This window comes from Pseudomonas sp. JR33AA (assembly GCF_021378985.1).
In the GTDB taxonomy this organism is placed as follows: domain Bacteria; phylum Pseudomonadota; class Gammaproteobacteria; order Pseudomonadales; family Pseudomonadaceae; genus Aquipseudomonas; species Aquipseudomonas alloputida.
Genome location: NZ_JAJSAW010000009.1, coordinates 1 through 205153, shown reverse-complemented (window position 1 = coordinate 205153; position 205153 = coordinate 1). Strand labels below are relative to the sequence as shown.

General features: G+C 61.7%; 203 protein-coding genes, 3 tRNA genes and 5 pseudogenes. 111 read left to right on the top strand and 100 right to left on the bottom strand.

The features are described 5' to 3' along the window. Window positions 1-210 precede the first annotated feature (210 nt). The gene (locus tag LVS58_RS16860; protein WP_233692022.1) at window positions 211-657 is read right to left on the bottom strand and encodes a hypothetical protein; all 447 of its coding nucleotides are present in this window, start codon (window positions 655-657) and stop codon (window positions 211-213) included. 174 nt (window positions 658-831) lie between these two features. On the opposite strand from LVS58_RS16860, the gene LVS58_RS16855 reads away from it, so the two are divergent. From LVS58_RS16855 to LVS58_RS16815, 9 genes are all read left to right on the top strand, one after another. Next, window positions 832-2166: a lysine N(6)-hydroxylase/L-ornithine N(5)-oxygenase family protein gene (locus LVS58_RS16855; protein ID WP_233692021.1), complete on the top strand. Its 1335-nt coding sequence runs from the start codon at window positions 832-834 to the stop codon at window positions 2164-2166. Window positions 2167-2342: 176 nt separating this feature from the next. Then, window positions 2343-3536, top strand: a complete 1194-nt coding sequence (locus tag LVS58_RS16850) for a PepSY-associated TM helix domain-containing protein (protein ID WP_233692020.1) — start codon at window positions 2343-2345, stop codon at window positions 3534-3536. Then, window positions 3533-4072 carry a thiamine pyrophosphate-binding protein gene (locus LVS58_RS16845; RefSeq protein ID WP_233692019.1) on the top strand — a complete coding sequence of 180 codons (540 nt, stop codon included), beginning with the start codon at window positions 3533-3535 and terminating at the stop codon, window positions 4070-4072. Before LVS58_RS16850 ends, LVS58_RS16845 begins: the two co-directional genes overlap by 4 nt. Then, window positions 4069-4389 carry a hypothetical protein gene (locus LVS58_RS16840; protein ID WP_233692018.1) on the top strand — a complete coding sequence of 107 codons (321 nt, stop codon included), beginning with the start codon at window positions 4069-4071 and terminating at the stop codon, window positions 4387-4389. Before LVS58_RS16845 ends, LVS58_RS16840 begins: the two co-directional genes overlap by 4 nt. Next, the gene (locus LVS58_RS16835; RefSeq protein ID WP_233692017.1) at window positions 4386-4955 is read left to right on the top strand and encodes a DUF6162 family protein; all 570 of its coding nucleotides are present in this window, start codon (window positions 4386-4388) and stop codon (window positions 4953-4955) included. The genes LVS58_RS16840 and LVS58_RS16835 overlap by 4 nt, the downstream gene beginning before the upstream one ends. Before the next feature lie 16 nt (window positions 4956-4971). Then, window positions 4972-5874, top strand: a complete 903-nt coding sequence (locus LVS58_RS16830) for a metal ABC transporter substrate-binding protein (protein WP_233692016.1) — start codon at window positions 4972-4974, stop codon at window positions 5872-5874. Next, entirely contained in the window at window positions 5871-6617 is a 747-nt protein-coding gene (locus tag LVS58_RS16825) for a metal ABC transporter ATP-binding protein (RefSeq protein ID WP_233692015.1), read from the top strand. The genes LVS58_RS16830 and LVS58_RS16825 overlap by 4 nt, the downstream gene beginning before the upstream one ends. Continuing rightward, window positions 6617-7516 carry a metal ABC transporter permease gene (locus LVS58_RS16820; protein ID WP_233692014.1) on the top strand — a complete coding sequence of 300 codons (900 nt, stop codon included), beginning with the start codon at window positions 6617-6619 and terminating at the stop codon, window positions 7514-7516. The genes LVS58_RS16825 and LVS58_RS16820 overlap by 1 nt, the downstream gene beginning before the upstream one ends. Beyond that, the gene (locus LVS58_RS16815; RefSeq protein WP_233692013.1) at window positions 7513-8376 is read left to right on the top strand and encodes a metal ABC transporter substrate-binding protein; all 864 of its coding nucleotides are present in this window, start codon (window positions 7513-7515) and stop codon (window positions 8374-8376) included. The genes LVS58_RS16820 and LVS58_RS16815 overlap by 4 nt, the downstream gene beginning before the upstream one ends. Before the next feature lie 174 nt (window positions 8377-8550). Here LVS58_RS16815 and LVS58_RS16810 read toward each other — a convergent pair whose 3' ends face one another. The 6 genes from LVS58_RS16810 to LVS58_RS16785 form a co-directional block, all read right to left on the bottom strand. After that, on the bottom strand, window positions 8551-9603 hold the full coding sequence (locus LVS58_RS16810; protein WP_233692012.1) for a DUF1615 domain-containing protein: 1053 nt from the start codon (window positions 9601-9603) through the stop codon (window positions 8551-8553). 26 nt (window positions 9604-9629) lie between these two features. Beyond that, window positions 9630-10181, bottom strand: coding sequence for an isochorismatase family protein (locus LVS58_RS16805; protein ID WP_233692011.1), 552 nt, complete (start codon window positions 10179-10181; stop codon window positions 9630-9632). A 57-nt stretch (window positions 10182-10238) separates the two neighbouring features. Continuing rightward, the gene (locus LVS58_RS16800; RefSeq protein WP_233692010.1) at window positions 10239-10958 is read right to left on the bottom strand and encodes a thioesterase II family protein; all 720 of its coding nucleotides are present in this window, start codon (window positions 10956-10958) and stop codon (window positions 10239-10241) included. Beyond that, window positions 10955-11176 (bottom strand): MbtH family protein, encoded by a 222-nt coding sequence (locus LVS58_RS16795; RefSeq protein ID WP_003256222.1) that lies wholly within the window; start codon window positions 11174-11176, stop codon window positions 10955-10957. Before LVS58_RS16795 ends, LVS58_RS16800 begins: the two co-directional genes overlap by 4 nt. 133 nt (window positions 11177-11309) lie before the next feature. Then, window positions 11310-11711, bottom strand: coding sequence for a hypothetical protein (locus tag LVS58_RS16790; protein ID WP_233692009.1), 402 nt, complete (start codon window positions 11709-11711; stop codon window positions 11310-11312). 26 nt (window positions 11712-11737) lie between these two features. Beyond that, window positions 11738-12622 (bottom strand): LysR family transcriptional regulator, encoded by an 885-nt coding sequence (locus tag LVS58_RS16785; protein ID WP_233692008.1) that lies wholly within the window; start codon window positions 12620-12622, stop codon window positions 11738-11740. Window positions 12623-12768: 146 nt separating this feature from the next. On the opposite strand from LVS58_RS16785, the gene LVS58_RS16780 reads away from it, so the two are divergent. After that, entirely contained in the window at window positions 12769-13788 is a 1020-nt protein-coding gene (locus LVS58_RS16780; protein WP_233692007.1) for an alpha/beta hydrolase, read from the top strand. A 203-nt stretch (window positions 13789-13991) separates the two neighbouring features. Here LVS58_RS16780 and LVS58_RS16775 read toward each other — a convergent pair whose 3' ends face one another. Beyond that, window positions 13992-14285 carry a DUF1330 domain-containing protein gene (locus LVS58_RS16775; protein WP_233692006.1) on the bottom strand — a complete coding sequence of 98 codons (294 nt, stop codon included), beginning with the start codon at window positions 14283-14285 and terminating at the stop codon, window positions 13992-13994. A gap of 78 nt (window positions 14286-14363) precedes the next feature. On the opposite strand from LVS58_RS16775, the gene ribBA reads away from it, so the two are divergent. From ribBA to LVS58_RS16745, 6 genes are all read left to right on the top strand, one after another. After that, the gene (ribBA, locus tag LVS58_RS16770; RefSeq protein WP_233692005.1) at window positions 14364-15485 is read left to right on the top strand and encodes a bifunctional 3,4-dihydroxy-2-butanone-4-phosphate synthase/GTP cyclohydrolase II; all 1122 of its coding nucleotides are present in this window, start codon (window positions 14364-14366) and stop codon (window positions 15483-15485) included. Between the two features lie 316 nt (window positions 15486-15801). Beyond that, on the top strand, window positions 15802-16827 hold the full coding sequence (locus tag LVS58_RS16765) for an ABC transporter substrate-binding protein (RefSeq protein WP_016487672.1): 1026 nt from the start codon (window positions 15802-15804) through the stop codon (window positions 16825-16827). Further along, window positions 16824-17741: an ABC transporter permease gene (locus LVS58_RS16760; protein WP_014590488.1), complete on the top strand. Its 918-nt coding sequence runs from the start codon at window positions 16824-16826 to the stop codon at window positions 17739-17741. The genes LVS58_RS16765 and LVS58_RS16760 overlap by 4 nt, the downstream gene beginning before the upstream one ends. A 6-nt stretch (window positions 17742-17747) precedes the next feature. Further along, window positions 17748-18557, top strand: coding sequence for an ABC transporter permease (locus tag LVS58_RS16755; RefSeq protein ID WP_010954645.1), 810 nt, complete (start codon window positions 17748-17750; stop codon window positions 18555-18557). Window positions 18558-18576: 19 nt separating this feature from the next. After that, entirely contained in the window at window positions 18577-19725 is a 1149-nt protein-coding gene (locus LVS58_RS16750) for an ABC transporter ATP-binding protein (protein WP_233692004.1), read from the top strand. Between the two features lie 155 nt (window positions 19726-19880). After that, complete coding sequence (locus LVS58_RS16745) at window positions 19881-21188, top strand: substrate-binding domain-containing protein (RefSeq protein ID WP_233692003.1); 1308 nt, start codon at window positions 19881-19883, stop codon at window positions 21186-21188. Between the two features lie 3 nt (window positions 21189-21191). Here LVS58_RS16745 and gorA read toward each other — a convergent pair whose 3' ends face one another. From gorA to LVS58_RS16720, 5 genes are all read right to left on the bottom strand, one after another. Further along, window positions 21192-22547 (bottom strand): glutathione-disulfide reductase, encoded by a 1356-nt coding sequence (gorA, locus tag LVS58_RS16740; RefSeq protein WP_233692002.1) that lies wholly within the window; start codon window positions 22545-22547, stop codon window positions 21192-21194. A 97-nt stretch (window positions 22548-22644) separates the two neighbouring features. Further along, window positions 22645-23484: a UTP--glucose-1-phosphate uridylyltransferase GalU gene (gene galU / locus LVS58_RS16735; protein ID WP_233692001.1), complete on the bottom strand. Its 840-nt coding sequence runs from the start codon at window positions 23482-23484 to the stop codon at window positions 22645-22647. Window positions 23485-23721: 237 nt separating this feature from the next. Next, on the bottom strand, window positions 23722-24636 hold the full coding sequence (locus LVS58_RS16730) for a c-type cytochrome (RefSeq protein ID WP_233692000.1): 915 nt from the start codon (window positions 24634-24636) through the stop codon (window positions 23722-23724). Further along, a complete protein-coding gene (locus tag LVS58_RS16725; RefSeq protein WP_233691999.1) occupies window positions 24633-25283 on the bottom strand; it encodes a c-type cytochrome in 651 nt (216 codons plus the stop codon). The genes LVS58_RS16730 and LVS58_RS16725 overlap by 4 nt, the downstream gene beginning before the upstream one ends. 77 nt (window positions 25284-25360) lie before the next feature. Then, a complete protein-coding gene (locus LVS58_RS16720) occupies window positions 25361-25720 on the bottom strand; it encodes a hypothetical protein (protein WP_233691998.1) in 360 nt (119 codons plus the stop codon). Between the two features lie 159 nt (window positions 25721-25879). Here LVS58_RS16720 and LVS58_RS16715 point away from each other — a divergent pair, with 159 nt between their 5' ends. The 8 genes from LVS58_RS16715 (at window position 25880) to csrA (ending at window position 31641) form a co-directional block, all read left to right on the top strand. Further along, window positions 25880-26182 carry a DUF1883 domain-containing protein gene (locus tag LVS58_RS16715; protein ID WP_003250918.1) on the top strand — a complete coding sequence of 101 codons (303 nt, stop codon included), beginning with the start codon at window positions 25880-25882 and terminating at the stop codon, window positions 26180-26182. 7 nt (window positions 26183-26189) lie between these two features. Continuing rightward, the gene (locus LVS58_RS16710; protein ID WP_233691997.1) at window positions 26190-26360 is read left to right on the top strand and encodes a hypothetical protein; all 171 of its coding nucleotides are present in this window, start codon (window positions 26190-26192) and stop codon (window positions 26358-26360) included. Window positions 26361-26410: 50 nt separating this feature from the next. Continuing rightward, window positions 26411-27496 carry an NAD(P)H-dependent flavin oxidoreductase gene (locus LVS58_RS16705; protein WP_233691996.1) on the top strand — a complete coding sequence of 362 codons (1086 nt, stop codon included), beginning with the start codon at window positions 26411-26413 and terminating at the stop codon, window positions 27494-27496. An 82-nt stretch (window positions 27497-27578) separates the two neighbouring features. Continuing rightward, window positions 27579-28337: a molybdate ABC transporter substrate-binding protein gene (gene modA, locus LVS58_RS16700; RefSeq protein WP_233691995.1), complete on the top strand. Its 759-nt coding sequence runs from the start codon at window positions 27579-27581 to the stop codon at window positions 28335-28337. After that, on the top strand, window positions 28337-29017 hold the full coding sequence (gene modB / locus LVS58_RS16695) for a molybdate ABC transporter permease subunit (protein ID WP_233691994.1): 681 nt from the start codon (window positions 28337-28339) through the stop codon (window positions 29015-29017). Before modA ends, modB begins: the two co-directional genes overlap by 1 nt. A gap of 1 nt (window position 29018) precedes the next feature. Then, on the top strand, window positions 29019-30110 hold the full coding sequence (gene modC / locus LVS58_RS16690) for a molybdenum ABC transporter ATP-binding protein (RefSeq protein WP_233691993.1): 1092 nt from the start codon (window positions 29019-29021) through the stop codon (window positions 30108-30110). Window positions 30111-30167: 57 nt separating this feature from the next. Then, a complete protein-coding gene (locus tag LVS58_RS16685; RefSeq protein WP_233691992.1) occupies window positions 30168-31190 on the top strand; it encodes a DNA topoisomerase IB in 1023 nt (340 codons plus the stop codon). Between the two features lie 253 nt (window positions 31191-31443). Then, a complete protein-coding gene (gene csrA / locus LVS58_RS16680) occupies window positions 31444-31641 on the top strand; it encodes a carbon storage regulator CsrA (RefSeq protein WP_012051904.1) in 198 nt (65 codons plus the stop codon). 38 nt (window positions 31642-31679) lie between these two features. Here csrA and LVS58_RS16675 read toward each other — a convergent pair whose 3' ends face one another. From LVS58_RS16675 to LVS58_RS16665, 3 genes are read right to left on the bottom strand one after another with little or no spacing between them, the layout of a single operon-like run. Beyond that, complete coding sequence (locus tag LVS58_RS16675; protein ID WP_233691991.1) at window positions 31680-32033, bottom strand: response regulator; 354 nt, start codon at window positions 32031-32033, stop codon at window positions 31680-31682. 11 nt (window positions 32034-32044) lie between these two features. Continuing rightward, complete coding sequence (locus LVS58_RS16670) at window positions 32045-33490, bottom strand: ATPase domain-containing protein (protein ID WP_233691990.1); 1446 nt, start codon at window positions 33488-33490, stop codon at window positions 32045-32047. A 5-nt stretch (window positions 33491-33495) separates the two neighbouring features. Then, window positions 33496-34656, bottom strand: coding sequence for a two-component system sensor histidine kinase NtrB (locus LVS58_RS16665; RefSeq protein WP_233691989.1), 1161 nt, complete (start codon window positions 34654-34656; stop codon window positions 33496-33498). Between the two features lie 351 nt (window positions 34657-35007). Here LVS58_RS16665 and LVS58_RS16660 point away from each other — a divergent pair. Beyond that, window positions 35008-35092, top strand: a tRNA-Leu gene (locus tag LVS58_RS16660). 104 nt (window positions 35093-35196) lie between these two features. Further along, on the top strand, window positions 35197-35610 hold the full coding sequence (locus LVS58_RS16655; protein WP_233691988.1) for a DoxX family protein: 414 nt from the start codon (window positions 35197-35199) through the stop codon (window positions 35608-35610). 1 nt (window position 35611) lies between these two features. On the opposite strand, the gene LVS58_RS16650 is transcribed toward LVS58_RS16655, so the two are convergent. Beyond that, window positions 35612-35806 carry a hypothetical protein gene (locus LVS58_RS16650; RefSeq protein ID WP_233691987.1) on the bottom strand — a complete coding sequence of 65 codons (195 nt, stop codon included), beginning with the start codon at window positions 35804-35806 and terminating at the stop codon, window positions 35612-35614. 435 nt (window positions 35807-36241) lie between these two features. Between LVS58_RS16650 and adhP the strand changes: the two genes are divergently transcribed. The 3 genes from adhP (at window position 36242) to LVS58_RS16635 (ending at window position 38062) form a co-directional block, all read left to right on the top strand. After that, window positions 36242-37252: an alcohol dehydrogenase AdhP gene (gene adhP, locus LVS58_RS16645; RefSeq protein WP_047603476.1), complete on the top strand. Its 1011-nt coding sequence runs from the start codon at window positions 36242-36244 to the stop codon at window positions 37250-37252. Between the two features lie 90 nt (window positions 37253-37342). Further along, entirely contained in the window at window positions 37343-37549 is a 207-nt protein-coding gene (locus LVS58_RS16640) for a DUF6434 domain-containing protein (RefSeq protein WP_233691986.1), read from the top strand. 276 nt (window positions 37550-37825) lie between these two features. Next, window positions 37826-38062 (top strand): hypothetical protein, encoded by a 237-nt coding sequence (locus LVS58_RS16635; RefSeq protein WP_233691985.1) that lies wholly within the window; start codon window positions 37826-37828, stop codon window positions 38060-38062. A gap of 31 nt (window positions 38063-38093) precedes the next feature. Here the strand turns inward: LVS58_RS16635 and LVS58_RS16630 are convergent, their stop codons facing one another. Beyond that, window positions 38094-38465, bottom strand: coding sequence for a MerR family transcriptional regulator (locus LVS58_RS16630; protein ID WP_233692025.1), 372 nt, complete (start codon window positions 38463-38465; stop codon window positions 38094-38096). A gap of 73 nt (window positions 38466-38538) precedes the next feature. Here LVS58_RS16630 and LVS58_RS16625 point away from each other — a divergent pair, with 73 nt between their 5' ends. Continuing rightward, entirely contained in the window at window positions 38539-39636 is a 1098-nt protein-coding gene (locus LVS58_RS16625; protein ID WP_233691984.1) for an SDR family oxidoreductase, read from the top strand. A 57-nt stretch (window positions 39637-39693) separates the two neighbouring features. Here the strand turns inward: LVS58_RS16625 and LVS58_RS16620 are convergent, their stop codons facing one another. After that, window positions 39694-39993: a hypothetical protein gene (locus LVS58_RS16620; RefSeq protein WP_233691983.1), complete on the bottom strand. Its 300-nt coding sequence runs from the start codon at window positions 39991-39993 to the stop codon at window positions 39694-39696. Between the two features lie 163 nt (window positions 39994-40156). Between LVS58_RS16620 and LVS58_RS16615 the strand changes: the two genes are divergently transcribed. Beyond that, window positions 40157-40636 (top strand): hypothetical protein, encoded by a 480-nt coding sequence (locus LVS58_RS16615; protein ID WP_233691982.1) that lies wholly within the window; start codon window positions 40157-40159, stop codon window positions 40634-40636. 42 nt (window positions 40637-40678) lie between these two features. Here the strand turns inward: LVS58_RS16615 and LVS58_RS25340 are convergent. Both LVS58_RS25340 and LVS58_RS25335 read right to left on the bottom strand, forming a co-directional pair. Continuing rightward, a pseudogene (locus LVS58_RS25340) lies at window positions 40679-41116 on the bottom strand (methyl-accepting chemotaxis protein); the annotation flags it as partial. A 99-nt stretch (window positions 41117-41215) separates the two neighbouring features. Next, window positions 41216-41992 (bottom strand): annotated as a pseudogene (locus LVS58_RS25335) (PAS domain-containing protein); the annotation flags it as partial. A gap of 1207 nt (window positions 41993-43199) precedes the next feature. Here LVS58_RS25335 and LVS58_RS16605 point away from each other — a divergent pair. Together LVS58_RS16605 and LVS58_RS16600 are read left to right on the top strand one after the other, a co-directional pair. Continuing rightward, window positions 43200-43547: a hypothetical protein gene (locus tag LVS58_RS16605; RefSeq protein WP_233691981.1), complete on the top strand. Its 348-nt coding sequence runs from the start codon at window positions 43200-43202 to the stop codon at window positions 43545-43547. Between the two features lie 589 nt (window positions 43548-44136). After that, entirely contained in the window at window positions 44137-44343 is a 207-nt protein-coding gene (locus LVS58_RS16600; protein WP_233691980.1) for a hypothetical protein, read from the top strand. 233 nt (window positions 44344-44576) lie between these two features. On the opposite strand, the gene LVS58_RS16595 is transcribed toward LVS58_RS16600, so the two are convergent. Both LVS58_RS16595 and LVS58_RS16590 read right to left on the bottom strand, forming a co-directional pair. Further along, window positions 44577-45563: a hypothetical protein gene (locus LVS58_RS16595; protein ID WP_233691979.1), complete on the bottom strand. Its 987-nt coding sequence runs from the start codon at window positions 45561-45563 to the stop codon at window positions 44577-44579. Window positions 45564-45619: 56 nt separating this feature from the next. Then, window positions 45620-45991 carry a hypothetical protein gene (locus tag LVS58_RS16590; RefSeq protein WP_233691978.1) on the bottom strand — a complete coding sequence of 124 codons (372 nt, stop codon included), beginning with the start codon at window positions 45989-45991 and terminating at the stop codon, window positions 45620-45622. Window positions 45992-46576: 585 nt separating this feature from the next. Between LVS58_RS16590 and LVS58_RS16585 the strand changes: the two genes are divergently transcribed. Continuing rightward, a complete protein-coding gene (locus tag LVS58_RS16585) occupies window positions 46577-46780 on the top strand; it encodes a hypothetical protein (protein WP_233691977.1) in 204 nt (67 codons plus the stop codon). Between the two features lie 104 nt (window positions 46781-46884). Here the strand turns inward: LVS58_RS16585 and LVS58_RS16580 are convergent, their stop codons facing one another. The 41 genes from LVS58_RS16580 to LVS58_RS16380 form a co-directional block, all read right to left on the bottom strand. Beyond that, on the bottom strand, window positions 46885-47931 hold the full coding sequence (locus LVS58_RS16580; RefSeq protein ID WP_233691976.1) for a hypothetical protein: 1047 nt from the start codon (window positions 47929-47931) through the stop codon (window positions 46885-46887). 116 nt (window positions 47932-48047) lie between these two features. Then, window positions 48048-48677, bottom strand: coding sequence for a hypothetical protein (locus LVS58_RS16575; RefSeq protein WP_233691975.1), 630 nt, complete (start codon window positions 48675-48677; stop codon window positions 48048-48050). Between the two features lie 1591 nt (window positions 48678-50268). Continuing rightward, window positions 50269-50775 carry a hypothetical protein gene (locus LVS58_RS16570; protein ID WP_233691974.1) on the bottom strand — a complete coding sequence of 169 codons (507 nt, stop codon included), beginning with the start codon at window positions 50773-50775 and terminating at the stop codon, window positions 50269-50271. Continuing rightward, window positions 50768-50989, bottom strand: a complete 222-nt coding sequence (locus LVS58_RS16565) for a hypothetical protein (protein WP_233691973.1) — start codon at window positions 50987-50989, stop codon at window positions 50768-50770. Before LVS58_RS16565 ends, LVS58_RS16570 begins: the two co-directional genes overlap by 8 nt. A gap of 217 nt (window positions 50990-51206) precedes the next feature. Beyond that, window positions 51207-51398, bottom strand: coding sequence for a hypothetical protein (locus LVS58_RS16560; protein WP_233691972.1), 192 nt, complete (start codon window positions 51396-51398; stop codon window positions 51207-51209). A gap of 218 nt (window positions 51399-51616) precedes the next feature. Next, window positions 51617-52411 (bottom strand): DNA adenine methylase, encoded by a 795-nt coding sequence (locus tag LVS58_RS16555; RefSeq protein WP_233691971.1) that lies wholly within the window; start codon window positions 52409-52411, stop codon window positions 51617-51619. A gap of 151 nt (window positions 52412-52562) precedes the next feature. Next, window positions 52563-53117, bottom strand: coding sequence for a lysis system i-spanin subunit Rz (locus tag LVS58_RS16550; RefSeq protein WP_233691970.1), 555 nt, complete (start codon window positions 53115-53117; stop codon window positions 52563-52565). Then, complete coding sequence (locus LVS58_RS16545) at window positions 53117-53686, bottom strand: glycoside hydrolase family 19 protein (protein WP_233691969.1); 570 nt, start codon at window positions 53684-53686, stop codon at window positions 53117-53119. Before LVS58_RS16545 ends, LVS58_RS16550 begins: the two co-directional genes overlap by 1 nt. Before the next feature lie 37 nt (window positions 53687-53723). Further along, window positions 53724-54767 (bottom strand): phage late control D family protein, encoded by a 1044-nt coding sequence (locus LVS58_RS16540; RefSeq protein WP_233691968.1) that lies wholly within the window; start codon window positions 54765-54767, stop codon window positions 53724-53726. Between the two features lie 60 nt (window positions 54768-54827). Continuing rightward, window positions 54828-55034, bottom strand: coding sequence for a tail protein X (locus tag LVS58_RS16535; protein ID WP_233691967.1), 207 nt, complete (start codon window positions 55032-55034; stop codon window positions 54828-54830). Continuing rightward, window positions 55009-55854, bottom strand: a complete 846-nt coding sequence (locus LVS58_RS16530; protein ID WP_233691966.1) for a phage tail protein — start codon at window positions 55852-55854, stop codon at window positions 55009-55011. The genes LVS58_RS16535 and LVS58_RS16530 overlap by 26 nt, the downstream gene beginning before the upstream one ends. A gap of 9 nt (window positions 55855-55863) precedes the next feature. Then, on the bottom strand, window positions 55864-59697 hold the full coding sequence (locus LVS58_RS16525) for a phage tail tape measure protein (protein ID WP_233691965.1): 3834 nt from the start codon (window positions 59695-59697) through the stop codon (window positions 55864-55866). A 131-nt stretch (window positions 59698-59828) separates the two neighbouring features. Continuing rightward, window positions 59829-60125 (bottom strand): phage tail assembly protein, encoded by a 297-nt coding sequence (locus LVS58_RS16520; protein ID WP_233691964.1) that lies wholly within the window; start codon window positions 60123-60125, stop codon window positions 59829-59831. A 48-nt stretch (window positions 60126-60173) separates the two neighbouring features. Continuing rightward, a complete protein-coding gene (locus tag LVS58_RS16515) occupies window positions 60174-60683 on the bottom strand; it encodes a phage major tail tube protein (protein ID WP_088512436.1) in 510 nt (169 codons plus the stop codon). A gap of 12 nt (window positions 60684-60695) precedes the next feature. Next, window positions 60696-61862, bottom strand: coding sequence for a phage tail sheath subtilisin-like domain-containing protein (locus LVS58_RS16510; RefSeq protein ID WP_233691963.1), 1167 nt, complete (start codon window positions 61860-61862; stop codon window positions 60696-60698). A 63-nt stretch (window positions 61863-61925) separates the two neighbouring features. After that, entirely contained in the window at window positions 61926-62249 is a 324-nt protein-coding gene (locus LVS58_RS16505) for a hypothetical protein (RefSeq protein ID WP_233691962.1), read from the bottom strand. 64 nt (window positions 62250-62313) lie between these two features. Beyond that, window positions 62314-62778 carry a hypothetical protein gene (locus tag LVS58_RS16500; RefSeq protein WP_233691961.1) on the bottom strand — a complete coding sequence of 155 codons (465 nt, stop codon included), beginning with the start codon at window positions 62776-62778 and terminating at the stop codon, window positions 62314-62316. A 17-nt stretch (window positions 62779-62795) separates the two neighbouring features. Then, complete coding sequence (locus LVS58_RS16495; protein ID WP_233691960.1) at window positions 62796-63557, bottom strand: DUF1565 domain-containing protein; 762 nt, start codon at window positions 63555-63557, stop codon at window positions 62796-62798. A 6-nt stretch (window positions 63558-63563) separates the two neighbouring features. Then, window positions 63564-64430 carry a phage tail-collar fiber domain-containing protein gene (locus LVS58_RS16490; RefSeq protein WP_233691959.1) on the bottom strand — a complete coding sequence of 289 codons (867 nt, stop codon included), beginning with the start codon at window positions 64428-64430 and terminating at the stop codon, window positions 63564-63566. Continuing rightward, a complete protein-coding gene (locus LVS58_RS16485; protein WP_233691958.1) occupies window positions 64427-65149 on the bottom strand; it encodes a phage tail protein I in 723 nt (240 codons plus the stop codon). The genes LVS58_RS16490 and LVS58_RS16485 overlap by 4 nt, the downstream gene beginning before the upstream one ends. Then, window positions 65146-66126 (bottom strand): baseplate assembly protein, encoded by a 981-nt coding sequence (locus LVS58_RS16480; protein WP_233691957.1) that lies wholly within the window; start codon window positions 66124-66126, stop codon window positions 65146-65148. The genes LVS58_RS16485 and LVS58_RS16480 overlap by 4 nt, the downstream gene beginning before the upstream one ends. Beyond that, a complete protein-coding gene (locus tag LVS58_RS16475; protein WP_088512444.1) occupies window positions 66123-66449 on the bottom strand; it encodes a GPW/gp25 family protein in 327 nt (108 codons plus the stop codon). The genes LVS58_RS16480 and LVS58_RS16475 overlap by 4 nt, the downstream gene beginning before the upstream one ends. Window positions 66450-66451: 2 nt before the next feature. Next, window positions 66452-66700 (bottom strand): hypothetical protein, encoded by a 249-nt coding sequence (locus LVS58_RS16470; RefSeq protein WP_233691956.1) that lies wholly within the window; start codon window positions 66698-66700, stop codon window positions 66452-66454. 60 nt (window positions 66701-66760) lie between these two features. After that, window positions 66761-67081 (bottom strand): hypothetical protein, encoded by a 321-nt coding sequence (locus LVS58_RS16465; RefSeq protein ID WP_233691955.1) that lies wholly within the window; start codon window positions 67079-67081, stop codon window positions 66761-66763. A 7-nt stretch (window positions 67082-67088) separates the two neighbouring features. Then, window positions 67089-67691: a phage baseplate assembly protein V gene (locus LVS58_RS16460; RefSeq protein ID WP_233691954.1), complete on the bottom strand. Its 603-nt coding sequence runs from the start codon at window positions 67689-67691 to the stop codon at window positions 67089-67091. Then, window positions 67688-68218, bottom strand: a complete 531-nt coding sequence (locus tag LVS58_RS16455; RefSeq protein WP_232862873.1) for a hypothetical protein — start codon at window positions 68216-68218, stop codon at window positions 67688-67690. The genes LVS58_RS16460 and LVS58_RS16455 overlap by 4 nt, the downstream gene beginning before the upstream one ends. Then, on the bottom strand, window positions 68211-68873 hold the full coding sequence (locus LVS58_RS16450) for a hypothetical protein (protein ID WP_233691953.1): 663 nt from the start codon (window positions 68871-68873) through the stop codon (window positions 68211-68213). The genes LVS58_RS16455 and LVS58_RS16450 overlap by 8 nt, the downstream gene beginning before the upstream one ends. Further along, window positions 68870-69184 (bottom strand): head-tail joining protein, encoded by a 315-nt coding sequence (locus tag LVS58_RS16445; RefSeq protein ID WP_233691952.1) that lies wholly within the window; start codon window positions 69182-69184, stop codon window positions 68870-68872. Before LVS58_RS16445 ends, LVS58_RS16450 begins: the two co-directional genes overlap by 4 nt. A 2-nt stretch (window positions 69185-69186) precedes the next feature. Next, window positions 69187-70182, bottom strand: a complete 996-nt coding sequence (locus LVS58_RS16440) for a major capsid protein (RefSeq protein WP_233691951.1) — start codon at window positions 70180-70182, stop codon at window positions 69187-69189. A 60-nt stretch (window positions 70183-70242) separates the two neighbouring features. After that, entirely contained in the window at window positions 70243-70590 is a 348-nt protein-coding gene (locus LVS58_RS16435; protein WP_088512452.1) for a head decoration protein, read from the bottom strand. After that, window positions 70587-71738, bottom strand: coding sequence for a head maturation protease, ClpP-related (locus LVS58_RS16430; protein WP_233691950.1), 1152 nt, complete (start codon window positions 71736-71738; stop codon window positions 70587-70589). The genes LVS58_RS16435 and LVS58_RS16430 overlap by 4 nt, the downstream gene beginning before the upstream one ends. Then, the gene (locus tag LVS58_RS16425) at window positions 71735-73216 is read right to left on the bottom strand and encodes a phage portal protein (RefSeq protein WP_088512454.1); all 1482 of its coding nucleotides are present in this window, start codon (window positions 73214-73216) and stop codon (window positions 71735-71737) included. The genes LVS58_RS16430 and LVS58_RS16425 overlap by 4 nt, the downstream gene beginning before the upstream one ends. After that, window positions 73213-73419, bottom strand: coding sequence for a phage head-tail joining protein (locus LVS58_RS16420; RefSeq protein ID WP_056806607.1), 207 nt, complete (start codon window positions 73417-73419; stop codon window positions 73213-73215). The genes LVS58_RS16425 and LVS58_RS16420 overlap by 4 nt, the downstream gene beginning before the upstream one ends. 1 nt (window position 73420) lies before the next feature. Beyond that, entirely contained in the window at window positions 73421-75469 is a 2049-nt protein-coding gene (locus LVS58_RS16415; protein WP_233691949.1) for a phage terminase large subunit family protein, read from the bottom strand. A gap of 4 nt (window positions 75470-75473) precedes the next feature. After that, window positions 75474-76073: a terminase small subunit gene (locus LVS58_RS16410; RefSeq protein WP_233691948.1), complete on the bottom strand. Its 600-nt coding sequence runs from the start codon at window positions 76071-76073 to the stop codon at window positions 75474-75476. Window positions 76074-76234: 161 nt separating this feature from the next. Next, window positions 76235-76582 carry a phage holin family protein gene (locus LVS58_RS16405; RefSeq protein ID WP_233691947.1) on the bottom strand — a complete coding sequence of 116 codons (348 nt, stop codon included), beginning with the start codon at window positions 76580-76582 and terminating at the stop codon, window positions 76235-76237. 204 nt (window positions 76583-76786) lie between these two features. Further along, on the bottom strand, window positions 76787-77266 hold the full coding sequence (locus LVS58_RS16400) for a hypothetical protein (RefSeq protein WP_233691946.1): 480 nt from the start codon (window positions 77264-77266) through the stop codon (window positions 76787-76789). Window positions 77267-77594: 328 nt separating this feature from the next. After that, a complete protein-coding gene (locus tag LVS58_RS16395; RefSeq protein ID WP_233691945.1) occupies window positions 77595-80357 on the bottom strand; it encodes a bifunctional DNA primase/polymerase in 2763 nt (920 codons plus the stop codon). Then, on the bottom strand, window positions 80354-80557 hold the full coding sequence (locus tag LVS58_RS16390; protein WP_233691944.1) for a TraR/DksA C4-type zinc finger protein: 204 nt from the start codon (window positions 80555-80557) through the stop codon (window positions 80354-80356). The genes LVS58_RS16395 and LVS58_RS16390 overlap by 4 nt, the downstream gene beginning before the upstream one ends. Continuing rightward, window positions 80550-81038, bottom strand: a complete 489-nt coding sequence (locus LVS58_RS16385; protein ID WP_233691943.1) for a phage regulatory CII family protein — start codon at window positions 81036-81038, stop codon at window positions 80550-80552. Before LVS58_RS16385 ends, LVS58_RS16390 begins: the two co-directional genes overlap by 8 nt. A 243-nt stretch (window positions 81039-81281) precedes the next feature. Beyond that, a complete protein-coding gene (locus tag LVS58_RS16380) occupies window positions 81282-81458 on the bottom strand; it encodes a helix-turn-helix domain-containing protein (protein ID WP_233691942.1) in 177 nt (58 codons plus the stop codon). A gap of 98 nt (window positions 81459-81556) precedes the next feature. Here LVS58_RS16380 and LVS58_RS16375 point away from each other — a divergent pair, with 98 nt between their 5' ends. The 8 genes from LVS58_RS16375 to LVS58_RS16340 all read left to right on the top strand — a co-directional run bounded on the left by LVS58_RS16375 (window position 81557) and on the right by LVS58_RS16340 (window position 85834). Then, on the top strand, window positions 81557-82216 hold the full coding sequence (locus LVS58_RS16375) for a LexA family protein (RefSeq protein ID WP_325175987.1): 660 nt from the start codon (window positions 81557-81559) through the stop codon (window positions 82214-82216). A gap of 255 nt (window positions 82217-82471) precedes the next feature. Further along, window positions 82472-82981: a hypothetical protein gene (locus LVS58_RS16370; RefSeq protein ID WP_233691940.1), complete on the top strand. Its 510-nt coding sequence runs from the start codon at window positions 82472-82474 to the stop codon at window positions 82979-82981. Next, window positions 82978-83217, top strand: coding sequence for a pyocin activator PrtN family protein (locus LVS58_RS16365; protein WP_233691939.1), 240 nt, complete (start codon window positions 82978-82980; stop codon window positions 83215-83217). Before LVS58_RS16370 ends, LVS58_RS16365 begins: the two co-directional genes overlap by 4 nt. Window positions 83218-83308: 91 nt before the next feature. After that, entirely contained in the window at window positions 83309-83806 is a 498-nt protein-coding gene (locus LVS58_RS16360) for a hypothetical protein (protein ID WP_233691938.1), read from the top strand. Then, the gene (locus LVS58_RS16355) at window positions 83803-84096 is read left to right on the top strand and encodes a hypothetical protein (RefSeq protein ID WP_233691937.1); all 294 of its coding nucleotides are present in this window, start codon (window positions 83803-83805) and stop codon (window positions 84094-84096) included. Before LVS58_RS16360 ends, LVS58_RS16355 begins: the two co-directional genes overlap by 4 nt. After that, window positions 84089-84292 (top strand): hypothetical protein, encoded by a 204-nt coding sequence (locus LVS58_RS16350; RefSeq protein ID WP_233691936.1) that lies wholly within the window; start codon window positions 84089-84091, stop codon window positions 84290-84292. The genes LVS58_RS16355 and LVS58_RS16350 overlap by 8 nt, the downstream gene beginning before the upstream one ends. Window positions 84293-84529: 237 nt before the next feature. Beyond that, window positions 84530-84766 carry a DUF4224 domain-containing protein gene (locus tag LVS58_RS16345; protein ID WP_099454697.1) on the top strand — a complete coding sequence of 79 codons (237 nt, stop codon included), beginning with the start codon at window positions 84530-84532 and terminating at the stop codon, window positions 84764-84766. Between the two features lie 3 nt (window positions 84767-84769). Further along, window positions 84770-85834: a tyrosine-type recombinase/integrase gene (locus LVS58_RS16340; RefSeq protein WP_233691935.1), complete on the top strand. Its 1065-nt coding sequence runs from the start codon at window positions 84770-84772 to the stop codon at window positions 85832-85834. A 102-nt stretch (window positions 85835-85936) separates the two neighbouring features. Here LVS58_RS16340 and LVS58_RS16335 read toward each other — a convergent pair. Next, window positions 85937-86010, bottom strand: a tRNA-Cys gene (locus LVS58_RS16335). A 154-nt stretch (window positions 86011-86164) separates the two neighbouring features. Beyond that, complete coding sequence (gene sohB, locus LVS58_RS16330; protein WP_003251061.1) at window positions 86165-87184, bottom strand: protease SohB; 1020 nt, start codon at window positions 87182-87184, stop codon at window positions 86165-86167. A 197-nt stretch (window positions 87185-87381) separates the two neighbouring features. On the opposite strand from sohB, the gene LVS58_RS16325 reads away from it, so the two are divergent. From LVS58_RS16325 to LVS58_RS16310, 4 genes are all read left to right on the top strand, one after another. Next, window positions 87382-88092 carry a histidine phosphatase family protein gene (locus tag LVS58_RS16325; RefSeq protein ID WP_233691934.1) on the top strand — a complete coding sequence of 237 codons (711 nt, stop codon included), beginning with the start codon at window positions 87382-87384 and terminating at the stop codon, window positions 88090-88092. 56 nt (window positions 88093-88148) lie between these two features. Then, a complete protein-coding gene (locus LVS58_RS16320) occupies window positions 88149-88466 on the top strand; it encodes an SCP2 sterol-binding domain-containing protein (protein WP_233691933.1) in 318 nt (105 codons plus the stop codon). Window positions 88467-88649: 183 nt separating this feature from the next. Next, window positions 88650-89717, top strand: coding sequence for a phosphotransferase family protein (locus tag LVS58_RS16315; RefSeq protein ID WP_233691932.1), 1068 nt, complete (start codon window positions 88650-88652; stop codon window positions 89715-89717). 36 nt (window positions 89718-89753) lie between these two features. Continuing rightward, window positions 89754-90521, top strand: a complete 768-nt coding sequence (locus LVS58_RS16310; RefSeq protein ID WP_233691931.1) for an SDR family oxidoreductase — start codon at window positions 89754-89756, stop codon at window positions 90519-90521. On the opposite strand, the gene LVS58_RS16305 is transcribed toward LVS58_RS16310, so the two are convergent. Together LVS58_RS16305 and LVS58_RS16300 are read right to left on the bottom strand one after the other, a co-directional pair. Next, window positions 90522-91343 (bottom strand): class I SAM-dependent methyltransferase, encoded by an 822-nt coding sequence (locus LVS58_RS16305; RefSeq protein WP_233691930.1) that lies wholly within the window; start codon window positions 91341-91343, stop codon window positions 90522-90524. A 181-nt stretch (window positions 91344-91524) separates the two neighbouring features. Further along, on the bottom strand, window positions 91525-91875 hold the full coding sequence (locus tag LVS58_RS16300; protein WP_233691929.1) for a hypothetical protein: 351 nt from the start codon (window positions 91873-91875) through the stop codon (window positions 91525-91527). Between the two features lie 118 nt (window positions 91876-91993). Here LVS58_RS16300 and LVS58_RS16295 point away from each other — a divergent pair, with 118 nt between their 5' ends. The 5 genes from LVS58_RS16295 (at window position 91994) to LVS58_RS16275 (ending at window position 96643) form a co-directional block, all read left to right on the top strand. Further along, complete coding sequence (locus LVS58_RS16295; protein ID WP_176682321.1) at window positions 91994-92284, top strand: RcnB family protein; 291 nt, start codon at window positions 91994-91996, stop codon at window positions 92282-92284. 189 nt (window positions 92285-92473) lie between these two features. Next, the gene (locus LVS58_RS16290) at window positions 92474-92659 is read left to right on the top strand and encodes a hypothetical protein (RefSeq protein WP_004577263.1); all 186 of its coding nucleotides are present in this window, start codon (window positions 92474-92476) and stop codon (window positions 92657-92659) included. 73 nt (window positions 92660-92732) lie between these two features. Then, entirely contained in the window at window positions 92733-93125 is a 393-nt protein-coding gene (locus tag LVS58_RS16285) for a glycine zipper domain-containing protein (RefSeq protein WP_003251091.1), read from the top strand. A 125-nt stretch (window positions 93126-93250) separates the two neighbouring features. Continuing rightward, window positions 93251-95080, top strand: coding sequence for an SLC13 family permease (locus LVS58_RS16280; RefSeq protein ID WP_233691928.1), 1830 nt, complete (start codon window positions 93251-93253; stop codon window positions 95078-95080). Between the two features lie 138 nt (window positions 95081-95218). Then, window positions 95219-96643 (top strand): GGDEF domain-containing protein, encoded by a 1425-nt coding sequence (locus LVS58_RS16275; protein ID WP_233691927.1) that lies wholly within the window; start codon window positions 95219-95221, stop codon window positions 96641-96643. 1 nt (window position 96644) lies between these two features. Here the strand turns inward: LVS58_RS16275 and LVS58_RS16270 are convergent, their stop codons facing one another. Then, window positions 96645-97406 carry a sulfite exporter TauE/SafE family protein gene (locus LVS58_RS16270; protein WP_010954755.1) on the bottom strand — a complete coding sequence of 254 codons (762 nt, stop codon included), beginning with the start codon at window positions 97404-97406 and terminating at the stop codon, window positions 96645-96647. Between the two features lie 98 nt (window positions 97407-97504). Here LVS58_RS16270 and LVS58_RS16265 point away from each other — a divergent pair, with 98 nt between their 5' ends. From LVS58_RS16265 to nhaA, 6 genes and pseudogenes are all read left to right on the top strand, one after another. After that, complete coding sequence (locus LVS58_RS16265; RefSeq protein WP_233691926.1) at window positions 97505-98410, top strand: LysR family transcriptional regulator; 906 nt, start codon at window positions 97505-97507, stop codon at window positions 98408-98410. 850 nt (window positions 98411-99260) lie between these two features. Continuing rightward, a complete protein-coding gene (locus LVS58_RS16260; RefSeq protein ID WP_233691925.1) occupies window positions 99261-99446 on the top strand; it encodes a hypothetical protein in 186 nt (61 codons plus the stop codon). A gap of 395 nt (window positions 99447-99841) precedes the next feature. Further along, the gene (locus tag LVS58_RS16255; protein WP_003251128.1) at window positions 99842-100537 is read left to right on the top strand and encodes a 3-oxoacid CoA-transferase subunit A; all 696 of its coding nucleotides are present in this window, start codon (window positions 99842-99844) and stop codon (window positions 100535-100537) included. 8 nt (window positions 100538-100545) lie between these two features. Next, window positions 100546-101187, top strand: a complete 642-nt coding sequence (locus tag LVS58_RS16250) for a 3-oxoacid CoA-transferase subunit B (protein WP_003251131.1) — start codon at window positions 100546-100548, stop codon at window positions 101185-101187. A gap of 180 nt (window positions 101188-101367) precedes the next feature. After that, window positions 101368-101755: pseudogene (locus LVS58_RS16245) on the top strand (potassium transporter TrkG); the annotation flags it as partial. Window positions 101756-101947: 192 nt separating this feature from the next. After that, window positions 101948-103309 (top strand): Na+/H+ antiporter NhaA, encoded by a 1362-nt coding sequence (nhaA, locus tag LVS58_RS16240; protein WP_233691924.1) that lies wholly within the window; start codon window positions 101948-101950, stop codon window positions 103307-103309. A 136-nt stretch (window positions 103310-103445) separates the two neighbouring features. On the opposite strand, the gene LVS58_RS16235 is transcribed toward nhaA, so the two are convergent. After that, the gene (locus tag LVS58_RS16235) at window positions 103446-104051 is read right to left on the bottom strand and encodes a TetR/AcrR family transcriptional regulator (RefSeq protein WP_233691923.1); all 606 of its coding nucleotides are present in this window, start codon (window positions 104049-104051) and stop codon (window positions 103446-103448) included. 121 nt (window positions 104052-104172) lie between these two features. Further along, window positions 104173-105381, bottom strand: a complete 1209-nt coding sequence (locus tag LVS58_RS16230) for an MFS transporter (protein ID WP_233691922.1) — start codon at window positions 105379-105381, stop codon at window positions 104173-104175. A gap of 220 nt (window positions 105382-105601) precedes the next feature. Between LVS58_RS16230 and LVS58_RS16225 the strand changes: the two are divergent. Further along, window positions 105602-105826 (top strand): annotated as a pseudogene (locus LVS58_RS16225) (transposase domain-containing protein); the annotation flags it as partial. Window positions 105827-105941: 115 nt separating this feature from the next. Here the strand turns inward: LVS58_RS16225 and LVS58_RS16220 are convergent. Then, window positions 105942-106029 (bottom strand) — tRNA-Ser (locus LVS58_RS16220). A gap of 133 nt (window positions 106030-106162) precedes the next feature. Between LVS58_RS16220 and LVS58_RS16215 the strand changes: the two genes are divergently transcribed. The 8 genes from LVS58_RS16215 to LVS58_RS16180 all read left to right on the top strand — a co-directional run bounded on the left by LVS58_RS16215 (window position 106163) and on the right by LVS58_RS16180 (window position 112138). Further along, window positions 106163-106834, top strand: a complete 672-nt coding sequence (locus LVS58_RS16215) for a Bax inhibitor-1/YccA family protein (protein ID WP_003251184.1) — start codon at window positions 106163-106165, stop codon at window positions 106832-106834. A 394-nt stretch (window positions 106835-107228) separates the two neighbouring features. Continuing rightward, window positions 107229-108608 (top strand): nucleobase:cation symporter-2 family protein, encoded by a 1380-nt coding sequence (locus tag LVS58_RS16210; RefSeq protein ID WP_233691921.1) that lies wholly within the window; start codon window positions 107229-107231, stop codon window positions 108606-108608. 95 nt (window positions 108609-108703) lie between these two features. Then, window positions 108704-109096 (top strand): sulfurtransferase complex subunit TusD, encoded by a 393-nt coding sequence (tusD, locus tag LVS58_RS16205; protein WP_021782165.1) that lies wholly within the window; start codon window positions 108704-108706, stop codon window positions 109094-109096. Between the two features lies 1 nt (window position 109097). Further along, a complete protein-coding gene (tusC, locus tag LVS58_RS16200) occupies window positions 109098-109457 on the top strand; it encodes a sulfurtransferase complex subunit TusC (RefSeq protein WP_233691920.1) in 360 nt (119 codons plus the stop codon). Beyond that, window positions 109457-109753 carry a sulfurtransferase complex subunit TusB gene (gene tusB / locus LVS58_RS16195; RefSeq protein WP_233691919.1) on the top strand — a complete coding sequence of 99 codons (297 nt, stop codon included), beginning with the start codon at window positions 109457-109459 and terminating at the stop codon, window positions 109751-109753. Before tusC ends, tusB begins: the two co-directional genes overlap by 1 nt. After that, window positions 109750-110085, top strand: coding sequence for a TusE/DsrC/DsvC family sulfur relay protein (locus tag LVS58_RS16190; protein WP_233691918.1), 336 nt, complete (start codon window positions 109750-109752; stop codon window positions 110083-110085). Before tusB ends, LVS58_RS16190 begins: the two co-directional genes overlap by 4 nt. Beyond that, entirely contained in the window at window positions 110082-111083 is a 1002-nt protein-coding gene (locus LVS58_RS16185) for a glycosyl transferase family protein (RefSeq protein WP_233691917.1), read from the top strand. The genes LVS58_RS16190 and LVS58_RS16185 overlap by 4 nt, the downstream gene beginning before the upstream one ends. 95 nt (window positions 111084-111178) lie before the next feature. Next, window positions 111179-112138 (top strand): glutathione S-transferase family protein, encoded by a 960-nt coding sequence (locus LVS58_RS16180; RefSeq protein ID WP_233691916.1) that lies wholly within the window; start codon window positions 111179-111181, stop codon window positions 112136-112138. Between the two features lie 102 nt (window positions 112139-112240). Here LVS58_RS16180 and cysG read toward each other — a convergent pair whose 3' ends face one another. From cysG to LVS58_RS16150, 6 genes are all read right to left on the bottom strand, one after another. Continuing rightward, window positions 112241-113632, bottom strand: a complete 1392-nt coding sequence (gene cysG, locus LVS58_RS16175) for a siroheme synthase CysG (RefSeq protein WP_233691915.1) — start codon at window positions 113630-113632, stop codon at window positions 112241-112243. Next, the gene (serS, locus tag LVS58_RS16170) at window positions 113633-114913 is read right to left on the bottom strand and encodes a serine--tRNA ligase (RefSeq protein ID WP_233691914.1); all 1281 of its coding nucleotides are present in this window, start codon (window positions 114911-114913) and stop codon (window positions 113633-113635) included. It abuts the gene before it with no gap. 29 nt (window positions 114914-114942) lie between these two features. Beyond that, on the bottom strand, window positions 114943-115317 hold the full coding sequence (gene crcB / locus LVS58_RS16165; RefSeq protein WP_233691913.1) for a fluoride efflux transporter CrcB: 375 nt from the start codon (window positions 115315-115317) through the stop codon (window positions 114943-114945). Continuing rightward, the gene (locus LVS58_RS16160) at window positions 115314-116639 is read right to left on the bottom strand and encodes a replication-associated recombination protein A (RefSeq protein WP_010954809.1); all 1326 of its coding nucleotides are present in this window, start codon (window positions 116637-116639) and stop codon (window positions 115314-115316) included. Before LVS58_RS16160 ends, crcB begins: the two co-directional genes overlap by 4 nt. 12 nt (window positions 116640-116651) lie before the next feature. Then, window positions 116652-117275: an outer membrane lipoprotein chaperone LolA gene (gene lolA, locus LVS58_RS16155; protein ID WP_003251209.1), complete on the bottom strand. Its 624-nt coding sequence runs from the start codon at window positions 117273-117275 to the stop codon at window positions 116652-116654. 62 nt (window positions 117276-117337) lie between these two features. Continuing rightward, window positions 117338-119842: a DNA translocase FtsK gene (locus LVS58_RS16150; RefSeq protein WP_233691912.1), complete on the bottom strand. Its 2505-nt coding sequence runs from the start codon at window positions 119840-119842 to the stop codon at window positions 117338-117340. A gap of 407 nt (window positions 119843-120249) precedes the next feature. On the opposite strand from LVS58_RS16150, the gene aat reads away from it, so the two are divergent. From aat to infA, 3 genes are all read left to right on the top strand, one after another. Continuing rightward, window positions 120250-120930 (top strand): leucyl/phenylalanyl-tRNA--protein transferase, encoded by a 681-nt coding sequence (gene aat, locus LVS58_RS16145; RefSeq protein WP_233691911.1) that lies wholly within the window; start codon window positions 120250-120252, stop codon window positions 120928-120930. Window positions 120931-120986: 56 nt separating this feature from the next. Then, window positions 120987-121694, top strand: a complete 708-nt coding sequence (locus LVS58_RS16140; protein ID WP_233691910.1) for an arginyltransferase — start codon at window positions 120987-120989, stop codon at window positions 121692-121694. A gap of 101 nt (window positions 121695-121795) precedes the next feature. Continuing rightward, on the top strand, window positions 121796-122014 hold the full coding sequence (gene infA, locus LVS58_RS16135; protein ID WP_002553999.1) for a translation initiation factor IF-1: 219 nt from the start codon (window positions 121796-121798) through the stop codon (window positions 122012-122014). 85 nt (window positions 122015-122099) lie between these two features. On the opposite strand, the gene clpA is transcribed toward infA, so the two are convergent. Both clpA and clpS read right to left on the bottom strand, forming a co-directional pair. Then, window positions 122100-124370, bottom strand: a complete 2271-nt coding sequence (clpA, locus tag LVS58_RS16130) for an ATP-dependent Clp protease ATP-binding subunit ClpA (RefSeq protein WP_003251217.1) — start codon at window positions 124368-124370, stop codon at window positions 122100-122102. A gap of 30 nt (window positions 124371-124400) precedes the next feature. Continuing rightward, window positions 124401-124763 (bottom strand): ATP-dependent Clp protease adapter ClpS, encoded by a 363-nt coding sequence (gene clpS, locus LVS58_RS16125; protein ID WP_003251220.1) that lies wholly within the window; start codon window positions 124761-124763, stop codon window positions 124401-124403. Between the two features lie 230 nt (window positions 124764-124993). Between clpS and cspD the strand changes: the two genes are divergently transcribed. Next, on the top strand, window positions 124994-125260 hold the full coding sequence (cspD, locus tag LVS58_RS16120; protein WP_325175986.1) for a cold shock domain-containing protein CspD: 267 nt from the start codon (window positions 124994-124996) through the stop codon (window positions 125258-125260). A gap of 71 nt (window positions 125261-125331) precedes the next feature. On the opposite strand, the gene icd is transcribed toward cspD, so the two are convergent. Beyond that, entirely contained in the window at window positions 125332-126588 is a 1257-nt protein-coding gene (gene icd / locus LVS58_RS16115) for an NADP-dependent isocitrate dehydrogenase (protein WP_233691909.1), read from the bottom strand. A 414-nt stretch (window positions 126589-127002) separates the two neighbouring features. Here icd and LVS58_RS16110 point away from each other — a divergent pair, with 414 nt between their 5' ends. The 11 genes from LVS58_RS16110 (at window position 127003) to LVS58_RS16060 (ending at window position 140312) form a co-directional block, all read left to right on the top strand. Next, window positions 127003-129228 (top strand): NADP-dependent isocitrate dehydrogenase, encoded by a 2226-nt coding sequence (locus tag LVS58_RS16110; protein WP_233691908.1) that lies wholly within the window; start codon window positions 127003-127005, stop codon window positions 129226-129228. A 98-nt stretch (window positions 129229-129326) separates the two neighbouring features. Beyond that, a complete protein-coding gene (locus LVS58_RS16105) occupies window positions 129327-129767 on the top strand; it encodes an NUDIX hydrolase (protein ID WP_233691907.1) in 441 nt (146 codons plus the stop codon). 60 nt (window positions 129768-129827) lie between these two features. Continuing rightward, complete coding sequence (gene mnmA / locus LVS58_RS16100; protein WP_233691906.1) at window positions 129828-130952, top strand: tRNA 2-thiouridine(34) synthase MnmA; 1125 nt, start codon at window positions 129828-129830, stop codon at window positions 130950-130952. Continuing rightward, window positions 130949-131575: a high frequency lysogenization protein HflD gene (gene hflD, locus LVS58_RS16095; protein WP_233691905.1), complete on the top strand. Its 627-nt coding sequence runs from the start codon at window positions 130949-130951 to the stop codon at window positions 131573-131575. Before mnmA ends, hflD begins: the two co-directional genes overlap by 4 nt. Window positions 131576-131707: 132 nt before the next feature. Then, window positions 131708-133078, top strand: coding sequence for an adenylosuccinate lyase (purB, locus tag LVS58_RS16090; protein ID WP_233691904.1), 1371 nt, complete (start codon window positions 131708-131710; stop codon window positions 133076-133078). A gap of 81 nt (window positions 133079-133159) precedes the next feature. Further along, entirely contained in the window at window positions 133160-134326 is a 1167-nt protein-coding gene (locus LVS58_RS16085) for a ribosomal protein uL16 3-hydroxylase (protein ID WP_233691903.1), read from the top strand. Next, the gene (locus LVS58_RS16080) at window positions 134319-134747 is read left to right on the top strand and encodes a GNAT family N-acetyltransferase (RefSeq protein WP_003251237.1); all 429 of its coding nucleotides are present in this window, start codon (window positions 134319-134321) and stop codon (window positions 134745-134747) included. The genes LVS58_RS16085 and LVS58_RS16080 overlap by 8 nt, the downstream gene beginning before the upstream one ends. A gap of 171 nt (window positions 134748-134918) precedes the next feature. After that, window positions 134919-136877, top strand: a complete 1959-nt coding sequence (locus tag LVS58_RS16075) for a DNA topoisomerase III (RefSeq protein WP_233691902.1) — start codon at window positions 134919-134921, stop codon at window positions 136875-136877. Between the two features lie 181 nt (window positions 136878-137058). Next, on the top strand, window positions 137059-138348 hold the full coding sequence (locus LVS58_RS16070) for an NAD(P)/FAD-dependent oxidoreductase (RefSeq protein ID WP_233691901.1): 1290 nt from the start codon (window positions 137059-137061) through the stop codon (window positions 138346-138348). Window positions 138349-138533: 185 nt separating this feature from the next. Further along, window positions 138534-139364 carry an alpha/beta fold hydrolase gene (locus LVS58_RS16065; protein WP_233691900.1) on the top strand — a complete coding sequence of 277 codons (831 nt, stop codon included), beginning with the start codon at window positions 138534-138536 and terminating at the stop codon, window positions 139362-139364. A 168-nt stretch (window positions 139365-139532) separates the two neighbouring features. Next, entirely contained in the window at window positions 139533-140312 is a 780-nt protein-coding gene (locus LVS58_RS16060) for a TSUP family transporter (RefSeq protein ID WP_233691899.1), read from the top strand. On the opposite strand, the gene nudC is transcribed toward LVS58_RS16060, so the two are convergent. Then, complete coding sequence (gene nudC / locus LVS58_RS16055) at window positions 140280-141110, bottom strand: NAD(+) diphosphatase (protein ID WP_176682264.1); 831 nt, start codon at window positions 141108-141110, stop codon at window positions 140280-140282. The genes LVS58_RS16060 and nudC overlap by 33 nt on opposite strands. Window positions 141111-141146: 36 nt before the next feature. After that, window positions 141147-141959: a crotonase/enoyl-CoA hydratase family protein gene (locus tag LVS58_RS16050; protein WP_233691898.1), complete on the bottom strand. Its 813-nt coding sequence runs from the start codon at window positions 141957-141959 to the stop codon at window positions 141147-141149. Between the two features lie 150 nt (window positions 141960-142109). Between LVS58_RS16050 and nhaB the strand changes: the two genes are divergently transcribed. The 3 genes from nhaB (at window position 142110) to LVS58_RS16035 (ending at window position 145423) form a co-directional block, all read left to right on the top strand. Beyond that, window positions 142110-143612 (top strand): sodium/proton antiporter NhaB, encoded by a 1503-nt coding sequence (gene nhaB / locus LVS58_RS16045; RefSeq protein WP_233691897.1) that lies wholly within the window; start codon window positions 142110-142112, stop codon window positions 143610-143612. A 235-nt stretch (window positions 143613-143847) separates the two neighbouring features. Continuing rightward, a complete protein-coding gene (locus LVS58_RS16040) occupies window positions 143848-144393 on the top strand; it encodes a lipocalin family protein (protein WP_233691896.1) in 546 nt (181 codons plus the stop codon). 70 nt (window positions 144394-144463) lie between these two features. After that, entirely contained in the window at window positions 144464-145423 is a 960-nt protein-coding gene (locus LVS58_RS16035) for a ribonuclease Z (RefSeq protein WP_233691895.1), read from the top strand. On the opposite strand, the gene LVS58_RS16030 is transcribed toward LVS58_RS16035, so the two are convergent. Further along, on the bottom strand, window positions 145420-146703 hold the full coding sequence (locus LVS58_RS16030; protein ID WP_233691894.1) for a Zn-dependent hydrolase: 1284 nt from the start codon (window positions 146701-146703) through the stop codon (window positions 145420-145422). The genes LVS58_RS16035 and LVS58_RS16030 overlap by 4 nt on opposite strands. 49 nt (window positions 146704-146752) lie before the next feature. Further along, window positions 146753-148243, bottom strand: a complete 1491-nt coding sequence (locus tag LVS58_RS16025) for an NCS1 family nucleobase:cation symporter-1 (RefSeq protein ID WP_233691893.1) — start codon at window positions 148241-148243, stop codon at window positions 146753-146755. 343 nt (window positions 148244-148586) lie between these two features. Here LVS58_RS16025 and hydA point away from each other — a divergent pair, with 343 nt between their 5' ends. From hydA to preA, 3 genes are all read left to right on the top strand, one after another. Next, window positions 148587-150026, top strand: coding sequence for a dihydropyrimidinase (gene hydA / locus LVS58_RS16020; RefSeq protein WP_233691892.1), 1440 nt, complete (start codon window positions 148587-148589; stop codon window positions 150024-150026). A 135-nt stretch (window positions 150027-150161) separates the two neighbouring features. Beyond that, window positions 150162-151529, top strand: coding sequence for an NAD(P)-dependent oxidoreductase (locus LVS58_RS16015; RefSeq protein ID WP_233691891.1), 1368 nt, complete (start codon window positions 150162-150164; stop codon window positions 151527-151529). Next, on the top strand, window positions 151530-152804 hold the full coding sequence (gene preA, locus LVS58_RS16010) for an NAD-dependent dihydropyrimidine dehydrogenase subunit PreA (RefSeq protein ID WP_233691890.1): 1275 nt from the start codon (window positions 151530-151532) through the stop codon (window positions 152802-152804). Window positions 152805-152966: 162 nt separating this feature from the next. Here preA and LVS58_RS16005 read toward each other — a convergent pair whose 3' ends face one another. The 5 genes from LVS58_RS16005 to gnd form a co-directional block, all read right to left on the bottom strand. Then, a complete protein-coding gene (locus LVS58_RS16005; RefSeq protein WP_233691889.1) occupies window positions 152967-153587 on the bottom strand; it encodes a TetR/AcrR family transcriptional regulator in 621 nt (206 codons plus the stop codon). Further along, entirely contained in the window at window positions 153587-153943 is a 357-nt protein-coding gene (locus LVS58_RS16000; protein WP_233691888.1) for a VOC family protein, read from the bottom strand. Before LVS58_RS16000 ends, LVS58_RS16005 begins: the two co-directional genes overlap by 1 nt. A gap of 66 nt (window positions 153944-154009) precedes the next feature. Beyond that, entirely contained in the window at window positions 154010-155806 is a 1797-nt protein-coding gene (locus tag LVS58_RS15995; protein WP_233691887.1) for a glycoside hydrolase family 15 protein, read from the bottom strand. 65 nt (window positions 155807-155871) lie between these two features. Next, window positions 155872-157377 (bottom strand): glucose-6-phosphate dehydrogenase, encoded by a 1506-nt coding sequence (gene zwf, locus LVS58_RS15990; RefSeq protein ID WP_233691886.1) that lies wholly within the window; start codon window positions 157375-157377, stop codon window positions 155872-155874. Next, window positions 157374-158357, bottom strand: a complete 984-nt coding sequence (gnd, locus tag LVS58_RS15985; protein ID WP_233691885.1) for a phosphogluconate dehydrogenase (NAD(+)-dependent, decarboxylating) — start codon at window positions 158355-158357, stop codon at window positions 157374-157376. Before gnd ends, zwf begins: the two co-directional genes overlap by 4 nt. Before the next feature lie 203 nt (window positions 158358-158560). Between gnd and LVS58_RS15980 the strand changes: the two genes are divergently transcribed. Continuing rightward, the gene (locus tag LVS58_RS15980) at window positions 158561-158728 is read left to right on the top strand and encodes a DUF6026 family protein (RefSeq protein WP_233691884.1); all 168 of its coding nucleotides are present in this window, start codon (window positions 158561-158563) and stop codon (window positions 158726-158728) included. Between the two features lie 42 nt (window positions 158729-158770). Here the strand turns inward: LVS58_RS15980 and LVS58_RS15975 are convergent, their stop codons facing one another. Further along, window positions 158771-159028: a PAAR domain-containing protein gene (locus tag LVS58_RS15975; RefSeq protein ID WP_233691883.1), complete on the bottom strand. Its 258-nt coding sequence runs from the start codon at window positions 159026-159028 to the stop codon at window positions 158771-158773. 54 nt (window positions 159029-159082) lie between these two features. Further along, the gene (locus LVS58_RS15970) at window positions 159083-159544 is read right to left on the bottom strand and encodes a PoNe immunity protein domain-containing protein (protein WP_233692023.1); all 462 of its coding nucleotides are present in this window, start codon (window positions 159542-159544) and stop codon (window positions 159083-159085) included. A gap of 469 nt (window positions 159545-160013) precedes the next feature. Between LVS58_RS15970 and glgA the strand changes: the two genes are divergently transcribed. The 8 genes from glgA to LVS58_RS15930 all read left to right on the top strand — a co-directional run bounded on the left by glgA (window position 160014) and on the right by LVS58_RS15930 (window position 173065). Continuing rightward, window positions 160014-161573 (top strand): glycogen synthase GlgA, encoded by a 1560-nt coding sequence (glgA, locus tag LVS58_RS15965; protein WP_233691882.1) that lies wholly within the window; start codon window positions 160014-160016, stop codon window positions 161571-161573. A 14-nt stretch (window positions 161574-161587) separates the two neighbouring features. Next, window positions 161588-163330, top strand: a complete 1743-nt coding sequence (treZ, locus tag LVS58_RS15960) for a malto-oligosyltrehalose trehalohydrolase (RefSeq protein WP_233691881.1) — start codon at window positions 161588-161590, stop codon at window positions 163328-163330. Further along, entirely contained in the window at window positions 163327-165396 is a 2070-nt protein-coding gene (gene malQ / locus LVS58_RS15955; RefSeq protein ID WP_233691880.1) for a 4-alpha-glucanotransferase, read from the top strand. Before treZ ends, malQ begins: the two co-directional genes overlap by 4 nt. Then, a complete protein-coding gene (locus tag LVS58_RS15950; RefSeq protein ID WP_233691879.1) occupies window positions 165393-168167 on the top strand; it encodes a malto-oligosyltrehalose synthase in 2775 nt (924 codons plus the stop codon). Before malQ ends, LVS58_RS15950 begins: the two co-directional genes overlap by 4 nt. A gap of 14 nt (window positions 168168-168181) precedes the next feature. Then, the gene (locus LVS58_RS15945; RefSeq protein WP_233691878.1) at window positions 168182-168466 is read left to right on the top strand and encodes a DUF2934 domain-containing protein; all 285 of its coding nucleotides are present in this window, start codon (window positions 168182-168184) and stop codon (window positions 168464-168466) included. 135 nt (window positions 168467-168601) lie between these two features. Next, window positions 168602-170755, top strand: a complete 2154-nt coding sequence (gene glgX / locus LVS58_RS15940; protein ID WP_233691877.1) for a glycogen debranching protein GlgX — start codon at window positions 168602-168604, stop codon at window positions 170753-170755. 121 nt (window positions 170756-170876) lie between these two features. Continuing rightward, window positions 170877-171671: an endonuclease/exonuclease/phosphatase family protein gene (locus LVS58_RS15935; RefSeq protein ID WP_233691876.1), complete on the top strand. Its 795-nt coding sequence runs from the start codon at window positions 170877-170879 to the stop codon at window positions 171669-171671. 317 nt (window positions 171672-171988) lie between these two features. Next, complete coding sequence (locus LVS58_RS15930; protein ID WP_233691875.1) at window positions 171989-173065, top strand: autotransporter domain-containing protein; 1077 nt, start codon at window positions 171989-171991, stop codon at window positions 173063-173065. A 109-nt stretch (window positions 173066-173174) separates the two neighbouring features. On the opposite strand, the gene glgB is transcribed toward LVS58_RS15930, so the two are convergent. The 3 genes from glgB to LVS58_RS15915 all read right to left on the bottom strand — a co-directional run bounded on the left by glgB (window position 173175) and on the right by LVS58_RS15915 (window position 180886). Continuing rightward, the gene (glgB, locus tag LVS58_RS15925; protein ID WP_233691874.1) at window positions 173175-175385 is read right to left on the bottom strand and encodes a 1,4-alpha-glucan branching protein GlgB; all 2211 of its coding nucleotides are present in this window, start codon (window positions 175383-175385) and stop codon (window positions 173175-173177) included. Beyond that, the gene (treS, locus tag LVS58_RS15920) at window positions 175382-178702 is read right to left on the bottom strand and encodes a maltose alpha-D-glucosyltransferase (RefSeq protein WP_233691873.1); all 3321 of its coding nucleotides are present in this window, start codon (window positions 178700-178702) and stop codon (window positions 175382-175384) included. Before treS ends, glgB begins: the two co-directional genes overlap by 4 nt. A gap of 165 nt (window positions 178703-178867) precedes the next feature. After that, a complete protein-coding gene (locus LVS58_RS15915; protein ID WP_233691872.1) occupies window positions 178868-180886 on the bottom strand; it encodes an alpha-1,4-glucan--maltose-1-phosphate maltosyltransferase in 2019 nt (672 codons plus the stop codon). 139 nt (window positions 180887-181025) lie between these two features. Here LVS58_RS15915 and LVS58_RS15910 point away from each other — a divergent pair, with 139 nt between their 5' ends. Next, complete coding sequence (locus tag LVS58_RS15910) at window positions 181026-181187, top strand: hypothetical protein (protein WP_162838450.1); 162 nt, start codon at window positions 181026-181028, stop codon at window positions 181185-181187. Window positions 181188-181311: 124 nt separating this feature from the next. Next, on the top strand, window positions 181312-182277 hold the full coding sequence (locus tag LVS58_RS15905) for an RHS repeat-associated core domain-containing protein (RefSeq protein ID WP_233691871.1): 966 nt from the start codon (window positions 181312-181314) through the stop codon (window positions 182275-182277). A 171-nt stretch (window positions 182278-182448) separates the two neighbouring features. On the opposite strand, the gene LVS58_RS15900 is transcribed toward LVS58_RS15905, so the two are convergent. After that, the gene (locus LVS58_RS15900; RefSeq protein WP_233691870.1) at window positions 182449-184131 is read right to left on the bottom strand and encodes an AMP-binding protein; all 1683 of its coding nucleotides are present in this window, start codon (window positions 184129-184131) and stop codon (window positions 182449-182451) included. 323 nt (window positions 184132-184454) lie between these two features. Between LVS58_RS15900 and LVS58_RS15895 the strand changes: the two genes are divergently transcribed. The 4 genes from LVS58_RS15895 to LVS58_RS15880 are packed head-to-tail and all read left to right on the top strand — an operon-like array spanning window position 184455 to window position 190013. Further along, window positions 184455-185618, top strand: a complete 1164-nt coding sequence (locus LVS58_RS15895; RefSeq protein ID WP_003251317.1) for an isovaleryl-CoA dehydrogenase — start codon at window positions 184455-184457, stop codon at window positions 185616-185618. A gap of 19 nt (window positions 185619-185637) precedes the next feature. Next, a complete protein-coding gene (locus LVS58_RS15890) occupies window positions 185638-187245 on the top strand; it encodes a carboxyl transferase domain-containing protein (RefSeq protein ID WP_004576464.1) in 1608 nt (535 codons plus the stop codon). Window positions 187246-187248: 3 nt separating this feature from the next. Continuing rightward, window positions 187249-188064: a gamma-carboxygeranoyl-CoA hydratase gene (locus LVS58_RS15885; protein ID WP_233691869.1), complete on the top strand. Its 816-nt coding sequence runs from the start codon at window positions 187249-187251 to the stop codon at window positions 188062-188064. After that, window positions 188061-190013 (top strand): acetyl/propionyl/methylcrotonyl-CoA carboxylase subunit alpha, encoded by a 1953-nt coding sequence (locus tag LVS58_RS15880; protein WP_233691868.1) that lies wholly within the window; start codon window positions 188061-188063, stop codon window positions 190011-190013. Before LVS58_RS15885 ends, LVS58_RS15880 begins: the two co-directional genes overlap by 4 nt. A 102-nt stretch (window positions 190014-190115) precedes the next feature. On the opposite strand, the gene LVS58_RS15875 is transcribed toward LVS58_RS15880, so the two are convergent. Continuing rightward, entirely contained in the window at window positions 190116-190769 is a 654-nt protein-coding gene (locus LVS58_RS15875) for a LexA family protein (protein ID WP_233691867.1), read from the bottom strand. A 130-nt stretch (window positions 190770-190899) separates the two neighbouring features. On the opposite strand from LVS58_RS15875, the gene LVS58_RS15870 reads away from it, so the two are divergent. Then, window positions 190900-191199 carry a DUF6124 family protein gene (locus tag LVS58_RS15870; protein WP_003251328.1) on the top strand — a complete coding sequence of 100 codons (300 nt, stop codon included), beginning with the start codon at window positions 190900-190902 and terminating at the stop codon, window positions 191197-191199. A gap of 446 nt (window positions 191200-191645) precedes the next feature. Then, window positions 191646-192161, top strand: a complete 516-nt coding sequence (locus LVS58_RS15865; protein ID WP_233691866.1) for a DUF4880 domain-containing protein — start codon at window positions 191646-191648, stop codon at window positions 192159-192161. Between the two features lie 50 nt (window positions 192162-192211). Here LVS58_RS15865 and tssM read toward each other — a convergent pair whose 3' ends face one another. Genes tssM through LVS58_RS15850 form a run of 3 tightly spaced genes read right to left on the bottom strand, consistent with a single transcriptional unit; the run spans window position 192212 to window position 197519 of the window. Continuing rightward, a complete protein-coding gene (tssM, locus tag LVS58_RS15860; RefSeq protein WP_233691865.1) occupies window positions 192212-195838 on the bottom strand; it encodes a type VI secretion system membrane subunit TssM in 3627 nt (1208 codons plus the stop codon). Further along, on the bottom strand, window positions 195835-197301 hold the full coding sequence (gene tssA, locus LVS58_RS15855; protein WP_233691864.1) for a type VI secretion system protein TssA: 1467 nt from the start codon (window positions 197299-197301) through the stop codon (window positions 195835-195837). The genes tssM and tssA overlap by 4 nt, the downstream gene beginning before the upstream one ends. Then, entirely contained in the window at window positions 197289-197519 is a 231-nt protein-coding gene (locus tag LVS58_RS15850; protein WP_233691863.1) for a type VI secretion system-associated protein TagO, read from the bottom strand. The genes tssA and LVS58_RS15850 overlap by 13 nt, the downstream gene beginning before the upstream one ends. A 276-nt stretch (window positions 197520-197795) precedes the next feature. On the opposite strand from LVS58_RS15850, the pseudogene tssB reads away from it, so the two are divergent. From tssB to icmH, 7 genes and pseudogenes are all read left to right on the top strand, one after another. Next, window positions 197796-198299, top strand: a pseudogene (gene tssB / locus LVS58_RS15845) (type VI secretion system contractile sheath small subunit). 17 nt (window positions 198300-198316) lie between these two features. Next, window positions 198317-199804, top strand: coding sequence for a type VI secretion system contractile sheath large subunit (gene tssC, locus LVS58_RS15840; RefSeq protein ID WP_233691862.1), 1488 nt, complete (start codon window positions 198317-198319; stop codon window positions 199802-199804). Continuing rightward, window positions 199801-200211 carry a type VI secretion system baseplate subunit TssE gene (gene tssE / locus LVS58_RS15835; RefSeq protein WP_233691861.1) on the top strand — a complete coding sequence of 137 codons (411 nt, stop codon included), beginning with the start codon at window positions 199801-199803 and terminating at the stop codon, window positions 200209-200211. Before tssC ends, tssE begins: the two co-directional genes overlap by 4 nt. 3 nt (window positions 200212-200214) lie before the next feature. Further along, a complete protein-coding gene (gene tssF / locus LVS58_RS15830) occupies window positions 200215-201981 on the top strand; it encodes a type VI secretion system baseplate subunit TssF (protein WP_233691860.1) in 1767 nt (588 codons plus the stop codon). Beyond that, on the top strand, window positions 201945-202961 hold the full coding sequence (gene tssG / locus LVS58_RS15825) for a type VI secretion system baseplate subunit TssG (protein ID WP_233691859.1): 1017 nt from the start codon (window positions 201945-201947) through the stop codon (window positions 202959-202961). Before tssF ends, tssG begins: the two co-directional genes overlap by 37 nt. 142 nt (window positions 202962-203103) lie before the next feature. Then, window positions 203104-204438, top strand: coding sequence for a type VI secretion system baseplate subunit TssK (gene tssK, locus LVS58_RS15820; protein ID WP_233691858.1), 1335 nt, complete (start codon window positions 203104-203106; stop codon window positions 204436-204438). A gap of 1 nt (window position 204439) precedes the next feature. Then, window positions 204440-205153: type IVB secretion system protein IcmH/DotU (gene icmH, locus LVS58_RS15815; RefSeq protein ID WP_233691857.1), on the top strand; the 714-nt coding region annotated here is incomplete at its 3' end.

Sequence of the window (205153 nt, the reverse complement as noted above, 5' to 3'; positions counted from 1 at the left end):
AAGCAGGGCCGGCCCTTTCGCGGGTGAACCCGCTCCTACGACGGCCTGTGTCCAACCACCGATGTGTGTCTACCGCGTGGTAGGAGCGGGTTTACCCGCGAATACGGCAGCAGCGGCAACGGTGAACGACGGGGGGAAATTGGCCCGCAGGCCCGGCCCGTTCGCGGGTGAACCCGCGCCTACAGGCGACTGCCCAGAGCAAGACCACTGTCAGGCCGTAGCGCTGACCATTCCGCCCGCACTGCTGCCGCCCTCCTGCTGCAACAGTTCCAGCAACTGCGCCGTGGCCGCCATGATCTGCCCGTTGAGGGTGGCAATGCTCGCCTGCTTGGCACCGACCGCTGCCGCTTTCGCAGCCTCGTCCATCTTGCTGTTCTGCAATGCAGCCAACTGTTTCTGTTCCTCTGCCAATTGCTTCTGCAGATCCTTGATCAGTTGACGCAGCTCGCTCACAGCCTCCGACTCGCCACTGCCTTCAGTGTCAGTGGATTGCGCCTGGCTACCTGCTGACACCTTCATGCTGTCACTGCTGATGCTCAACGGCCCCACCGCCTCACCGGCCTGTTTCGCCTGTTCACGCTCGGTTGCTGCAGTCGCGCTAAGCGTCTGCGCTGAAACACCATTGATCATCAGGTTGCTTGCCGTGATACCACTCATGTCGATTCCCTGCCTGAAAGATTGGTCCTTGCCGTAACCAACACATCGGCCGCCTCACGCTGTTCTTTAGCCCGCTTAAATTCCCCCTCGGCTGGCTCGTTCCAACTCATGTACTTGCGCAGGAGCCGGAGCCCCGGCGGGCGTCCATATTCGACCATTCAGGGAATCGCAGCCATGAGCCAGTCCTCACAGCAGGAAACCATCAAAGACATGATCGGCGTGGGCTTTGGCCCCTCCAACCTGGCCTTGGCCATCGCCCTGGAAGAACTCGCCGAATCCCGGGGCCATGCGCTCGACGCACTGTTCATCGACAAGCAGCAAGACTACCACTGGCACGGCGAGACCCTGGCTACCCAAAGCGAGTTGCAGATCTCGTTCCTCAAGGACCTGGTGTCGCTGCGCACCCCGACCAGCCCTTACAGCTTCGTCAACTACCTGCACCAGAAGCAGCGCCTGGCCGACTTCATCAACCTCGGCACCTTTTACCCCTGCCGCCTGGAGTACAACGACTACCTGCGCTGGGCCGCCGAGCATTTCGCCTCCCAGGCGGTGTATGGGCAGGAAGTGTTGCGCATCGAACCGCACGTGCATGCAGGCCGGGTCCAACACCTGTGCGTGATCACGCGTGACAAACAAGGCCGCGAATACAGCCGCCCCACCCGCTCGGTGGTGGTGGGCAGCGGTGGCACGCCGAAAATCCCGGACAACTTCGGCGCCTTCAAGGACGACCCGCGAGTCTTCCACCACTCGCAGTACCTGAGCAGCCTGACCAAACTGCCGTGCACGGCTGGCAAACCCATGCGCATTGCCGTGATCGGCTCAGGCCAGAGCGCCGCCGAGGCATTCATCGACCTCAACGACAGCTACCCGTCAGTCAAGGTCGACATGATTCTGCGCGGCTCGGCCCTCAAGCCCGCCGATGACAGCCCCTTCGTCAACGAGATCTTCTCGCCCGACTATACCGACCTGGTCTACAACGAACCGGCCGAACAGCGCAGCAAACTGCTGGGCGAATACCACAACACCAACTACTCGGTGGTCGACCTCAACCTGATCGAACGCATTTACGGCATCCTCTACCGGCAGAAGGTTGCCCATCAGTACCGCCACAACGTGCTGTGCCGGCGCCACGTGGAAGCGGTGGTGGCCACCCGCGAAGGCCTGGAACTGACCCTGCGCGACCTCGCCACCGGCCAGCAGCAAACCCACCGCTACGATGCCGTCATCCTCGCCACCGGTTACGAGCGCCGCTCGCACCGTGAATTGCTGGCGCCGCTGGCCGATTACCTGGAGGACTTCAGCGTCGACCGCAACTACCGCGTACTGGCCAGCCCGGACCTGCAAGCCTCGGTGTACCTGCAGGGCTTCTGCGAAAACAGCCACGGCCTGAGTGACACCCTGCTTTCGGTCCTGCCGGCACGCGCTGCGGAAATTGGCCGGGCGCTGTACCAGGACCTGGAGCAGTTGCACGAAAAGCCCCAGGCAGCAGTGGCACTGACCCGCGCCTGACTCCTCTGCAACCCGCCATCAAGGCCGGACTGATGCCTCGCGCGCAGTCCGGTATTTGTGCTTTGAAACATTTGCTTTCATTTTAACCTGCAGGTTTTCAATTCTCATTCGTCCTTATCAGTACAGCTCTCTTTGGTTGGGCTCGCGCTCGACCACCCATAGCAGAAGACCGTCTGATGGCCAAATCACCGAAGAAATCCAAATCCAGGCTGTGGTTCCTGGTCCACAGCTGGCTCGCCTTGCCGATCTGGTTCTTTGTCCTGATCGTCTGCTTCACCGGCATGCTCGCCGTGGTCAGCCAGGAAATCGTCTGGCTCGCCGACCCGGCCGTGCGCGCCAACAAGCCAGACGCGGACACCGAGCGCATGAGCTTTCAGCAGGTGCTGGAGGCCTTGAACAAAGCCGAGCCGGACATGGTGGTGGAGCGCCTGAGCCAACCGGATGGTTCGCACTTCGCGGTAAAGGCCAATGTCACCCTGCCTGACGGCACCAGCCCGACGCTGTATGTAAACCCCTACACCGGAACCATTCAGGGCAAGACCCCGGACTTCAACTTCGAAGCCTTCACCCGCGCCCTGCACGGCTGGTGGCTGGTGCCGTTCACCAACGGCTTCAGCTGGGGCTGGTACCTGGTATCGCTGCTCGGCCTGCCGATGCTGGCCTCGCTGGTCACCGGCCTGGTGGTTTACAAGAAATTCTGGAAAGGCTTTTTCAAACCCGTGCGGACCGGCCATGGTTCGCGAATCTTCTGGGGTGACCTGCACCGTCTGTCCGGGGTGTGGTCAATCTGGTTCATTGCGGTCATTTCCGTCACCGGTACCTGGTTCCTGATCCAGGCGATCCTGTTCGACAACCACATCACCCTTTCCAGCCAGCCCATTGTGCCGGTGATCGCCCGGGACGAAGTGCCACAAACGCCAGATGGCAGCCCCGCCTCGCGCATCAACCTGGATGAGGCAGCACGCCTTGCCGGCCTGGCGATCCCGGGTCTGGAAGTGAGTGCCATCTCGCTCCCCGCCACTGCCTACAGCCACATTACGCTGTCGGGCCCGGGCTGGTACCCGTTGATGTTGCAGAGTGTTTCGGTGAATCCGTACACACGCAATGTCGACAGCCAGTTCCTGATCAGCGACCGTTCGGCCCTGGAGTTCGTCACCGAATCCATGCGCCCGCTGCACACCGGCGACTTTGGCGGTTTGCCGATCAAGCTGGTGTGGTTCTTCTTCGGCCTGATCCTCACCCTGATGGTGCTCAGCGGCCTGCTGATCTGGACCAAGCGCACCGCCCAGGCCACCGCCGCGGCCCTCAAGCGCAGCGAGCGCGCGCCGCGAGCGGTACGCAGTGAAACCACCGTGGAGATCCACTCATGAGCCAGGCCCCGGCCCTGCCCGCCAGCCCGCTGAAGCAGTTTTGGCTGAAGTGGCGTTTTCACCTGAACATCCTGCTGATCCTGATCCCGCTGGGCTTCATGCCCAAGTACTTCGCAGACGCCAGGCTGTTCCGTGGCGACGCCGGCCTTGGCGCAAACGTGATCAGTGATATCCAGGTCGGCCCCTACAGCCTCGACCTTGCCGAACTGCGTGACGAGGCGCCACGCGCCGACGGCCCCGCCGGCTACTTCAAATCGTTCAATGCATCGCTGTGCAAGGCCTGCATGAAAAACGTCAAGGCCGCCTACCTGCGCATCGGCAAGCCACGCAGCCTGCGCGCCGCCGGCACCATTTTCTTCGGTGCACCGTACAACATGGGCACCTCGTTGCCGATTCCGCCGCGCACCAAACCCGACGCGCACATCTGGATCACCCTGGAAGGCTGGGACGGCAGTATGCACCAGGCGTCGATCCCCCTGGCCAAGGCATCGCCAGCCACTGTGGCATGGCTCGAGAAACAAGGAGAAAACAAATGAATTACCTGATGCGCACCCTGGCGCTGCCCTTGCTGGTACTGGCCGCCGACCCCGCGCTGGCGCACAACCCGATGTGCGAGTGCGAAGAGCTGGCCAGCGGCCAGGTCAAGTGCACCGGCGGTTTCTCGGACGGCAGCGGCGCCCCCGGGGTGACCCTCGACGTGATCGGTTATGACGAACAGGTGCTGGTCGGCGGCAAGCTTGGCAACGACTCGACACTCACCTTCAAGCGCCCGGACGGTGAATTCTACGTGCTGTTCGACGCTGGCCCCGGGCACGTGGTGGAAGTGGACTACGCCGATATCGCCCAGCCATGAGCCGCGCCCACGTCATTCGCCCGGCCGGTGCCGGGCACGAAACCCTGTACGTGCTGCTGGCAAGCCTGCTGATCGTGGCGCTCGCCGCCTGCGTGGTGCTGCTGCGCGGTGAGCGAGAGGATGAACAGGCCATCGCCAGCCACCAGATCGACGCCCGCCGCGACCTCACCGCCGCCGAGCAAGGCCTGTACACCGACCTGCGGGTAGCCTTCGACGAGATCCAGCTCCTGCGCGAAGAAAACGCCGTCACGCCCAGCGTAAGGGCCCTGGCCGAGGAAGGCCTGCCGCCGTTCGTGGTCGACGCCGGCAGCCAGAGCCGTGGCGGCCACCAATGGTCTTGGCTGGAACCCGGCGCCTACCTGGGCCGCAGCCAAGCCCCCGAAGTTGCCGGCAGCCTGCTGCTGATCCTGCCACCCGACAGTACAGGCCAAGCCGATGTCTGGCTGCGCCGCGACCGCGCCGACGTGGTCCCGGACGACCTCGGCCAGGCCGCCCTGATCGCCGCTGGCTGGCAGCAAGTGGTCAGCCATTACGACGCCGGGGTCACCCGCGAACACCGTCACTGAACCCAAGGACTCGCCCATGTTCCGCTCCGCCCTCGCCCTGCTCCTGGCCCTTGCCTTGCCGGCACTGGCCCTGGCCGATAACAACAAGCCGCTGCGAATCGGCATCACCCTGCACCCCTACTACAGCTACGTGAGCAATATTGTCGGCGACAAGGCCGAGGTGGTTCCCCTGATTCCGGCGGGCTTCAACCCGCACGCCTACGAGCCGCGGGCCGAGGACATCAAGCGCATCGGCACACTGGACGTGGTGGTGCTCAACGGTGTTGGCCATGACGATTTCGCAGACCGCATGATCGCCACCAGCGAAAAACCCGACATCGCCACTATCGAAGCCAATCAGAACGTGCCGCTGCTGGCGGCCACTGGCATTGCCGCCCGTGGTGCCGGCAAGGTGGTCAACCCGCACACCTTTCTGTCGATCAGCACCACCATCGCCCAGGTGAACAACATCGCCCGTGAACTGGGCAAGCTCGACCCGGACAACGCCAAGCTGTACACGCAAAACGCCCGTGCCTACGCCAAACGCTTGCGCGCGCTGCGTGCCGAGGCCCTGGCCAAGGTTACCGAAGCCCCTGACGCCACGTTCCGGGTCGCCACCATCCATGCTGCCTATGACTACCTGGTGCGCGACTTCGGCCTGGAGGTGACCGCCGTGGTCGAGCCGGCCCATGGCATCGAACCCAGCCCGGCGCAGCTGAAAAAGACCATCGACCAGCTCAAGGCCCTGGACGTGCGGGTGATCTTCTCGGAAATGGACTTCCCGTCGGCCTATGTCGAAACCATTCAGCGTGAGTCCGGCGTGCGCCTGTATCCGTTGACGCATATTTCCTACGGCGATTACACCAAGGACAAATACGAGGTCGAAATGAAGCGCAACCTGGACACAGTGGTCCGCGCCATCCAGGAGAACCGCGCATGACCGCCGCCGCCAACCTGGTGACCGCCTGCGGGCCGCGCATCGAATTCACTGGCATCGACCTGACCTTGGGGCGTACGCGCATCCTTGAGCAGGTCAGTTTCAGCGTGGCAGCAGGCAGCGTGCACGCCATTGTCGGCCCCAACGGTGGCGGCAAGAGCTCGTTGATCAAGACCCTGCTCGGGCAGATGCCCCACCAGGGCCAGCTGACGTTGCATTGGCCTGGTGAGCGCGAAGTGATTGGCTATGTGCCGCAGGCACTGGAGTTCGACCGCGGCCTGCCAATGACCGTGGACGACTTCATGGCCGCCATGTGCCAGCGCCGCCCGGCCTTCCTCGGCCTGTCGCGGCGCGTGAAGCCGGCCATTGATGCAGCCTTGGTTCAGGTTGGCATGCTCGACAAGCGCACGCGGCGCATGGGTGCGCTGTCCGGCGGGGAGCGCCAGCGCGTGCTACTGGCCCAGGGCCTGATCCCCGAGCCGCAGTTGCTGGTGCTGGATGAACCGATGTCGGCCCTCGATGAAGCCGGAATCCAGGTGTTCGAACAGTTATTGCAGGGCTGGCGTCAGGCCGGCACTACCGTGCTGTGGATCGAGCATGACCTGGAAGCCGTGTTGCGCCTGGCGGACCGGGTGACGGGCTTGAGCCGCCAGGTGCTGTTCGATGCGCCGCCTGCCCAGGCCCTGACCCCTGAGCGTCTGCTCGGCCTGTTCTCCGTTCACCCGCGTAGCGAGAGCCTTGCCTGATGAGTTTTGAAACCTTTCGCCAAATGGTCCAGGACTGGGCCACTGCCGGCTACCTGCCCGAGGCGCTGGCCTACGGCTTCGTGGTCAACGCCCTGTTGGCCGGCCTGATGATCGGCCCGGTGTTGGGCGGCCTGGGCACCTTGGTGGTGGTCAAGCGTTTTGCCTTCTTCTCCGAAGCGGTCGGCCATGCGGCGCTGACCGGCGTGGCCATCGGTATCCTGCTGGGTGAGCCCTATACCGGGCCTTACGGCAGCCTGTTCGGCTACTGCCTGCTGTTCGGCATCCTGCTCAACTTCCTGCGCAACCGTACCGGGCTGTCGCCGGACACGCTGATTGGCGTGTTCCTGTCGGTGTCGCTGGCGCTGGGCGCCAGCCTGCTGTTGATGCTGGCGGGCAAGATCAACGTGCACATCCTCGAAAACGTGCTGTTCGGCTCGGTACTGACCGTTAGCGCCCAGGACTTGCTCGTGCTGGGCATCGTTGCGGTGCTGGTGCTGGCCTTGGCGCTGCCGCTGTACAACCGCATCATGCTGGCCAGTTTCAATCCGCAGCTGGCGGCGGTGCGCGGGGTAGCGGTGAAGACCCTGGACTACCTGTTCGTGGTGCTGGTGACGTTGGTGACCGTGGCTGCGGTGAAGGTGATCGGGGCCATCCTGGTCGGTGCGCTGCTGGTCATCCCGGCCGCCGCCGCTCGCCTGGTCAGCCAGTCGCTCAAGGGCTTTTTCTTCCTGTCGGTGCTGATTGCCACCCTCAGCACCCTGCTCGGTATTCTGCTGCCCATCGTTTTCGACCTGCCGGTGCCGTCAGGGGCCGCGATCATCCTGGTCGCCGGCATCTGCTTTGCCCTGGCCGCCCTGGCCCGCGCCCTCGTTCCCCGCCTGCAAGGAAACCCGGCATGAACTTCAAACACCTGACCCTGGCGCTGGCAATGGCCGGCCTGCCGTCCCTGTCTTTCGCCACGCAAGTGCTGACGACCCTGCCCGTCACCCACAGCCTGGCCAGCGCCCTGCTCGACGGCACTGCGGTACAGCTCCAGCGGGCAGCACCGGCCAACGTGCCTGCCAGCCGCCAACCGTCGTATTTCAGCGGGCGGGGTGGCGCAGGCCTGCACAAGGCTGCCCAGCAGGCAGATGCGGTGATCGGCGTGCGTTCGATCTGGCGCGACGACCCGCTGTACCCGATGGCCCGACGCAGCAATATCCGCATTGTCGAGATCGATGCTGCGCGGCCGGTGGATGGCGCACTGCCGGGCATTGCGGTGAACGGTGACGATGCCTATGGCGCTTACCCCTGGCTCAACCCCACCAACCTCGGGCGCATGGCCGACGTGGTGGCCAACGACCTGGAGCGCCTGGCGCCGGACGACAAGGCAAAGATCCAGGGCAACCTGGCAGGGCTCAAGCGCCAATTGCTGGAACTTTCGGCCAACAGCCAGACGCGCCTGGCCAACGTCGACAACCTGACGGTGGTGAACCTGTCGGAGAAGCTGGGCTATCTGGTCAACGGGTTGAACCTGGATGCGGTTGAGCAGCCACTGCCGGCCGAATGGGATGCAGCCGCCCTCAAGGCGCTGGGGGAGCACCTGAAGGCGCAAGACGTGGCGCTGGTGCTTGACCATCGTCAGCCGGACGCGGCAGTGGCCGAGGTGATCAAGGCGTCCGGGGCTAAGCTGGTGGTGGTGGACAGTGACCCTGAAGATGCGATTGCGGGGCTCAAAGCCAGCGTTGAGCAGGTGGTTGCGGCATTGGGCGAGCGCTGATCGGGCAGGCCCGCGCGGTGGATAGCACGGGCTTCGCCCGTGTTCGCGGGTGAACCCGCTCCTACGACGGCCAGTGCCGAACCACCGTGTGTAGGAGCGGGTTCACCCGCGAACACCGGCAAAGCCGGTGCCACGCAACGCGTCACCTGCTTCTGGATCGCGGTAGCTGCCAGACTAACGCTTCATGCACCGCTGATAGCGCTCATCCACCCGCCCGGCAAACCAGGCCGTGGTCAGCTTGCGGGTAATCTTCGGGCTCTTCAGCTCGATGCCCGGAAGCACGGCGCGGGGTACCGGTTTGCCGGCCTTGGCATCCGCCAGGGCAAACACCCCGCCGTACAGCTTGCTGTCTTCGAACGCCAGGCTGTCAGCCTCCTCCAGCTGGCTTCGGATCTGCGGGTTGCGCAGTCCCAGCTTCACCCCCAGCTTGCGCGCGGCCATTTCAGTCGCCCCCGGCATGATCGCCCCCGGCGCCACCAGGTCGCCGTCCAGTGCCAACTTCACCCCCGTGACCTTGCTCAATGCCGCCTGGAATGCCGCATTGCGGCTGGCGTACCAGCCCGCGTTGAAATCGGCGAAACGGTAAAGCTGGCGCTCGTAGTGGGCCGGGTAGCCCAACAGGTGGGCAATACCGAAGTACATGCCGCCGCGCCGGCTGAACACTTCCTGGCGAATCGTGCCTTCATGGCTGTAGGGGTAATCCCTTGCATGCTTTTCGGCGAAGTCGATGCTGACCTGCATCGGCCCGCCGGTGTGCACCGGATTCAGCCCGCCCAGCAAGGTCTTGCCCAGCGGCACGCGCGCAACGACTTCGTCGTAGAGTTCGCTCAACTGCTTTTCGCTGCGCACCGTCTGCAACCGCTGCTGGTAGCTCTGGCCGTTGCCCGACGGCGTCTTAAGCGCACCGTCGACCAGCAGTTTGGGAATGTGCAGGCGCGCAGCGCGGCGGTCGATCTCCTGGCGGGCGATACGCCCAAGGTTGGGCACCTGCGGGTCCGCAGTGAAGGTCGACTCCTGCTCGGTCACCGCCAGCACTGCGCACAGGTTACTTTTACTGGGCGCTATGCGCTGGGCTTCGAAGGCTGCCTGGATATCTTTGGCCCAACCCTCGCGGTCCTTGGCCTGGGCGGGTAACAGCCGCAGCAGCTGCGCACGGATTTTGGCCGGGTCCGCTTCGGGCGCTTCTTCGCGGCGCCCGGCACAGCCTTGCAACAGCGCCAGGGCCATCACCGAAATGGCCAGTAATCGGCGGTTCAGGGCTGTTCACCGACCAGATAGGTTTTGCTGATGTGGCGAAACTGCGGGTGCCCGGCACTGCCCATCAATTCGAACAGCACCATCTCGCGGGTCACCACCTGCGCACCGGCGGCACGCATGCGCGCCAGGCCTGCGGCCTTGCTGGCCGGGGTGCGGCTGTCGCAGGCATCCTCGACCACGAACACTTGCTTGCCCAGGGCCAGCAGGCCGAGCACGGTCTGCAGCACGCAAACATGGGTTTCCATGCCGCAGACGATCACCTGCTCGCGCGCCATCAAACTGGCTGGCAGGCACTCGGCAGCCACGCAGGAAAAGTGATTTTTTTCCACCACTTCGGCTGCCGGTGCTGCAGCCAGCAGTTCGGCCAGGGTATGGCCCAGGCCTTTGGGGTACTGCTCGGAAATCACCGTCGGCAGCGCTAGCTCGGCGGTCGCCGCCAGCAACCAGCGGGCCCGTGCCCGAGTGCCTTCGGGGTCGCTCATGGCACCGATCAGTTTTTCCTGGATGTCGACGACCAGTAGCGTGGCCTGGAGTGGATCGATCAGCATTGTCTGCCTCTTGCCTGGGAAAAACCCTAGCCTCCCCCAGGCAAGCGGTGACGTCAATCAGGCGGACAGCCGAAGCGGCTGCAGCGACGCGGTCAGCGCAGCGAGCACCCGGCCTTCCTGCTCATGGATGAAGAAATGGCCACCTGGGAACATCTGCAGCGAGAACGTGCCTAGGGTTTCACTGCGCCATGCCCGCAGTTGCTCATCACTGGCCCGGTCATCCACGCCACCCAGCACATGCAGTGGGCACTGCAACGGCGGTCGCTGCCGGTAGGTGTAAGTGCCGCACAACAGAAAATCGGCGCGCAAGGTCGGCAAGGTCAGGCTCATCAACTCAGCGTTGGCCAGCACTTCCTCAGGCGTGCCCTGCAGCTCACGCAACTCGCTGATCAGCTCGGCGTCACTCTTGGGCTCGCGCCAGTTGTTGCCGTCGTAGTCTTCACGCCGGGTAGGTGCCGCGGTGCCGCAGGCGAACAAGGCCAGCGGCGCCGGGCAACCCAATGCCTGCAGCTCATGGGCCAGCTCGAAGGCCAGCAGTGCACCCAGGCTGTGACCGAGCAGCGCATAAGGCGCGCTTGCCGTCAGGCGCTGCTCGCTGGCCAGTTGCCGGGCCAGCACTTGCATGTCGGTGTGCAGCGACTCGCCCATGCGCGCGCCCCGCCCAGGCAATTCTACCGGGCGCACCTGCAACCATGCCGGCAGCTTGCGACGCCAGCGGCTGTAGACCATGGCGCTGGCCCCGGAGTACGGCAGGCACAGCAGGTTCAGCACGGTCACTGGGCGGCAGCTTCGGCCATTTTCTGGCGCAGGCTCAGCGGGCGCATGTCGGTCCAGACTTCATCGATGTAGGCCAGGCAGTCCTTCTTCAGGCCGCTTTTGCCCACAGCTCGCCAGCCGTTGGGGATGGCTTTGTAGTCCGGCCAGATCGAGTATTGCTCTTCGTGGTTGACCACTACCTGGAACTGGATATCGTCGCGGTCGAAAACGGAAGTCATTGCCTGTCTCCTTAAGTGATGATGCCGCTGCGCGCCTGGCGCAGGGTGGCTTCCAAGTAGACGTAGCAAGCGTTGAAAAAATTAAAGGAACTGACGCGCCCCATCTGGGCGCGGCCGGTGCAGGTATCAACGTTCAGGTATCACACAACAAGTCGTGCGTATCGAGCAACCGGAACGCAACCTGCGGATTACGCTCCAGCCCGCGCCGGATCGCCGCCGGGATAGACTGCCGGGTCTTGCGGCACAGCCCGGGCTGGTCATCCAGTTCGATGACGATGCCGCGCATGGTCCGTACCTCGTTGTAACCGGGGGCGATGTGCACGCGGATGCCGAGGTTTTCGTACAGGCGCCGCTGCAGACGTTGGAGGTCTTCCAGGTCTTTCAGATTTTCCAGCCGTTCGAGCAGGCGTTTTTCTTCCTGCCGGGTCAGCAAGAGGATGCGCTGGGCGGCCTGCGGATAGTCGGCCAGTTGCTCGCGGCCGCAGACGCAGGCACCAGGGGGGCACGGTTGGCGTAAAGGAACGGGTGTGGTCATAGGGCAAGCATAGCCTGTACCGACGGTCAGAGCTGCGCCAGCCGCGCGCGCAGGAAACTGACAAAACCCTGCACCGGCCGCGCCACCTGCCGGTGCTGCGGATACACCGCCGACAGCTGCAGCGCGGGCGGGCGCCACTCATCCAGAACCGTCACCAACTGCCCCTGCGCCAACGCTTGCCCAACGATAAAGGTCGGCAGGTAAGTGACCCCCATCCCGGCAATCGCAGCACCCCGCAGCAACTCGCCATTGTTCGCCCGCATGCGCCCGGTCACCTGAATGGCGTGGGTTTTGCCACCTTTGTGGAATTGCCACTGCACCTGCCGCGAATGCCCATAGGGCAGGCATTCATGCGCGGCGAGCTCATCCGGTTTCCCCGGCACGCCCCGTGCCTGCAAATACGCGGGGCTTGCACAGTAGACCCGTTCGACACCGGCGATACGCCGGGCGATCAGGCTGGAGTCCTCCAGTGCACCAATGCGTAGCGCCAGGTCATAGCCTTCACCGATCAGGTCCACGGCGCGGTCGCTCAGGTCTACCTCCACATCAACCTGGGGGTGCAACTGCAGAAACTCGGTCAGCAGGCAGCCCAGGTGCGCCATGGCAAACGATAGCGGCGCGCTGAGGCGCAAGGTGCCGCGCAGGACTTGGGCCTGGCCGCTGATGTCGTGTTCGACCTGCTGCACTTCCCCCAGCAGGCGCAGGGCCGACTGATAGTAGTGCTGCCCCAGTGGTGTGGCATCGAGGCGCCGGGTGGAGCGGTTGAGCAGGCGCACGCCCAGGCGCTCTTCAAGCTGCATCAGACGCCGGCTGACCGATTGCTTGGACATGCCCAGACGGTCGGCGGCAGCGGTGAAACTGCCGGCCTCCATCACTTGGGCAAAGATCCGCATGTCTTCGTAAGGGTTCATTGTCTCGCTCTTGCTGACAGTCAAACACTTTATAGCGGCTTTTTCCCACCCATGCATCTGCCTAATCTACGCACAAGTCGCAGCGATGGCCCCACAGGCCACACAAGACGCCCACTCCCAACACTTGCACAGAAAAGGATCCGCTCATGAACATTGTCCACAAAGCCCTCACCACCTCCCTCTTGGCCCTGTCTGTTTCCACTGCCTTTGCCGCAGGCAGCCCAGGTGTCGAACAACACACCCAGGCCTTCCTCGAAGCCCTGGAGAAAGGGGGTGGCAAGCCGCTGGAACAGCTCAGCCCGAAGGACGCCCGCGCAGTACTGACCGGTGCCCAGGCTTCGGTCAAGGTCGACCTCTCGGGGATCGAAGTGAAGGAACGTACCATTCAGGCCAACGGCCAGTCGATCAAGCTGCAAGTGGTGCGCCCGACTAATGTCAAAGGTGATCTGCCGGTGTTCATGTTCTTCCACGGCGGCGGCTGGGTGCTGGGCGACTTCCCGACCCACCAGCGACTGATCCGCGACCTGGTGATCGGCTCGGGTGCAGTGGCGGTCTATGTGGACTACACCCCGTCACCGGAAGCGCACTACCCGACAGCGATCAACCAGGCCTACGCCGCGACTCGCTGGGTGGCCGAGCATGGCAAGGAGATCGGCGTGGATGGCAAGCGCCTGGCTGTAGCCGGCAACAGCGTTGGCGGCAACATGGCGGCGGTGGTTGCGCTCAAGGCCAAAGAGGCCGGCACCCCTACCCTGCGCTTCCAGCTGCTGCTGTGGCCGGTGACCGATGCCAGCTTCGAGACTGCATCCTACAAGCAGTTTGCCGAAGGACACTTCCTGACCACCGGGATGATGAAGTGGTTCTGGAACAACTACACCACGGATGCCAAGGCGCGGGAACAGATCTACGCCTCGCCGCTGCGGGCCACCGCCGAACAGCTGAAGGGCTTGCCGCCGGCCCTGGTGCAAACGGCTGAGTTCGATGTGCTTCGGGATGAAGGTGAGGCGTATGCCCGCCAGTTGAATGCAGCCGGCGTGACAGTAACCTCGGTGCGCTATAACGGGATGATTCATGACTATGGGCTGCTCAACCCGTTGAGCCAAGTGCCGGCAGTAAAGGCGGCGCTGCGGCAGGCGGCCGGCGAACTTAACGTTCATCTGCAGTGAGTCGATGAGCAATGGACCCGCCTGGGCGGGTCTTTTGCTTCTATTTGCGGAAACGGCTCGCAGGCTTCAATGAATCTGCCATCGGTGCGGCAGGTCCGGCCCTTTCGCGGGTAAACCCGCTCCTACACCGGCCACACAAACGTCAATTCTGTGGTGACCTGTGTAGGAGCGGGTTTACCCGCGAAAGGGCCGGCAAATCCTGCTCAGGGCTCAAACCCTTCCACAATGATCACCTCAGCCTTCGCCACCCCTTGGCGATGGCTGCATGCCTCTTGGTACAGCGCGGAGCGGTAACAGGCGACGGCCTGCGCGTACGAGTCGAACTCGATCACCACGCTACGCTGAGGGGTAGGCCGCCCTTCCATTGCCTCACTGCGCCCGCCACGGGCCAAAAAGCGGCCGCCGAATGCCTGGAAGGCCGCCGGCGCCCGCTGAGTGTACTGCTGGTATTGCTCGGGGTCGGTCACGTCCACATGCGCGATCCAATAGGCCTTCATGCGCTGCTCTCCTGCTCAGGCGATATTTGTGTATGATGGTATACCATAAAAATCACCCCACCACAGAGAGTGTGCACCATGGCTTTCAACACCATCGAGGAACTTCTCGAGGACTACCGGCAAGGCAAGATGGTCCTGCTGGTGGATGACGAGGACCGGGAAAACGAAGGCGACCTGCTGATCGCCGCCGAGCGTTGCGACGCCCAGGCCATCAACTTCATGGCCCGCGAGGCGCGCGGGCTGATCTGCCTGACCTTGACCGACGATCACTGCCAGCGCCTGGGCCTGGAGCAGATGGTTCCGGCCAACGGTAGCGTGTTCAGCACCGCGTTCACCGTGTCGATCGAGGCGGCCACCGGGGTCACCACCGGCATTTCCGCCGCTGACCGGGCACGCACCGTGGCAGCGGCCATGGCCCCCAACGCCCGCCCCGAAGACTTGGTACAACCTGGCCACATCTTCCCCCTGCGGGCACGCGAAGGCGGGGTGCTGACCCGTGCCGGCCACACCGAAGCCGGCTGCGACCTGGCACGCCTGGCCGGCTTCAGCCCCGCCTCTGTCATTGTTGAAGTGCTGAACGACGACGGCACCATGGCCCGCCGCCCCGACCTGGAAGTGTTCGCCGCCCGGCATGGCATCAAGATCGGCACCATCGCCGACCTGATCCACTACCGCCTGAGCACCGAGCAGACCGTCAAGCGCATCGGCGAGCGCGAGCTACCGACCGTGCATGGCACCTTCCGCCTGGTCACTTATGAAGACCGCATCGAAGGTGGTGTGCACATGGCCATGGTCATGGGCGACATTCGCCGCGAACAGCCGACCCTGGTGCGGGTGCATGTGATTGACCCGCTGCGCGACCTGGTGGGTGCCGAATACGCAGGCCCCGCCAACTGGACGCTGTGGGCGGCGCTGCAGAAGGTGGCTGAGGAAGGTACTGGCGTGGTGGTGATCCTGGCCAACCACGAATCCTCCCAGGCCTTGCTTGAGCGCGTGCCACAACTGACCCACCCTGTGCGGCCCTATCAACGTGGCCAGTCCAAGGTGTATTCCGAAGTGGGTACCGGGGCGCAAATTCTGCAGGACCTTGGCGTGGGCAAGCTGCGCCACCTGGGGCCTCCGCTGAAATACGCGGGGCTGGCGGGCTATGAGCTGGAGGTGGTGCAAAGCATCCCGTTCGAACCCGGGATTGCAAGCTAAAAGCAACATCAGCAACTGATTGTAGGAGCGGGTTCACCCGCGAATGCGTCGGTGGCGTCACCATCGCATTCGCGGGTAAACCCGCTCCTACAGGGCCCTTGGTGCTTTTGACAGGGCGGAGTGATGGCCGGTCGCCCCATACCTCTTGCCAAAATTTTGGAATACCATAATATGATATCCCGTAGACCTTGATTCTGCAGGCCGGCACCTACAATTAAAAACGGCCCCAGACACTTTGTTTTAGCTGCTCCCCGAACACAGTTGGCGGGCGCACCAAAGCCCCGCCTCGAATAACAAAAGCAACGAGGGCGTAACCATGCTGTTGAGCAAACGTGTAACCGCAGTGCTGTCCGCCAGCCTGCTGACCTTGGCATGTCAGGCCGCCCAGGCCGCCGACAGCCTCAACTTCGTCAGCTGGGGCGGTACCACCCAGGACGCCCAGAAAGAAGCGTGGGCCGTACCCTTCACCAAAGCCACCGACATCAAGGTCGTGCAGGACGGTCCCACCGACTACGGCAAGCTCAAGGCCATGGTCGAGAGCGGTAACGTGCAGTGGGACGTGGTCGACGTCGAAGCCGACTTTGCCCTACGTGCCGCCAGCGAAGGCCTGCTCGAACCCCTCGACTTCAACCAGATCAAGCGCGACAAGATCGACCCTCGCTTCGTGTCCGACCATGGCGTCGGCTCGTTCTTCTTCTCCTTCGTGCTCGGCTACAACGAAGGCAAGCTCGGCGCCAACAAGCCGGTGGACTGGACCGCACTGTTCGACACCAAGACCTACCCGGGCAAACGCGCCCTGTACAAATGGCCGAGCCCCGGCGTGCTGGAACTGGCCCTGCTGGCCGACGGCGTAGCCCCCGACAAGCTGTACCCGCTGGACCTGGACCGCGCCTTCAAGAAGCTCGACACCATCAAGAAAGACATCGTCTGGTGGGGCGGTGGCGCCCAATCACAGCAATTGCTGGCCTCAGGTGAAGCCTCGCTCGGCCAGTTCTGGAATGGCCGTGTCTATGCCCTGCAGCAAGACGGTGCACCGGTGGGCGTGAGCTGGAAGCAGAACCTGGTCATGGCCGACTTCCTGGTCATCCCCAAAGGCGCCAAGAACAAGGAAGCGGCCATGAAATTCCTGGCCAACGCCAGCAGCGCCGAGGGCCAGGCAGAGTTCGCCAACAAGACCGCCTACGCGCCGGTCAACGTCGACAGCGTGGCCAAACTGGACAAAGACCTCGCGCCCAACCTGCCAACTGCCTACGCCCAGGACCAGGTTACCCTCGACTTCGCCTACTGGGCCAAGAACGGTCAAGCAATCGCGGCCCGTTGGAATGAGTGGTTGGTCAAATGAAAGTCGCCATCAACGCCCTGCACAATGCGCAAGGCACCCCCACGGGTGCCGGCGCCCCGGGCACCGCCCCGCGCCGCGCAAGCCTGAGCCAGCGCTGGAAAGGCAGCCGCAACCTGCTGCCCGCCCTGCTGTTCCTTGGCGTGTTCTTCTTCGCGCCGCTGGTCGGCCTGCTGCTGCGCGGGGTACTGGAACCCACCCCGGGGCTGGGTAATTACGAGCAGCTGTTTGCCAACTCGGCCTATGCACGTGTGCTGTTCAACACCTTTTCGGTGGCCGGCGTGGTGACCCTGATCAGCGTGCTGCTGGGCTTCCCGCTGGCCTGGGCGATCACCCTGGTGCCCAAAGGCTGGGGCCGCTGGCTGCTGAACATCGTGCTGCTGTCGATGTGGACCAGCCTGCTGGCGCGCACCTACTCGTGGCTGGTGCTGCTGCAGAGCTCGGGCGTGATCAACAAGGCGTTGATGGCCATGGGCATCATCGATGCCCCGCTGGAAATGGTGCACAACCTTACCGGCGTGGTAATCGGCATGAGCTACATCATGATCCCGTTCATCGTGCTGCCACTGCAGGCGACCATGCACGCCATCGACCCGATGGTGCTGCAGGCAGGTTCGATCTGTGGTGCCAGCCCGTGGACCAATTTCTGGAAGGTGTTCCTGCCGCTGTGCCGCTCGGGGCTGTTCTCCGGGGCGCTGATGGTGTTCGTGATGTCGCTCGGTTACTACGTGACCCCGGCGCTGCTGGGAGGTGCGCAGAACATGATGCTGCCTGAGTTCATCATCCAGCAGGTGCAGTCCTTCCTCAACTGGGGCCTGGCCAGCGCCGCTGCCGCACTGCTGGTCGCGATCACCCTGGTGCTCTTCTACCTGTACCTGAAGCTGCAGCCGGAATCCCCGGTTGGCAACGCGAGGTAAACCGCCATGCTCCTGTCTCCCAATGCCATGGGCCGCCCGCTGCGTACGGGCCTGTACCTGACCACCGGGGTCATTGCGGCCTTCCTGCTGCTGCCGGTGGTGTTCATTGTGTTGCTGTCATTCGGCTCGTCACAGTGGCTGGTGTTCCCGCCACCGGGCTGGACCTTCAAGTGGTACGGCCAGTTCTTCTCCAACCCGGAGTGGATGGACGCCGCACTGGCCAGCCTGAAGGTGGCCGTGCTGACCACCATCGCCGCCGTGCTGCTGGGCCTGCCCAGCGCCTTCGCGCTGGTGCGTGGGCGCTTCCCCGGCCGCGAGCTGCTGTACGGGCTGTTCACCATGCCGATGATCGTGCCGCTGGTGATCATCGCCGTGGCGGTGTACGCGCTGTTCCTCAAGCTCGGCTACACCGGCACGCTGTTCGCCTTCGTGGTCAGCCACGTGATCGTCGCCCTGCCCTTCACCATCATCTCGATCATCAACTCGCTGAAACTGTTCGACCAGTCGATCGAAGATGCCGCGGTGATCTGCGGAGCCTCACGCCTGCAGGCCATTTTCAAGGTCACTTTCCCGGCCATCCGCCCCGGCATGATCGCCGGTGGCCTGTTCGCGTTCCTGGTGTCGTGGGATGAAGTGGTGCTGAGCGTGATGATGGCCAGCCCCGACCTGCAGACCCTGCCAGTGAAGATGTGGACCACCCTGCGCCAGGACCTCAGCCCGGTGATCGCCGTGGCCTCGACCCTGCTGATCGGCCTGTCGCTGCTTGTCATGTTCATTGCCGCCGCCTTGCGCCGGCGCACCGAAACCAACGCCTGAGTGCGCGGAGATAACAACAATGAGTGCAGTGATCAAAGACAACGCGCACGGCAAGGCCCTGGTCAGCCTGCGCGGCCTGAACAAGCACTACGGCGACTTCACCGCCGTGGACAACCTCGACCTGGAGATCCAGGACGGCGAGTTCCTGACCTTCCTGGGTTCCAGCGGGTCGGGCAAATCCACCACCCTGTCGATGCTGGCCGGCTTCGAAACACCGAGCAGCGGCGAAATCCTGGTCGACGGCCAGTCGCTGGTCAACGTGCCGCCGCACAAGCGTGACATCGGCATGGTGTTCCAGCGGTATTCGCTGTTCCCGCACCTGAATGTGCGTGACAACATTGCCTTCCCACTGGCCATTCGCAAACTCGGCGCTGCCGAAACCGCCAAGCGCGTCGACGCCATGCTCAAGCTGGTGCAACTGGAGCCGTTCGCCCACCGCAAACCCTCGCAAATGTCAGGCGGCCAGCAGCAGCGCGTGGCGATCGCCCGGGCGCTGGTGTACGAGCCGCGCATCCTGCTGATGGACGAGCCGCTCGGCGCGCTGGACAAGAAGCTGCGTGAAGACCTGCAGGACGAACTGCGCCAGTTGCACCGCCGCCTGGGCATCACCATTGTCTACGTCACCCACGACCAGGAAGAAGCCATGCGCCTGTCCCAGCGCATCGCCATTTTCAGCCACGGCAAGATCGTCGGCCTGGGCACCGGTTACGACCTGTACCAGAACCCACCGAATGCCTTTGTCGCATCGTTCCTGGGCAACTCCAACTTCCTGCGGATCAAGGCCAGCAGCAACGGTGCGGGCAGCTTCGAGGGCCAGCCAGTGGCCATTCGCTTGACCCCAGGGCTGGCCGCCGCGCAGGACGCACTGATCATGGTGCGCCCGGAGAAGGCTGTGGCCCTGACCGCCGAACAGGCCACGCGTGAACCGCTGCCGGCGGGTTGGAACGAAGTCAGTGCCAAGGTGGGTGAAGTGCTGTTCCTGGGTGAAAGCCAGACCTGCCATGTGGTGACTGCAGGGGGGACCGAGCTGACCGTGAAGGCACTGTCGGCGGCGGGCATGCCGATGCAGCCGGGCGACAGCGTGAAGGTACGTTGGGCAGTGGCAGACGCTTGCATTTATACCGAATGGGCCGAGAGCGACCTGAGCAAGTCGGCCGGGGCGCATTAACCTTTTCAGCGTTGCAACGCCTGCCGGATCGAGCACTGCCCGCGCGGCGCTCAATCTGGCAGGCGTTGCATGCTTGAAGGCGTGCGCCCCCGTCACATTATCATCACGCCACTGTCGTAATCTGCCGGCCAACACTGTGCCATAGGCCACCCGGCATGCTCCGCCTGCTTGTCTTGCTGCTCACCCTGCTTCCACTCGCGACCTGGTCTGAGCCCCTGCACCTGCGTGTCCAAGGTTCCAACACCATCGGCGCGGCCTTGATGCCGGCGCTGGTACAGGGGCAATTGCGCGCACAGCAGGCCACAGCCATCGAACAACAGCCAGGCAAGGTCGCCAACGAGTGGGTGATTACCGCCCGCGACGTGCACGGCCAGCCCTTGCGCATCGACATTGCCGCCCACGGTTCTAGCACCGGCTTTGTCGCGCTGGGCCGTGGCGAGGCTGACCTGGCCGCCGCCTCGCGGCCGATCAACGACCGTGAAGTGCGCCAGTTGCAGGCGCTGGGCAACCTGCGCGCAGCCGGCGCAGAACACGTGATCGGCCTCGACGGCGTCGCGGTCATCGTCCACCCCGACAACCCAATACCCCAACTGAACACCCGGCAACTGGCGCACATTTTCTCCGGGCAGATCCAGCGCTGGGAACAACTGGGCATACCTGGCGGGGCCATTCATCTGTATGCCCGTGACGACCGTTCCGGCACGTTCGAGACCTTCAAGGCGCTGGTGCTGGAACCTGAGCACGGCGAACTTTCGGCCAAGGCCCGGCGCTTCGAGTCCAGTGACGAACTGGCGGCAGGCGTGGGTACCGACCGCCAGGCCATCGGTTTCAGCAGCCTGGCCGCCGTACACGGGGCAAAGGTGCTGGCGGTGGCCGAGGGCGACGCGCCGGCCGTGCTGCCGGAGCGCGCACGGGTGGCCAGCGAGGACTACCCGCTCTCGCGGCGCCTGTACTTTTACCTCCCCGCCAACCCCAAACTCCTGGCCAAGGCCCTGGTCGATTTCGCTCAGAGCCCGGCCGGCCAGGCGATCATCGCCCAGCACGGTTTCGTTTCGCAGCAGATCAAGGCCCTGTCTGTCGCGCCCCAAAGCGACATGCCACCGCGCTATCGCACCCTGGCCCAGCAGGCGCAGCGGCTGAGTGTGAACTTCCGGTTCCAGGAAGGAAGCGCCAGGCTGGACAACAAGGCCTTGCGCGATGTTCAGCGGGTGGCAGAGTACCTGCGCCAGGCCGGGAAGCTGAAGGGCAAGGCAGTGCTGGTGGGGTTCGGCGACCCCAAGGAAACCCCCGGGCGCGCAGCGCTGCTCTCCCGCCTGCGCGCACAAGCGGTGCGCCGCGAACTGGCGCGCGGTGGCGTGGAGGTGCTGCAGGTGACCGGGATGGGCGATCAATTGCCAGTGGCCGGGAATGAACTGGAACAAGGCCGGCTGCGCAACCGGCGGGTCGAGGTGTGGGTGTATTGATCATCAGCGGGTGACGGTGCGCATGGTCACGAACTCTTCAGCCGCCGTCGGGTGCACGCCGATGGTTTCGTCGAACTGCTGCTTGGTCGCACCGGCTTTAAGCGCAATGCCCAGGCCCTGAATGATTTCGCCAGCGTCAGGACCGACCATGTGGCAACCCAGCACTTTGTCGGTCTGGGCATCGACCACCAACTTCATCAGGGTCTTTTCCTGAATGTCGGTCAGGGTCAGCTTCATGGCGCGGAAGCGGCTTTCGAATACCTGCACCTTGTGCCCGGCCTCCAGCGCCTGCTCTTCGGTCAAGCCTACGGTACCGATGGGTGGCTGGCTGAACACCGCGGTGGGGATGTTCTGGTAATCCACCGGGCGATATTGCTCGGGTTTGAACAGGCGCCGCGCCACGGCCATGCCTTCAGCCAAGGCCACGGGGGTCAACTGCACACGGCCGATCACATCACCAATGGCGAGAATCGAGGGTGCGGTGGTCTGGTACTGATCATCAACCCGGATGTAGCCGCGCGCATCCAGTTCGACGCCGGTGTTCTCAAGGCCCAGATTGTCCAGCATCGGGCGCCTGCCAGTGGCATAGAACACACAATCGGCTACCAGCTCGCGGCCGTCCTTGAGCGTGGCTTTCAGGCGGCCATCTTCAAGCTTGTCGATGCGCTGGATGTCGGCGTTGAACTGCAGGTCGAGGCCGCGCTTTTCCAGCTCTTCCTTCAGGTGGGTGCGTACCGAGCCATCGAAGCCGCGCAAGAACAGATCGCCACGGTGCAGCAGTGTGGTGTCTGCCCCCAGGCCCTGGAAGATGCCGGCGAATTCGACGGCGATATACCCCCCACCCACCACCAGCACGCGACGCGGCAAGTCCTTGAGGTAGAAGGCTTCGTTGGAGGTGATCGCCAGTTCCTTGCCGGGGATGTCCGGTACCTGCGGCCAGCCACCGGTAGCGATGAGGATATGCTCGGCGGTGTAGTGCTGACCGTCCACTTCCACTTCATTGGCACCCGTCAGACGCGCGTGGCCCTGCAGCAGGGTCACCCCGCTGTTGACCAGCAGGTTACGGTAGATGCCGTTAAGGCGCTCGATTTCCCGATTCTTGTTGGCAATCAGGGTGCCCCAGTCGAAATGCCCCTCTTCCAACGTCCAGCCGAAACCTGCGGCTTGCTCCAGCTCGTCGGCAACGTGCGCGCCGTATACCAGCAGTTTTTTCGGCACACAACCGACGTTGACGCAGGTCCCCCCAAGGTAGCGGCTTTCAGCCACTGCCACTTTTGCGCCAAAACCGGCAGCAAAACGCGCTGCGCGCACACCACCGGACCCGGCGCCAATCACGAACAGATCAAAATCGAAGGCCATGTATTCACTCTCCCAGGCAGGCGTCCAGCATACCGCCGTTGGCCGCAGCAAACAAAAAAGCCATCCCGAAGGATGGCTTTGCGGCCAGCAGGGCTTATCAGTAAGCCTTGCCAGTCTTGTAGTAGTTCTCGAAGCAGAAGTTGGTCGCGTCGATGTAGCCTTCGGCGCCACCGCAGTCGAAACGCTTGCCCTTGAACTTATAGGCAATGACGCAGCCATCCTTCGCCTGCTGCAGCAGGGCATCGGTGATCTGGATTTCACCGCCTTTGCCTGGCTGGGTATTGGCGATGATGTCGAAGATATCCGGGGTCAGGATGTAACGGCCAATGATCGCCAGGTTCGAAGGCGCGTCTTCCGGAGCCGGTTTTTCGACCATGTTGGTGACACGGAAGATGTCGTCGCGGATCATCTCACCGGCGATCACACCATACTTGTTGGTTTCCTGCGGGTCGACTTCCTGGATGGCGACGATCGAGCAGCGGTACTGCTTGTACAGCTTGACCATCTGCGTCAGCACGCCGTCACCTTCCGGGTTGACGCACAGGTCGTCCGCCAGCACCACCGCGAACGGCTCGTCGCCGATCAATGGGCGGCCAGTGAGAATGGCGTGGCCGAGACCTTTCATTTCGGTCTGGCGCGTGTACGAGAACGAGCACTCGTCGAGCAAACGACGAATACCGACCAGGTATTTTTCCTTGTCGGTGCCCTTGATCTGGTTTTCCAGCTCGTAGCTGATGTCGAAGTGGTCTTCCAGAGCACGCTTGCCGCGCCCGGTAACGATGGAGATCTCGTTCAGACCAGCATCCAATGCTTCTTCGACGCCATACTGGATCAGTGGCTTGTTGACCACCGGCAGCATTTCCTTGGGCATGGCTTTGGTAGCAGGCAGGAAGCGCGTGCCGTAGCCGGCTGCCGGGAACAAGCATTTTTTGATCATATACGTCCTTACAAAAGGCTAGGCCTGTGGAATTCGGCGCAGTCTAATCAGGCGGCAGTCACCTTACAATGCCCCCCGATAACGACCGTTGCCATCATAGAGATATCCCAGTGTAGATAGTTCCGGGGGATCGTAAATATTGCTGTCATACATGACCGCTGGATGACAGGACAATCAGCGTGCCAGTGGCGGCGTCTTCGACGGGCTCACCCGCCAAGAGGCCGCCACTGGCTTACCTCAGCTACCGGTCCCTTGTCCGATCAACACCCCATCAACCTGCTGACCATACAGGTTCACCCCATCATTGGCATGAAATTTCACCCGCGTTTTCTCGATGGATCCCTCGACCAACCGCGGGTCCTGTGGCCGCTCGTGGCGGTTGATCCACGCCGCCACGTCCCAGGCCTGCTGATCGCTGAGGCTGCCCGGCTTGCCCAGCGGCATGTTGTATTTGATGAATGACGCAGCGGTATTGATGCGGTGCATGCCGGCCCCCCAGTTGTAGGAGTCCTTACCCCACAGTGGCGGCATGACGTACTCGCCGGCGACCTTCTGCCCTTCACCGTTATCGCCATGGCAAATCGCGCATTGTTCACGGTAAACCTGCTGGCCGCGCTTGAAGTCATAACCGCCCTTGGGTTGTGCCACCTCCGGATAACCACGCCCGGCAATCTCCACACCGGTCGGCGCCTTGGTCGACAGCCAGTATGAATACACCGCCAACGCCGTCATCTGAGGGCTGTCAGCGGCCGGCGGCTTGCCGTTCATGCTGAACTGAAAACACCCTTGGATACGCTCGGCGAAGGTGTTGACCTTGTCATTTTTCTTGCGATAGGCCGGGTACATCGGATAGGCACCCCACAGCGGCGCAGAATGCGCCAACCGCCCCTGATCGAGGTGGCAGTTACTGCAGTTCATGCCGTTGCCCACAGCCTCGGGCATCAATCGGCGGGTGTCGACGAACAAGGCGTGGCCTTCACGCACCATTTTGCCAAAGGCATTATCGGGCAACTCATGCTCAGCGGGCGGCACGAACTGCGGTGCAGCCTGCACACCGGGAACCTTCAACTGCGACTGGTCTTCCATGGCGATCGGCGTGGCCTGGGCGCTGCCCACGGCCAACAGCAACAGGACGGGAATCAGGGTTTTCATGGCGTGACCTCCTGGCGGGCGGGGCGGGCAAAGAACTCGGCAACGGCCTTGATCTCGTCATCGGTCATGGCCTTGGCCACGCCGACCATCAGCTGGTTGGGGTCATTGCTGCGGCTGCCGTCGCGCCAGGCATTGAGCTGTGCCACCAGGTAACTGGCGGGCTGACCGGCCAAGGGCGGGAAGTGTTCGCCCACTCCGCCGCCACCCGGCCCGTGGCATTGCACGCAACCAGGAATCTGCCGGCTCCAGTCGCCGTACAGGGCCATGCGGGTGGTCGGGTCATCGGCAATCTGCTGGCGGTGCAGGTCGCCAGCGGGCGCTGCCGGCAGGCTGGCCAGGTAGGTACTGACGGCCTTGATTTCATCATCACTCAAGGCCTTGGCCAAAGGTTCCATCACTGGCTGCTTGCGGCTGCCGCTGCGCCAGTCCTGCAACTGCTTGGCAAGGTAACCAGCCGGTAGCCCGGCCAAACGTGGAAAGCCGGCAGCCGCAATGCCGTTGCCGTCAGGGCCATGGCAACCCAGGCAGGCCATGGCGGCGGGGTTGGCCCCACCCTGTGTGAAGATTTTCTGACCATCAGCGGCCTGTGCCGTGGGCCAGACCAGGATCAGCAAGCTGCCGATCATCGCGCGTTTCAAGGGTGTCATCACGAATCTCCTTTTCTTTTGTTATATGTTTAGGCTTAAAACATATAAGCAGAGAAAGGAGGACCCGTTGCTTCAGATCAATCTCCAGAGATGCACTGCGTTGCGGCAGTGCGCACATCCCCCAGGCGCAGCGGGAAGTTGTTCAGCCGCTCGTGCAGTTTGATGCTGCTGCCGCTGCCGCGCTTGTCGATATCCACGAGCGCCGCCGGGCCGGCACCTGAGGTGATTTTCTGCGGTACGATCAGCCGCAGGCCGTCGCCACGCTGCTCTTCGGTCAGCGGGTCACGCGTATCGGCCAGCTTTTCCTTTACGCAATCGGCATAGGCGCGCGGGCTCTTGCCAGAGATCACATCCATCGTTTCACGCGATTGCTCAAGCTCCGCAACGCTCACGCAGCCACCGAGCGTCACCGACAACGCCGCCACCATCCACTTCATTTGCAGCACCTCTGCCTTCAAGAATTCGCTTGGACCACATCCAGGCGGTTTTGCTCCCTGCTTTGGCAGAATTATCTACGCCCGGTGATCAACGCGGCAGTGTAACGGCACATCGTGGTATCTTTTGCTTTTGCAGATCCAAACCTTGCGGAGCATCACATGAAATTCGTACACCAGCGCGAGCACCTCAACGAGGACGATATTGTCGTCATCGAGTGCTCCCAGCGCTGCAATATCCGCCTGATGAACGACGCCAACTTCCGCAGCTTCAAGAACGGCGGCCGTCATACTTACCACGGCGGCCATTTCGAGAAGTTTCCGGCGAAGATCACCGTACCCAGCACCGGCTTCTGGAACATCACCATCGATACCGTCACCACGCGCCCGATCTCGGTCACCCGCAAGCCAACCCTGACCCACAAGATCAAGATCATCCGTCGCTCGTCGTCGAAACTCAGATAAGGCCACCATGACCCAGACCACCAAGTACGTCATCAAATACAAGCTCGACGGCCAGCGTCGCTGGGATTTCGCGCTGATGCCCGATGCCTCGCAAGCGCAAGCCCTCGAGGCCCTGCGCAAGATCCACGGCGAAGACGCCGAGAAAATCAGCGACATCCAGGTCAGCAAGGCCCTGTAAGACTTGCCGCAAGCCCCTGCCGCATCGCTGCCCCACGCCAGGAGAATCGCATGAGCCATTGGCCCGACCGCCGTATCCTCGACCTGCTGGGCATCGAGCTGCCCATTCTGCAGGCACCCATGGCGGGGGCGACAGGCTCGGCCATGGCCATTGCCGTGGGCCTGGCAGGTGGCTTGGGCGCCCTGCCCTGCGCCATGCTCAGCGGCGAACAGGTGCGCGCCGAGATCGCCGCATTCCGCGCCGGCTGCCCGGGGCGCCCGCTGAACCTGAATTTCTTCTGCCACCAGCCGCCAGCGCCCGATGCCGAGCGCGATGCGCGCTGGAAGCAGGCACTTGAGCCTTATTACAGCGAAGTGGGCGCCGATTTCGCGGCCCCCACGCCGGTGTCCAACCGCGCGCCTTTCGACGAGCAGAGCTGCTTATTGGTCGAGGCGTTGCGCCCGGAGGTGGTGAGCTTCCACTTCGGCCTGCCGCAGGCCGAACTGCTGCAGCGGGTAAAGGCCACCGGGGCCAAGGTACTGTCCAGCGCCACGACCGTGGAAGAAGCGGCCTGGCTGGAGCGCAATGGCTGCGATGCAATCATTGCCATGGGTTATGAAGCCGGTGGCCATCGCGGCATGTTCCTCAGCGATAACATCACCAGCCAGATAGGCACCTTCGCGCTCGTACCGCAGGTGGCCGATGCCGTCAGCGTGCCGGTGATTGCCGCCGGTGGTATCGGCGACCACCGCGGGCTATTGGCGGCACTGGCCCTGGGTGCCTCGGCAGTGCAGATCGGCACGGCCTACCTGTTCTGCCCCGAGGCCAAGGTGTCGCCAGCGCATCGCCGGGCGCTGGGCACCGCGCCTGCCAGCGATACCGCGCTGACCAACCTGTTCACCGGCCGCCCGGCGCGCGGCATCAACAACCGCATCATGCGCGAGTTGGGGCCGATGAGCGAGCTTGCACCGCGCTTCCCGCTGGCGGGCGGGGCATTGATGCCTTTACGGGCAATCACCGATCCGCAGGGTAATAGTGATTTCAGCAATCTGTGGGCGGGGCAGGCGTTGCGGCTGGGCCGGCACATGCCGGCGGGTGAGCTGACCCGGGAGATTGCAGGTAAGGCACTGGCAGTGATCAATCACCAGGCATTCTGACAGGCAGGCCTGGCCTCTTCCCGGCCAATGGCGTATCGCTATATAGTTAAGGCTATAACGATAATCTCAAGGAGCTGTCTTCATGCGTATCCGCTCGCCCCAGCTGATCGTCACTGCCCTGGCCAGCCTGCTCGCCTTCAACACTGCGTGGGCCGACGAAGTCCGGGTCGCGGTTGCAGCCAACTTCACAGCCCCGATCCAGGCCATCGCCAAGGACTTCGAAAAAGACACCGGCCACAAACTGGTCGCGGCCTACGGCGCCACCGGGCAGTTCTACGCGCAGATCAGGAACGGTGCGCCGTTCGAAGTGTTCCTCGCCGCTGACGACACCACCCCCAAGAAGCTTGAAGCCGAAAAGGAAACCGTACCCGGCTCGCGCTTTACCTACGCCATCGGCACCCTGGCCCTGTGGTCTGCGAAGGAAGGCTACGTGGATGGCAAGGGTGAAGTGCTGAAAAAGAACGACTATAAGCACCTGTCCATCGCCAACCCGAAAGCGGCACCTTACGGCCTGGCCGCCACCCAGGTACTGGACAGGCTGAAGCTCAGCGAAGCCACCAAAGGCAAGATCGTCGAAGGCCAGAGCATCACCCAGGCCTTCCAGTTCGTCTCCACCGGCAACGCCAAACTGGGCTTTGTCGCCCTTTCGCAGATCTACAGGAACGGCAAGGTGACCCATGGTTCGGCCTGGATCGTGCCGTCCAACCTGCACGACCCGATCCGCCAGGACGCCGTCATCCTCAACAAAGGCAAGGACAATGCGGCCGCCAAGGCGCTGGTCGAATACCTCAAGGGCCCGAAGGCCGCAGCGGTGATAAAATCCTATGGTTATGAACGCTGATGCCGCTCGATGCCAGTGACCTGGGCGCCATCTGGCTGACCGTAAAACTGGCCAGCCTGACCACCCTGATCCTGCTGGTCATCGGCACTCCGGTCGCCTGGTGGCTGGTGCGCACGCGCTCGTGGCTGCGCGGGCCGGTGGGTGCGGTGGTGGCACTGCCGCTGGTACTGCCACCGACGGTGATCGGCTTTTACCTGTTGATCGCCCTGGGCCCGCACGGCTGGCTTGGTCAGGCCACCCAGGCGCTAGGCCTGGGCAGTGTGGTGTTCAGCTTCACAGGCCTGGTGATTGGCTCGACGGTGTACTCCATGCCGTTCGTGGTGCAACCCCTGCAAAATGCCTTTGGCGCAATCGGCCAGCGGCCCCTGGAAGTCGCCGCCACCCTGCGCGCCAGCCCATGGGACACCTTCGTCCATGTAGTGCTGCCGCTGGCCCGCCCTGGCTTCATCACCGCCAGCATCCTCGGCTTTGCCCACACGGTGGGCGAGTTTGGCGTCGTGCTGATGATCGGTGGCAACATTCCCGACAAGACCCGCGTGGTTTCGGTGCAGATTTTCGATCACGTCGAAGCCATGGAGTATTCGCAAGCCCACTGGCTGGCCGGTGCCATGCTGGTGTTCTCTTTCCTGGTGCTGCTCCTGCTGTACGCTGGACGCCGCGACAAAGCTGGCTGGAGCTGAAATGACCGCATCCATTGTGGCGCGCCTGCAACTGGCGCGCGACGACTTTACCCTGGACGTCAACCTGCACCTGCCCGGGCGCGGCATCAGCGCGCTGTTCGGCCACTCAGGCTCCGGCAAGACCAGCTGCCTGCGCTGCCTGGCCGGGCTGGAGCGGGCCGCCAGCGCCTATATCGAAGTCAACGGCGAAGTCTGGGAAGACAGCACCCGTGGCTATGTCCAGGCACCGCACCTGCGCCCGGTGGGCTATGTGTTCCAGGAGGCCAGCCTGTTCCCGCACCTGTCGGTGCGCGGCAACCTGACGTTCGGCTGGCGCCGGGTAGCGCCCGCTGAACGCAAGGTCAGCCTCGACCAGGCGTGCCAATTGCTGGGTATCGGCCACTTGCTGGACCGCCGCCCGGCAACCCTGTCGGGTGGCGAGGCGCAGCGGGTAGGTATTGCCCGCGCGCTGCTCAGCAGCCCGCGGCTGTTGTTGATGGACGAGCCGCTGGCAGCCCTCGACGGCCCGCGCAAGCGCGAGATACTGCCCTTTCTGGAGCGCCTGCACGACGAACTGGACATCCCCCTGATCTATGTCAGCCACGCCCAGGACGAAGTAGCGCGGCTGGCCGACCACCTGGTATTGCTGGAACAAGGCCGGGCGATCGCCAGCGGCCCGATCGGCGAAACCCTGGCCCGCCTTGACCTGTCGCTGGCTCAGGGCGACGACGCCGGCGTCGTGTTCGAAGGTAGGGTGGTAGGGCACGACCCGCACTACGGCCTGCTTGACCTGCGCTTGCCCGGCAGCAGCGGGCCGCTGCTGCGCATCACCCACGCGGCACAGGTGATGGGCAGCACCCTGCGCGTCAAGGTTCAGGCCCGGGATGTCAGCCTGGCGCTGGCGGCGGACAGCGCATCGAGCATCCTCAACCGCCTGCCGGTGCGTGTGCGCGAGAGCCGCCCGGCGGCCAACCCGGCGCATGTGCTGGTCAGCCTGGATGCTGGGGGCAATGCCCTGCTTGCACGCATCACCCGCTTCTCGGCAGACCAGCTGGGCCTGCACACAGGGCAGATACTGTTCGCCCAGATCAAGTCGGTGGCCCTTTTGGGTTGAGTATCCTTGGCGCACGCAGTGTCCATTGATCAGTGATCCGATCGAGGCCTGCTGCCCATGCTCGACTGCACCCTGCCGCGCACCCTGCACTACGTTGACGACAGTCAGCCGGGCCTGACCCGTCGGCGCTGGCGCGACCGCTTCATTTATCTGGATGCCGATGGCCAACGGGTACGTGACAGCGAGACCCTCTCGCGCATCGCCGCCCTGGTAATTCCCCCGGCCTACACCGATGTGTGGATCTGCGCCGATCCGCAAGGCCACCTGCAAGCCACCGGCCGCGATGCCCGGGGCCGCAAGCAGTACCGCTACCACGCGCAGTGGCGCGAACTGCGCGACCAGCACAAGTATGGGCGCATGCTTGCGTTCGCCAAGGCCCTGCCAAAGCTGCGCACACAGCTGGAAGCCCACCTGGCGCGGCCAGGGCTGGACCGGGAAAAGGTCATGGCACTGGTGGTGAGCCTGCTGGACCACACCCTGATCCGCATTGGCAACCAGCGCTACCTGCGCGATAACCGGTCGTACGGATTGACCACCCTGCGCAATCGCCATGTGCAGGTCAAAGGTAGCACCATCCGCTTCCAGTTCCGCGGCAAGCGCGGCGTCGAGCACAACGTCACCCTCAACGACCGGCGTTTGGCCAACCTGCTCAAGCGCTGCATGGAACTGCCTGGGCAGGCGCTGTTTCAATACCTGGACGAAGACGGCAAGCGCCACAGTGTCGGCTCCAGCGAGGTCAATCAGTTTCTGCAGCAGTTGACCGGCGCCGACTTCACCGCCAAGGATTATCGCACCTGGGCCGGCAGCAGCCTGGCATTGAACCTGCTGAAGCCTTTGGCCTGGGAGCCGGAAAGTGAAGCCAAACGCCAGGTTGCCGCGATCGTTCGCCAGGTCGCCACGCGCCTGGGCAATACACCGGCAGTGTGCCGGCGCTGCTATATCCACCCGGCAGTCCTGGAGCACTATGCCTTGGGGCGCCTGGCCAACTTGCCGAAAAACCGTGTGCGCAAAGGCCTGGACCCGGAGGAAGTGGCCTTGCTGTTGTTTCTTCAGGCACTCGAGGAACAGGGGGACCATTGAGCTTGTCTATTTAGGCCATGATGCGAAGAAATTTCCCATTAGCCGCCAAGCCCCCTATTCTTGCCAGCGAGCACCTTGGCCGACAAACCGTTGACGGTTTGCTTTGGCACCTGCAACTGAAGACACGCAACAGAATTTGTCTGTCGGGGAATTACTATCCGCCGAAAGCGTCTTTAATGAGAAGGAAGAGGGACAAGCTCCCGCCGCCGCGGCAACTAGCCCTGCGGACTTTTACATTACCAAGGAGAACTACATGCTGATACTCACCCGTAAGGTTGGCGAAAGCATCGTCATCAACGATGACATCAAAGTCACCATTCTGGGCGTCAAAGGGATGCAGGTGAGAATCGGTATCGATGCACCGAAAGATGTTCAGGTCCATCGAGAAGAGATCTTCAAACGCATCCAGGCCGGCAGCCCGGCTCCGGAGAAACACGAAGACTCACACTGAGCGCCAACCGAGGGCATGGATGCGCTCGACCGCCAGCCTCAGGTGCCCAGTAACTGACGCACCGTGGCGATCATCTCATCCATGTCGAACGGTTTGTCGAATATTGCGGCAAACAGGGCCGGGCATCCTTGGCTGGCCTGTGCGCCGCTCATGAGGATGACCGGTAACGCGCTTAACGCCGGGTCTTCGCGTATGGCACGCGCCAACTCCTCGCCGTTGAGGAGTGGCATCATGTAGTCGGTAATCACCAGCTGGACGCGCTTTTCCTTCAACGCCTCCAGTGCTTTGCAGCCGTTGCTCGCCTTTTCCACCAGGAAACCTTCGTCCTCCAGGGCAAAACCAAGGATATCGGCGATCAGGTATTCGTCATCGACAATCAGGATGGTGTTCATCGGCTCGTCCGTCACCCGCTCCCCTGCGGCGTCGGCGTTCCCGAGAGCACACCGCAGGCGCCTTCGAACGCCTTGCGCAAGGTAATACCTTGCGGCCCGATCACCAGCTCGTGCAAGGCCGGGTCATGGTGACTGTCACGCACCTTGAGGACCGACAGCATGCGCCGTAGTTGCGAGTCCAGTTCGACAAAGCGCATCAGCATCAGGTTGTCGACGATACTCGACAGGTCCGGCGCGGGGGCGCTGATTTCCGCGCCGAAGATGTCGCGCATCTCCCAGGTCAGCACCACGCTGACATCGCGCGCGCGCAACTCACCCGCCAGCGCGCGGAAAAACGCATTTAGCCGCGTCGAATCGATAGCCAGGCGACTGAATGCGCCAAGGCTGTCGATCACCACGCGCTTGCTGCCCTGCGCCTCCACACGCTCCAGTAGCCGCGCGCCCACCTGGTCCAGCAAGCCCTCGGTGGTCGGCTGCCAGCACAGCTGCAAGCTACCGGCCTGCTCCATCGCGGCAAAATCGTAACCGAGCGAAGCGGCCTTGCTGCGCAGGCGTTCGGGCGTTTCGTAAAAACCGAAATGCAACCCCGGCGCCTGCGGCGTGCTGGCCCCCAGAAAGGCCAGGCCCAATGATGTCTTGCCAATCCCCGAAGGCCCCATCAACAGGCTGGCTGACCCAGTGGTCAAGCCACCGCCAAGCATTTCATCGAAGGTTGGCACACCGCTGCTGATACGCGCCAAGGTGCCGCTGCCCAACTGGCTGGGGTAGCCGAACAACGCTTCCAGGCGAGGATAGACGTGCATGCCGGACTCATTGATCAGGCATTCGTGACGCCCCGACAACGCGCCACTGCCGCGGGTCTTGCGCAACTGAACATGGCGCACGGCGCGGCTGCCCACCAGTTGCTCACCCAGTTCGATCACGCCATCGACCATGGTGTGTTCCGGGCTGCCCTCGTCGAGCCGGGCACTGGTCAGCAACAGTACGGTGCAACCGGCGAAGGCCGCATGCCCCTGCAGTTCAGAGACGAACTTCTTGGTGTCCAGCGCGGTTTCCGCGCGCACCCGGGCATTGAGCACACCGTCGACGATCAGCAGGCTGGCCTGTTGCCGGGCAATTTCCTGGCGCAGCAACCGCACCACTGCATCTAGCCCGTCCTGCTCAAGGGTATCAAAGGCGCTGACGAACTGGATTTTGTCACCGACCAGTGCCGGGTCGAAGAAGTCCAGCGTGGACAGGTACTGGAACAAACGTTCATGCGACTCGCTCAGCAAGGTGGCCACCAGCACCCGACCACCGCCACGCACATGGCCGCAGGCCAGCTGATTGGCGAGGATGGTCTTACCGGCCCCCGGCGGCCCCTGGATAATGTAGGAGGCGCCAGCTATCAGGCCACCCTTGAGCAACGCGTCGAGCCCATCGATCCCCGTTACCAGCCGCTTCAGTGCCTGTGCCATGTTGTCTACCTGTCGAGTGGGCTATCGGTCTGGTCCTGATACATTGGCAAGTACAGTCGCATGCAAGTTCCCCGGCCAGGCTCGCTGTCGACACAAATGGCACCACCACTTTGCCGGGCGAAACCATAGACCTGGCTCAGCCCCAGGCCGGTACCCTTGCCGAAAGGCTTGGTGGTGAAAAACGGCTCGAAGATCCGCGGCAGTATCTCTGTGGGTATGCCTTCGCCGCTGTCTTGTACCTCGAAGCGCACGAAGCTGCCCTTCAGCCCTTCAACTTCGCCGAACAGTTCGACCACATCGACAGTCAGGCTGATGCGGCCATGCCCGTCGATGGCATCACGGGCATTGAACAACAGGTTGAGCAACACCATCTGCAGTTGCCCGGCATCCACCTCGATCAGCGGCAGGTCCGGTTGCAGCAACACCTTCAAGTCAATCGAGCCTGGCAATGCATGTTCAAGCAGGCCACGCGTAGCGTTGACCACGTCTGCCGGGGCAACACTGGCCACATCGAACTTGCGGTGACGGGCAAAACTGAGCAGTTGCTGGGTCAGTTCGGTGCCACGCTGGCTGGCATCGAGGATGTGCTGCAACATGCGCTGGGTGCGTGCCGGGTCCTGGGTGGCCAGCGCCAGACGCGCCGAGCTGATGATGATGGTCAGCATGTTGTTGAAGTCGTGCGCCAGACCACCGGTCAACTGGCCGAGGGCTTCAAGCTTCTGCGCCTGGAACAGCTGGGCGCGCACGGCGTCGAGCTGCAGCGCCGACTCGCGACGGTCAGTGATATCGCGTGTCACTTTGGCCAGGCCAATGATCTGGCCATTTTCATCACGGATCACATCCAATGCAGCCAGCGCCCAGAACTGCGAACCGTCCTTGCGCACCCGCCACCCTTCATCCTGCGCCACACCCTGCTCCAGCGCCTGACGCAGCAGGCACTCGGGACGGCCCTGCGCGCAATCCTGTGGGGTGAAGAACAACGAAAAGTGCTTGCCGACCACTTCATCCCTACGGTAACCCTTGATCCGTTGCGCGCCTGCATTCCACGACACCACGTGGCCGGAAGGGTCGAGCATGTAGATGGCATAATCCACCACCGACTGAACCAGCTGTTCATAACGATGGGCGGGCATCACGGAAGCGTCGAGGCAGTCAGCTGAAACCATGCAAACTCCACTGGCACAGCGGGAAGGAGGAAATGAACGTAGCCTGGAGTGCCTGCCAGTAGACCGCTGAACGACTACAGGCCGAGCAGCATGATCATACCACCGCCGGCCAAGGCCAACATATGCTGGCGCTTTGAGTGCCCGGCATCCTTACGGAACACGCCTGGATCCAATCACGGGCAACAGTGGCGTAATGACAGCAAGGTGTCAATTGCCCGCCCGAGCGCCCCTTCTCTCTGTTGATCATAGTTGCTGGAGTTGACTCAACTATAACAATGGGTTATAAAGCGCGCTTGATTGCGAAGCCCTTCAGCTTAGAAGCGAGCCGGTCGTTGCGACCCCTTCAAGCGTGCGAGTGTGGTGGAATTGGTATACACAGCAGACTTAAAATCTGTCGGCGTGAGCCTTGCGGGTTCGAGTCCCGCCACTCGCACCAAACTTCGTTGAAAAGGCGCCCCTGCGGCGCCTTTTTGCTGCCTGACAGCAATGTCCGGCGTAGCTGCTAAAGTGGAGCTTGTCCCCGTCCACTGGAACGCCGCCATGCGCTACTCCCTGTTCGATGGTCAACGCGACATCATTATCCTGTTCGCCCGCGTATTGCTGATGGTTCTGTTCATCTTGTCTGGCTGGGCCAAGCTGACCGGCTTCGATGGCACGGTAGGCTACATGACCTCGCTCGGCGCCCCTGCCCCGATGCTGGCAGCAGGTATTGCCGTCATCATGGAGTTCGTCGTCGCAATCCTGTTGATCCTCGGTTTCTACACCCGGCCGTTGGCCTTTCTTTTCGCGCTGTTCGTGCTGGGCACGGCGCTGCTGGGCCACCCGTTCTGGAACATGGTCGACCCCGAACGCAGCGCCAACATGACTCAGTTTCTGAAAAACCTCAGCATCATGGGCGGCCTGCTGTTGCTGTCGGTAAGCGGGCCCGGAAGGTTCTCGGTGGATGGTCGCTGAGTCAGTCGTCGCAGTCGTCGAACCAGGCTGGGTGATCGCGCGCTTCATCATCGAGGTCGTCCAGCGTCTCCTCGTCTTCCTCCACGTCATCCTCGGCGCCTTGGGCATCCGCCTCGGGCTCCACGTCGTGGTAGAGAAATTCGTGGTCAAGCAGGTGATCGTGCTCGGGTTCGTGCAGGTCGTCTTCGTCGCGCATGCTGGCTCCTGGGAAAATGGCAGGCCTATATAGGCTGATCAGGATGCTGGGTCAATGCGTTGTCGCTTAATCCTGGGTTAACCGGCACGGCGCAACCTGCAGGCTCTCCCTTCAAACGTCTTTTGCCCGCCTTTTATGGCGGGCTTTTTTATGGTCCTGCGCACTTCATTGCAGATGATGACAGCCCCATGACCTGACCTTCACGAAATGCCGACATCCGGGCGGGCAAACTAACACTGCTCCGTACGTTCTTGCAGCCCGCCGCATCATTGCCGCGGGCTTTTCTTTTTTCCGCAAATGCCAGTCAGGCAACCGTCGGTATTTTGCGCAAGCGTCCACCATGACCATGACCTGAAGCAGTTTTGCCAGGCCAGGCAAGGTCTATGCTGTCCCAGCGATAACCCAAGCTCATATCAGATAGACACGGAGGCTCTCATGAAAGCTGCTGTCGTTGCACCAGGCCGTCGCGTGGACGTGGTAGAGAAAACCCTGCGCCCTCTCGAACACGGCGAAGCGCTGCTGAAGATGCAGTGCTGCGGTGTGTGCCACACCGACCTGCACGTGAAAAACGGCGACTTTGGTGACAAGACCGGCGTAGTACTGGGCCACGAAGGTATTGGCGTGGTCCAGGAAGTTGGCCCGGGCGTCACCTCGCTCAAGCCAGGCGACCGTGCCAGCGTTGCCTGGTTCTACCAAGGCTGCGGACATTGCGAATACTGCAACAGCGGCAACGAGACCCTGTGCCGCGACGTGAAGAATTCCGGTTACACCGTGGACGGCGGCATGGCCGAGGCCTGCATCGTCAAGGCCGACTACTCGGTTAAAGTACCCGACGGCCTCGACTCTGCTGCCGCCAGCAGCATCACTTGCGCCGGCGTCACGACCTACAAGGCAGTGAAAATCTCCAACGTCCGCCCCGGCCAATGGATCGCCATCTACGGCCTCGGCGGCCTGGGCAACCTGGCCCTGCAATATGCCAAGAATGTGTTCAACGCCAAAGTCATCGCCATTGACGTCAACGAAGAGCAACTGCGCTTCGCCAGCGAGATGGGCGCGGATCTGGTCGTCAACCCGCTCAACGAAGACGCCGCGAAGGTCATCCAGGCCAAGACCGGTGGCGCACATGCTGCCGTCGTTACTGCCGTGGCCAAAGGCGCGTTCAACTCAGCCGTCGATGCCTTGCGCGCTGGCGGGCGACTGGTGGCCGTCGGGCTTCCGTCAGAGTCGATGGACCTGAATATTCCCCGCCTGGTGCTTGATGGGATCGAAGTGGTGGGCTCGCTGGTAGGGACGCGCCAAGACCTGCAGGAAGCCTTCCAGTTTGCCGCTGAGGGTAAAGTGGTGCCCAAGGTGACGCTGCGACCGATCGAGGATATCAACCAGATATTTGACGAGATGCTGGAGGGCAAGATCAAAGGTCGGATGGTGATACAGTTCGAAGGCTGACAGGCCGAGCTAGATCATCTGGAACCACAGCAAAGCCCGTAGATGACCACCTACGGGCTTTTTGCTTTCTTAAAGTCAAAGGAACAGACCATGACCGTAGACTGGCACGCCGGGCCGATTACCCGTACGACTCCCCTGGACAAGCATTACCGTAACACGCAGAAGGTTCGTCAGTTTCTGCTCAGTGAGTGCGGCGCGGCATTCAGGTTCGACCGTGTATTCATGCTTTGGATCAAGAGTGGCACCCCATCAACCATGGGTGACGTTGCGGACGAATGGCTACGGAGGTATGGCTGAAGCGCTGTATCTGGCGGCTGGAGGCCGGCCTTGGCTGCAGCCTTTGCGTTCAGCATCTTGTCCAACGATTCAACCATGCTGGAATAATCCATTTCCTGACGCCCTCGATGGTGGAATTGGTTTGAGCCCGACCATAGACTGTGAACATTTCAATAGTTGGTGTGGAAACCTGGAAATATCACTCATCCTTCATGCTGAAGACTGCCCCCCGCGCGGTGTGGTTCCAGAAAAGTGCTCAACCTGCAAAGGCGAGCCTGTGAATATGAGGAAATAGGTATGTCCATTCGAAGCTTGGCGAAGCATCTGCCGCCGGACCCTTCGCGGGAAGGCTGGGTCATCGGATGGGGAGTCCTGAGAGACCGACATCCATGGCATTTTGTCGACGTTTATGCCGACCAGAAAACGGCCAAGGCAGAGGCGGAACGCAGAGGAGACGGCTACGTGGTTGAATTCGGCTCGCACCGCTTGGGGACGCAGGAATTTATCTGCGGTGTCACCTTACCTGAAGGCTGACGCTCAATCGAAAAGGGTCATGGACAGGACTTCAGGGAATTATCTGCCCATTGGCAATAGCACTGGCTTCGAGCTTGGCGCGCTCCGCGTCCAGGAAAACATACGCGGCTTGTAGCGTGGTGATCTTCGCTTGAATTTCGGCCATCTTGGCGGCGACCAAGACGGCGCCTTGCGCGCAATCGATCGTGTTACCCCGCCTGGCCACAAGAATGTCCCCGATCTCAGCGAGTGAAAAGCCCCCGCCCTGGGCACTCTGTATGAAGGCTAAGTCGGCAACGGTCTGTTCACTGTAACTGCGGTAATTGTTGGCTTGTCGGTGTGGCGCGATAAGCCCCAGCTGTTCGTAATAGCGCAATGCATGGCGGCTGACCCCGCTCCGGCGCTCCAACTCTCCAATATTCACGCTAAAAAATCCTTGACTGTAGAGCACGCTCTACACCTTAGCCTGCGCCTGTCATACAAACAAGGGTTCAAACATGCGTGTGGAATGCTTCGTCACCGGCGGCAGCGGCTTTGTGGGGCAACATTTGCTGGCCCGTCTTACTGCGCAAGGGCACAAGACCTGGGTGCTGATGCGCAGTCCCGGCAACATCGAACGTCTCAGGAAGCAGGTAGGCCAACTGGGGGGTAAGCCTGAGTATATCCATGCCGTTGAAGGCGATATCAGCCGGGAGGGGCTTGGCCTCAGCGAAGCAGACAAAGAACGCGTCACTGCGGCCGCTGTATTTTTCCATCTCGCGGCAGAGTTTTCCTGGGGGCTCACACCGGAGCGCGCCCGCACAGTCAATGTCCAAGGAGCTCTGCGCGTGGCCAGGCTTGCGGCCAGCCAGCGCATCCGATTGCTCATGGTAGGCGGCTTCATGCTGCAGAACCTCAACCACCTTGCCCGTATCGGGGTTGATATACAGTGCCCTGAAAACACAAATTGGCCCGCAGTCTACGCCCGTGTAGGTGGCTACGAAGGCAGCAAAGTCGAGTCCCATTTTGCAGTTATCCGCTATATGCAGGACGCGGATGCGGATTACACGATTGTTCATCCTGCTACGGTGTGTGGCCACAGCGAGAACGGGCATATCCTGGACGGACAACCGCTTGCCGAACTCATTCGCAACCTGTCACAAGGCCGGTTCAAAGCTGTGCCCGGTTCCGCCAGTCACTGGTTGCCATTGGTCAGCGTCGATTATCTGGTGAACATGATGACTTGCGTGGCGTTCGACCCCGCCATGGCCAACCGGCAAGTTCTGGCGCTGTATGAGCGAACACCCAACCTACAGGGGATGCTTGTGCAGATCGCAGACACGCTGAAGATAAAGGCACCCCGCCGCCATGTACCCATAGGGCTGCTCAAGTCGATATTGACAATTCCGGGGCTGGCGACCCGCTTGGCGATCAGCGCCGAGTCATTGAATTTCATTCAGACACAGCGCTTCGACATGGGTAACAGCAGGCAATTGGAGCGCAAGTACGCGTTTACGCATCCCGACATGACGCAGGCCTTGGAAAACACGGTGCGCTATGTCAACGACCACTTGATGAAAAAGCCCGAAAGAGAGGGCGCTGGCCAGCGAGGATAACCGGCTTCGCTGATGACAGTTGGTCGCCGCTTGACCACCGCGCTGCGCGCCTGGCCGCTATTTCGAGGCAGCCAGAAAGCCTGCAGCGGGCGCACCTTCAGTGGCGACACGTCGGGCCCGGCCAACGCCCCACGCCAGCGCCCTGGTCATCGACTCGCCAGGGCGAGAATCGAAGGCCTCCTCAAGGATAGCCATGCCACCCGGGGCGTACACCCCGATGAACATCTGGGTTTTGCCTGTCCGCGACAGCCGCGTCTGAACATCAATGTATGTCCCATCGTCGAGCGTCTCGTCGTGAGTTCGGTGATGAAGCGTCGGGTCAGCCCAGGCCCAGAAAACATCACCGCGAACTCTCATGAAGCGCTCCTACGACTTTAGTTGTAGTCAGGTGGTTAATTGCCACCATAGCGAACGTGCAGCTTTACGCAAATTCGTCTGACTCTTCTGTGAGCTGAATCGGACAATCGGCTATTCAGCAGATACCTCCTCTTCACCGAGGTGACGGATGACAGTGCGATCCATGCAGCAGCTATCCGTCGTTCAGGTCATGCAGCTGCAAACCCATACCTTGACGGAAGAACAGGTGGCCAGCGCCCGAAAGTGTGCAGCGTTCATGCGCAAATACCTTCCGCAGCACGTCACTGAGCACGCCGACGTGGTGATGGTCGGCGATTACGTAATGATCGACATCACGCTTCGCATGCTCAAGCCGCACGAGCCGAAGCGCGCTCAGGGATTTCGGGCCGACTACATCATCGACCGCGGGCTGTTCCTCGAACAGGCCAGCTGTACCGAAAGAAATTTCAGGAGCCAACCAGGTAAAGCCTCTGGGCAACGGCGTCTGCGAGTACGAAGCCCGGGCCCTTGTCGCAGCGAACGCATCCGACCTCATCGAACGCTATCAGCGCCTGACGGCCTGACGCCGCCGGCAGGAGATCCCCATGCCCACAGAACACCGATCCAGAGCGCACCAAGTAGCCAGCGTGACTACAGACACTAGCTGGCTTGAGCTATTTTCGACACGAATCCTTTAACGGAACAACTACCTCACCTCATTCGCAAAGCGGCCAACCGCCCCGACCACTTGTTTAGCGCCGTTTTGAATTTCCAAGATCACGGTACCAGCTTCATTAGCTAGTACGAGGCCTTGGTCTGCTTTTGCTCGGCTGCTGAATATTTCGCTAACAGCTTGATCAGCAAGCGCCTGGTTCTGTTGGACAACGCTCACGATTTCCTCAGTAGCCGAGCTGGTGTGACCAGCCAATTTGCGCACCTCATCAGCAACCACAGCGAAACCTCGACCTTGCTCCCCAGCACGCGCAGCTTCAATAGCGGCATTTAGTGCTAGTAGATTCGTTTGTGAAGCAATACCGCCAATGGTCTGAACAATAGAACTAATCAACGCAGACTGTTTGCCAAGTGCCTCGATGCTCTCGGTTGCCGCTTTCATTTGTTCAGCAATACTGCGCATGGTGTCGACTGTACGCGTCACTACCACCGCACCACGCTCTGCGCTCGAATCAGTTCGCTGGGATATATCAAAAGCAACGCCAGCTGCATCCTTAACTTCTTGCTCCCTTGCGACCTGGTCCGTAACAACGCTCGCAAACTTTACAACTTTAGACAGCCTGCCCTCAGTGTCGTGCACAGGATTGTAGGTAGCCTCGAGCCAAATATCGCTACCACGGGCATCGACCCGTTTGAAACGATCCGCGACGTACTCGCCACGATTGAGCGTCTTCCAGAAATTTTCATACTGGGGAGATGCAGCCTCTTCGGCGGGGCAAAATAAACGATGATGTCTTCCAACAATCTGGCTTAATGAGTACCCCATGGCCTCGAGAAACCGCTTGTTAGCTGTGATTACAGTTCCATCCAAGTTAAATTCAATGACGGCAGTGGACCGAACCAGCGCCTGGATGAGAGCCTCATTTTCCTTCGCCTGCTCCACGGTGCGAGTTATTTCACTGCCGTAACCCTGGACATAGGCGAGGCTTCCATCTTGATCTCGAATGGGGAGCCAATAGATTTTCAACCACGCAAGAGTACCGTCAGCGCGAAGGTAACGATATTCGTCATTTACGGGTTCAAATCGCGCTACAGCCTGGTTAAAGGCGTGAAAGCAAGGTAGTTCTTTAACGTAAGGCGGAACGATCTCAGAGAGCGGGCGACCATACAGGCTCTCGTCGGAATACCCCAAAGTTACTGAGAGAAGTCGGTTAAATGAGCAGATACGAAACTGTGCATCAAGTCTTATGGAGAGCATCCCTCTGTCCATCTGCTCGACCTGCTGACGTAGCAGTAACAGCTCCGCGCTCTGCTCTTGCAGAGTTTTTTTAAGATTACGGTTAAACATAGAAGCCTCCAATTTTTCTGGGTAAGAAAATATCAACACAGGCCTTCTTTCCTTGAGCGCCCAGTCATTTTTTGATTTCATCACTCTGCGTATACGGACGGGGTATGAAAAAATTCCCAGCCAGCTATTAAATAGCTATAGGATCAGGAACCGTGATCGTCATCCGACGACTCTGGCTTAAGGAACGGCTGAAGCACCTCGACAAAAGGACATGCATTCCGTTGTGCAAAGCGAGCGCCCCACAGGCCATGGCCTTTCTGTGCAACAGGTGGCCGCTCCCGCTTTAACGCAAAATACTGGAGGAGCGGAGAATTACCGCTAAAAATCGCAGTTCCATCTGAGATTCTGGATCACACTGGTAGCGGAGGCTGAGGTCTCTGGCTCAAAAATGGATCCAGGCTTCATGCGTTTTCGCTTGGTAGGACACAGCATCATCCCAGATGATGCCCTAGATACCGCCCGCAGAATCTAGGTGCAAGCCTTGAGTTACAGGTTTCAAGAACAAGGAGAGGCCGACGAACCACATAGCAAAAATTATCGTCGCTTAGCATTTGGACGAGTCCTGGAGGGCTGGCTCGAAAATACGTGCCGATGTCCCTATGCCTTCACTATGACATCAAATCGAACAGGGCACATTGCAATTCCAAATCCGTTCGACTCATGTGGAGCAGAATTTCGTCATGAGGTACGATGGTGAAGCTTTGGGTCGGCCCAGCCCCAATATGCCGGTCCTTGAATTCTCATAATTACTCCGTTCCAGCTGTTCTGTTCTAGGTCGTGAAAAAAAACATAGCGAACCTAACCATAGAGACGACTAAAACGACTTCAACAGAACAGGTGTGCCAAGCGTAGAACAACAACTCGATCAAGCGGCTTTGGGAACACACTACTTCCTAGTCTGCTGTCCCTTGGCCAATTTCTTTGTAAAGGCGAACGTTGAGGCAAAAACGAGCGGACGGGAAGCCGCATACACAACCCCGCATCTGGGCGCAGACTCTGAAATGACTTCTGCATCGTAAGCCCTGGCCAGAAGCCTATCGCTTTGACTAATTTCTCAGTGTTTTGCGCGATGGACCTGCCGTACCTGACTGGCCAGCGGCCGTCGGACGTGCTGTCCGTGCGAAAGGACGTAATGGTGGGGATCTAACTGCTGGTCAGCCAAGGCAAGCCCGAGAAGCGACTGAGGATCATCTTGGAAGCGAATGGTGTGAAGAACAGCCTGGGCCTGCTGCTCGATCGGATCATGCGATACACCAGCCAGCACCTTTCGCCGTTCTTCATCGTCAACGAGCACGGCAAGCGCATGAGCTGGCCGATGCTGCGGAACCGGTGGGCGGATGCCCGCGAGGCAGCCAAGGTAAAAGCCGAACTGGAAAAGAAGCCAGACCTGGCCAATCGAATCGCACAGTTCCAGTTCCGCGATATCCGACCGAAGGCCGCATCGGAGATCAACGACCTGAGCGAGGCAAGCGTGCTGCTGGGCCACTCGAAAGAGGGGATTACCGAGCGTGTTTACCGCCGCGTCGGCGCGATCGCAAAGCCCTCGAAAGGCTGAACTTTCGGAACTCCACCCCGAAAGTTTCGGAACTCTTGCCTTTTTTCGACCCATAAAGAAAAACCCCGCAGACGTTAATCTGCGGGGCTTTCGAATGGTGGAGGCCGAGGTCGGAATCGAACCGGCGTAGACGGATTTGCAATCCGAGAGACATTCTCTTTATTTTCAATAGGTTAAGACAAATACGGTTCCGCAAAAAATCACTTTCAGTGGCTCTGAAGACCTTTGAAATCAAGGGGACTATAGCCAGTTGCGGAACTGACTTTTCACCAGATATTCCCACTTCCACCGTTACTAATCCCCCTCCTCTGGCGCGCGGCCAAGTAGCCTGCCTCCCGCGAGTAACAGGACGGATCTGCTTTCCCGAGCAGCTGTCCGGCGACAGAACCGGCGAACTCCTCCAGCCCCCTGGGATCAGTAAGCGCCCCCGGTTACCTAATGGAGCTTCGGCAATTCGGTACCACGAACCTTGGCTATCAAACGAAGCTGGTAATCGGCGACAGCCTGGAAAAGCGATTCGGCAAGCCGCTGTAATCCCGAAAGCAGGCTATCCTCGCCTAAGGCCTTACAACTGACCCAAGAGACCTTCATGGACGAGAAAGCCGCAACCGCAGCAGACACTATGGAGCTGCTGATACTGAACCAAGCTGCTATCAGAGCAGCCTTAGAAGAGCTTTCGCTCTGGGTTAGTCAGCGTGGCTCAATCCATACACACGACAACGTCATGGCTGCTCTAATGACATTAGATACGCATGCGGAAGCTATCTTGGCTGGGATCGAACGCTTACGAGCTTGAACCCGAAAGGCAGTCCCAGCTGCCCAGCGTGATCTGCAGCGCACTGCCCCCCCAACCGCTATCTGAGGATTGCCTTCGGTTTTCCAGCCTATCGCCACCCACACCTGTCCTCGCACGATGATTGGAGACCGCTCTACATAACCCTCAAATTTCAAGAGCTGCAGTGATGATCATATGCTTCGGTACCATTGTTGTAGCACCAGCCTCGCAGGGTATGGGGGCTGCCTACTGCCCTACCTCTTATCCATATGCTCATTGATAGCTTCAGCAATGAGCTGTTTCTGACTGGTTTTCCTATTTGGAAGAAACTGCCACAGGGTCACGATTATAGAGAAGATGAAAGCAGCGACAGAGACATATAGACTCAAATTGCTACTATTCAAGTATTGCCCGATAAGGTTGTTTTTTTCTTTAATCGCAGAATTCAAGTTTAACAACTCATCTTTAATTTTATCATACTCAACCTCACTGAGCTTGTATGAAATCCCCCGAAAGTCACGCAGACTTTGTTCATCAAGCCCATCAAAAGGATTAACCTTATTATGCTCAGCAATAAGAATATTAACTTGCGAAATGAAATTAACACCCTCTGAATCAAGAGCCTCCCCACTTTTTAATCTTAACACCTTAAGATCATTCAAGACAGCCAAAAGACTCAAGGAAGCTTTCTCGTAATAAAGATGCGGCTTAATAAGCGGCCAAATAGTCTCAGCCGGTATATTAACCTCACTCTGATAAACCAGCTTTATATCATCAATATTACTGTTTTTCACTATAGCATTAGTTAAAGCCGTGCGTAGCTCCTCTCGTGGAACATATTTATCAGCGGTTTGTGACATCAAAGCAGAAAATGAAGCCACCGTAATTGCCACACTAGCTAAAACGCCAAATCTAAAAATACTCTTGATATTTTGCGACCGAGTTTTCTTTCCGAGCTCCTTCGCGACGCCCCTAGCTAGTTGATCTACAAATTCTTTTGGCGCATCAGACAGACCCTGCTCTTTTAGTTGACTTTGAATCTCTCGCCGCAACTCTTCTTGAGATTTCCCACGCCATTGCTCCTTAATTTTTAGTTTAAACTCACCGGCGCGAAACTTTAACCCTTGGTACTCCTGCCCAACCTCTCCCTTGCTGCTTTGCTGCCCACCAGGCTCCAATTGCTCCTTTGAAGCCTCATCGTTTATCGCGACTTCTTCAGGTTCAGCCTTACCATCAACCATGGCACCAACTCCCGTACCTATACAGCTTAATAGTTAATATACAAGAAGCGCGATAATCATTCGACCTGCTGTGCCTCGCTGCCACCTAGGGTGTCATCCTTTGTAGCTAAGGCGGTCGATGAGCTGCTGGTAAACATCGTATCAAAATGATTTAAGAAAGTTTCTGTCAAATGGCCATGATAATACCCATAAACCACCGACGGCATAAAAAATTTCTTCCTCCCCAGAATATTGAAAACAAGAGCACCACTAATAATCTTTGGACGAAACCAAGCTTTACCGCCCCAGTCACTAGCAACATGAGTATAGTCACCATCAGCATCCCTAACCCAAGTTGTGATTTTTCCCTTTGGATCCTCCTGATCAATTCGCTTATTGAAGTTATCCAGCAGCGCTTGAGGATCACTTGTAAAGAAGTTTACCGCCATTCCTGATCCCTCTGTTTCAGAAAGAGAAATTCAATACTAAACCTTCGTCATATTAACAAACTCATCCAAATCTGCCTATATCGCCAGTGCTTGAAGCTGTTGAAAATTTTATTCTGTCGCGGCTTTTAGAGCCGTTCTTATGAAACAATGCCGTAAAGCCCGTATTCCAAGGCCTAGAACGCTTTCAGTCTGCCGTCAAAACATCTCAAAGCCCAGAGCATCCAGGCAAGCACACACCAATAGTACTGCAGTAGGATCTGGAAAAGGCGCCCAAAACCCACAATATCAGGTCTTAGGCGCCTTTTTTTCTTGGCTTCCACATGTGCGTTGGCATAGATTGGCATTAAATGGCGAATAGTTTGCCTCAAGGATAGACCCGAGCGCGCCCATGGAGAACGAACCGGGTCTGACACTGACCCGGCCTAAACAAGGGATAGGGATTTGAACCCGCCCGACATGCGCAAAAGGCCGCGATAGGCCAGTAAAAACGGTTATCCTCTCCTGACCAACAGGCCTATTCAGGCCCGAAGCGTTCCAGATTCTGCCCTAAATTTGCCCTAAGAATATCGACGGTACTAGGAAACCATGACGGGCGACAAACCCTCAATCACAGCAGACACCTTGGAAATTTCCCTACTCAATCAAACCGACATCAGACCAGCACTGGAAGATTTGTCCCGCTGGATTAGTCAACGTGGTTCGATCCACGACAACATCATGGCAGCCCTGAGAACGCTAGACACCCACGCGGAAGCCATCTTGATCGGGATCGAGCGCCTGCAGGCTTAAATCAGCAAAGCGGCCTACTGCCTCCTCTGCTTCATCTGGCGGCCGAGCCAACATGCAGCGCGACGGCCCACCGATGATGGATTTGCATCTGTTTCCTTGGGTTATCATTTACTCATGAAGGTTTCGTATGCTGTCTCTGCAGCTCTAAAGGTTCGTACTTCAGTACCAATGCCACCACCGGAAACCGTAGCAGCGGCGATCTCCCGCGCAAGATCGACAACAGAGGAGTTTTTAAATCGGAAGTTCGATAACGCAAAAAAATCCTCATACCTAGTGCGTACATCACCATTCCAATCCATGCAGATCACATCCAGTGACTTCAAATGGTGCGATTCAATGACAGCAGATTTCAACAGGTATTTAAGATACGAGTCCGCTACTGGAAGTGAATAACCTACGAATCGAATATGGTTTGAGTCCTTTAGAATCTGATAAGCTGTTTTCCACGTAGTAACAATTGATGGGTGCGTTCCTTTTGCCCATGTAGGCGGCACAATTTCATTGGTATGCACAGAGCCGTGCAGTTTCGCCAAATGAGGCACTGACCATTCAGGATCGTACCCCTCAGTTTTGAAACCCAGAGACTCTATACCTGACGTGGTGAAAGAGCGCCCCAAATAGTCAGCATAGTTCTCCAGCAGCATGTCATAGTTTAAACTAATCACTGAGTACGCATAATCTTTATGCTCATCTTTTAGTAACACCGGCCCTCTGGGCGAAGAATTCCGATAATCATCAAACCGGACCCCCAAAAGCGAGGTAACAAAAATCCCAAGCGCCTCGATATTCCTTCCACCACGGAATATATGGTCATACCAGTTCGCAGCACGACTCTCAATTTTGAGTTTAGGCGTATAAGCCTCAATTGTTTTAATTATAAAATCCGAGAAGTCCGACGACAGCTTTCTACCATCAAGAAATTCAGACATTTCCTGAATCGAAAGTATCTCCTCAATATTCATTAAATCAGTACTATAATAATTTTTCGCATATGAAAGACTACGAATCTGCTCAAACACCCTCCCAAAATCCCTGTACAGATCTATATCGGAATAATAAAGATCTTTAGATTTTGCAAGAAAATTGCTCATGACAGGCAGCCCTGCAGGTGCCGAAAATCCTGCGCCAATAATGTAAGTAATTCGGTCCAATATCAACTCCCACTTCGTCAATTATAAAAATTTAAGCCTGATGAACAATCCAAAGACACAAGCCTAATAGTTATCCCCTGATTACGAGCAGCTGAGCCAACCAAACAGCACTTCAACTATAGTTCTGCTGTGACTTTCTGACGCTGCAGGTGTGCCTCGCGCTTAGAGTCGATAGTTTCAACAACGTTTTTGAGATAATCGTCTCTCCTCGATTGATTTGAAGGGTTACCCTCATGCGGCATTCCGGCATGATCACGAAGCTCTCGCGCCAGTCGTGAAGCCATTAGGCCAAATTCCGCATACCCGCGTCTCCTCGTCCAAAAGTACTCCGTATGACACGGAGGATCCCATTCATACTCGCTGATCTGCGACAATTTATCCTGGAGCTGCCGCTGCTTTTCAGGCAGACATAAAATTGGAAACATTAGTTTTTTTGGAAGCAGCTTCCAATCCACTGCAAATTCAAAAGGCCTGAACTCAGGGGCACGAGTAGTTACAGCATGCTCTTGGCCATCATCACCCGCCGGCCTACCAGATTCAGTACCGTCATCGCTTGCGACACCAGCGCAAGCATCTGCAAAACCTTCCAAATGGGAAACTGCAACAATACACAAATAAGCAATATTTTCTTTCCGCTTACTTCTGGAGGTCACGTATTCCTTGATTGCGACAAGCAAGTTACCAAGCACTACACCACTAATACCTGCCACCGCCGATATCACTGCTGAAACATTCCCAGAATCCATAGCACCCTTAGCTCCTAGTTAGACTATTGACCCAGAATGCAATGGGCCCAATCACCCCCGAAAGCAACCTCAGCGCTAAACGTTCGCGACCTTGCGGCCCTTGTCCGCCAGTACGTTCACCACGATAGAACGCCCTGCCTGCAGTAATGATAGCGGGACCAGGACCGTCATTGCGCCAAGCACTTCAGTACCGCCGCCGGCGTGGCATCCAACCCGCCGGCGGAGAAGACTGCCCCCAAGGCGGTTTTTTTGTGCCTGCGATTCGGTTCCGAGAATATCACTCGCCGGGGCGGGGTGTGCCAAGGAGGATCATCTGTATACAGAGAATCTGACCCTCAGCCCGAACCCGAACCCGAGCCCGAGCCCGAGCCCGAGCCATCAAGCAAAAACCAAAAGCTAGTGCCCGCGCGCACGAATTGAAGCGCGCCGTCCGTCAAGTCACTTGACGCCTGCAGGATTTCAAGCGGCGCGGCGCGAAGGTGATCGGGACCATGGCAAAACATGAAGTGCCGGAGCCGCTCGGATCGTGCAGGCCGCATGACCCGAGAGCGCCGAAGTGCTGCCAGCGGGCTTTTAATTGGGCAAAAAAACCCCGCCAGTGGCGGGGTCGTGTTGCTTACTGCATCAGGTCATCTGGACCACGGAGCTTGTCGAAAACGGCCCAAAGCCGCATCGCCGTACTCACCAGGTCCACGAGACGCCAAAACCAATGGTGTTTACCCATGGTGGCCCTCCTTTCTTTGGCGGCCTGGCTCATGCCCCACCCGAACGGAGTGATGGGGCACGCCTGTTGGAAGCAATGTCAGTCGCTCCAACGAGCCAGGGTTCTTGCCGTTCTACCCTTCGCAAGTCCGGGGCGGGTCTCTAGTCCGCCACCGAAGGGGCCAGCTTGCAGCGCTACCACCGGTCACTTGGGGCCGTTGTCGCTGCCGGCAGATGCAATATTACCGGAAAGTTTTGCGGTTGGAACTCCTAGTTATGTCTAAAATTCAACATATTGATTTAGAGAATTCCAAATCATTGATTTTAAAGGATTTATTTTTTTATTAGATAAGCTGTAAAAACGCGCCGTCAACTTCTTTCGGATGCTTCAGAGTTTAAAAACATCTTTAAAGACGGGAAATGCACGGTTTTCTATGTCACCGCTGGTTGAGTTCAATCCTTACACTGCGGTATATTGCTTGCGTCAGTCGCTCCAACGAGCTTTGCACCACCACTTCTCTAAATGGTGATGCGACAATCAAACCGCCCCCTCTAAGGCGGTTTTTTTGTGCCTGCGATTCGGTCTGTCAAGTCGCTTTACAGCGCCGCGCTACGGCAGCCACCCGCTGAGCATACCCCGCTGGGCGTCGCCGGGCGCAGCCCAAGGCCGAGCCAACCAGGCACCGCCCTGCCCGGGCGCCGGGCAAAATCTCTCTAGGCCGGGGATTTGTCCTATCCCCGGGCGCACCCGCTGAGGCAAAACATTTTTTGCCTTAGCTAATTGTTCCACAAAAATTGTTCCACAGAACCACTTAGGCCGGCGACGGCGCTTGGCGTTACGCTACAGCCGTGCATAGGTTATCAGTCCGACAGCTTGACGGCGCCCACATCACAGCTCGACGCGCAGACCGTCCAGCCCGGCGTCTTCGGCAAACTTCACCAACGTATCGAGCTTGGCCCAGGTCTTCACCGCCTCGCGCTTGGAGCGCACCGGGATCAGCCGCGCCGTGGGGCCGCCGACGCGGATGCTCAGGGTCCACTGGCTGCGGTCGTCTTCCCAGCGGCCGGCCACGGCCTCGCGCACCTGGTGGGTGCTGGCCAGCACGCGCAGGGTGTTCACATCCACCGCCTGGCCGATCACTGCATGGCCCCCCAGCACTGCTAGGCGGCGATTGGTGGCGTCCTCGATCACCAGGTACAGGCGCTCGATGTGCCCGGCCGGGATGCCGTGGGTGACGGTTTCCAGGCATTCCACCATGCCCTCGGCGCGGGCCTGGGCGATCAGGCAGTTGACCGGGGTGGCGGCGTCCTCGATGTCGACCAGGCGCCGGCGCAGCGCTGCCTCATAGGCGACGGGCAGGGCCAGCCCGGGCGGCAGTGGGTGGTCGTTACGCATAACGCGGCTCCTGGCTCCCCGGGGTCGCAGGCGAGCCGGCGGCGATCTCGAAATAGTCGCCGGAGGCGGACACTTCCAGCACCCGGCCGGCCAGCACGGTGCCATCGGGCAGCGCGACGGCCGCGCGGCTCAGCATTGGCTTGAGCAGGTCGACGCCCAGGTGCCGGTTGACCAGCACCGAGACCGGCGCCGTGGGGGCATGCTGGCTGACCACGACCTCGATCCGGGGCCGCGATAGGACAAGTGTGCACGCATGGGGGCTTTCCTGCTATGAGGGGGTGGGGTACGGACAAATCACTTTAGCGGTTTTGGTCGCCCAAATCGTTCTTTTTGGGTGACGCGGTCAGAAAAAAGGCCCCCAGCGCTTTCGAACTGGGGGCCTCGATTTAACATAGCGTCAAATTAGGCGCACGGGCGCCACTGCTGCGCCATCACAGCACACGCATGACCCCGCTCACCTCGCGCGGCTTGCCCAGCACATAGCAGGGGCGCAGGGTATTGTCCTTGCCATCGCCATAGGTGCTGGCCACCACGGCCAACAGCTTCCAGCCCTGGGCCAGGTGCTCATTCACGCGCTCGGTGCCGAACATCTGCACCACTTGTCCCGCTTCACTCATTTGCATCGGTCTTGCTCCTTGCTTTCGGGGTTATCCGCTGGCAGCGGGTAATGGCCGAGTGTAAGCGGTTTTCAAGCATTTGTTACCGCACGGGGGGTTTCGCAACAATTGCTCCATACGCCCCAGTGGTAGCAGCGCCACAAACGTTGTGCCGGGACGCATGGTCAGTCCTTCCCACGCCAGATGCTTATGTGGGCAATGGCAACACTGAGGTTTCGAAGTGATCAAAACAACCCACCCAGCGAAGACTGCTGCCAGTTCATAATTACTAGCTCACCGGTAACCTCGGCTTTGCACTGGCGCTGATTAGTGGTGCTGTAGCGGATGTCCAAGCACTCAAAGTGGAAGCCGTCGAAGACTCGACGGATGTCCGGGTGGTCATTGATACTGACCATCACCCTGCCCTTGCATCGGCGCATGAAGTCGGCCATCCGCTCGTACTCCTCGAGCGGGAAGCTCACCCCATAGCCGGCGGTCTGCCAGTACGGCGGGTCCATGTAGAAGAATGTGTGCGCTCGATCGTAGCGCTCGGCACAGTCAAGCCAAGACAAGTGTTCAACGTACGTCCCGGCGAGACGCTGCCATGCCGCCGAGAGGTTTTCTTCAATCCGCAGCAGGTTGATTGGTGGGGATGTGGTGCCAGTGCCAAATGCCTGACTGGTGAGCTTGGCACCGAACGCGTGTTGCTGAAGGTAGAAGAACCGAGCGGCGCGCTGGATGTCGGTGAGGGTTTCAGGGCGGGTCATCTTCTGCCACTCGAAGATCTGCCGGGAGCTGAGCGCCCATTTGAACTGGCGCACGAACTCTTCTAGGTGGTTCTGCACAACGCGGTACAAGGTGACCAGGTCACCGTTGAGGTCGTTCAGCACCTCCACCGGTGCGGGCTGGGGACGCATGAAGAACAATGCAGCACCGCCGGCGAAGACTTCGACATAGCATTCATGAGGGGGAAATAGGGGGATCAAGCGGTCGGCCAGGCGGCGTTTGCCACCCATCCAAGGAATGATAGGAGAGGTCATAGGTATGCAAGTCTTTACTGTATGGATAAACAGGTGTTAGGCTCGCCGCGCTTTGTGCACAAGGCAGAGGCCACGGCTGGACTTGCAGGAAGGGTCTGCGGGTTCGGCGGGCCGGGCTGGATGTTGACGCATCTACCCGGCTCGCCTCTTTTCATTTGGTGACTTCGCGGACGTAGGCTTGGCAGGCCTGCAGCGCGATCAGTCCTCGATCACCTGTGTCGGTGATGCCGATAATTCGTTGAGCATGCGCTGGGTCAAGTCGGGCGCGTAAGGCGCCATGAACCACGCCTCCGGTGCCGGCGGCTTCCCGCATCCCACCGTCACCACCCGTGGCGGCCCAGGCTCCGGCGTCGACAAGGACTGACAGCCGCAAGTCAGCAGTAGCCAGCCTGTCACGCAGGCGAGCTTGAATCTGTTGTGCATCGTTCATTTCCTTCCAGTGAATTTTACCCTGTTCCTGCAGGCGATCTTCCAGGGCTTGTCGCTGAGTTTTCTGCTCCGCCAACTGTTTCAGGGCCGCAGCTGCAGCCTCCTCACGTTCTCGACCGTGAGCCCGATCACTGTCCGCCAGTTGCTGGACATAACCTGCAGCCTGTTCAGCCAGCTGCTTTCCGTACTCGCTGGCCTGCCACACCCACGCCCCTCGCCCGCCGGCATAGAGCCCGACCGCAACAGCCAGAAGCGCGATACGCCAGTTCAGCGGCATTACTGCAGCACCTCGAGCGCCCGCTTGTAGAGCGCCTGGCGATCCTTCAAACCATTCACGCCACCATTGATACGGCGGGTGATCAGCTCGAACACCGAGTCATCGGCCCGCAGCACTTTGTCCGCGAGGCTATTGAGTCCTGCCCGCTGCCAGTACCAGCCGGCCGACAGCGACGCATAAACGGGCTGCTCAAGCAGGTCAGGGGTGTTGAGCAAGCGGCTGTCACCGAACAGCGCTTCGCTGCAGGCCTCGTAGTTGTCGCGGCCAGTGATCTGAATAAGCCCACGGCCACGGTACCGCTGACCATCGCCGTCAGCCGTCGAGGTGTTGCCGAGGCGCTCCGCCAGACGCCCGGTGTCGTACTTGGCGAGGTAGGCATCGTTACCGAGCTCGCGCACATACAGCAGTTGGCCCGACTCATGGCCGACTTGCGCAAGGAACGCAGCCATACGCCGAGGGGTGACGATCGAGTACTTGCCCATTGTCGCGTTGAGGCCGGGAACAAAAACGCCGGCTTTGCGGCCGGCGTTGGGGAGGATCTGTTGCAGCTGTTGAACTGAGATAGCCATTGGTTTCTCCAGTGATGGCCGTGTGCGGCCTTGAGGATTAGAGCTGCTCTACCTTGAGCGGCTTGTCGTCTTTCTTTTTCTTGCCCGAGGCCTTGGCCTTGCCCTTCTTGCCGCCGTTGCACTCCACGGTCGTGGTCCACCCGCTGGCCGTGAACACTTGCTCCACTCTTTCCACCAGGTACCCGCCATCGAGCCCGACCTTGAAGCCCTGGGCATTCACCGAGCACTCAGCGAACAGGTCGTGCCGGCCCGCCATCTCCAGGCGCACACCCGCTGTGCTGCGGTTGAACGCGGCCAGCCGCGCCTTGGCGGCCTGTCTGGCTGCAGTCTCGTTGGGGTAGATATGGCGGTCGGTGTGAACTGGGGGCAGGCCGTCTGGCGATTCTTCGTTGTCCAGCTGGACCACTTTCAAAGCGCCGGTCTTCTGATCTTGATGTTGGGTTTTCACTGCCTTTTGCGTACTGCGGTCGCTTAGCCGGAACTGATAGCGGGACACGTCCGTCTTGTTGACGGTGATGACCTGCAGTGACTTGCCCGAAGTGCTCTTCCCACCCTGTCGGGGCATCACCAGCAGCTTGCCCTGAGCAACCTTGGCGGTGCTGTCGTACTGCCGCGCCAGGCGCGTCACAAAGTTGAAGTCCGACTCGCTGCGCTGATCGATCCGCTCCACCTTCGTCGTGACCGGGCAGACCACCTCCCACCCATTGCGATTGGCGATTTCAGCGACGATCTCGGACAGCGACACATTCTCCCAACTGCCGCTACGGATGGTCTTACCACTGCCGCGCATATCGCTGGCCTTGCCGCGAATGGTCAGCTCATCAGGCGGGCCGGATAACTGCACTTCGTCGACCGTGTAGGCGCCCATGCGCTTCAGCGGTTGCCCCTCGTAGCCCAGCAGAACCTCCACTACCCCTCCCCGCGCTGGCAGCGCAACGACCTGATCGCGGTCGTCAATGCGCAGCTCAAACTCGTCCGACTCCATGCCTGGCTTGTCCGAGATCCGCAGCAGCAGCAAGCGGTCATTGATCAGCGCGGTGATGTCCTTGCGGTCCGCAATGATTCGATACGTTGGTTTCATGCTTACTCCAGAAACAGGAAGCCCCGCACAGAGCGGGGCTTCGTTACGCGTAACGCGGGGTCAGTCGAACAGCTGCAGCAACTCGACCGCAGGCGCCGACAGATCGGGCAGAAATACCAACAAGCCGGCGCGGTATGGCTGTGCCTCCCTGGCTAAATCCGGGTTGGCATCGAGTACTGCCTCGACCGTGCCATTGAGATTTCCGTAATGGCGCTGACAGATCACATCCAGCAGATCCCCGTCAGACGTTCTGCAGGTCGTTGCCATAGCTCACAAACTCCAGGTTGAAGCCCTGTTTACGGGGGATGCCACCCGCCAGCAGGAGGCTTTGCTCTTCTTCAATATTGAGTAGGCACCAATCGCCCAGCACCTCGCCATAACCCGTCACCAGTTTCAGTGCTTGCAGGTTGCGACCGATGCTACGCAGCACGCTCAGTTGCTTGATGCCGCCTTTGTGGTGCGGGAAGATCGCACCCTTGAGTGTGATCTTTTCCTCACCCAGACCCACTGCCTGCTGGGCCACGCCTCGACGCAGACGCTCCTGGCCAGCCCAACGGAACGATGTCTGACGCTGCAACTCGTCAAAGGCGGCCGTGCCCAGGTTGAAGTAATACGGCTGCTTCTTAGGGTCGTGTGGCTGGATAATTAGTAGGTGCGGGTATGGCGCAACCGCCTCAGGTAGCGGCGTGGCAGAGCGCAGTAGGCCGCCGGAAGGCAACACGTTGGATAGCGACGGGCCGACCAACCCCGCCACCCGGCCGGCCTGGGCCGTGACCTTGGCCGCCATCTGCTTGAAGGTGCCGAGCCGCTCCTGTACCTGAGCGGCACCGGTGACTGCTCGGCTATACATCGACGCCACCTGCCCCACCTGAGACTGTGCCACGTTAATACTGCGCACTATCCGGCCAAGCTTCGCACCCGCCTCAGGCCCCAAGAATGGAATGTTTTCCAGCTCCGACGCGGCACCTGTGATGCTGCCGACCGCGCTATTGAGTGGGGACAGCATGCCGTCCACCCCCTTGCGACCGGCCTCACCCGCTGAAACCAGCCCGGACAGGGAAGACTCCAGCTGCTCCATGTAGGCCATAGGCCCTCCTTAAACATGCGGTTGGTCGAACAGTTGAGCCGAAGTCATGCGCGCTGATGCTTCGCGCTGCCATGCCTCAAACAGCTGACGCAGTGGCGACTCGATTTCACGGACAACCTGCGACGGGTCTTTCACATCGCCCTGCACATCGATTTTAATGTTGGGCGAGAACGAAAACGCCTGATCCACCTTCGGCACCGATACCGCCCCAGGCGCAGCCGCTTTGGCTGGTTGAACCACTTCGGGCATCCGAGGTGGCACTGGTGCCGACCTGGCCACCATGTCACGCACCACATCACCGAAACCGGCCGGCAAGGTTGCCAACTGGGGGACAGCTGGCCGTGACGCACCATCAGCGGCGGGCTTACGCTCGCCGCTGTCGATCATCACAGGCACCGGTGCCGATTTAGCGGGCACCTCCCGCACCGTTTCGCCCAGCTTCACCAGCGGCGTTGCCGGTGCCGGTTGCGGTGGCACCAGACCTGCACCCGGGAAGCGCACCTTGTTGGCCGTCAACGCCGGCAGCAGGTAAGGGTCCTTGGACTCGGGGTCACGCGGGTCATACGACACCTCAGGCTCGGTCGGCGCTGGTGTAGCCACGGCTCGCACTGAGCTGTCCAACTTGGGCGCTTCCTGCAGCACTGGTTCAGGGACAGGTTGCGCCGGCGGGCGCACCAGCGGCGCCCTAGGGAAGCGCACCTTGTTGACCGTCAATGCCGGCACCAGGTACGGGTCCTTGGACTCAGGGTCAACCGGGTCATACGACACTTCAGGCTCAGCCGGGGTCGGGGTGGGCACGGCTCGCACCGTATTGCCCAACCTCGGAAGCTCCTGCAGCACCGGCGCTGGAGCAGGCTCGACCACTGGTTCAGGTTGCGCCGGCGCCGAACCGGTCACCGCGCGGAGCGTGTCGCCTAGCTTCGCCGGTGGCTCCTGCAGGATCGGCACCGCCTCGGGTTGAGGCTCGGTCGGCACCGACGGCCGCACCAGTGGCGCAGCCGGGAAACGCACCTTGCTGGCCGTCAGCACGGGCACCACGTACGGTTTTTTGGTCGATGGGTCCGGCGGGTCATACGACACCTCAGACTCAGTCGGGGCCAGGATGGCCGCGGCTCGCAAGGTGTCGCCCAACTTCGGCGGCTCCTGCACAATCGGCGCGGCCTCAGGTTGAGACTCTGGCTGCGCCGGCGGCCGCACCAGAGCCGCCCCCGGGAAGCGCACCTTGTTGGCCGTCGGCGCGAGCACCACGTACGGGTCTTTGGACGCCGGATCTAGTCGGTCATACGACACCTCAGGCTGGGCCGGCACCGGCGCCGCCGGCACTGGCTGGGTAACAGGCTCACGGTTGTCGATCACTACCTGCGCTACAAGAGCAGCCTTCGGCGCTGCAGGCAACGGGGCCGAGGTATCAACCTTGGTAGCTGGCTTGTCCTTCTGCGCCGGTGCCAAGGTTACCTGTACCGCCTCCTCATGCGCCGGCGGACTTTCCGGCTTCGCCGTGGCCTCAAACTCGGGTTGTTCATCGCCAAACCAGCGCTTACCCAGCCCCCCGCCGAGCGACTCGCCACCCATACCACCCAGTACAGCGCCGATTGCGCCGCCTACTGCAGTACCTATGACCGGTACCACCGAACCGATGGCCGCCCCAGCAGCTGCGCCGGCAAGCGTTCCCGCAAGGCTGCCAGCTGCACCACCGTACCCCTCTGCCTTCTCGTCTTGAGAGCTGGCGTTCATCGCGACATCAATCGCAGCAACACCGGCGTCAATCACATTCCCGCCAGGCAGTCGCTTGGCAAGACGCGTAACGCCCCGCACCGAGCGGGCAACCCTGCCCAACTCTTCAACGCCGGCTACCATCTTCGGCGCAGCAACTGGAATAGCGGGCTTCATCAGTGGCGACTTGGGCGCCTCAACCTTCACCCCGGGCCGTGCTGGGGACGCTTGCCTTGCCTCTCGTCTGCGAGCCCGGCGCCGGCTTCTACGACTACCCCGGGCAGGTGCAGCAGGGGCGCTGTTTGTGACGCTACTGCCGATCCCGCTGAATGCATCGGCATTGACCACGAACACCCGCTGCGTGTCATCCCTGCCTGCCAGCGGATCGTTTGCCAGCGCCGCATCCTTCGGCGTTGCGCCAAACACCTTACCCAGCAGGCCAAGGCCGGTATCGACTACTTTGCTGCCCGTCTTAGGTAGTTCAATAGGCTTACGATCGCTACGGCCCGGCCGGCCGGCCATCCTCTCCAGGCCTCGACCGCGCGCGATGTTCAACACACCACGTCCGATCTTGAACGCACTGGATGCAGTCTTGAGTGCGAGGATGGCCGCCACGGTACCGGTAATTCCTGCCACAACAGCAGGGAAGCTGTCAGACAGCGCGGTGATGCCGCGAGCGACGGCGGTCAAGCCCTTCGACGCCATGTCAGTAGCCGGGCGGATCGCGTCGCCAATGCTGCGCATTGCGTCATCTGCCGCCTGGACTGTCTCAGCCCATTGCTGGGCCGATGTTTCACGGCGCTCGGCGAGGTTCTTGTCGAGGATGCCCGAAGCCTTTTGCGAGTCGGCTTTGAGTTCCTCATACAACCCTCTGTTCTGCCCGTAAGCAGTCAGCGCCGCCTTGACCTGCATGTCGGCGAAGATATCGCCCGTGCGCAGGGTCTTTTCCAGGGCATCCAGCGCCGCTTTAGCTTTCTCAGGGTCGACTTCCTTGTCGATCTTGGCCTTGGCCGCCTCGATCTGTTTGGCCTTCGCCGGATCGGTCGCCTCGACGTACTTCATGGCCAGGGCCATGGACGCCTCAATGACGTTCATGCCCTTCTGCAGGCCGGTATTCAGCGAGGATTGATAGTCAATGCCAGCGTCCTTATAGGCCTTGACCACCTCGCCAGAACCGATCTTCTCCATCCAGTTCTTGAAGTTGTTCGCCGCTTCGTCCGAACTGCCGGCGGTCTTCATCTGCACCTGCAGCATCGAGCCGAGCGAGGTCACCGCATCCAACCCGGTGATCCCGTTTTTCTCCATCCCGGCGAGCAACTGCGGGAACCACTTGGCCATGTCGCTGGCCTCGAAGCTACCCGCCTGGCCTTGGTAGGCGATCGCCTCCAGCGCCTGCTGCATCACCTTCGGATCGCTGATCTTGGCATTTTGCTGCAGCGCCTGGATCATCGATGCAGTGTCGACACCCGAAGATCCTTGGCCAATCGCGAACTTGGCCGCGACCGGGGCATACGACAACGCCTTGTCCAGCTCCATGCCAGCGCCGACCAGCTGGTTGACCAAGTCAGCCACATCGTTGCGTGACATACCTGTGTCTTGGGCGGTATCGATCACCGTCCGGGTGAGCTGCCGCTCCTCCGGCTTGTTGACGATGTCGGCCTTGATCGCAATATCACGGATGACCGCTTGATAATTCGCGCTGATCATCGTCGGCACTGCGGCCATGCCCGTGGCAACTACGGCCTGGCCGATGTTCGACTTCAGCGAGGCCTTGCCCGCCTGCAGCTGCTGGTGCCCCTTGAGCTGCAGATCGGCGCTCTTCGCCTCACGCCCCAGGCGCTGATACTCACGACTGAGGCGACCAACCTCAATGCCCTGCTTGCGCAAGGCATCCAGATTGCTGTCCAGCTTGCGCTGCAGTTTGTCAGCACTCGCAGTACCGCTGTCGTGCGCACGCTTCCACTCTTCGCGCAGCTTGATGGTTTCGCCAATGGTGCTCTTCAGCACCTTGGCCCTGTTGCCTTTGGCTTCCAGCTTCTGGATGCCGTTCTCGACCGTCTTGAACGCTGCGCCTACCGATGAGGCAACAGCACCCCCGATCACCAGCGATAACGCTAGCCTGCTTGCCATCGGTGCCCCCTGTGCAAGCTCAATCCGTGAGCCACCAGACCATGTCCGCGTAAGACATGGTCAGGATCTCTGCGGCGGAGAAATTCAACTCAGCCGCAAGTCGCTTGGCTGCTTGCTTCTGTGTGGCGGGATTAAAGCTCGTCGTCTCGCACCAAAAAGTTGTAACCGGTCGCCAGGCGGTTGTAGTCCTTGTAGGTCAGGCCTTCCAGATCCTTGGCGTGAACGTCGGCCAGAGAGGCAAACAGGTTCAGCTCGCGCTGCTCGTCGTCGCCGTCCGAGGTCTGGGTCGAATTACGGATATCGCGCACAGTTGGCGCCCGCAGAGTGATGGTGTCTTGCTGAACGCCGTTGAGCTGGGCCGGGCTGGTCAGCGTTACGGTGACGCGGTCGGCTTCCAGTTTGATGAACTTCGGCAGTGGCTTGGCCATGGATTTGGGTCCTTGATTCGAAAAGGGATGCGGAAAAGGCAGGAGGGATTACAGACCGAGGTCGCGGCGCTGGCTGGCCAACTGGTCGACGCCATTGATGACCCGCTTCATACCGGCCGGGTCGATCTCGTAGATGACTTCGCCCGCGACCTCCAGCTTGTAATAGGTCAGAGCCACAGCATGCTTGAGCTCGGCCTTGTCGCCCGGTTTCCAGTCACCCATATCCAGCTCTTTCAGGGTGCCGCGCTGGGTGACGATGACCGCCTTGGTTTCCCCCTTCTGGCCCTTGAACGAGCCACGGAAAGTGCCATTGAACGCGTTGCCATCAGCCAGCCCGTAGAACTTCAGCGACTCTTTACGCACGCCGGTGGTAGTGAAGTTGGACTCCATCTTCTCCATGCCCACGTCCATCTCGATAGGCATGTCCATGCCACCAGGGCGGTGCTCTTCCATCTTCAGCGTAAGCTTGGGCAAGGTCAGGCTGGGCACATCGCCCTGGAAGCTGACACCGTCCACAAACAGGTTCATGTTGGCCAGAATTTCGGGAATCATTGCCATGTGATGCGCTCCTTACGCGACTTGGTCGAGGACTTCGGTCAGCCACTGATTGGTGACTTCGATACGGAAATTCGGGTTTTCAGCCGGCGGAACGTCGGTGAAGCGGATGTTCCAGTACACCTTGCCCTGCTCGAGCTGGCTGGCCGTGTTGAGCACCGGGTCGGCGTAGACCTCGAAGTTGATGATTGCGCCCTGGGCTTTCAGGTCGCGCATGAAAGCCTGCAGGCCCTCGGTCACATCGCGGATGTAGGTCGAGGTAATGCCCCGGTCAACCGCCCACTTGTGGCCATACAGAATCGCGTCCATGACCATGTCCATGGTCCGCACACGGGTGACGAACGCCCATTTCGAATCGCTTGACAGCGTGCGGTTGCCCCACAGGCGGAAGCCGTCGTCACGGATGATGGTCGCGATGTTGGCGTTGTTCAGCAGGTTGGCCCGGCACGTCTCGTCGCCGTCCAGGTACTCGATCGCGCGGGTAGTGCCGGTGATGCCGACAAACTCTTTGTTGGACGGCGACGACCAGAAGCCGTATTCGCTGTCGGTGTAGGCAAACACGCCTGCAGCCCAGGCCGAGGCCGGTGCGTCGATGGTCGCGCTGGTGGTGGTGTCCCACAGCTGCACGCCGGGGTCGACCATGTACAGGCGCTTGGAGCCGAACGACTTGGCGTAGGTGGTGGCCGCCTCGTCAGTGGTGCCGGGGCCGTCGATGATGGCGACCGCGCGCAGTTTTTCCGCAATCGACTGCATGGCGGTGGCCACCGCCTGGGTCGCACTGTGCTTGGGCGCGACGATCAAGCGCGGCTGCGCATTGAAACGGCTTTTGCCATCGAGCAGCGCCTGCAGTCCGGTACGCTTTCCGCTGGCCTGCACGCCGCCAATGATCCCGGAGGTTTGCGCGGCACCGTCGACCACCTTGGCCACGCCGGTAGCGACGATCACCGCCTTGGAGCGGGCATAGATGGCCTGGCAGGCCTTGGTGATAGCTGAGGCTGCGCCGAACGCGGCGACCGCCTCACGCTCGTTGGTGATCAGCACCAGGTCGCCGGCCTTGGCCGTGGCGCCGGCGCCCTCGGTGAAAGTGTCGACCAAACCAATGATCGAGGACGACGGAAGCGAGACGTTGCGCGCACCGCTGTCGACGTTCGTTACGGTAACGCCGTGAAAGAATCCAGCCATTTGAAACTCCAGAAAGCACAGGGCCGCGTCGTGCGCGGCCCGAGGTTGGAAGAAAGGAAACTGTCAGTGCTGCAGGATCTGCAGCACCTGGACCAGCAACGCTACGGTCAGGCAGGCCACAAGTGGGCAGAAGAAGTCGAGGCGACCGTCTACGGTCCATCGCCAGATGCGCAGGCCGTCATACCAGCGCAGATTGGCCAAGTGCACCGACTCGACGTGCGCCAGGTTGCGCTCGCCATGGGTGTACTCGCGGCCGGCGAAGAAAAAGATGCCGGCAGCGGCGCCGGCCCAGTGGCCAGCGGGGACGCCCAGCCAAGCCAGGACGCCCCACAGGGCGACCATGATCAGCAGCGCCGCAAGGACGTGCTCAAAGTGGGTTCGGTTCATGCGTGCCCTCCAGGCACAAAAAAAGCCGCTTAGCGGCCCTTGGGGTTACGGGGTGGCGAAAGGGTCAGACGGCGTTGCCGACGCCCTGCCCGCTTTCCTTGATGGCGGCAATGGCCGCATCGGTGATGCTCTCGGCCTCCGCGTGCGAGGCAGCCCTGAGCACATCCTGCTTACCTTTAAGGCGCAAGGTGCGCAGGCTCAACAGCGCCTGATTCCAGGCCTCGGCCTCGGCCAGAATGCTCTCTGCAGCGGCTTGCGGCTCCAGGCCTGCCGCATCGGCCCAAGCCTTGACGTAGGCCGGGGTTTCGCCGACATAACCGGCCTGCTGGAATGCACGAGCCTCATCGGCAGCACGCTGATGCTCCAGGGCGCGCAACGGATCATTGATAACCGTGGCACGGGATACATCGGCCGCCTGATCGATCTGGCTCACTGCGACCAGCAGGGCCGCCCCGAGCGGCAGGTTTTCGTAGTTGTAACCGGCGTAGAACACGCCGCCAAAGTCGATGCTCAAGTTACGGGTTTGCATGGGGCTTGGTCTCCGAATTACAGGGAAGCGAGGTTGGACATGACGTGGCCGAGGTCTTTCACCAGGGCACCGGCGGCCACGTTGCTGACGTAGCGGCCAGCGAAGCCACTCGGGAACTGCACGTTAGTGGTGGCCAGAATCACGCTGCTCGCAGTAACGCCGATGAAGTTGCCGAACCAGTCCGGCGCCATGGTGACCGCGACGTTTTCCAGCGACACGTTGAACACGGTAGGAACGTTCACGCTAGAGAAACCACGGAAGAACGAACCGGCACGGGAGTTGTTCGGCGCCGGGTTAAAACCTGCCGGAGACGGCAGGTAGATATCCATGTCTCGGATCGAAATCAGGTTCGATGCCAGATACATGTTGAGGCCGGTCATGTTGGTGGTGGTGACGTTGTTGGCGTCGGTGCTGGTGACATATTTGGGCTTGAGCTTCGGGCGTACACCGTTTTTCGCCACGCCCGACAGGATTAGAACCGAGTTCAGCGAGCCGATACCGGCTGGCATGTCGTAGTCGTCCATGACGTATGCAGTACAAACGCCGCTGGGCGGGGTGACCGCGATAGCCTTGTTGATGGTCTTGAAAGGCAACAGCTGGGTACCGGGGTTGGTGTCCAGGCCATTGACCGGATCGACATACCAGGAGCGCGAGGTTTCCGGCGCGGCGGCGATGGCAGCTGCTACAGCCTTGTCGATTTCGCTTTTCTTGGTGCCGAAATAGTCGATCAGCTTGTTGGTTTGCGTGACCAGGTTGGCTACATCAGATTCGAGACTCATGGGGTCTTATGCTCCAAAGGTGTTTTGGCTTACTAAGGTTTGCAGCGCGATGACGGCCGCTGCGTTGCTAATTGACACGCTCAACAGGTTTTCCCGGTCGGTGTCTTGGCGCAGCTCTGCGGCCTGCAAGCGCTGCGTATGGTTGTCGAGCACTACGCCGGCACGTCGCAAGGCCTCGGCCAGCACATCCAGCTGATCCTGCCGCTGCAGGCCGCGCAGTTGGTCGGCCACCACTGCGGCGGCGTTGCCAATAACCCCGCTGGCCAGGCCTTCGCGGTCGGCATCCTGGCGCCGCTCCACATCCGACATGCGCGACAGCAAGCGGGAAAGCTGCTCACCCGCCACGCGCTGCCATTCGCCTTGCTGGTCTAACTGGTCTTGCCGCTGCAGGCCGCGCATCTGCTCGGCAATCAATGCCTGCGCCTGCGCAGCCAGAGGCCCGGCCAAGCTCAGACTCAGCCCGGCCTCATTGCTGATGATCGTCACGCTGTCGGCCGGCAGCGCAGCCAGCGACAGGTCATAGGCCAGCAGCAAGTCGGTGTCCGCCGACTTGTAGGTCAGCGGGGTGGATGAATCGGACCACACCGCCAACAGGGTGCCGTCGCTCAGCAGAAAGCCGATTTCCCGCACCCAGAAAGCGCGGTCGCCATCAGCCAGGGCGGTCAGGTGTAGCAAGGTACTGCTCAGGCGCTCGCCCCCGGCAATCGGGTACTTGGCCGTTTGCGCAACCAGGCTTTTCTGGTCGGCCGACGGCGTGTAGCCCGAGGTGCCCAGGGCAATATGGGTGATCTGCGCCGCAATGCCGGTGTTATCAGCACGCAGGATCGCGGCCAGCCCCGCCTTGGTGATCACGGGTTGTAACGGGGTACTCATAGAACAGCCTCCATCGTGCTGCGCACGACGACTAGGGCACGGGTCGCACTGGCGACCACAAAGCCCGATTCAGCATTGATCGGCACGCTAAGGGCCTCGACAGAACGCCGAGACACGCCGAGCGACCGGGTGGCATTGGCGAACTGCAGGCCCTGCACCGCCACGTCGATCTGCACCGCTTGGGCATTCATGCTCAGGCGTTGCAGGCCGCGCCCTCGGGCAACGTTGGCGAACAACAGACCGCCGTCGAAGCGCGCGCCCAGGCGAAACTCGTAGTGGCTGCGCTCGTTCTTTGCCGCGTCGACCAGGGCGCGCAAACGCGCCCCCAGCTGCGGCGAAATAATCGAGCCCTCCCCCTCGCGGTTCTCGTTCGCCCAGGCCGTGACCTGGAACGTGTACGGGGCCGCGTTGGGGATCTGGTGCCATTCCTTGAAATCCGCATTGACCCGCACCGCCTTGAGCACCCGCCGGATTGCGCCGACAGTGCCCTTGGTCTTGTGGACCGGGATCGCCTCACGGACCAGCTCGCGGCGCTGGGCGGTGGTGTTGGCCGCCTCCCAGCCCTCGACCTTCCAGGCCCAACCGAGCCACGGCAGGAAGTCGGGCGGGCAGCGCGTCGAGTCGGCAATGCCCCGGATGATTTCCGGGTCAATGCCCTGCTCGCTGGCCGCCTCCAGGGAGCGCTCCAGCAAGGTGGCGTTATGCGGCAACAGGCTCACGTCGCCACCTGCGTGGTCAGCGCGATTGACGTGCAGTTGGGGTAATGCCGCTTGTCACACGCGATGCCTGCAGCCGGGTGCACCAGGTCAACCTGGCTAATGCCCGTTACGTGTAACGCCGCGTAGATCGCTGACAGCGGCAGCTGCCCCTCCAGACGCCGCGCCTCGGCAATGGCCGCGTCTAGGCCTTTCCGGGCTGTCGCCTGGACGACCGCCGGATCTGGTCCAGCCTCAACGTGCAGGACGGCCTGCACCTTGAAGTCGGTCGGCTTACCCGCTTGCACGCGCGGTCGGTCGGTGATCGGACGCACGGTTTCGGCCGAAAGCGCCGCCTGCACGGTGGTAACCAGCTGCGCCGGCAGCGCGGTGCTGTCCAGCCTGGGCAGTATGGCCAGCGACACGTCGCCGGGCAGCGGGTTGGCCAGACCGGCGTCGTAGTCACAGACCACGACAATGGCCCCATCCGGTAACAGCGCTCTAACTGCGGCATCGAGCACAACCCCGGAAAACCGCGGCGAGTCGACCGAGACGTTGGCCAGCTCGGCCGAGGCGGTCAGGCCGTGGTACTCATACGCGCCACGGCTGCCGGCAACGGACAGTGCTTCCAGCGACAGCCGCGTGCGGTAGCGCAGCGCCTCGTCGTCTTCCATCACGGCCGCCACTGGCGGTACCGCGTCAGGATCGGCCGCGCGGATGGTCAGCCGCTGCACACCGTAATCGGCCGCGCGGTTGTCCAGGTCGGCGCGCTTGGCATAGGCCAGCAAGCTGGCCTTGGCCGCTGCATTGACCCGTGCGCGCATCAGCAGCTCACGGTAAGCCATGACCTCCATAAGCTTGACGACCGGCTCGGACTCCAACAACGCCGTCCACTGATCGCCCATGTGGTCACGGAAGATGCCTAGTACCTCCTGATACAGCGTTTCAAAGTCCAGGGTTTCCACCACATCGGGCGGGGGCAACAAAGACAGGTCAATCATGCATTCACCTCCACGACAGCCGAATTGCCCAGGTACTGGCCTGTCAGTTCCAGACCGATCTGGCCATCGAGCACGGAAACCACCTTGACGCGCTCCAGCTGCACACGCGGCTCCCAGCGGCCCAGGGCGCGGGCCACCTCGGCCTGCACGGCGCTTTTCCATCCGTCGTTAACCGGCAGGTCGACAAAGCGGCGCAGATTGCTGCCGTAGTCCGGCCGCATGCGCCGGCTACCCAAGGGGGTGGTCAGAATGTCCTCAATCGACTGCTTCAGGTGATCGAGGCCCGAGAGTGGCTGGCCGGTTCGACGGTCCACGCCAATCATGGTTAGCCGTCCAGACGCTGCAGGTCAGCGTGCCCACCCAGGTACGCCAGCGCCTCGTCGTCGTCGGCCTGGACGGTCACGCGGCCGGCCAGCACCTTGAACTCGCGCAGGTTGTCACCTGCCTGCAGGAACAACGAGCGCGAGGTGTAGGCGCTGTCAGTGAAGGACACGCAGGCCGGCGCGACAGGTTCAGCGGCGGAGGCGGCCGCGTCCGTAGCTGCGTCATCCGCAGCTGTTCTCTTGACTGCCATAAGGCTCTCCAGAAAAGACGAAACCCGCAAAAGCGGGCCTTTATGGATTGAGTTTCAGGATCAGCGATGGCCAGCAAAAGCCTGCCCAACCGCCGATTTGATTGCACTTGCCAGAGCCTCCGGGTCGAGGTTGCCCGACACGTTGATGGTGATGGACGGGGCTCGGGTCGGGCGCGGCGTAGGGATGTAGCGCCCAGACATAAGCGCCATGGCCAGGCCTTGAGCGATTTCTTCCGGGTCGTTCTCACCCGCCAGCAGCCGACGCCAGTAGCTCAGCATGCGGAAGTGATCCGCAAAGCCGGTGATGCCGTAGCCAACCATTTTTTCGACCATGTGGCGGTCGGTCCCATTAATCGGGGCCTGCGGGTCCTGTTCAGCCATATCAACCTCAATGCTTGTGGTTCGGCGTGTTGCCGGTGGTATCGATGATCTTCCCGAGGCCGAAGATGTCGCCCGATACTTGTAACGGCCCATCGATCTGCACGGCGCCCTGCAGGGTGATCATGGTTGCCTTGGCCGTGATGCTCTCGGCCTCGGCACTGATTGCGGTCGACTTGGCGGTGATCGCGTCGTCGGTCAGTACCGCCTTGCTGCTGCCGACCTCGATGTTGACCGTGCCGGTGGGCAGCTTGATGGTGTAGCTATTGGCCGCCCAGTCGTAGATCAGGGACCCGCCATCATCGAAGCGCCACACCTCGACGTGGTCGCGGTTGTCCGGGCGCTCGCCGGCGTTGCCGTACAGGCCGGGAATGAAAGTGCCCTGAGCTGGGTCACCGCTAGGGCTGATCAGCGCGCCCTGCTCCCCCAGACTTGGTGCACGCCAGTGTCGCGCCTTACCGGCAGCCAGCGAATGCCAACGCACCCAGGCGCTGCTCCAGCCGGTACCGTCCGACATGCGCAGCTTGCCAGCATCCAGGTCGACCGCCACGACATAACCCTTGATCACGACACCGGCCAGCATCCGGTCGTGCTCGGCGCTCACGTAACTCACCCCAGGGCCTCCGGCGATTGGTAGTGATGCTCGTTGCCTGGACCACTGTCAGGATCGAAGGCAACCACCAGCGGGCCGGGCTCTCGTGGCCACGGCCACTCTTCCTCTCCGAGATAGATGACCTGGGTCCACTCAACCACCCAGACCGCGTAACTATCCAGCTCGGGCCGGCTCCAGTCCCGCTCTGCCCTTACGAACTGGGCAAACTCAACGGCTAAGCCCCAGGACTGCATCCGTAGCAGGACCGCCAGCTGTGCCGCAGCGAAAGCGGCCACATGCAGGCAATTGGGCACCTCTACGCCAACAATCACACGCGCCTCGAAGCGAGCATCGACGGCAGTTTCACCTGTGCCAGGATCCTTGTCCGCACTCTCAAGGCCAGCCAACTCCAGCACTACTGCTGGCATCGGCACGACCTCGATCCCATCCGGCATGGTGCCGACATAGGCGAGCCCGGGGATGGCTGCACTGATGTGTTGTTCAATCGCCGCGTAGATCCCAGCGAGAGGTATCGGGTCATCAACCATTGCCTGTTCTCCGCAAATACTTCTGCAGTTCAAAGTTCAGCTCTTGTGTAAGGACCACCTTCAATCGTTCGTGAGCGCGGCTAGTCCAGGCTTCGAAGTGAGGTCGAACGTCATCGAGCGAGATCTTCGCCTTCGCCAGCGGGAAGCGACTGTCGTTCTCGGAAATCCAGCCGGACCGCCGTCCACCGCCACCGGAGACTTCGCTATCCGGGTAGTCGTCAGCATCGAAGTGCTTGCTGGCTGTGCGAATCCAGATATCCGGTTTGCCCCCGTATACCTGCCGATAGAACGCCCCCTGGTACCGGCGCCCAGCCACCGAGACACCTGTTCGGGTTTGCCGAGGACGACCAGCGCGACTGGCTTCGATGGGTCGGATACCGAACCACAGCTTTGCTTGCCCGTTGCTACCCATCGGGAAAGCCTTAATCCGCTGCCTCACTGCCGCGATGGAGATTCGCTCTTGCCGCCCCACCTCGCGCGCAACCTGCCCGCGAAGCCAGCGAAGCGTCTTGTTGATTGCCCGTCGCTGAGCTGCAACTATCGCCTTGGGCACTAGCTTGGCGAACTCCTCGAATCCCTTGACGTCTTCCGGGCGCATCTGCAGGATCAGCAGCCCTGCACTGGCTGACAACTTGTGATAGCTGCCTACAGTCATGGCGTTTTCCTCAGAACGAGCGTCACCAGGCCGTCGCCGCCTGGCTCTATGCGCGTGATGATGTAATTGCCACCACCGTCCTCAGTCGGCAGATCGACCATCACGCTCTGCCGCGTATCGACACCTGCGTTGTCGCCAACACGGATGACCAGGTGCGGCTCGCGCAGGCCGGTATTGATCTGGCCGAGCTTGGGCTGAAGCCACGGCGCCGAGAACATACCCAGCACTTCACGCCCCTCGATTAAAGCGGTATCGCCCAGAACATCGAACACCACCGCGTCCACGTCGTCGATCAGGTCGCGGAAGCCCATGATCAGGCGGTCAGGCGGATAACTGCACGGGGACGCGTGCAGATGTGCAACGGGTTGGACTGAGCCTCACCTGCAACACCCTTACCGAAGGGCATCTCCTCCAGCTTGCTGTAATACGGCAAGCCTTCGGTGTTGACGGTTTCCATGTAGTCTGCCGGCGCGTAGACAGACAGGAACAGTTCGGAAACACCCTCCGGCACCAGGCGCGCTTCATCGTCAGGGACGAACGGAACACCCGCTACCTTGCCCCGGTAACGCTCCCAGCTGATACCACCGAACTCGAACGTTTCACGCCCGTCGCCACGAAGCGATGCGGCCTGCTGGCTACCCTTGTAGGTATCGACAACCGAAGAGTGGGCGATAAGTTTCTTCCAGAACGTCTTGCCGCAGAAAGCGCGGGCACCGGTAGTGGTCACGTTGCCGAGCGCATCTTCTTGCATGTCCAGGGCATCCACGCACTGCACCTGAATGTTGGCATTCGGGTCATTCAGCCCCATCGACTGCTTCTGCTGCGACACCCCGAAGACCTTGTAGATGTCCAACAGCACTGACGAGCCGTCTGCATCGAGCACCTTGCCGTTGATTGCCCCCATCCGATGAAACTCGTGAGTGGCATCCAGTTGGCGTTTCGCCTTGGCCAGACGCTTGTTGACCACATCCTGTACGGCCTGTAGTTCCGTCAGCGTGCCGAACGCACGAATACCCTGGATCTCATCTGCCTTGATCGCAAAGCGCTGCGGCAGGTGAACAGTGTTGAACGGGATCAGCGTGCGCTTGCTCCCACCCACCACCAGACCAGAGTTACCGCGCTCACCCGCCGGCACCAGGGCAAGCGTGTCGCCGTCTTTCTCGATCTGCACGGTAAGGGTGGCGACACCCTCTTCCTGGAACAGGCCAAGAGCTGCGAGGCGTCCTGGCACGTATTCCTGATCGTTAATAGCAGCGGTGAGTGCTGCAACGCCGAACGCGTCGTCTTGGAAAATGGCAATTTCAGCCATGAGGTACTCCAAAAAGTAAGAACCCCGCTCAGGGCGGGGTTGGGATGAGAGAGAGTTGGGTCAGCGCAGGATGATGAAATGCGCTGCCAATGCCTGTTCCGCATCGGCGTCGATGCCGGTCAGCAGGGCCTCACTGACCTCGGCCAGCCGAACTACCGCGCGGCCACGCCGAACTGTTTCGGACTCGCCGAGTGAGGCATAGAGAATGCACACGGCTTTTTCGCTGCCGTCTTCTGCAGCGGGGTCGTAGGCAGTGAATTCGCTGCTGGCCGTTACCAGACCAAGCACTTGGCCAGCGACCAGACCAGGACCAGCAGCGACGTTGATGGCTTCGCGGGAAATCTTTCCTGCGCCCTCCGAAAGCAGGAACTCACCGGCGTGTACCGGCTCCTGGCGGATGTTACTCATGGTCGTGCTCCTTTATTGGCGGCTTGCCGGCGGGCAGCCCAGATGCTGGATGGATTGGGTAACTGCGCCTTGACCTTGTCCTGCTCATCGTCTGCCGGCGGCAAGGCGTTGTTGATCTCGAAGCCCTTACCGGAGCTGACAATCTTCTCGAACAGCCGCGCCCGCACCGCATCAGCGTCCAGGCCGGCAGCGACGTACTCTTTCGCGAGCTCGGGCAACCGCGCCGCGACACAAAGACCGTGCACGGCCTTGGCCTTCTTCAGCGCTGCCTGCACCGTGCTAGCGTCAATCAGCTTGGTCGAAGCTATAAGCGTTTCAGCCAGGTTGCCGATTCCAACCTTGGCGCACTCCTGAGTGATCATGAGCGCCAGCGTCGCTGCGTCAGCAACTTCAGGTTTTGTGGGCGCAGGCGGCTTTACAGGGTCTTCAGCCGGCGGCTTGCTGGCCAACTGATCAAGCAAGGCCTGCGGGGTTTTCTGATAGCGGGCCATGGCAGCGCCATTGCCCAGACAAGCACGGACTTGCACGCCGGAGCCGATCTCATCGACAAGCCCGAGCGCGAGCGCCTCCTCAGCGGTCAGCCAGCTTTCAGCGTTGACCAGGCGACGCAGCTCGACTTCGTCGATGTCAGGCGATTTTGCCTTGTAAGCCGCAATGATCACCTCGAAGGCTTGGTCGAGCACATCGGCTACCCGCCGCAGCTCTTCGGCGTCGCCTTCGATCCAGGTGTAGGGGTTGTGAATCATTAGGATCGCGTTGGACGCCATCACCACCCGGTGGGCGCCGCATACCGCTACGCTACCTGCACTGGCAGCCAGCGCATCGATACGGGCGGTGCAGCGCTCGCCCAGCCGGTGCAGCGCGTTGTGGATGGCCACGCCTTCGAACAGGTCGCCACCGTTGGTGTTGAAGGCCACCTGAACCGGTGAGACACCGTCATCGACTGCCTTCAGGTCGCGGAGGAACTGATTGGCGGTGATGCCCCAGCCACCGATCTCGCCATAGATGTAGATCTCGATCGGGGTTGGCTCAGCGTCGGCAGCGCCCTCGACTTTAGTGGCAGCGCTGATTCGGTACCAGTGCTGTTCGTTTTCGGGCTGCTGCGTGGGCGCCTTGTTGAAAATACGGAGGGGTTTCAAGGGGGTCATGTCTTCTCCTTTTCGTCGGGATCGTCATCGACCGCCGACAAAGTGCTGTACTTGATACCCAGGACCTTCGCCCTGGCGAGATCGGCGGCGTTCTCTTCGTCCACCACTTCGGCATCCGTACCGTTGCGCAAGCAGGTCTCGCTGCGAGTGGTGAATCCGGCAGCGATTTCCATCTGCCGGGACTGGACGTCTTGAACGGGGTGGATGTAGGCCCAGCCTTGTGGCACCCAGCGGGTTCGCTGGTATTCGCGGCGCCGCTGCGAGTAGTCCGGAAGGTCGAGCGCCCCGGCCAGCACAGCCATGTCTAACCAGGCTTTACGCACAGGACGGCACAACTGGTGGACGTAGACCTGGAACTGGAGCTGCTCCAACCGGCGCCGGAATTCGTTCAGCACCACGCGAATCGCCCGGTCATTCACGCCTTGCATGTCGCCGGTCATCAGCTCGTAGGGCAAGCCCGTACCGGCGGCAGCAGCCATCAACTGCTGCCGCATGAAGTCGCGGTAGTTGTTGCCGGCGTCCGGCGGATCGGAGAATTCGATCTCCTCGCCTGCCCCCAGCTCCTGCACCGTGCCGGGCTCCAGCCCCACCATTGGCGTGAACCCATCCCGGTCGAGGTCGACGGCCGCCCCGGTTATAGGATCAAGCTGTGGCCGACCATCCGGCGCTGGCTTTCGCACGAAACCTGCGAACAGGTTGGCCACTTCCTGCCGGAACAACACCGCATCATCGAAGTTGTCCAGGCTGCGCAAGCGCTTCAGGACGGGCGCGAGGCGCGGCACACCGCGCAGCTGCCCCGGCTCCAGTGGCTCGAAGATGTGGAGCATCTGCTCGGCGGGGACACGTACCAACTGGTTGTAGCCGACATTCAGCGAGGACTTGTCGCTGGGGTGGACGCGATAGCACCAGTACGCCACCCGCCGCCCCATGCCGTTGAACTCGATCCCTGCGCGGATGACATTGCCGAAGCGGGTCACCTCGAACTTGTCGTGCGGGACGAATTCTGGGGCCAGGCATTGCAGCTGCAGCGGCACGGCGTAGCCATCCTCCAACCGGCGCGGACGCAAGCGAACGAAGCATTCGCCCGACTGCTCGACCGTTCGGGCCACCAAGGCCTGCAGGCCGTAGAAATCCGTGAGCTGATCAGCATCAGCCTCATCTACCCAGTCCTCCCACAGGACCTGCATCGCCTTGCGCACCTCTTTGTCGGCGAGCTGTGGATGCGGCGTAATGCCAGTGCCGATCAGGTTGCTGACACGCTTATCGATGACGTTGGCAGCGTATGGATCATTGCGCACCGCACTGCGCGAGCGAGAACGCAGGTTGCGCAAGGCCGGCATGATCAGGCTGTTCACACCGGTATCCGGCGCATCCCACCCTGACGAGCGCCGCCCCTCGGCGGCGCCTTCGTAGCTGGCCTTGATCCGCTCGGGCACCAAGATTCCCGAGCGGCCGATGGACATGTAACGCCCGCTCATAGTCCCTTGCCCCCGTGGTAGAGGCGTGTAACGCGCGAGCGCGGCCCCGCTGCCTTGACCAGTTCGGACTGGATCAGATCGCGGGCCTTGATCAACTCGTCAACCGTTCGATACTCGACGGTGCGGTCCGAGTACCGAACGATCTTTTCACCACGCGCGATCGCACGCTCGACGGTGGCGAGGTCTGCTTTCGTGTATGCCATGTCAGCGTCTCTTTAGGTAGCCGCTGCTGGAGCTGCGGCGTTGCATGGGTTGCGGCGCCGCCCGAGGGGCCTGCTGGGGTGGCGGCGGATCGCTGCGCCTGACCGGCGCCGGCGGAGTTGCAGACCTCAACGGTGTATCGCCTTCGTCCTGATCGTCGGCGTCGGGCTCGGCAGCCTGGGGCCGGGCTGGCTGCGGTTCGCCTTGCTCGAAGAGGCTCGCCTGCGCGAGCGCCTGCCGCAGCTTGTCCCAGTCGTGCTCGACGTAGCGGTGAAGGCCGAGGAAATAGGCCATGGCCAGGTTGTACACCATGAGGTCAAGCGCCTCGTTTCGCTCTGCTTTGCTCTTGATCCATTCGAACCGCTCATGACCCTTCACGTACCGGACGACCTTGCGTTCGGCGACACATTGCTGGAAGAACTCGTCGGGTAGGTCCTTGGCGAAATGCAACGCGCCAGGCCCTTTTTCGAAGTTGTAGCGGTTGTAGATCCAGTCTTTGGCCGTGTCGGTACCAACAATCCACAGCTCGGCACCATTGCGTTCGGTCTGGCCTTTCCAGGTGACGTCAACCTGTGACGGACGCTGGGCGATCACAGCCTTACCCGGCTTGCTCGCACCCTTGAGCGCGAACACGTTGCGCCATCGACGCACACGGGTGAACTGGTAAACCTCATGCGTATGATGACCGCCGGAGTCAATGCCAGTGGCTAGGATCGCGAGACACACCCCACAAGGGTGCCGGTACCGATGCTTCAAGCGGTCATCCAGCAAAGCCCAAGTACGTTCGTCGGCCGGGTCGCCAGGGATCACCTGGTGATCGACCACCCAGCGCTCCATGCCGGCGCCCCAGGCCATAACCATCATCTCCAGGCGGTTGGCCTGGACGTCAACGGAGGCCGTCAGCGCCAGCGCTCCCACAGGCAGGGTGCCCAGCACATAGTCCTCTTGCAGCGCGCGGGCCTGCAGCACTTCGGCCTTGGTCTGCTCAATTGCGCTATCCCAGACCTCAGCCAACCGGGTGTTGTAAAAAACCTGCATGGGGTGCAGATTGCCGCGATTCTGAGCAAGCTTGGCCTCTTCATATTCCCGAGCCAGCGTCGCCCAAGATTGCCAACCTAAAGGGGCATACAACGCGCTTAGGTGGAAGCTCACCGTCTCGCCATCACCTTGCGCATGAGCGCGCCACTCACCTTTGGTCAGCATATCTGCCTTGTGGTGCTCCTCAATGAGCACATCGCACTCAGGTCCCGCGCACTGGTAGTGCGTGGTGCTGAAATCAGCTGAATACAACAGTCGCTCCCAGACCAACACCTGCATGTGCCCGCAATGCGGGCAAGGCACGTAGTAGTGCCGCTGATCCCCCATCATGTAGAGGTCATCAATTCGTGACATGCCCTTGATGAGCGGAGAGCTCGAAAAGTAGAACTTAGCGTTACGCCCAAACGTACTACCCCTAGCTTCGGCCAGCTTGATCGGGTCACCTTCCTGGTTGACGTCCACCTCCCATCGATCAACCTCATCGCCATACACATACCGAGCCGAAAGCTCAGACAGGTTGGCCGCCGAGCCTGCCGTAGTGGCAAACAGTGCGCCTCCATCGAATTCCTTGGTGTCCAACGTATTACGGGAATCCCTGGACCGGACCGCCGCCACCCGCGCTTTCAGCTCAGGGACTGAATCGATGGTCTTGCCGATCCGCGAAGACACTCGCTTCGCCAAGCTCCCGGTGGGCAGTAGCGTCAAGATGTTGGCCGGAGCCATGTGGATCAGCGCTCCGATCCAGTTCAGGGCGATCTGCGTCTTCATCAGCTGCGAGGCGATTTTGGTTACCACCCGCTTGCACGGGTGAGCAGGTGACAGACAGCGCATAGGTTCGCGGGCATACGGAGTACGCGCGGTGCGATATTTGCCAGGCTCTGCGGCACCAGTACCACGCGGGATTCGCATGTACTCATCTGCCCACTCGTCGACCCAAAGATCAGGGTCAGGCGTAAGCCCTCGGCAAAACGCTTCGCGGTACACCTCTGCACCGTCTGCGTATCCGGTGGGCATAAGCTCAGCTCTGGTTAGTGGATCTTTTCAGGCCTATGGCCTGTTCGAGGTCGGCGCTGTTCATGTTGGCGGCTTCGGTAAAGACCCGACGGAAAGTGTCAATGAGGTGCCTCTCGACTTCCCACAAGTCGCTCATCCCAACCAGCTCGCCAGCTAGCTGTGGGGCCAAGCCGAAAAACTGCTCACGAAGCAGCCTCCCCGCTGCGAACGCAGCGCCTTCGACTGCGCCCCGTTCAACCAGATTGCCTCGGACCTTGTAGAACTCGGTCTCCGCCAGACCCGCAAGGTAGAACTCGCGATGAGCCTTCGACCGCTGGAAGTTAGGGCCACCAGAAAGCGACAGTTCCGGTTGCTGCACCGCAGGTGTGTCGCCGCCAGGTTGGAGGTGACTACGCACATCCCGCTCGACTCGGTTTTCTTCATGCCGGGCCGCGACAGCGGCCTTGCTCGGATCGGCCGATTCGGCCAGCAGCGCCTCGGTGGCTTCGACGTCGACCTTGCCGTCCGAGCAAAGCACCAGGCGGTCCTGCTTGCCGAGTTTTGAAACGTAGGATTTCGACCATCCGTGGCGGGCAGCGAACTCCGATTTGGTGAGATAAGTCATGTCGGAAAGTCCAGTTCACCCAGTGAACTCAAGGGGGTTAACCAGTTCACCGCAGTTCACTAAGCTGGTGAACTGTCCGCTAGCGAAGAACCGCGGGTTTCCTGCCCCGTACCCCGGCCATCTCACCAGGGTCCCCCGCCCCGCTGGGGCTGTCGGCCGGGTCACTGCCCCGGCTCGCCGGCCTGGCGCGGCGTCTGCTCCAGCCCCAGACGCTTCGCGGCCCAGCGCATGTAGAGATTGATAGCGACATCGGCGCCGGCCATCGCAGCCAAGCAACCAACCGCTGCTGCCGCCCATACCGAAACGCCGAGGGCGTACAGCAGCATGTTGGTCGAAAGACCGCAGGTCACGCAGGCACCAGAGCGCAACGCCAACCGGCGAATCAGCCCCCAACCGCGAGCGCCCGCCATGTCCGCCCGCCACATCTCTCCCGAAACACCCCCGACCAGGGACAGCACGATCACCATCCAGATTGGCAGTTCGGCTAACGTTTGTTGCTCGCTGTTCATGTAAGCCTCATAGGCAAAGCACGGCGCCGGAAAAAGAAAACCCCGCCAGATGGCAGGGTTCTCAATGCGCCGACATATCGGAGCGGGTCGCACAGCACAGTGCTTGTGGGGGAAGCGCCTAAGCGCACTTTTCATATCGTGGCGCCTTTTTACATGCCATCGGAAAAACCGAAAAGAGGCCATTTTCGGTACTCCGTCTTGGCGCTACTTCGACGCATCCTCGGCGCACACTCGGCGCATTGTGAACCGACGAACGGTATGTCGTCTGTTTGGCCCAGATCGAGCCATCAGGATGGCCAACACCTGTAGGTGCAGTGACTTGATCCAGTTCCGGTAGGTCCTGTCGGCCCCCTCCGCCAGGCCGACCTCGCGCATTTGCTCGCGGATGGTTGCCCCATGCAGATACCTGTAAGTGGCCAGTTTCGCCAGGATTGCCCCGCGCTCGTCACGCCGGTCTAACTCCGCAACAGCTGCATCGATCTCCGCTGCCGAATGATCCAAACCCGCTCCACCGATAAGTACCCTCGCCCCGGCACCTCCGCCACGGGGAACTGCGCCCTTCCACTCCATGATGCTGCCCATCTGACTACCCAATCCGGCCTGATGCCCGAGGAGTGCCCGCTGCTCCCCCCAATGCTGCATCAGCCCCTCAACCATTTGTAGGCGCTCGGCTTCGTCATTCATGAGTCTGCTCTCCCAAGATCCCCAACCCAACACAAAAAACCGTAACCCAACACAAACCCAACACAGTTAAAAATCAATAAAATCAATGCCTTAGTAATATGTGTGTTGAGTGTGTTGGGTTTGTTGGGTTTTTTAGTCCTCGCATAGGGTTTTTTATTGAGCCGTTGCGCCGAGAGAAATATTTCACGCGCACGCGCGCGCGCGCGCAAACCCAACACACCCAACACAGAGGTACGGGAAGCCTTGAAATACGGGGGTTCAACGTGTGTTGGGTTGCACAAACCTACCCAACACAAACCCAACACACCCAACACAGGGGCTTTTGGCTTCATGCAGCCACCCCCTTCACGTGTTCCCAAGCATCTACGTTCCACCCTGCAAGTTTCGCCTTGCTGCGCCAGGTGATAACGGCTTGCCCCAGCTCGGCCGCATTGAATGATGGGGGCAGGGAAGCATCGGGATCAGAGGGGAAGAAGAACGCGGCGAATCGACGGTTGTTTCCGTCCGTCCACGGAATCGAGCGCGTCTTCTCCACCGTTGCGCTGAGCATCAGTGAGAACTTCGTCTGACTCATTGAGTGCTCTTTGTTACGCGAACACCACTCAACGAACAACGCGTACAAATCTGTCGCGAGGCAGCAACCCCAAAGACCTCTGCCAAGCTCTCCAGTTTGCCAGAGACTCAGGAAAGTTTGCCATGCCGTTCGGCTTAGCGCGACCAAGCGTTGTCTCGCCTCCGTCTTCGGAGGGCGAGTACGCTGATTGAAATCGCCGAGGTCGAGCGCGAGCAGCCAACCGTAAAGCGCCGCTATACCGCCGTTGGCCATCTCCCGGCCAATGGCCTTTTGGCGCTCAACCGGCAGCGTTTGCAGCGGCCACATTACCAGCATACGACGATCATCATCGCTGATCGGCCAAGGCATGATTTCGTTGCTCAGGAAGACCGCATTCATGTGGTTGGCTTCTTCCCAGCCATTGATGAACTTAGACTCCATGCGCACCGTCTTGCCAGTGATCATGTGCTTGATCTTACCCACTTGGTTGTAACGCTGGTCGCGGCTGACGACCTCCTCGAATACGGCCCACAGCTTGCGGCTCTGCCAGGCGTTGAAACTACCTTCCAACTGCGTCTGCCCAACAGTCGCAGAGTACTGGCCGTACAACTGGCCGAAAACATCTGCAAACAGCAGACTCTTGCCCGAGCCCTCCATGATGGAGTGCATCAGCACTGCTGTATCCATCTTGGCCCCCATGTTCTGCAGTGGATACGCCAACCACTTCGTCAACCAACCCAGAGCTTCCTCGTCATGGTTGCATAGGAACGAAATCAACCAGCGCAGGTTCTCGCACGCCGCGTCATCACGCACCGGTTCCAGGGGTAGCCCTTCGAAGGTGTTGATGTAAATGTTGGGATCCTTGGTCATGGTGGGATCGAACACGATATGGTCGACGTCAACCACGCGGCGGTCCTGACTGTTGAGCCACCACTTGTATTCCTCCCCCATCGCCATTTTCACAGCGCCTTCGGGGATACGACGTTTCTTCTCTCTGTCCCAAACGTCCTTGGTACCATCGATGTACACGTATCGCTCGATGGGGTCGAGTTTCAGAGCACCACCTTTCTTGGCTGACAACCGACGAGCCTGATCAAGCTCCTGGGCCTGCTCGGGCGCGATCAACTTCTTGTCGGTACGCTCCATCCACTCTTTTGCAAGCGGCTTGCCTATAAGAGCCTCGAAGCCGCCACGCTTCATGGGCTTCGCCTTGTCCATGTCCCAGATGTTTGTGGTCCCCTCGACCAGGGCGAAGCGGCGCATTGCTGTGGCAATGTCCATAGTCCTTTCCCCCTCCCCCCCGCTGACCGAGGAAGCGGCCGCGCCTGGATCGCTTGTCGCAGGCCTTGCGTGGCAGTGCTCATCCTCGCTTGTCAGCCCATCTTCAAGGTGACCAACTGCCTCATTAGCCGATGGGGCTTGGGGAAACTCTCCAATGGGCGGAGGGGCCGGCGGTCTCGACTTCGCATCCAGCCCTAACATTCGCGCCGCCGCTTTGGTGGCCTCTCGTTGGTTGCCGTCGTGCACAAGGATGCAGTACACATCGAAGGCATCATTCTTGTGACCGTTAGCCAGCGGATCAGAGCTGTGGTGCGAATACAGCTTGCCCTCTGAGATCGACACCCCAGGGTCACCACTGCTGCTGTGAGGGCAGAGCCACTTGCCACCAATGCGCTTGTAGCCGTGCCCCTCAATCAAGGTGGCGATATCGTAGGTTCGGTTGAACTCAGGAATGACTTCAGGCAATGAACTACCTGATGGCGCAATGGCTGGACGAGGGCGCGGGGTTGGTTGAGAGACCGCCGGAGCCGACTTAATAGCCCACGGGCAAACCGCGAGCGCCTGAGGCTTGAGCTGGTCCCAATTCAGCCAGATGTTCAACAGATCGGCGGGCAGATCAGGAAGGCCGTCGGCAGATGGTGGTATGCGCCATGTGTATGGCTGACCGGTGCCTGGGTGAATGGACGGCGGCAGAACGTCTTGCACAGCGCCACCACGTAGCTCGAAAACGGTGATTTTCTTAAAGGGCTCCGCGGCCATCTTAAGGGCCGCCTCGCGTGTCGCGTCACCAGCATCCTTTGCCGCCACCATTTGAGCAGTGAGCGCTTTCAAAATCGAGCCATCCGGGTCGGCCTGGTTTGGCCACGCCAAAGAGCGCCGACTCAGCTCAACCCCATCCGGTACCCGAAACATGACACGGAAACGCGCCGGGTTACCCACGGTTGTTGGATATGCAGCTGCGAGCGCTTCCAGATCCAGCCCAAAGGCATCGCGCAAAGCAATACGGGACAGCGCGACATCATCCACATCAAGCGAACAGACACGACTAGGGCCGAGCACAACACCAAGGTTGTGGTCGGGATGCTCCAACCAGAACGCCTCCGCAGCATCTGCATCGGTGATATAGCCGCCAGGGGTATTCCAAGCCTTACCTTTTGGCCCTTTTTCGCCCGGCTCAATGGGCACCAGGGCGAGTCCAAAGGTTTCGATGTAACGGCGCGCCCATCCGGCCGTAGTTGCTACAGGGCGCTCACTCATCGACGGCGCTCCCGCAGCTCCTGGCAGTCGACGCAGGTATCGCAGCCCTCGACAGTCTGCTGTCGAGCCAACGGAATCGGCTCGCCGCAATCGTCGCAGAACTGGGCACTCGGCTTGCCAGGCAGACGCGCAAGGCGCTGCAATGACAGCTGAAGAAAGTACTCGGCCTGATCATTTGCGAAGTCAACTGCATCAGCCATTGACCTGGTCCTCCATAGCCTGACGCGCACCCGACGTAATCGCCAACACCTGGCGGATAACATCCAGGCCACACGCCTCAAGCTTCTGCACTTCGTGCAGCTCCCACACGTTGTCAGCAGCACCTTCGTGCATACTGCTCACGAACTCAGCTGCTTCCTTCAGCAAAAGGCCAACCGCTTTCAACTGCTCGTTGGTTGCAGGGATCGGGCACGGTCGGTACCAAACTACGCCGGCCGCACGACCTAAAGCGTCGAGGACACGCCGGTCTGCGGTCCACTGCAGCACCTCTTCCAGCTCGTCAGGGGTGAGCCAGCGGCGCTCTTCGTCGTGCTTCAGCTTTTTCTGCAGAGCGTCTAAATCCATACCCATCTCAAACGCCAGGCGGGTGATCCCCCCCTTGTAATCGCGACCGGCGCGGTAGAGCGCCTGTTTGAGGGATAGTGCCGGCCCTACTTCCGGCAGAGTGTCGATACGACTCATAAACCGTTAAACCTCGATTAACGGTGTAGTCACAGAGGTAAGTACGCCCTATCCTGTGAATACGACCGATGTGCTGTGCTTTGCGTGCTGTGCGGGCATTTCACGCGGTTCTAGTCATCCGGCGAATCTTGTGGTGAGAGGCAACCGGATGGCGGGTACAACGGCGCTTTGCGCCGTGCTTGCTGAGCTAGGAATTCTTGTGGTGAGAGGCCCTAGCTCAGCAGTCCTTACTTAGGCTGCTTTTCAGCGACCTTTTTGCTCTTCAAGGAACAGCTCAATAGCCTTACCGACCTCATAGCGGACGGCTGCGCCTTTGGTTGCTCGATAGATCGTTGGCTGCGTAACGCCAACCCGATCTGCGATCGCACGCTGCGAAAACCCCAGATCAATCAGGTTTTGAAGCATCTCTTGAATGGTCATGGCACCCACCGATGCGTTATCGAATTGGGAGGATAATACCCAAACGAATTATTCAGAGCAATACAATTCCGATACGTAAACGAATCAGAGCAAAGGCCGTGATAGGAAAGCGAGTAGCACAGCGAATGCATGAACTGGCGTGGTCTGAAGGGGAATTGGGGAGACGCTCAGGGGTACCGCAGCCGACCATCCACCGGATTCTCACCGGCACTTCTGCAAGCCCACGTCAGACCAATGTCGAGAAGCTGGCAAAAGCCTTGGGCGTAACCAGCGAGTGGCTTTGGAAAGGCGGGGAAGCGCCAGAGCTCTTGATTGGTCCCAACTCCAACATCGAACCAGGACCACGTGTTCGAGGATTCGTACCGCTGATCTCATGGGTACAGGCGGGATCGTGGTGTGAAATGCAAGACGTACTCGAACTGCAGGATGTAGAAAACTGGCTGCCGTGTGCTGTATCCCATAGCAACGCAACGTTCGCGCTGAGAGTCAGAGGCGTATCAATGTTCAACCCACATGAACGTCGCTCGTTCATGGACGGCGACATAATCTTTGTCGATCCGAACAAGGATTACGAGAACGGCTCCCTCGTTATTGCAAAACTGGCAGACAGCAAGGAAGCGACGTTTAAACAGTTGGTGCTGGAGGGTCCACGCAGATTTCTCAAGCCACTGAACCCATCCTGGCCTGATCCCATCATCGAGTTGCCCGAAGACGCCTCAATCTGCGGTGTGGTTGTCTCCAAGCTGGAAATTTTCTAAACGCACCGATCATACGATCAATACGAATAGGTATTGACCGACTCAATTCGCTTGAGTATTGTCTGGACCGCTACCCTCTCACCACTGAGGTCCAGAAATGCCAACCGTACAGTACTCGAGCCGGTGCAAGGTCTACTTGCACCCCACCACCTGCACCCGCCCCGCCATCGTTGAAGCTTTTCAACGTTCTACCGGCCTGCAACTGATCGTCTCGCCGACCGGGCATGTCCGCGCCGTCCCTAACGGGGGTGCGGCATGAACGAATTCACCATCAATCTACGGCGTGTATTGCTGCTGGAGCGTACGCTGGAGAATGGCGGCAACACCACCTGCCCACTACACCGACCCGAGACTACCGTCGACGCTCACATTCAGGTGGAGAACGACAGCCGAGACCACCACCTACATGTGCGCTTCGGCCCGTATACGGGTTCGATAACCCTGCGCCGCGGTGACTCGACCAAGTACATGTCTCTGCGCGATTTCCTGCAGGACGTCGCCAACGGCCGAACCGAGGCTGGTCAACAGACCCAACGCGCCATTGCCTTGATGGAAGCGTTGGACTGTGTGAGCGGTGTGCTCCCGCAAGGCCTGCGTGCCTATATCACCCCCACCACCAACCGAGAGCACCCGTTCGGAACCGTTGTCACCAACGACCAGGGCGAGATCCGCGCAACAGCATACGGCAGTTGCAAGGACACGCTCGCCGAAGCGGTGCGCACCAAGCTCGGCCACCCCACAGAGGGGCACGGGGAGCATCCATGACCGACACGCTTCGCCAGCTGCGCAATGAGTGGACAACTCCCTGCCCGACGCTGACAGCTGTGCGGGAGCGCTACTTCCCGCACATCAAGACAGATCGCCGGTTCAAGGAGCTGATAAACGCCGGAAAGATTGGGTTGAACCCTACAAAGCTGCACCACTCAGCCAGAGCGCAGTACGTGATCTATCTACACGACCTCGCCGACTACCTCGACACCCAAGCGAAAAAGACGGCGTAACTGAGACGGCCCCGGTCAACAGGGGCAACGCATCCAGCACCAGGCTACACCACATCACCAGCCCGGTGCTGGGCACTACGGAGCACAGCACATGCAACCGCATCAACAAGTTCTGGCCCTGGGCATCTGCTTACTAGCCACTTTGGCCGTCCTGCCTTTCCTGTTCGCGAAAGCTCGGTATCGCGCCTTCAACAGAGGCTTGGAAATCGGAAAACAGCGCCTGCAAGCCGATCTGAAATTGCAGATACAAGGGCTTCAGGACGTCCTGGACGAAGCCCGAGTCCAGACCGAGGCGGACCAGCGTAAGCATCACCTGGCAATCGCACACCTCAAAGGCAGCATCCGCGAACTCGAAGCCCGGATCATGTCCTACACCGGGCTCGCGGTGACCAGGGCGGATTACGAGCTGCTCATCAGCGCCATAGAAACCCTGAACCTGACCGAGCGAACGCTTACTGCAATGAACGCAACTCAGCAGGCATCACGCGCCGGCTTGCAAGCCACCCAATTGGGAGGTCTAGCTAAACGAATTCACATCCAGCTGCGCGACACTCCGGCCGGCCGCGCAAACGCAGGGAGTGCAGCATGACCATACACAAGCACCTCTGGGAAACGGTTGACCCGTATGACGGGGGTTATCACATCTGCAAGAAATGCAAGCTTGGCTCTCAAGGTGAACGCCTAGCGACACCCTGCCCCGTTTCGAACGCTGAGCATCACGCCGTCGCGTGGCTCGGCCAGGCCGGACTGTATCGCACGCGTTTTGACGCCGTGCGCAATTGTGAGCAGTCGCTTACGCCAATCTCTGCCAACGAGCTGTTCGAGCTTGCGAGCAGGCAGGTGCTCAACCAACCCAGTCAGGGTCGCCAGCATGGCTAACCATGTCCGCATTTGGCAGCTGATCAGCCTTGTGCTTGTCACCGCGCTGATCGCCGTTTGGGTCGAATTCCAGCGCCTCAACGAAGCCCGACACCCTCAGCCAGAGACGCTATTCACGGTGAACAGCCGCCAGAACTTCGAGCACTTGGCCGTGAGCCCGAACGCTCGTCGAATCCATGAGAGGTACTCGCTGTGACGACCAGGCCCAATTACAAGCCGAACACCAGGGATGCAAAGGGGGTACAGAGCTTCGTTCGCCCCGCCATGTCCGTTATGTGTGATGTCTGCAGCGTTCCGCGCACACGCGGCAAACACAGCCGCTGCGCCAAGATCCGCCAAGCCGCGGGCTTCACCACCACCCAGGTTGGACGAGCAGATCATTTCCCGAACGAGAACCCCAACCTGCCGCCATCGAAGGCGCGGAGCCCGCACTATGGAACATGCAAGCGAGTTTCTTGATGAGGAAGAGGTGATGCGAATCACCGGCTACCAGATCCCAAGCAAACAAATCGCCTGGCTGGCCAAAAACGGCTGGCAGTACACGCTGACTCGGGCCCGGCGGCCCGTTGTTGGGCGGGTATACGCCCGCCTCAAAATGGCCGGCGTGAAGCCAACCGCAACGAATGCTGCAACAGAAACTTGGACATTAGACTTATCGCGCGTGGGGTAACAGATGCGCAACAGGAAGGCATCGAACAAGGACCTGCCGCCTCGGATGCTGCGGCGAGTTCGCAAGCTGAAAAGCGGCAAATTGTGGGTCGGGTACTACTACAACGGGCGGGATGCAGACGGAAATCGGCAGGAAATTCCGTTGGGGACAGATCTCGCGGAGGCCAAGCTTGAGTGGGCACGCTTGGAGCACAAGGCAGCACCGAAGGTGATGTCAACGATGGCCGAGCTGTTTGACCGGTACGAGCGTGACATCATCCCGGCAAAGGCGCCACGCACTCAGAAAGACAACAAATATGAACTGGAGCGCCTGCGCACGGCGTTTGCCGACGCTCCCATTGAGGCCATCACTCCTCCGGTCGTCGCGCAGTACCGGGACGCCCGCACCGCGAAGACTCGGGCAAACCGGGAAATCGCCCTGCTCTCGCATGTATTCACCGTGGCCATGGAGTGGGGGTTCGCAGATCGAAATCCGTGCCTGGCGGTTCGTCGCAATAAGGAGAAGGTACGCGACTTCTACGCCGCCGACGAAGTCTGGGACGCAGTATATGCGGAGGCCGACCAGGGCTTGAAGGACGCCATGGACTTGGCCTATCTAGCCGGCCAGCGCCCCGCCGACACATTGAAGTTCAGCACTGTCGACCTCGACGAGGACTACCTGTGGGTCGACCAGAACAAGACCGACAAGAAACTTCGCATCCGCCGGCACGTCAACGGCGAACTCACTGGTCTGGGCTTATTCATCGAGAAGCTCCTGGAGCGGCGCAAGCTGCAAGGTGTGCGCAACTCACGCCTCATCACCAATGATTCAGGCCTGCGCATGAGCTGGGAAATGCTGAGGAACCGCTTCAGCGAGGCGCGTGACAAGGCAGCACGCAAACTGATCGCCGATGACAACACAGACTTGGCCACCAAAGTTCGGCAGTTCCAGTTCCGCGATATCCGACCGAAGGCGGCATCGGAGATTGAGGACATCAGCCACGCCAGCCGGCTGCTCGGACATTCCAAAGAGGAGATTACCAGACGCGTTTATCGCCGCGTCGGCGAGGTGGTCAGCCCGACCAAATAGTGGGCAGATGCGGAAACGATGCCCGATGATGCGGAAATGATCGGCGTTTCTAGACCACAAAGAAAAACCCCGCAGACGTTAATCTGCGGGGCTTTCGAATGGTGGAGGCCGAGGTCGGAATCGAACCGGCGTAGACGGATTTGCAATCCGGAGCATAACCACTTTGCTACTCGGCCTCAAAGGTCGGATCTAGCTGCTTGCGCTTAGCTATCTCCTTGAAACGCTGAACCTTTTTCAAAGTTTGCTGCGTTTCGATGGGCGCCATTATGTCTTCATTCCTTTAACCTTGCAACCCCCTGAACGAAAAAAAATTTCAACGGGTTCAAGGTGTTAGCGCAGGCGGCTGAGTTTACTCCACAAGCCCACCACCGTGTTCTCCACTGTACCGCTGGCGGCCATGCCAATACGCTCCTGCAGGCTCTTGCGTTCGGCATAGTGCAGGTGGAACAGGTTGGCGTTGCGCGCGCGCTCGCTCAGGTATTCGTCACTGGTCTGCAGCTCGTCCACCAGCTTGCGATTCAAGGCGGCCACGCCCAGCCAGACTTCGCCGGTGGCCACTTCGTCGATGTGCAACTGCGGACGATAGCGGGAGACGAAATCCTTGAACAACTGGTGAGTGATGTCCAGGTCTTCCTGGAACTTCTCCCGGCCCTTCTCGGTGTTTTCGCCAAAGACGGTCAGGGTGCGCTTGTATTCGCCAGCAGTCAGCACTTCGAAGTCGATGTCGTGCTTTTTCAGCAGGCGGTTGACGTTGGGCAACTGCGCCACCACGCCAATAGACCCCAGTACGGCGAATGGGGCACTGACGATCTTCTCGCCGATGCAGGCCATCATGTACCCACCGCTGGCAGCCACCTTGTCGATGCACACGGTCAGCGGGATGCCGGCCTGGCGAATACGCGCCAGCTGCGATGCAGCCAAACCGTAGCTGTGCACCAGGCCACCGCCGCTTTCCAGACGCAGCACCACTTCGTCACGCGCGGTGGCGAGCGTCAGCAGTGCGGTGATCTCGTTGCGCAGGCTTTCGGTGGCCGAGGCTTTGATGTCGCCATCGAAGTCCAGTACGAATACCCGGCTCTTGTCCTCGGCCTTGCCCTTCTTCTGCTGTTTTTCCGCCTTGGCCTGCTGCTTGCGCAAGGCCTTGAGCTGGGCCTTGTCGAGCAGGCCGGACTCCAGGCGCTCACGCAGGTCCTTGTAAAAATCGTTCAGGCGGGTGACCTGTAATTGCCCGCCCGATTTGCGCCGACCTTTGCCACGCAGCCCGGCGATGGCCGACAGCACCACCAATATGGCGATGACCAGGGTGGCGGTTTTGGCGAGAAAGCTTGCGTATTCGGCAAGAAACTCCACGTTGACTCCTTAAATGCCTGCGCCACTGCGGCGCGTCACTGTTGCAAGCATACCGTTGCGTCTGTGGTGCTGCCAGCCGGTGTAAACGCTGGCAACACCTTTCAAACAACCTTTTCAAACGCTTGTATGTTTTTTCGTTGACAGCCCGTGAGCCGCATCCTAACCTCGCAGCAACCTCCAACAGGCCGGAACCTTTCGTGGGCAATCTCTACCTGATTCGACATGGCCAAGCCTCCTTCGGTGCCGATGACTACGACGTCCTCTCGCCCGTGGGCGTGCGCCAGAGCCAGGCCCTGGGTGAGCACCTGGCCCAGTTGGGCGTGCGGCTGGACCGCTGCGTGGCTGGCGACCTGCGCCGCCAGCAGGATACCGCACGGCTGGCGCTGCAGGCGCTGCACGCCAACGGCTGCCCGGTGCCGGCGGTTGAGACCGACGCCGCCTTCAATGAGTTCGATGCCGACGGAGTGATCCGCACCCTGTTGCCCGACCTGCTGCCGGAAGAGCCTGATGCCCTGCATGTGCTGCGCAATGCTGCGCAGCACCGCAGCGAGTTTCAGCGTCTGTTCGCCTTGATGGTGCAACGCTGGCACGATGGCGAGCATGCCGATGATGGCCTGGAAACCTGGCATTCGTTTACATCCCGCGTACAAGGGGGGCTGCAACGCGTGCTGGATACTGCCGGCAGCGGCGATCATGTTGCTATCTTCACCTCGGGTGGCACCATTGCCGCCCTGCTCCACCTGGTTACCGGTATTACCCCCAGCCAGGCGTTCGCGCTGAACTGGCAGATCATCAACACGTCGCTCAGCCAGCTGAAGTTTCGCGGCCGCGACGTGGCACTGGCCTCCTTCAACAGCCAGGCCCATGTGCAGCTGTTGAAGGCGCCGGAGCTTGTCACTTACCGATAAGCCCGGCTTGTTGTGTCCCTGCGGGGACGTGTAAATCACTCTATAAGGAATGCGCCATGACCTCCGTAGCTGATGCCGTTAAAAAGATGCAAGAGAAATTCAACCCATCCGCTGCCGCCGGCCTGGACCTGGTGTTCGGCTTCAACATCACCGACGAAGGCAAGCACTACGCGCTGATCGTCAAGGACGGCACCTGCGACCTGCAGGAAGGCGAGAACCCGGATGCCAACTGCACCCTGGTGATGGACGCCGAAACCCTGAAGGGTATCGTCAGCGGCGAAACCGACGGCATGCAGGCCTTCATGGGCGGCAAGCTGCGGGTTGAGGGCGACATGATGCTGTCGATGAAACTCAGCGAGCTGTTCCCGTCCTGAGGGCTGGGAATACCGGATGATCGAAAAACCGAAGCCTGACGGCTTCGGTTTTTTTTGCCCTGCATTCGGTGCAGTGATCCACCAGCAACACCCTTACCTATATGGCACATGGGACGATTGTTCCAACCTTGGCGGACCATTAGATTATCCAATAGTACTCGCTATCGAGAATAAGGAAGACGCATGACGCTCACCGACCAGTCCACCCAGGTACGCCCCGGCGAAGAACTCGACGCGGCCGTCATCGACCCTTACTTCAAAGCCAATATCCCCGGCCTGCACGGCCTGCCCAGCATCAGCCAGTTCCCGGGGGGCGCCTCCAACCTCACCTACCTGGTCAGCTACCCGGGCCGCGATTTTGTGCTGCGCCGTCCACCCTTCGGTCAAAAGGCCAAGTCGGCCCACGACATGGGCCGCGAGTTCCGCATCCTCAACCAGCTGAACAGCGGCTTCCCCTACTGCCCCAAGGCCTACGCACACTGCACCGACACTCGCCTGATCGGCGGTGAGTTCTATGTGATGGAACGGGTCAAGGGCATCATCCTGCGCTCGGACATCCCCGCCGAACTGAACCTGGACGCCAGCCGGACCGAAGCCCTGTGCAAAAGCTTCATCGACCGCCTGGTCGAGCTGCACCAGGTGGACTACACCGCCTGCGGCCTGGCCGACCTGGGCAAGCCGGAGGGCTACGTGCAGCGCCAGATCGAGGGCTGGACCAGCCGTTATGAAAAAGCCCTGACACCGGATGCACCACGCTGGGAAGCGGTAACCGCCTGGCTGCACGACAAAATGCCCGCCGACCACCCACGCCGAGGCATCGTGCACAACGACTACCGGTTCGACAACGTGATACTGGACGCGGACAACCCCATGCGCATCATCGGTGTGCTGGACTGGGAAATGGCCACCCTGGGCGACCCCCTCATGGACATGGGCAACTGCCTGGCCTACTGGATCGAAGCCGGCGACCCGGCGCCCGTGCAGTTGATGCGCCGCCAGCCGAGCAACGCGCCGGGCATGCTCAGCCGCCGCCAGTTCGTCGATTACTACGCCCAGCGCGCCGGCATCTGCCTGGACAACTTCGATTACTACTATTGCTATGGCCTGTTCCGCCTGGCAGGGATCGTTCAGCAGATCTACTACCGCTATTACCACGGGCAGACCCAGGACAAGCGTTTCGCCCAGTTCATTCACATGAACCGCTTGCTGGAACAAATGACCTTGCAGGTCATTTCCAAGTCCAGCCTCTGAGCACAGCCCACGACGACGGATAACAAGGAAAACAGCATGTCCAAGACCCACCTGTTCGACCTCGACGGCAAGATTGCCTTTGTTTCCGGCGCCAGCCGAGGCATCGGCGAGGCCATCGCCCACTTGCTCGCGCAGCAAGGGGCCCATGTGATCGTTTCCAGCCGCAAGCTTGACGGGTGCCAGCAGGTGGCCGACGCCATCATTGCCGCCGGCGGCAAGGCCACGGCCGTGGCCTGCCACATTGGTGAGCTGGAACAGATTCAGCAGGTGTTCGCCGGCATTCGCGAACAGTTCGGGCGACTGGACGTGCTGGTCAACAATGCAGCCACCAACCCGCAATTCTGCAATGTGCTGGACACCGACCCAGGTGCGTTCCAGAAGACCGTGGACGTGAACATCCGTGGTTACTTCTTCATGTCCGTGGAGGCTGGCAAGCTGATGCGCGAGAACGGCGGCGGCAGCATCATCAACGTGGCGTCGATCAACGGTGTTTCACCCGGGCTGTTCCAAGGCATCTATTCGGTGACCAAGGCGGCGGTCATCAACATGACCAAGGTGTTCGCCAAAGAGTGTGCACCCTTCGGTATTCGCTGCAACGCGCTACTGCCGGGGCTGACCGACACCAAGTTCGCTTCGGCACTGGTGAAGAACGACGCCATCCTCAACACCGCCTTGCAGCAGATCCCGCTCAAGCGCGTGGCCGACCCCAAGGAAATGGCCGGCGCGGTGCTGTACCTGGCCAGCGAAGCCTCCAGCTACACCACCGGCACCGCGCTCAATGTCGACGGTGGGTTCCTGTCCTGATCAGGCTTTGACGGCGACCAAGGTGTAACTCAGGGGCAGGCGTGCAGGTTGCTCGCGCAGGCGATATTCACCGTCTTCGCCCTTGACCATCTGCCCCGGCAGCGCCTCCCAGGGGATGCTCTGGTGCTCGACCAGCGCTGTCAGCTGCAGGCCGTGGGCCAGCAAGGCAGTGATCACCTCACCCAGGCCGTGGTTCCATTCGTGGGTTTCGGTGTGGGCCAGGCGTTGATCGGTTTCGACGTAGGTCTGGTCGTTGTGCCACACCGTCGGCGCTTCGTGCTCGAAATACGGATACTCGAGCTGCAGGCGGTCCTGATGATCTTCGTTGACGGCCATCAGCATCGGGTGCCCGTCGCGCAGGAATAGCCGCCCACCCGGTTTCAGCAGTGCGGCGACGGTGCGCGCCCACGGCTCGATGCGGGGCAGCCAGCACAGCGCGCCAATACCGGTATAGACCAGGTCGAAAGTACCCGCCGGCAGTACCTTGTCGGCGGCATAGACGTCAGACTCGACATACGGGATGGGCAGCGCGCAACGCTCGGCCAATGCCCGTGCCTCGGCCAGGGAAGCCTTGGAATAATCCAGGCCGCAAACCTTGGCGCCAAGGCGCGCCAGGGACAGGGTGTCGGTGCCGATGTGGCACTGCAAGTGGACCGTAACAAGCCCGTCGATGTCACCGAGCAATGGCAGGTCGAAGCGCACAATCTCGGACAAGTGCCCGTGTTGCTGGACCAGGCGTTCGACTTCGTAGTCCTTCGAAGCAGCGTGCAACGGGGCACGCTCATCCCAGCTGATGCGGTTGAGTTGCAGTGAATGGTCCATGGCGTCGTCCTTGCGTGGAAGCCCCTGATGCTAGCCGTCACCGCGCGCCCTGCGACGCAACTGTCTTGATAAAAAGTGTAAAGCCCCGCTTACCTCTGCTGTGGCAACAACTGCCTTGCTCGATACCTGCATGCACGGGCCCATGCACGAGCGGCGATAGCGCCCGTACAGGCGCCCGCCGTTACAGGCAGGTTGCAGCAGCCGCTCGGCGCTGCAGGGCCACGCCGTCGTTCTGCTTCGCGTAGTAATCCACACGCGTCCCGCCCGACTGCGGGTAAACGTCCACGAACGCTTCGGCCTCACGGGTGAACACGGTAAAACCGCCCTGCTTGCGCGGTTCCAGGTAGCCGCTGGCGTCATCACCGAACACGTTCTCTTCCTGCCAGCTGAACTGGATGCACTGGGCAACCAGCTCTGGCGCCTTGTGCGAGTCGAGCTGCGCAGTCGGCTTGCCGCCACGTGCCGTTTCCATGGTCGCAGAAGCGCAACCGGCCAGCATCAGCACCGCAGCCAACGGCAGAATCGCACGCATGTTCCATCCTCGGGGGTATTGAAAAAGAAGGCGACTCTAGCACTGGCAGGCATCCCGAGTGAATTGCCACGCACTTGCCGCTGTCGCAGATAAGACATGCCATCACGAGGAATGCATCATGAAACTGCACTACCTGCTACTCGCCGCACTGCCTTGCCTGCCTCTGAGCGTCAGCGCCGCCCCTTCGAGCGAAGAAAGCATCACCGCCCCCGAAACCCACAACCGTGAACTGAACGTCGGCGACAAGGCCCCGGACCAGTACAAACGCGATGACCAAGCCATCAAGGACTGGAAAGCCAAGGGCCTGCCCGAACCGGAAAAGGAAAGCCACTGGGTGCGCATGGGCAAGCATTACGTGCTGGTGCAGATCACCAATGGCGTGGTGCTGGCGATTCAACCGGCATCCTGATTCAACACGCCCTGGCCAGGGTGCCCCGATTGCGGAGCACCTCGCCGCCGGCCAAGTCCGCTTGGAACGCGTCGATACGCCAGGCGTGATCGCTGGAAGCACATTTTTTTGCCCGCCCGGGAAACCAAATCGATCGGCGTCAGTCTTAAAAGGTGCCCCGTAAACCCATGCGGATCAAGGACCTATATCGTGCTCACGCGTCTTGCAAGCCTTTCTCTGGTTGCTGTTGTCCTGCTGACCGCAGGTTGCCATAGCCATCGCTATCATGATGACGACGGCTGGCGTGACCGCGACCGTGACCATCGCCACCACCACCGCCATGACCGCGACGACGATGACGATCGGCAATACCGCGGTGACCGCTACTACCGCTGAAGCGTCTTTTCAGCCCTGACCTGCCGCCCGTTGCGCGGCAACTTATCCTGATGATTCCTTTGAGGTTCGTATCATGCGTCTGACTCTGCCTTCCCTTGCCCTCGGCCTGCTGCTGTGCCAGGGCGCTTTCGCCGGTGACGGTACTGCCGCCATTGGCGGTGGCCTGGGTGGTGTTCTGGGCAACGTTGTCGGTCAACAGCTCGGCGGCAAGACCGGCGCAGCCATCGGTGCCGGCGTTGGCGGCGCAGCCGGCAGCGCTGTCGGTGCGCGCAAGGGCAACCGTACCGAAGCCGCCATTGGCGGTGGCCTGGGCTCGGCAGGCGGCTCGCTGCTGGGCGGCGCAGTAGGCGGCAAAACCGGTTCGACCGTAGGTGCCGGCCTGGGCGGCGCGGCCGGTGGTGCCCTCGGCAACCATCTGGGCGACGACAACCGCGGCAGCAAGAAGCACCACCGCCACCGTCACTGACCCGTGACCGGAGGGCCGCATAGCGGCCCTTTTTGTTGCAGCACATCAACACCTCCTTCACTACAAGCTGGCACACTGACTGCTACTGTCTATCGTGCCCCCGTGTGAAGGAACACCCCCTCCCCATGAACCATGAGTTGCTCTGGGTCCTCGGCCTGCTGGCCATCGTGATTGCCCTGTTCGTCATCAACCGCCCACGCATGGACGTGGTCGCGCTGCTGGTGATTCTCGCCCTGCCGCTACTCGGCATCCTTACCGTGGAACAGGCGCTGGCCGGCTTCAGCGATCCGAATGTGGTGCTGATCGCCGCCCTGTTCGTAATTGGCGAAGGCTTGGTCCGCACCGGCATTGCCTATCGCATCGGCGAATGGATGAGCGAGCGGGCCGGCAATAGCGAGGCACGCCTGCTGGTACTGCTGATGGTGGCGGTGGCCGGGCTGGGGTCGATAATGAGCTCCACCGGCGTGGTGGCCATTTTTATCCCGGTGGTGCTGAGCATCGCGGCGCGCCTGCAGCTCTCACCCAGCCGCCTGATGATGCCACTGGCTTTTGCCGGCCTCATCAGCGGCATGCTCAGCCTGGTCGCAACACCGCCCAACGTGGTGGTGCACAGCGAGCTGGTACGCCATGGCGAAGCGGGGTTCAGCTTCTTCAGCTTTACCCCGTTCGGCCTGGTGGTGCTGGTGCTGGGCATCGGCTACATGCTGCTGACCCGCCACTGGCTCAACGGTGAAGTGCGCAAGGACGGCCGAGTGGAAAGCCGCCGCACCTTGCTGGACCTGGTACTGGACTACAAGCTCAACGGCCGTGAACGACGCCTGCGCATCCGCCCTCATTCGCCGCTGATCGGCCACAACCTTGGCGAGCTGAAATTGCGCACCAGACACGGCGCCAACGTGATCGGCATCGAGCGCCAGCACAAGTTCACCACGCGCGTGATCGCTGCCGACTCGGGTACCGTGTTGCATCAGGGCGACGTGCTGCTGCTCGACCTGTTCGCCAAGCATGACGACCTGCGCAGCCTGTGCCAAACGATGCAACTGGAGCCGCTGCACTTCAAGGCCGCCTACTTCATCGACCAGTCCCAGGAGTTGGGAATGGCCGAGGTCTCGCTGCCACCCGGCTCGCAGTTGATCGGCAAGAGCATCCTCGAACTGGCGTTTCGCACCCGCTATGGTCTCAACGTGGTCGGCCTGCGCCGCGATCAGGCCGCTATCGAAGAACAACTGGTGGAAGAAAAGCTGCGCCTTGGCGACACCCTGCTGGTGGTGGGCCCGTGGAAGGCAGTACGCCAGTTGCAAAGCAAGCCCAAAGACTTCCTGGTACTGAGCCTGCCCGCCGAGATCGACCTGGTGGCACCAGCCCGCACCCGCGCGCCGCAAGCGTTGCTTAGCCTGGCGGTAATGGTCGGGCTGATGGTCAGCGGCGCCGTACCCAATGTGATTGCAGCACTGATCGGCTGCCTGCTGATGGGCGCAGGCCGTTGCATTGACATGAACAGCGCCTACCGCGCCATCCACTGGCAAAGCCTGGTGCTGATCGTGGGCATGCTGCCTTTCGCCCAGGCGCTGCAGAAAACCGGCGGCATCGACCTGGCGGTGAGTGGGCTGGTGAACGTGCTGGGGGGTGCCGGCCCCAGCGCCATTCTTGCCTGCCTGTTCGCCGTCACCGCAGTGATCGGGCTGTTCATTTCCAACACCGCCACCGCCGTTCTGATGGCACCGGTGGCCGTAAGCACTGCGGCGCAGCTGGGCATGTCGCCCTACCCGTTCGCCATGACCGTCGCGCTGGCCGCGTCGGCGGCATTCATGACGCCGGTGTCATCACCGGTCAACACGCTGGTGCTTGGGCCCGGGCAATACCGCTTTGCTGACTTCGTCAAGATTGGCGTGCCGTTCACTGTGCTGGTGATGCTGGTTACCGTCGTGATGGTGCCGTGGTTTTTCGGGCTGTGAGGAAAAGCCGCCAGGAATAGCGGCTATTTGACATTATCGCAACCAATCGCGGCAGATTGACATCAACCATCCTGACCCAACACACTGCGGGTAATTGTCCCAGGTGCTCCATCGCGTTGTCCTGGATTTCGTTTCCGCTTGCCGGTCGAGTTCATGGTTTTCCCAGCCCAATCGCGCGTGTTGCCTTATGTCGTTGTACTTGGCGTGACCTTCGCCCTTACCCTGGGCGGCATCCTGGCACGCCCGATCGAATCGCTGTCGCTGTTCTGGCCAGTGAATGCGGTACTGGCCGGCGTGCTCCTGCGCTACCCCCGTCAAGCCACGTTTACGGGCTTTTGCCTGGTGTGGCTGGCCATGGTCGGGGCCGACCTGCTGTGTGGCAGCGCCTGGGGGCCGGCTTTGTGGTTCAACCTGTGCAATCTTGGCGTGGTGGTCACCCTCTGGCAGCTGATGTCGCGCTTGCCACGCGTGCACCGGCGCATGCGCAGCCCGCATGGCGTGCTTAGCGTGTTCGCCGCCTGTGCCGCCGCTGCCATGGTGGCGGCCAGCATGGCAGCGGTAATGGCCGCACCCTGGTTCGAACAGTCGTTGCGCGCCACCTGGCTAGCCTGGTTCAGCGAACAGTTCTCGACCGGTGTGCTGGTGCTGCCGGTGCTGCTTACAGCGCCCTCGGTGCGGGCCTTGGTGCGCGGCGGCGCGCAACCCATCCGCCTGGCGCCGTTGCTGGTGCTGCTGGCCTCGCTGGCATTCAGCATCGCCTTTGGTGGCCCTGGGGCCATTGCCTTCCCGATTGCCGCGTTACTGTGGTGTGCCTGGACCTACTCACCGTTCCTGGTTTCATTGTTGACGCTCACAGCCGGCAGTACGCTGATCGTGGCCGTGGCGCAAAACCTCATGCATTTCAGCGTGCCGCAGAGCGAACCTGGGGTTACCACACTGATGTCGGCGCGCCTGGGCATCGCCATGCTGGTGCTCGGGCCGCTGGTGGTGGCCTGCGTCAGTCAGGCCAACCGTAGCCTCATGGCCCGTCTGGCGCACCAGGCCACCGTCGATCACCTCACCGGTGTACTCACCCGCAGCGCCTTCACACGCCGCGCCAACGCGCTGCTGGAGAGCCGCCAGCAGCACGCCCAGGCGCTGCCGCTGACCCTGATGATGCTGGACATCGACCACTTCAAGTCGATCAACGATGCCCACGGCCATGCAGTCGGTGATCAGGTGCTGCGCCAATTCGCCAGCACCCTCCAGGACCAGCTGCACAACGATGAGCTGATAGCACGCCTGGGGGGTGAAGAATTCGTTGTCATCCTGCCTGGACTCGCCCCAGAGCGGGCCAACTTCACCGCCGAACGCCTGCGCCGCGCCATCCAGGACCTGCACGTGGTACAGGCCGACCAGCGCCTGCAGATTACCGTGAGTATCGGTGTGGCAGGCTGCGACGCAGACCTGCCGGTCCCCAGCCTGGACGAACTGCTGGCGAGTGCCGACCAGGCGCTGTACCGGGCCAAGGCCCGGGGCCGCAACCGCGTCGAACAGGCCGAAGTCCAGCGTCTGGTCATCTGAACTAGCCAGCCAGCAAGTCCCACGACAGCTTGGCGATCAGCACACACAACAGCACCAGGAACAGTCCGCGGACAAAACCGGCACCCTTGCGTACCGCCAGCCAGGTACCGGTCAGCGCGCCGAGGATGTTACACACCGCCATGGGCAAGGCTATGGCGTACAGCACGTTGCCTGTCGGCACGAAGAACACCAGCGCCGCCAGGTTGGTGGCAATGTTCACCACCTTGGCCGAAGCCGAGGCGTGCAGAAAGTCCAGGGCGAAAAAGCGGATGAACAGGAAGATCAGGAAGCTGCCGGTGCCTGGACCGAACAGGCCATCGTAGAAGCCGATAGCACCGCCGATCAGCACTGCCAGACACTGCTCCTTGCGGCCAACCTGCGCAGGTGTGTGCAAGGTGCCGAAGTCCTTCTTGCAGAAGGTGTAGACAGCCATCAGCACGATCAGCACCAGTACTGCCGGGCGCATCACACTGGGGGGTACCAGCGACACCGTGGCGGCCCCCGCGAACGACATGACGAAGGCACTGAGTGCCGCCGGTACGATCAAGCCCCAATCCAGCGTCACTTTACGGATGAACGAGCGGGCCGCGAAGGCGGTGCCGCACACAGACGCCAGTTTGTTGCTGCCGAGCAATGCGGCCGGTTGCGCGGAAGGCAATACGTTGAACAAGGCAGGGATCTGGATCAACCCGCCGCCACCCACCGCGGCGTCGATCAACCCAGCGGCGAAGGCGAACACAGAAAGCACAGCAATATCCATCATGACGCGGTTCCAGGCAGTGAAGACGCCTGCAAGGCTAATCAAAGTGGTACACGTGTGTTGAAATGCCATATTGCGATAACTGCAACGAGGAACAAGCAATGGCATTGGACATGCTGCGGGAAATCCAGGCGTTCGTCAGCGTGGCGCACAAGCGCAGCTTCGTTGCTGCCGCCCGCGCTCTGGGACGTTCACCCAGCGCGGTTACACGCGCGGTGCAAACCCTGGAGGACAATGTGGGAAGCAAACTGCTCAACCGCAGCGCCAACGCCGTCACCCTGACCGAGGCCGGCGAGCGCTTGCTGCCGCATGCCGAACGCTTGCTGGATGTGCAACGCGATGCCGCCGATGAACTGGCCGCGCTCAGCGGCAGCGCCCAAGGCTGGATTCGCTTTGCCGTGCCGCAATTGCTGGGAGAGCATGTGCTACCGCAAGTGCTTGCCGAGTTTTCCCGCCGCCACCCTCATGTGACCCTGGACGTGCAGTACAGCGACGAAGCCCTTGACCCGCTGCAAGGTAAATTCGATTTCGTGGTGCGCGGTGCCTTCCCGCAATCGAGCGAGCTGATCGGCTACCCGCTTTGGCCCTACCAGCGCCACCTGTATGCCAGCCCGGCATATCTGGCCCTGGCTGGCACACCGCAACACCCGCAAGACCTGGATGGACACACCTTGATCCTGCATACCGCGCCACGCATCCTCAAAGCCTGGCACTTTTGCCACGATGACCAGATCACCAGCCTGCGCCCCAGGCCCAGGCTTCGCTTGGGCTCGGGAGGCGCGGTGTACCACAGCACCCTGGCCGGCGCCGGCATCGCCCGCCTTGCCGCCTGGGTGGGCGAAGCACAGGTCAAGGCCGGCCGCCTGGTGCGGGTGTGCCCGCAGTACCGCCTGACGTCCAGCAGCGGCCAGGACCCACAAATGCATGCTGTATACCCTGCAGGCGAGTTGCCGACCCGGGTACGTGACTTGCTGACAGCCCTGCGCCGAGCCGGCCCGCCCCGCTGAAACAGGCCATAAAACAACTGTTCATTTTCTGCTCAATTTAACAGAGCCCGCCGCGGATCTGGCTTGCAGCACTTTATCCACAGACCTACCCACGTTTTTTGTGGACAGATTTCCGAGCGTAAAGAACGACTTATCGCACAAGCAGAAAGGTCGAATCAGCCAACTTGGCCAGCTAGATCCACGCCTGCCCTGAGAATGACTTGCACCTGATGCTGACCCAGCAGTGCGATGAAAAAGATGACCGGCCGTTTGCCGATAGAGTGGGCCCGTCGCTTGAAATGAACGGGCCGCGCAGGGGAAAACGCAGTTGAACTCAGCTTGGCGGAATGGTGCCAAGAATACCAATCAGAATGGTCAGCAGCAGAAAACCACCCAGGAACAGCGCCAGCTTGCCCATTGGAACCTCTACAGTTGTGATGCGGGAATGGGCACATTGTCGAGCCTGGGCTGATACGGTTACAGATTCAGGTTTATGGAAAAAAAGCGGATCAGATGTGATGCGCAGATGCCGCTGGGCTGGATTCAGCCGCAGTGGTTGACGCTGAGCACGTGTCGCTCGCGGGCGGGCAATTGATACATGAAGTTTCTAAACACGCCTCCAGCTTTGCGCAGTACCTACGTTGAGTCAGCTGCCCCCTCGAAAGCTCCCGAACCCAGCCAATACGGTAGATTGAGCAGGCTTGCGAGGACACGATCTGAAACACGGCTTGTAGGATTGTTTACCGCACCCTGTAGGAAAGGACGTAGCAATGAGCCTTGCCTGTATGAAACATCAGTTTCTTCGGCAAATTCGAGCTGCTACGGTCCATTTTTCCTACAACGGCAAGGAAGCCTACAGCGTGAGAAAAGCATGGACTCGTTCAAAACCTCTGCACTGAAGTTGCAGAAAAATCTGCTTGAACTGCGCATTGCGCGTGAGCGCCTGAGAGGTGAAGGCAAAGACAAGGAAGCGGATCAACTCACTGGGCCGATCGCGCGGCTTGAGGAGGTCATTCGGCAACTTCCGGATAGCCTGAAGCCCGACACCTTGCAGTGACCTGCAGGAGCCGAAATCGCTGATCGGCAGCAACGCCTCGTTCGCCAGCATCGCTGACTTCGAACTGCCCCTCCAGCTTCTGCAACTTGTCCAGCGCCTGGAGCAGCTGCTTACGCTGGCCTCCTGGCTGCCCGACCACTGCGCCAGCCTAGGGCAAAATGAGGGGGGTTTAGGCATTCATCTGAACTGAGACAAATAGCCTCCAGAACTGCTCGCAGATCGCACAACAGTTCGATAATCGCACAAATTCAGCCAAACCCTCTCTACTGTTGCCCTATCTTGCGGCACGCTATAGCGAAAGTCAGCAAGCCAGTTCAACTGCTGACAGGCCCCATCGCTTCACGCGCTCCGGCCAGCCCGACAACCACAACTCCAGGAACAACCAGGAGCTCGCCTTGATCAATAAAACGTACGAGTCCATCGCCAGCGCGGTGGAAGGGATCACCGACGGTTCGACCATCATGGTCGGTGGCTTCGGTACGGCTGGCATGCCGTCCGAGCTGATCGATGGCCTCATTGCCACCGGTGCCCGCGACCTGACCATCATCAGCAACAATGCCGGCAACGGCGAGATCGGCCTGGCCGCCCTGCTCATGGCGGGCAGCGTGCGCAAGGTGATCTGCTCGTTCCCGCGCCAGTCCGACTCCTACGTGTTCGACGAACTGTACCGGGCCGGCAAGATCGAACTGGAGGTGGTCCCGCAGGGCAACCTGGCCGAGCGTATCCGCGCCGCAGGCTCCGGCATTGGTGCGTTCTTCTCACCAACCGGCTACGGCACCCTGTTGGCCGAGGGCAAGGAAACCCGTGAGATCGACGGCCGCATGTACGTGCTGGAAATGCCGCTGCACGCCGACTTCGCACTGATCAAGGCGCACAAGGGTGACCGTTGGGGCAACCTGACCTACCGCAAGGCCGCCCGCAACTTCGGCCCGATCATGGCCATGGCTGCCAAGACCGCCATCGCCCAGGTCGACCAAGTCGTCGAACTTGGTGAACTGGACCCGGAACACATCATCACCCCGGGTATCTTCGTCCAGCGCGTGGTCGCCGTCACCGGTGCTGCCGCTTCTTCGATTGCCAAAGCTGTCTGAGGCCTGCCATGACCATCACCAAAAAGCTCTCCCGCACCGAGATGGCCCAACGCGTGGCCGCAGACATCCAGGAAGGCGCGTATGTAAACCTGGGCATTGGCGCGCCGACCCTGGTGGCCAACTACCTGGGCGACAAGGAAGTGTTCCTGCACAGCGAGAACGGCCTGCTGGGCATGGGCCCAAGCCCTGCGCCGGGCGAGGAAGACGATGACCTGATCAACGCCGGCAAGCAGCACGTCACCCTGCTGACCGGTGGTGCCTTCTTCCACCATGCCGACTCGTTCTCGATGATGCGTGGCGGCCACCTGGACATCGCTGTACTGGGCGCCTTCCAGGTGTCGGTCAAGGGCGACCTGGCCAACTGGCACACTGGCGCCGAAGGTTCGATCCCGGCCGTAGGCGGTGCAATGGACCTGGCCACCGGCGCCCGCCAGGTGTTCGTGATGATGGACCACCTGACCAAGACCGGCGAAAGCAAGCTGGTGCCCGAATGCACCTACCCGCTGACCGGTATTGCTTGCGTCAGCCGTATCTACACCGATCTGGCGGTACTGGAAGTGACACCTGAAGGGCTGAAGGTGGTCGAGATCTGCGCGGACATCGATTTTGACGAGCTGCAGAAGCTCAGTGGCGTGCCCCTGATCAAGTGATCCAGGAAGCCTTAGAGCTTTCCATGCCCTGTGTGGCACTGTCCAACAGTGCCGCACAAGCGCCGCGAGCAGGGAGCACGCGGTGCTTGAGGCAGCCTTTCCAGCTATCGAGCGAGAGCCAGATAGCGGCGTAAAACATTGCCGCCCACGACTTTACGCCTTTTTAATCGACATTACCGCATTGGGTTTCTCGTCTTCGTCTGGCTCACGGTCGGCACCTGGCTCTGCTTGCACAGCGATCTGGCCTGGTGGGATGCGTTTCGAGTCGTTGCGGTCAATGTGACCTCGGTGGTGACCACCACAGGCGTTGCCTTGGGTGATTACACGCTCTGGGGCAGCTTCGCCATCATGCTGTTCTTCTACCTCACGTTTGTCGGTGGGTGCTCGGGCTCCACCGCTGGCGGTTTGAAAATATTCCGTTTCCAGGTGGCCGCTGCCTTGCTCGTCAGCAGCCTGAAACAGTTGATCCATCCACGGGCAATGGTTACTGACGGTTGGCATGCTGCTTGGACGGCTCGAAATCCTCACCGTACTGGTACTGGTCTCGCCGGCCTTCTGGCGATTCTAGGCCTGAGGTCGTACAACCAATCAGCCAGAAGACCTCTGGACTACCCGCATGCCGCGCCTAAGGGTTTGGCACTTTTTGTTCATCTGCGGGTAGTTGTTCGGTAGACTACCACACGGGTGCCAGCTGCGCAGTGCAGTGGGGCAGGTTAAAAAACAGCGCAGGTCGGGCCGCCATGCGGGAGTACCTGCGCCTATGCATAAAAGAGAATTACCTCGCGCCCAGAAACTGGCCGAGCGCGCCTTCGCCAACCTCGAACGCTTTTTGCACATTGAAGCGGTCAGCGGCATCGTTCTGTTGATTGCCGCAGTCGCTGCACTGATCTGGGCGAATTCCCCGGCTGCCGACAGTTATGAAGCCCTTTGGCATACGCCATTGACGTTCGGCGTGGGCTCGCATGTCTATTCGCAGTCCCTGCATTTCTGGATCAATGATGGTTTGATGACCATCTTTTTCCTGGTCGTGGGCATGGAGATCCGCCGCGAAATCCACGAGGGTGCACTCTCCAGCCTGCGCCAAGCCACGCTCCCCATGGCAGCCGCTGTCGGCGGTGTGGTCGTGCCCGCACTCCTCTACCTGAGTTTTGGTCACACGTCGGCAGACCAACAAGGTTGGGCAGTGCCAACGGCAACGGATATTGCCTTTGCGGTGGGCGTATTGGCACTGCTCGGCAAGGCGATCCCGTCCAACGTACGTGTATTCCTCCTCGCCCTGGCAATCATCGATGACATCATCGCAGTCCTGATCATCGCGTTCTTCTATTCAGGCGGCCTTGATTACACCGGTTTCGGCGTAGCACTGATCGGCCTGCTCATGGTGATCGGGCTTCAGAAGATCGGTGTGGGGTCAGCCTTCGCCTACGTCATTCCCGGTGCGATCGTCTGGCTGGGCATCTTGTTGACCGGAGCCCACCCGACCCTCGCAGGCGTTGTACTAGGCCTGATGACACCTGTGACCGCAATGCCGATGCGTGAGCGCCCGCTGGATGCCATTACCCGCTTCACCGGCGAATTGCTGGGACGCGCCAAGGCGCCTGAGCAGGATGCCAGCGACCTCATGGACCCGCTGAAACGACTGCGCCTGGCCCAGCGCGAACTGCTGCCGCCGGTGGTGCGCATGCAAGGCGCCCTGCACCCCTGGGTAGCCTTCGGCATCATGCCGGTGTTTGCCCTGGCCAACGCCGGGGTCAGCCTTTCGGGTGTCGACCTGTCCGTTCAAGGCCCCCAGTGGGTCATGATCGCCGTGGCGGTCGCCCTGGTAGCAGGAAAGCCCTTGGGCATTGTCAGCGTCAGTTGGCTGATGGTGCGCCTGGGCTGGTGCGTGCTTCCCGCCGAGGTCAACTGGCGTAGCATTATCCTGGTCGGGCTGCTGGCCGGCATCGGTTTCACCATGTCGATCTTCATCGCCAACCTCGCGTTCGTCGATCCAGGTTCACTCGGGGCAGCGAAACTCGGCGTACTTTCCGCGTCATTGATCGCGGCCGTGCTGGGGTTGACCTGGGGGGTGTGGAGCCTGCGTAGCGCAGCGCCTGCTACCCAAGCAGGTTCGCCCACCTAGCCACATTCCGGGACTGGCGATCCCTTGCAGTTGGGCAAGCGGATCGCTGGCGAAACCGACGTTCTAACGGGTAGTCACGTAGCGGAAAATGCCCTGAGGGACGAGCCTCCCAACAGGGCGGAACTGTCGCGCCCAGTCACACCTCCGTAGAGTCTGCTGGCCGCTTTAGCACCCCGAGCAACAGCAGGTCGAACGCCTTGCCAGCCTGCGCCAGGCGTGCATTGCCGTCTTCGGCCTCCGCGATCCACACGGCTGCTTCCGCCAAGCTGCCGTAGATCAACGCAGCCAGCGCTTGAGCGTGCGCCTCGACGAAAACGCCCTGCAGCACCAGGTTGTCGATCAACTGGCGCATCGACTCTATGCAGTACCGCTGGGCCTCACGCGAGCCGCCACCCAACACCGCTCTGGCGTCGCGCAGCACGATGCGCTGGATTTCGGGTTCCAGCGCCATCTCCAGGTAGGCGTGGCAGCGTTGGCGAAAGCCGTCCAAGGCGTTCTCGGCGGTCTCGGTAATGGCACGCAGGCGCTCGTCCATTTCAGCGTCGAGTTGCTCGACGACGGCTGCCAGCAACCCCTTCTTGTCGCCAAAGTGGTGGTACAACGCCCCCCGCGTCAAACCCGCCCGGGCGGTCAGATCATCCATCGAGGCGTGTGCATAGCCCTGCTCGCTGAACATCTGGCGGGCGGTGGCCAGTAACAGGGCTCGGGTTTCTTGCATTGCGGCGCGGGTACGACGAACCATCCAGCTATTCCTTGTGTTCACGCGGCATGGGGTGGGCGTATGCGAGTATTCATACCGCTGGCATGCATTGTCTTGGGCGCGAGGCGCACTGACAAGCCGTCTGCACCAGGCCTGAAGCCGATCAAATCGAATATGACGCCTGACGGGCTCGGTCGCGCATGCGCTGGTAGCCCCAAAGCGAGACCAACAACACTGCGGCCCCAGCGGCCAAGGCCACGTTGAATCCGGCCTGGGCACCCCCCACATCGACCACCTGCCCTGATGCTGCGGCACCGCCGGCAACTCCAACGTTGAGACCGGCTAGCAACCAGGTCATCCCTTCGGTCAGCTTGCTTTCGGGCACGATGCGCTCTACCAGCGACATCGCCACGATCATGGTCGGGGCAAAGAACAGGCCCGCGACCAGCACGGCGATGGCCAGCCCGATGATGTTTCCCACCACCAGCAGCGGCAATGTTGTCGCCGCGGTCGCCAACCCGCCCAGCAGTAGCAGCTTGTGTAGCGGGGTATCGAGTTTCAGGGCACCGAACACCAGCCCCGCGACACAGGAGCCGATGGCATAACAGGACAGCACCATGCTGGCCGCAGCCGGCATGTCCATCTGCTTGGCGAATGCCACGCTGACGATGTCGACCGTACCGACGATCAAGCCCATAGTGACCATCAGCAAGGTCAGCAGGCGTACGTCGGCCAGCCTGAACACCGACATGCTGTCTTGCCCGTTGCCGGCATCGGCCTCTACTGGCGGCTCGGTGCCGGCCTGCATCGCCAAGGCGAACACGCCGATCGCCAGGAAGACGGCAGCAGCCAATGTACCGGCCTGCGGAAGTACCGCCACGCTCAGTCCCACCGAAATCGGCGGGCCAGCAATAAAGGTGACTTCATCAAGAACGGTTTCCAGCGAGTAGGCTGTCTGCAGTTGCGCCTTGCCGCGGTAAATCGCGGTCCAGCGCGCACGCACCATCGCCGACATGCTAGGCATGAAGCCGGCGAGCGCGGCCCCGACGAACAGGGTCCAGTCCGCCAGCCGCCAATAGCTGCAAGCCAGCAGTAGAAGGATGCCCAGCACGCTGAGCCCTGCTGCGGCTGGCAATAAGCGGCCCTGGCCATGGCGGTCGACCAGGCGAGAGATCTGTGGCGACATCAGCGCATAGGTCAGCACGAAGGTGGCCGCCACCGCACCGGCGAGGCCGTAACTGCCGGTGATCTGCGACAACAGGGTGATGATCCCGATACCAGTCATCGGCAACGGCAGCCGGGCCAACAGGCCGGCCAAGGCGAAGCCCTTGGCGCCTCTGGCCTGGAACAACTCGCGGTAGGTACTGAACACGCTCGACTCTCCTTATCGAAAGGCCTTTGGGCAATCACGCTCAAGGCAAAATACATGCAGCTCGTATGATTAGAACCTTATTATCATACGTACTGAATGTAAATACTCGACGGGGAACGCCCTTGTTCAGTTGCCCTGCCCCGTGACACCTTGCGGTCGCGAGCAGTCGTTCGCAGTTGAGCGAGAGTTGAAAGGTGCGCGGAGGAAGGCTGCTTTTTCAATGGATAACAATGCTGCCGAACGCGCCATCCGCCCGTTCGTGATCGGCAGAAAGAAGTGCTTGTTCAGTTGCACGCCAAAAGGCGCTGCGGCCAGCGCACAATTGTAGAGCTTGGTTGAAGCCACCAAAGCCAACGGCCAAAAACCCTATGCATGGCTTCGCCACGCACTGGAGGACTTGCCGCATACCGCGAAGGTTGAGGATTACGAATCGCTATTGCCGTAGAAGTGCAGATCGGAGGAGCCACGATAAACCAAGCCGTGGCCACGCGGCAGGTGGGGATTGTGGGATCGGTTACCCCAAAAACGCAAAAAGCCCTGAATAATCAGGGCTTTGAATATGGCGGAAGCGTAGAGATTCGAACTCTAGGATAGTTGCCCATCGACGGTTTTCAAGACCGTTGCCTTAAACCACTCGGCCACGCTTCCAGCTTGTTTTGCGGCCGCCATAATACCTTAATGAAACACGCTGTCAAACTCTCTGTGTCGCGGGTTGCAGGAGCTCTGATAGACTCCTAGCATCTGAACGTCCGAAACCACAGGTTTACCAAGGAGTCTCGCCATGCGCGAACAGGATTACGCCGTCCACCACGGCCAGCAGGTCGAGCAGCAGGAGATCAGCAAGGTCCTGCGCAACACGTACAGCCTGCTGGCGCTTACTCTCGCCTTCAGCGGTGTCATGGCTTTCGTTGCCCAGCAGATGCGCGTCGGCTACCCGAACGTGTTCGTGGTGCTGATCGGCTTCTACGGGCTGTTCTTCCTTACCAACAAACTGCGTGATTCGGCCTGGGGCCTGGTGTCCACCTTCGCGCTCACCGGTTTCATGGGCTTCATCCTCGGCCCGATCCTCAACCGTTACCTGGGCATGGCCGGTGGCGCCGAGGTTGTGAGCTCCGCGTTTGCCATGACTGCGCTGGTGTTTGGTGGTCTGTCGGCCTACGTGCTGATCACCCGCAAGGACATGAGCTTCCTCAGCGGCTTCATCACTGCTGGCTTCTTCGTGTTGCTGGGTGCTGTCGTTGCCAGCTTCTTCTTCCAGATCAGCGGCCTGCAACTGGCGATCAGCGCTGGCTTCGTGCTGTTCTCGTCGGTCTGCATCCTGTTCCAGACCAGCGCGATCATTCATGGTGGTGAGCGTAACTACATCATGGCGACCATCAGCCTGTATGTGTCGATCTACAACCTGTTTGTCAGCCTGCTGCAGTTGTTTGGCATCATGGGGCGTGATGACTGATCGATTGCTGTACCGCAAGAAGCCCGCTTCGGCGGGCTTTTTTTTGGCCCAGGAAAGGGGTTGGGCTGCGGGATGTTCGTCGGAAGAGGTTCAGCGCCTGATAGATCGAGCGCCGCCCGCGCGGCGCTCGATCTACGCATCACCGCAAAAACCAAGGCATGCGCCTTGCCGCCCTGACACAAACGAGCGTAGAACACCTCAGAAGTGCTTGACCGCAGACAGAGAACCTCCATCAGTTTCGAGCCAATTATGCCGGCAAGCGCAATAACTGACCAAAAAGTCAGATAATCAGGCAAATGGTCGCCGATCATGCTGAGATCCTGCTTTCCTCTACCCCTATCCATCATCACCCCGTAGAATGCGCTCCTTTTTTCTTCCGGGGCGGCTTTCAGCAATGAGCTCACACGAACACAGCCCAGGCGCAGCGGCGCCTGCCAACGAACTGGTGCTTGGTCTGGAGGACAAGCCACGGCTGTTGATCGGCCTGCTGGCTGCCCTGCAGCACCTGCTGGCGATCATCGTGCCGATCGTCACCCCTGGCCTGCTGATCTGCCAGGCGTTGGGTGTATCGGCGCGTGATACCAATTTGATCGTTTCGATGTCGCTGGTGATCTCGGGTATCGCCACCTTCGTCCAGTGCAAACGTTTCGGCCCATTTGGCGCGGGGCTGCTGATCGTTCAGGGCACCAGCTTCAACTTCGTCGGCCCGCTGATTGCCGGCGGCGCGCTGATGGTCAAGCAAGGTACGCCGGTTGAGGGCGTAATGGCGGCCATTTTTGGTGTGGTCATCGCAGGCTCGTTCGTCGAGATGGGCGTGTCGCGCATCCTGCCCTTCGTCAAACGCCTGATCACCCCGCTGGTGACTGGCATCGTGGTGCTGATGATCGGCCTGACGCTGACCAAGGTCGGCCTGATCAGCATGGGCGGTGGCTTTGGGGCCATGGCCAATGGCACCTTTGCCAACGGCGAAAACCTGCTGATGTCGGGCGTGGTACTGGCGATCATCGTCGTTCTCAACCGTATCCCGGTGGTGTGGATGCGCAGTTGCGCCATCGTCATCGCCCTGGCGGTCGGCTATGCGCTGGCGGGTTTTCTGGGCCGCCTGGACTTTACCGGTATGCACGAGGCCGCGCTGTTCCAGGTGCCGACGCCACTGCACTTTGGCTTGGGCTTCTCGTGGGCGCTTTTCATTCCGATGCTGGTGATCTACCTGGTCACTTCGCTGGAAGCCATCGGTGACGTTACCGCCACCAGCAAGGTGTCGCGCCAGCCGGTCGAAGGGCCGGTGTGGATGCAGCGGATCAAGGGTGGCGTGCTGGTCAACGGTGCCAACTCGCTGCTGGCCGGTCTGTTCAACACCTTCCCTAGCTCGATTTTTGCCCAGAACAACGGGGTGATTCAGCTGACCGGTATCGCCAGCCGTCATATTGGTATGTGGATTGCCGTGATGCTGGTGTTGCTGGGGCTGTTCCCGAGTGTTGCCGGGGTGATTCAGGCCGTGCCGGAGCCGGTGCTGGGCGGCGCGGCGATGGTCATGTTTGGCGCGGTTGCGGCGTCGGGCATCAATATTCTGGCCAGCACCCGGCTGGACCGTCGGGCGCTGCTGATTATTGCGGTGTCGTTGGCGCTGGGGCTGGGTGTGGCACAGGTGCCGGAATTCCTGGCGCACATGCCGGCGGCGATTCGCAATGTGCTGGAGTCGGGTGTGGCTACCGGGGGGATTTGTGCGCTAGTGCTGAACTGGTTCTTGCCGGAGGGCAAGGAGCAGGCTTGAACCTGAAGATTGAATGAAAAGCCCGCGCCTGCTTGCACAAGCGGGTGCGGGCTTTTTTGCTTTATCATGGCACCATTCCTTTGCATGAGTTAGCCATGAAATTCGCTATCGCGGTGTTCTCCCCGGCCCACGCGCCCTCTTCGCGGCGCGCCCTGCGCTTCGCCGAGGCGGTGCTGGCCGGCGGGCATGAGATTGCCCGGCTGTTCTTCTATCAGGACGGGGTGCACAGTGCCTCGGCCAACGTCGTCGCGCCCCAGGACGAACTGGACGTGGCTGGCCAGTGGCGCACGTTCATACAGGCCCATCAGCTGGACGCCGTGGTGTGTATCGCCGCCGCCCTGCGCCGTGGCGTGCTCGACGAAGCCGAGGCCAACCGCTACCAGCGCCCGGCCGTGAATCTGCCCAAGCCCTGGGAACTGTCGGGCCTGGGCCAACTGCACGAGGCCGCGCAAGTGGCCGACCGCCTTGTCTGCTTCGGAGGCGACTGATATGGCCAAGTCCTTGTTGATCATCAGCCGCCAGGCACCGTGGAATGGCCCCTCTGCCCGCGAGGCGCTGGACATCGCCCTGGCCGGCGGCGCGTTCGACCTGCCGTTGGGCATGCTGTTCCTCGACGATGGTGTGTTCCAGCTCGCGCCGGACCAGCAACCCGCCGCCGTGCAACAGAAGAACCTGGCCGCCAACCTGCAGGCGCTGCCGATGTTCGGTGTAGAAGAACTGTTCGCCTGCAACCACAGTCTGGCCCGCCGTGGTCTGGCAGCCGATACCTTGGCGCTGCCGGTGCAGGTGCTCGATGGCGCAGCGCTGGCCGCGCTGATAGCCCGTTTCGACCAGGTGATAACGCTCTGATGAAGACCCTGCATGTCATTGCCCATTCCCCGTTTGGCGACGAGCGCCTGGCCAGTTGCCTGCGCCTGCTCGGTGCCGAAGATGCCCTGCTGCTGTGCGGCGATGCCGTGTATGCCCTGCGCAGCGGCAGCGAGCCGCACGGCCATCTGCAAGCCGCCGGCCTGGCCCAGCGCCTGTTCGCCCTAGACGAGGATGTACAGGCCCGCGCGGTCGACAACGACCTGGCAAAGGCCGTGGACTACGCCGGGTTCGTCGAACTGTCGCTGCAATACGATAAGGTCAACAGCTGGCTATGAATACGCTCACCGTTGGCGATCAGGCGATCGCCCTGGACAAGGATGGCTTCCTGGTCGACCTGCAAGACTGGTCCCACGTCGCCGCCGAGGCGCTGGCCAAGCGCGAGGGTATCCCGTTGACGGCGGACCACTGGGAAATCCTCGAACTGCTCCGTCAGTTCTACCAGGAATACCAGCTGTCTCCGGCCACCCGCCCGCTGATCAAGTACACAGCACTCAAGCTGGGCCCAGAAAAGGGCAACAGCCCACACCTTAACCGCCTGTTCAACGGCACCCCCGCCAAACTTGCCGCCAAGCTGGCGGGCCTGCCCAAGCCGACCAACTGCATATGACCGAACCTCGCCCACTCACTCTGGAAACCCCCGCCGAACACCCGTTCGCCGAATTCGTGCGCATTCTCGGCAAAGGCAAGCGCGGCGCGCGTGGCCTGACCCGTGAGGAAGCCCGAGCAGCCATGACCCTGCTGCTGGAAGGCAAGGTCGAAGATACCCAGCTAGGTGCCTTTCTCATGCTGCTGCGGCACAAGGAAGAAAGTGCCGAAGAGCTGGCCGGCTTCACCGAGGCCCTGCGCGCCCACTTACAGGCGCCGCGCATCGCCGTTGACCTGGACTGGCCCACTTATGCTGGCAAGAAGCGTCACTTGCCCTGGTACCTGCTGGCCGCCCAGTGCCTGGCCAACAATGGCGTGCGCATCCTGATGCACGGCGGCGGCGCACACACTGCCGGGCGTATGTATACAGAGCAACTGCTCGACCTGCTGCAGATTCCGCTATGCCGCGACTGGGCCGCCGTCGGCAACGCGCTGGACCAGCACCGGCTGGCATTCTTCCCGCTGCACGACTGGGCGCCGCAGCTGCAACGCATGATCGACCTGCGCAATACCCTGGGCCTGCGCTCGCCCATCCACTCGTTGGCTCGCGTGCTTAACCCGCTGGGCGCTCGCTGTGGGTTGCAGAGCATCTTCCACCCCGGTTACCAGGCTGTGCACCGCGAGGCCAGCCGCTTGCTGGGCGACCATGCCGTGGTGATCAAGGGTGATGGCGGCGAAATCGAGGTCAATCCCGATGTCATCAGCCATCTTTACGGCACCACGGCGGGTGAGGCGTGGGATGAAGAGTGGCCAGCGTTGAGCGAGCGCCGCCATGTCAAGCCGCCCAGCCTACAGGCAGAGCACTTGCTGGCATTCTGGCGTGGCGAAGTGGAAGACAGCTATGGCGAGAAGGCAGTGATTGCGACCATGGCCCTGGCCCTGCGTGGTATTGGGCAACACCGTGAGCAGGCATTCGCTGTAGCGCAGGGCTATTGGGACACTCGAAAAAGATCGATTTAGCCGATAATAGTACCCCGATCTTTGCGCTATTCCTTCGAACGATTTGGCCTAGACTGGGCTCCAACGACAAACAAATTTTGTTTCAGGAGCTCACCATGGGCCTATTGATCGACGGCCGCTGGCACGACCAGTGGTATGAAAACGGCAAGGACGGCACGTTCAAGCGGGAGAATGCCCAGCGCCGCAATCAGCTGCCCGCCCCCGAGGCCGGCCGCTACCACCTGTACGTGTCGCTGGCCTGCCCATGGGCCCACCGCACCCTGATCTTTCGCGCGCTGAAAGGCCTGGAGCCTTTGATCGACTTTTCGGTGGTCAGCTGGCTGATGCAGGACCATGGCTGGACTTTCGATCAGCAGCAAGGCTCCAGCGGGGACCACCTCGACGCCCTGCAGTACCTGCACCAGCGCTACACCCAGGATGACCCGCACTACACAGGGCGCGTGACGGTGCCTGTGCTGTGGGACAAGCAAGAGAAGCGCATCGTCAACAATGAGTCGGCAGAAATCATCCGCATTTTCAACAGCGCGTTCAACGAGCTGACCGGCAACACCCTGGACCTTTACCCCGAATCGCTGCGCCCGAGCATCGACGCACTGAACGAGCGTATCTACCCAGCGGTGAACAACGGAGTGTACCGCGCAGGCTTTGCCACCACGCAAGACGCCTACGAGGCTGCCTTTGACGAGGTGTTCAACGAGCTGGATTACCTGGAAGCCTTGCTAGGCCGCAATCGCTACCTGGCGGGTGAGTACCTGACCGAGGCCGATGTACGCCTGTTCACTACACTGGTGCGCTTCGATGCGGTGTACCACGGGCACTTCAAGTGCAACCTGCGCCGCCTGAGCGACTACCACAACCTGTCGAACTGGCTGCGTGAGCTGTACCAGTGGCCAGGGGTGGCGGGTACGGTGAACATGGAGCATATCCAGAAGCACTATTACATGAGCCACAAGACCATCAACCCGAACGGGATTGTGCCCAAAGGGCCTTTGCAGGACTTTGGCTTGCCGCATGATCGAGAGCGGTTGGTGGGCAAAGGGATTTGGCAGGCTTGAGAAAGCCGAGGCTGCTTTGCAGCCCATCGCGACATAAGTCTCCACAAGGACCTTGCGATGCCTGGGGCATGTGCGATGGGCCAAAAAGCGGCCCCAACGATTTCAGCTGTTCTGCGAACCTTCGAACCAAGCCAGCTTGTCACGCAACTGCACCACCTCCCCCACAATCACCAGGGTCGGCGCATGCACCTCGTGCTGGGCCACCAGGTCTGGCAAGTTCGCCAAGGTGCCGGTGAACACGCGCTGATTACGCGTAGTCCCCTGCTGCACCAACGCCGCCGGGGTACTGGCGGCACGCCCGTGGCGAATCAGCTCGGCACAAATGGTCGGCAAGCCCACCAACCCCATGTAGAACACCAAGGTCTGCGCCGGCGCCACCAGGTCATTCCACGGCAGGTTACTGGTGCCATCCTTGAGGTGCCCGGTGACGAAGCGCACCGACTGGGCATAGTCGCGGTGAGTCAGCGGAATGCCGCCATACGCCGAACAGCCGCTGGCCGCAGTAATGCCGGGCACCACCTGGAACGGAATGCCATGCTCGGCCAGCTCTTCGATCTCTTCGCCGCCCCGGCCGAAGATGAACGGGTCGCCACCCTTAAGGCGCAGCACCCGCTTACCCTGCCGAGCCAGATCGACCAACAGGCGGTTGATCTGGTCCTGCGGCACTGAATGATCAGCACGGCGCTTGCCTACGTAGATACGCTCGGCATCACGACGACACATATCGATGATGGCGGGTGCAACCAGGCGGTCGTACAGCACCACGTCGGCCTGCTGCATCAGGCGCAAGGCACGGAAGGTGAGCAAGTCCGGATCACCCGGGCCTGCACCAACCAAGTACACCTCACCGCCCTGCTGCACCGGTGCGCCGTCTACCATGGCCTGCAACAGGCGTTCGGCTTCAGCCCCCTGCCCGGCCAGCTGACGCTCGGCGATCGGCCCCTGGAATACGGTTTCCCAGAAGCCGCGACGCTGGTTGACGTCCGGGTACAGGGATTTGACCTTGTGCCGGAAGCGTGCCGCCAGCCCTGCCAGCTCACCATAGGCCGATGGGATCCATGCCTCGAGCTTGGCTCGAATCAGGCGCGCCAGTACCGGGGCATCACCGCCGCTGGACACAGCAATAACCAGCGGCGAGCGGTCGACGATCGCCGGGAAGATAACGGTGCACAGGGCCGGCGCATCCACCACATTGACCGGCAGACTAAGGGCCTGCGCATCGGCCGACACCTGGGCATTCAGCCCAGGGTCGTCGGTGGCCGCGATCACCAGCCGGCAACCGACCAGGTCGGCTGCCTGATAGCCACGCACCAGCACCTCACCGCCACCTTCCCGGGCCAACGCCGCCAACTGCCCATCGACGTCCGGCGCCACCACGCGCAGCACACCGCCGGCATCGGCCAGCAGGCGCGCCTTGCGCAAGGCGATCTCACCGCCACCGACGACCAGCACGCGGCCGCCCTGCAGCTTGTGGAACAGCGGCAGGTAATCCATTTAGCGGATGACCTCGACGCCGCCCATGTAAGGCTTCAGCACTTCCGGCACCAGGATCGACCCGTCGGCCTGCTGGTAGTTCTCAAGCACAGCAACCAGGGTACGGCCTACGGCCAGACCGGAGCCGTTGAGCGTGTGTACCAGCTCTGGCTTGCCGGTTTCCGGGTTGCGCCAGCGAGCCTGCATGCGGCGCGCCTGGAAGTCACCACAGTTGGAACACGAGCTGATTTCGCGGTATTTGTCCTGGCTTGGTACCCACACTTCCAGGTCGTAGGTCTTCACCGCACCAAAGCCCATGTCGCCAGTGCACAGGGCCAGCACGCGGTATGGCAGTTCCAGCAACTGCAGCACGCGCTCGGCGTTGGCGGTCAGGCCCTCCAGGGCTTCCATCGACTTGGCCGGCTCTACCACCTGCACCATCTCGACTTTGTCGAACTGGTGCTGGCGAATCATGCCGCGGGTGTCACGGCCAGAAGCGCCGGCTTCGCTGCGGAAGCATGGGGTGTGGGCAACCAGTTTCAGCGGCAGCTGCTTAGCGTCGAGGATTTCACCCGCCACCAGGTTGGTCAGCGACACTTCGGCGGTCGGGATCAGGTAGAAGTCAGCCTCCCCTTCACGGGTGATCTTGAACAGGTCTTCCTCGAACTTCGGCAACTGGCCAGTGCCCTGCAGCGCCGGGGCCTGCACCATGTACGGGGTGTAGTGTTCCTCGTAGCCATGTTCGCCGGTGTGCAGGTTGATCATGAACTGCGCCAGGGCGCGGTGCAGGCGGGCAATCGGACCACGCAGCACAGCAAAACGGGCGCCGGACAGCTTGGCAGCCGCTTCGAAGTCCAGGCCACCGCTGATTTCGCCCAGGGCAACATGGTCCTTGATGTCGAAGTCGAACGCCTTCGGCGAGCCCCAACGGCGCACTTCGACGTTGTCGTCTTCGCTGGCACCGACCGGCACGCTGGCGTCCGGCAGGTTGGGAATGGTCAGCAGGATGCCATCCAGCTCGGCCTGAATGGTGTCCAGCTCAGCCTTGCCGGCAGCCAGCTCGTTGGCCATGCGCTCGACGTCAGCCATCAGCGGGGCGATGTCTTCACCCTTGGCCTTGGCCTGGCCGATGGACTTGGAACGGGCGTTACGCTCAGCCTGCAGCTGTTCGGTGCGGGTCTGCACCGCCTTGCGGCGCTCTTCCAGTGATTCGATGCGCGCGACATCCAGGCTGAAGCCACGGGAGGCCAGGCGATCCGCCACTTCCTGAAGTTGGCCGCGTAACAGTTTGGAATCGAGCATATCGTTCTCTCGTTATGTGAGGTGTTGGTTCAGAATCGGGTCAGGGACAGGCCAGCCCAGGTTGCGAGCAGCCCGCCCAACACGCTGATACTGGTATAGCCCAAGGCAAGGGGCACTTGCCCACTTTCCATCAGGCGCACGGTATCGAGCGAGAAGGAGGAAAAGGTCGTCAGGCCACCGAGGAAGCCGACAATCAGGCCGGCGCGCAATTCGACCGGCGCCAGCGGCTTGTGCAAGAACAAGCCATAGAGCAAGCCGATCAGCAGGCAGCCAACCAGGTTGACCGCCAGCGTACCGGCATAGAAGTGCCGTGGCCAGTGGGCCGCTACCCAGTTGGTGGTAGCAAAGCGCAACAAGGTACCGGCAATACCACCCGCGCTGACCGCGGCGATGAGTGCAATCACGGTTTTCTCCGCTGGCGGGGGCTGTTGCGGTCGAGGTCGGCCAGATGGCGCAGCTTCTCGCCAATTTTCAGTTCCAGGCCACGGGGCACCGGCTGATAGTACTGGCGCGGCTCCAGCTCGTCAGGGAAGTAATCCTCACCGGCGGCGTAGGCGTCAGGTTCATCGTGGGCATAGCGGTACTCGTCACCATAGCCCAGCTGCTTCATCAGCTTGGTCGGGGCATTGCGCAGGTGCAACGGCACCTCCAGCGAACCATGCTCGGCCGCTTCACGCAGGGCGGTCTTGAACCCCACGTACACCGCGTTGCTCTTGGGTGCGCAGGCCAGGTAGGTGATGGCCTGTGCCACCGCCAACTCGCCCTCGGGGCTGCCGAGGCGCTCCTGCACATCCCAGGCTGCCAGGCACAGGCTAAGCGCGCGCGGGTCGGCGTTGCCGATGTCCTCGCTGGCCATGCGCACCACGCGGCGGGCGATGTACAGCGGATCGCAGCCGCCGTCGAGCATGCGTGCAAACCAGTACAAGGCGCCATCGGGGTTGGAGCCGCGCACCGACTTGTGCAGTGCGGATATCTGGTCGTAAAACGCCTCGCCGCCCTTGTCGAAGCGGCGGCGACTGTCACCCAGCAGGCTCTGTAGCATTTCGACGTCGATCTCGCTGCCGTCTTCAGCCAGGTCCGAGGCGTTCTCAAGGAAGTTGAGCATGCGCCGGCCATCGCCGTCGGCGGCCGCCATCAGCATCTTGAAGGCGTCGTCGCCCACCCGCAGGTTGCGCTTGCCCAGCCCACGCTCTTCCGTCAGCGCACGGTTGACCAGCTTGCGCAAGGCCGCTTCGTCCAGGCTCTTGAGCACATACACCCGCGCCCGTGACAGCAGCGCGTTGTTCAGCTCGAACGACGGGTTTTCGGTGGTGGCGCCGATGAACAGCAGGGTGCCGTCCTCGACATAGGGCAAAAAGGCGTCCTGCTGCGACTTGTTGAAGCGGTGCACTTCGTCAACGAACAGGATGGTACGACGGCCATACTGGCCAGCCTGCTGTTTGGCCACCTCCACCGCCTGGCGGATCTCTTTCACCCCGGCCAGCACCGCCGACACCGTTTCGAAGTGCGCATCGCAGAACTGCGCCAGCAACCGCGCCAGCGTGGTCTTACCGACCCCGGGCGGCCCCCAGAAAATCATCGAGTGCAGCGCACCTTGTTCCAGCGCTTCGCGCAGCGGTTTACCGCGCGCCAGCAGGTGCTCCTGGCCGACGTACTCATCCAGGCTGGACGGGCGCAGGCGGGCGGCCAGGGGCTGGGCGACGGGTTCGCTTCGAAACAGGTCCATGGCGAGCTCTGGTTACTCCTTGATCACGTCCGCGCCCTTGGGGATGTCGAACTTGAACTTGCTGTCCGGCACCGCCTGGTTGGCCTTGACGCCATTGAACAGGATGTTGGTGCGCTGGCCGACGCTGTCGATCAGTTGCATGTCATTGATCAGGCCTTTGCGGAACGACACGCGCAGCGAGTCGAACAACGTGTCCTTGGTCTTTGGCTTGAGGGTGAAGTCCATCACCTCACCCTGCTCTTTCGAGGCGATGTCGAAGCTCTGGCTGATCTTCGACACATCACCCGACAGCAGCAACGCCGGGGTCTGGTTCAGGCGCACGTCCAGCTTCTTGATGGTGGCCTGTTCCAGGTCCGGGTCCCACAGGGTGACGTTCTTGCCGTCCGACACCACCACCTGCTCCTGCGGCGCATCGGTGTGCCAGTAGAACAGGCCCGGGCGCTTGACCGTCATCTTGCCCGAGGTTTCCTGCAGGCTGGTGCCATCGGCGCCCAGGGTCAGCTGGGAGAAGTTGGCCTCGATGGTCTGCGACTTTTCCAGCAACTGGGTCAGGCGTTGTACGTCTTGCTCACCGGCATAAGCAGTAACCGAGCCCAGGGTCAGGGCAGAAACCAACAGCATGCGAATCGCGCGCATGGGAATCCTCATTGAGCGTTGAAAAGGCCGGGCGCCACCGTTGGCGCCCGGCAGGGTGTTCATCAGTCGCGCGGGCCGCCCGGGGCTATCACTTCCCGCGAGCCGTTGCTGTTCATCGGGGTGACAACGCCGGCCATTTCCATCGACTCGATCATGCGCGCGGCACGGTTGTAGCCGATCTTCAGCTTGCGTTGCACGGCAGAAATGGAGGCGCGACGGCTTTCAAGCACGAATTGCACCGCTTCATCATACAGGGCATCGGTTTCGGCATCGTCACCTTCGCCACCACCGCCGCCGCCGTCAAAGCCGCTACCGGCCTCTTCGACGCCGTTGAGGATGTCGTCGTTGTAGTCCGGGGCGCCACGCAGCTTCCACGCCTCGACCGTACGGTGCACTTCATCGTCGGACACGAATGCTCCGTGCACCCGGATCGGCAGGCTGGTGCCCGGCGGCATGTACAGCATGTCGCCATGGCCCAGCAGCTGTTCGGCACCGCCCTGGTCGATGATGGTACGCGAGTCGATCTTGCTCGACACCTGGAACGCCATACGGGTCGGGATGTTGGCCTTGATCAGGCCGGTGATCACGTCCACCGACGGTCGCTGGGTGGCGAGAATCAGGTGAATACCGGCCGCCCGTGCCTTCTGCGCGATACGGGCGATCAGCTCTTCGACCTTCTTGCCGACGATCATCATCATGTCGGCAAATTCGTCCACCACCACCACGATGGTTGGCAGGGTTTTCAGCGCTGGCGGCTCATCGTCCATGCTCTCACGGCGATACAGCGGGTCATGGATGATTTCGCCAGCTTCCTGGGCGTCCTTGATCTTGCGGTTGAAACCGGCCAGGTTACGCACGCCCATGGCCGCCATCAGTTTGTAGCGCCGCTCCATCTCGGCCACGCTCCAGCGCAGGGCGTTGGCGGCGTCCTTCATGTCGGTGACCACCGGGCACAGCAGGTGCGGGATGCCTTCGTAGATCGACAGTTCAAGCATTTTCGGGTCGATCATGATCAGCCGCGCGTCTTCCGGGCTGGACTTGAACAGGATCGACAAAATCATCGCGTTCACCCCCACCGACTTACCGGAGCCGGTAGTACCGGCTACCAACAGGTGCGGCATCTTGGCCAGGTCGGTGATCACCGGCTTGCCGCCAATGTCGTGGCCCAGCGCCAGCGTGACGGGCGATTTCTGCTCGTCGTACTGCGGCGTGGCCAGCACTTCGGAGAAGCGCACCATCTGGCGGTTTTCATTGGGTATCTCGATACCCACTGTGGTCTTGCCAGGGATGACCTCGACCACTCGCACACTGGTCACGGCGAGCGAACGCGCCAGGTCCTTGGCCAGGTTGGCGATGCGGCTGACCTTCACGCCGGCGGCCGGCTGGATTTCATAACGGGTAATCACCGGGCCGGGGTGGATCGAATCCACCGCCACTTCCACACCGAATTCCTTGAGCTTGATTTCCAGCAACTGGCCGACACCGGCCAGGGACTCTGGCGAATACTCGATCTTCTTCTGTTCGGCCGGATCGAGGATGGAAATCGAGGGCAAGGTGCCTTCCACGGCGCTGTCGATGAACAGCGGCGCCTGCTTTTCCTTCATCGCCCGCTTGCTCGGCTCCGGCGCCTTGTCGGCTGACGGCGGCACGATCGTCGGGGTGGCGGGCTGCGCACGCGGTACTACCGGCTCGCGTGAAACGACCGGCTCGCGGGCGAGGGTTGGCTCGCGCGGCGCGACCGGGTCGCGGCCCAGCGTCGGTTCACGTGGCTCGGCGACCGGGGCAGGTGCCTCTTCACGCTTGAAGATACGTTCACGCAGCGCCGGCTTGGCCGGTTCGCGCTTCTCGGCGGCCATCGGCGCGGCCTTTATCACCGGTTCGTCCTCGCGCAGCTGAGCCTCAAGGCGCTTGCGCTCGTTGCGCGCTTCCCACCAGCGGGTGGCCGCCCCTTGCACCAGTTCGAACAGGTCAAGGGTGATCTTGCCGGTCAGGTCCATCACCTTGAACCACGACAGGTCGGTGAACACGGTAAGGCCAAACAGGAACAGGGCAATGAACATCAGCGTGCTGCCCTGCACGTTCAGCAGGTTGCGCGCCAGGTCGCCCAGGCTTTCGCCCAGTGCACCACCGGCGGAAAACGGCAGGCTGGCGGGCGGGTGGAAGTGGATATGCGCCAGCGCCGCCCCCGACAACACCAGGAACACCAGGCCAATCAGCCGCCAGGAGAACAGCCAGCCGCTCCAGTCCCACGGCTGGTGGCGCTCGCGGAAAATCTGCCAGGTCTTGACCGCCAGCAGCAGCGGGAAGATATAGGCGAAGTAACCCAGCACCATGAACAGGATGTCGGCGAAGTAGGCACCGGCGCGCCCGGCCGCATTCTGCACCTGGTCGACGTTGCTGGTGTGGCTGAAGCCCGGGTCCGACGTATCGTAGGTCAGCAGCGCCATCCACAGGTACAGGCACAGGGCGCCGACAGCGATCAACGCACCTTCCTTGAGGCGATAATGCAGCTGCTGCCGCCACAGTGGCACAGGCAATGGAGCTGGAGTTGCGGTGGATTTCTTCAAAACGCGTCTATTCCTGCGCGTGGTGCGCGTCCAATAGTGATCGGCCGCTGCGCGACCAACGAACCACTACTTTTAACATTACTGCCCGCCAGCCGCCATGGCGGCACGCCGTATGGGGGTTTGGCCGGGGGCGAATTCATATAGCTGCAATTTGAGCATGCATTTTCTTTTGTGACAAAGGCTTATGCTGTGTTTTTGCACAGGTGTGACAGCAAATGTAGCGGATGGTGCCTGCGGTGGGATGAATGTGTAGGAAATTGCCCTGAATTGCTGCAAGACGGGCTGCCCTCCCTGTAGGGGCAGCGCTGTGCAGGGTACCGCGCTGGCATTGAGGCAGCCAAAGAGATTGACCCCGCTTTTCACCCAAGCCATGCTGCCCTCTCCCCTCCCCCACCGCACGATAGACCATGCTCACCTGGCTGACCCGCGACTCGCTGACTTTCCCGCCCCTGGAAAAGGCGCTGCACGACCCCAACGGCCTACTGGCCGCCGGCGGCGACCTGAGCCCCGAGCGCCTGGTGCAGGCGTATCGCCATGGCTGCTTCCCGTGGTACCAGGACGGCCAACCGATCCTGTGGTGGTCGCCTGACCCGCGCACGGTGTTGTTGCCTGACCAGTTGCATGTGTCGCGCTCGCTGGCCAAGCTGATGCGCCAAGGCCGCTACCAGGTCAGCTTCGACACCGACTTCCCGGCCGTGATCGCCGCCTGCGCCGCGCCTCGCGACTACGCTGACGGCACCTGGATCACCGACACCATGCGCAACGCCTACTGCGAACTGCACCGCCGTGGCATCGCCCATTCGGTCGAAGTGCGCCAGGCCGGCGAACTGGTCGGGGGCCTGTACGGCCTGGCCATGGGCCAGCTGTTCTTTGGCGAATCGATGTTCAGCCGCGCCGACAACGCCTCCAAGGTCGGTTTCGTGACCTTGGTCAACCACCTGCGAGACGCCGGCTTCGTGCTCATCGACTGCCAGATGCCGACCAACCACCTGCACAGCCTGGGCGCCCACGCCATCAGCCGTGCCGAGTTCGCCAGCTACCTGGCACGCCACCTTGACCAGCCCAACAGCGCTTCATGGGTTGCCTAGGCGAGTTCCCGTAGCTGGCTTACACTTAAAACAAAGTCTCACCGAAGGGGTTGATCATGACAGAGCTGGCGCGGTTGAAGTTCTATGCCACTCAGCCCCACTCCTGCAGCTACCTGCCGGAGGAGCAGGCAACCACGCTGTTCCTCGACCCCAGCCAGCCGATGGACGTACACGTGTACGCCGATTTGTCGGAAATGGGCTTTCGCCGCAGTGGCGACCACCTGTACCGCCCGCACTGCCAGCACTGCAACGCCTGCGTGCCGGCGCGCATCCCAGCGGCGCGCTTCATCCCCAACCGCCAGCAGCGTCGCATTCTCAAGCGTAACGCCGACCTGACCGTAACCGCAGCGCGCCCGGCGTTCAAGGAAGAGTACTTCGAACTGTACCGGCGCTATATCGAAACTCGCCACGCCGACGGCGACATGTACCCGCCCAGCCGCGATCAGTTTTCCACCTTCCTGGTACGCGACCTGCCGTTCTGCTGGTTCTACGAGTTTCGCCTGCAAGGCCGATTGATGGCGGTGGCAGTGTGCGATCTGCTGCCCAATGGCCTGTCAGCGGTGTACACCTTCTACGAGCCTGACGAGGAACGCCGCAGCCTTGGCCGTTTCGCCATTCTCTGGCAGATCACCGAAGCGCTGCGACAGGACCTGGAGGCGGTTTACCTGGGCTACTGGATCAAGAACTGCAAGAAGATGAACTACAAGACGCAGTACCGACCTATAGAGTTGCTGATAAACCAGCGCTGGGTCACCCTCAACTGAAAGCATTGGCTTGACACGCAGTTTTCCGGCATAATCCACGCCACTTTTTTGCCCGGTGCGGATATGCGTCGGGCTAACACTGGATCCGAGGGCTCAACTGCATGTCGAAAGAAGACAGCTTCGAAATGGAAGGTACTGTCGTCGACACCCTGCCCAACACCATGTTCCGCGTGGAGTTGGAAAACGGGCACGTCGTAACCGCGCACATCTCCGGAAAGATGCGCAAGAACTACATCCGTATTCTCACTGGCGACAAGGTCCGCGTCGAACTGACGCCGTACGACCTGAGCAAGGGCCGCATCACCTACCGTGCGCGCTAAACTCAAGCCATGAAAAAGCCCGGCCAGGTGCCGGGCTTTTTTGTGTCTTTTGAAATTGCCGGGGCTGCAAGGCAGCCCCGGCACATCACGCAACCTCTGCCGTGGTTTCGAAGTCGAACACCAGTTCGCCATCGCGCAGGTCGACATGCACCACGCCACCATGCTCGGCCAGTTCGCCAAACAGGATCTCCTCGGCCAGCGGCCGCTTGATCTTGTCCTGGATCAGCCGCGCCATTGGCCGCGCGCCCATCTGCACGTCATAGCCCGAAACCGCCAGCCAACCGCGCGCTTCATCGCTGACTTCCAGCAGCACACGCTTGTCTTCCAGTTGCGCCTGCAATTCGATAAGGAACTTGTCGACGATGCTTTTGATCGTCTCCGTGCTCAGGCGGCCAAACTGGATGATGGTATCCAGACGGTTGCGGAACTCTGGCGTGAAGCTCTTGCGGATCACCTCCATGGCATCGGACGCGTGGTCCTGATGCGTGAAGCCGATCGACGCCCGCGCCGCGGTTTCGGCACCGGCGTTGGTGGTCATGATCAGGATCACGTTACGGAAGTCGGCCTTGCGCCCGTTGTTGTCGGTCAAGGTACCGTGGTCCATCACCTGCAGCAGCAGATTGAAGACTTCCGGGTGGGCCTTCTCGATTTCGTCGAGCAACAATACGCAGTGCGGCTGCTTGGTGATCGCCTCGGTCAACAAGCCACCCTGGTCAAACCCGACATAACCTGGCGGCGCACCAATCAAACGCGACACGGTGTGACGTTCCATGTACTCAGACATGTCGAAACGCACCAACTCCACACCCAGCGCCTTGGCCAGTTGCCGCGCCGCTTCGGTCTTGCCGACGCCGGTAGGGCCGGCGAACAGGAACGAACCCACCGGCTTGTCTGGCGACTTGAGGCCGGCACGGGACAGCTTGATCGCGGTGGCCAGCGAGTCGATTGCCTGGTCCTGGCCAAACACGGTCAGTTTCAGGTCGCGCTCAAGGTTGCGCAGCAGTTCCTTGTCGGAACTGGTGACGTGCTTCGGCGGAATTCGCGCAATCTTGGCGACGATGTCCTCCACTTGCGGCACATCGATGCGCTTGACGCGATTGGCCTCTGGCTGCAGGCGCTGGTAGGCCCCAGCCTCGTCGATCACATCGATGGCCTTGTCAGGCATGTGCCGGTCATTGATGTAGCGCGAAGCCAGTTCGGCGGCGGCGCGCAGGGCTTCGTCGCTGTACTCGATGTTGTGGTGGCTTTCGAAACGCCCTTTCAGGCCGCGCAGAATGCCCACGGTGTCTTCGACCGATGGCTCGCTGACATCCACCTTCTGGAAGCGACGCGCCAGGGCACGATCCTTCTCGAAGATGCCGCGAAACTCCTGGAACGTGGTCGAACCGATGCAGCGGATTTCACCCGACGACAGCAGCGGCTTGAGCAAGTTGGAGGCATCCATCACCCCACCCGACGCCGCACCGGCACCGATGATGGTGTGAATTTCGTCGATAAACAGGATGGCCTGCGGACGCTTGCGCAGCTCACCGAGCAGCGCCTTGAAGCGCTTCTCGAAGTCACCCCGGTATTTGGTACCGGCCAGCAAGGCGCCCAGGTCGAGGGAGTACACCACGCTCTGTGCCAGCAGGTCAGGCACCTGACCATCGACGATGCGCTTGGCCAGGCCTTCGGCGATGGCCGTCTTGCCCACGCCTGCCTCACCCACCAGCAGCGGGTTGTTCTTGCGCCGACGGGCCAGGATTTGCGCCACGCGCTCCACTTCCTGCTCGCGACCCACCAGCGGGTCGATACGGCCGGCACGGGCCAGCTCGTTCAGGTTGCTGGCGTAGGCGTCCAGCGGGTTGCTCGAGGAGGAGGTTTCGCCCCCCTCTTCGTCCTGCATGTCCTGCTCGCTTTCAGACTGCGCACCGTGCCCTGGCACCTTGGAGATGCCATGGGCGATGTAGTTGACCACGTCGATACGGGCTACGCTCTGCTGCTTGAGCAGGAACACGGCCTGGCTTTCCTGTTCGCTGAAGATCGCCACCAGCACGTTGGCGCCGGTCACTTCGCGCTTGCCAGAGCTTTGCACGTGGAACACGGCACGCTGCAGCACGCGCTGGAAGCCCAGGGTTGGCTGGGTTTCACGGTCTTCGTCATTGACAGGAATCAACGGCGTTGTGGAGTCGATGAACTCTTGCAGGTCATGCTTGAGCTTGTCGAGATTGGCGCCACAGGCGCGCAGAACGGTCGCGGCAGCCTCATTGTCAAGGAGTGCCAGCAGCAGATGTTCGACGGTCATGAACTCATGACGCTTCGAACGGGCCTCCTTGAAGGCAAGATTGAGGGTGACTTCGAGCTCGCGGTTTAACATAGCTTCACCTCATACCCAAGTGGTCGGCGATTAACCGTCCTTCTCGATTTCACAGAGTAGCGGATGCTGGCTTTCCCTGGCGTATTGGTTGACCTGCATGGCCTTTGTTTCGGCGATGTCACGGGTAAACAATCCGCACACTGCCCGCCCCTCGGTATGGACGGTCAGCATGATCTTGGTCGCCAGCTCGCGGTTCAGACTGAAGAACGTCTCGAGCACTTCGACGACGAAATCCATCGGTGTGTAGTCATCGTTGAACAAAACCACCTTGTACATCGGTGGCGCCTGCAGGATCGGCTTGGCTTCCTGAACTGCAAGACCTGAGCCGTCGTCCTCATTCGATTGCGGGCGATCCTGATTGAATGTTAGTCGAATCTCACTAGGTGCATGCATGGAAAGAATTTCATCATGAGCGTCAGGTTAAGGTTGCGGGTTGACTGCACAGGCCACCGCCAGCGCAGGCGCCGCGTGACCTTGACTATCGGCAAAACGGTGTTACAACCAATAAGAACCCACCGTGGTCGATAAAGATCCGCGCAGTCAACCAGATTTTTCGCAAGGTTCGTATGCGGATGAAGTGGATGATACTCCAGTGATGGAGTCCTTTGCAGAGGGACATAGGGATGGCAAGCGGTAAAGTCAAGTGGTTCAACAATGCCAAGGGCTATGGATTCATCAATGAGGAAGGTAAATCCGATGACCTGTTCGCCCATTATTCCGCCATCCGGATGGACGGATACAAGACCCTGAAGGCTGGCCAGGCCGTGGTGTTCGACATCGTCCAGGGCCCCAAAGGTTTGCACGCCGTTGAAATCAAAGATGCTGCGACTGCCGCGGCAGAGGCTGCCAGAACCCTGGGCGAGCCACAAAGCGAAACTGCAAAAGCCTGACTGCCTGCGCTGTGCCGATAGACGAAAGAACCGGCCGCTTCTTTACAGGAGGCGGCCGGTTTTCTTTCGTCTTACATGTGTTTGATCATTTCATCGCCAAAGCCTGAGCTGCTTACCAGCTTGGCACCCTCCATCAACCGCTCGAAATCGTAGGTCACGGTCTTGGCCGCAATGGCCCCATTGGTGCCCTTGATGATCAGGTCGGCGGCCTCTGTCCACCCCATGTGGCGCAGCATCATCTCTGCCGAGAGGATCACCGAGCCCGGGTTGACCTTGTCCTGCCCGGCGTACTTGGGCGCCGTGCCGTGAGTGGCCTCGAACATGGCCACGGTGTCGGACAGGTTGGCGCCCGGCGCAATGCCGATACCGCCCACTTCCGCCGCCAGGGCGTCGGACAGGTAGTCACCGTTGAGGTTGAGCGTGGCGATCACGTCGTACTCGGCCGGGCGCAGCAGGATCTGCTGTAGCATGGCGTCGGCAATGGCGTCCTTGACGATGACCTCGCGGCCGGTCTTGGGGTTCTTGAACTTCATCCACGGGCCGCCATCGAGCAGTTCGGCGCCGAACTCGTCACGCGCCACCTCGTACCCCCAGTCCTTGAAGGCCCCCTCGGTGAACTTCATGATGTTGCCCTTGTGCACCAGGGTCAGCGACTCGCGGTCGTTGTCCACCACGTATTGCAGGGCCTTGCGCACCAGGCGCTTGGTACCCTCCTTCGACACCGGCTTGACGCCGATACCGCAGTCCTGGTCGAAGCGTATCTTGGTGACCCCCATTTCCTCCTTGAGGAACTTGATCACCTTGTTCGCCTCGGGCGATCCGGCCTTCCACTCGATGCCGGCATAGATGTCTTCGGAGTTCTCGCGGAAAATCACCATGTCCACGTCGCCAGGCTTTTTCACCGGGCTCGGTACGCCCTGGAACCACAGCACCGGCCGCAGGCACACATACAGGTCCAATTGCTGGCGCAGGGCCACGTTGAGCGAGCGAATGCCGCCACCGACCGGGGTGGTCAGCGGGCCCTTGATCGATACCACGTAATCACGTACGGCATCGAGGGTTTCCTGCGGCAACCAGGTGTCCTGGTCATACACCTGGGTGGCTTTCTCGCCAGCGTACACCTCCATCCAGGCGATCTTGCGCTTGCCGCCGTAGGCTTTGTGCACGGCGGCGTCGACTACCTTGATCATCACCGGTGAGACATCGACGCCGATCCCGTCGCCTTCAATGTAAGGAATGATCGGATTATCAGGCACGTTAAGCGAATGATCTGCATTGACGGTGATCTTGGTGCCGTCGGTCGGAACCTTGATTTTCTGGTATCCCATGCTTGCACTACTCCGCTGTCTGGTGTGGTTTGGACATCGTGCGATCCACTGAGCCTAAACCACATCTGCCGACCTGCAAGGCATGCGACAACCCGCCGCATTGCCGCTTAGTCTTTGGTCTTATAAATGGGCCGATATCACTTGGCCTTGCTGATTAGCCCGAATGGTTTGGTATACTCCGCCGCGACCGAAGGGTCATCGGGGCGAATCCCAGGAAAATGCGGACCGCCCCAGGCCATGAATGGCCGCTAAGCCTGGGTTGTTACCGCACCCCAGCACTTGACGCTCGACTGATGCATCCACCATCACCGCTCGCAGCCTCTCGACTTTCCGCTCATGGCGCTGCCGGGGCGATGCGCCTACCCTGCGCACCACGAGACTCGAGCACGCTCAGCACACAGAGAGTTAACCCGCATGCCCACCCGTTCCAAGATCATCTATACCTTCACCGACGAAGCCCCCGCCCTCGCCACTTACTCGCTGCTGCCGATCGTCGAAGCGTTCACCGCCTCGGCTGACATCGCTGTCGAAACTCGCGACATCTCCCTGGCTGGCCGTATCCTTGCCGCCTTCCCGGAGCAACTGGGCGCAGAGAAGCAAGTAGGCGATCACCTGGCGGAACTGGGCCAGCTGGCCACCACTCCTGAAGCCAACATCATCAAGCTGCCGAACATCAGCGCCTCGGTACCGCAGCTCAAAGCCGCGATCAAGGAACTGCAGGCCAAGGGCTTCAACATCCCTGACTACGCCGACGAGCCAGCTACCGCGGAAGAAAAAGAATCCCGCGCCCGCTACGACCGCATCAAGGGTTCGGCCGTGAACCCGGTACTGCGCGAAGGCAACTCCGACCGCCGCGCGCCCCTGTCGGTCAAGAACTACGCCCGCAAGCACCCGCACAAGATGGGCGCCTGGGCTGCCGACTCCAAGTCGCACGTTGCCCACATGACCCAGGGCGACTTCTACGGCAGCGAAAAAGCCGCACTGATCGAAGCTGACGACAGCCTGCGCATCGAACTGGTCGGCAAAGACGGCAGCACCACCGTGCTGAAAGAAAAGACCGCCGTCAAAGCCGCTGAAATCATCGACTGCGCCACCATGAGCCGCAAGGCCCTGAAAGCCTTCATCGCCGAACAGATCGCCGATGCCAAGGCCGCCGGCGTGCTGCTGTCGGTGCACCTGAAAGCCACCATGATGAAGGTCTCCGACCCGATCATGTTCGGCGTCATCGTCGAAGAGTTCTACAACGACGTGCTGACCAAGCACGCCGCTGCACTGGCCGAAGTAGGCTTCAACGCCAACAACGGTATCGGCGACCTGTACGCCCGCATCAAGGACCTGCCAGCTGACAAGCAGGCCGAGATCGAAGCCGACATCCAGGCCCTGTACGCCGAGCGCCCAGCCCTGGCCATGGTCAACTCCGACAAAGGCATCACCAACCTGCACGTGCCGAGCGACGTGATCGTCGACGCCTCGATGCCGGCCATGATCCGAGACTCGGGCAAGATGTGGAACACCGCAGGCGAGCTGCAAGACGCCAAGGCCGTGATCCCGGACCGCTGCTACGCCGGCATCTACCAGGCCACCATCGAAGACTGCAAGAAAAACGGCGCCTTCGACCCGACCACCATGGGCAGCGTGCCGAACGTTGGCCTGATGGCGCAAAAGGCCGAAGAGTATGGCTCCCACGACAAGACCTTCCAGATCAACACCGACGGCGTCGTGCGCGTGGTCGATGGCAAGGGCAACGTCGTGCTGGAGCAGAACGTCGAAGCCGGTGACATCTTCCGTATGTGCCAGACCAAGGACGCGCCGATCCAGGACTGGGTCAAGCTGGCCGTCAACCGTGCCCGCCTGAGCAACACCCCTGCGGTGTTCTGGCTGGACCCGGCGCGCGCCCACGACGGCGTCATGATCGAGAAGGTGCAGAAGTACCTGAAAGATCACGACACCACCGGCCTGGACATCCGTATCCTGGCACCGGTCGACGCCATCAAGTTCTCCCTGGCCCGCATCCGCGAAGGCAAGGACACCATCTCGGTGACCGGCAACGTGCTGCGCGACTACCTGACCGACCTGTTCCCGATCATGGAACTGGGCACCAGCGCCAAGATGCTGTCGATCGTGCCGCTGATGAACGGCGGTGGCCTGTTCGAAACCGGCGCCGGTGGTTCGGCTCCGAAGCACGTGCAGCAGCTGGTTGAAGAGAACTTCCTGCGTTGGGACTCGCTGGGTGAATTCCTGGCCCTGGCCGCTTCCCTGGAGCACCTGGGCAACACCTACGACAACCCGCGCGCCAAGGTTCTGGCCAACACCCTGGACCAGGCTACCGGCAAGTTCCTCGACACCAACAAGTCGCCGTCGCGCAAAGTCGGTGGTATCGACAACCGCGGCAGCCACTTCTACCTGACCCTGTACTGGGCCGAGGCCCTGGCCGCTCAGACGGACGACGCTGCCCTGCAGGCACGCTTCGCACCCCTGGCAAAAACCCTGGCCGAGAACGAAGCGACCATCGTCGCCGAGCTCAACGCCGTTCAGGGCAAGCCAGCCGACATCGGCGGCTACTACGCCCCGGATGCCGAGCTGACCGCCAAGGTGATGCGTCCAAGCCAGACCCTGAACAGCGCCATCGCTGCCCTGTAAGGTTCGCTTGAAGTAACCGCACAAACCCCGGCCACGCACCGGGGTTTGTGCTTTCTGGAAAACAAGCTCAGCCCCTGTAGACCGTTGAGGAGATGCTCATGACCTGGCAACCCCACATCACCGTCGCCACCCTCGTCGAGCACGAAGGCAAGTTCCTCTTCGTTGAGGAATTCAAAGCCAACCAGCACGTCTTCAACCAGCCTGCCGGTCACCTCGAGCCCAACGAGACCTTGCCCCAGGCCGCCCTGCGCGAAACCCTGGAAGAAACCGCCTGGGAAGTCGAGCTGACCGGCGTGGTCGGTATCTACCTGTACACTGCACCCAGCAACGGCGTGACCTACCAGCGCGTCTGCTTCGCCGCCCGCCCCGTGCGCCATCACCCCGACCTGGCACTGGACAGCGACATCGTCCGCGCCGTGTGGCTGACCCGCGACGAACTGCTGGCCGACCCCACTCGCTGGCGCAGCGAGCTGGTGCCACGCTGCCTTGATGACTACCTCAAAGGCCCGCTGCACAGCCTCGACCTGCTACGCGACTGACGCGGCGCCGCGGGTTTGATAGAATTGGCGTTTTTCCCCCCTTGATACACACCGGTACCCATGACCAGCCCAGCACTTAAAGACCCCGCCAAGACCCGCGTCATCGTCGGCATGTCCGGCGGCGTGGACTCTTCCGTCTCCGCCCTTCTGCTCATCGAGCAGGGCTACCAGGTGGAAGGGCTGTTCATGAAGAACTGGGAAGAAGACGACGGCACCGAATACTGCACCGCCCGAGAAGACCTGGCCGACGCCCAGGCCGTGTGCGACCGTATCGGCATCAAGCTGCACACCGCCAACTTCGCCGCCGAATACTGGGACAATGTGTTCGAGCACTTCCTTGACGAGTACAAGGCTGGCCGCACACCCAACCCCGACATCCTCTGCAACCGCGAAATCAAGTTCAAGGCGTTTCTCGACTACGCCCTGTCGCTGGGTGCCGACCTGATCGCCACCGGCCACTACGTGCGCCGCCGCGATACTGGCGCGCTCACCGAACTGCTCAAGGGCCTGGACCCGAACAAGGACCAGAGCTACTTCCTGCACGCCGTCGGCGGCAAGGAAATTGCCCGCACCCTGTTCCCGGTCGGCGAACTGGAAAAGCCCGAAGTGCGCGCCATCGCCGAAAAACACGGCCTGGCCACCGCCAAGAAGAAAGATTCCACCGGCATCTGCTTCATTGGTGAGCGCCGCTTCAGCGACTTCCTCAAGCAGTACCTGCCGGCCCAGCCGGGCGACATTGAAACCACCGAAGGTGAAGTGATCGGCCGCCACCATGGCCTGATGTACCACACCATCGGCCAGCGCCAGGGCCTGGGCATTGGCGGCCTGAAGGATGCCGGTGACGAGCCTTGGTACGTGCTGCACAAGGACCTGACCCGCAACGTACTGGTGGTCGGCCAGGGCAACGAGCACCCATGGCTGTTCTCCCGCGCCCTGTTGGCCTCGGACATTTTCTGGGTCAACCCAATCGATCTCGGCAACCCACGCCAGCTGACGGCCAAGGTGCGCTACCGCCAGAGCGACCAGCGATGCACCCTGGAGCGCACCGCCAGCGGTTACCGCGCCGTGTTCGACGAGCCGCAGCGCGCCGTCACGCCGGGCCAGTCGGTGGTGTTCTATGACGGCGAAGTGTGCCTGGGCGGTGGCGTGATCGAGGCTGCCGAGCCGTGGAGCCCACGCGCATGAGCAACCTGCAGGAGCAGCTGATTGCGTTGGGTGGTGTGTTCCAGGCCGCCGTGCTGGTCGACCGCATCGCCCGCACCGGCCAAGCCAGTGAAGCCAATATCGGCTGCATGCTGGGCAGCCTGCTGGTGCGCGACCCCAAGGACACCCTGGAGGTGTTCGGCGGTGACGACCTGAACCTGCGCGACGGCTACCGAGCACTGATCGGCGCCCTCGAGCGCGACCCCAACAGCCTGCAGCGCGAGCCGCTGCGCTACGCCCTGTCGATGCTGGGCCTGGAACGCCAACTGAACAAGCGTGGCGACCTGCTGGAAACTATCGGCAACCGCCTGCCACAGATCCAGTCGCAGGCCGAGCATTTCGGCCTGGTTCACGAAAACGTCATCGCTTCCAGTGGCGCCTTGTATCAGGACACCCTGAGCACCTTGCGCCAGCGCATCCAGGTGCACGGCGACATGCGCTTCCTGCAGCAACCCAACAACGCCTCGAAGATCCGCGCCCTGCTGCTGGCCGGCATCCGCGCCGCGCGGCTGTGGCGGCAGCTGGGCGGGCACCGTTGGCAACTGGTGTTCAGCCGGCGCAAGTTGCTGAACGAACTGTACGACATGATGCGCTCACCTTCCTGAGGGCGGCGCCGCTCCCACAAGGGCACTGCGACATGTTTCATAGGGCCGACCTTTGGTCAGCCACCCGACCCAGGCGCAAATTTCATGTATGATATGCGCCCTTCCAAAAGCCTGACTGTCCGAGAACACCCCATGCAGCTTTCTTCGCTCACTGCGGTTTCCCCTGTAGACGGCCGTTATGCCGGCAAAACCCAGGCCTTGCGCCCCATTTTCAGCGAATTCGGCCTGATCCGTTTCCGCGCCCTGGTCGAAGTGCGCTGGCTGCAGCGCCTGGCCGCCCACCCGCAAATCGGCGAAGTGCCGGCGTTCTCCGCCGAAGCCAACGCCCTGCTGGACAGCCTGGCCAACGATTTCAAGCTGGAGCACGCCGAGCGCGTCAAGGAAATCGAGCGCACCACCAACCACGACGTCAAGGCCATTGAATACCTCCTCAAGGAGCAGGCCGCCAAGCTGCCTGAGCTGGCCAAGGTCAGCGAGTTCATCCACTTCGCCTGCACCAGCGAGGACATCAACAACCTGTCCCACGCCCTGATGCTGCGCGCCGGCCGTGACGAAGTGCTGCTGCCGCTGATGCGTCAAGTCGCCGACGCCATCCGCGCCCTGGCCCACGCCCACGCCGAAGTGCCAATGCTGTCGCGCACCCATGGCCAGCCGGCTTCGCCGACCACCCTGGGTAAAGAACTGGCCAACGTCGTGTATCGCCTGGAGCGCCAGATCGCCCAGGTTGCCGCCGTACCGCTGCTGGGCAAGATCAACGGCGCCGTGGGCAACTACAACGCCCACCTGTCGGCCTACTCGCAGATCGACTGGGAAGAGAACGCCCGCGCCTTCATCGAAGACGAGCTGGGCCTGCAGTTCAACCCGTACACCACCCAGATCGAGCCGCACGACTACATCGCCGAGCTGTTCGACGCCATCGCCCGCTTCAACACCATCCTGATCGACTTCGACCGTGATGTGTGGGGCTACATTTCGCTGGGTTACTTCAAGCAGAAGACTGTTGCCGGCGAAATCGGTTCGTCGACCATGCCGCACAAGGTCAACCCGATCGACTTCGAAAACTCCGAAGGCAACCTGGGGATCGCCAACGCACTGTTCCAGCACCTGGCCAGCAAGCTGCCGATCTCGCGCTGGCAGCGTGACCTGACCGACTCCACCGTGCTGCGCAACCTGGGCGTTGGCTTTGCCCACAGCGTCATCGCTTATGAAGCCAGCCTGAAAGGCATCGGCAAGCTGGAAGTCAACCAAGCCCGCATCGCCGCCGACCTGGACGCCTGCTGGGAAGTGCTGGCCGAGCCAATCCAGACCGTGATGCGCCGCTTCAACATCGAAAACCCCTACGAGAAGCTCAAAGAGCTGACCCGTGGCAAGGGCATCACCCCAGAAGCGCTGCTGACCTTCATCGACGGCCTGGACATGCCAGCCGAAGCCAAGGCCGAGCTCAAGCAGCTGACCCCCGCTACCTACATCGGTAACGCGGCAGCCCAGGCCAAACGCATCTAAGCTGAGCGTCGCGTACAACGCCCGGCCTGGCCGGGCGTTTTTATTCCCGTACGAAAATTACGTTTTTTCAATAGGTTGAACATGAATCCTGATACTCCACTGCAGCTGCTCGGCGGCATCTCGGCCCGCGAATTCATGCGCGACTACTGGCAGAAGAAGCCGCTGCTGGTGCGCCAGGCCTTCCCGGACTTCATCAGCCCGATCGACCCCGACGAGCTCGCCGGCCTGGCCCTGGAAGACGAAGTCGAGTCGCGTATCGTGCTGGAGCACGGCGCCCACCCGTGGGAGCTGCGTCGCGGCCCCTTCAGCGAAGACACCTTCGCCGAACTGCCGGAAAAAGACTGGACCCTTTTGGTACAGGCCGTTGACCAGTTCGTTCCGGAAGTGGCCGAACTGCTGGAAAACTTCCGCTTCCTGCCCAGCTGGCGTATCGATGACGTGATGATCAGCTTCGCCGCCCCGGGTGGCAGCGTCGGCCCGCATTTCGACAACTACGACGTGTTCCTGCTGCAGGGCCACGGCCAGCGCAACTGGAAGATCGGCCAGATGTGCAGCAGTGACAGCCCGCTGCTGGAGCACGCCGACCTGCGTATCCTGGCCGAGTTCGAGCAGAGCGAAGAGTGGACCCTGGAGCCCGGCGACATGCTCTACCTGCCACCGCGCCTGGCCCACTACGGTGTAGCCGTGGATGACTGCCTGACCTACTCGGTCGGCTTCCGCGCACCGAGCGCTGCCGAAGTGCTGACCCACTTCACCGACTTCCTCGGCCAGTTCCTGCCCGACGAAGAGCGCTACAGCGACGCCGACGCCCAGCCGGTCAGTGACCCGCACCAGATCCAGCACGATGCCCTCGACCGCCTCAAGGCGCTGCTCGACAAGCACATGGGCGACAAGGACCTGCTGCTGACCTGGTTCGGCCAGTTCATGACCGAGCCGCGCTACCCCGAGCAGATCGTTGGCGAGGAGCTGAGCGAGGAAGAGCTGATCGACGCCCTTGAGCAGGGCGCCATCCTGATCCGCAACCCCAGCGCACGCCTGGCCTGGTCGGAATTCGAAGACGACCTGCTGCTGTTCGCCAGCGGCCGTAGTTGCCCACTGCCCGGCAAACTGCGAGAGCTGCTGAAGCTGGTATGTGCGGCCGACGCCTTGCACATCGACAACCTGGCCAAGTGGCTGCAGGACGAAGATGGCCTTATGCTTGTACAGCAGCTGGTCAAACAAGGGAGCCTGGGATTCGCCAATGAATAAGATCAGCGTTCGCCTCGCCGATTGGCACAAAGACAACGCCGACATCCGCCGTATCCGTGAAGCCGTGTTCGTCGCCGAGCAGCACATTCCGCCAGAGCTGGAGTTCGATTCGGAAGACCAGGACGCCCTGCACTTCCTGGCCCTGGAAGGCGACTATCCGATCGGTACTGCGCGCCTGCTGGCCGACGGTACCATCGGGCGTATCTCGGTGCTCAAGGACTGGCGTGGCCTGAAGGTGGGCGATGCGTTGGTCAATGCGGTCATCGTCGAAGCGCAGAACCGCGATCTGAAACAGCAGATGCTCAGCGCCCAGGTACATGCCACGCCGTTCTATGAGCGGCTGGGCTTTCGCGTAGTCAGCGAGGAATTCCTCGAAGCAGGCATCCCGCATGTAGACATGGTGCGCGACTCGCGCGCCTGATCCATCATCTGTGCCGGCCACCTGTAGCAGCGGGTTTACCCGCGAAGAGGCCGGCACAGGCCCTGTACATCCCCGCTGACAAAAAACCTGTACATCCATCCAGATAAAACTTGCCTCTGCGCCCCCGCTTGCGCATCCTATGGCCCACCACCCCGATGAAGCGTCCCGGCCATGCGCCTGTTTCTCTGCGAAAAACCTTCCCAGGCAAAAGACATCGCCAAAGTGCTCGGCGCCAACCGCAAAGGCGACGGCTGCTGGCAAGGCACCGACATCTGCGTAACCTGGTGCATTGGCCACCTGCTGGAAACCGCCCCGCCCGACAGCTACGACGAACGTTACAAGCGCTGGAACCTGGCCGACCTGCCGATCATTCCAGACAAATGGAAGATGCTGGTAAAGCCCAAGACCGCCAGCCAATTCAAGGCGGTCAAGCGCCTGCTCGGTGAAGCGCGGGAACTGGTCATTGCCACCGACGCCGACCGCGAAGGCGAAATGATTGCCCGCGAACTGGTCGAGCACTGCCGCTACCGAGGCCCGGTGCAGCGCCTGTGGCTGTCGGCGCTGGATGACGCCTCCATCCGCAAGGCCCTGGCACGCCTGCTGCCAGGCCACGAAACGTTCAACCTGTACCATTCGGCGCTGGGCCGCTCGCGCGCCGATTGGCTGATCGGCATGAACATGAGCCGGCTGTTCACCTTGCTGGGCCGCCAATCCGGCTACCAGGGCGTGCTGCCGGTGGGCCGCGTGCAAACGCCTACCTTGCGCCTGGTGGTCGACCGCGACCGCAGCATCGCCGACTTCGTGCCGGTGCCGTTCTGGGCCATCGATGTCCAGCTGGAACACGCCGGCCAACGCTTCAATGCCCAATGGCGCGCCCCCGAAAACGCCTGCGACGACCAAGGCCGCTGCCTGAAGCAAGACCTGGCACAGCAGGCCGCCACCGACATCGGCCATGCCGGCACTGCCCAAGCGGTAAAGGTAGCCACCGAGCGTGTGCGCGAAGCTGCACCGCTGCCCTTCGACCTTGGCACGCTGCAGGAGCTGTGCTCGAAAAAGTTCGGCCTCGGCGCCCAGGAAACCCTCGACATTGCCCAGGCACTGTACGAAACGCACAAACTGATCACCTACCCGCGCAGCGATTGCGGCTATTTGCCACAAAGCCAGCACGCCGAGGCACCCGCCATCCTCGCCGCCCTGCAACGGGCCGATGCCAGCTTGGCGCCGCTGCAGCCCTACCTGCAGCCGCAACGCCGCTCGCGGGCATGGAACGACGCCAAGGTCAGCGCTCACCATGGCATCATCCCCACCGCCGCCGCCAGCGCCCCCTCGCGCCTGCCGGCCAAGCACAAGGCCGTATATACCCTGATCCGCGCCCGCTATCTGGCGCAGTTCCTGCCCAACCATGAGTACGACCGCACCCAGGCCGACTTCGACTGCGCCGGTCATGCGCTGCGTGCTGTAGGCAAGCAAATCGTCGAGCCGGGTTGGCGCCGCGCCTTGCCCGAGGCGCTGACCCCGGCCAAAGGCCGCGAGGCACCACCGGCCCAGGTGCTGCCAGCGCTGCGCGAAGGTCAGGACTGCAACGTACACGGCCTGCAACTGAAAGACCTGTGGACCCAGCCGCCCAAGCCGTTTACCGAAGGCGACCTGATCAAGGCGATGAAAAACGTCGCCAAGCTGGTGGATGACCCTCGGCTGAAGCAGAAGCTCAAGGAAACCACCGGCATCGGTACCGAAGCCACCCGCGCCAGCATTATCCAGGGTCTGCTCGACCGCGGTTACCTGGTAAAGAACGGCAAGGCGCTGTCGGCCACACCTGCGGCCTTCAGCCTTATCGACGCCGTTCCCCGCGCCATTGCCGACCCCGGCACCACGGCGATCTGGGAGCAGGCGCTGGACATGGTGCAGAGCGGCGAGATGACCCTGGAAGAGTTCGTCGCCCGGCAGTCGGCATGGATGGGCAAGCTGGTCGAGCGTTGCAGCGGCATGCGCATGACCATCAGCGGGCCAGCTGCCGGGGCGGCGCCGCCCTGGAAGAAGAAACGTCGCGGTGGTGGGAAGAGCAAAGCGCCCGGAAACAAGGCAACTGCCAGCAAGCCACGGCAGCCACGGAAAAAGGCAACGCCCTGAAATTTTCGTACTCTCACGGCCGGCCTCTGTGCGTAGGAGCGGGTTTATCCGCGAAGAGGCCGGTACAGGCAACACACCTCAATCAGACAAACCACAAATCCCGGCCGACACATTGGCACCATGAATTTTACCTGCTAAGTTTTCATGAAAATAATCACAATATTTTTCACGAGACTTCTGCATGTTCAAACAATCCGCCCAGCACGTCGCCAGTTACTACGCCCAGACCTACCCCGCCAACATCCCACTGCGGCCTACCCTACAAGGCACTCACGACACCGATGTGCTGATCATCGGCGCCGGTTTCAGCGGCCTGCATACTGCCCTGCGCCTGACCCAGGCCGGCAAACGCGTAACGCTGCTGGAAGCCAGCCGGGTTGCCTGGGCAGCCTCTGGACGCAACGGTGGCCAGGCGCTATTGGGCTGGTCGTGCGACATGCCGCCGCTGGAGCAGGCCCTTGGCATCGAACGCACCCAACGGCTATGGGCCAGCATGTGCTGGGCTGCCGACGAGATGCGCGAACTGCCCCAACGCCACGGTTTCGACATCGACTACCGGCAGGGCAGCCTGTGGACTGCGGTATTGCCGCGCCGGGTGAAAATGCTCGAAGAGGCCCTGCATGATGCCGAACAAAAATGGGGTTACGACGCCCTGCGCCTGATCGGCCGTGACGAGTTGCCGCAATGGGTCGACAGCCCGCGCTACCAGGCCGCGCTGTACGACGCCAAAGGTGCCCACCTCAACCCGCTGAAACTGGCACAGGGCCTGGCCAGTACCCTCGAGGCTGGCGGCGGGCAAATCTACGAACAGAGCCAGGTGCTCAGCTACCAGCAGGCTCGCGACGGCTATGTCGCCCGAACCGAGCGTGGCGAAGTTCGCTGCCAGGTATTGCTACTGGCCTGCAATGCCTACATCGACCGCCTTGACCGCAGCCTGTCGCGTCGCCTGTTGCCAGTCGGTTCCTACCAGGTAGCCACTGCACCTCTGGATGCCGACTTCGCCCATTCGTTACTACCACGCAACAGTTGCGTGATCGACAACCAGTTCGTACCTGACTACTTCCGCCTCACCCCAGACCACCGCCTGCTGTTCGGTGGCGGCTGCACATACCTGGGCGGCATTCCCAAGGATGTCGCCAGCGCCACCCGCCCGTACCTGGAGCGGGTGTTCCCGCAGCTGGCCGGTGTGGCCATCGACTATGCCTGGGGCGGACATATCGATTGCAGCATCAAGCGCACCCCAGACGTCGGCCGCGAGGGCCAGCGCTACTGGCTGCAGGGTTTCTCCGGCCATGGCGTTCTGCCGACCCTGGCCGCGGCGCGGGCGGTGAGTGATGCCATTCTCGGCGATGAAGAACTGTTGGGGCTGTACCAAGGCATCGACAACGGCCGCTTCCCTGGTGGCGACCTGCTGGCTGCGCCATTGGAAGCTGCGGCAAAGGCCTGGTACCGCATGCGCGACCGCGTCTGAAGGGCATGAGTGTGGGCCTCTTCGCGGGTGAATCCGCTCCTGCGCATTCAAAATCCATGAGATCCCTGTAGGAGCGGGTTCACCCGCGAAGAGGCCCACACAGGCATCACAACTTCCTGATACCCGCCAGAATCCCTCCTATTCTCAATAGCTCCCTTCGCTTCCTGCACCCAGGAGACACGACCATGAGCTATGTAACCACGAAGGACGGCGTACAGATCTTCTACAAGGACTGGGGCCCGCGCGATGCACCGGTGATCCACTTCCACCACGGATGGCCACTCAGTGCCGATGACTGGGACGCGCAGATGCTGTTCTTCCTCGCCGAAGGCTACCGCGTGGTCGCCCACGACCGTCGGGGCCATGGCCGCTCCAGCCAGGTGTGGGACGGCCACGACATGGACCACTATGCCGACGACGTGGCCGCCGTGGTCGCCCACCTGGGTATCCAGGGCGCTGTGCATGTGGGCCACTCGACCGGCGGCGGTGAAGTAGTGCGCTACATGGCCCGGTACCCTGAAGACAAGGTGGCCAAGGCCGTGCTGATCGCGGCCGTCCCCCCTTTGATGGTGCAAACCCCCGACAACCCCGGTGGCCTGCCCAAGTCGGTATTCGACGGTTTCCAGGCCCAGGTTGCCAGCAACCGGGCACAGTTCTACCGAGATGTGCCAACAGGGTCGTTCTACGGCTACAACCGCCCCGGGGTCGAAGCCAGCGAAGGCATCATCGGCAACTGGTGGCGCCAGGGCATGATCGGCAGTGCAAAGGCCCATCACGATGGCATCGTGGCGTTTTCCCAGACCGATTTCACCGAGGACCTCAAGGGCATCAAGCAGCCGGTCCTGGTGATGCATGGTGACGATGACCAGATCGTGCCCTACGAAAATTCCGGGGTACTGTCGGCCAAGCTGCTGCACAATGGCACGCTGAAAACCTACAAAGGCTTCCCGCATGGCATGCCCACCACCCATGCCGATGTGATCAATGCGGATTTGCTGGCGTTTATTCGTAGTTGATGTTGTCACCAGTAGCGGCCCTTTTGCGGGTGAACCCGCTCCTAGGGGTTTATGTGGGTTGACCCGCAAAAGGGCCGGCACTGGCAACACACCTTCCCCAGGATTACCATGTGTCCCTTCTAGTGCAGCACTTTGCCGCCTCCTTGCCTCCCCGCCTGCCAAAAACCCATGCCCTTCGAACTCACCGTAGAACCTCTAACCCTACTCATCCTGGCGCTGGTCGCTTTCGTCGCCGGTTTCATCGATGCCATCGCCGGTGGTGGCGGCCTGCTCACCACCCCGGCCCTGCTCACCGCCGGCATGCCGCCGCACCTTGTACTGGGCACCAACAAGCTCAGTTCCACCTTCGGCTCGGCCACTGCAGGTTTCACTTACTACAAACGCAAGCTGTTCCACCCGGCGCAGTGGCGCCCGGCGCTGTTCGCTACCCTGACCGGGGCGTCGCTCGGCGCCGTCATCGCCCACTACATGCCAGCCGAATGGCTGAACAAGATGCTGCCTGTGATCGTCTTCGCCTGTGGCATCTACCTGTTGTTCGGCGGCACGCCCAAGGCACCGCTGGATGCCGATGCACCGATCAAGAAAAAGTGGCAAGTCCCGCAAGGCTTCACCTTGGGCTTCTACGACGGCGTAGCGGGCCCGGGCACCGGAGCGTTCTGGACCGTCAGTACCTTGCTGCTGTACCCCATTGACCTGGTACGCGCCAGCGGCGTGGCGCGCAGCATGAACTTCGTCAGCAACATCGCGGCGCTGACGGTGTTCATCATTTCCGGGCAGGTGGATTACATCGTTGGCCTGTGCATGGGCCTGTCGGTGATGGTCGGCGCCTTTTTCGGCGCACGCACAGCAATCAGCGGCGGCAGCAAGTTCATCCGCCCGGTGTTCATCACCGTGGTGCTGGCATTGACCGTGCGCCTAGCGTGGCAGCACTGGTTCGGGCAACCCTAGGCGCCTGGCTACATACAGGTCGATCAGGTACCGGGCAATGGACCGCCCGGCCGGCAGCGGCGGCAGGTCGTGGACGCTGAACCACTTGGCGTCCTCGATCTCGTCCGGCTGCATGACAATCTCGCCACCGGCGTACTCGGCATGGAAGCCGAGCATCATCGAATGCGGAAACGGCCAGCACTGGCTGCCGACGTACTGGATGTTCTGCACCTCCACCGCCACTTCTTCGCGCACTTCGCGCACCAGGCAGTCTTCGGCCGACTCACCCGGCTCGGCAAAACCTGCCAAGGTGCTGTACACCCCGGTGACGAAGCGCGGCGAACGCGCCAGCAGGATTTCATCGCCGCGGGTCACCAGCACGATCATGCTCGGTGAAATGCGCGGATAGCTGCGCAGGTCGCAGGGCTGGCAGTACATCGCCCGCTCCCAGCGAATTTGCGTCATCGCCTGGCCGCAACTGCCGCAGAAGCGATGCTCGCGCGCCCAGGTGCCGATTTGCGCGGCATAGCCCAGCACCTTGTAGGTGTCGAAGTCGCCTTCGAGCATGAACGCACGCAGGCCGCGCCAGCTGCAACCAGGCACATCAGTGGCGCTGCGCAGTTCCAGCAAAAACACTGGCTGGCCGTCAAAGTGGCCGATGCCGTGCTCGCACAGCACGTCGAGGTCCTGGCGCTTGAGCCAGTCGCGGGGGAACAGCGCGCCGTTGGCGTCCACCAGAAACCCTTCCGGGCTGCGGGCCACGGCCAGCCCCCCGATCATCTGTGGGTCGAGTACTGCGGTAGTCCAGCGTGCTGACATGTCGGGGGTTCCTTTACTGCGCGTCCCCCGGCCCGATCAGTCGGCGAACGTCGGTTTCTGTTTGCTCATGTGCGCCGCCACAGCCACGCGCAGGTCTTCGGACTGCAGCATTGCGGCGTTCCAGGTGGCGATGTAGTCCAGGCCATCGTCGATGCGATGGTCACGCATGTAGCTGAGCATTTCCTTGGTGCCGGCCACGGCGATCGGCGATTTTGCGGCAATCTCGCGGGCGATGGCAAAGACGCCGTCCATCAGTGCGGCCTGATCATCATAGACTCGGTTGACCAGGCCGATACGCAGCGCTTCCTCAGCCTCGACATTACGCCCGGTAAACGCCAGCTCACGCATGATGCCGTCGCCAATGATGCGTGGCAAACGTTGCAATGTGCCGACATCGGCAGCCATGCCCATGTCGATTTCCTTGATCGAGAATTGCGCGTCACTGCTGCAGTAGCGCATGTCACACGCCGAGATGAGGTCGATGGCGCCGCCGATGCAGTAGCCCTGCACGGCCGCCAGTACGGGTTTGCGGCATTTGTCCACGGCGGTGAACGAGGCCTGCAGGCGCTGGATGGTGCTGCGCAGGAAGCGCGCATTGCGCCCCACGTCCTTGCCCATTTGCCCGGCCAGCGAGGCCAGCATCATCAGGTCGATACCGGCGGAGAAATGCTTGCCGGCACCGCTGATCACCACCACGCGAACAGCATCGGTTTCGTCGATCCACCGAAAGATTGCAATGATCTCTTCCCAGAAGGCCGCATTCATCGCGTTGACCTTCTCCGGGCGGTTGATCTGAACGTGGGCGATATTGTCGGTCAGTTCGACCTTGAATGCGCTGTACTCGGTCACGGGCGGCACTCCTGCGGCTGAAGAATTCATGGCACGGATGGTAACCCACCCCAATGACCGCACTTGTGCCAAAAACGGGACTGCACGCCTTGCCTATGGCGCGCCGATCCGGCACCGTGCGCCATCGCCGAATTATAAGGATACATATTCATGTCACGCTCACTGACCGGCACCCTCGCCCACGGTTTTCTGGGCCAGTCGCCGCTTTGGTACAAGGCGGTCATCTGCCTGTTCCTGGTGCTCAATCCGCTGCTGCTGGTAACCGTCGGCCCGGTTGCAGCGGGCTGGGCGTTGGTGCTCGAGTTCATCTTCACCCTGGGCATGGCGCTGAAGTGCTACCCGCTCATGCCCGGCGGGTTGTTGCTGATCGAAGCCCTGCTGTTGCAGATGACCACGCCGCAGGCACTGTACGAAGAACTGCAGCACAACTTCCCAGTGATCCTGCTGCTGATGTTCATGGTCGCCGGTATCCACTTCATGAAGGAGCTGCTGCTGTTCCTGTTCTCGCGCATTCTGCTGGGTGTGCGTTCCAAAGCCATGCTGTCGCTGCTGTTCTGCGTACTGTCGGCGTTCCTTTCGGCGTTTCTCGATGCACTGACCGTGACGGCCGTGATCATCAGCGCCGCAGTCGGCTTTTATGCGGTCTACCATCGCGTGGCGTCCGGCGCCAACCCGCGTGAAGACAGCGCACTGGACAGCGACCAGCACGTGGCGCAGTTACACCGTGACGACCTGAACCAGTTCCGCGCGTTCCTGCGCAGCTTGCTGATGCACGGCGCAGTGGGTACCGCCCTGGGTGGCGTGTGCACGCTGGTGGGCGAGCCGCAGAACCTGCTGATCGGCCACGAAATGGGCTGGCACTTCGCTGACTTCTTCCTCAAGGTGGCGCCCGTCTCGATACCGGTGCTGGGTGCCGGCCTGCTGACCTGCGTGCTGCTGGAGAAGCTGCGCCTGTTCGGCTACGGCACGCTGATGCCTGAGACAGTGCGCCAGGTCCTGGCTGCCTATGCCGCCGAGGACGATGCCGCACGCACTCAGGCCCAGCGCATCGCGCTGTGGGTACAAGGGCTCGCTGCGCTGATCCTGATCATTTGCCTGGGGCTGCATGTGGCCGAGGTCGGCCTGATCGGCCTGATGGTGATCGTACTGATCACGGCCTTCACCGGCATCACCGACGAGCACCGCCTGGGCCGTGCCTTCCAGGACGCCATGCCATTCACTTCGCTGTTGGTGGTGTTCTTCGCCGTGGTCGCGGTGATTCATCAGCAGCAATTGTTCAGCCCATTGATCAGCTGGGTGCTGACGCTGCCGGCCGAACAGCAACCGGGCATGCTGTATCTGGCCAACGGTTTGCTGTCGGCGATCAGCGACAATGTGTTCGTTGCCACCATCTACATCACCGAAGTGAAGCAGGCATTTCTCGATGGCAGTATGAGCCGCGAGCATTTCGAAACCCTGGCGGTGGCGATCAACACCGGCACCAACCTGCCAAGCGTGGCGACGCCGAACGGGCAGGCAGCGTTCCTGTTCCTGCTGACCTCGGCCATTGCGCCGCTGATCCGGCTGTCGTATGGGCGGATGGTGTGGATGGCGCTGCCCTATACCGTGGTGATGGGCGGGTTAGGGTGGTGGGCGGTGACGTACTGGCTGTGAGGTGCTCTGTTTGGCGCGGGTGCATCAGGTCTGAAGGTGCATGGCTTTAGGGTGATGCCGTTTGTGAGATCGAGCGCCGCCCGCGCGGCGCTCGATCGTACGGGCGAAATAACCCTTGAGACATGCGCCCTGCAGCCATAATGCAATTTAAAGACATGCCCCACTCCCATACAACTTTTGCCCCGCGAACGCATCAAACCCCAGGTACGCCCCATCCGCTCCAAGGAGGTCACCCATGGCGCTGCGCACAACACTGCTGCTTTCCTGCATGACCCTGGCCCTGCTCGGCTGTGCCGGCAACGATCACCCGGCACCGCCGCGTACCCAGCAGGTGGACCTGCAACGCTATCAGGGTACCTGGTACGAACTGGCGCGACTGCCGATGTTCTTCCAGCGCAACTGCGTGAAGTCCGAGGCGCGCTACGGCCTTCGCGAGGACGGCCGTATCGATGTAACCAACCGCTGCCAGGAAAAGGACGGCCAGTGGAATGAAGCCAAGGGCATCGCCGAGGCTCAGCAACCGGGCAGCACCGACAAGCTGTGGGTGCGCTTCGACAACTGGTTCAGCCGCCTGGCACCAGGCCTGACCAAAGGCGAGTACTGGGTGCTGTACCACGACAAGGACTACCGCGTGGCACTGGTCGGCCACCCCAACCGCGAGTACCTCTGGCTGCTTTCGCGCACGCCAGCGGTCACCGACCAGCAGCGCGAGCAACTGCTGACAACCGCCCGAGAGCAAGGTTATGACACCAGCAAGCTCATCTGGCGACAGGATAACTAGCGGGCCGTCGACGGCGGGCGGCATTGCGGCTTATCACCTCGGCCGCTTCTGGCCTGAAACAGGAACCTGAATGGACCTGCTGTTGCTCGGCACCTCTGCCGGGGTGCCCACCAAGGCACGCAATGTCAGCGCCACGGCCGTGATCGAAGCCAGTGGCAGCCACTGGTATCTGGTCGATTGCGGCGAAGGCACCCAGCACCGCCTGCTGCACACCCCGCTTTCGATCCGCGACCTGCGCGCAATCTTCATCACCCATGTCCACGGTGACCATTGCTTCGGCCTGCCCGGCCTGCTGGCCAGCGCTGGCATGAGCGGGCGCACCCAGCCGCTGGACATTGTCCTGCCAGCCGCACTGCACGACTGGCTACGCCAGGGCCTGTCGGCCAGCGACACCTTCCTGCCGTTCGAGCTACGCCTGCTGGCTGTGGAAGACCTGGTCGAATGGCACAACCAGACACTACAAGTGACCACCGTGCAACTGTCGCACCGGGTGCCCAGCGTAGGTTTCGTATTCACCGAAATCAACCCTGAGCCACGCCTGGACATCCAGCGCCTGGACGCCGAGGGCATACCGCGTGGTCCGCTGTGGGGCGAGCTGGCCAAGGGGTTGATCGTGAAATACAACGGGCAGCTGCTGAACGGCAACGACTACCTGCGCCCTTCGCGTCCGCCACAGCGGGTGATCGTGTGCGGGGACAACGACAACCCAGAACTGCTGGCAGCCGTCGCCAGGGGGGCGGATGTCCTGGTGCACGAAGCCACCTTCACCCAAGCGGTAGCCGAACGCACCGGGGGCACGTTCGGCCACAGCACCGCTGCACAGGTGGCACGCTTTGCCGAGGCCGCTGGCGTGCGCAACCTGGTACTGACGCATTTCAGCGCCCGCTACCAGAACGACCCACGGCGCAGCCCGCACATCGACAACGTACGCGACGAGGCCCTTGCCCATTACAGCGGGCAATTGACCCTGGCGCAGGACCTTCAGCGCTATCACCTTGGCCGTAACGGCCGTCTTGAGGCCAGTACCTAGGCCGCCAGGCGCCCGCTGGCAATTGCCTCCGACGCCGCCAGCATCGCCCGCAGCAACACCGCACAGCCCGCCGCCAGGTCATCGGGCGTGGCGTTCTCGATCTCGTTATGGCTGATGCCGTTTTCGCACGGCACAAAAATCATCCCCGCCGGCCCCAGCTCGGCCAGGAAGATCGCGTCATGCCCCGCCCCACTGACGATGTCCATGTGCGGCAGGCCCAACGCCTTGGCCGACTCGCGCACGGCGTCGACACAGCCTTTGTCGAAGTAAAGCGCCGGGAAGTCAGCCGTGGGCACCAGCTCATGGCTCAGGCCATGCCTGGTACAGGTCGCCTCGATCACCCCGCGCACATCGGCAATCATCGCATTCAACTGCTCGCCCTCCAGGTGGCGGAAGTCCAGGGTCATGCGCACTTCGCCCGGGATCACGTTACGCGAGCCCGGGTACGCCTGAAGGCAACCCACCGTGCCACAGGCGTGAGGCTGGTGGGCAAGCGCCGTGCGGTTGACCGCCTCTACCACAGCGGCGGCCCCTACCAGGGCGTCCTTGCGCAGGTGCATCGGCGTAGGGCCGGCATGGGCTTCAACACCGCGCAGGGTCAGGTCGAACCACTTCTGGCCCAGGGCGCCGAGGACCACGCCGATGGTCTTGGCCTGGTCCTCGAGGATAGGGCCCTGCTCGATATGCGCTTCGAAATACGCCCCCACCGGGTGCCCCAAAACGGCACGCGGACCGGCATAGCCAATGGTGTTCAACGCTTCGCCAACGCTGACACCCTGGGCATCGCGCTTGGCCAGGGTTTCTTCCAGGGTGAACTTGCCGGCGAACACCCCCGAACCCATCATGCACGGGGCAAAACGCGAGCCTTCTTCGTTGGTCCACACCACCACTTCGAGCGGCGCTTCGGTTTCCACGCCCAGGTCGTTAAGGGTACGGATCACCTCCAGCCCGGCCATCACCCCGAAGCAGCCATCGAACTTGCCGCCGGTGGGCTGGGTGTCGATATGGCTGCCGGTCATCACCGGCGGCAGCTTGGGGTTACGGCCTGGGCGGCGGGCGAAAATGTTGCCGACGGCGTCGATGCTGACCGAGCAACCGGCCGCTTCGCACCACTGCACGAACAGATCGCGGGCCTGGCGGTCGAGGTCGGTCAAGGCCAGGCGGCAGACGCCCCCCTTGGCGGTGGCGCCGAGCCGCGCCAGGTCCATCAGCGATTGCCACAGGCGAGTGCTGTCGACGTGACGGGCGTTGGTCTTCAGGATCTCTTTGACGGGGGTCACGGGCTTCTCCTTCAGGCTTCTTATTGTTGGTACGGGCCTCTTCGAGGCCTCAAGGCAAAGGCTTGACCAGCCGCACCGGGTTGCGTGCCGCCAAACCGCCAAGCACGGCGTACAGTGCACCGCCCAGCAACGAGCCGGTGAACCAGCCATAGTCGTAGAACCAGCTGAAACTGCTGTTGCCAATCGCCATTACTGTCAGCCCAACTGGCAACGCGAAGGCAGCAAAACCGGCCCAGTTCCACGCGGGATACACGTCGTCGCGGTATAGCCCGGCCAGGTCCAGCCTCTGCCGACGGATCAGGAAGTAGTCCACCACCATGATGCCGGCAATGGGCCCCAACAAGCTGGAATAGCCCAGCAGCCAGTTGGAATACACGCTCTCCAGGCTAAGGTCGGAAACAATCAGGCCCAGTTTCTTCAGCAGTTCATGCCCCATCAGCGCCAGGCCGATAAAGCCGGTCAGCCATACCGCGCGGCTTCGGCCGATCAGGCGTGGGGCAATGTTCTGGAAGTCATTGGTCGGCGACACGATGTTCGCCGCGGTGTTGGTCGACAGCGTGGCGATCACGATCAGCGCCATGGCCAGGGCCACCCAGAACGGGCTTTGAATCTTGCCGATCAGGCTGACCGGGTCGGACACCGTCTCGCCCACCAGCGACGCCGAAGCGGCGGTCAGTACCACACCCAGCGCAGCAAACAGGAACATGGTCAGCGGCAGGCCGAAGATCTGCCCTAGAATCTGGTCCTTCTGGCTGCGGGCGTAACGGCTGAAGTCGGGAATGTTCAGCGACAATGTGGCCCAGAAGCCGACCATGGCAGTAAGCCCGGCGCAGAAGTAACTGACCACGCTCGCCCCTTCCGGGCGCTTGGGCGGCTGGGCCAGCAGTTCGGTCATCGACATGTGCGGCAAGGCCCAGAGCAGCAGACCGATGCCTACTGCCACCAGCAACGGTGCCGACAGCGTTTCCAGCCACTTGATCGATTCGGCGCCGCGCAGCACCACCCACAGGTTCAGGCACCAGAAGAGCATGAAGCCAATCACCTCGCCTGTACCGCCCAGCGCCTTCCAGCCGTCGAACACCGAACCCAGGAACAGGTGAATGGCCAGCCCGCCGAACAGGGTCTGAATACCGAACCAACCACAGGCAACCACCGCGCGGATCAGGCACGGTACGTTGGAGCCGAGAATGCCGAACGACGAACGCAGCAGCACCGGAAACGGGATGCCGTACTTGGTACCGGGAAAGGCATTGAGGGTAAGCGGTATCAGCACGATAACGTTGGCCAGCAGGATCGCCAGCAGCGCTTCGCCAACACTGAGGCCGAAGTAGGCAGTGAGCACGCCGCCCAGGGTGTAGGTGGGTACGCAGATGGACATCCCCACCCACAGGGCGGTGATGTGCCATTTGTTCCAGGTGCGCTGGTGCACCTTGGTCGGTGCTATGTCGGGGTTGTACCGCGGGCTGTCGAGAACATCGCTGCCCTCGGACAGCTCGAACAGGCCATCTTGCTCGACCACTTCCGATCTGCTCTGTTGCATAGGCCCTTCTCCAGTTTTTCTTCTATTTTTTCGCTCATCAGGCTGATTCGATGACCGGAGTTCGCACGCGAAATTGTGCTTTGAAATCTCGACCAGATTTTCATCTTGTCAAGTTGGTCAAATACCCTGAAAACCCCGCTACCAATGCATGCATTAAATTTATCCCTTTAATATCAGCAAGTTAAAGACCACAAATTTAATGGGAAAATTTTCTTGCTGAATCCAGAATCAGCATCTAGCCTCGAATCTTGTCAGGCCTGACAGGATTGACCACCCTGCCCGCCCTGCCTCCATGACAATGCAAAGAACCGGCCAAGACCGGTCAGCCTGCGAGGAAAACGGCATGTCCCTGTTGATCCGTGGCGCCACCGTGGTTACCCACGAAGAGAGTTACCCCGCCGATGTCCTGTGTGCCGATGGCCTGATCCGTGCCATCGGGCAAAACCTCGAACCGCCCAGCGACTGCGAGATCCTCGATGGCAGTGGCCAGTACCTGATGCCCGGCGGCATCGACCCGCACACCCACATGCAGTTGCCGTTCATGGGCACGGTGGCCAGCGAGGACTTCTTCAGCGGCACCGCTGCGGGCCTGGCTGGCGGCACCACCTCGATCATCGACTTCGTCATTCCCAACCCGCAGCAGTCGTTGCTGGAGGCCTTCCACACCTGGCGTGGCTGGGCGCAGAAAAGCGCCAGCGACTACGGCTTTCACGTCGCCATCACCTGGTGGAGCGAGCAGGTGGCCGAAGAGATGGGCGAGCTGGTGGCCAAGCACGGGGTAAACAGCTTCAAGCATTTCATGGCCTACAAAAATGCGATCATGGCCGCCGACGATACCCTGGTGGCCAGCTTCGAGCGTTGCCTGCAACTGGGCGCGGTGCCCACCGTGCATGCCGAAAACGGCGAGCTGGTGTACCACCTGCAGAAGAAACTGCTCGCCCAGGGCATGACCGGGCCGGAAGCCCACCCGCTGTCGCGCCCCTCGCAGGTTGAAGGTGAAGCGGCCAGCCGCGCCATCCGCATTGCCGAAACCCTCGGCACGCCGTTGTACCTGGTGCACATTTCCAGCCGCGAGGCACTGGATGAAATCGCCTATGCCCGGGGCAAGGGTCAGCCGGTGTATGGCGAGGTGCTGCCCGGCCACCTGCTGCTGGACGACAGTGTCTACCGTGACCCGGACTGGGCCACCGCCGCCGGTTATGTGATGAGCCCACCGTTCCGCCCACGCGAACACCAGGAGGCGCTGTGGCGCGGCCTGCAGTCGGGCAACCTGCACACCACCGCCACCGACCACTGCTGCTTCTGCGCCGAGCAGAAAGCCATGGGTCGCGACGACTTCAGCCGCATCCCCAACGGCACGGCCGGCATCGAAGATCGCATGGCCGTACTGTGGGATGCCGGGGTCAACAGCGGGCGTCTGTCGATGCACGAGTTCGTCGCGCTGACCTCTACCAACACGGCGAAAATCTTCAACCTGTTCCCGCGCAAGGGCGCTATCCGCGTGGGTGCCGATGCCGACCTGGTGCTGTGGGACCCGCAGGGCACCCGCACCATTTCCGCCCAAACTCACCACCAGCAGGTGGACTTCAACATTTTCGAAGGCCGCACCGTACGCGGCATCCCAAGCCACACCATCAGCAAGGGCAAGGTGCTCTGGGCCGATGGCGACCTGCGCGCCGAGCCGGGCGCGGGGCGCTATGTGGAACGGCCGGCGTACCCGTCGGTGTACGAGGTGCTGGGGCGCCGGGCCGAACAGCAGCGGCCGATACCTGTTCAGCGCTGAAGCCATTGGGGCTGATGTGCAGCCCGTTGCGACGCAAGGCCGCTCCCACAAGGACCGCGATCGCCTGTGGGAGCGGCCCCAGAATTGACCGCACTCCCTGTCGCCTGCACCAAAAAAAATAGAGAGGCTACAACCGTGATCAACGCCCTGAACCATTTGCCGCGCCCCCGGGCCGGCGCCGACCAGTTGGCCGAGCGCTTCAGCGACCTGGCCCCACCCCTTACCGCGCGCCAGGCCGCCCTGGAAAGTGCACGCTGCCTGTACTGCTACGACGCCCCCTGCGTCAATGCTTGCCCCAGCGAAATTGACATCCCCTCGTTCATACACCGCATCAGTGACGAAAACCTGCAAGGCGCCGCCGAGCGCATTCTTTCGGCCAACATCCTTGGCGGTAGTTGCGCCCGCGTTTGCCCCACCGAAATCCTCTGCCAGCAAGCCTGCGTGCGCAACAATGCCCAGGAATGTGCGCCAGTGCTGATCGGCCAGCTGCAGCGTTACGCCCTGGACAACGCCCAGTTCAGCGCCCACCCATTCAAGCGCTCGGCGGCCACCGGCAAGCGTATCGCCGTGGTCGGCGCCGGCCCGGCAGGGCTGTCGTGCGCCCACCGCCTGGCCATGCACGGGCATGACGTGGTGGTGTTCGAGGCCTGCGACAAGGCCGGTGGCCTCAACGAGTACGGCATCGCCCGCTACAAGCTGGTGGACGACTATGCCCAGCGTGAAGTGGATTTCTTGTTGGGCATTGGCGGTATCGAAGTCCGCCATGGCCAGCGCCTGGGTGGCAACCTCAGCCTGGGCGAACTGCGCGATCAGTACGACGCGGTGTTCCTGGGCCTCGGCCTGAATGCCGTACGCCAGCTAGGGCTGCCCGACGAGGAAGCACCCGGCGTGCTCGCCGCCACCGAGTACATCCGTGAGCTACGCCAGGCCGATGACCTGAGCCAGCTACCGTTGGCCGACCGCTGCCTGGTGATCGGTGCTGGTAACACGGCCATCGACATGGCCGTGCAGATGAGCCGTCTGGGTGCCCGCGACGTCAACCTGGTGTACCGCCGTGGCCACGCCGACATGGGCGCTACCGGCCACGAGCAGGACATCGCCAAGGCCAACCAGGTACGCCTGCACACCTGGGCCCGCCCTGATGCGGTGCTGCTGGATGACGCCGGCAAGGTCCGCGGCATGCGCTTTGCCCGCACCGAGCTCGCGGAAGGCCGCCTGCGCGATACCGGCGAAACCTTTGAGCTGGCCGCGGACGCCATCTTCAAGGCCATTGGCCAGCGCTTCGACGATGCCAGCCTCGGCGACCCGGTGGCTGCGCAACTGGCCCGCGAGGGTGAGCGCATCCGCGTGGACGAAAACCTGCAGACCAGCCTGCCGGGCGTCTACGCCGGCGGCGACTGCACCGCGCTGGGCCAGGACCTTACCGTACAGGCCGTGCAACACGGCAAGCTGGCCGCCGAAGCCATCCATGCCCAACTCATGCTCAACGTGGAGGCAGCGTAAATGGCCGACTTGTCTATCGTATTTGCCGGCATCAAGGCACCCAACCCCTTCTGGCTGGCCTCCGCACCGCCTACCGACAAGGCCTACAACGTGGTCCGCGCCTTCGAGGCCGGCTGGGGCGGCGTGGTCTGGAAGACCTTGGGCGAAGACCCTGCGGCGGTCAACGTGTCGTCGCGCTACTCGGCGCACTACGGCCCCAACCGTCAGGTACAGGGGATCAACAATATCGAGTTGATCACCGACCGCTCACTGGACATCAACCTGCGTGAAATCACCCAGGTGAAGAAGGACTGGCCCGACCGCGCCCTGATCGTGTCGCTGATGGTGCCGTGCATAGAGGAGTCCTGGAAGTTCATCCTGCCGCTGGTGGAAGCCACCGGGGCCGATGGCATCGAGCTGAACTTCGGTTGCCCGCACGGGATGCCGGAACGCGGCATGGGGGCGGCCGTCGGCCAGGTGCCGGAATATGTGGAAATGGTCACCCGCTGGTGCAAGACGTATTGCTCGCTGCCAGTGATCGTGAAGCTTACGCCGAACATCACCGATATCCGCCAGTCGGCCCGCGCCGCGCACCGAGGCGGGGCTGATGCCGTGTCGTTGATCAACACCATCAACTCCATCACCAGCGTCGACCTGGACCGCATGGTGGCCCACCCGATTGTCGGAGACCAGAGTACCCATGGCGGTTACTGCGGTTCGGCCGTGAAGCCGATCGCCTTGAACATGGTGGCGGAAATCGCCCGCGACCCGGAAACGCGGGGCCTGCCGATTTGTGGCATTGGCGGCATCGGCAACTGGCGTGACGCAGCCGAGTTCATGGCCCTGGGCAGTGGCGCCGTGCAGGTGTGCACAGCGGCGATGCTGCATGGCTTCCGTATCGTCGAGGACATGCAGGATGGCCTGGCGCGCTGGATGGACCAGCAAGGGCACCGCACTCTCGAAGCGTTCCGCGGGCAGGCGGTGGGGCATACCACCGACTGGAAATACCTCGACATCAACTACAAGTCGGTCGCGCACATTGACCAGGAGGCGTGCATTGGCTGCGGGCGCTGCCACATTGCGTGCGAGGATACCTCGCACCAGGCGATTGCCAGTACGCTGAAGGCTGACGGCACCCATGCCTACAGTGTGATCGAAGAGGAATGCGTAGGCTGCAACCTGTGCCAGATCACCTGCCCGGTGGAAAACTGCATCGAAATGGAGGCACAGGATACCGGCAAGCCGTACCTGAACTGGACGCAGGATCCGCGTAACCCCTACCGCGAGGCCAGTTGAAGCGGGTCACCGCCTGAACAGCTGGCGCGGCCCCTGTGGGAGCGGCCTTGTGTCGCGATCGGGCCGCACAGCGGCCCCCGCAATCTTTTCCGCGCTGCCGACATCGAGGGGCCGCTTCGCGGCCCGATCTCGACACAAGGCCGCTCCCACAAAAAGACCACGTCACGGCGCCAGCCCGATCCCCCGCAAGATCACGCTGGTCACCGTCTGCACCGCTTTCTCGAACGCCCTGTCAGACAGCACCTCACCGCCGTTGAGCAACTGCACCTGGTAACCAAAGTCGGCATAGTGCTGGGTAGACGCCCAGATCATGTACAGCAACGCTGAAGGCTCTACCGGCAGGATACGCCCCTCTTCCACCCAGCAGCGGATCTTGGCTTCCTTCATCTTCGCCCAGGGCACCAGGCTTTCGTCGAGGTTCACCCCCAGCACCGGCGCCCCGTGCAGCATCTCTTCGGCCCAGATTTTCGAGCCCAGCGGCCGCGAGCGCGAATGGCCCATCTTCGCCCGGATGTAGCTGGTCAGCACCACACGCGGGTCGTCGAAGTTCTCGAAGCACAGGGCGTCCTGCTTCCACACATCCAGCAGGTCCTGCAGCACCGCGCGGAACAGTTCGTCCTTGGTGCTGAAGTAATAATGCAGGTTGGAGCGTGGCAGCTCGGCCTGCTCGGCGATATCACCCATGGAGGTGGCGCCATAGCCCTTCTCGGCAAACACCTTTTCCGCCGCTTGCAGAATTTTTTCGATATTGCGTCGGCGGATTTCGATCTTGTGATTGGCCATCAAGCTTGGGCCGTCCACACCGCCAGCTCATAACCGTCGGGGTCGATGAAATGAAAGCGCCGCCCGCCGGGAAAGGCAAAGGTCGCCCGGCTGATTGTCGCCCCGGCAGCTTCGATCCGTTGCTGCGTGGCCTCCAGGTCGTCAGCGTACAGGATGACCAGCGGCCCGCCCGGGCGCACCGGCTCACCGGTGGTGAAACCACCCGTCAAGCGGCCGTCGCTGAACTCGGTGTAGGTCGGCCCGTAGTCGGTGAACGCCCAGCCAAACACACTGCCATAGAAGGCCTTGCTCCGTGAGATGTCGCTGACATTGAACTCGATGTTGTCGATCTGCCGGTCAGTACCGCGAATGCCCATGTATGCTCCGTGCCGAAAGGGTTTGGTCTAGTCTACTCCGGTCAAGGCAGTCGCCCCAGTCAATCGCTACCCACAACTCGCCCGGTCGCGTGCCGGGCACTGTGCGCGGTGAAGATTCAGCGCGGTGTTGATGATGCCTATCTGGCTGAAGGCCTGGGGGTAGTTGCCGAGCATGCGCTGGCCAGCCGGGTCATACTGTTCGGCCAGCATGCCGAGGTCGTTGCACAGGCCGGTCAGGTGTTGGTACAGCGCTTCGGCTTCGGCCTGGCGCCCCAGCAGCACATAAACGTCAGCCAGCCAGAACGAACACACCAGGAAGGTTCCCTCTCCCGGCGTCAGGCCGTCGCTGCAGGTGTCGCTGTCATAGCGCAGCAGCAGGCCGTTCTTCATCAGGCGCTGCTCGATCTGTTCCAGGGTGCGCAGGAAGCGTGGGTCATCTGCCGGCAGGAAGCCGGTCAGGGCGATCTGCAACAGGCTGGCGTCCATTTCGGTCGAACCGTAGGCCTGGACGAAGAAGCGGCCGCTGGCGTCCAGGCCGTGCTCGCACACGTCGCGACGAATCTCGTCAGCCACCTGGCGATAATGCTCCCCGCGCTCGCGGCCTTCTTCAGTGGTGTCGGCGAGCCCTGCGGCGCGGTCGAAGGCGACCCAGGCCATCACCTTGGAGTGCACGAACTGCTGCCGGCCGCCACGTACTTCCCAGATGCCCTCGTCCGGCTCGCGCCAGATGCGTTCGACATAAGGCAATATCAAGCGCGAAATGGCGGCGCTGCGCGGGTGGCGGGGCAACCCGCCCTTGATCGCCTGGGTCATCGCGTCTGCCAGTTCGCCATAGATGTCCAGTTGCAGCTGCGCCGAGGCGGCGTTGCCCACCCGCACCGGTTGCGAATGCTCATAACCGGCCAGCCACGGCAAGGTGTACTCCTGCAGGTCACGCTCGCCAGCCAGGCCATACATGATCTGCATCTGCTCGGGGTTGCCGGCCACCGAGCGCAGCAGCCACTCGCGCCAGGCCTGGGCCTCGTCGAAGTAGCCAAGGTTCATGAAGGCCAGCAGGGTCATGGTCGCGTCGCGCAGCCAACAGAAGCGGTAGTCCCAGTTGCGCTCGCCACCCACACGCTCTGGCAGCGAAGTGGTGACGGCAGCGACAATACCGCCGGTGGGAGCGTAGGTCATGGCCTTGAGTGTGAGCAGCGAACGACGCACCAGGGCGGTATATGGCCCTACCTGCGGGCAGCGGTCGGCGAAGGCCTGCCATTGCTCGCAGGTGTTTGCCAGGGCTTGGTCGATGTTGCAGTCGGGCTGCACCGGCAAGTGCGAGGGCTGGTGACGCAGGCTGAAGACCTGGCGCTGGCCCGTGCTGACGCGAAAGCGGCAACCGGTATGGTGGTCGCGGGCTTGCGGGGGCACGGTGCTGAACAGGATCAGCCGGTCAGGGCCGGCGACGGCGCTGAGGGTCAGTGGGTCGAGTCGCTCCACCCAGGGCACGCTGCGGCCGTAGTCGAAGCGCATGACCAGGTCCATGTCAAAATGGGTTTCGCCAGACAAGCCTTCAACGATGCGCACCACCGAATTGACTTCGCCCAAGGGCATGAAGTCGAGCACCCGGGCACGACCGCTTGCGCTGACCCAGGTGGTTTCCAGCACCAGGGTGTCGCCCAGGTATTGGCGGCTGCTGTGCGCTGCCGGGTCGCAAGGGGCCAGGCGCCAGCAGCCGTTTTCTTCGTTGCCCAGCAGGGCCGCGAACACGGCGGGGGCGTCGAAGCGTGGCAGGCACAGCCAGTCCAGCGAGCCATCGCGACTGACCAGCGCCGCACTGCGGCAGTTGCCCAGCAGGGCGTAGTCTTCGATGTGCGCAGGCATTGGGTCTCCTTTGTGTGGTGGCCTGTGCTTGCCTGCGAAAGGGCCGGCACAGGCTTGCAAACCTGTCACCCCAAGCGGTGCCACTCGCGCTTGTCGCGGGTCAGCAATTCATTGCCGGCCTCAGGCCCGTCTTCGCCAGCCGAGTACTCATGCACTTCACCGCCCTGGGCCCAGGCATCGAGAAACGGCTGCACCGCGCGCCAGCCGTTTTCGATGTTGTCAGCCCGCTGGAACAGGGTCTGGTCACCGGTCAGGCAGTCATAGATCAGCGTCTCGTAGCCAGTGGCCGGGGTCATCTTGAAGAAGTCCTTGTAGGCAAAACCCAACTCGACATTTTCCATCACCAGCTCTGGCCCGGGCCGTTTGGCCTGCAGGTCGAACCACATGCCTTCATTGGGCTGGATCTGGATTTTCAGGTAGTTGGGTTTGGGCCGCTCCAGCTCAGACTCACGAAACTGCGCGTACGGTGCGGGCTTGAAGCAGATGGCAATCTCGGTGTCACGCACGCTCATGCGCTTGCCGGTGCGCAAGTAGAACGGCACGCCGGCCCAGCGCCAGTTGTCAATCATGACCTTCAGCGCCACGTAGGTCTCGGTCTGGCTGTCCGGCGCGACGTTGGCCTCCTGACGGTAGCCTGGCAACGGCTTGCGCCCGTGCTTGCCAGCGCTGTACTGGCCTCGCACGGAGTTCTTCAGGGCCATTTTTGCCGACCATGGGCGAATAGCGCCGATCACCTTGGCCTTTTCACCGCGCACCGCATCGGCGCCGAACGCGGCCGGTGGCTCCATGGCCACCATCGCCAGCAACTGGAACAAGTGGTTGGGCACCATGTCGCGCAGGGCGCCGGTGCTGTCATAGAAGGCACCACGGGTCTCGACACCGACGGTTTCCGCTGCGGTGATCTGCACGTGGTCGATGTAATGGTTGTTCCAGAACGATTCGAACAGGCCGTTGGAAAAGCGGCTGACCAGAATATTCTGCACCGTCTCTTTGCCCAGGTAATGGTCGATGCGGTAGATCTGCCGCTCGCCCATCACCTTCAGCAGGCAGGCGTTGAGCGCCTCGGCGCTGGCCAGATCGGTGCCGAACGGCTTTTCAACCACCACCCGGCGAAAGCCGCCGGCAGACTCGTCCAGCAGGCCGGCCTGCCCCAGGCGCTGCGCCACCTCGGGGAAGAAGCGTGGCGACGTGGCCAGATAGAAAATGGCATTGCCGTGACTGGTCTTTTCGATGCGCCTGGCGAGGGCCTGGTAGGTGGCCGGGTCGAGAAAGTCGCCCGTCTGGTAATCCAGGCGCTTGGCCAGGCGGGCCCACAGTTTTTCGTCCAGGCACTTGGCACTGCCCTCGCCTCCTTTGTCACGCTCGACCATGAACGCGTGCAGGCGTGCGGCGAAATCTTCGGCGCTGGCCGGGTTATGGTCGACGCCGACAATGCGCAGGTTACGGTCCAGCAAACCGTCACGGCTGAGGTTGTACAGCGCGGGCATCAGCAGGCGCTTGACCAGGTCGCCGTTGGCGCCGAACAGGAACAGGGTACAAGGGGGTGCGGGCGCTATGGTCTGTTTAGTCATTCGCCTTTCTTCTCGACGTGGCCACCGAAGCCCAGGCGCATGGCTGAGAGGATCTTGTCACCGTAGGTGCCCTGTTGCTGACGCGAACGGAAGCGCGCGAACAGAGCGCTGGACAACACCGGCACCGGCACCGCCTGCTCGACGGCGGCGTCGATGGTCCAGCGGCCTTCGCCACTGTCGGACACCGAGCCACTGAATTGCGAAAGCTGAGGGTCGGCCACCAACGCATCGGCGGTGAGGTCGAGCAGCCACGAGGTCACCACGCTGCCGCGTCGCCACACTTCGGCAATTTCGGCCACGTTCAGGTCGAAGCGCTGGTCTTCGGGCAGCTCGTTGCCGCCTTTGCTGCGCAGCAGGTCGAAGCCTTCGGCATAGGCCTGCATCAGGCCGTACTCGATACCGTTATGCACCATTTTCACGTAGTGGCCGGCGCCCGGTGGGCCGGCATGGATGTAGCCGTGCTCGGCGCGCTGGTGCTCGCCGCTGCGGCCATGGGTACGCGGGATGTCGCCCACGCCCGGCGCCAGCGCCTTGAACAGCGGTTCCAGGCGCTCGAACACCTCCTTTTCGCCGCCGATCATCATGCAGTAGCCGCGGTCCAGGCCCCACACGCCGCCGGAAGTCCCGACGTCCAGATAATGCAGGCCGCGTTTGGCCAGTTCCGCGGCGCGGCGCATGTCGTCCTTGTAGAAAGTGTTGCCGCCATCAATGATCGCATCGCCCGGCTCCAGCAATTCGGCCAGCTGGGCGATGGTCTGCTCGGTGGCGTCGCCAGCCGGGAGCATCACCCATACCGCGCGCGGCGCTTTCAGCTTTTGTACCAGTGCACCGAGGTCATGCGCGCCCTGGGCGCCTTCGCCCTCCAGGCCGGTGATGGCTTCACGGTTGCGGTCGTGCACTACGGTGCGGTGACCGGCGCGCATCAGGCGCCTTGCGATATTGCCGCCCATACGGCCCAGCCCGATGATTCCCAGTTGCATGAGCCAATGCTCCCTTTCGAAATGAATGACGACACAGTCCAGCTTTTCAGATTAGTCCAGCCTGCCGCCCGAGGGTTCAGCGACGAACGGCAAGACCACAATAAACAAAAAAGTTCCCAAGCCCGGTGAAAGAATTCAGAATGCGCCCCGCGTGAAGCGTCTACGCTTTGACTTGTCACCAGCCAAAACCGCGAGGTGTGCTCATGGGTACATTGATGCCTGCAACCCAACCCCAGACCCTCTATGTCTCCGTGCGCCGTGATGAGCTGCGTAAACTGAAGGACGAACGTGACCAGCTGCGTCAGCAGGTCGCGCAGCTGAACCTGCTGCTAGCGCAAGCGCGCACCGATGGCAAGGCCGTCAGCCTCTGATCCTGCCCTTTCCCTGTGGGGGCTGAACCGCTTCCACTTCGCTTAATCGAGCAACCAACTGTTATCGCCATTTTCCAGGACGCCGCCATGACTGGTAGCATCGCCACCCCTGGCAAGCGGCTGTCCGTCATCCATCATCAGTGCCGAGCCGTTGGTGATCGTCGCCCCACACCCGAGCCTGTCGCCAACCCTGACGGCCGCCCTGCCGTTGACGAAGAACAGGCTGGAGCCGCTGCTGACGCTGGTGGGGCCGCACAATGGGCAGTGGTGAGGGTGACCAAACAGAACGATGGCAGGCATTGTTGCCACTCCTGAATCATGTAAAGCGCCAGGCCCTCATGCCGGCAGCGCCAATCAGAATGTCCTCGACAGCCGCCAGTGCACCACCTGGCCATCGATCTTGGGGAAGGGTGTCTGGTGCATGAACACCTGTTCACCCACACTGCGCTCGACGCACGTGTAATGACCTGGCCAGGGACAAGGGGTGCCAGAAGGCCAGCCAGGGGCGTCCTCGCGCCTGGCGCTTTCCGGGTCGCGGAACTGCTTGCCAAGTCCTCGGTAATGCGCCCTTGCGATGAGCGCCTTTGGAAAAAAATGTGGGGCGCTCTCCAGTGCATCCCCTGGCACAGACCATAAAAACGCTACCAGCGCCGCTTTGAATGCCCAGTAGCCAAGGTGGTCATGCGACCCGTTTGCCGCACTGCCAACGCAGTAACCCAGACAACTATTCGCGCCAAACTTCTTGAACCGCTTGGTTACTCGCCGTCGCACCGATATAGGACTGGGCACATCTGAGCGTGCAGCAACAAGTCCCATTTGGCGGCCAGAATCCGCACCAGAACAGTGCATCATCGTCACGATTAGGGCATGCCGTCCGCCCCTCACCCTCCTCGCCGGCCATGCATTCACATCCGTTTCCACACGCCAACGTTTGCGTCTATTCCGCGGCATCACAATAGTGACCAGTGGGTCACCTTTTCACTTTTTTCTCTCCTACACTCGGGTTTCGGCCCGCCATTTGCTCAACGGAAGAGTGACGAAAAAAAGTCGAACTTTACGGAAAGCGGGCAGGTCAGGAACTAAGTAGGCCAAACGCAAAGGGACTTCCAGCCATGGCCACCACCCTACCAGCCCAATCGCCTTCGGCCGGAAAGCCGATCGCGCGGTGCCTGCGCGCACGAACCTGGGGCATGGAACGCACTACGCAGATTCAAACGAGAGAGAAACCGCACGAAACATCGCCACGGGTGCCAGCACCCGACCAAGCATAGGGACGGAGAGAAGTATGATCAGTGCCGCTGTCGAGCCTCACGTAGACGCTTTCAAACCGGATAACCGCGAGCCGCTCACCCCGGACTTCGCCACGACAGGCAAGGCACCCGGCGCCCAGCGCCAGCACAACCCGAACAAGCGCAAGATTCTGTTCGTGACCTCGGAAATCGCCGACCTGGTGAAAACCGGCGGCCTGGGTGACGTGTCCGCTGCCCTGCCCCGTGCCCTGGCGCACCTGCACGATGTGCGGGTACTTATCCCCGGCTACCGTCAGGTGATGGAAAGCGACAACCCTATACATATCGTGGGTGAACTGGGCGGCCACGCGGCCCTGCCGCCGTGCAAAATCGGGCGCATGGACATGGCCGACGGCCTGGTCATCTATGTGCTGATCTGCCCCGAGCTGTACCAGCGCGACGGCACTCCCTATGGTGCCAACAATGGCCGCGACTGGCCCGACAACCACATCCGCTTCGCCCGCCTGGGCCTGGCTGCCGCTGAAATCGCTGCCGGCGAAGGCAAGATCCGCTGGACACCGGAGGTGGTGCATGCGCATGACTGGCCTGCCGGCCTGGCCCCGGCCTACATGCACTGGCGCGGCCTGAATACGCCTACGCTGTTCACCATCCACAACCTGGCGTACCAAGGTGTGTACAGCCGTGGCTGCAGCCCGGAACTGGCGATACCCGAACACGCCATGCAGCAAGAAGGCATGGAGTTCTACGGCAAGCTGTCGTTCCTCAAGGCCGGCCTGGCCTACTCCAGCCACATCACCACAGTCAGCGCCACCTACGCCCAGGAAATCACCACCCCGGAATTCGGCTGCGGCCTGGACGGTTTCCTCGCCAGCAAGGCCCAGCAAGGCCTGCTCGGTGGCATCCCCAACGGCATCGACGAAAGCTGGGACTCGGCTACCGACAAGCACCTGCAGCACAACTTCAGCATCAATGACTGGGAGGGCAAAGCGCGTAACACCCAGGAGGTGCGCGAGCTGTTCGGCCTGGAAGACTCCGAAGGCCCGCTATTCGCCGTGGTGTCGCGGCTGGTCTATCAAAAGGGCCTGGACCTGACCCTGGGCGTGGCCGACTACATCGTCGAGCAAGGCGGGCAGATCGCGATCATCGGCCGCGGCGAGCCGGAAGAGGAACAGGCCATGCGCGAGCTGGCGCTGCGTCACCCGGGCCGCATCGGTGTGCGTATCGGCTTCAATGAAACCGATGCCCGGCGCATGTTCGCCGGCAGCGATTTCCTGTTGATGCCGTCGCGCTATGAGCCGTGCGGCCTCAGCCAGATGTACGCGCAACGCTTCGGCTCGCTGCCGGTAGCACGCAATACCGGTGGCCTGGCCGACACCATCGAGTGCGGCGTGACGGGTTTCCTGTTCAACGAGTCCACCGTCGAGAGCTACCGCGAGGCACTCAGCCGCGCCTTCTATGTATACGGCAAGAAGGACCTGCTCAACGCCATGCGCTGCCTGTCGATGACCCAGCCGTTCAACTGGTGCCAGGCGGTTGAACCCTATGCCCGCCTGTACGAGGACCTGGTCAAGCAGGCACAACTGAGCCACTACTGAGCGGGGGTCTGAAGATGCACAGACATGGCGCACACGTGCTGGACGCCACGTCGGCGCGCTTCGCCCTCTGGGCGCCGGATGCGCGCAGCGTGAGCGTGGAACTGGAGCGGCAGCCGGCCATCGAGCTGCTGCCGGATGATGAGGGTTGGTACAGCGGCGTGGCGCCATGCCAGGCCGGTGACCGTTACCACTACCGTATCGACGGTGAGCTGCAGGTGCCCGACCCGGCCTCGCGCTACCAGCCCGACGGGGTACAGGGGCCGAGCCAGGTCGTGGATGTGGCCGGTTATGCCTGGCAACACCCGTGGCAGGGCCGGCCCTGGCATGAGGCGGTGATCCAGGAGGTACATGTCGGCCTGCTCGGGGGTTATGCCGGGGTTGCCCGGCAACTGCCGCGCCTGGCCGAACTGGGCATCAGCGCGATCGAATTGATGCCGCTGGGGCAGTTCCCCGGCGAACGCAACTGGGGCTACGACGGTGTACTGCCATACGCCCCACAGAACACCTACGGCAGCCCCGAGCAGCTGTGCGCACTGGTCGACCAGGCCCACGGCCACGGGCTGATGGTGCTGGTCGATGTGGTGTACAACCACTTCGGACCTGACGGCAATTACCTGCACCAGTACGCCAGCCCGTTCTTCCGTGAAGACCGGCAGACACCGTGGGGCGCGGCCATCGACTTTCGCCGCCCGCAGGTGCGCGAGTACTTTATCCAGAATGCCCTGATGTGGCTGTGCGACTACCGCTGCGACGGCCTGCGCCTGGATGCCGTGCATGCCATCGACCAGCCCGATTTCCTGATCGAACTGGCTCAACGGGTGCGCGCCGCCGTGGAACCGGGCCGGCACGTGTGGCTGGTGCTGGAGAACGAGCACAACCAGGCGGGCCTGCTGGAACAGGGTTACGACGCCCAGTGGAACGACGACGGCCACAATGCCCTGCACGTGCTGCTGACCGGTGAAACCGAAGGTTACTACGCCGACTACCAGCATCGCCCTATCGACCAACTGGCTCGGTGCCTTGGCGAAGGTTTCGTGTTCCAGGGCCAGGCCAACCGGCATGGCAAACCACGCGGCGAACCCAGCGGGCATTTGCCGCCCAGCGCCTTCGTGTTGTTCCTGCAGAACCACGACCAGATCGGCAACCGCGCGCTGGGTGAGCGCCTGACCCGCCTGTGCCCCGCGCCAGCCCTGCGTGCAGCCACCGGCCTGTTGCTGCTGGCCCCCATGATCCCGCTGCTGTTCATGGGCGACGAGGTCGGCAGTTGCCAGCCGTTCCTGTTTTTTACCGACTTCCATGACGCGCTGGCCGACGCGGTACGCGAAGGCCGTCGTGGCGAGTTCGCCCACTTCACCGCGTTCGCCGACCCCAAGCAGCGAGCGCACATTCCCGACCCCAACGCCGAACAGACGTTCACGTCCTCACGCCCGCAAGACAAGGAGGTGATCGCCGGCTGGCACGGCCTTTACCAACAACTGCTCGACCTGCGCCGCCGCCACGTCATCCCGTACTTGCCCGGCAGCCGTGCGCTGGGCGCCGAGGTGCACGCTGACAAAGCGCTGACCGCGCGCTGGCGGCTGGGCAATGGCAACACACTGCGCATCGATCTGAACCTGGCCGATACCCCGCAGGCAGTCGAACTGCCCGCGCCAAGCATGCGGCTGTTCGACAGCAGCGACACCCGCCACCCCGATACTCACCTGGCTGCCTACAGCTGCGTGGTCAGCCTGCTTCCCCCTGCCCAGGAGCACCCATGAGCGAAACCGCCCTGCACCGTCTGGCAACCAGCGTCGGGCTGAACCGCGACTGGATTGACGCCAATGCCAGGCCCCAGCGTGTCAGCGACGACGTACTGCGCAACATCCTCGAAGGCCTTGGCCACCCGGCCGGCGATGACGCGGCCGTTGCCGCCAGCCTGCGTGCGGTGGAAACCGCCGAAGACAGCGAACACCTGCCGCCCTTGCTGACCGCCGACCTCGGCCAGCCGCTGGCGCTGGCGCGCTACTTCAGTGCCGCCAGCGTGGCCCACTGCACCCTGGAAGATCACACCTCGGTCACCCTCAGCCTTGATGACCAGGCACGCCTGCCCGGCGAGCTGCCCATCGGCTATCACCAAGTGGAAATCGACAGCCGCCGCTTCACCGTTGCGGTGGCGCCAACACGCTGTCACAGCCTGGAAGACAAGGTGCCACAGCCGCCGCCACGCTGCTGGGGGCTGGCAGTGCAGCTGTACAGCCTGCGCCGCCCCGGCGATGGTGGCTACGGCGACTGCCTGGCGCTGGAGCAGTTGGCCCGCTCGGCCGCCAAACGCGGCGCCGATGCCTTGGCGATCAGCCCGATACACGCCCTGTCGGCCATCAACCAGGAACACTACAGCCCCTACTCACCTTCCAGTCGCCTGTTGCTCAACACCTTGTACAGCAGCCCCGCAGCCCTGCTGGGTGAGCGGGAGGTGCGCATGGCCATCGAAGCCTGCGGGCTGGCGGAACAACTCGAAGAGCTGGAGCAGCGCCCCCTCGTCGACTGGCCACGCGCCGCCAGCGCCCGGCTGCGCTTGCTTGAAGCGCTTTACCAAGGCTTCAGCCAAGGCGACCACCCTCTACGCACTGATTTTGACAGCTTCCGCGAAGCCGGCGGCCAGACGCTGGAGCACCACTGCCGCTTCGAGGTGCTGCAGGCCCAGGCGGTGGAGCACGGCCTCGGTGCCGACTGGCGCAGCTGGCCCAAAGCCTGGCACGACCCCTACCACCCGGAAGTGCAGGCTTTAGCCAATGCCTACCCGGCCAAGGTCGAGTTCCACGCGTTCTGCCAGTGGCTCACCGAACGGGGCCTGCAACGTGCCCAGGAAGCGGCTCGCAGCAACGGCATGGCCGTGGGCCTGATCGCCGACCTGGCGGTGGGCGCCGATGGTGCCGGCAGCCAGGCCTGGAGCCGCCAGGACGAACTGCTGGCCGGCCTGAGTGTGGGGGCGCCGCCCGACATCCTCAACCACCTCGGGCAGGATTGGGGCATTTGCGCGTTCTCACCCGAGGGTCTCAGGCGCAATGGCTATCGCGCCTTCATCGAGATGCTGCGGGCCAACCTCGCCCACGCTGGCGGCCTGCGCATCGACCATGTTATGGGCTTGCGCCGGCTATGGCTGATCCCGCAGGGGGCCAAACCCAGCGAAGGTGCCTACCTCGCTTACCCGCTAGACGACCTGCTGCGCCTGCTGGCGCTGGAGTCGGTGCGCCACCAGGCGATCATCCTCGGCGAAGACCTGGGCACCGTGCCCGACAGCCTGCGTGAAAAGCTGGCCGAAAAGGCGGTGTTGGGCATGCGCGTGCTGCCGTTCGAGCAGACCCAGCCAGGCCAGTTCAAACCGATTCTGGACTGGCCAGACAACGCCCTGGCCACAACCGGTACCCACGACCTGGCGCCACTGGCCGGCTGGCTGGCAAACCGCGACATCGACTGGAGACACCGTTTGCAACTGATTGACGCCGCTACCGAGTTGCACTGGCGCCACGAGCGTCAGAAAGAACGCGACGGCCTGCGCCGCATCCTGGAGGCCAGCTATGGTGAACTGAAGGACAACGACGCGCTGATCGATGCCGCCATCCGCTTCGTTGGCCATACCCGTGCGCCGCTGGTGCTGGTACCGCTGGAAGACCTGCTGGGTTGCGACGAGCAACCCAACCTGCCAGGCACCACCAACGGCCATCCCAACTGGCGGCGGCGCTTTGACCTTGCAGTACACGAACTACTCGACGACGAGGATGCCGCACGGCGCCTCGAGCTGGTGGCCCAGGCCCGCGAACAGGCGTGGGAGCGTGACCGATGAAGCCACTGACCGCGACCCTGCGCCTGCAATTTCACAGCGACTTCACCCTCGACCATGCCGTGCCGCTGGTGCCATATTTTGCCCAGCTTGGTATCAGCCACCTGTATGCCTCGCCCATCCTCAAGGCCCGCGCTGGCTCGCGCCATGGCTACGACGTGGTCGATCCTACCTGTGTCAACCCGGAGCTGGGCGGCGAGGCCGCGCTGGAGCGCCTGGTCGCCGCCCTGCGCCAGCATGGCATGGGGCTGATCCTCGACACGGTGTCCAACCACATGGCCGTGGGCGGTGCCGACAACCCCTGGTGGCAAAGCCTGCTGGCCTGGGGACGGCGCAGCCCGTATGCAGAGTTCTTCGACATCCAGTGGCACTCCAGCGACCCACTGCTGGCCGGGCAACTGCTGTTGCCGTTCCTCGGCAGCGACTATGGCGTGGCGCTCAAAAATGGTGAGATACCGCTGCAGTTCGACAAACAGCAGGGGCTGCTGCAAGTGGCCCATTACGCGCATCGCTTCCCGATCTGCCCGGTCGATTACGGCTGGATCCTCGCGCTCAGCCCGGAGCCTGCGCTCAAGGTTCTGGCCGAACGCTTCACTGCTTTGGGCGACTCGGTCACCCCGCTGGCCGATAGCCTGCCGCTACAAGCCGAACTGACACGCCTGGTGGGCGAAGGTGCCGACCTCGAATCGGCCCTGGTGGCCTTCGACAGCCGCAGCGAGGCCGGTTTCAAGCGCCTGCACCTGCTGCTGGAGCGCCAGACCTACCGCCTGGCCAGCTGGCGCACCGCCGCCGACGACATCAACTGGCGGCGCTTCTTCGACATCAACGAGCTGGGCGGCCTGCGCGTGGAGCGCGCCGTGGTGTTCGAAGCCACCCATGCCAAGCTGTTCGAACTCATCGAACGCGGCCTGGTGGACGGCCTGCGCATCGACCATATCGACGGCCTTGCCGACCCGCGTGGCTACTGCCGCAAACTGCGCCGGCGGGTTGATAGCCTGCTGGCGAGGCGGCCGCTGCATGCAGGGCTGGAGCACTTCCCCCTGTACGTGGAAAAGATCCTGGGTGCCGACGAGCACCTGCACCGCGACTGGCTTACCGACGGCACCACCGGCTACGAGTTCATGAACCAGGTGTCGCTGATGCAGCATGATCCGGCTGGCGAAGCGCCGCTGAGCGAACTGTGGAGCAACGTCAGCGAGCGCCCGGCGTTCAGCGAAGAAGTGCGCCAGGCCCGTCACCTGGTGCTCAATGCCAGCCTGGCCGGTGACTGCGAATCGGTGGCCCAGGCACTGTTGCAGGTCGCGCGCAACGACCTGATGACCCGTGACCTGACCCTGGGCGCGATTCGCCGGGCCTTGCAGGCGTTGGTGGCGCATTACCCGGTTTACCGCACCTACTTCAATGCCTGCGGGCGCCCGGCGCAGGACGAAACGTTCTTCCAGCAGGCACTGACCAACGCCCGGCAAGACCTTGCCGAAGCTGACTGGCCGCTACTGGACCAACTTGAACGGTGGCTGGGCGGGCATGCCTGGCGGCACCTGCCACCCGGGCGCGCCCGCAAGCAACTGCGCCACGCCTGCGTGCGCTTCCAGCAGCTCACCGCCCCTAGCGCCGCCAAAGCCGTGGAAGACACCGCCTTCTACCGCAGCGCGCGGCTGCTGTCGCGTAACGACGTGGGTTTCGAGGCCGAGCGCTTCAGCGCCCCGCCCCTGCATTTCCACAACGAGGCCCAGCGGCGCCTGCGCGATTTCCCCGACAACCTGCTGACCACCGCCACCCACGACCACAAGCGCGGCGAAGACACGCGTGCACGCCTGGCGGTACTCAGCGAGCGCGGCACGTGGCTGGCCAGCCGGGTGGAGCACTGGCGTGAGCTGGCCGCCCCCCTGCGCGTGCAGTTGGACGACGGGCTGGCACCCAGCCCCGGCGACGAGTTGATGCTGCTGCAAACCCTGCTCGGCAGTTGGCCCTTGGACCTCGACCTGAACGACGACAATGCCCTGCGCCAATTCGCCGAGCGTGTTCGCCAGTGGCAGCAGAAGGCCCTGCGCGAGGGCAAGCTGCGCAGTAGCTGGAGCGCACCGAACGAGGCCTACGAAGGCGCCTGTGCTCATTACCTCGACGGCCTGCTGCTGGACAGCGAGAACCAGCAACTGCGCAGATCGCTGGCCGACGCGGCGCAGCTGCTGGCCTGCCCCGGCGCACTCAACGGCTTGGTCCAGGCCCTGTTGCGCATGACCACACCCGGTGTGCCCGACCTGTATCAGGGTAACGAATACTGGGACTTCAGCCTGGTCGACCCGGACAACCGCCGCGCCGTGGACTACGCTTCGAGGCGTCGCACGCTGGACGACGCTACGCCGGTAGCCGAGCTGCTGGCGCACTGGCGCGACGGCCGCGTCAAACAGGCCTTGATCGCCCGGGTGCTGGACTGCCGCCAGGCCCACGCCGAGCTGTTCCGCCGCGGTGCCTACCTGCCACTGACCGTACAGGGCCGGCACGCTGACAAAGTCATTGCCTTTGCTCGTCTGGGGGAAGGCGAGCGAGCCATCATCGTCGCCCCGCGCCTGGCCAGCGGCCTGCTCGGCGGTGCCGCTACACCGTTGATCCCGGCGCAGAACTGGGACGACACCCGGCTGGTATTGCCGTTTGCCTTGTCCCCTGCCAACTCGACGGGACTTTTCGCCTGTGCGGCGGTCAGCTCTTCAAAGGAGTTGTTGTTGAGCGCCGTGCTTGCGGAGTTTCCGGTCAACGTGTTGATACAGCAATCTTGAGCATCAGGAGCGTCGTGATGAGTGTCGATGAAAAGCGTATTCGCGAATTTGCCTACCAAATCTGGGAGTCCGAAGGTAAACCCGTAGGAGAGGAAGAACGCCACTGGGAAATGGCCCGCAAGCTGGCCGAAGCCGAAGCGCTGGCACCCAAGGCAGCGCCGCGCAAACGGGCACCTGCCAAGCCCAAGGCAGCAGCTGAGTCGCAGGCGCCTGCCGAGCCCAAGGTGGCTGCCCTGCCAGGGGTTAAACCCGCCGCGGCGAAAAAGCCCCGGGCGGTGAAAAAGCCGACTGCCGGTTAAGCCTGTCCCGGCCTCTTCGCGGGTAAACCCGCGCCTACATTCACTGTGATGAACCTGTAAGAGCGGGTTCACCCGCGAAGAGGCCCATGCAGGACAGCCCGATTCCCCCTCCATCACGGCCACTCGAGGATCGTCATGAGCCCCCGCACCCCAAAGAAAACCCGCTCGGTCGCACCATCGCGCATCCGCGAAGGCATGCCCTTCCCCCTCGGCGCCACCTGGGATGGCCTTGGGGTCAACTTCGCCCTCTTCTCGGCCAACGCCACCAAGGTCGAGCTGTGCCTGTTCGACTCCACGGGCGAGCAGGAAATCGAGCGTATAGAGCTGCCCGAATACACCGATGAGATCTACCATGGCTACCTCCCCGACGCTCACCCCGGCCTGGTCTATGGCTACCGGGTGTATGGCCCCTACGAGCCGGAAAACGGCCACCGTTTCAACCCCAACAAACTGCTGATCGACCCGTATGCCAAGCAACTGGTCGGCAGCCTGAAATGGTCCGAGGCACTGTTCGGCTATACCATCGGCCACCCCGACGGTGACCTGTCGTTCGACGAGCGCGACAGCGCGCCTTTCGTGCCCAAATGCAAGGTCATCGATCCGGCGTTCACCTGGGGCCGCGACCAGCGCGTACAGATCCCATGGGAGCGCACGATCATTTATGAAGCGCATGTCCGCGGCATCAGCATGCGCCACCCGGCTGTGCCTGAAGAATTGCGCGGCACCTTCGCCGGCCTGGCCAATGACGAACTGCTCAAGCACATCAAGGACCTTGGCGTGTCTAGCATCGAGCTGCTACCGATTCACGCCTTCGTCAACGACCAGCACCTGCTGGACAAGGGCCTGAACAACTACTGGGGTTACAACAGCATCGCCTTTTTCGCCCCGCACCCGCGCTACCTGGCCAGCGGCAAGATCGCCGAGTTCAAGGAAATGGTCGCTCACCTGCACGACGCCGGGCTTGAGGTGATCCTGGATGTGGTCTACAACCACACCGCCGAAGGCAACGAGCGCGGCCCGACCCTGTCGATGCGCGGCATCGACAACGCCTCGTACTACCGCCTGATGCCGGACGACAAGCGCTACTACATCAACGACTCCGGCACTGGCAACACCCTGGACCTGAGCCACCCCTGCGTGCTGCAGTTGGTCACCGACTCGCTTCGCTACTGGGCGGGCGAAATGCACGTGGACGGCTTTCGCTTCGACCTGGCAACCATCCTTGGCCGCTACCACGATGGCTACAGCGAGCGTCACGGCTTTCTCGTCGCCTGCCGCCAGGACCCGATGCTGAGCCAGGTCAAGCTGATTGCCGAACCGTGGGACTGCGGCCCCGGCGGCTACCAGGTGGGCAACTTCGCCCCGGGCTGGGCGGAATGGAACGACCGCTTCCGCGATACCGCACGCGCCTTCTGGAAAGGCGACGAAGGCCAGTTGGCCGATTTCGCCGCACGGTTGACTGCCTCGGGCGACATGTTCAACAACCGCGGGCGCCGGCCCTATTCCTCGATCAACTTCATCACCGCCCACGATGGGTTCACCCTGCGCGACCTGGTGTCTTACAACCACAAGCACAACGAAGACAACGACGAAAACAACCAGGACGGCACCGACAACAACCTGTCGTGGAACTGCGGCGCCGAAGGGCCGACCGACGACCCGGGGATCAATGCCCTGCGCATGCGCCAGATGCGCAACTACTTCGCCACCCTGCTGCTGGCCCAGGGCACGCCGATGATCGTCGCCGGCGACGAGTTCAGCCGCACCCAGCACGGCAACAACAATGCCTACTGCCAGGACAGCGAGATCGGCTGGGTAAACTGGGACCTGGACCAGGAGGGCCAAGAGCTGCTGGCCTTCGTCAAGCGCCTGACCCGCCTGCGCCTAGCCTACCCGGTACTGCGCCGGTCTCGCTTCCTGGTGGGTGACTACAATGAGGCAATCGGGGTCAAGGACGTGACCTGGCTGGCACCCGATGGCAACGAGATGAGTGTTGAGCAATGGGAAGACCCGCACGGGCGTTGCCTGGGCATGTTGATAGATGGCCGGGCACAGGTCAGCGGTATCGCCCGGCCAGGTGCCGAGGCCACCGTGCTGCTGATCGTCAATGCCCACCATGACATGGTGCCATTCAAGCTGCCGGCCGTGCCCGAAGGCGATTACTGGAGCTGCCTGGTCGATACCGACCGGCCGGAGTTGCGCAAGGGGCAGCACCTGCAGTTCGACAGTACCTTCGAGGTGAAGGGCCGGTCGATGCTGCTGATGGTATTGCAGCGCGACGAGGAGTGAACCGTGAAAACCCAGGCAGGTCCTACGCTTTAATCGCCGCGTCCTACCTGTGGGAGTGGGTAGGCCCGCTCCCACAGGTTTCAGCGGCGACAGTGAGGCAGGGTTAACTTCAGGAGGATTTGTGAACCTCGAAGCCGGCAGTAATGGTTTCGCCAGCGTCAGCCAGGCCCCGGCCGTGAAACGCCTGCGGGTGCTGACGGTGAACACCCACAAGGGCTTCACCGCCTTCAACCGGCGCTTTATCTTGCCAGAGCTGCGCGAGGCCGTGCGCAGCACCCAGGCCGACATTGTCTTCCTTCAGGAAGTGCTGGGCAGCCACGACCGCCACGCTGCGCGCTACCCCGGTTGGCCACAGACCTCGCAGTACGAATTCCTCGCCGACAGCATGTGGAGCGACTTTGCCTATGGCCGCAACGCGGTCTACCCCGACGGCCACCACGGCAATGCGCTGTTGTCCAAATACCCGATCATCGAGCACCGCAACCTGGACGTGTCGATCACCGGCCCCGAACGCCGCGGCCTGTTGCACTGTGTACTCGAGGTGCCGGGGCAAGGCCAGGTGCATGCGGTCTGCGTGCACCTGTCGTTGCTGGAAAGCCACCGGCAAAAGCAGCTGCAGTTGCTGCGTAAACTGCTGGACTCCCTGCCGGCCAACGCCCCGGTGATCATCGCCGGTGACTTCAACGACTGGAAAAGCCACGGCAACCGCACCCTTGGCCTGCAACGCGACTTGCACGAAGCCTTCGAACGCCACCACGGCCACCTCGCCCGCACCTATCCTGCCCGCCTGCCACTGCTGCGACTGGACCGCATATACCTGCGTAATGCCGAAAGCCATGGGCCGCGGATTCTGGGGCACAAACCTTGGTCGCACCTGTCAGATCACCTGCCGCTGGCAGTGGAAGTGCGGCTTTAGCAATCATTCTTCATAGCCACGGCAAGGCAAATAGCGATCCCCGCTATACCCTGCTATTTTTGCCACAAAAACAACGCGTTAATCGTTACGACACACCTTGAACACTTCCTTCACGCTTTCTTGACGCAAGCGGTGACCTCTCCTTAGCTGAACGATACCAAGCTGTAAAAAACTTGCGCCGGGCCTCTAGCTCGCGCCTTCGTGCGCGTTTGCAAAAGCTGGCGTGCTGGTTTGGGTCGCCCACTGTTTTTGCCGTACAGCTCGTGACAACAGGCCAGGTTTCTCGGGCTGCACCACAAAAACAAAGGAGATCCGCCATGAAAAGCACCTCGAACCCCTTGCGCTTCGACAGCATTTTCTACGCGGTTTCCACGTCGCTGCTTCTGGCAACCCCGGTGGAAACGATCGCGTACGAACTGCAGGGTGACCCCACCTCCCCCGGCTTTCTGCAGCAACCCGTGGCGGCGCAACTGTCGCTCGACCCGCTCAGTGCCAGTGGGTTGAGTCTCGGCACCCTCAATGCGTTTTCGCAGCAGATGAGCGAACGCCACCAGCAGGCGGCACCCGACCTGATTGCCAGTCAATGGGCGCAGTTCTTTCCCAGCAGTGCGCGCGGCCGCGCGCTGCCCCCTGCACAGCTGGAGGCGCCCAGCCAGCAACTGATGATCGGCCCGGACCTGTTCGTGCGTGAAACTGCAGCGGGCGATGTGCACCGCGCAGGGATCTTCGTGGGGCACAACAACCTGCAAAGCAGCTTGAAAGGCATGCGCCCTCTGCTGGGCGACAAGCAGCGCAACGCGGTGAACCTGAGCGGGGAAAGCCTTGGGGTGTACTGGAGCATGACCCATGAACAGGGTTGGCACCTGGATGCCGTGGCCATGGGCTCGCGGATCGACGTGATGGGCCGTGGCGAAAACGGCCAGCGCCTGGACGACAGTGGCCATGCAATGACCTTCTCGGTAGAGGGCGGCTACCCGATCCGCCTGGGTGGCAACTGGGTCATCGAGCCCCAGGCACAGTTGATCAACCAACAGTTCTTCCCTGGCAACCAGGTGCAGGAGGAGACCTTGCAAGCCTTCGACAGCCAGCCGAGCTGGAGCGGCCGGGTCGGTGCCAAGTTGTCCGGGCGCTACGAAGTGCGCGGCATGCCCATCGAACCCTATGTGCGGACCAACGTGTGGTATGACTTCAGCAATGCCGATGAGGTGAAGCTGGACCAGGTCGACAAGATTTCCAGCTCGCGCTACTCGACTACCGTGGAGTTGGGGTTGGGGCTGGTGGCACGGGTGACGCCCTCGGTGGCCATGTTCGTCAGCGCCGATTACAGCAGCGATGTGGATGACAATGACCTGAACGGGTTGATTGGCAGCCTTGGGGTGCGGATGCGGTGGTAGGCAGGGGTTGCCCTTTCGCGGGTGAACCCGCTCCTACACAGATCACCGGCGGGTGCGGTGTCGGTGTTGGGGCAGGGTTACCCGCGAAGGGGCCCTTATAGCCAACCGGTCAGGCGGGCTTCATGATCAACACCCCCAGCGGCGGCAGATTCAGGGCCAGCGACAGCGGTTGGCCATGGCTGGCCACGGCTTCACTGGCCACCGCCCCCAGATTACCCACGTTCGACCCGGCATACAGCTCGGCATCGCTGTTCAGCAGCTCTTGCCAGCGCTCGCCAAACGGCACGCCAATGCGGTAACCCTCGCGGGGTACCGGGGTAAAGTTGGCCACCACCAGCACCGGCTCGCCGCTGCTGCTCCAGCGCAGCCAGGCGTACACGCTGTTCTGCGCGTCGTCACCGATCAGCCACTGGAAGCCCTGCGGCTGGCAATCCTGCTCGTGCAGCGCCGGTTCTTCGCGATACAGGCGGTTGAGGTCGCCCACCAGGCGCTGCACGCCCTGGTGCTCGGGATACTGCAGCAGGTACCAGTCCAGTTCGCTGTCGTGGTTCCACTCACGCCACTGGCCGAACTCGCAGCCCATGAACAGCAGCTTCTTGCCCGGGTGTGCCCACATGAAGGTGAGGTAGGCGCGCAGGTTGGCGAACTTCTGCCAGCGGTCGCCGGGCATCTTGTCGATCAGCGAGTGCTTGCCGTGCACCACCTCATCATGGGAAATGGGCAGGATGAAGTGCTCGGAATAGGCATAGATCAGCCCGAAGCTCATCTCGTTGTGGTGGTAGGTGCGATGCACCGGGTCGTTCTGGATGTAGTGCAGGGTGTCGTGCATCCAGCCCATGTTCCACTTGTAGGCAAAGCCGAGGCCGCCCTGTTGGGTAGGCTGGCTGACCCCGGGCCAGGCGGTGGACTCCTCGGCGATGATCAGCGCGCCCGGGGCCTCGTGTGCGGCTACCCCATTGAGGTGGCGAATGAAGTCGATGGCTTCGAGGTTCTCGCGCCCGCCGTGGCGGTTGGGCACCCACTCGCCAGCCTTGCGCGAGTAGTCGCGGTACAGCATCGAGGCCACCGCATCGACGCGTAGGCCGTCGATGTGGAAGTGCTTCAACCAGTGCAGCGCCGAAGCCATCATGAAGCCACGCACTTCATTGCGCCCGAGGTTGTAGATCAGCGTGTTCCAGTCCTGGTGGTAGCCCTCCAGGGGGTTGTCGTATTCGTACAGCGCAGTGCCATCGAAGCGTGCCAGGCCGTGTTCGTCGGTGGGGAAATGCGCCGGTACCCAGTCCAGCAGCACACCAATGCCGCCCTGGTGGCAGGCGTCGATGAACGCGGCGAAATCCTCGGCACTGCCGTAGCGCGAGGTGGGCGCGAACATCGACAGGGGTTGATAGCCCCAGGAGCCGCCGAACGGGTGTTCCATGATCGGCAGCAGTTCGATGTGGGTAAAGCCCAGTTCCTGAACATAGGGCACCAGCCGCTCGGCCAGTTCGCGCCAGTTATAGAACCGCCCGATTTCCCCCGCTTCGTCCAGCTCGCAGCGCCATGACCCTGGGTGCAGCTCGTAGATCGACAACGGCGCGTTGTAGGCATGGCGCTGTGCGCGTTGCGCCATCCAGTCATGGTCCTGCCAGGTGTGGCTGAGTTCACCGGCTACCTTGGACGCCGTGCTCGGCGGCAGCTCGGTGGCCCGGGCCAGCGGGTCGGCCTTCAGCGGCAATATGCCGTCCTTGCCAAGCACTTCGAACTTGTAGGTTTCGCCCACGCCCAGACGCGGGATGAACAGCTCCCACACCCCGGCGCCGTGGCGCAGGCGCATGGGGTGGCGGCGGCCATCCCAGTTGTTGAAATCACCCACCACCGAAACCCGACGGGCATTCGGCGCCCAGACCGAGAAACACACGCCACCGATGCCATCGACCTGAGTCGGCTGGGCACCGAAGCGTCCGGACAAATCGCGGTGATTGCCTTCCGCGAACAAGTGAAGGTCCATATCACCCAGTTGCGGGCCGAAGCTGTAGGGGTCTTCGGTCACCTGTTCGCCACCGGCCCAGACGATATGGAGCTGGTAGGGCTGTGCCTTATCGAGGTGCGCACTGAACAAACCGGGCAGGCTGCCCTGCTCCATTTCGGCAAGGACCCGCCCGTCATCCCGGGCCTGAACGCACACTTTCAGGGCATTGGGCAGATAGGCGCGAACCACCTGCCCACCTGCGCCGTCGCCGTGGGGGCCGAGTACCGCAAAGGGATCGGCGTGTTCGGCGCGGGCCAGGGCGTCGAGGTCCCGTTGCCGAAGGCCACCGTTTTCACGCGTTGTAACGTTCATTCTGACTCTCCCCAGGTACTGATCAGTCCATGCAGACCATGCAAAGGCACGGCCAGCCAGCTCGGACGGTTTTCGGCTTCGTATGTAATCTCGTAGGCGGCTTTTTCCAGGCAGAACAGCTCCAGCGCCGCGCGCTCGCCCTCGGCGTGCTGCCAGGCGTGGGGCATGGCGGCGGTGGCCAGGCCATAGGCTTCGACAAAGGCATGCCGGGACTGGTGCAGGTACTGCCGGGCAACTCGCTGCCGGGCTTGCCGCGCCGGCTCGGAAAGGTCCACCGCAGACGCGCTGCGCAAGATCATCGCAGCAGCATAGTCGAAGGAACGCAGCACGCCGCTGACATCCTTGTAAGGGCTGTGTTTTGCCCGGCGCTCTTCAAGTGGCCGGGCAGGTTCACCTTCAAAATCGATGAGGTAGGCATCCCCCTGCACCACCAGCACCTGGCCCAGGTGCAGGTCGCCGTGTACCCGCATCAGCAGGCCCCCCTGAGCCTGCTTGCTCAGGGTGTCGAGGTGCTGGGCCAGACCGTCACGCTGTTGCTGCAGGTCGTCGACCAAGGCCTGGCTGTCGCTGTCCAGTGTGTCGCGGTGCTGGGCCAGCAGGTCGAGGGCGTGGGTCAGTTCGGCGCTGATCTGCGCACGCCAGCGCTCGCTGTCCTGCGCATCGCTGGGGCGCGGCTGGAAGGCCGGGTCTTCGGAGGGGGCGGCCAACAGCAGGTGCATTTCGCCCAGGCGCTGGCCAAGCAAGGCCGCAAAGCCGCTGAGCTCGGCCAAGGCGTCAGTGTGCGCTTCGGCGTCATTGCGGGTGGGCTCCATCTGGTCGCGGATGGCCCGTTCAAGGGTGTTCTGGGTCCAGCCCCAGGCATCACCCTGGTTACTCAGGTAACCTTGGGCAATCATCAGCAGGTGCGGCGCGTGTTGCTCGTCCACCCGGCTGACCCAGGCCAGCAGCGGCGAGATATTGGCAAAGCCGGCGGCGGTCAGGTATGCACTCATTTCCAGCTCTGGATGGATACCCGGGTTGACCCGGCGGATCAGCTTGAGCACCACGCGGTCGCCGATCACCACCGAACTGTTGGATTGCTCGGCACTGAGGTAGCGCACTTCGCTCTCCTCGTCCAGCGCGAGGCCGGCCAGTTGCTCTGTGCATTCGAAGCGCAATTCACCCTCACTGTCGCCACACGGCAGACGCAGGCCATCCTGGCAGGCTTGCATCACGGCATGTATGAACGGCTCGAGGACGAAGGCGTCTGTGATCAAGCCAACCTGGTGGGAACGGCGCACCCGCGACAACGCCAGCTGCTGCGGCAGCGCGGTATGGATCTGTTCCTCACGCAGCAGGCCGAACGGCAGCTGGTAGCGGGTGGCCTTGCCGTCGCTGACTACTTCGATTTCGCTGAGCAGCACCGGCGTGGTGGCAGTGCCGAAACGCACGCCGTAACACAGGCGCACGGCGTCGATCGGCCCTTCCTTGCCGGCGAACCAGCGGCGTTTGGGCAGGTACTGCGGCAGTATGGTGCTCTGCAGCGTATCGCTTGCAGGGGCTTGCAGCAGTTCTTCCATGCGCTTGCGCAATACCAACGTAGTCAATTCGGGTAACCCCTCGGTGGCCTGGATGTGCCAGCTGGGCATGCGATCGCGGCTGGCCAGCAGGAACCAGTAGAAGGCATAAGGTGGCAATGTCAGCAGAAACGGCAGTTGGCCGATGGGCGGGAACGCGCTGCCGCCAAGCATCTCCACCGGTACTTTGTCGGCGAATTGTGACAATTCGAGTTCGGCAGCCTGGGCGGCGCGGGACACGTTGGCCACGCAGAGGATGACCTCGGTATTGCCGTCGGCGTCGGTGTACTCGCGGATATAGGCAAGGATGCGCCGGTTGCTTGGCGTGAGGGTGCGCAGGCTGCCGCGGCCAAAGGCCTTCTGCTGCTTGCGCACTGCCAGCATGCGCCGGGTCCAGTTCAGCAGCGAATGCGGGTCGTGGCTTTGCGCCTCGACGTTGACGGTCTGGTAGCCATACAGCGGGTCCATGATCGGCGGCAGCACCAGGCGCTGCGGGTCGGCGCGGGAAAAACCGCCGTTGCGGTCTGGCGACCACTGCATGGGCGTGCGCACACCGTCGCGGTCGCCGAGGTAGATGTTGTCGCCCATGCCCAATTCATCGCCGTAGTAAAGGGTGGGCGTGCCGGGCATCGACAGCAGCAGGCTGCTGAGCAACTCGATACGTCGGCGGTCACGTTGCAGCAGCGGTGCCAGGCGCCGACGGATGCCCAGGTTGATGCGCGCGCGCCGGTCTTCGGCGTAGTAGTTCCACAGGTAGTCGCGCTCGCGGTCGGTGACCATTTCCAGGGTCAGCTCATCGTGGTTGCGTAAAAAGATCGCCCACTGGCAGTTGGCCGGGATTTCCGGGGTCTGGCGCAGGATATCGGTGATCGGGAAGCGGTCTTCCATGGCCAGGGCCATGTACATGCGCGGCATCAACGGAAAGTGGAAGGCCATGTGGCACTCGTCGCCGTCGCCTTCGCCGAAGTACGGGCGCGTGTCTTCCGGCCACTGGTTGGCTTCAGCCAGCAGCATGCGGTCGGGGTAGTTGGCATCGATTTCGGCGCGTATCGCCTTGAGCACGTCGTGGGTTTCGGCGAGGTTCTCGTTGTTGGTCCCGTCGCGTTCGATCAGGTAAGGGATCGCGTCCAGGCGCAGGCCGTCGACACCCAGGTCGAGCCAGAAGCGCATGACGCCGATCACCGCCTTGAGCACCTGCGGGTTGTCGAAGTTGAGGTCCGGCTGGTGGGAGTAGAACCGGTGCCAGAAGTACTGGCCGGCGACCGGGTCCCAGGTCCAGTTGGACTTTTCGGTGTCGAGGAAGATGATGCGCGTACCGTCGTACTTCTGGTCGTCGTCCGACCACACGTAGAAGTCGCGCGCCTTGCTGCCGCGCTTGGCGTGGCGGGCACGCTGGAACCATGGATGCTGGTCGCTGGTGTGGTTGATGACCAGCTCGGTGATCACCCGCAGGCCGCGCTTGTGGGCCTCGGCGATGAAACGGCGGGCGTCGGCCATGCTGCCGTAGTCGGGGTGCACGGCCTTGTATTCGGCGATGTCATAGCCATCGTCACGGCGTGGCGAGGGATAGAACGGCAGCAGCCACAGGGTGTTGACGCCCAGCTCGGCGATGTAGTCGAGCTTGCTGATCAGCCCGGCAAAGTCGCCGATGCCGTCGTTGTTCGAGTCGAAGAACGACTTGATGTGCAGCTGGTAGATGACGGCGTCCTTGTACCAAAGCGGGTCGTCTATGAAGGCTGCCGGGCGGGAACGCTTGGCCATGTGCGACTCCTTTCAATTGCGTGTACAGACATCCGAGCTTGCTCGATCCCTCGTAGGAGCGGGTTTACCCGCGAAGATGACACCGCGGTACCCCGGGGCATGGCACCGGCTTCGCCGGTGTTCGCGGGTAAACCCGCTCCTACATGGGCACATGTCCGAGCCTTGTTAACGGGCTTTCTCGATGCGCCAGATGCCGAACGGCAGGTGCCAGGGCTCTATGCGCATCCATTGGGTCTTGCCGTACCACGACCAGCGGTGGCCGTTCATCAGGTCTTCACCATGAGTTTCGGCGTTGTCGTCCAGCCCCAGCTCCCACAGTGGCAACTCGAAGTGCGCCTCCTGGGCGTTGTGCGGGTCGAGGCTGATGGCCACCAGGATGTAGTTGTCCCGCTCAGGCGTGCGCTTGGCGAAGTACAGAATGTTGTCGTTCCAGCAATTGAAGAAGGCCACGCCCAGGTGGGTTTGCAAGGCGCGGTTCTGCCGGCGGATGCGGTTGAGCTGGGCGATCTCGGCGATGATGTTGCCGGGCTGGGTGAAATCGCGTGGGCGGATTTCGTACTTTTCCGAATCCAGGTACTCCTCCTTGCCCGGCAACGGTGTGCCCTCGCACAGCTCGAAGCCCGAATACATGCCCCACAACCCTGACCCCATGGTCGCCAGCGCCGCACGGATAAGGAAACCTGCGCGGCCTGAGGTGTGCAGGAAAAACGGGTTGATATCCGGTGTATTGACGAAGAAGTTGGGCCGGTAGCACTGGCTCCACGGCGGCTGGTTGAGCTGCTCGAAATATTCGCGCAGCTCCTGCTTGTGGTTGCGCCAGGTGAAATAGGTATAGCTCTGTGCGTAGCCGACCTTGCCCAGCCGCGCCATCATCGCCGGCTTGGTAAAGGCTTCGGCGAGGAAGATGACGTCGGGGTGCTGGCTGCGCACATTGGCGATCAGCCATTGCCAGAACGGCAGCGGCTTGGTGTGCGGGTTGTCGACGCGGAAGGTCTTCACGCCCTCCTCGACCCAGCCCACCACCACGTCGCGCAGGGCCAGCCACAGCGAGGGCACGGCCTCCGGCGCATAGAAATCGACATTGACGATGTCCTGGTACTTTTTCGGCGGGTTTTCGGCGTAGCGGATAGTGCCGTCCGGGCGCCAGCTGAACCAGCCCGGGTGCTCCTTGAGCCAAGGGTGGTCCTGGGAGCACTGGATGGCGAAATCGAGGGCAATTTCCAGGCCGTGCTCCGCTGCCGCAGCCACCAGACGGCGAAAGTCATCGCGGCTACCCAGTTGCGGGTGGATCGCCTCGTGGCCGCCTTCCGGGCTGCCGATGGCATACGGGCTGCCCGGGTCGCCCGGTTCGGCCTTGAGGGCGTTGTTGCGGCCCTTGCGATGCTGCAGGCCGATGGGGTGGATGGGCGGGAAGTACAGCACGTCGAAGCCCATGTCGCGAATCATCGGCAACCGCTCGTGCACGTCGTTGAAGGTGCCGTGGCGCTGCGGGTCGTCGGTTATCGAGCGCGGGAACAGCTCGTACCAGCTGGCGAACAGGGCGGCCGGGCGGTCGACATCAAGGGGGAATTCAGGGCTGCGGGTCAGGTAGCTGCGGTGTTCGGCTTCGCCCATCAGGCGGGCGGTGGTCGGGTCGAGAAACAAGGCCACCTGGTCGTCGGTATTGAGTGCGGGCAGGCGATGCTGCAGGGCCTCGAGTGCCTCGCGCAGGGCGCCGCTGCACAGCTCGATGCCTTTACCCAGCATCAAACGGCCTTCTTCAAGCTCCAGTTTTACCTCGACGCCGGCGTGGTACTTCTTCTCCAGATCGTGGCAATAGGTGGCAAACGGGTCGATCCAGGCCTCGATACTGAACAGGTGCGGGCCCAGCTCGGTAGGGGTGAATTCGGCCAGCCACAGGTCGTTGCCCGGCGACTGCATGGGCACGCAATGCCAACGCCGGCTGTGCGCCTGGCGCCAGTTGAGCATGACCGCCAGGCGGTCGTGGCCGTCGCTGTAGGCCTTGGTGCTGACTGTCACAGGCTGGCCGCTGACGGCCTTGGCGGCGAAGCTGCCGGCGTCGAGCACGGGTTGGGTGTCTTCGATCACAATGCGTGGCGCCAACAGCGCCTGGGCCAGGCTAATGGCCTGGTCCGGGTGATCGTTCGCCATGGGCACGCTTTCAAAGGGCTCGTTTCGTGACATCGACCTTGCTCCCTCAGGCTGGTGGCGGTAAGGGTTCAGAGCCGGGCACAGGCGGGGGGTTCAAAATAATTGAGCGAACGGCAGCTGCCAGCGGTCAGAGCCTACAGTACCTCTTCACTCACCCACGCGAGGTCAGGCCATGAACATTCCTATTCCACCGGAAACCCCCGATCCCAATATCGACGACCCGAGCTTGCCGCCACCCGTACCGGAAGAAGACCCGGACGAGCTGCCGATCAAGCCAACCATGCCGCCAACGGTGGGCGACCCGCCGAGCCAGGAGCCACCGGTGAAGGCTTAAGGGTAGACCACGCAACCTGGTAATTCTGCCAGTCGCATTGTCAGTATTTCGGGGCTACCTTCGTCGTGTAGCCCCAAATTCGCTGCTCTGTAGCACTACCGTCCTCATAAAGGTTCTGAACTTAATGAACTGGTACTTTTATCAAGGCTGGCCTTGTGTAACGACGATAAACGCATTGAGTAAAGTTAGCGTGCTGCAATACCAGCGAAACGCGTTAGCCGTGAAGGCTGCAGACCGTGAGAGAGAGGATTTAGCATTAATTGCAATTGACTCTCAACATACAGCTGCCTGGTATTCAGGCCCATCGCGCACCCAGCCGTTAAAATTTACTGCCTATGGATACAGCGTACCCAAGGTCGGATTACCAGCGGCATTCAAGGGGGAACGATGTGACGAGGTCACAGTCTGCTATCTGCTTGGCAAAGGGTATCGCTTGTACAACCCCACTCTGATGAGGTTTAACAGCCCAGATCGATTCAGTCCATTCGATTATGGCGGAATCAATTGCTACGCATTTGTATCAGGTGACCCGGTAAACTATGACGACCCAACGGGACGCGGCATTGGAAAATTCATCACACATAAACTTGACGCAACCTCCAGCTTTATCACTTTTGGAAAAACGCCGGCAAAACCTTTCAGTGACGTGATTGTCTTTTCGGGCCAGACCCAAAAAAGCACGAATAATAATATGACCTGGATATGGGGGCATGGAAACGGTCATCGGCTTGGCGGCTTAAGCCCGCACAAGCTTGCAAAGCGCCTCTATCAACACAACATCGAACTCCTGGACGGGCCTGTTCTTTTAGCCAACTGCCACGGAGGCGCAAGCGCTGGCACCAACGGCCCCGGCTTCCCTGAAGTTTCGTTTGCTCAACAATTCGCCAATATTACGCAAAAACCCGTGATCGCTTTTACGGGGCGTCTCAATCTGAGAAAGGATGCGCTTGAGTCTCGTCCCGTTATGCACATGATGCTGACCCCTGAAAAGTATCTGGACGCTGGCCCGGTGACGTATTACCCAGAAGCGCTTCCCGAGATGAACAATGTGTCCGCGCCAGTCATTCAATCCGCAAAAGTAAGGCGCTGAAGGCTAAGGTTGCCGAAGTTGCCAGCGAGCTGTGCACGGCGCTGAATGTGTATTGACCGTTCCAGCCGTTCGCGGGTAAAACCGCTCTCACAGGGATTGCGCCAACCTTGCAAGTAGCGCTGTCCCTGTAGGAGCGGGTTTACCCGCGAAGAGGCCGGCCGCGCCAGCACATCAACCCGCAGATGCAGCCGCAATCTCCGCCACACTGATCTCACGCATCCGGAACTTTTGCACCTTCCCCGTCACCGTCATCGGGAAATCGTCGACGAAGCGGATGTACCGCGGCACCTTGAAGTGGGCAATGCGCGCCTTGCACCAGCCCTGCAGTTCCTCGACCGTGGCGCTGTGCCCCGGGTGCAGCTTGATCCAGGCGACGATCTCTTCGCCATAGCGGCTGCACGGAATGCCGATCACCTGCGCATCGGCCACCGCCGGGTGGGTGTAGAAAAACTCTTCCAGCTCACGCGGGTAAATGTTCTCGCCGCCGCGAATGATCATGTCCTTATTGCGCCCGACGATGCGCACATAGCCCTGCTCGTCCATCACCGCCAGGTCACCCGAATGCATCCAGCCGGCCGGGTCAATGGCGTCCGCCGTGGCCTGGGGGTTGTCCCAATAGCCCAGCATCACGCTGTAACCGCGGGTGCACAACTCGCCAATCTCACCGCGGGCGACGATGCAGCCGTCGGTGTCCACCAGTTTGTTTTCCAGCTGCGGCTGGGTGCGGCCGACGGTGGTCACGCGCAGCTCCAGGTCGTCGTCCGGGCCGGTCTGCAGCGACACCGGGCTGGTTTCGGTCATGCCGTAGGCGATCTGCACTTCTGCCATGTGCATCTGGTCGATGACCCGTCGCATCACTTCGATCGGGCACGTGGCGCCGGCCATGATGCCGCTGCGCAGGGTCGACAGGTCCATGTGTCCACGCGCTGGGTGATCGAGCATGGCGATGAACATGGTCGGCACGCCATAGAGGATGGTGGCGCGCTCTTCGGCCACGGCGCGCAAGGTAAGTTCGGCGTCGAAAGCATCGTTGGGGTAGATCATGGTGCTGCCGTGGGTGATGCAGCCGAGGTTGGCCATGACCATGCCGAAGCAATGGTAAAGCGGCACCGGGATCACCATACGGTCGCGGGCCGTCAGGCCAAGGCTTTCACCCACCATGAAACCGTTGTTGAGGATGTTGTAGTGACTGAGCGTGGCACCTTTGGGCGCACCGGTGGTGCCGGAGGTGTACTGGATATTTACCGGCTGGTCGAACTGCAGGCTCTGCTGGCGGACTGTGCAGGCTTCGGCAGGCGTCTGCCCTGCCCGCTCAGCCAATGCGTGCCAGGGCAGGAAGCCGGCAGGCGGGTTGGCGGCCAGGCTGATGACGCCACGCAACTCGGGCAGGCATTCACTGGCCAGCTCACCAGGCCGGGCGCTGACCAGTTCAGGCACCAGCGCCTGCACCATGGCGTGGTAATCAGACGTCTTGAAGGCTTCGGCGCAGACCAGCCAGCGGCAGCCGGACTGACGCAACACATATTCCAGTTCGCCCACACGGTAGGCCGGGTTGATGTTGACCAGGATGGCGCCGACCTTGGCACTGGCCAGCTGCAAGATGCACCACTGTGCGCAATTGGGCGACCAGATGCCAACACGGTCGCCGGTGTTCACGCCCAGTGCGATCAGGGCGCGGGCGTGTATTTCGACCTGTTCGGCCAGCTGCCGCCAGCTGTAACGCAGGCCCTGGTGGCGGGACACCAGGGCCTCGCTGTCGCAACAGCGGGCCACGGTGGCATCGAAGGCCTGGCCGATGGTCTGGGTCAGCAAGGGTCGGTCCTGGCGACCGCGGGTATAGCTCGGTTGACTCATGGGTGTCCCTTCTTGTGGTTGTTTTGGGCACGGCTGAAGCAAGCGGGAATACTCTGGCGCAGATTTACGTTTACGTAAAGGTGACGAGTGGATTGACAGTGCCTCGCCGCAGGTTTACGTTAACGTAAAGGTGATGAACGATACCGGAACCTCCGGCATGACGCCGACCCTTGTAGGAGCGGGCTTGCCCGCGAATGCGATCACCAGGCAATGACGGTGGTCCTGCTGACGCATTCGCGGGCAAGCCCGCTCCTACAGGGGTCAGCGGATAGCCCTTGAGCTACCGTGTTACCCAATTTCCAAGAACAAGAAGGTGCCCCAGCATGCATTACCCCTCCCTGAACTTCGCCCTGGGCGAAACCATCGACATGCTCCGCGACCAGGTCCGCACCTTCGTCGCCGCCGAACTGGCCCCGCGCGCCGCGCAGATCGACCACGACAACCTGTTCCCCGCCGACATGTGGCGCAAGTTCGGCGACATGGGCCTGCTGGGCATCACCGTACCGGAAGAGTACGGCGGCGCTGGCCTGGGCTACCTGGCCCATGTGGTGTCGATGGAAGAAATCAGCCGTGGCTCAGCCTCGGTGGCGCTGTCCTACGGTGCCCATTCCAACCTGTGCGTCAACCAGATCAACCGCAACGGCACCCACGAGCAGAAGCTCAAGTACCTGCCCAAGCTGATCAGCGGCGAGCACATTGGCGCCTTGGCCATGAGCGAGCCCAATGCGGGCTCCGACGTGGTGTCGATGAAGCTGCGCGCAGAAAAACGCGGCGATCACTACGTGCTCAACGGCAGCAAGACCTGGATCACCAACGGCCCCGATGCCAATACCTACGTGATTTACGCCAAGACCGACCTGGACAAGGGGGCGCACGGCATCACCGCGTTCATCGTCGAGCGTGACTGGAAGGGCTTCAGCCGCAGCAACAAGTTCGACAAGCTGGGCATGCGTGGGTCCAACACCTGCGAGCTGTTCTTCGATGGCGTGGAAGTGCCGGCAGAGAACATTCTGGGCCAACTCAACGGCGGCGTGCGCGTCCTGATGAGCGGCCTGGACTACGAACGTGTGGTGCTGTCCGGCGGCCCGACCGGCATCATGCAAAGCTGCATGGACCTGGTGGTGCCGTATATCCACGACCGCAAGCAATTCGGCCAGAGCATCGGCGAGTTCCAGCTGATCCAGGGCAAGATTGCCGACATGTACACCCAGCTCAATGCCAGCCGCGCCTACCTGTATGCCGTGGCCCAGGCGTGCGACCGTGGCGAGACCACCCGCAAGGACGCTGCCGGCGTGATCCTGTACACCGCCGAGCGTGCTACGCAAATGGCCCTGGAGGCGATCCAGATTCTTGGCGGCAATGGCTATATCAACGAATTCCCAGCTGGCCGCCTGTTGCGCGACGCCAAGCTGTACGAAATCGGTGCCGGCACCAGCGAAATCCGCCGGATGCTGATCGGCCGCGAACTGTTCAACGAAACCCGCTGAACATAAGGGACGGGCGCACATGGCTACCTTGCACACCCAGATCAACCCGCGTTCGGCAGAATTTGCCGTCAACAGCGCGGCCATGCTCGAACAGGTCCAGGCCCTGCGCGGCCTGCTTGCCCAGGTTGCCCAAGGCGGCGGGCCCAAGGCCCAGGAACGGCATACCTCGCGTGGCAAACTGCTGCCGCGCGAGCGTATCGACCGCCTGCTGGACCCGGGCTCGCCGTTCCTTGAGATCGGCCAGTTGGCCGCCCATGAGGTGTACGGCGAAGACGTGCCAGCGGCGGGCGTGATCGCCGGCATCGGCCGCGTGGAAGGCGTGGAATGCATGATCGTGGCCAACGACGCCACGGTAAAAGGCGGTTCGTACTACCCGCTGACGGTGAAGAAGCACCTGCGTGCACAAACCATCGCCCTGCAGAACCGCCTGCCGTGCATCTACCTGGTGGACTCCGGCGGCGCCAACCTGCCGCGCCAAGACGAAGTGTTCCCCGACCGCGAGCATTTCGGGCGCATCTTCTTCAACCAGGCCAACATGAGCGCGCAAGGCATCCCGCAGATCGCCGTGGTGATGGGCTCGTGCACCGCTGGCGGCGCGTACGTGCCGGCGATGGCCGACGAAGCGATCATGGTGCGCCAGCAGGCGACCATCTTCCTTGCAGGCCCGCCGCTGGTAAAAGCCGCCACCGGTGAAGTGGTGAGCGCCGAAGATTTGGGCGGCGCCGATGTGCATTGCCGCACCAGCGGCGTGGCCGACCACTATGCCGACAACGACGAACATGCCCTGGCCCTGGCCCGGCGCAGCGTGGCCAACCTCAACTGGCACAAGCAGGGCAAGCTACAACGCCTGGCACCCGTGGCGCCGCTGTATGCGGCCGATGAGCTGTACGGCGTGGTGCCGGCCGATGCCAAGCAACCGTTCGATGTGCGCGAGGTGATCGCCCGCCTGGTCGATGGCTCGGTGTTCGATGAATTCAAGGCACTGTTTGGCACCACCCTGGTGTGCGGCTTCGCCCACCTGCACGGCTACCCGGTGGCGATCCTCGCCAACAACGGCATCCTGTTCGCCGAAGCCGCGCAAAAAGGTGCGCACTTCATCGAACTGGCGTGCCAGCGGGGTATCCCGCTGCTGTTCCTGCAGAACATCACCGGCTTCATGGTGGGCAAGAAATACGAAGAAGGCGGCATCGCCAAGCACGGCGCCAAGCTGGTCACTGCCGTGGCCTGCGCCCAGGTGCCGAAGTTCACGGTGATCATCGGCGGCAGCTTTGGTGCCGGCAACTACGGCATGTGCGGCCGCGCCTACGACCCGCGCTTCCTGTGGATGTGGCCCAACGCGCGGATTGGCGTGATGGGCGCCGAACAGGCCGCCGGCGTGCTGGCCCAGGTCAAGCGCGAGCAAAGTGAACGCAGCGGCCAGCCCTTCAGTGCCGAGGATGAGGCCAGGCTCAAGCAGCCGATCCTCGACCAGTACGAACGTCAGGGCCACCCCTACTATTCCAGCGCCCGCCTGTGGGACGACGGCGTCATCGACCCGGCACAGACCCGCGATGTACTCGGCCTGGCGTTGTCCGCCGCGCTGAACGCGCCGATCGAACAGAGCCGCTTCGGCATTTTCCGGATGTGACCCATGAGCGATTTCAGCACCCTCGAAGTGATCCGCGACCCACGCGGCTTTGCCACCCTGTGGTTAAGCCGCGAGGACAAGAACAACGCCTTCAACGCGCAGATGATCCGCGAGCTGATCGTGGCCATCGACCAGTTGGCCGAAGACGCCAGCCTGCGCTTTGTGCTGCTGCGCGGCCGTGGCCGGCACTTCAGCGCCGGTGCCGACCTGGCCTGGATGCAGCAGTCGGCACAACTGGACTTCAACACCAACCTGGATGATGCCCACGAACTGGGCGAGCTGATGTACGCCCTGCACCGCCTCAAGGCCCCGACCCTGGCCGTGGTGCAAGGCGCAGCCTTCGGCGGCGCCCTGGGCCTGATCAGCTGCTGCGACATGGCCATCGGCGCCGAAGACGCCCAGCTGTGCCTGTCGGAAGTGCGCATCGGCCTGGCCCCGGCAGTGATCAGCCCGTTCGTGGTCAAGGCCATTGGCGAACGCGCCGCGCGCCGCTACGCCCTCACCGCCGAGCGTTTCACTGGCGTGCGCGCCCGCGAGCTGGGCCTGTTGGCCGAGGTGTACCCGGCCAGCGAACTGGACGACCAGGTCGAGGCCTGGGTAAGCAACCTGCTGCAGAACAGCCCACAAGCGTTGCGCGTCACCAAGGACCTGCTGCGAGAAGTGGACGACGGCGAACTCAGCCCGGCCCTGCGCCGCTACTGCGAAAACACCATCGCCCGCATCCGCGTCAGCGCCGAAGGCCAGGAGGGCCTGCGCGCTTTCCTGGAAAAACGCCGCCCTGCCTGGCAAACCGATGACAAGAAGGAGCCGCGCCCATGAGCCGCCCCGCTTTGACCACCCTGCTGGTCGCCAACCGCGGCGAAATCGCCTGCCGGGTGATGCGTACCGCCAAGGCCATGGGCCTGACCACCGTTGCCGTGCACAGCGCCACCGACCGTGACGCCCGGCACTGCCGCGAAGCCGACATCCGCGTCGACCTGGGCGGCAGCAAGGCAGCCGAAAGCTACCTGCTGGTCGATAAGCTGCTGGCCGCAGCCAAGGCCAGCGGCGCCCAGGCCATCCACCCAGGTTATGGCTTTTTGTCCGAGAACGCAGGTTTCGCCCGCGCCATCGAGCAGGCGGGGCTGATCTTCCTCGGCCCACCGGCCAGCGCCATCGACGCCATGGGCAGCAAATCGGCAGCCAAGGCGCTGATGGAAGCAGCCGGCGTGCCATTGGTACCGGGCTACCATGGCGAGGCCCAGGACCTGGACACCTTCCGCGCCGCGGCCGAGCGCATCGGCTACCCGGTGCTGCTCAAGGCCAGCGCTGGCGGCGGTGGCAAGGGCATGAAAGTGGTCGAGGAAGAAAGCCAACTGGCCGACGCCCTGGCCTCGGCCCAGCGTGAAGCCCAGTCGTCGTTCGGCGATGCGCGCATGCTGGTGGAAAAGTACGTGCTCAAGCCACGCCACGTGGAGATTCAGGTGTTCGCCGACCAGCACGGCAACTGCCTGTACCTCAATGAGCGCGACTGCTCGATCCAGCGCCGCCACCAGAAGGTGGTCGAAGAAGCCCCCGCCCCCGGCCTCTCGCCAGCACTGCGCCAGGCCATGGGCGAGGCCGCTGTGCGCGCGGCGAAAGCCATCGGCTATGTGGGCGCTGGCACAGTAGAGTTTCTGCTGGATGCCCGCGGCGAATTCTTCTTCATGGAGATGAATACCCGCCTGCAAGTGGAACACCCGGTCACCGAAGCCATTACCGGCCTGGACCTTGTTGCCTGGCAAATTCGCGTGGCCTGCGGCGAAGCCCTGCCGATCACACAGGAACAGGTGCCGCTGATCGGCCATGCCATCGAAGTCCGCCTGTATGCCGAAGACCCGGCCAACGATTTTTTACCCGCGACCGGCAAATTGGCGCTGTACCGTGAATCGGCGCCTGGCGAAGGCCGGCGGGTGGACAGTGGGGTCAGCGAAGGCGATGTGGTGTCGCCGTTCTACGACCCGATGCTGGGCAAGCTGATTGCCTGGGGTGAAAACCGCGAACAGGCACGCCTGCGCTTGCTGGCCATGCTCGACGAGTTTGCCATTGGTGGATTGAAGACCAACATCGCCTTCCTGCGCCGCATTCTCGCTCACCCGGCATTTGCTGCGGCGGAGCTGGATACCGGCTTCATTCCGCGTCATCAGGCAGTTCTGCTGCCTGCGCCGCAAGCATTGCCGGCAACCTTCTGGGAAGCGGCCGCAGAGGCGTGGCTGCAGGGCCAGGGGGCGCATCAGCGCGAAGACGACCGCCATTCGCCTTGGGGCGGGCGTAACGGCCTGCGCTTGGGCCTGCCGGCACGCAGCAGCTTGCATCTGGTGAGTGCTGGGCAAGATCAGGCAGTGGCCCTGGAACGCAGCGCTGCTTCTACCTGGCAGCTGCAGGGTGAGCAGTTGGTGCATGACCAGAACGGCGTGCGTCGCCAGCATCTGGCAATCCGTCGGGGTGGCACGCTGTACCTGCACTGGGATGGTGAAATGCATGCCATCGAAGCTTTCGACCCGATTGCCGAGGCTGAAGCCAACCACAGCCATCAGGGTGGGATGGGTGCGCCCATGAACGGCAGTATCGTGCGGGTGCTGGTCGAACCTGGCCAGGTGGTGGAAGCCGGTACTGCGCTGGTGGTACTGGAGGCCATGAAGATGGAGCACAGCATTCGTGCGCCGCATGCCGGCACGGTGAAGGCGCTGTTCTGCCTGGAGGGGGATATGGTCAGCGAAGGGACTGTGCTGGTCGAACTGGCTGAGTGAGGCGGGGGGGCTTGGCTTGAGTTTTGGGGCGCCTTCGAGATCGAGCGCCGCCCCAAAACCCAAGACTTGCACCCTCCAGCCCCATCACCCACTCAACCCCATTCAAAAGGCCCCATGTACCCGCACCACCACTCCCAGAAACGCGCATCCTTCTTCACACAAAACCGTCGGATAGCGCGTATTCAGTGGCCTGAGCATCTTGTCCCCACCCTCTTCGACCAACTGCCGCAATACCGCCGGGCGCCCCGGCTGCCGTGCAATGACCAACCTGCCGGGCTGTGCCTCCAGCCCGGTATCCACCAGCACGCGCATGCCCTCGGGCACGCTCTTGCCACTGGCCGCGTTCATCGAGTCGTTTTCCACCACCAGCCAGAACGCATTGCCGGCGGGCATATAGTCCGTCTGCTCATGGGACGTGCTCGTTTCAGGCAATGGCCCCTGCAGGTCAGCCCAACTCAGCACCGGGAAGCGGAAGCTGGCATAGAGCAGCGCCTCGGCCGAAACCGGCTGCTCGGCCGTATAGTGCCCTTGCGCTTCACGCACGATGTCGCGCTCGACCACCATGACCTGGGCCTCCAGAAACACCAGCCCAAGCTTCTCCAGCTTTTCATTGATGGTTTCCAGCGTCGGCCGACGCGTGCCACGCAGCCAATGTCCCACGCCCCCCTGCGTCATGCCCAGGCGTTCGGCCAGTTGGAGCTGACTGAGGTTATGTTCGCGCTTGTAGCGCTTGAGAAATGCGTTCCAGTTTTCCATGAGCGGCAACAATACGGACTGTATTAACTGCTGCAATACACAATCTGAATTATTTATTTGGCACTTTATAGTACAGCTTGACCTATTCTGTGATTCCAGTGTGCTTGAAGGGACATCAGCAGGTATTGCCATGAAACCATCGAAAAACGACGAAACAGATCTCGACAGCGAAGCCGCTCGCCGCGCGCTCGACTACTACCTCAATCCCAACCCGCCGCGGCCCACCCTGGACAACAGGATCTGGACCCTGCACGAAGGCGTAACCGGCGACCAGGCCCAGGAACACGCCATCGCCCTACTGCGCTGCGCTGCTGCCACTGCCCAGGAAACCGCCACCCACCAGCACGGCAGCCAGCGTGAACTGACGTTCGCGTTGATGCACATGATGGACATGGCTCGCGCACTGCTGGAGCACAAACGCACCGAGTGACCGAATTGATAGACAAAAAGAAGGGAGAGAACGTGATAGCCAAGTAACGGCAAAGGCCCCGATTGCCGGGACAAGGAAGCGCGCCGGTAAAACTTTTTTACCGGATTAGCGAAAATTCATTTGACTGGCAAATGATAACGATTATTATTGCACTCAGCTGATCGCGAGATCTGCTGGATAACCTGAAAGCTTAGGTCGCTCTCAGATTATCTCCTCATCAGGCTAATCACGGTTTTTGACCCGGCTTTTTGCCGGGTCTTTTTTTTGGCTCTTCAGGCTAATGAAGATCGTGATGGCGCGCATGATAGCAAAGGTGTTTCAGGGCGTGAACGCTCGTTACAAAACTTTGCGGAATCAGCACTTGAGAATCAATCTCGTTTCACCTACGCTGTTTCCGCATCAAGGAAGATGCCCCCTTCCCCCCTTCGTAGAGCAAGGAGCTGTCCATGACCCGTCTGCTGCTGCCCCTTGAGCACCCCACTCCTGCTGCCGAGCACGATGCCGACGATGCCCTGCTGCATGCACTGAAGCGGCTACCGCGGCGCGTACAGCAAGTATTCCTGCTCAACCGCCTCGATCAGTTGGACTTCGCCAGCATTGCTGTGCGCCTTGACCTGCCACTGGCGAGTATCGAGCGCAACATGGGCCAGGCGCTGCAGGCGGGCCGCTCGCACCGGGATGTGTTGGCGAGCGTGGCCGGGCAATGGTATGTGCGCTTGCAGAGCCCGCAGGTGACAGCGTGCGAGCGGATCGACTTCCGCCGCTGGCTGGATGCCGATGCAGCGAACTTGCAGGCGTTCCACGATACGGAACTGCGGTGGCGCAGCCTGCTGGCGCCGGCACGGCAATTGGGCCAGGACGGCTGGTATCGGCAAGGCCGAGCGGCGCTGTCACTGGGTGGCTGCTCGGTTGCGGTAGGGCTGGGTGTGGCGGCGTTGGTGCTGGTTGGGTTCTGGGCTTGATCAGCGCTTGAGCATGCCTGTACTTCCCCGCCTTTTGCACCGCCTCCTGCTTACATGACAGGCACATCCGCCTGTTCGACCAATGCCACCTTGGCTGGCTGTTGCAACAACCCTCGGGGCAACCGAAAGCCTTTGAACGGTTGTTGAGTAATTGGGTTGAAGGCCTTTTCCGCGTTCAGCCGGTAACGCATCACCCCATCACCCGTTTTGAAGCTCAGGTCCACGCTGGTTGCCGTACGCCCATTGAGCATACCGCGGCTCAGCAGGCGGAACATCGACCAAGGTCCTCGATACTCCAGGCTGCTGCTATTGCCGTTCTGCCTGAGCAGGGTCAGGTTGCTGCGCACGTGTTGCCCCAAGGTATTGGGCCAGACAATGCCGGTGATCTGGCTTGGGCCGTGAGTGTAGGAAATCAGCTGACCATCCAGATCCAGCAGGCTGGTGCGTTGATTTGCACTGAGCCCCAACGGCTCGATGCTGAACTGCACGCTGAGGTTACCGCGCTGATCAAAGAACGTTTCGCGGATGCGATCGGCCAGTTCCAGTTGCTCGATCACATCGGCACGGATCAGGGAACGCTCCTGCACACCCGTCTGCAAGGCTTCCAGATTGTCCTTGAGGAAAAGCTTCAGGTATTGATCCTGGAACTGCTGCAGTCGCCCATTCGGCCCGAAGAACGCTTCAAAGTCTTCCAGCGAAGCGTCGGGTGCCCTGACTACGAATGGGTAGCGCTCTGCCAGGCGCTGCTGAAAGAAGCTGTAGACTTCAGCATCCCACCGCCGCTCCAGCTCGCGCAGCGCTTCAACGTTCAGCACTTGCGCCGTTTGATCTGCCACCTTTCTGACGTGATGATTGATGGGCTCCGGCAAGCCAGTGGCGACGCGTAGCAAGGTGCCGATGGGGTCGTGCCCGGTCATTGAAAAGCGCTGATGCACCGCGTGCAGCGCGGCCTTGCCGCGGTCTGGGCTACCCTGTACCGCCTTGGCATAGTCGTGGACGGCGGCTATGGCTGCGTGCGTTTCATCGTAGTAACTCGGTTTTTCGCCTGCAGCGTGCAACATGGCGCTCAAGCCTGCAAACGCCCGCTGGATAGCCAGCGCCTGTTGTTGCTCGGGCCTGCTGTTGACCGATACAAGCGACGGGGCTTCATCCGCCACGCCAACATTCACCGGCGATAACAGCGAACTGTTGTCGCGAACCGTCTCCAGCAATCGGTGCAACGGCGCCGCTGGCCCGGCCAACTGTTCAAGGACCGTGACACCATGGTCCAGGTCCCGAAAATCCGCCACGGTGAATGCGTTCAAGGCGCGGCGCCAGCTGTCGATGTAGTCGGCGCTGTACAGATTGCGCAGGCGTTCGTTCAGCGCAGCCTGGTCGGCGTCGGAGTAGTCCAGTTGAGCACGTTCCCCCAGTGCCCACTGGTCGATCATTGCCATTTCCGTAAAGCGTTGACTACGCGGTTCAAAGTACTCCCTGAAGCCTTTGGCGGTGAGCATGGGCGCCAGCAAGACACCATTGTCGCCCTGGCTCGAGCCGGAAGACGGCTGATAAACGACATCGAACGCAGGCCCCACCTGATGACGCAGGTCCAGACCGGCATGCAACTGCTCCTGGGCCTGCTGCTTCAGGCCCGCATACACGCGTTGTGGCAACGGCACCTTGCGCAAGGTCTGCTGCACGTCACTGACACGCTGGCGATACTGCGGCAGGTCGGTATCCGCGTAGGCCAGGGCATACTTCAGGTGCTGCATGAGGTCACGTTGCAGCTGCCCCTGGCCGGGGAAGGCCTGTTGCCACTGTCGCGCCATCCAGTCCTCGACCCATTCCGCTCGGCGGTTGCGCCGGTCCTCAAGCATCCGGTAAACCCGCAGCGCGCCCATTTGCTGCTCGCTGCCGGGGGGCGCCGCATCCATGGCATCGATCACGCCGCTGGCCAATGCAGGCAAGAAGCGCCTGGACAACAAGCTGAGGTACGCCTCATCCACGGTCGGCCCGATGGCACGGCCCTGGTACAGCCCCAGATCAGCAACTCCGGGCCACGCAGCGCGGTAGTCGCCAAACACGGCTACCGCATCGCGGATCTGGTCCAGCGGCTCCAGCAAGTTGCGCCCGGTCGGGTCCAGACGCTGATCCACTTCGTGATGGCTGTACTCCCGGCTCTGGGCCAGCACGCTGGCAGCCTTGACGCCATTGATGTCGAAGTAACGATGCCAGCTGGCGATGGCGACGCAAAAGCCCAGAACGCCTACAGAACACCCCATCCACAGCAATTGGCGCTTGCGCCGTGCCACCCTGACGTTGTCGCCGGCAAGGCCGGCCTCTTTGTAGATGACCCGTCCAAAGGCCTGTTGAATGAAATAGGCCAACGCCTTGCCCTGCGTCTTGCCCTCAAGCAAGGGGAGGCTGGTCGTGTAAGGCTGCGCCGCCTCGCGGACAAAGGCGTTGCGCACGTCACCGTGCTGTACCACTGACGACCAATACACGCCGCGCACCAACGCCGGGGTGGTGAAACGGTCACTTGCCAAGGTCTCGCGCAAAAAGCCCAGCAGTATTGGGCGCAACCCGAGCAACTGCCTGTGCAGTGAGTAGAGCCGGGAACGCGACGCGGGGCTACCCTGCACGTCCAGCTGATCGATCACCTGCTCGAACAGCTGCTCCAGCAACCGATCGTAATGTTCACCATACTCGCCTAGCCAGGCGTCGAAGGTGTCGACTGCATCCAGCTTGAAGGTGAATCCAAACAGGCTGTTGCGCTTGGCGGCCGAAAGCTTGCTGTAGAACGGGTCGAAGCCGTCCAGCAGATCGAATTTGCTCAACACGACATACAGCGGCAAGCGCGAGCCCAACTGGCTGCTCGCCTCGTAAAGACGCGTGCGCAGCAGGTGGGCAAGTGCCGTGCGTTGCTCGACGGTCCCGTGCAGTAGCGCGGGCAGGTCGACAACCAGCACCAGGCCGTTGAGGGCTCTCTGGCTTCGGTTGCGCTGCAGCCAATCCAACAGATGCTGCCACAGTTTGGCCTGGGTGCCAGACGGTACCGAGGATTCGGCGTCAGTGGCGTCATTGCTGCGCGAATCTACGGGGCCGTTCTGGCTGATAAAGGCACCGGGCGGGTCAATGATCACCGCATCATTGCTGATCCACCATCCCACGGGGTAGGCGAGCGCCTGCGCTGGCCGGCCTCGTGCCTGGGCCTTGTCGATACGGGTCAACGAAAAACATTGATCGGTGCTGTCAATAAAGCTGCTCTTGCCGGACTGCCTGGCGCCCAGCACGAGGTACCACGGCAATCGGTACAGCGCGCGACGCCCACCGGCATTGTCCAGGTAGCGCGCAAGCGCTTGGCTCAACGCCTTCTCTTGTGCATGAACGAACGGTTGCGCCGAATCCAGCTCGGCGGCCATTGCCTGCTGCCGTTCCGCTTGCAAGCGCCGAAAGCGCGCTCTCAGGACGACCAACCAGCACAACAGCGCCACCAACACGAACATCAGGCTAACCACACTGCGATGTGCCACACTGGCCAACGGCTGCTGATCGCGCCACGTCCATTGCGGGCCAAGCCACCAGATGGCGACCAGCATCAGCACAGCGCCAAGCCCAAGTAGCAGCGGCATTGCCAGACCGATACGGGTCATCAGCGGCCAGCCCCAACGTTTGAGGTGCTTCCAGAGTTGATTCATCGAGGCTCCTGCTCCTTGTACTGATCAGCCAGTACGTGGGATGACGCGTATTGTTGAAGCCGCTGAAATACCTCGGGCTCCCAGTCGCTGGCGGTGGTTTGCTGCATTGTTCGCGCTACCCCGGCGCACAGGTCCTGGGCTAACCAGGACACGCCGCGTGCGGCCAACAGATCGGCTGCGATGACGGTGGTATGACAGCGCTCGCGAGGGGCTCGAAAATCGGCCTGCATCTCCTGCAGCCTTAGCAACACCGGTTCCACGCCGCCGCCTTCCAGCTGGCTGACCAGTTCTTCGCGAAGGCTGGTGAACTCTTGGGAAGCTCCAGCTTGCTCGGATTGCCCGTCTGCCCGTCTGAGCCAGGCCAGGCATTGGTCGTCGACAAACACCCGACCGTCGCTGAAGCACAGCTGCTGCAGCGCAGGCATACGCAGCACGAAACGAGCGGTCGCCGCACGGATGGCCTCAGCCACTTCGCCCATCGCCAGCCGGGACGCGGCGGTTGCGGCCAGGAAGCTGCCGCGAATCCAGAAGGGAGAAGCCGTCACACTCTTTTCAACCCGCTGCAGCAACGCCGCGTCGATGGCGGTGCCGGCGATGGCCTCCTCGTACTCACTGGCAATATCCCGCGGCACTGCCATCAACTCTGTACGGTTGCCCTGCTGGGTTTGCGGTGCGGCCTGAATGTGGGCCCACAGACCGAAGCGACGCAGTTGGTACCCGGTCGGGTCGTAAGGGTCCTGCTGGTTGATCAGCTCGGCCATGCTCAATATGGCTCGGCGCGTCTCGCGCTCGTTACCGATCGACAGGCGTGGTTTCGGCGTGGCGATGACATCAGCCAGCGGCGCAGGTTGGGGGCTCTCCACCGGGGCTTTGGGCGCATCGCGCTCGCCAATACCGTTGGCAAGCGCCGTGTGTTTGCACAACAGGCGCTCCAGCTCGCCCAGGACAGCCGGATCAAGCTGGGCCGCTTCCTGCTGACGTATCAAACGGGCCAATGCACGCTTCGCCGCTGCGGCGTGGGCCGGGGTGTACGTGAAACGATCAAGGCGCGGCAGCGCATCGATCAAGCGATTGAGCACCAGGCCAACGACCTTGCGCTTGTTCAGGAAGCCTTTCGGGCCAGGCGATGGATGAGCGGTTTCCCAATAGTGCTCGATCATTGCGCCCAGCAACGCCAAGGTAAACCCCCAGCGCTCCCAGCAACCGCTGCGCAGCCACGCAACGCTCAAGTGCGCGACGATCCGCAGATGCTTGCACTGTCGCTCCAGATACTGAACAGAGGCCTCTTCGATGTAGGCCCAGTCGATAGACGCTTCCTGCAGCCCACCCAGCTTGACCATCTCCTGGTCAATGGCTTGGTAGGTTTCGTCTTCCACATCGAACAGCCCCGCCGGCACCTGGTTATCAATGGGTGCGAGCAACCGTGTGATTGCGTGCGCCTCCACCTCAGCTACCAGCGACATGTCTTGCGCGCCTCGTCGATAAGCGGGTCCAGCCCCTGAGCGTCGAAAACGAGGCCATCAACGGCCGGGTGGTCGCTCTCCACGTGAAGGCGATTGGCCCCGGTCAATTGCTTGATATTGGACACGATCCGTGGGCAATCCTGCGAGGCGCGGGTTAAGGCAGGCATTAACAAAAACAGCAATGAAAGTGCGACGCCACCTGCATAACGAATAATCATCTCAGCTTAACGCCCCCGCTCAAATAGTACACATGCGCCAGCACTAACCCAGCCACATCAATATTGAAAAAGAGGCTAGTCCATAAACTCAACTCGCTTCAAGAAATTATTTTGTTACATATTCGAACTCGACGCTCGGCAATTATCAAGCGCATGGTTTTTACGCAATGTGGAACTCAAACCACAGGGAACATGTTTATCTTATGTTTAACACGCAAGCCTTACTTGTAGGAAACGCCCTACATATAAACCCTACATTAGAAAAGATATTTAACCATGACTAAACCCTCCGGCTCCGTTGCGCCCAAAGAACGCATCAACATCAAATATGTGCCCGCGACCGGTGACGAGCAGGCCGAGGTAGAGCTGCCGCACAAGATGATGGTGCTGGGTGACTTCGGCCTCGATGACAGCCGCGCCCTCGAAGACCGTCAGGTCATGCGCATCGATAAACACACCTTCAACAACGTGTTGAACGACGCCGATGTGAGCCTGGTCATGTAGGTGCCCTCCGCGCTTGACGCTACGCCGGATGCAGCGCTGGCAGTCAACCTGCAATTCAAGTCTATCCAGGACTTCGGGCCAGACCGCATCGCACGCCAGGTGCCCGAGCTGCACAAGCTGCTGCAGCTGCGTGAAGCGCTGGTCGCCCTGAAAGGCCCGATGGGCAACGTGCCCACCTTCCGCAAACAGCTGCAGCATTTCCTGAACGACGCGCAGGCCCGCAGGCAACTCGCGCAAGAATTGGACCTGGTGCTTGAAGCGCCAAAAGCAGACTGAGACAACGGAGCGTCCACATGCCAAAGCCAAACACAACTGTCACAGTTGAAACACAGGCCGAAACACTCAGCCATGCCACTTTGCTCGACCAGATCATGGCAGAGACCAAGTTGGTTCCCACACAAGAGGGTTACCAAGTGGCCAGGCAGGGTGTATCCGCCTTCATTGCCGACATTCTACAAAGTCATGACCCAGATCAATTAATCGACAAGCACCGTGTCGACCAGATGATTGCCGAGCTGGATCGGGTCCTCAGCAAGCAGATGGATACCATTCTGCATGCCCCCGCATTCCAGCAACTTGAATCCTCGTGGCGCAGCCTCAAACTTCTGGTCGACCGCACGGACTTTCGCGAGAACATCAAGCTCGAAGTCTTGCATGTCAGCAAGGCAGACTTGCTCGATGACTTCGAGAACGCCGCGGACATTACCTGCAGTGGTATTTATAAACACGTCTACACCGCCGGTTACGGCCAGTTCGGTGGCGAGCCGGTCGCGGCCATGGTAGGCAACTACCACTTCGGCCCCTCTTCGCCTGATATCAAACTGCTGAGCTACATGGCGTCCGTCGGTGCCATGTCGCATGCGCCCTTCATTGCGGCACCCTCCCCGGAGTTCTTCAACCTGAGCAGCTTCGAAGAGCTACCCAATCTGAAGGAAATCAAAGACATCTTCGCCGGCCCAAGGCATGCCAAGTGGCGCGCGTTCCGCGAGAGCGAAGATGCCCGCCACACCGCGCTGACCGGGCCGCGCTTCATGCTGCGCTCCGCCTACCACCACCAGGACCAGCCGATCAGCAGCTTCAACTACGATGAGAACATCAACGGCCGGCATGACAATTACCTGTGGGGCAGCTCTGCCTTCCTGTTGGCCAGCTGCATCAACGACAGCTTTGCCCGCTACCGCTGGTGCCCCAACATCATCGGCCCGCAATCAGGCGGTGCCGTCGAGGGCCTGCCGGTGCACCTCTACGAATCGCTGGGTCAGTTGCAGGCCAAGATTCCGACCGAGGTACTGATTTCCGACCGCAAGGAATTCGAGCTGGCCGAAGAGGGCTTTATCGCCCTGACCATGCGCAAGGACAGCGACAACGCCGCGTTCTTCTCGGCCAACTCGGTGCAGAAGCTGAAAAACTTCCCCAGGACACCCGAAGGCCTGCAGGCACAGACCAACTACAAGCTCGGCACCCAACTGCCCTACCTGTTCATCGTCAATCGCCTGGCCCACTACATCAAGGTGTTGCAGCGCGAACAGATCGGCAGCTGGAAGGAGCGACGGGACCTTGAATCCGAACTCAACAAATGGATCAAGCAGTACGTCGCCGACCAGGAAAACCCTTCTGCCGATGTGCGCAGCCGTCGGCCGCTGCGTGCTGCCAGGGTTGAGGTTTCGGACGTGGCGGGTGATCCGGGCTGGTACCAGGTCTCGCTCGCCGTGCGCCCGCACTTCAAGTACATGGGCGCGAACTTCGAAATTTCCCTGGTAGGCCGGCTCGACACGCAATGAGTGGTTTCTTCGATCGCTTGATGGCGGACCCGTCCGCCGCCCGGGAGCCGTCGCGCCAGGAAAACGCTTCGCACAAGTTCGCGGCCATCAAGCGCCACCTCGAAACGTTGCTGAACGCTCGCCAAGGTTGCTCCCAGAGCAGCCCCGAGCTGGGCCTGCGCGACTTCAACGGGCATGACGTCAGCAGCGGCGACCTGCTGCAGCAAGTGAGCGCCGATATCCGCCGTACTCTCCAGCGCTTTGAACCGCGCATCCACGTGCGCGCGCTCAAAGCGGTACCGGATTGTCACGCCCCGTTGGAACTGCATTTCAGGCTCGACTGCCAGGTGCAGGTCAACAACCAGGCAGAGCAGTTGCAGCTGGAACTGCTGGTAAACGGACACAACCGCTACACCCGAGTGAGGTGACCCATGTCACTGAAGGACAGATTCAGCGAAGAACTGCGTTACCTGCACGAGTTGGGAAACGACTTCGCCAAGGACAACCCCCAGCTTGCCCGGCTGCTGGGCAAGGCGGGCAGCGACCCCGATGTCGAGCGGTTGATGGAAGCCTTTGCGTTTCTAACGGCCAAGCTTCGGCTGAAGCTGGAAGATGACCTGCCAGAACTCACCCACCCCATGCTGCAGATACTGTGGCCCAACTACCTGCGCCCGTTGCCCAGCGCCACGATCATCCAATTCTCGCCACGCAAACAATCGCTCAGCCAGTCACAGCACATCCCCAAAGGTGCCAGGTTGTTCTCGAAGCCCGTGGACGCCGTGCCCTGCGAGTTTCGTACCTGCACGGGCGTGAGCATTCATCCGTTCGAAATCAGCGCCGTCAGCGCAACCCAGACACTCGACAGTTCTGTGGTTCGCATCGGCCTGCAAACCTTGGTCGAACGGCCACTGAATACGTTGGGCTGCGCCCGTCTGGACTTCCACCTGAGCGGCGATAACCGCACCGCGCTGACGCTTTATCTCTGGATTTCCCAATACCTCGAACACGTCAGCGTGATCATGGACGGCGAAGTGCGCCGGCTACCGGCCAACAGCATCGCGCTTCCGGGTTTCAGCCCTGAGGAGGCCTTGTTGCCCTACCCGCAGAACGTGTTCGATGGCTACCGGATTCTGCAGGAATACTTCGTGTTCCCGAAGCGCTTCCACTTCTTCAGCATTACCGGCCTGGAAAAGCTGTGGCCGGCACAAGCCGCCCAGCAGGTGGGCATCGAGTTCCATTTTACGCGTCAACTGCCAGAACCCCTGCGCGTCGGTACAGAAGACTTCAGCCTGTTCTGCACCCCGGCTGTGAACCTGTTCAAGCACAGTGCCGAGCCCATCGACCTGGCCAGCGAGGCGGCCCAGGTCGAGCTAAAGCCCAGAAGCGAGGAGCAGTCTGCCTACGAAATATTCAGTGTCGATGAAGTCATCAGCACCCGAACGACCACTGACGGAAGTACCGGTGAGCACCTACGGACTTTTCGCCCTTTCGAATCGTTCGCCCACGAAATCGAGCATGTCCAAGGCCGCACGGCGCTCTACTACCGCTACCAACTCGAAGAGTCCCTGCGCGGCGATGGCGTGACCCACCGCATCGCCTTCGTCCGCGCCGATGCCAACAGCTACATAGGCGAGCTTGAAACGGCATCCATCGACCTGACCTGCACCAACAGGGACTTGCCGCTGGCACTGGGTGTGGATGACATCAACGTCATCACCGAAGTCACGCCGCCCCTGGCGACCTACACCAACATCTGCGCCCCCACCCGCCCCTACCGGCCCGTGCTGGATGGCCAGTTGCAGTGGGCATTGATCTCCAACATGTCGCTCAACTACCTGTCGCTGCTGTCGGTCGAGCCGCTCAAGGCGGTTATCCGCACCTACGACTTCGCAGCGTTGCACGACATCCAGCAGGCGCGCACTACCCGCAAACGCCTCGACGGTATCCGCGAGATCCACACCCAGCCCATGGACTGGCTGATCAAGGGGCAGCCCATTCGCGGCCTGCACACCCAACTGAAGCTGGACCAGGCGGCCTTCCTGTGCGAGGGCGACCTCTACCTGTTCGGCTGCGTGCTCGCGCACTTCTTCGCCCTGTACGCCAGCATCAATTCCTTCCACCAGCTGGAAGTGATCAACACCACCAACAACGAGCACTACACATGGCCCATCCAGACCGGCAAGCAACCGCTGATCTAGCCGACAAGCTGCTCGCCAATGCACACCAGTACAACTTCTTCCAGTTGCTGGAGCGGTTGCATGGCCTGCACGGCGACGACCTGGAACCGCGTTGGGCGGATGAAGCCACCCGGCTGCGCGTGCGGCTGGCCAGCGACCCGCGCCTGAGCTTTCCCGTCTGTGACGTGTACAAGGCCGAGCGGATGCCCGGGGAGGATGCGCGCTATCGCGTGTGCACCACGTTCATGGGGTTGCACGGTACCGACTCGCCCTTGCCCACCTATTACCTGGAGCAGGTGGCGTATGAACATGCCCAGGGTGTAGGCGTGCGGCCGGCCTTTTTCGACTTCTTCAACCATTACCTGCTCAGCCTGCTGCACCGGATCTGGCGCAAATACCGCTATTACATCCGTTTTCAACCCGGTGCGCGCGACGGTTTTTCCCAGTACATGTTTGCCCTGCTCGGGCTGAACGACAAACAGCAGCGCGGTGACACGACATTGCCCTGGAGCCGCCTGCTCAGCTTTGCCGGGGTGATCGCCAGCCGCAGCCGCGCACCGGGTACCGTCGCCGGCATCATCGCCCACTGCTTCGATCTGACGCACGTGCAGATCCGCGAATTCGAGACGCGCTCGGTCGCCATCAAACGCAAACAGCTTGTAAGCCTTGGGCGCAGCAACGGCGAGCTTGGCAGCACGTTCATGGTCGGCAGCCGCACCCGCACCCGCAGCAGCAAGTTCACCATCGTCATCAACGAGCTCGACCTGGCGCAGCTACACGGCTTGCTGCCCAGCGGCATCAACTTCGGTCGCTTGCGCGCCCTGATTGATGTTCTGTTGCGCGACGGCCTGGCGTATGACCTGGAGCTGCGCCTGAAACAAAACGCACTGTCGCCGTTCTGCCTGCACCGCAGCCAAGGCGTCTACCTGGGCTGGACCAGCTTTGTCGATGACCACAATGGCCAGATCAGCCCCGTTGTCCGCTTCCGGGGGCGCGCATGAGCGCGTTCGATGCGCTGGCTGATGCGGGGCCACCAGATCATTCACTCGGTGCTGGCCAATGACCCGCAGATCCTGCTCAAGGAGGAGAAATGATAGCGCCTCTGCACCCTATCCCCCTTACTCACGCTGACACGGAGCGCCCATGAGTTCACGTAACCCCGTTCTGTGGCCCGAAGGCCTGTTCGTCAAACCGCAACATTTCCAACAAGCTGCGCGGGCCAGTGAAGCGGCCTTGCACCAGCGCCTTGGCAGCCTCAACGCGGCCTTCTACGGCTTCAGCGAACTGCAGTTGAGCAACGAATACCTTAGCCTGGGCAAGGTCGCCATCACCAAGGCGCGCGGCATCATGCCCGATGGCACGGTGTTCGATATTCCTGCCGACCTGCCGCCGCCGCCCCTGGAGATCAAGGACGACGGTTCGAAAGACAGCGAGATATTCCTGTGCTTGCCGCTGCGTACCGAGGGTGGCCGCGAAGTCAGCTGGCCCGACAATGCCGCCAACTTCCGCTACAACGCTCAGGCCGAGGAGATCAAGGATACCCACAGCGCCGACGGTGACCTGGTGCAGGTCGACCTGGCCGTGCCCAACCTGCAGCTCAAACGTAAAGCCGATGACAGCAGTGCCTACACCCGCCTGGGAGTGGCTCGTATCCTGGAGCGGCGCCCCGACGGTAGCCTGCAGCTGGATGAAACGTTCTACCCCACCAGCGTTTCGGTGCGAGCAGTGCCGGCCCTTCAGCGTTACCTTGAAGAAATCACCAACACCCTGCGCGAGCGTGCGCGCAATCTTGCCGCCCGCATTGGCGCTTCGGGCCAGTCGGGTATCGCCGACATCCGCGACTTCAACCTGCTGCAGGCCATGAACCGCTGGTGGCCCTGCTTCAATCACCTGGCCAGGCAAGGACAAACGCACCCGGAGCAGTTGTACCTGTGCATGAGCCAGGCGTGTGGCGAATTCGTCACCTTCACCGACGAGAACCGGCTGCCGCAGGAATACCCGGCCTACCACCACACCGCATTGCGTACCTCGTTCAAGCCCCTGGAAGACACCCTGCGTCGCGCCCTGAGCACGGTCCTGCAACCCCGCGCCGTGTCACTGCCGCTGGAGACCCTGGACTTCGGCGTGATGACAACCACGCTGGAAGACCGGCGCCTGATCGATGAAGCCGATTTCATCGTCGCCGTGCGCGCCAACCTGCCGCCGCAGACCTTGCGCCAGATGTTCATACAGAAAGCCAAGGTCACCTCACTCGAATCCCTGAATGACCTGGTGCCTTTGCAACTGCCGGGCATCCCGCTGCTGCCCCTGCCGGTCGCACCACGCGACCTGCCCTTCCATGCGGGCTTCAGCTACTTCGAACTGGACCGCCGTGACCCCGCCTGGGCCTGCATGAAGACGGCCAACGGCTTCGGCTTCCACATTGCAGGTGAGTTCCCAGGGCTTGAGCTGCAGTTCTGGGCGATCAGGGGTGAATGATATGGAAACAAGTGACCCTACCCTCAACGACGCGAAGCACGTTGCGGAAACGGATTTGCAGTCGATGCTTGAGAAGTCGTTGCCCAACGACGCACCCGCACCCGAACCTGCGGCCTCCTCTGCATCTGCAGAGCAGCAGACACCAGAACCTGCTTGTCAGGGCTACCCCGCAGACCCGGACTTTCAGCTCAGGGGTGGCTGCGCAAATCTCATGCTGGATGCCGCAGCGCCCTTGTTCGGCTTGGTCATGCGCCTGCGCACGCTCGATGAACTGCCCAACATCAAAGATGTGCATCAGCAAGTACGTATTCAGATCGACAGCATCCGGGAAGAAATACGCCAGCACGGCTATGAGCCCGCTCAGCTGTTGGCGTACTCCTATGGTCTGTGCCTGTACATCGATGAAGCGGTCATGGATCGGCCCTGGGGCAAAAGCAGCTGCTGGAGCCACGAGCCGCTGCTCAGCATCTTCCACGATGAAACCTGGGGCGGGGAGAAATTCTTCACCGTGCTTTCCCGCCTGATGCAGGAGCCAAAGCGCTATCAGGACGTGCTGGAGTTCATGTACTTCGCCCTGTGCCTGGGCTTGAAGGGCAAGTACGCGCTCGCGCCGAAAGGCGAAGAAACACTAAACGCACTGATTCACCAACTGCACGGGATCATCCGCGAACTGCGCGGCCCCACGCCCGAAGAGGTCTGCGACCCCTACACCAAT

Excerpts from the sequence above, each read along its gene's own strand:
- LVS58_RS16860 (WP_233692022.1), bottom strand. The coding sequence starts at position 657 with ATGAGTGGTATCACGGCAAGCAACCTGATGATCAATGGTGTTTCAGCG.
- LVS58_RS16855 (WP_233692021.1), top strand. The coding sequence starts at position 832 with ATGAGCCAGTCCTCACAGCAGGAAACCATCAAAGACATGATCGGCGTG.
- LVS58_RS16850 (WP_233692020.1), top strand. The coding sequence starts at position 2,343 with ATGGCCAAATCACCGAAGAAATCCAAATCCAGGCTGTGGTTCCTGGTC.
- LVS58_RS16845 (WP_233692019.1), top strand. The coding sequence starts at position 3,533 with ATGAGCCAGGCCCCGGCCCTGCCCGCCAGCCCGCTGAAGCAGTTTTGG.
- LVS58_RS16840 (WP_233692018.1), top strand. The coding sequence starts at position 4,069 with ATGAATTACCTGATGCGCACCCTGGCGCTGCCCTTGCTGGTACTGGCC.
- LVS58_RS16835 (WP_233692017.1), top strand. The coding sequence starts at position 4,386 with ATGAGCCGCGCCCACGTCATTCGCCCGGCCGGTGCCGGGCACGAAACC.
- LVS58_RS16830 (WP_233692016.1), top strand. The coding sequence starts at position 4,972 with ATGTTCCGCTCCGCCCTCGCCCTGCTCCTGGCCCTTGCCTTGCCGGCA.
- LVS58_RS16825 (WP_233692015.1), top strand. The coding sequence starts at position 5,871 with ATGACCGCCGCCGCCAACCTGGTGACCGCCTGCGGGCCGCGCATCGAA.
- LVS58_RS16820 (WP_233692014.1), top strand. The coding sequence starts at position 6,617 with ATGAGTTTTGAAACCTTTCGCCAAATGGTCCAGGACTGGGCCACTGCC.
- LVS58_RS16815 (WP_233692013.1), top strand. The coding sequence starts at position 7,513 with ATGAACTTCAAACACCTGACCCTGGCGCTGGCAATGGCCGGCCTGCCG.
- LVS58_RS16810 (WP_233692012.1), bottom strand. The coding sequence starts at position 9,603 with ATGGCCCTGGCGCTGTTGCAAGGCTGTGCCGGGCGCCGCGAAGAAGCG.
- LVS58_RS16805 (WP_233692011.1), bottom strand. The coding sequence starts at position 10,181 with ATGCTGATCGATCCACTCCAGGCCACGCTACTGGTCGTCGACATCCAG.
- LVS58_RS16795 (WP_003256222.1), bottom strand. The coding sequence starts at position 11,176 with ATGACTTCCGTTTTCGACCGCGACGATATCCAGTTCCAGGTAGTGGTC.
- LVS58_RS16790 (WP_233692009.1), bottom strand. The coding sequence starts at position 11,711 with ATGACCACACCCGTTCCTTTACGCCAACCGTGCCCCCCTGGTGCCTGC.
- LVS58_RS16785 (WP_233692008.1), bottom strand. The coding sequence starts at position 12,622 with ATGAACCCTTACGAAGACATGCGGATCTTTGCCCAAGTGATGGAGGCC.
- LVS58_RS16780 (WP_233692007.1), top strand. The coding sequence starts at position 12,769 with ATGAACATTGTCCACAAAGCCCTCACCACCTCCCTCTTGGCCCTGTCT.
- LVS58_RS16775 (WP_233692006.1), bottom strand. The coding sequence starts at position 14,285 with ATGAAGGCCTATTGGATCGCGCATGTGGACGTGACCGACCCCGAGCAA.
- ribBA (WP_233692005.1), top strand. The coding sequence starts at position 14,364 with ATGGCTTTCAACACCATCGAGGAACTTCTCGAGGACTACCGGCAAGGC.
- LVS58_RS16765 (WP_016487672.1), top strand. The coding sequence starts at position 15,802 with ATGCTGTTGAGCAAACGTGTAACCGCAGTGCTGTCCGCCAGCCTGCTG.
- LVS58_RS16760 (WP_014590488.1), top strand. The coding sequence starts at position 16,824 with ATGAAAGTCGCCATCAACGCCCTGCACAATGCGCAAGGCACCCCCACG.
- LVS58_RS16755 (WP_010954645.1), top strand. The coding sequence starts at position 17,748 with ATGCTCCTGTCTCCCAATGCCATGGGCCGCCCGCTGCGTACGGGCCTG.
- LVS58_RS16750 (WP_233692004.1), top strand. The coding sequence starts at position 18,577 with ATGAGTGCAGTGATCAAAGACAACGCGCACGGCAAGGCCCTGGTCAGC.
- LVS58_RS16745 (WP_233692003.1), top strand. The coding sequence starts at position 19,881 with ATGCTCCGCCTGCTTGTCTTGCTGCTCACCCTGCTTCCACTCGCGACC.
- gorA (WP_233692002.1), bottom strand. The coding sequence starts at position 22,547 with ATGGCCTTCGATTTTGATCTGTTCGTGATTGGCGCCGGGTCCGGTGGT.
- galU (WP_233692001.1), bottom strand. The coding sequence starts at position 23,484 with ATGATCAAAAAATGCTTGTTCCCGGCAGCCGGCTACGGCACGCGCTTC.
- LVS58_RS16730 (WP_233692000.1), bottom strand. The coding sequence starts at position 24,636 with ATGAAAACCCTGATTCCCGTCCTGTTGCTGTTGGCCGTGGGCAGCGCC.
- LVS58_RS16725 (WP_233691999.1), bottom strand. The coding sequence starts at position 25,283 with ATGACACCCTTGAAACGCGCGATGATCGGCAGCTTGCTGATCCTGGTC.
- LVS58_RS16720 (WP_233691998.1), bottom strand. The coding sequence starts at position 25,720 with ATGAAGTGGATGGTGGCGGCGTTGTCGGTGACGCTCGGTGGCTGCGTG.
- LVS58_RS16715 (WP_003250918.1), top strand. The coding sequence starts at position 25,880 with ATGAAATTCGTACACCAGCGCGAGCACCTCAACGAGGACGATATTGTC.
- LVS58_RS16710 (WP_233691997.1), top strand. The coding sequence starts at position 26,190 with ATGACCCAGACCACCAAGTACGTCATCAAATACAAGCTCGACGGCCAG.
- LVS58_RS16705 (WP_233691996.1), top strand. The coding sequence starts at position 26,411 with ATGAGCCATTGGCCCGACCGCCGTATCCTCGACCTGCTGGGCATCGAG.
- modA (WP_233691995.1), top strand. The coding sequence starts at position 27,579 with ATGCGTATCCGCTCGCCCCAGCTGATCGTCACTGCCCTGGCCAGCCTG.
- modB (WP_233691994.1), top strand. The coding sequence starts at position 28,337 with ATGCCGCTCGATGCCAGTGACCTGGGCGCCATCTGGCTGACCGTAAAA.
- modC (WP_233691993.1), top strand. The coding sequence starts at position 29,019 with ATGACCGCATCCATTGTGGCGCGCCTGCAACTGGCGCGCGACGACTTT.
- LVS58_RS16685 (WP_233691992.1), top strand. The coding sequence starts at position 30,168 with ATGCTCGACTGCACCCTGCCGCGCACCCTGCACTACGTTGACGACAGT.
- csrA (WP_012051904.1), top strand. The coding sequence starts at position 31,444 with ATGCTGATACTCACCCGTAAGGTTGGCGAAAGCATCGTCATCAACGAT.
- LVS58_RS16675 (WP_233691991.1), bottom strand. The coding sequence starts at position 32,033 with ATGAACACCATCCTGATTGTCGATGACGAATACCTGATCGCCGATATC.
- LVS58_RS16670 (WP_233691990.1), bottom strand. The coding sequence starts at position 33,490 with ATGGCACAGGCACTGAAGCGGCTGGTAACGGGGATCGATGGGCTCGAC.
- LVS58_RS16665 (WP_233691989.1), bottom strand. The coding sequence starts at position 34,656 with ATGGTTTCAGCTGACTGCCTCGACGCTTCCGTGATGCCCGCCCATCGT.
- LVS58_RS16655 (WP_233691988.1), top strand. The coding sequence starts at position 35,197 with ATGCGCTACTCCCTGTTCGATGGTCAACGCGACATCATTATCCTGTTC.
- LVS58_RS16650 (WP_233691987.1), bottom strand. The coding sequence starts at position 35,806 with ATGCGCGACGAAGACGACCTGCACGAACCCGAGCACGATCACCTGCTT.
- adhP (WP_047603476.1), top strand. The coding sequence starts at position 36,242 with ATGAAAGCTGCTGTCGTTGCACCAGGCCGTCGCGTGGACGTGGTAGAG.
- LVS58_RS16640 (WP_233691986.1), top strand. The coding sequence starts at position 37,343 with ATGACCGTAGACTGGCACGCCGGGCCGATTACCCGTACGACTCCCCTG.
- LVS58_RS16635 (WP_233691985.1), top strand. The coding sequence starts at position 37,826 with ATGTCCATTCGAAGCTTGGCGAAGCATCTGCCGCCGGACCCTTCGCGG.
- LVS58_RS16625 (WP_233691984.1), top strand. The coding sequence starts at position 38,539 with ATGCGTGTGGAATGCTTCGTCACCGGCGGCAGCGGCTTTGTGGGGCAA.
- LVS58_RS16620 (WP_233691983.1), bottom strand. The coding sequence starts at position 39,993 with ATGAGAGTTCGCGGTGATGTTTTCTGGGCCTGGGCTGACCCGACGCTT.
- LVS58_RS16615 (WP_233691982.1), top strand. The coding sequence starts at position 40,157 with ATGCAGCAGCTATCCGTCGTTCAGGTCATGCAGCTGCAAACCCATACC.
- LVS58_RS16600 (WP_233691980.1), top strand. The coding sequence starts at position 44,137 with ATGGACGAGAAAGCCGCAACCGCAGCAGACACTATGGAGCTGCTGATA.
- LVS58_RS16595 (WP_233691979.1), bottom strand. The coding sequence starts at position 45,563 with ATGGTTGATGGTAAGGCTGAACCTGAAGAAGTCGCGATAAACGATGAG.
- LVS58_RS16590 (WP_233691978.1), bottom strand. The coding sequence starts at position 45,991 with ATGGCGGTAAACTTCTTTACAAGTGATCCTCAAGCGCTGCTGGATAAC.
- LVS58_RS16585 (WP_233691977.1), top strand. The coding sequence starts at position 46,577 with ATGACGGGCGACAAACCCTCAATCACAGCAGACACCTTGGAAATTTCC.
- LVS58_RS16575 (WP_233691975.1), bottom strand. The coding sequence starts at position 48,677 with ATGGATTCTGGGAATGTTTCAGCAGTGATATCGGCGGTGGCAGGTATT.
- LVS58_RS16570 (WP_233691974.1), bottom strand. The coding sequence starts at position 50,775 with ATGCGTAACGACCACCCACTGCCGCCCGGGCTGGCCCTGCCCGTCGCC.
- LVS58_RS16560 (WP_233691972.1), bottom strand. The coding sequence starts at position 51,398 with ATGCAAATGAGTGAAGCGGGACAAGTGGTGCAGATGTTCGGCACCGAG.
- LVS58_RS16555 (WP_233691971.1), bottom strand. The coding sequence starts at position 52,411 with ATGACCTCTCCTATCATTCCTTGGATGGGTGGCAAACGCCGCCTGGCC.
- LVS58_RS16550 (WP_233691970.1), bottom strand. The coding sequence starts at position 53,117 with ATGCCGCTGAACTGGCGTATCGCGCTTCTGGCTGTTGCGGTCGGGCTC.
- LVS58_RS16545 (WP_233691969.1), bottom strand. The coding sequence starts at position 53,686 with ATGGCTATCTCAGTTCAACAGCTGCAACAGATCCTCCCCAACGCCGGC.
- LVS58_RS16540 (WP_233691968.1), bottom strand. The coding sequence starts at position 54,767 with ATGAAACCAACGTATCGAATCATTGCGGACCGCAAGGACATCACCGCG.
- LVS58_RS16535 (WP_233691967.1), bottom strand. The coding sequence starts at position 55,034 with ATGGCAACGACCTGCAGAACGTCTGACGGGGATCTGCTGGATGTGATC.
- LVS58_RS16530 (WP_233691966.1), bottom strand. The coding sequence starts at position 55,854 with ATGGCCTACATGGAGCAGCTGGAGTCTTCCCTGTCCGGGCTGGTTTCA.
- LVS58_RS16525 (WP_233691965.1), bottom strand. The coding sequence starts at position 59,697 with ATGGCAAGCAGGCTAGCGTTATCGCTGGTGATCGGGGGTGCTGTTGCC.
- LVS58_RS16520 (WP_233691964.1), bottom strand. The coding sequence starts at position 60,125 with ATGGCCAAGCCACTGCCGAAGTTCATCAAACTGGAAGCCGACCGCGTC.
- LVS58_RS16515 (WP_088512436.1), bottom strand. The coding sequence starts at position 60,683 with ATGGCAATGATTCCCGAAATTCTGGCCAACATGAACCTGTTTGTGGAC.
- LVS58_RS16510 (WP_233691963.1), bottom strand. The coding sequence starts at position 61,862 with ATGGCTGGATTCTTTCACGGCGTTACCGTAACGAACGTCGACAGCGGT.
- LVS58_RS16505 (WP_233691962.1), bottom strand. The coding sequence starts at position 62,249 with ATGAACCGAACCCACTTTGAGCACGTCCTTGCGGCGCTGCTGATCATG.
- LVS58_RS16500 (WP_233691961.1), bottom strand. The coding sequence starts at position 62,778 with ATGCAAACCCGTAACTTGAGCATCGACTTTGGCGGCGTGTTCTACGCC.
- LVS58_RS16495 (WP_233691960.1), bottom strand. The coding sequence starts at position 63,557 with ATGAGTCTCGAATCTGATGTAGCCAACCTGGTCACGCAAACCAACAAG.
- LVS58_RS16490 (WP_233691959.1), bottom strand. The coding sequence starts at position 64,430 with ATGAGTACCCCGTTACAACCCGTGATCACCAAGGCGGGGCTGGCCGCG.
- LVS58_RS16480 (WP_233691957.1), bottom strand. The coding sequence starts at position 66,126 with ATGATTGACCTGTCTTTGTTGCCCCCGCCCGATGTGGTGGAAACCCTG.
- LVS58_RS16475 (WP_088512444.1), bottom strand. The coding sequence starts at position 66,449 with ATGATTGGCGTGGACCGTCGAACCGGCCAGCCACTCTCGGGCCTCGAT.
- LVS58_RS16470 (WP_233691956.1), bottom strand. The coding sequence starts at position 66,700 with ATGGCAGTCAAGAGAACAGCTGCGGATGACGCAGCTACGGACGCGGCC.
- LVS58_RS16465 (WP_233691955.1), bottom strand. The coding sequence starts at position 67,081 with ATGGCTGAACAGGACCCGCAGGCCCCGATTAATGGGACCGACCGCCAC.
- LVS58_RS16455 (WP_232862873.1), bottom strand. The coding sequence starts at position 68,218 with ATGGTTGATGACCCGATACCTCTCGCTGGGATCTACGCGGCGATTGAA.
- LVS58_RS16450 (WP_233691953.1), bottom strand. The coding sequence starts at position 68,873 with ATGACTGTAGGCAGCTATCACAAGTTGTCAGCCAGTGCAGGGCTGCTG.
- LVS58_RS16445 (WP_233691952.1), bottom strand. The coding sequence starts at position 69,184 with ATGGGCTTCCGCGACCTGATCGACGACGTGGACGCGGTGGTGTTCGAT.
- LVS58_RS16440 (WP_233691951.1), bottom strand. The coding sequence starts at position 70,182 with ATGGCTGAAATTGCCATTTTCCAAGACGACGCGTTCGGCGTTGCAGCA.
- LVS58_RS16435 (WP_088512452.1), bottom strand. The coding sequence starts at position 70,590 with ATGAGTAACATCCGCCAGGAGCCGGTACACGCCGGTGAGTTCCTGCTT.
- LVS58_RS16430 (WP_233691950.1), bottom strand. The coding sequence starts at position 71,738 with ATGACCCCCTTGAAACCCCTCCGTATTTTCAACAAGGCGCCCACGCAG.
- LVS58_RS16425 (WP_088512454.1), bottom strand. The coding sequence starts at position 73,216 with ATGAGCGGGCGTTACATGTCCATCGGCCGCTCGGGAATCTTGGTGCCC.
- LVS58_RS16420 (WP_056806607.1), bottom strand. The coding sequence starts at position 73,419 with ATGGCATACACGAAAGCAGACCTCGCCACCGTCGAGCGTGCGATCGCG.
- LVS58_RS16415 (WP_233691949.1), bottom strand. The coding sequence starts at position 75,469 with ATGCCCACCGGATACGCAGACGGTGCAGAGGTGTACCGCGAAGCGTTT.
- LVS58_RS16410 (WP_233691948.1), bottom strand. The coding sequence starts at position 76,073 with ATGACTTATCTCACCAAATCGGAGTTCGCTGCCCGCCACGGATGGTCG.
- LVS58_RS16405 (WP_233691947.1), bottom strand. The coding sequence starts at position 76,582 with ATGAACAGCGAGCAACAAACGTTAGCCGAACTGCCAATCTGGATGGTG.
- LVS58_RS16400 (WP_233691946.1), bottom strand. The coding sequence starts at position 77,266 with ATGAATGACGAAGCCGAGCGCCTACAAATGGTTGAGGGGCTGATGCAG.
- LVS58_RS16395 (WP_233691945.1), bottom strand. The coding sequence starts at position 80,357 with ATGAGTGAGCGCCCTGTAGCAACTACGGCCGGATGGGCGCGCCGTTAC.
- LVS58_RS16390 (WP_233691944.1), bottom strand. The coding sequence starts at position 80,557 with ATGGCTGATGCAGTTGACTTCGCAAATGATCAGGCCGAGTACTTTCTT.
- LVS58_RS16385 (WP_233691943.1), bottom strand. The coding sequence starts at position 81,038 with ATGAGTCGTATCGACACTCTGCCGGAAGTAGGGCCGGCACTATCCCTC.
- LVS58_RS16380 (WP_233691942.1), bottom strand. The coding sequence starts at position 81,458 with ATGACCATTCAAGAGATGCTTCAAAACCTGATTGATCTGGGGTTTTCG.
- LVS58_RS16370 (WP_233691940.1), top strand. The coding sequence starts at position 82,472 with ATGAACGAATTCACCATCAATCTACGGCGTGTATTGCTGCTGGAGCGT.
- LVS58_RS16365 (WP_233691939.1), top strand. The coding sequence starts at position 82,978 with ATGACCGACACGCTTCGCCAGCTGCGCAATGAGTGGACAACTCCCTGC.
- LVS58_RS16360 (WP_233691938.1), top strand. The coding sequence starts at position 83,309 with ATGCAACCGCATCAACAAGTTCTGGCCCTGGGCATCTGCTTACTAGCC.
- LVS58_RS16355 (WP_233691937.1), top strand. The coding sequence starts at position 83,803 with ATGACCATACACAAGCACCTCTGGGAAACGGTTGACCCGTATGACGGG.
- LVS58_RS16350 (WP_233691936.1), top strand. The coding sequence starts at position 84,089 with ATGGCTAACCATGTCCGCATTTGGCAGCTGATCAGCCTTGTGCTTGTC.
- LVS58_RS16345 (WP_099454697.1), top strand. The coding sequence starts at position 84,530 with ATGGAACATGCAAGCGAGTTTCTTGATGAGGAAGAGGTGATGCGAATC.
- LVS58_RS16340 (WP_233691935.1), top strand. The coding sequence starts at position 84,770 with ATGCGCAACAGGAAGGCATCGAACAAGGACCTGCCGCCTCGGATGCTG.
- LVS58_RS16320 (WP_233691933.1), top strand. The coding sequence starts at position 88,149 with ATGACCTCCGTAGCTGATGCCGTTAAAAAGATGCAAGAGAAATTCAAC.
- LVS58_RS16315 (WP_233691932.1), top strand. The coding sequence starts at position 88,650 with ATGACGCTCACCGACCAGTCCACCCAGGTACGCCCCGGCGAAGAACTC.
- LVS58_RS16310 (WP_233691931.1), top strand. The coding sequence starts at position 89,754 with ATGTCCAAGACCCACCTGTTCGACCTCGACGGCAAGATTGCCTTTGTT.
- LVS58_RS16305 (WP_233691930.1), bottom strand. The coding sequence starts at position 91,343 with ATGGACCATTCACTGCAACTCAACCGCATCAGCTGGGATGAGCGTGCC.
- LVS58_RS16300 (WP_233691929.1), bottom strand. The coding sequence starts at position 91,875 with ATGCGTGCGATTCTGCCGTTGGCTGCGGTGCTGATGCTGGCCGGTTGC.
- LVS58_RS16295 (WP_176682321.1), top strand. The coding sequence starts at position 91,994 with ATGAAACTGCACTACCTGCTACTCGCCGCACTGCCTTGCCTGCCTCTG.
- LVS58_RS16285 (WP_003251091.1), top strand. The coding sequence starts at position 92,733 with ATGCGTCTGACTCTGCCTTCCCTTGCCCTCGGCCTGCTGCTGTGCCAG.
- LVS58_RS16280 (WP_233691928.1), top strand. The coding sequence starts at position 93,251 with ATGAACCATGAGTTGCTCTGGGTCCTCGGCCTGCTGGCCATCGTGATT.
- LVS58_RS16270 (WP_010954755.1), bottom strand. The coding sequence starts at position 97,406 with ATGATGGATATTGCTGTGCTTTCTGTGTTCGCCTTCGCCGCTGGGTTG.
- LVS58_RS16265 (WP_233691926.1), top strand. The coding sequence starts at position 97,505 with ATGGCATTGGACATGCTGCGGGAAATCCAGGCGTTCGTCAGCGTGGCG.
- LVS58_RS16260 (WP_233691925.1), top strand. The coding sequence starts at position 99,261 with ATGGACTCGTTCAAAACCTCTGCACTGAAGTTGCAGAAAAATCTGCTT.
- LVS58_RS16250 (WP_003251131.1), top strand. The coding sequence starts at position 100,546 with ATGACCATCACCAAAAAGCTCTCCCGCACCGAGATGGCCCAACGCGTG.
- nhaA (WP_233691924.1), top strand. The coding sequence starts at position 101,948 with ATGCATAAAAGAGAATTACCTCGCGCCCAGAAACTGGCCGAGCGCGCC.
- LVS58_RS16235 (WP_233691923.1), bottom strand. The coding sequence starts at position 104,051 with ATGGTTCGTCGTACCCGCGCCGCAATGCAAGAAACCCGAGCCCTGTTA.
- LVS58_RS16215 (WP_003251184.1), top strand. The coding sequence starts at position 106,163 with ATGCGCGAACAGGATTACGCCGTCCACCACGGCCAGCAGGTCGAGCAG.
- LVS58_RS16210 (WP_233691921.1), top strand. The coding sequence starts at position 107,229 with ATGAGCTCACACGAACACAGCCCAGGCGCAGCGGCGCCTGCCAACGAA.
- tusD (WP_021782165.1), top strand. The coding sequence starts at position 108,704 with ATGAAATTCGCTATCGCGGTGTTCTCCCCGGCCCACGCGCCCTCTTCG.
- tusC (WP_233691920.1), top strand. The coding sequence starts at position 109,098 with ATGGCCAAGTCCTTGTTGATCATCAGCCGCCAGGCACCGTGGAATGGC.
- tusB (WP_233691919.1), top strand. The coding sequence starts at position 109,457 with ATGAAGACCCTGCATGTCATTGCCCATTCCCCGTTTGGCGACGAGCGC.
- LVS58_RS16190 (WP_233691918.1), top strand. The coding sequence starts at position 109,750 with ATGAATACGCTCACCGTTGGCGATCAGGCGATCGCCCTGGACAAGGAT.
- LVS58_RS16185 (WP_233691917.1), top strand. The coding sequence starts at position 110,082 with ATGACCGAACCTCGCCCACTCACTCTGGAAACCCCCGCCGAACACCCG.
- LVS58_RS16180 (WP_233691916.1), top strand. The coding sequence starts at position 111,179 with ATGGGCCTATTGATCGACGGCCGCTGGCACGACCAGTGGTATGAAAAC.
- cysG (WP_233691915.1), bottom strand. The coding sequence starts at position 113,632 with ATGGATTACCTGCCGCTGTTCCACAAGCTGCAGGGCGGCCGCGTGCTG.
- serS (WP_233691914.1), bottom strand. The coding sequence starts at position 114,913 with ATGCTCGATTCCAAACTGTTACGCGGCCAACTTCAGGAAGTGGCGGAT.
- LVS58_RS16160 (WP_010954809.1), bottom strand. The coding sequence starts at position 116,639 with ATGGACCTGTTTCGAAGCGAACCCGTCGCCCAGCCCCTGGCCGCCCGC.
- lolA (WP_003251209.1), bottom strand. The coding sequence starts at position 117,275 with ATGCGCGCGATTCGCATGCTGTTGGTTTCTGCCCTGACCCTGGGCTCG.
- aat (WP_233691911.1), top strand. The coding sequence starts at position 120,250 with ATGCTCACCTGGCTGACCCGCGACTCGCTGACTTTCCCGCCCCTGGAA.
- LVS58_RS16140 (WP_233691910.1), top strand. The coding sequence starts at position 120,987 with ATGACAGAGCTGGCGCGGTTGAAGTTCTATGCCACTCAGCCCCACTCC.
- infA (WP_002553999.1), top strand. The coding sequence starts at position 121,796 with ATGTCGAAAGAAGACAGCTTCGAAATGGAAGGTACTGTCGTCGACACC.
- clpA (WP_003251217.1), bottom strand. The coding sequence starts at position 124,370 with ATGTTAAACCGCGAGCTCGAAGTCACCCTCAATCTTGCCTTCAAGGAG.
- clpS (WP_003251220.1), bottom strand. The coding sequence starts at position 124,763 with ATGCATGCACCTAGTGAGATTCGACTAACATTCAATCAGGATCGCCCG.
- cspD (WP_325175986.1), top strand. The coding sequence starts at position 124,994 with ATGGCAAGCGGTAAAGTCAAGTGGTTCAACAATGCCAAGGGCTATGGA.
- icd (WP_233691909.1), bottom strand. The coding sequence starts at position 126,588 with ATGGGATACCAGAAAATCAAGGTTCCGACCGACGGCACCAAGATCACC.
- LVS58_RS16110 (WP_233691908.1), top strand. The coding sequence starts at position 127,003 with ATGCCCACCCGTTCCAAGATCATCTATACCTTCACCGACGAAGCCCCC.
- LVS58_RS16105 (WP_233691907.1), top strand. The coding sequence starts at position 129,327 with ATGACCTGGCAACCCCACATCACCGTCGCCACCCTCGTCGAGCACGAA.
- mnmA (WP_233691906.1), top strand. The coding sequence starts at position 129,828 with ATGACCAGCCCAGCACTTAAAGACCCCGCCAAGACCCGCGTCATCGTC.
- hflD (WP_233691905.1), top strand. The coding sequence starts at position 130,949 with ATGAGCAACCTGCAGGAGCAGCTGATTGCGTTGGGTGGTGTGTTCCAG.
- purB (WP_233691904.1), top strand. The coding sequence starts at position 131,708 with ATGCAGCTTTCTTCGCTCACTGCGGTTTCCCCTGTAGACGGCCGTTAT.
- LVS58_RS16085 (WP_233691903.1), top strand. The coding sequence starts at position 133,160 with ATGAATCCTGATACTCCACTGCAGCTGCTCGGCGGCATCTCGGCCCGC.
- LVS58_RS16080 (WP_003251237.1), top strand. The coding sequence starts at position 134,319 with ATGAATAAGATCAGCGTTCGCCTCGCCGATTGGCACAAAGACAACGCC.
- LVS58_RS16075 (WP_233691902.1), top strand. The coding sequence starts at position 134,919 with ATGCGCCTGTTTCTCTGCGAAAAACCTTCCCAGGCAAAAGACATCGCC.
- LVS58_RS16070 (WP_233691901.1), top strand. The coding sequence starts at position 137,059 with ATGTTCAAACAATCCGCCCAGCACGTCGCCAGTTACTACGCCCAGACC.
- LVS58_RS16065 (WP_233691900.1), top strand. The coding sequence starts at position 138,534 with ATGAGCTATGTAACCACGAAGGACGGCGTACAGATCTTCTACAAGGAC.
- LVS58_RS16060 (WP_233691899.1), top strand. The coding sequence starts at position 139,533 with ATGCCCTTCGAACTCACCGTAGAACCTCTAACCCTACTCATCCTGGCG.
- nudC (WP_176682264.1), bottom strand. The coding sequence starts at position 141,110 with ATGTCAGCACGCTGGACTACCGCAGTACTCGACCCACAGATGATCGGG.
- nhaB (WP_233691897.1), top strand. The coding sequence starts at position 142,110 with ATGTCACGCTCACTGACCGGCACCCTCGCCCACGGTTTTCTGGGCCAG.
- LVS58_RS16040 (WP_233691896.1), top strand. The coding sequence starts at position 143,848 with ATGGCGCTGCGCACAACACTGCTGCTTTCCTGCATGACCCTGGCCCTG.
- LVS58_RS16035 (WP_233691895.1), top strand. The coding sequence starts at position 144,464 with ATGGACCTGCTGTTGCTCGGCACCTCTGCCGGGGTGCCCACCAAGGCA.
- LVS58_RS16025 (WP_233691893.1), bottom strand. The coding sequence starts at position 148,243 with ATGCAACAGAGCAGATCGGAAGTGGTCGAGCAAGATGGCCTGTTCGAG.
- hydA (WP_233691892.1), top strand. The coding sequence starts at position 148,587 with ATGTCCCTGTTGATCCGTGGCGCCACCGTGGTTACCCACGAAGAGAGT.
- preA (WP_233691890.1), top strand. The coding sequence starts at position 151,530 with ATGGCCGACTTGTCTATCGTATTTGCCGGCATCAAGGCACCCAACCCC.
- LVS58_RS16005 (WP_233691889.1), bottom strand. The coding sequence starts at position 153,587 with ATGGCCAATCACAAGATCGAAATCCGCCGACGCAATATCGAAAAAATT.
- LVS58_RS16000 (WP_233691888.1), bottom strand. The coding sequence starts at position 153,943 with ATGGGCATTCGCGGTACTGACCGGCAGATCGACAACATCGAGTTCAAT.
- LVS58_RS15995 (WP_233691887.1), bottom strand. The coding sequence starts at position 155,806 with ATGCCTGCGCACATCGAAGACTACGCCCTGCTGGGCAACTGCCGCAGT.
- zwf (WP_233691886.1), bottom strand. The coding sequence starts at position 157,377 with ATGACTAAACAGACCATAGCGCCCGCACCCCCTTGTACCCTGTTCCTG.
- gnd (WP_233691885.1), bottom strand. The coding sequence starts at position 158,357 with ATGCAACTGGGAATCATCGGGCTGGGCCGTATGGGCGGCAATATCGCA.
- LVS58_RS15980 (WP_233691884.1), top strand. The coding sequence starts at position 158,561 with ATGGGTACATTGATGCCTGCAACCCAACCCCAGACCCTCTATGTCTCC.
- LVS58_RS15975 (WP_233691883.1), bottom strand. The coding sequence starts at position 159,028 with ATGCCTGCCATCGTTCTGTTTGGTCACCCTCACCACTGCCCATTGTGC.
- LVS58_RS15970 (WP_233692023.1), bottom strand. The coding sequence starts at position 159,544 with ATGGGACTTGTTGCTGCACGCTCAGATGTGCCCAGTCCTATATCGGTG.
- glgA (WP_233691882.1), top strand. The coding sequence starts at position 160,014 with ATGATCAGTGCCGCTGTCGAGCCTCACGTAGACGCTTTCAAACCGGAT.
- treZ (WP_233691881.1), top strand. The coding sequence starts at position 161,588 with ATGCACAGACATGGCGCACACGTGCTGGACGCCACGTCGGCGCGCTTC.
- malQ (WP_233691880.1), top strand. The coding sequence starts at position 163,327 with ATGAGCGAAACCGCCCTGCACCGTCTGGCAACCAGCGTCGGGCTGAAC.
- LVS58_RS15950 (WP_233691879.1), top strand. The coding sequence starts at position 165,393 with ATGAAGCCACTGACCGCGACCCTGCGCCTGCAATTTCACAGCGACTTC.
- glgX (WP_233691877.1), top strand. The coding sequence starts at position 168,602 with ATGAGCCCCCGCACCCCAAAGAAAACCCGCTCGGTCGCACCATCGCGC.
- LVS58_RS15930 (WP_233691875.1), top strand. The coding sequence starts at position 171,989 with ATGAAAAGCACCTCGAACCCCTTGCGCTTCGACAGCATTTTCTACGCG.
- glgB (WP_233691874.1), bottom strand. The coding sequence starts at position 175,385 with ATGAACGTTACAACGCGTGAAAACGGTGGCCTTCGGCAACGGGACCTC.
- treS (WP_233691873.1), bottom strand. The coding sequence starts at position 178,702 with ATGGCCAAGCGTTCCCGCCCGGCAGCCTTCATAGACGACCCGCTTTGG.
- LVS58_RS15915 (WP_233691872.1), bottom strand. The coding sequence starts at position 180,886 with ATGTCACGAAACGAGCCCTTTGAAAGCGTGCCCATGGCGAACGATCAC.
- LVS58_RS15910 (WP_162838450.1), top strand. The coding sequence starts at position 181,026 with ATGAACATTCCTATTCCACCGGAAACCCCCGATCCCAATATCGACGAC.
- LVS58_RS15905 (WP_233691871.1), top strand. The coding sequence starts at position 181,312 with ATGAACTGGTACTTTTATCAAGGCTGGCCTTGTGTAACGACGATAAAC.
- LVS58_RS15900 (WP_233691870.1), bottom strand. The coding sequence starts at position 184,131 with ATGAGTCAACCGAGCTATACCCGCGGTCGCCAGGACCGACCCTTGCTG.
- LVS58_RS15895 (WP_003251317.1), top strand. The coding sequence starts at position 184,455 with ATGCATTACCCCTCCCTGAACTTCGCCCTGGGCGAAACCATCGACATG.
- LVS58_RS15890 (WP_004576464.1), top strand. The coding sequence starts at position 185,638 with ATGGCTACCTTGCACACCCAGATCAACCCGCGTTCGGCAGAATTTGCC.
- LVS58_RS15885 (WP_233691869.1), top strand. The coding sequence starts at position 187,249 with ATGAGCGATTTCAGCACCCTCGAAGTGATCCGCGACCCACGCGGCTTT.
- LVS58_RS15880 (WP_233691868.1), top strand. The coding sequence starts at position 188,061 with ATGAGCCGCCCCGCTTTGACCACCCTGCTGGTCGCCAACCGCGGCGAA.
- LVS58_RS15875 (WP_233691867.1), bottom strand. The coding sequence starts at position 190,769 with ATGGAAAACTGGAACGCATTTCTCAAGCGCTACAAGCGCGAACATAAC.
- LVS58_RS15870 (WP_003251328.1), top strand. The coding sequence starts at position 190,900 with ATGAAACCATCGAAAAACGACGAAACAGATCTCGACAGCGAAGCCGCT.
- LVS58_RS15865 (WP_233691866.1), top strand. The coding sequence starts at position 191,646 with ATGACCCGTCTGCTGCTGCCCCTTGAGCACCCCACTCCTGCTGCCGAG.
- tssM (WP_233691865.1), bottom strand. The coding sequence starts at position 195,838 with ATGAATCAACTCTGGAAGCACCTCAAACGTTGGGGCTGGCCGCTGATG.
- tssA (WP_233691864.1), bottom strand. The coding sequence starts at position 197,301 with ATGTCGCTGGTAGCTGAGGTGGAGGCGCACGCAATCACACGGTTGCTC.
- LVS58_RS15850 (WP_233691863.1), bottom strand. The coding sequence starts at position 197,519 with ATGATTATTCGTTATGCAGGTGGCGTCGCACTTTCATTGCTGTTTTTG.
- tssC (WP_233691862.1), top strand. The coding sequence starts at position 198,317 with ATGCCAAAGCCAAACACAACTGTCACAGTTGAAACACAGGCCGAAACA.
- tssE (WP_233691861.1), top strand. The coding sequence starts at position 199,801 with ATGAGTGGTTTCTTCGATCGCTTGATGGCGGACCCGTCCGCCGCCCGG.
- tssF (WP_233691860.1), top strand. The coding sequence starts at position 200,215 with ATGTCACTGAAGGACAGATTCAGCGAAGAACTGCGTTACCTGCACGAG.
- tssG (WP_233691859.1), top strand. The coding sequence starts at position 201,945 with ATGGCCCATCCAGACCGGCAAGCAACCGCTGATCTAGCCGACAAGCTG.
- tssK (WP_233691858.1), top strand. The coding sequence starts at position 203,104 with ATGAGTTCACGTAACCCCGTTCTGTGGCCCGAAGGCCTGTTCGTCAAA.